This is a genomic window from Roseovarius pacificus (assembly GCF_900142665.1).
In the GTDB taxonomy this organism is placed as follows: domain Bacteria; phylum Pseudomonadota; class Alphaproteobacteria; order Rhodobacterales; family Rhodobacteraceae; genus Roseovarius; species Roseovarius pacificus.
Map to the genome: position 1 here is coordinate 170158 of NZ_FRBR01000001.1, position 227510 is coordinate 397667.

The following is a 227510-nucleotide window of genomic DNA, read 5'->3' on the forward strand; positions in this document are numbered from 1 at the left end:
GAAGAGAGTTTTCCTGATTGTCCCAGACAACGATCTGCAACGTGTCGCCCGTCTGGATCACCGACGAATCGGGCCCCCGGCCATCGCTGAACCAGTGATAATGCCCGGTCCAGCCGGTCACCGGCCATTGGGACAATGCCGGTATGTCATCGCGGGTCACCTCGACCACCTGAAAACTGGGCTCTTCTTCCCTGCTCTCGCTCACGACTTCCGATTGAATGGCCGCTCCGCGAGGCAAACTGCACCCTGCCACGCCCAACGCAACCGTAACACTCAAAACGGCTCGACCGAATAATTGCACATTAACCCCCCAGGTTGAATTGCAGCATGTTCACTAAACCGATTACACGATATTAGACAAACGGAATCTTGTCGCGTTTAGGTTGAGTGAGTCGCTATGTGCAAATCGAAACGCCCCCGTTGTCCGCTTCTGTTGACCGGCGCCTCAGGCCGCCTCGGCCTTCTGTTGCGACAGGTCTGGCAAAGACTCCCCGGCCTGCCGCGCGCGCATTTCGTGTCGCGCAGCGCCTGCGCCGATTCCCAATGGTCTCCGGGGCAGGTGACCGAAACGCTGCCCCGATGCGATACGCTGATCGCCCTCTGGGGTGTCACCGCCGGCCCGCCCGAAGCGCTCGCTCTCAATTCCGCACTCGCGGTCACGGCACATGATCTGGCGAAAGACCTTGGCGCAACGCGGGTGCTGCACCTGTCCTCGGCGGGCGTTTACGGCCCCGGTACTGGCCTGAGCGAAGCGACCGTACCCAATCCGGTCACGGATTACGGGCATGCGAAACTCAGGATGGAAGACCGCATCGCCGCCCTGCCGGCGATTGACGGGATCACGCATTGCTGCCTGCGTCTGGCCAATGTCGTCGGCGCGGACAGCCTTGCACCCGGATTAAACGGGACAGAGCCGATAGAACTGGACAGGTTCCCTGACGGTTATGGCCCGCGGCGCAGCTATATCGCTCCCGGGATGCTGGCGCAGGTCCTGACCGGTCTGGCCGCCCTGCCCCGGCACTCGTTGCCGCATGTCCTGAACGTTGCGGCCCGCGGCCCGGTAAGTATGGCGGACCTGGTTCGTTCTGCGGGACGCAGGATCGTATGGCGACCGGCTCCCGAGCACGCAGTGCAGGCCGTCACCGTCGACATCTCGCAACTGGCCGGTTTGCTGCCCCGTGTCCCTATCGATGCCGATGCGGACAGAATGATCGCCGACTGGCAGATGCTGGAAGGGACGACATCATGACAGCCGGCAAACGCACGACGGATATCGTTCTGGCCCTGTTGCTCGGGTTGATCCTGTTTCCGGTGATCTTGGCCATCGCACTTGTCATTTTGGTTCGCGACGGCAGGCCGGTTCTTTACCTGTCCGAGAGAATGAAAACCCCCTCAGAGCCTTTCACCCTGCTGAAGTTCCGCACGATGACGACAACACGGAACGACAGCGGAGTATGTGGTGGAGACAAGACCACACGCATCACACCAACCGGCCACATCCTGCGCCGCACCCGCCTGGACGAACTGCCTCAGCTCCTCAATATCCTGCGCGGCGATCTCAGCTTTGTCGGTCCCCGTCCCCCGTTGCGCGCGTATGTCGAAAAACACCCCGAGATCTATGCCCGGGTTCTGCGCAGCCGTCCCGGTGTCACGGGGCTGGCGACCTTGCGCTATCACCGTATCGAAGAACGTCTGCTATCCGCTTGTCGCACCGCCGCGGAAACCGATGCGATGTATTCCCGGCGGTGCGTCCCCGCCAAGGCCCGGCTCGACATGATATGGGCAGCGAATCGGACCTTTTGCTTTGACGCCGCGCTGATGATCGAAACTGCCGCCAGAGCCTTTCAAAGTGCAGGCCAGCGATCTGAATCCGATTAGACACAGTGCGAACCGCTGAAAAATCTCACTTCGGTTCGGATATCCAGATTTTCTGGCCATTTTTCGCCACCGGACACCACCTTGGGTTGCACTCCATAGCCGCAAAAACTTATAAGGGAATCATCGTTCACGTTTCCTAAACGTTTCAATGTCGATCCTTTTACGAGTTGGGCCACGTTGTCTTTTTTTCACGGACAAAGATCAGCGCCTCGGGAGAATGAAGAATGCTATACCAGCTTCTGACGCGCCTTGATCGCCCCCGAAAGAACGCCCTCCTGCTTGCACTGGACATCTGCCTTATCGGCGTGGCCTGCCTTCTTGCGATCCTCGTACTGTTCGGCCCCAACGCCCTGGCGCAGCTTGCCGATCCGCTCGTCCTGGTTGAAGCCGGATTCCTCATGGCTGGCGGCGGCATCGCGATTCTTGCCCTTGGCCTGCACCGGATCAAGTTGAACGCCTATCAGATTCAGGGGTTACACGATACCGCACTGGTGGCCGCGCTGTTGGGCGCGTTCGGTATCGTCGCCTCGCTCGTTTTGCGAAACGAACTGCCGCCCCATGTCTTTGCCGTGGCGGCAATGCTGTTCCTTATTCTCAGTGTCGCCAGCCGCCTTCTGTTGCGGCAACTGGTTCTCAAACTCTATCGCGACAATACGCAGCGGCGGCGCATTCTGATCTACGGCGCCGGTCAGACCGGGCAGCAACTGGCCTCCGCACTCACCACCGATGACGCATTGCAGGCCGTCGCCTTCGTCGATGACGACCGCCGCCTGCAAGGGCTCGCCATTGCGGGGCTGCGGGTTTATCCGGCCAACGACGTTCCCGCCCTGGTCGCTCAGCACCGCATCGACAGAATCGTTCTGGCCATGCCAAGCGCCAGCGAAACGATTCAGGTCGATATCCGCCGGCGTCTGGCCGATACCGGGTGCGAGGTGCATATCCTGCCCTCTTTTTGCGATCTGGTGGACAACACGGCGCGACGCCCGCTCGACACCCGCCCGCTGGACCTCGACAATATTCTCGGCCGGGATCGTCTGGAGCAGGAACTGCCCGGCGTCAGCCTCAGTTATCGCGGCGCAAGCATTCTGGTAACGGGTGCAGGTGGCTCCATCGGCTCCGAACTGAGCCGACAGTTGATTTCCTGCACTCCCCGGCGGCTGATTCTGCTCGATCACAACGAACTGGCGCTCTTCGAGATCGACCGTCAGTTACGCGCCTTCGATTCCGATGTCGAAATCGTGACGATCCTCGGCTCCGTCTGTGACGGAGCCCTGATGAAAGAGGTCATGGACAACCATGACATCAACATCGTTCTGCACGCCGCGGCTTACAAACATCTCCCGATGGTCGAGGGAAATGCACTGGCGGGGATGCGCAACAATGTTCTGGGCACCAAAACCGTGGCCGACGCCGCACGCGAAGCAAACGTCGATCGGTTCATTCTGGTCTCCACCGACAAGGCGGTGCGCCCCAAATCCATGATGGGCGCGTCCAAGAGATTGGCCGAGCTTCTGGTGCAGGATCTCGCCACGCGCTCCACGACGACACGGTTTTCGATGGTGCGATTCGGCAATGTCCTGGGGTCCTCCGGCTCGGTCCTGCCGCTGTTCCGGGAACAGATCGCCAATGGCGGCCCGGTCACCCTGACCCATACCGACGTGACGCGCTATTTCATGACCATCCCCGAAGCCGTGCGGCTGGTTCTGCTGGCGGGCTCGTTCACCTATGGTGGCGATGTATTCGTGCTCGATATGGGTAAACCCGTCCTCGTGCGCGACATCGCCCACCGGATGATCGAACAAGCCGGGCTGACCGTGCGCGATGCCCAAAACCCCGATGGCGACATCGAAATCAAGGTCACTGGGCTGCGCCCCGGCGAGAAACTGCACGAAGAATTGTTGATCGGCTCGGACATGCTGACCACCCCGCACCCCAAGATTCTGCGCGCTCAGGAAAGCCACCTGTCGGAACTCGAAATGGCCAAGGCCCTGTCCGATCTGCGCAAGGCGATCGAGACCCGCAATCTCGACCTGCTGAACGATACACTGACGCAGTGGATCGAAACCGCCCCGCAGAAACCCGCCGTCCAGATGGTGGTGGCCGAGTAAACCGCCCCGGCGCTCCTCAGCCGGGATAAAGCGCGCCGAACTTGTCTTCCAAATACGCCATCAAAGGCTCTGCACCCGGCGTTTCACCGCCACAGGCGCGTGCGATCAGCTCTTGCGGCTGATAGAGCCCGCCATGCCTCTGCACAGCCTGATGCAACCATTCTATCGCCGGCGCCGGGTTGCCATTGGCCAGATGCGTCTCCAGATCGGGCACCTCCCGGCGCAGCGCGGCATGCAGACAGCCCGCATAGACATTGCCAAGCGCATAGGTCGGAAAATACCCGAACAGCCCGACCGACCAATGCACATCCTGCAACACCCCGCTGGCCGCACCCTTCACCGGATAGCCGAAATCGGCCTCGAACCGGTCATTCCAGGCCGCCTCCAGATCGGACACCGCCAGATCGCCCGCGATCAGCGCACGCTCCAGATCGAAACGCAGCATGACATGCAGGTTATACTGCACCTCGTCCGCCTCGGTGCGGATATATCCACGGTGCAGCCGGTTTACGGCAGCATAAAACGCCTCGGGCCCATCGACACCGATCTCACCGAAGGCATCGCGCATTCGGCCATAGAGGAACTCGCAAAACGCACGGCTGCGGCCCAACTGGTTTTCATAAATGCGGCTCTGGCTTTCGTGTACGCCCATCGACACGCCTTGCCCCACCGGGGTCAGGTGATAGGCGCTGTCGATCCCTTGCTCGTAACAGGCATGCCCGACCTCGTGGATCGTCGAATAGAGGCAATTGAACGGATCGTCCGGCACGGTCCGGGTGGTGATGCGTACATCGTCGCCCGACCCGGAACTGAACGGATGCACCGCCTTGTCGATCCGCCCGCGCGTCAGGTCGTAGCCGAACCGTTCGGCCAACTCACGCGACAGCGCCATTTGCGCGGCCTCGTCAAACGTACCACTTACCTCTGGCGCATCGGCCCCGTTCAACGCCTGCGCCCGCAGCGCCACCAACCGGGGGCGCATTTCGTCGAATATGGCTTGCAACTGCGCCGCGCTCGCGCCCGGCTCGTAATCGTCCAGCAACGCATCATAAAGGCCTGTGTCGCTGCCCCCGGTCAGCGCGGCGGCCTCTTCACGTTTCAGCGCCACGATTTCGGCCAGCACCGGCGCAAACCCCGCCATGTCGCCCGCTGCCCGCGCTTCGGCCCACACGCCCTGCGCCCGGCTGGTCAGCCGCGCCAGCGCAGCGGCCAGATCGCCGGGCACCTTGATTGCGCGCTCATACTCGCGCCGGATCAGACGAAGCTGCGCCTTGCCCGCCGCATCCGGGGCCTCCGCCCCGGCCAGCCAATCCCCAACACGCGGATCGGTCCGGCGCGCATGGAGTACGGCCTCCATCGCACCCATTTCCTCGGCCCGCTGCGCCGCCGCGCCGCGCGGCATCACCGTTTCCTGGTCCCAGCCAAGACGGCCCGCCACCTGCGCCAGCGCCTGCGTTTCGCGGGCCCAGCCCATCAACTCCTCGTAGGCGCTCATGTCCTACCCCCGCACCGATTGCGCCACCGGGTACAGGCTCAGGAACCGCGCCCGCAGGATCAGCACCCACAGGATCACGGCCAGAACCTGATGCACGATTGCCACCTGCCACGCGGCCACATGCAGAACCGTCGCCACCCCAAGCGCCACCTGCGCACACAGCGCGATGAACGCCGCAGTGAACGCTGCACGCGTCGCCACATGGGCGCTGCGGCGCCCCTTCAGCCATGCCATGATCCCGAAGGCCAACAGCGCATAGCCCACCATGCGGTGAATGAACTGCACCAGACCGGGGTTTTCAAAGAAATTCCGCCAGCCCAGATCGGACATCCAGAAATCCGGCGGCAAGAATCCCCCGGCCATCAGCGGCCAGTCGGTATAGCTGCGCCCGGCGTCGATTCCGGCGACAAGCGCCCCGATCAGGATTTGAAGGAACGCGAAATGCAGCCAGCCCGTGGACAGGCCGAACAACCGCGCCTCCTTGCTGCGCCGGGCCTGCATCAATTCGCGCTCTTCACGGCGCAGCATCATCATGTACCACGCGATAAAGCCCAGGATGACAAAGGCCAGCCCCAGATGCACCGCCAGCCGGTAACTGGCCACGTCCAGCATCTCGCCATCCAGCCCCGAACTGACCATCCACCAGCCGATCGCGCCCTGTGCCCCGCCAAGCACGCCCAGCAACAGCAGACGCCCGGTCCAGCCCGCGGGAATCCGGCGCGCGGCCAGAAACCCGAAAAAGCCCACGGCCCAGACAAGGCCGATCACCCGGCCCAACTGCCGGTGGCCCCATTCCCACCAATAGATCGCCTTGAACTCGGACAGGCTCATGCCTTTGTTCTGCAACTGGTATTCGGGAATCTGGCGGTACTTGTCGAACTCCGATTGCCAGTCGGCAGCGTTCATCGGTGGCAAGGCCCCGCTCAGCGGCTTCCACTCGGTGATCGACAGCCCGCTGTCGGTCAGCCGGGTCAGCCCGCCCACGGCGATCATCACGACCACCAGCGCAAACAGCACCATCAGCCAGATGCGTATCGCACCGCGCGCCCCGCGCCGGCCCGCGTCAATCATCCCGCCCTTGGGGGCCTCGCGCCGGGGTTCGCCCTCGGAGACATCCTCGAAAATGCTGCGCTTGCTGGTCATTCCGCTTCCCTCGCCTGATCGCGCGCACAGTAATGCGCCCCCTGCCCCCCTTCAAGCGCGCTCAGTCGCCGCGCTCCTTCCAGCGGACCATCTGCCGCAGCACACCATGCAGCATCTGCACATCGGCCCGCGTCAGGGCCATGCGGCTCCACATGTTACGCAGGTTGGTGCGCATCCCTTCGGCCTTGTGGTCGGGAAAAAAGAACCCCGCCTGCGTCAGCCGCTCGTCATAATGATCGGCCAGTTTCTCGATCTCGATCTGTTCGGCCCAGTCGGCGCGGGCCATGTCCACGCGCTCATTCACGATATTGCCCTGCGCCCGCCGCCACTCATAGGCGGTCAGCAACACGCATTGCGCAAGGTTCAGGCTGGCGAATTCGGGATTGACCGGCACATTGATGATCGCATTGGCGCGCGCCACGTCGTCGTTTTCAAGCCCGGCGCGTTCCGGCCCGAACAGCACGGCAACCTTCTGGTCCTGCGCGATCCGCTCCGCGGCGATCTGCATCGCGCGTTCGGGGCTGAGAACCGGCTTTGTCAGCCCGCGCGCGCGGGCGGTGGTGGCCATGACATAATGACAATCGGCCACCGCATCGGGCAGCGTTTCGACCATCTGCGCCTCGTCCAGCAAACGCCCCGCCCCGCTGGCCATGGCGACGGCCCTGGGGTTGGGCCAGCCATCGCGCGGCGCCACCAGACGCATCCGGTCCAGCCCGAAATTCCACATTGCACGCGCGGCGGCGCCGATGTTTTCGCCCATCTGTGGGCGAACCAGAACGAAAGCGGGCTGCGGGGTCTCGGTGGGCATGGGCATCCTCGAAGATGAATCTGCCCGCCTCTTAGGCCAGCCATGCGGTGCTGAAAACCCCCGGTCACGGTTTTACTCGGCGGCCGGGCGCGCGGCCTCTTCCGCCTCGATCTCGGCGGCCCGCCGTTCCACCTGTTCGACGATATGGTCGATCATCTCCTCGTTGGTCATCTTGTGGCTGGCCTTGCCCGCCAGATAGACCATGCCGCTGCCCGCACCGCCGCCGGTGAACCCCACATCGGTCATCAGCGCCTCGCCGGGGCCGTTGACCACGCAGCCGATGATGCTCAGGCTCATCGGCGTCTTGATATGTTCCAGCCGCTGCTCCAGCGTTTCGACCGTCCTGATCACGTCGAACCCCTGCCGCGCGCAGGACGGGCAGGAAATGATGTTCACCCCCCGGTGCCGCAGGCCAAGGGATTTGAGGATTTCATACCCCACCTTAACCTCTTCCACCGGATCGGCGCTCAGGCTGACGCGGATCGTATCGCCGATCCCCATCCACAGCAGGTTGCCCAGACCGATGGCCGACTTGATCGTGCCGCTGGTCAGCCCGCCCGCCTCGGTGATCCCCAGATGAATGGGCGCATCGGTCTGTTCGGCCAGCATCTGATAGGCGGCGGTCGCCATGAACACGTCCGACGCCTTGCAACTGATCTTGAACTCGTGAAAATCGTTGTCCTGCAAGACCTTGATATGATCCAGCCCGCTTTCCACCATGGCATCCGGGGTTGGCTCGCCATATTTATCCAGCAAATGCTTTTCCAGACTGCCCGCATTCACCCCGATCCGCATCGAACAGCCATGATCGCGCGCCGCCGAGATCACCTCGCGCACGCGCTCCGGGCTGCCGATATTGCCCGGATTGATCCGCAGGCAGGCGGCGCCGGCTTCGGCGGCCTCGATGCCGCGGCGGTAATGGAAATGGATATCGGCCACGATGGGCACCGGGCTTTCGAGCACGATCTCTTTCAAGGCCCGCGCCGACTCTTCGTCTGGGACCGACACGCGCACGATATCCGCCCCGGCTTCGGCAGCGGCCTGCACCTGTGCGATGGTGCCCGGTATATCCGTTGTCACCGTGTTGGTCATGGTCTGCACGGTGATCGGCGCATCGCCCCCCACCGGCACGTCGCCAACCATGATCTGGCGGCTTTGGCGGCGCTCGATGTTACGCCACGGGCGAATAGGATTCAGCGACATCGCTTACCCCCAGGGGAAAGAATTGATTGGGTCTCGTCTGGCCGAAAGATAAGGCGCATCGCGCCGGGCCGCAATCACCGCGCGCCGGTTATTCCTGCGGCGCGCTGTCGGTGTTGGTCTGCAACTCGGCCACATAGCGCGACAGGTCCTGATCCTGACTGATATCGGCCACCTCGTAGGCCGCGCTCAGAACCGCGGCATCCAGCGCCAGATCGGACGTGACCTTGCCACGCGGTCCCGCCGGGCCGTAATGCGCGCCATTCACGGCGAAATAGATCGCCCCCGATTCACCGACCCGCAATGTCGGGGCCTCTTCCGTGGGCGGCACATCATAGGTGTCGCCGGCATTCATGATGCCCTCGTAAATCACGCTGCCATCGGCAGCGCGCACCCGCACCCAAGCCGGGCGCACGGCCACGACACGCAGCCCCGGCATCGGGGCCTCCACCACCTGCGGGCTGGGAAGGCTCTCGGCCTTGCGGGCCACTTCGAACGTGCTCGAACGGTCCGTGCGCGGCAGGTCGGGGCGTATGGTGCCCACCTCTGCGGGGTCCAGCGTGGAAATCGGCGCATCGCGCGCCACCATCACGGGCACGTCCAGCGCCTCGGGACGATACAGCCGGTCCAGCCGCTCGTCCGCGGGGGCTGTGAAAGTCCCGGCCAGGTCGCGGTTCTGCCCGTCTTCTGCATTCGGCACCGCGCTCTCCAGCGGGTCCAGATCGGCCAGAACATCGGGCGTATTCTCGACCGGGGCGAACTGGACGCGCTGCACCTCGTTCAGCACGCTCCACCCGCCATATCCGATGGCGCCAATCAGCGCGACCAGCACCAGAACAGACCCGATCGCGCCCGGCTCGATGCGTGACAGAAACCCTTCGCTCACCGGGGCGAAGGGCGTGTTCGGCGCGACGATGGGATCGGATTTGCGGGCTGTCGTGCGGCTCTGCCCCGAGGATTGCGGCTTGCGGATCGAGGACGCCTCTGCCGACATGCCATGCGCAATCGAAAATCCGCTTTCCCGGCAAAACGCCTCGAACGCCTTGTCCGGGTCCATGCCGAGATAGCGCGCATAGGAGCGCACGTAACCGGGGATGAAACCGGGCGTGTCGAAAGCACCGGGATCGGAATTCTCGATCGCGGCCACGTAAGAGGCCTTGATCCGCAATTCGCGTTCTACATCCAGAAGGGATTTGCCAAGGGTCGCGCGTTCACCGCGCATAAGATCGCCAAGGCGCAAATCGAAATCGTCAAAGCCCCGCGGCTCTGCCTCGTATTCTTCAGCCTTGCGCGAAAACCTGCGCCCGATCATGCGGCCTGCCCCTCAAACCTGTTCATCAGCTTCCGATTGTCCCGATTCGAAAGCTTACCTTTTGTTTGCGCTACAGTAGCACATGGCAAGGCATTTTACACCTTTTTGGGGTGTCAGGCCGTCAAATCGGCACGATTCAGCGCGCAATGGCTCCAAAGTTCATCCATTGCATGCACCAACGCGTCCATCTCCCTGGGTCCATGCACCGGCGACGGGGTAAAGCGCAGGCGCTCGGTGCCGCGCGGGACGGTCGGATAGTTGATCGGTTGCACATAAATGCCGTGGGCATCCAGCAACATGTCGCTCAACTTCTTGGTGTGAACCGGATTGCCGACGATGACCGGCACGATATGGCTGCCGTGGTCGATCAGCGGCAGGCCCAGCCCTTTCAGGCGGGTCTTGAGGATCTTCGCCTGGGTCTGGTGCTTTTCGCGCAGTTTTTGCCCTTCGGAGGTCTTGAGAAAGGCAACCGATGCCGTGGCCCCTGCCGCCAGCGTCGGCGCCAGCGAGGTCGAAAAGATGAAGCCCGGCGCATAACTCCTTACGGCATCGCACATTTTGGCCGACGCCGCGATATAACCGCCCATCACGCCATAGGCCTTGGCCAATGTGCCGTTGATGATGTCCAGACGGTGCATCAGGCGGTCGCGTTCGCAAATCCCTGCGCCGCGCGCGCCATACATGCCCACCGCATGAACCTCGTCGATATAGGTCAGCGCGCCGAATTCGTCCGCCAGATCGCAGATCGCCTCGATCGGCCCGAAATCGCCATCCATCGAATAAACCGATTCGAACGCGATCAGCTTGGGCGCGTCCGGATCGTCGGCGGCCAGCAATTCGCGCAGATGTTCGACATCGTTGTGACGGAAAATGCGCTTGGCCCCGCCATTGCGGCGCACCCCTTCGATCATCGAGGCGTGGTTCAACTCGTCCGAATAGATGATCAGCCCCGGAAACAGCTTGGGCAATGTGCTCAGCGTGGCGTCGTTGGCGATATAGGCGCTGGTGAACAGCAGCGCGGCTTCCTTGCCATGCAGATCGGCCAGTTCGGCCTCCAGCCGCTTGTGATACACGGTCGTGCCGGAAATGTTGCGCGTCCCGCCCGATCCTGCGCCCGTGGCGTCCAGCGCCTCGTGCATCGCGTCCAGCACGACGGGGTGCTGGCCCATGCCAAGGTAATCGTTGCCGCACCACACGGTGATCGGCCGCTCGCTGCCATCGTCCTTGCGCCATGTGGCGTGGGGAAACTGCCCGTTGCGGCGTTCGATATCAATGAAGGTGCGATAGCGGCCTTCCTCATGCAGACGGTTGATCGCGTCATCCAGCTTTGCAGAGTAATCCACTGGCGTTTCCTCCTTGGTCCGTTCCATCCCCGCTACGGGCGGATGCCGTTTCGCGCACGACATATTCATTAAGTCAGATGCATATAGATCACACATCCTACACGCAACAGGTTACAAATTGACGCCCCCCGTTTCCTTGACTTCGATCAAGGTCGCTGGACAGCCGCGCGTCACCTGTTACCTTCGCGCCGAACATCGCGCAACTCCGAGGAAAGCCCATGTCACTCGACGCCGTTCTGGCCCGTATAGACGACCAACTGCCCGCCGCCACCGACCGCCTGCTGGAATTGCTGCGCATTCCCTCGATCTCGACCGACCCGGCCTATGCCGATCAGTGCTCGGACGCCGCCGACTGGCTGGTGGCCGATCTCAACAGCCTTGGAATCAAGGCCGAAAAGCGGGAAACCCCCGGTCATCCCATGGTCGTGGGCCATGTCGACGGCGACGGCCCGCACCTGCTGTTTTACGGTCACTACGACGTGCAGCCGGTCGATCCGCTGAACCTGTGGGAGAACGATCCGTTCGATCCCAGGGTCGAAGACACGCCCAACGGCCCGGTGATCCGTGGCCGGGGCAGTTCCGACGACAAGGGCCAGCTCATGACCTTCGTCGAGGCCTGCCGCGCCTGGCGCGAAATCAACGGCACCCTGCCCTGCAAGATCACCTTCTTCTTCGAAGGCGAGGAAGAATCGGGGTCGCCCTCGCTGGTCCCCTTCATGCAGCAGAACGCCGACGAGCTGCGCGCCGATATCGCCCTGATCTGCGACACCGGCCTGTTTCAGTCGAAAACCCCCGCCATCGTCACCATGCTGCGCGGTATGGTGACCGAGGAACTGACCATCACCGGCCCCCGCGTCGATCTGCATTCGGGGTTCTTCGGCGGGCTGGCGATGAACCCCATTCGCGCGCTCTCGGGCATACTGGCCGATCTGCACGACGAAACCGGCAAGGTCACGATTCCAGGCTTTTACGACAACATCCCCGACCTGACCGATCAGGTCCGCGACCAATGGGAAGGGCTGGATTTCGACTGGCAGGGCTTCCTCGGCTCGGTTGGGCTCAGCGAACCGGCGGGCGAAAAGGGGCGCATGCCGCTGGAAATGATCTGGTCGCGCCCCACCGCCGAAGTGAACGGCATCTGGGGCGGCTATACCGGCGACGGGTTCAAGACCGTCCTGCCCGCGCAGGCCCATGCCAAGATCAGCTTCCGCCTCGTTCAGGGGCAGGACCCGCTGGCCATCCGCAAGGCCTTCCAGACCTTCGTGCGTGACCGCCTGCCCACCGATTGCACGGTGGAATTCAAGGAATACGGCGCCTCCGCCGCCTCGGTCATGGAAACCGCCGATCCCGCTTTCGAGGCCGCCCGACAGGCGCTCTCGGACGAATGGCCCGACGAGGCCGCCTATGTGGGCTGCGGCGGCTCGATCCCGATTGCCGGGCATTTCCAGTCCATCCTCGGCATGAACGCCATGCTGATCGGCTTCGGCAAGGACGATGACGCGATCCATTCGCCGAATGAAAAATACGATATGGAAAGCTTCCACAAGGGCACCCGAAGCTGGGCGCGCATCCTCGATGCGCTGTGCAAGGGCTGAGGATCGCCCATGACCATCCCCGGCTTCACCGACCAGACCGCCAGGCCCAATGGCGTCAGGATCGCCTACAGCACGGGCGGCGACGGGCCGCCGCTGGTCCTGCTGCACGGGTTTCCCCAAACCCGCGCCATGTGGGCGCAGATCGCCCCCGGACTCGCGGAAACCCATACGGTGATCTGCCCCGATCTGCGCGGCTATGGCGACAGCGGCAAGCCGCGCGACGTGGCCGCCTGCAGCTTTCGCCACATGGCGCAGGATGTTCTGGCGTTGATGCAGCGGCTCGGGCATGACCGCTTTGCCGTGGCCGGGCATGATCGTGGCGGGCGCGTCACGCATCGCCTTGCGCTCGATGCCCCGCAGGCCGTCACACGGCTGGCGGTGATGGACATCGTGCCCACCCACACCCTTCTGGCGCAACTCAGGATCGATGTCGCCCGCGCCTATTACCACTGGTTCTTTCTGGCCCAGCCCGAACCCTTTCCCGAAACCCTGATCGGCCATGACCCGGACGGCTATTTCGAAAGCTGCCTCCTCGGCTGGGGCAAATCGGACCTGTCGCAGTTCGGCCCCGATCAACTCGCCGCCTATCGCACCGCTTGGCGCGATCCCGACACCATCCGCGGCATGTGCAACGATTACCGCGCCGCACTGGATCACGATTTCAAGGACGATGCCGCCGACCTGACACAGCGCATCGCCTGCCCGGCCCTCGTACTCTACGGGGCCGACGGGGCCATGGCGGCCCAATACGATGTCGCCGATACCTGGGCTCCCAAATGCCTCGATATGCAGGCCCTTGCGATACCCGGCGGGCATTTCTTCCCCGATACCGCCCCGCAGGACACCCTGACGGCGCTCAGGGAATTCTTCGCCTGACATGGCGGGCGTGCGACGCGCCCCCCGCCACGGCGCGCCCTACCGCCTGACCGGCGGCCTCACGGCGCTCGCCCTCACCCTGTCGGCCCCGGCCACCGCCGATGACAGCGCGCCCGACTCATGGACCGACCGCAAATGCACCCTTTACCGCCACGCGGTCGAGGATGCGCTCGCCCTGCTCGGGCGCGACGGCATCACCGATGCGTTCATGGACGAAAACGACGCCTTCATCGCCAATGGATGCGTGGCCAGGGGCGGGGTCTGTCCCCGCAGCGAACAGGACATCGCGATGGCGGACCTTCTGACCACCATGACCATGAACGAAGGCATGGCCAGCACCTTCGTGCCCTTCGACTGCCCCGATTAGGAAAACGCTCAGCCTCGCGCCCGGCCGATCTCGCGCCCCAGCTTGGCCAGCGCCAACAGCCACGGGCTGGCATGCAGCACCAGATCGAACCAGTCGATCGCGCGCACCAGATCGCCCGCCGCCAGCATCCTGATCTTTTCCCAGACATGCGGCTCGGGCGTGAACGGCGCCAGCCCCAGCGTGACGCACATCACCAGCACGAGCACCCACGGTAATTTGTCCAGCAAACGGGCCAAAATCTTTGTCCATGACAGGGAAAGGAAAGTGGCGCGGTTGACGGGGCTCGAACCCGCGACCTCCGGCGTGACAGGCCGGCACTCTAACCAACTGAGCTACAACCGCGCTGACGCGACAAGCGATCTTCGGGGCAGCGGTGGCGCGGTTGACGGGGCTCGAACCCGCGACCTCCGGCGTGACAGGCCGGCACTCTAACCAACTGAGCTACAACCGCTCACTGCCCGCCCGATCGCTCGGGCGTGATGCGCTTATTAGGCGCAGCGCGCGGTGCCGTCAAGCGCCCGTTTCGGGAAATTTCACCCCTCGTCCGCCACGTCCGCAAGACACCCCGCTGCAGCGCGCGAGCCCCCGCGCGCCGCATGAGCCACGCACAGCGAAAACAGCTTCGTATCAGCCCCGGATATGAAGGCATTCACGGGGGTCAAGGGGCGTGGAGCTTACGCCCGGTTAAGCAACGTCAGTCGCTCAACCAGCCGTAACTGGCCCTGAAACAAGACCTGTAACTCCTAGCGTCAATGACAGTGAACGCTGCCCGTGGATTTATCCATATGGCAGCACTGTCCCGGCGGAGAACTTTTCCGACAACCGCCACCGTGTTCGACAATCTCTTCAGGCCCCCCGGCCCGATCCGACACATCAAGTGCCGCAAACCCCGTACCGGGAACCATCGTTCCCGCGACAAGCACCGCAATGGAAAGAATGTGTTTCATGTCACCTCCGCTCAACGTCACCGACTCGATTTAAGCACAAGTGCACCAGCACGAGAACCCGTCAAATCGGTTCACCATGCTTCGTTTTCAACAGGTTGGGATGGTGGGTCGTGAGAGGCTCGAACTCCCGACATCTTCGGTGTAAACGAAGCGCTCTACCAACTGAGCTAACGACCCGATGCGCGCCGTTTACCCAAGCTGCGCGTCTTGTGCAAGAGGCTCCGTGCCAACAATTTCACCCATACAGCCGCCGCGTGAACCTGCGCCACATCAAAAGCGGCGTCGCCAGCACGAAGAAAAAGAACACCCCGCCGGAAACCTGCACCCAGACGGGGATTTGCAGCATGGTGTGAATGATCGTGAACAGCCCGAACAGAAACGGCGGGCTGATGAAGGACAGAACCACCGCCAGGTTGAAAATCCATTTCTTGATCCGGAACGCGGCCGTCCGGTTCAGGTGCTGGCGATATTCGTACCAATAGACGTCGCCCTTGGTATCCACGCTGCGCTCCTTGCGCATCAGGAACCGGTCGATTCCCGCGATGGTCAGCGCATCGTCGATCCAGAACAGGAACAGCGTGATCGAGATGATCGTCAGCACACACATCAGCGCGAACACGAAGGCGGCGTTTTCAGCCACTTTCACCGCCACCTCGCCACCGCCCGCAACCACGCTGAAAATCCCGAAAAACGACAGCACCCCGACATTGATCAGGCTCAGCCGGACATATTCGAACTGCTGGCGGCTGCGGCGCGCACGCTCTTCGCGCAGCATCGTCAACTCGTTCAGCATAATGTCTTTTTCGATATCCATCGCCCGCCCCGCTTGCTGCTCGTCCCCCGCCATCATTGCCCCGCGCCCGCCATCCCGCAAGCCCCGGCCCGCAAACCCCGCCACAACGAAAAACGGCGCGCCCGTTTTTCAGGCACGCCGCGCGGAATTCATGGTGGGTGATAAGAGATTCGAACTCCTGACATCTTCGATGTGAACGAAGCGCTCTACCACTGAGCTAATCACCCGTTGGCGCGCTATGTAGCGTCACTCGGCGGCGTCTGCAACACTCTCTTTCGCTTTATCCGCGCCGTGCTCCAGCGCCGGGGAGGCGGATTTGCTCTGACGGATTTTCGCCACGGTGATCCGGGCGTTCGGCGTCTCCTTGGTGCGCTGGTGCTTGAGCTTGCCGAGCGGCTGTAAGTTCAGCTCGCGCCCCTCGGCGATGGCCTCGCCCAGAATGTCGATCATGGCCTCGACCACGGGCTTGGCGAATTTCTTTTTCACGCCCGCGCGGTCGGTCACCATGTCGATCAGTTCCTTCTTCTTCAGCTCGGGCGCCACCGCCGTGACGGTGGTTTCGCTGACCACCCCCGGTTCCGGCGCGGTCTTCGCGGCCGGTTTCGCCGGGGTTTTCGCGGCGGTCTTTCCGCTTGTCGCGGATTTCGCTGCCGTGGATGCCTTGGAACTGGTTTTCGCCTTGCTCGAGGCGCTGCGACGTGTCGTCATGGGACCCTCTCGATCGTAACTGCTCTGTGGCGCTCAGCGTAACCGCAAGCGCGCGCCATGGCCAGCGTCAGTTGACATGGCCTGAGAACCCCTCCTGACATCGGGCCCATTGATACCTGGGGGAAAAATCATGACAAAACCTATTGTGACTCTGATTGCGCTTGCCACCATGACAGGCGCGGCCATGGCTGGCGGGTTGTCCGATCCTGTCGTCGCGCCCGGGATCGTCCCCGGGGCGGCCGTCGACAGTTCGGAGACAGTTCGGAAAAGGCCGGCGGGCTGATCGCCGCGATTGCCGTCCTGCTGATCATCATCGGCACGGGCAGCGGCTGATCCCCGTCCCTCGCTGAAAACGAAAAAGGCCCCGCCGGTGATCCCCGGCAGGGCCTTCAACTCAAGTCCGGGTCGCGGCGTCAGTGCGCCGTGGCTCCCTTGACGCTGTCATCGCCTTTCAGGGCGGCTTCGGCGGCGGCGGCCTCTTCGGCCTCCTCGTCCCACTCCACCGGCTCGGGCGTGCGCACCAGCGCCAGCTTCAGAACGTCGCGGACGTGATCGACGGGGATGATATCCAGCCCCTCTTTCACATTGTCCGGGATCTCGACCAGATCCTTTTCGTTCTCACGCGGGATCAGCACCGTCTTGATGCCGCCCCGCAGGGCCGCCAGCAGTTTCTCCTTCAGGCCCCCGATGGCCAGGGCATTGCCGCGCAGCGTGACCTCGCCGGTCATGGCGATATCCTTGCGCACCGGAATACCCGTCAGAACCGACACGATGGAGGTCACCATCGCAAGGCCCGCGCTCGGCCCGTCCTTGGGCGTGGCGCCCTCGGGAACGTGCACGTGGATGTCCCACTTCTCGAACCGCGGCGGCTTGACGCCGATCTCGGGCGCGATCGAGCGCACATAGGAACTGGCCGCGTCGATCGATTCCTTCATCACGTCACCCAGCTTGCCGGTGGTCTTCATCCGGCCCTTGCCCGGCAGGCGCAGCGCCTCGATGTTCAGCAACTCGCCCCCGACCGACGTATAGGCCAGCCCCGTGACCACGCCGACCTGGTCCTTTTCCTCGGCCAGCCCATAGCGGAACTTCTTGACGCCCAGGTAATCGCCCAGGTTTTCGGACGTGACCGTGATCGCCTTGTCCTCGCCCTTGATGATTCGGGTCACCGCCTTGCGGGCGACCTTGGCGATCTCGCGTTCGAGGTTCCGCACACCGGCTTCGCGGGTGTAATGGCGCACGATATCGGTCAGCGCGTCGTCGGTCAGTTCGAACTCGCCCTTGCGCAGACCGTGGTTCTTGATCTGCTTGGGGATCAGGTGCTGTTTGGCGATCTCGCGCTTTTCGTCCTCGGTGTAGCCCGCCAGCGGAATGATCTCCATCCGGTCCAGAAGCGGCCCCGGCATGTTGTAGGAGTTCGCCGTGGTCAGGAACATCACGTTCGACAGGTCGTATTCCACCTCGAGGTAATGGTCCACGAAGGTGGCGTTCTGTTCGGGGTCCAGCACCTCCAGCATGGCCGACGCCGGATCGCCCCGGAAATCCTGCCCCATCTTGTCGATCTCATCGAGCAGGATCAGCGGGTTGGTCGTCTTGGCCTTTTTCAGCGCCTGGATGATCTTGCCGGGCATCGAGCCGATATAGGTCCGGCGGTGGCCGCGAATCTCGGATTCGTCCCGCACCCCGCCCAGCGAAATGCGGATGAACTCGCGCCCCGTGGCCTTGGCCACGGATTCCCCGAGACTGGTCTTGCCCACGCCCGGCGGGCCGACAAGGCACATGATCGGCCCCTTCAGCTTTTTCGAGCGCTGCTGCACCGCCAGGTATTCCACGATCCGTTCCTTGACCTTTTCGAGGCCATAGTGATCGGTATCCAGAATCTTCTCGGCCCGGCCCAGATCCTTCTTCACGCGGGATTTCACGCCCCACGGGATCGACAGCATCCAGTCCAGATAGTTGCGCACCACCGTGGCCTCGGCGCTCATCGGGCTCATGTTCTTGAGCTTCTTGAGCTCCGCCTCGGCCTTTTCCCGGGCTTCCTTGGACAGCTTGGTATTGCCGATCTTCTCTTCGAGCTCGGCCAGTTCGCCTTCGCCCTCCTCGCCGTCGCCAAGTTCCTTCTGAATGGCCTTCATCTGCTCATTCAGGTAATACTCGCGCTGCGTCTTCTCCATCTGCGACTTGACGCGCGTCTTGATCTTCTTCTCGACCTGCAACACGCTCATCTCGCCCTGCATCAGGCCATAGACCTTCTCCAGCCGCTCGCTGACCGAAAGCGTCTCCAGAAGCTCCTGCTTCTGTTCCACCTCGATGCCCAGATGCCCGGCGACCAGATCGGCCAGCTTGGCCGGCTCCTCGGTTTCGCTCACGGCGGCCAGGGCTTCTTCGGGGATGTTCTTCTTGACCTTGGCATAGCGCTCGAACTCGTCGCTGACGGTGCGCAACAGCGCCTCGATCGTGGCCTGATCGCCCGGCATCTCGCTCAGGTATTCGGCGCGCGCCTCGAAGAAATTGTCGTTGTCCAGATAATCGGTGATCCGCACCCGCGCGACACCCTCGACCAGCACCTTGACGGTGCCATCGGGCAGTTTCAGCAATTGCAGCACATTGGCCAGAACGCCGGTGCCGTAAATGCCGTCGGCGGTCGGGTCGTCGATGCTGGCGTCGATCTGGCTGGACAGCAGAATCTGCTTGTCGTCCTGCATCACCTCTTCCAGCGCGCGAACGGATTTCTCGCGTCCGACGAACAGCGGCACGATCATGTGGGGGAAAACCACGATATCGCGCAGCGGCAGCACCGGATAGGAGGCGTTGAGAGGCTCTTGCATGCTCGTTTCCTTGTTCTGGGCAGATGGTCCGGGCCCCTGTCAAAGGCAGCCGCGCCCATCTCCGCGTTTCCTGAAGGCTAACTTGGGGCGGCCCCCGCCCCGTTTCAACCGATCTGACGCAGAATGCCTTTCCGGCCCCGGCTTCACAAGAGCTGTTTGAGCGGGTCCGCGCGCGCTGCCTGCAACGCTGTGCCGCAAAGTGCCTTTCGGCTGTCTCAACCGTACCCTGCAACCCCGCCCCACGGTCGCTCAGACGCCGTGTAATCCCGCAATGCGGGGCGCTCGAATGCCTGGCGCGGCGCGCCATGCTTGAGATTTTAGCGAAAAAATGCTAAACACTCACGGTTTTAAACAAGAAATTCAGGGGGAAATCATGAAATCAACCATCATCTCATCACTGGTCGCCGTTCTTGCCAGTACATCCTTCGCGGTGTCGGCAACCTACGACCTGTTCTTTTACGAAGGGCCTACTGTCGGAAATACCGCCAGCAACAATTCCCAGAGCGGGCGCAACATAAACGATGTGTCGCTGGCCGGAACTGGCCGCCTCGACATCGCGGACTCGGCGGTGGCGCCGAATGCCAGCATTGCGCTCAACGATTCCACGCGCATCGAACTGTCAATCAGCTACACCGACATTTACGATGAAACGCTGAATTGGACCCTTCCGGGCGATACGCTTTCCACCAATAACGGCAATGACGCCTTCGTTCTCCTGGACCCATCGGGCGCGTTCAAACGCTTCGATCTCGAAGGGACCACCACCGCCGTGCCGGGTATCTCCATTGCAGATGAGGACACACCCGCACCCGCGCCGTTCGGCCCCAACGGGCATCCGGTCGCCTCTTTGCAGGATGGCAACAATTTCAATCTCGGATACGTGACCGAGGCCTTCAGCGCGCCCAACTCGATACGCGACTGGCTGGCCGGCGATTTCATCGATCGCGATACCTGGGAAGCCCTTGGCTCCCAAGGCGACTTCATGGCATTCGCGGGAACGTACCGCTTCGATAACAGTCAACGCGACCGCGTCAGCAGCGGCGTTATCCTTGCCAGCCTGCGGGACGGCGGCACTGATCCCGACCCCGACGACACGCCCAATGTCATCCCGCTTCCGGCAAGCGGGTTTTTCCTGCTTGCCGGGCTTGGCGCCCTGGGGGCGCTCCGTCGGCGCTCCAGCACCTCATGAGGTGCCCTGGCACGCCGTCGTTCTGACCGGGGCGGCCCAGCGGGCGCCTGATACCGGGCGCCCGTCGCATATCAAAGCCGCTCGATATCGCCCTGCTCGCGCCCGGCGTGGAACGCGGCTTCCCAATCCGCGAACCGCCCCGCGGCAATCGCGTCGCGCATCCCCTGCATGATGTCCTGATAATAATGCAGGTTGTGCCATGTCAGCAGCATGGAACTGATGATCTCCTGGCTGCGGAACACATGATGCAGATAGGCGCGTGAATAGTTCCGGCAGGCGGGGCATGTGCACTGATCGTCGATCGGGCGCGGATCGTCCTGATGCCGGGCATTCTTGATGTTCAATTGCCCATGCCGGGTAAACACCTGCCCCGTCCGCCCGCTGCGCGAGGGCAGCACGCAATCCATCATGTCGATGCCCCGCTTCACCGCACCGACGATATCGTCGGGCTTGCCCACCCCCATCAGATAGCGCGGCTTGTCCGGCGGCAGGAATCCCGGCGCATAGTCCAGCACGCCGAACATCGCCTCCTGCCCTTCGCCCACGGCCAGACCGCCCACGGCATAGCCATCGAACCCGATCTCGCACAGTGCCTTCGCAGATTCCTCGCGCAATTCGGGCGTCACGCCCCCCTGCATGATCCCGAACAGCGCATGGCCGGGCCGGTCCCCGAACGCCGCTTTCGAGCGCGCCGCCCACCGCATCGACAACCGCATGCTCTCGGCCACCTGCGCCTCGGTTGCAGGCAGCGCCGGGCATTCGTCGAAACACATCACGATATCGCTGCCTAACAGCCGCTGGATCTCCATCGAGCGTTCCGGCGTCAACTCATGGCGCGACCCGTCGATATGGCTTTTGAAGGTCACCCCCTCTTCGGTCAGCTTGCGCAACCCCGCAAGGCTCATCACCTGAAATCCGCCGGAATCCGTCAGAATGGGCCGCTCCCAGTTCATGAAGCGATGCAACCCGCCCAGCCTGTCGATCCGCTCCGCCGTGGGGCGCAGCATCAGGTGATAGGTATTGCCCAGCAGGATATCGGCCCCCGTCGCGCGCACGCTTTCGGGCAGCATCGCCTTGACCGTCGCCGCCGTGCCCACCGGCATGAAGGCCGGCGTGCGCACCTCGCCGCGCGGCGTTTCGATCACCCCCGTGCGCGCCGCCCGGTCCGTGGCCTGCAATTGAAAGCTGAATTTCACCGCGTCATCCCGCATTTGCCGTCTTTCCGCCCCCCTTATTGTGATTTAACCTCGCTTGAAAACCCCGCGCTTTCATTTCGAGTGAGTTTCACAATGACCGAACAACAAATTCTGGACCTTCTGGGATCGAACCTGATCTGGATTCTCCTGGCAATCCTGATCTTCACCGTGATCTTCAAAGGCATCCAGATCGTCCCGCAATCCGAACAATACGTCGTCGAACGCTTTGGCCGCCTGCGCGCGGTGCTCGGGCCGGGGATCAATTTCATCGTGCCGTTCCTCGATGTCGTGCGCCACAAGGTGTCGATCCTCGAACGCCAGCTTCCCAATGCCAGCCAGGACGCGATCACCCGCGACAACGTGCTGGTCGAGGTCGAAACCTCCGTGTTCTACCGCATCACCCAGCCGGAAAAGACGGTCTATCGCATCCGTGACGCCGATGCCGCCATCGCCACCACCGTCGCCGGGATCGTGCGCGCCGAAATCGGCAAGATGGATCTCGATGACGTGCAGGCCAACCGCTCGGCCCTGATTTCCACCATCAAGGATGCGGTCGAGGATGCCGTCGACAACTGGGGCATCGAAGTCACCCGCGCCGAACTTCTGGACGTCAACCTCGATGAGGCCACCCGCGCCGCCATGCTCCAGCAGCTCAATGCAGAACGCGCCCGCCGCGCCCAGGTGACCGAGGCCGAGGGCAAGAAACGCGCCGTCGAACTCGAAGCCGACGGCGAGCTTTACGCCGCCGAACAAACCGCCAAGGCCCGCCGCATCCAGGCCGAGGCCGAAGCCTACGCCACCGGCGTCGTGGCGCAGGCGATTGCCGATAACGGGCTCGAAGCCGCGCAATACCAGGTCGCACTGAAACAGGTCGAGGCGCTCAACGCCCTCGGCAACAGCGCGTCCTCGCAAACCGTGCTGGTCCCCGCACAGGCGCTCGAAGCCTTCGGCAACGCCTTCAACATGCTGAAAGGCAGATCATGAGCGACCTCTGGAATATCTGGTGGGTCTGGCTGGCCGCCGCTCTGGCGCTGGCCATCCTCGAAACCCTGATCCCCGGCTATGTCTTTCTGGGCATCGCCGTGGGGGCGGCCCTGACGGCGCTGATCGTCGCCCTGCCCCTGTCCATCGGGCCATCCGCCCTGATCGCCATCTTCGCGGTCCTGTCGCTGGCGGCATGGCTGATCCTGCGCCGCGCCTTCCGCGCCCGCAACGATCAGAGCCGCATCATTCACGACGACATCAACCAGTAACCGCAAAACCGCCTGTCGGGCCGCGCCCATGGAATTCCTTGTGCTCGCGCCTGCGACATGCTGTCATCACCCCCAATACTCCGGCCTTGGCCCGCGCCAGGACCGACCCGAACAGACACAACAAGGGACAGATGCATGACCGATACACCCGAAGCCACACAGCAACTGCAATTCGGGTGGGAAGAATGGATTTCATTACCGGATCTCGGGGTGCCCGCCCTGCGCGCCAAGGTCGATACCGGCGCGCGCACCTCGGCGCTGCATGCCTTCGATATCGAAACCTTCGGCCCGGTCGGCAAACCCAAGGTGCGCTTTACCGTCCACCCCATTCCGGGGCGCGACGATCTGGTGATTCCCTGCTCGGCCCCCATCGTCGACCGGCGCGAGGTCACGTCCTCGAACGGCGAAAAGGAACTGCGCTACGTGATCGAAAGCAACCTGTCGGTCAACGGCGACAGCTGGCCCATCGAAATCACGCTGACCAACCGCGCGACCATGCAATCGCGCATGTTGCTGGGGCGCCAGGCGCTCAAGGATCATATCACCATCGTCGCCACCGACCGTTTCATGCAGCCCGAACTCAGCTACGATGTGTATCACACCGCCAAGATGCGCCACGAAGCGCCCAAGCGCGCCCTGCGGATCTGCGTTCTCTCGCGCGAGGATAACTACTCCACCCGCCGCCTTGTCGAAGAAGGCGAAAAGCGCGGTCACTCGGTCGAGGTGATCAACACCACCCGCTGCTACATGGCGATCAACGCCATGGCCCCCGAGGTGCATTACGATGGCAAACGCCTGCCCCGGTTCGACGCCGTGATCCCGCGCATCGGGGCCTCGATCACGCCCTACGGCACCGCCATCATCCGGCAGTTCGAAACCATCGGCACCTATTGCGTGAATCCCTCGGCCGGGATCAGCGCCAGCCGTGACAAGCTCTATGCCCATCAGATCATGGCCCGCGCCAGGATCGGCATGCCAAATACCGCCTTCGCCGCCTCGCCCAAGGATACCGGCAACCTGATCGGCCTCGTGGGCACCGCGCCGCTGATCGTCAAACTGCTGGAATCCACCCAGGGCAAGGGCGTCGTCCTGGCCGAAACCAAAAAGGCCGCCGAATCGGTGATCGACGCCTTCCGCGGTCTCAAGGCCAACTTTCTGGTGCAGGATTTCGTCAAGGAAGCCGCCGGCGAAGACATCCGCTGTCTGGTGATCGGCGGCAAGGTCGTCGCCTCGATGAAGCGCACCGGGGCCGAGGGCGATTTTCGCTCGAACCTGCATCGCGGCGGCTCGGCCAAATCCGTGCGCATCACCAAGGAGGAACGCGACACCGCCCTGCGCGCCGCCAAGGCCTTCAACCTGAACATGGCCGGGGTCGATCTGCTGCGCTCCGAAAACGGCCCCAAGGTGCTCGAGGTCAATTCCTCGCCGGGGTTCGAGGGGATCGAGAATTCGACCGGCAAGAACATCGTCGGGCGGCTTTACGAAAATATCGAATCCCGCGTGCGCCCCGCCCCGGTCCGGCGGCGCAAAACCACGACCCGGAAAAAATCCGACTGACGCTGTCGCACGCGGTTGCGTCCATCATGGACGCCCCCGGCGGGCCGACACGGGATTTTCGTACAAAACCCGCGTACACTTTGTACGTTTTGTACGAAACCCGACCTCTGGACGGCGTGGATCATAAAACCTATATGTTTCGTCAGGAACATCGCAGGACCCAGACATGACTCAAAGCCCAGAACCTCTCGAAGGCGCGCCGCTCATTGCTCCGTCCAGCACGGAGCATCCTCTCTACGAGCAGATCGTCGAGGCCTGCCGCACCGTCTATGACCCTGAAATTCCAGTGAATATTTACGATCTTGGCCTGATCTACACGGTCGAGATCGACGACGAGAACGCCGTGCGCGTCATCATGACCCTCACCGCACCGGGCTGCCCCGTCGCCGGTGAAATGCCCGGCTGGCTGGCCGAGGCCATCGAACCCGTCGCCGGGGTCAAGCAGGTCGATGTCGAACTGGTCTGGGACCCGCCCTGGGGCATGGACATGATGAGCGACGAAGCTCGCCTTGAACTGGGTTTCATGTAATATTTTCAATGGATTGAAAGGGAAATCTCATGTTCGGAATTCCCGGAAAACAGGCCGTCACCATGACGCCCGCCGCCGCCGCGAAAATCGCGAAGCTGATGGAAAAGGACGGCCACCAAGGCCTGCGCATCGGCGTCAAGAAAGGCGGCTGCGCGGGTATGGAATACACCATGGAGTATGTGGCCGAGGTCGATCCACATGATGAAGTGGTCGAACAGGACGGCGCACGGGTGATGATCGCCCCGATGGCGCAGATGTTCCTGTTCGGCACGCAGATCGACTATCAAACCTCCCTGCTTGAATCGGGGTTCGTGTTCAACAATCCCAACGTCACCGAAGCCTGCGGTTGCGGGGAATCGATCAAGTTCGAAGGCATGTAAGATACGTTCGTATCCATCTGCAAATAAACAATAATAAAGGAAATCGGGACGATGGTGCGCAAGCTCGCCGCTGGCAACTGGAAGATGAACGGAACCCGCGCGGCACTGGAGGAGCTACAGGCGTTGGCGCAGGCGCACAGCGACCCGGCCGTCGATATCCTGATCTGTCCTCCGGCGACCTTGCTGATGTCCGCCGCCGAACTGGTTTCGGGCCACCCACTAGATATAGGGGCCCAGGACTGCCACACCGCCCCCTCCGGCGCGCATACCGGCGATATCTCGGCCCCCATGATCGCCGATTGCGGGGCCACCGCCGTGATTGTCGGCCATTCCGAACGGCGCGAAGATCACAATGAATCCAATGACTTGATACGCGCCAAGGCCGAATCCGCCCATGCGGCGGGCCTCACCGCGATCATCTGTATCGGCGAAACCCTGGCACAGCGTGATGCCGGTCAGACCCTCGACGTGATCGCAGACCAGCTCCAGGGTTCCACCCCCGACGGGGCCACCGGGGTCAATACCGTCATCGCTTACGAACCTGTCTGGGCCATCGGCACCGGCAAGGTGCCGAGCCTCGAACAGATCGGCGAAGTGCATGATTTCATACGGGAAAAACTGACCGCGCGCTTTGGCGCGGACAACGTCCGCACCATCCGCCTGCTCTATGGCGGGTCGGTCAAACCCGCCAATGCCGCCGAGATTTTCGCCGTGCCGAACGTGGACGGGGCACTGGTCGGAGGCGCCAGCCTCACGGAAGCCGATTTTTCCCCTATTATCAAATCTCTGGAAGCCACAGTTTAAGCGATCACAGCGGCAGGAAGGTGGTCGATTTGATCTCTTCCATCGACAACAACGCCGTCACGTTATGCACTTTCACCTCGGAAATCAGTGCCTGGTAAAATGTGTCATAAGCCCGCGCATTGGCCACCCGCACCTTGAGGATATAGTCGATATCTCCCGCCAGCCGGTGCGCCTCCTGAACCTCGTCACGATCCAGCAAAGCCTTTAAAAACCTGGCCTGCCATTCGGCATCGTGTTCCGACGTGCGGATCAGGACAAAGAAACAGGCCTCGAATCCAAGCGCCTCGGCATCCAGTAGGAACGTCTGCTGTTTGATGATTCCGGCATCGCGCATTTTGCGAATCCGATTCCAGACAGGGGTCTTGGAACTGCCAACAACCTTGGCAATTTCATCCAGAGACAGGCCACCGTCCTTCTGCAACTGCACAAGAATTTTTCGATCCAGATCGTCAATGCGAACAGCCATTTCGCGTTTTGCCCTTTCGTAGAACACCTCCGGGAAATTGCCAGAAGGTTAGAACATATGTCCTTATTCGCGCCAACATATGGCGCATATGCGGGAATATTTTCTATATTACTTCCAAAGTCAAACAGGTTCCCAAGGCCACCGATGAAACATTTTCCCATCTTCCTGTCCGTCGAGGGCCAGCGCATCGTACTTTCGGGCGGTGGCGAGGCCGCATTGGCAAAACTGCGCCTGCTGCTGAAGACCGAGGCCGATCTGGTCGTCTTCGCCCCTTCCCCCGCCCCCGAGATCGAGACCTGGGCCACCGAGGGCCGCCTGACCCTGCACCGCCGCGCGCTTGCCGTTGGCGACACGCGCAACACCGCCCTGTTCTACGCCGCCGATGAAGACGCCATCGAAGACGCCCGCACCGCATCCATCGCCCATGCCGAGGGTGCATTGGTCAATATCGTGGACAATCTGGAGGACAGCCAGTTCATCACCCCCGCTATCGTCGATCGTGACCCGGTGACCGTCGCCATCGGCACCGAAGGCGCCGCGCCGGTCCTGGCCCGCGCGATCAAGGCCGATCTCGAGGCGAAACTGCCCGCAACCCTTGGTGCATTGGCGCGGATCGGCAAGGCGTTTCGCAAAATGGCCGATATCCTGCCCATGGGCCGTGTCCGCCGCGATTTCTGGGCGGATTATTATTTCAACGAAGGTCCGCGCGCATTGGATCGCGGTGGCGAAGCAGAGGTGAACAAGGCCCTGCAAGCGCTTGTTGAAAAACATGAAAAAGCCGAGCAACTCCCCGGCCATGTGGCCTTCGTCGGGGCGGGACCGGGCGACCCGGAGCTATTGACCCTCAAGGCGCGCAAGGCGCTCGACGCGGCGGATGTGGTGATCCACGACCGGCTGGTCGCGCCGGAAATCCTCGAACTCGCCCGCCGGGAGGCGACGCTGATCGACGCTGGTAAGCAAGGCTTTGGCCCCTCCATGGATCAGGACGAAATCAATCGCCTGATCGTGTCCCATGCCGCCCAAGGCGCGCAGGTGGTGCGCCTCAAGGGGGGTGATCCCACCGTTTTCGGGCGTCTGGACGAAGAGATCGACGCGGTCGAAGCTGCGGATATCGATTGGCATATCGTGCCCGGTATCACCGCGGCATCGGCCAGTGTGGCCGCCATCGGCCAGAGCCTGACACGGCGTGGCCGTAATTCGTCGATCCGGTTCCTGACCGGCCATGACGTGAAGGGATTTGCCGATCACGACTGGCAGGCGCTCGCCCGTCCCGGTGAGGTGGCGGCGATCTATATGGGCAAGAAATCGGCCCGTTTCATTCAGGGACGGCTGATCATGCACGGCGCGGATCGCGCCACGCCGGTAACGGTGATCGAGAACGCCTCCCGCCCCGATCAGCGCACGCTTGCCACCACGCTCGAAAAATTGCCGCTGGATCTGGCCGAGGCCCGGCTCAACGGCCCCGCCCTGACCTTCTATGGCCTTGCGCCGCGCGCGGCGCAAACCGCCCTTTTCCTTCAAGACCAGGAGCTTGCCTGACATGCCCCGAGAGTTCACTCCCAAAGTCGTCACCGCCAACGCCCTGATCGAGGGCGATGTCGTTTACCTGACAAGCGATGACCGCTGGACGCGTCACCTGTCCGAAGCCGAACTGATCACCGACGAGGCTCATGCCCAATTGCGCCTTCTGATGGCCGAGGGTCAGCCCAACGATGTCGTTGGCGTCTATCTGGCCGAGGCCGTCGCAGGCCCGGACGGGCCCGAGCCCACCCATTTCCGCGAGGCATTCCGCCGCAAAGGCCCCTCGAACTATCCCCATGGCAAGCAAGCGGAGTTGACCGATGTATAACTATTCCGAATTCGACGCTGCCTTCGTGGCCGAGCGCAACCGCCAGTTCCGCGCGCAGGTCGAACGCCGGATCAGCGGCGCGCTGACCGAAGATGAATTCAAGCCGCTGCGCCTGATGAACGGGCTCTATCTGCAATTGCACGCCTATATGCTGCGCGTGGCGATCCCCTATGGCACGCTGGACAGCGCCAAGATGCGCCAACTGGCCTATATCGCCGAACGGTGGGACAAGGGCTATGGCCATTTCACCACCCGGCAGAACATCCAGTACAACTGGCCCAAATTGTCGGATGTGCCGGATATGCTGGACGCCCTGGGCGAGGTCGGGATGCATGCCATCCAGACCAGCGGCAACACCATCCGCAATGTCACCGCCGACCATTTCGCCGGGGCCGCCGCGGATGAAATCGCCGATCCCCGACCCGTGGCCGAGCTGATCCGGCAATGGTCCACCGATCACCCGGAATTCCAGTTCCTGCCGCGCAAGTTCAAGATCGCCGTCACCGGCAGCCCCAATGACCGTGCCGTGATCAAAGCACATGACATCGGCTTGCAGATCGTCGAACGCGACGGTCGGCAAGGCTATCGCGTGATCGTGGGCGGCGGTCTGGGCCGCACGCCGATGATCGGCAAGGTGCTGTCCGATTTCGTCAGCCAGAACGATCTGTTGCCCTATCTCGAAGCGGTGGTCAGCGTCTGGAACCAGATCGGGCGGCGCGACAACAAGTACAAGAGCCGCATCAAGATCACCGTGCATGAACACGGTATCGACGACATCCGCGCGCGGGTGGAGGATCGTTTCGCAATTATCCGCCCCACCTTCAGCGGCATCGACCTTGAGTTGTTCCAAGAGATCAAGGCCGCCTTTGCTGCCCCGGCCTTTCGTGAGAGCAGCGTGGCACTCTACGAAACCGCCTATGCCACCGATCCGATCTTCCGCTCGTGGTGCGACACCAACCTGGCCGAACATCGCGCGCCGGGCTATGCCATCGTGCAGATCAGTCTCAAGGCCCATGGCGCGACACCGGGCGACGCCACGGTGGAGCAGATGCGCGTGATGGCCGATCTGGCCGAATTCTATGGTCATGACGAGCTGCGCATCAGTCACGAACAGAACGTGATCCTGCCGCATGTGCACAAATCAGACCTGCCTGCGATCCATGGCATCCTGAAAAAGCATGGGCTGGCCACGGCGAATATCGGACTGATCTCGGATATCATCGCCTGCCCCGGCATGGATTACTGCGCCCTGGCGACCGCCCGCTCGATTCCGATCGCGCAGCAAATTGCCACGCGGTTCGACGAGTTGAAGCTAGAACATGAAATCGGCGATCTGAAGATCAAGATTTCGGGCTGCATCAATGCTTGCGGGCACCATCATGTCGGGCATATCGGCATTCTGGGCCTCGACCGGGCCGGCGTCGAGAACTACCAGATCACGCTTGGCGGCGATCATACGCAGGATGCGGCCCTTGGGCAGCGCACCGGGCCGGGGTTCTCGGCGGATGATATCGTGCCCGCGATCGAGCGGATCGTGGACACCTATCTGGAATACCGCGACAGCGCCGACGAGTCTTTCCTGCAAACCTATCGCCGCGTCGGAATGCCTCCGTTCAAGAGCGCCCTTTATGAAAAGGCCGAGGCCTATGCAGCCCAGTGATCTCGACAATCGTGTCGCGACGCTCAATGACCGCTACCGCCATCATTCGGCGACAGCGGTTCTCGAGCACGCGTTGCACGACCCGGACGCCGGGAAGCTGGCGCTCGTGTCCAGCTTCGGGGCCGAGTCCGTGGTGCTGTTGCACATGGTTTCGGTCGCGCGTCGCGACACACCGGTGATCTTTATCGACACGCAGATGCTGTTTGCCGAAACGCTGGTTTATCAACAGGAACTGGCCGAGCGGCTCGACCTGCGCGACCTGCGCATCATCCGCGCTGCCGACACCGCGCTCCAACGGCAAGACCCCGACGGCACCCTGCACAAAACCGCGCCCGACGCCTGCTGCGCCCTGCGCAAGACCGAGCCCTTGCAGCGCGCCCTTGACGGGTTCGGCGGCTGGATCACCGGGCGCAAGCGGTTTCAGGGCAGCTCACGCTCCACGCTCGAGTTCTTCGAGGCCGAGGACGGCACGGGCCGGATCAAGGTCAACCCGCTGGCGCATTGGGCTCCCGAAGACCTGCGCACCTACATGGAGGAAAACCGCCTGCCCCGTCATCCGCTGGTGGCCAGGGGCTACCCCTCTATCGGCTGCGCCCCCTGCACGACACGTGTGAACGAAGGCGAAGACCCCAGATCGGGCCGCTGGCGCGGCCAGGACAAAACTGAATGCGGCATCCATTTCGTCAACGGAAGGATCGTCCGCCAAGGAGAGAACGCATGAGCATCATAGTGACTGACAAGGGGTTCACCCCCGACGATTGGACCGGCTCCATTTCCGCGCTCGAAGACGCACGGACAGGATATGCCATCGACTTGCCCTCCAGTGCCGACCCGATGGAACTGGCCGGGCGGCTGGCCGATATCCCGATGATCCGGGTGGATTTCCCCAGCTTTGCCGACGGGCGCGGCTTTACCATCGCGCGGCAGTTGCGCCTGATGGGCTACAAGGGACGGCTGCGCGCACGCGGCCATGTGATCGCCGATCAATACGCCATGGCCCGCCGGGCCGGTTTCGACGAGGTCGAAATCGCCGACGATCTGGCCGAACGGCAGCCCGAAGATCAGTGGATGTTCCGGGCCGATTGGGGCGCACATGATTATCAGGCGCGCCTGCGCGGCTAAACCCCCTTCACCTGACCTGAATCAAAGATTACTTAGAGGTGTCGGTTTAACGAAACCGGCAGATGGAGCAATGAACGAGATCAGCACAGTGACCGAAGCAGCAGCCAAGGCCGTCAAGAAACCCGCCCTGCCCGACGCGCAGACCGTGACCGAAGTGACCCATTGGACCGACCGTCTGTTTTCCTTCCGGGTGTCACGGCCCGCCTCGCTGCGGTTCCGCTCGGGGGAATTCGTGATGATCGGGCTGATGCAGACCGATGAAAAGACCGGCAAGGAAAAGCCGCTTCTGCGCGCCTACTCCATCGCCTCGCCCTCCTGGGACGAAGAGTTGGAATTCTACTCGATCAAGGTTCAGGATGGCCCACTGACGAGCCGCTTGCAGCACATCCAGCCCGGCGATGAGATCATCCTGCGGCCCAAGCCCGTGGGCACGCTGGTGCATGACGCCCTGCTGCCGGGCAAACGTATCTGGTTTTTCGCCACCGGCACCGGGTTTGCGCCGTTTGCCTCGCTTCTGCGCGATCCGCAGACCTATGAGGACTATGATGAGGTCATCATCACCCACACCTGCCGCGAGGTGGGCGAGTTGGAATACGGCAAGCAACTGATCGACGGCATCCGCAAGGACGAAATGCTGGAGGAACTGATCGGCGAGGGGTTTCACGAGAAACTGAGATACTACCCGACGACCACCCGCGAAGAGAGCCCAAAGATGGGCCGCATCACCGACCTGATGCGCAAGAGTGAAGTGTTCGAGGATCTGGGCGTCGAGGCGCTCAGGCCCGAAACCGACCGCGCGATGGTCTGTGGGAACCTGGCCTTCAACCTTGAGATCAAGGAGATGCTGGAAGAGTACGGGCTGCGCGAGGGCGCCAATTCGGACCCCAAGGAATACGTGGTCGAAAAGGCGTTTCTGGACTGATCCGCGCTACGCCTTTCCCGCGATACAAAAAACCCGCGCCGGTCTGGCGCGGGTTTCTTTTTTGTAGTCAGACTGATTACCCGATCTTACATGCCAAGCGCTTCGCGAACCTTTGCAAGAGCGGTTTCGAGCAGATCAGGGTTTTGCTGCGCTTGCTCAAGCGATCCTTTCAGCAGGGTTTTCTGCATGTCACCGATCGACGAATTATCGATCGCTTCGGACGCCTTGTCCATGTCGAAGCCCTCGACGGTCAGCCAATCGGCCACACCCCCGGCAGGTGCTTCAACCTCTGCTTCGGTCGCCGCGGCGGCCTCGTCGGTAGCGCTTTCTGCGGCATCGGCGGCGGATTCCGCTGCCTCCGCAGCCTCATCGACCGCGGTATCGGTGGCCTGATCGACGGCCTCAGCGGCGCTGTCGGTGGCCTCGGTCGCGTTTTCAACCGCCGTATCCGCCGCATCGCTGGCGGTGTCTGCTGCACTATCTGCGGCGTCATTTGCCGCATCCGCCGCATCCGAGGCAGCATCTTCGGCGGCGGTTGCCGCGTCGTCAGCGGCTTCGGTGGCGGTATCGACGGCATCGCTGGCGGCGTCCGCAGCGGCATCCGCCGCGTCTCCCGCAGCATCAACTGCTTCTTCCGCGGTGTCCTGCACGGTCGTCGCGGCCTCTTCGGCAGCATCGGTCACGGCTGTGGCCGCGTTGTCGACGGCTTCGCCGGCGGCCTCGGCGGCATCTTCCAGGGCGGTGGGTTCTTCGACCGCGCCGGTCACGTCGTCGGCAACGTCTTGCGGCGATTTCCCGGTGAAGAGCATGTAACCACCCCCCAGAACCACAAGCGCCAGAACGATCCAAAGCAGGTTTCTCATTGTTTTAGTCCCCTCAAAATACTGGTCTTCTGCGCGACCACCTGTCACGCATCTCATTGCTTTCAGATGACTCTGCGAAAGGAAAGCGACAAGGGGGAATGTAACACGATTCGGCTCAGATCAGCCGATTTTGCAGCTTGAAAGCCCGCAATACCGCGGTTAACTTGCGATTTCGAAATATTCCAACAACCGAAGGATCAAAGCCATAGCCCGCAGACCGCATAACGCGCCCCCGACCCGTGATACAGGCCCCCGCGTCAACGACAAAATCCGTGCTCCCGAAATTCGCCTGATCGGCGCCGAAGGGGAAAACGTTGGCGTCGTGACACCAGAGCGTGCGATGGAGATGGCCGAGCAGGCCGGGTTGGATCTGGTTGAAATTTCGCCCAACGCCACCCCGCCGGTCTGCAAGATCATGGACTATGGCAAGTACAAGTACGAACAGCAGAAGCGCGAGGCCGAAGCGCGCAAGAAGCAGAAAACCATCGAGGTGAAGGAGGTCAAGTTCCGGCCCAACACCGACACGCATGACTATGACGTGAAGATGCGTAACGTACTGAAATTTCTTGAAAAAGGCGACAAAGTCAAAGTCACGCTGCGGTTTCGCGGTCGCGAAATGGCGCACCAGGACCTGGGCCGCGACCTGCTGAACCGGGTGGCCGAAGACGTCAAGGACATCGGCAAGGTCGAGAACATGCCGAAGATGGAAGGCCGTCAGATGATCATGGTGATCGGCCCCATCGCGCGCTGAGGTCGGGCCATCCGTTTCGTACAAAACGTACGAAGTGTACGCGGGTTTTGTACGAAATCCGGGGCTTTCACGAAAGAGCGCGTCCATGATGGACACAAACACCCCCTTGCACCCACCGGTGCGAGGGGTTTTTTATCCGCAACGACCTGCCCCCGACCGACTCGGGCGAACAGACCCAGGACAAGGAGAGCGCACAATGTGGGAAGAGCGGTTTGCCACGCCGGACTATGTTTTCGGACGCGCCCCGGCGGTCTTTCTGACCGATCACGTCGATCTGCTGACCCCCGGCGCGACGGCGCTGTCGGTGGCCGATGGCGAGGGGCGCAATTCGGTGTTCATGGCGCGGCGGGGCATGCGGGTCACGGTGCTGGAATACGCCCCCTCGGCGATTGCCAAGGCAAAGGCCCTTGCCGAAGAGAGCGGTGTCGAGGTGACATTCCGGCAAGTGGACGTGCTGGCCCATGACTGGCCCGACACCTACGATCTGGTGGCGGGCATCTTCATCCAGTTCGTCGGTCCGAAGGATCGCGCGGTACTGTTCGACGGCATGAAGCGCAGCGTCGCCCCCGGCGGGCTGATCATGCTGCACGGCTATACCCCGAAGCAGATCGAATTCGGCACCGGCGGGCCGTCCGACCCGGCCAATATGTATACCGAAGAGATCCTGCGCGATGCCTTTGACGGGTGGGACATCCTGGAGTGCCGCGCGTATGAGCGAGAGCTTCGCGAAGGCAAGGGACATGCCGGGCGGTCGGCCCTGATCGACCTGGTTGCGCGCCGCCCCGAGGACGGCTGAGCATCAGGCGGCCGGCATCGGACCGGCCAGATCATAATTGATGCCAAGAATCGAATTCTGCGGCAGTATGGCCTCATGTCACCGTACCCAACAGCGATCTCCGTCAGCATAGTCACCGACGACACCGCGGTGACGCTCGATGGTGTTCTGGATATCCCGCCCGATCCCACGGGGGTGGTGATTTTTGCGCATGGCAGGGGCAGCAACCGCATGAGCCCGCGCAACATCAACGTTGCCCGGCAACTGAACGCGGCGGGCATCGCCACGTTGCTGTTCGATCTGCTGACCGATGCCGAAGCCTCCAGCCCGCACCATGGGCAGGACATCGCGTTGCTGGCCAATCGGGTTCAGCATGCGCTGGACTGGACGGCGATCAACACGCAAACCGCGCCGCTGCCCAAGGGGCTGTTCGGGGCCGGCACCGGGGCCGCCGCCGCGCTGGAAACCGCCGCACGCGGATGGGGGCGGGTCGAGGCCCTGGTCGCCCGTGGCGGGTATCCCGATCTGGCGCAGGCCGCCCTGCCCCGTGTCTCCGCGCCGACCCTTCAGATCGTGGCGGAACTGGACCGGGACATGCTGGACATGGGGCGCATGGCGAAAGCCATGCTTGGCCGGGACAGTGCGCTGCGGGTCGTTCCCGGCGCTTCGGCGCTGTTCGAGGAGCCGGGCGCGCTGGATATGGTCGCGCGGCACAGTGTCGAGTGGTTCACCACCCATCTGCGCGGCACCCGGTGACAGAGGTCAGCGTGCCAGCGGTTCGAGCACCGTAATCCCCACGGCGGCGGCGCGCGCCAGTTCCGGGTCCAGCGACATCGGAATATATTCCCCCCGCCGCCAGAGCTGCGCCATATCGTCGTAATGGCGCGACAGGAAATGCCCCGACTGGCCGGTCGAAACGATGAACACGCTGCTGTCGGGATCGGCGAAGTCGTAAACCCCGCGATACCCCGCACCATGCACGTTCTGGAACGGATCGGGGCCGGTTCCCTTTGTGCGCCCCCGCAACAGCGTGTGATCCCCGCCCGAGGTGGATTGGCGGATATTCACGAAATAGCGCAGCAGGGGCACCTCGCCCAGAACCTGATGATCGTGGGTGGCCTGATGGGCATCGCCCCACCGCAGGCTTTCCAGAGCGGTGCCATAGGTTTCGTTGATCCACACCAGCGCATCGTCCAGCGCCATGCGGGAAATGTCGGTGCAGCTTTCCACGCGGGTGGACTGACGCACATCGCACCATGCCGCAGCCCCGTCGATATCGCGGTAAACCCGTTCGATGAACACCGGGTCGGGGTGGCTGAACTCATGCGCCAGCGGCCCCAGATCGTCGCGCGTCAGGCGGTCTTGCAGGGCGCGCAGCCACGCGGCGTAGATCAGCGGCTCGGGGAGGTGTTCGTTCATCTCGCCGTTCCATTCCGACAGCAGGTCGAGCGCGCGCTGGCGCTGGCGTTCGGGGGTGCCGTCGGGCGCGGCCTCGCCGGTGAACCACAGATCGGCGCCGATCAGCGGCAGGAGCGAGCGCGCGGTGAAGCTGACAGTGTCGAGCTGTGCCTCGATAAAGCTGTCGCGGGTGTGCACCTCGCGGTTCTGCATCAGCTTGCGCCAGCGATAGACGCGCTGCGTATCGCCCCACAGGAAGCTGACATGCAGCGGGAAAGGCCGGTCGACGGTCTTGTTGTTGGTGTTGCCCAGAACCCCGCCCGCGGGCGCGACGAATTCGGGATTGGCGGAATAGGGGCTGATCCCCTGCCAGCGGTTCTGGCGAACCCAGCCGCGCGCGGGCATGCGCCCCTGCGTGTCGTGGCGCGCGTTGCGGCGCGGCATGGCGCCGACGGTTTTCATGGCGATGGTATCCTGATCGACCAGCGTCAGGTTCTGCGAGGGCGCGACGTAAAGGCGGCCCGCATCCAGCGCGGTCTCGACCGTCTTGGCGTGCATTATGCTCATGCCCGCGCTCATCGTGGTGTCGGCATCGCTGAGCGCGGTCCAGGACAGCGCGGCGACATGCCCCGGCGGGGTGATCGTGGCCAGATCGTAATGCGAGCCGGGCAGGATCGGGCCGTTATCGCTCCAGCGCAGGGTCAGGGTGACCGGGTCGGCATCCTTGATGTGGATGATCGAACGCTCGGTGCGGAAGGGTTTGTGCCCCTCGGGGGTGAGGTATTCGGCCGGGTTGTCGGGATTGAGCTTTTCGATGAAAATGTCCTGATCGTCCATGTAGGACGAGGTGATCGCCCAGCCCAGATCGTGGCTGCGCCCGGTCATCACCACCGGCACGCCGGGAATGGTGCCGCCGATCACGCCGCCGCTGTCCAGTTGCAGGCGCGCCAGATACCAGATGGAAGGCGCGGAAAAGCCCAGATGCGGATCGTTGGCCAGCAGCGTCCCCCCCGAGGCCGAGCGCGCGGGCGCGGCGGCCCAGGCATTCGACGCCCCGGCAAAGGCGCGTTTGTGGAACGGCGACAGAGGATCGCGCGGGCGCTCTGGCAGAGAGGCATGGCGCAGCGCGCGCGCACCGGGCATGAGTGCGGCGTAATCGGGCAGCGCGGCGATGCCGCTGCCCGGCGCGAGGGGCATGATATCGGCAAGGCGGGCCTCATCGTCGAGTTCCAGCGAGGCGCGGGCGTAGAGCACCTCGTTCTCCAGATGCGAGGAGAGCTGCACCGCCATAAGCTTGATGATGGCGATGGAATCGGCGGGCTGCCAAGGGGCGACGGGGGCATTGAACAGGAACATCTCGGGGGCGCCGCGCCCGAGCGCCTCCTGATTGATTTCGGCCAGCCGGGCGTTGACCCCGGCGGCATAGGCGGTGAGCGCCTCTTGCGTGGCGGCGTCCTGCGCCGCGACCGAACGGCGGGCCAGATCGTAGAGCGCGAAACGGCGCATGAGCTTGTCGATCTCGATGGTGCGGGCGCCGAACACCTCGGACAGGCGGCCCTGCACCGTGCGGCGCAGCGTCACCATTTGCCACAGGCGATCCTGCGCATGGGCATAGCCGAGCCCGAAGAACGTATCGGCATCGTTGCCGCCGAAGATATGGGGCACGTTGGCATTGTCGCGCACGATTTCCACCGGCGTGCTGGTGCCGGCCACGGTGAGGCGCTTGTCGTAGTCGGGCAAGGAGCGCGATAGCAGGAAATACAGCACAAGCACGGCGATCAGCGCCAGCACGATCGCCCCGCCCGTCAGCCGCAGCAGCCATTTGAAGATCAGCGCCATGCCCCTGCCCCGGTTTTTCCTTGCATCCGCGCATGGGATAGTCAGAAATCCGGGCCGAGACAATGGAAAGGGAGAAGACAATGACGAAACTGGCATTTCTGGGCCTTGGCGTGATGGGGTACCCGATGGCGGGGCACCTTCAGGCGGCGGGCCATGACGTCTGCGTCTACAACCGGACGACGACCAAGGCCGAGGCCTGGGTCAAGGAGCATGGCGGGCGCATGGCCCCCTCCCCGCGCGAGGCCGCCGGGGGCGCGGAGTTCGTGATGGCCTGCGTGGGCAATGACGACGATCTGCGCGGCGTCTGCCTTGGGCCGGACGGTGCCTTCGGCGGGATGAAGGATGGCGCGATATTCGTCGATCACACCACCGTGTCGGCCAAGGTGACCGAGGAACTTTACGCCAAGGCGCAGGAGGCCGGGCTGAATTTTGTCGATGCGCCGATTTCGGGCGGTCAGGCCGGGGCCGAGAACGGCCAGCTTTCGATCATGTGCGGCGGCGATCAGACCGCCTATGACGCCGCCGAGCCGGTGATGAACACCTATGCCAAGCTGTGCCGCCGCATCGGCGACACCGGCGCGGGACAGATGACCAAGATGTGCAACCAGATCGCTATCGCCGGAGTCGTGCAGGGCCTGAGCGAGGCGCTGCATTTCGCCGAAAAGGCCGGTCTGGACGGGCGCGCGGTGGTCGAGGTGATCAGCCAGGGCGCTGCGGGAAGCTGGCAAATGGCGAACCGCTACGAGACCATGCTGGACGACGCGTTCGACCACGGTTTCGCGGTGGACTGGATGCGCAAGGATCTGGGCATCTGCCTGTCCACGGCCAATGAAACCGGGGCGTCCCTGCCGGTCACGGCGCTGGTCGATCAGTTCTATAAGGACGTGCAGTCCATGGGCGGCGGCCGCTGGGACACGTCGAGCCTGTTCAAACGCCTGCGCAAGCTGGCAGGCTGAGTGCATGAGGGGGGCGCGGCCCCCTCGGCCCGCGGGGGTGTTTGCAGGGCGATAACAGCCATATGGTTTTTTCGTCCGGCCCGTGCCGCCGTTCGCTGCGCGGAACGGTCGTGGCTGCTATGGGGGACGGAGTTGCCGTTGACTGAGCCGCGCAACGCCGGGCCGCGGGATGGCGATCAGACGGTCATTCAGTGCAGTTTATGCTGGCCAAATCCGAAAGAGGCCGGAACAGCGCGCGGACCTCACCCAATCGCCAGCCCATACGGGCGGTCTGGCGATGCGCGGCGGCCTGCGGCCGCTGTTTCGCGCGAGTGGGAAGACCTCTGCGGATACAATCCAGACAACAGCCGGACATGGTGCCGGTGGTCGGTATGCGGACTGAGCTGCCGGTCCCTTATTGGGGCCAAATGGCAACTGTCAGCCCAAAGCGGCCTCACATCGCGCGGGTCGCTAGCTGCCAAACTGAGGAGCAAACGACCATTAGTGACAATTCCAATCACGTTTCAAAGTTTGCTGGCTAAATAGGCCAACACTTTAGCCCGATAAAAGACAATCTCAATCTGGGAGGCAATGCGCTCGGCCTCGCCAAATTGCCCAGCCTCGACGCGCGCTACAGCGATGTCGCTCAGTGTAGAATCTCGAAAACTGGCAATCTTGATCTGGGCGGCTATGTGCTCGGCATTCGACCAAAGGCGCCTTCCCTCAACCACGTGTCCAGCCTCGGTTCGCGCCGCGGCGATATAGCTCAACACCAAAGGTTGCAAACCGGCACCCTTGATTTGAGCGGCAACGCGCTCGACCTCGGCAAATTGCCCAGCCTCAGCCCTAGCCGCAGCGATATGTATCAATGCCGTATCTCGGGAGCCGTCCTTCATTTGCGCAGCAACGCGCTCGGCCTCGATAAATTGACCGACCTTAGCCCTCGCCCCTGCGATTTCGCTCAACGCAAAACCTCGAAAACCGGCATCCTTGATTTGAGAAGCAGCGCGCTCAGCCTCTGACCAAAGTTGTTCTCCCTCGACCAAATGCAAAGCCTCGGCGCGTGCAACTGCGATTTCGCTCAACGTCACATCTCGGGACAGGACGTCCTTGATCTGCGCTGCAATGCGCTCGGCCTCTGATAAAAGTCGCTCTGCTTGCGCGAAGTCGCCCACTTTGACCCACGCCACTGCAATATAACTCAACACCGACGCTCGAAATCTGGCATTCTCGATCTGAGCGGCTACACGCTCTGCTTCCAAGCAGCTTTGTCTTGCCTCGGCCAAATGATCCGGCCCGGCCTGCGCCCGCGCGATATCACTTAACGCCCAGGCTCGGAAACCGGCAATGTCAATTTTCGCGGCAGTGTCCTCGGCCTCAGTAAATTGTCCAGTTGCAGCCCGCGCTCTAGTGATTTCACTCAACAAAATAGCCTGAGATCTAGCTTGTTCGATCTGCGCGGCAATGCCTTCAGCCTCGGTAAAAAGGCAATCGCTTGGCGAGTGGCCATAGCAAAGACTGGCAACCCGGCTTGCAGCGGCGGCCAGCGCTCCGTTCTGCAATTGGGCCACAGGATGCGCTTTGAGATCGTTTAGGTTGCTTGCAATCGGATATTTCCGCCAAGCGTGGGAAGCGGCGGTATCTGCCTCTCGCAAGAGTAAATATGCGCGCAATGCAGCCGACCGAGTTGTGGGAGCTATCTGCTCCGCCGCCCCCACAAGATTTGAGACCGACGCGACAATGGCCCTTACTTCAGCGGCTTGTTGGGCAGCTTCGATTTGCCCATGCCCAACGGTTGCTTCTTGCGCTGAGTCGGCAAGAGCAGGTGTGGCCAGAAGGTGAAGTATGATAATCGTGGAAACAAATTTCATGATGAGAGTCACATCTAAATTCGGCACCTGTTTTACCCTAGCTACCATGGGGCCTGCGTATGGTAAACGTCCTCAGAACAGCGACGGCTACCAATCACTTGCCCCCCTGTGCTGCAATCTTTCTGAGGGCTGCTTTCAATAGCTAGCCCGGACTTTGCAAACTCCGCTTACTGCGCTTTGCGGGCGTCGGTGCACACCCGCAGCATCCGACACTCTGGCCTCAATCCGGCCATCCCCTGCAAATCGCGCGAAGGCCCGATACTACGCCTCCTTCGGCAGGGGAAAGACCTGATCGTAGCTCCAGTTGAAGACAAAGGCGTAGACCAGGTAGAACACCGCAAAGGCGATATCCATCAACAACGCCTGCCAGAGCCCCATGCCCAGATACCAGGCGATGAAGGGCAAGGTGACCATCAGGAGGCCGGTCTCGAACAGCACGGCGTGCAGGACGCGCACCGGCAGGGTCTTGTGGACCGTGCCCATCCACCGGATCATCAGCCGGTCGAAGCCCAGATTGTAGATATAGTTCCATAGCGTCGCCAGTGTCGCGGCGGCGATGGCGACGACACCGACATCGTGCAGGTGAACGCCAAAGCCCGTCGCCGCAAGGGGCACGACCAACAGGATGCCGATGATTTCAAAGCTGAGTGCGTGACGGATACGATCGCCGGTGGTGCGCATGGTCTTTCCCCATCTGCTGTCCGGGTCGTCCCGGCAATTGTCCCGGATGGGGGAGGTCGTCCTCGCACGGGTCATATAGGGGGTGGGCGCGGGGCTGTCCAGTGTCGGGTATCGGCCGGACATGGCCGCCCCTTCGCCTGCGGAGCCGGCGTTACCCTGTGGCCGCTTTCATCCGCGCCAGAACGGCCCGTGCCGCGCGCAACCCCGGCGCCTCGCCGCCCCGGCCCAGCCGGTCCATCGTCAGGTCCATCGCGGCAAGTTGCGGGCTGGGGTTGTCCATCACCCCGAGCATGGCCGGGGCGATCAGCTCGGGGCGGCAGGCCTTGCCGATGAATTCGGGGATGACGCGCGTTTCGGAGACGAGATTGACCAGCGTCAGCGTGTCCACCCTGAGCATCCGCGAAATGATGAACCGGCTCAGGGGTTTGAGGTCATAGGCGATGACCATCGGCGTGCGCGCCGCCGCCAGTTCCAGCGAAACCGTGCCCGATGCCGCCAGCGCCCAGTCCGCCGCACCGAAAGCGGCGCGCTTTTCGGCCTTGTAGCTCTCGGCGTCCATCCCCTCCGGGCTGAGGATCAACGGCCTGACCGGCCAGTCGGCCACCATCTCGCGCACCAGCGGGGCGACGGTTTCGGTGGTGGGAAGGACCAGCGACAGGTCCGGTCTTGCGGCCAGAACCCGGCGAACGACATCCGAGAACCGGTCGCCCAGCCATGACACCTCGCCCCGGCGCGAACCGGGCAGCACCATCCAGAGCGGCCCGTCGATCCCGTGCCGGGCCCTGAACCGCTCGATTTCCTCGGGGGTGGCCTGGGGTTCGCTCACCACCGGATGCCCGACGAAATCGCATTCCATCCCCGCCGCTTCCATATAGGGCGGCTCGAACGGCAGGAGCGCCAGGACATGGTCGATCACGCCCGCCATCTTCCGCGCCCGGCCCGCGCGCCACGCCCAGACCGAGGGCGCCACGTAATGCACGGTTCTTACAGCGCTTTTCGCCCTGACGAGCCGTGCCACGCGCAGGCAGAAATCGGGACTGTCGATGGTGATCAGAACATCCGGCTGCGCCGCCAGAACGGCCTCGGCGGTCTGGTGCAGGCGGCGTCTGAGATGCATGTATTTCGGCAGGATTTCGGCCAGCCCCATGACGCTCAACTCGTCCATGGGAAACAGGCTCTGCATCCCTTCGGCCTGCATCAGCGGCCCGCCGACCCCCTGAAATTCCATGTTGTCGAGGGATTTCAGCCCGGCCATCAGCGCCGCGCCCAGCCTGTCGCCCGAGGCCTCCCCGGCGATCAGGAACACTTTCATCACAGCACCCGTGCGGCCAGGAAAAGTCCCTCGTCTTCGACGGCCCGCAGGGTCTTGTCCCGCTCGACGATCATCACGCGGCCCGCCTCGATCACCAGACCGGCCAGACCGGCCCTGGCCACGGCGGCGATGGTCTGCGGCCCGATCACCGGCATGTCGATCCGCAGATCCTGCCCGCGCTTGGCCGCCTTGACATATACGCCCTTGAAATCACGGCGCAATTTTTCGGGGGTCTGCGCCACGAACTGCAACAGGGCATCCGTGCCCTGAACGGTTTCGATCCCCAGACATTGCCCGCCGGCCACGACACATCCCTGCCCCACATCGAGCGGCGAGAGCGCCATCAGGATATCCCAGGCCCGTGACATATCCTGCAAATCCGCCTCGTTCGGTTCGGCCCCGACAGCCAGCCCCTCCTCCGCCGTGAGGCCCGGCACCAGCTCATGCGCGCCCATGACGGCAAAGCCCTGCTCCTCGAAAATCGCGATCACCTGACTGAGCAGCGCATCGTCGCCGCTCTGCATCGCGACCATCAGACGGGGCGCAAGCGACATCATCGTGGGATCGAAGGCCGCGGGGTCGAGCGGCGGGCGCGCCAGCGACCCGGCAAAGACAACACGATCGACGCCCTGATCCTTCAGGTCCGCGAACAGATCGCCCATCTTTTCGAAGCGATGGTCCTGAACGTCGCCCTGCAAATCATTGGGAACGCCCGCAAAGCCGATGCGGATGGCCTCCGGGTGGGCCTTGGCGATGCGCACGGGCAACCCCCCGCTACAGGCCAGGATGGCCAGTTTTCCCGCCATGGCTCAGACCGCCCCCGGTGTCAGGAAGGAGCGGTCGCTCGCGCCTGTCACGAAATCCACGATCTGGCGGACATAGTCGCTTTCGGTTTCCGCACCGAGGCGGCGCGCGCGTTCCTGAAACGCGCCTTCGCCCTGCGCCAGCATCTGAAAGGCCGCGCGCAGCGCGGTGATGTCGGCCCGCGGCACCCCCCGCCGTTTCAGCCCGACAAGGTTCAGCCCGTGCAGTTCACCGCGCGGGGCCTGTACCAGACCGTGGGGAATGACATCGTTGGTCACCATCGTGACCGCGCCGATGATCGCGCCCTGCCCAATCCGCACCCATTGATGCACCCCGGACAGGCCGCCGACGATCACGTCGTCCTCGATCAGGCAATGACCGGCCAGAGCGGCGTTGTTGACGATGATCACACGGTCGCCGACGCGCACGTCATGAGCCACGTGACAGCCCGCCATGAACAGCCCGTCATCGCCCACGCGGGTTTCGCCCCCGCCCCCGGCGGTGCCGGTGTTCATGGTCACATGTTCGCGGATGCGGTTGCGCGCGCCGATCACGAGGCGGGTTTTCTCGCCCTTGAATTTCAGATCCTGCGGCACCTCGCCTATACAGGCGAAGGGAAAGATCACCGTCTCGTCGCCGATCTCGGTGTCGCCCGTGACCACGACATGCGATTTCAGCATCACACCGTCGCCAAGCCGCACTTCGGGGCCGACATGGCAGAACGGGCCGATATGGCAGCCCTGCCCCAGTTGCGCGCCGGGTTCAACGATGGCGCCCGGATGAATGAACGTCTCTGACGACTGCGACATGCGGATTACTCCCTGGGCAGGTCCATCATCGCGGTGAACTCGGCCTCGGCGGCCATTTCACCCTCGACCTCGGCCACACCGGCGAATTTCCAGACCTTGCCGCCGGGCTTGCCCCGCAGCGTTTCCAGTTTCATTTCAAGAACGTCGCCCGGCACCACCATGCGGCGGAATTTGCATTTGTCGATCGACATGAAATAAACCAGCATGTTGCGGTCTTCCATGCCGAGCGCCGAGCCCACCATCACCGCCGCGGTCTGCGCCATCGCCTCGACGATGGTCACGCCCGGCATGATCGGCTTGCCCGGAAAATGGCCCTGGAAATGCGGCTCGTTCATGGTGACATTCTTGATGCCCCGCGCCCGCTGAAAGCCGTCGATATCCACCACCCTGTCCACCAGAAGGAACGGATAGCGATGGGGGATGATCCGCTGGATCAGGTGAATATCCGCGGATTTGAACGGCTCGGTCATGCTGTTGTCCTTCACTGTGCTCGCCTGAGCTTTCCCTAGCAACTCGCCCCCGGATGGGCAAGCGCGGCGCTAATCGCCCGCAGGGGCTTGTTCTGCGGGGGTATCCTGCGCTGGCGGGTCTTCCTCCGGGTCTTCCTCCGGGGCCTGCTCGGGCGTATCCGGCGCTGGCGTGGCGTCCTCCGGCGGCGCGTCGCCGGGCATTGCATCTCCGATCCGCTCGTCGATGCGGGCGATCGCCAGGTCGGTGATATCTATGGCGCCCGCGCGCAGCAGAACATTCCGGCTGTCCATGACCACCGCGGCGCCGGCCTCGCGCATGATCTGGACCAGAACCGGTTCGATCAGGCGCATGAACTGCACCGTCGCCTGGGAACTGTTCCGTTCGAGATCGCGGGCGCGGCGTTCGCTTTCTCTCCGGATGTCCTGGACTTTGGAATCGAAGGTATCGGCCAGCTTGCGAAACTCTTCGGGGCTGGTTTCGGCGCGAAGATCGGTCAGCGCCTTTTCTTCGGCTTCGAGCTGGGCCTCGAGTTCGCGATTGCGGGCGATCAGGGCCTCGCGCTCGGCGTGCAGCGCCGATGTCATCCTGAGACCGAGCTGCGTTTCGGCGAACAAGCGGTCGGGGTCGATCAGCAGAATATCGCTTTCGATCACGCCCATGTCCTGCGCGACGGCGCCGGGCACGGCAGCGCAGAGCAGACTCAGCGCCACCAGCACCCGCCGGACGACCGCAAGACCAAAGCAGGTCATCCCCGACCTCAGAAGTCGGTGCGCACGGTCAGGTCGAAGGACTGGTCGATATCACCCGGCTCTTTCTTGAGTGCCTTGGACCAGTTGAAGCGCAACGGACCGAAAGGCGATTCCCAGAACAACGACAGCCCGACCACATGACGCGGTTTGAAGCTTTTGGATTGCACGGGGAGGATCGCATTGGTGGTGTCGACCCCCCAGATGCCCCCGACATCATAGAACGCGCCGCCCGAGATACCGTATTCGTCCGGCAGACCGAGCGGGAACTCGGCTTCGAACTTGGCCACCGCGTAATAATCGCCCCCCAGATGTTCCAGGCCCTCGACCGGGCCCATGCCGTTGGGCTCGAAGCCGCGCATGACCTGGCTGGCATAACGTTCGACCGCGCGGCTGTTCTGACCGTTGAAGAACTCGAGCGCGCCGCCTTCGACAGTTGCCCGCAAGGTGACCTCTTCGTTAAGGATCATGGTCTGGGCGACGATCCGGGCCGTGGTTTCCAGATATTCGCGATCCCCACCGAGGCCCGAATACCGCTGACCGAAGGACAACAGCACACCCGAATTCGGATCGAGCCCGCTGCGGCGCGTGTCGTAGGTGTAATTATACCCGATCCCGCTGGTCCATTGCTCGCCCATATTCGTTTCGGTCCTCAGGATACCCGAGCGCCCGTAATAGTTGCTGATATCCTGATAGCCCGCCTGATAGTACAGGCTCAGACGGCCATTTTCGCTGATCGGGAAGGTCAGGCTGGGCCGGAAGATACCATCGACCGTATCGAATTCGCTGAAATCGCTGTCCGTTTCGGTCAGGGCAAAATCGAGACCGAATTCGACATCGCGCCCGAGGAAGGCCGGTTCGGCAAAGCTGAGATTGTAGTTCAGGTTGTTTTCCGATGCGGCGATGGCTGCGGAGAGCCTCTGGCCGCGCCCGAGGAAGTTGCGTTCGCTGAACCCGACGGAAACCCCCATGCCCGAGTTGGTCGAATAGCTTGCGCCGAAGGTCAGCGAGCCGGTGGTTTTCTCTTCGACATTGACATCGACCACGACCTGATCGGGGCGCGAGCCCTCGCGTGCGTTCACATCGGTGTCGGAAAAATAGTTCAGCGCCCGGATACGTTCGGCAGCCTCGCGAATCTGGCGCGGATTGAACGGATCGCCTTCGGCCATGTCGAACTGACGGCGAATGACCCTGTCGAGCGTCGTGGTGTTGCCTTCGATGTCGATGCGTTCGACGAAGATGCGCTCGCCCCGCACCAGCGCGAATTCGACATCCAGTGTCAGATCGCGGTCATTGCGGGTGATCCGGGGCTCCACCCGCAGGAAATCCACCCCCTTCTTGATGGCGAGGCGTTCCATGCGGGCGATCGAATCCTCGACCAGGGTGGGCGAATAGGTCTTGCCCTGCCTGATCTTGAGAACGGCGTGATAGTCCTCGGCATCCGCCTCGGGGATTTCGCTGACGGTGGTGATTTCACCGAAATTGAACTGCTGGCCTTCCTGAATGTTGAAGGTCACGAAATAGCCGTCGCGCTCGCGCGCCAGTTCGGCATTGGTGCCGGTCACGCGGAAATCGACATAGCCGCGCGAATTGTAGAAATCGGTCAGCACCTGCCTGTCGAACTGAATGCGGTCTTCGACGAAGGTGTCGCTTTCGACCAGAGCGCGCAACAGGCCGGCCTGTTTGCTCTGGATCACGCGGCGCAGGCGGCGGTCGGAATAGGCGCGGTTTCCGACGAAACCGATGCGCTGAACCTCGATTTTCCGGCCTTCGAAAATCTCGAACACCAGATCGACGCGGTTGTCGCTGCGGCGAATGACCTTGGGGGTCACGCGGGCCGACACGCGCCCGTTCTGCGCATAGGCTTCGGTGATCGTGGCGGCGTCGCGTTCGGCCGTGGTGGGGCTGAACACCTGACGCGACTGGCTTTCGATGAAGCCTGCCAGATCCTCGTTCTTGAGCCTGCGGTTGCCCTCGAAGGCGATGCGGTTGATCGTCGGGAATTCGGTGACCTGAATCACGAGGCGGCTGCCCTGCGGCACGATTTCGACGGTTTCGAACAGGCCGGTGGCCAGAATGCGCTGATAGGCTTCGTTCAGATCCCCCGCCGAAACGGTTTCGCCGCGGGCGATCCCGGCATAGGTCAGGATCGTGCTGGATTCGATACGCTGATTGCCCTCGATCGTGACGGAACTGAACCGGTAATTCTGAGCGTCGGACGGGCCCGGAACGGCGAAGGCCGCAGCCGTCAAAGCTGCGAATCCGATGCTTCGCAGTGCGGGCGCCAAATGCTGTCGCTGTGTCAGGTAGCGGCTGCGCCGGTGCTGCTTATATGCCATGTGTTTCAATCCAGTCCAACATCCCTCTTGTCCGATGTCAGTAGCTGGAATGAGGCATGTTGTCAAAACGCGAAACGCAAGATTTTTGAACTCGGCGCGGCCATGCCACACTGGCCGCCCTCATGCCGGAAACGTTCAGAACGAGCCGAGAAAAGACCCCACGAATCCACCGGCCAGCAGGCCGAGCGCAATGGTTCCGATATACATGATGCGATCCCAGTTGAGATCGAAAAGCAGGCTCATGCCCCGGTATCCGCTGACGATGTGTTGCATCGGTCCTGTCCAATCGCTTCGAGTGAGCGCGACACTGACGATCCAATGTGGCGGCAAGCCGGACCAAAAATTGGCAAAAATGCGGCAGTGCTGCCCCCGGCTTCATCAGGGGCAGAAGATATCGTTGAACAGCGCGAACAGCATCAGCCCCAGAACCAGCGTCAGGCCGATGGCCATCATCAGCCGCAGCGCGGCGTCGCTGGGCGGTTTGCCCGCAACCGCCTCGTAGGCGTAGAAGGCCAGATGCCCGCCATCCAGCACCGGGATGGGAAACAGGTTCAGGAAGCCCACGGCGGCGGACAGGACGGCGATGAACCAGATGAAGCTTTCCGCGCCCTGGCTGGCCATCGCGCCCGAGACCTCGGCGATGCCGATGGGGCCGGACATGTTGCAGCTGCTGATCGCGCCCGTCACCATGTGATAGAGCCCCGAAACCGAGCCCTCGATGATGCGCCAGACCTGTATCGCGCCCCCGGCCAAGGCCTGCACCGGGCCAAGCGCCTCGGTGGCCGGCTCGAACGCCAGACCGCCGGCGATTCCGATGCGCCATGTGGTGTGGAAACCGCCCTCGGCGCGCGGCTCGTCCACCCGCCGGGGGGCGAGCACGAAATCCAGCGTTGCGCCATCGCGCCAGACTTTCAGTTCCAGGGGGCGCCCGTCCGAGGCCTCGACCACTTCCTTGAGCTCGGAAAACGCCGCGATGGGCGTGCCATCGATCGAGGTGATCACATCGCCCGGCTGCATGCTGATGTCATAGGCGGCGGATTGCGGGGCCAGTTGCACCACCAGCGGCGGCATCGGATAGGGCCCCTGCACCTGTATCTGTTGCCCGTCGCGCTCGACCTGATAGGTCAGCACCGGACGAATCGGCAATTCGTCGATCAGGTCGCTGAAGGTCTTGTCCTCGTCCGCACCGGGCACGTCGCGCCCTTCGATCTGCAACAGGCGGTCCCCGGCCTGCAAGGTCAGTTCGTCGCCAGGCAGCGGGCGCAACTCGCCCACGGTCAGCGGATCGGCCACCTTGCCCTGCGTCATCATCACGGCGGCGAAAATCAGGATCGACAGGACGAAATTGAACACCGGCCCCGCCGCAACGGTGGCCGTGCGCGCCCAGAGCGGCGCCCCGTGCATGGTCTGACGGCGAATCTCGGGGGGCATTTCGGCCACGGCCTCGTCGTTCTTGGCGCTGGCGGCGTTGGCGTCGCCCAGAAACTTGACGAATCCGCCAAAGGGCAGCGCAGCGATCTGCCAGCGGGTGCCGTGCCTGTCCATCCGCGACCACAGGACCGGCCCGAATCCGAGCGAGAACACCTCGGCCTTGATCCCCGACCAGCGGCCGACGATGTAATGGCCGTATTCATGTACGGCCACGATCACCGAAAGGGCGACGACAAAGGCGACAATGGTCATGAAGAATCCGCCAAACTGCGGCAGAAGGGCTGCAATATCCACTCGATTATCCTGTTTTCTTGCACTGTTCCTGCACCACGGCGTCAGCGCATCTGCGTGACAGATGGTCAAGCCGTGTCACGCTATCAAGGGTGATCCCGGCGTCAATAAGGCCATTTTCGGCGGAAAGCCGGGCCAGAACCTCTTCGACGACATCGCTCATGTCCAGGAAACCGATACGTCCCGCGATGAAATGATCCAGCGCGCGCTCCTTGGCGGCGTTGAACACTGCGCCGCTCAGGCCGCGCATCTCCATCACCTCGCGCGCCAGCCCGAGCGCCGGGTAGCGCGCCGGATCGGGAGCGCGGAAATTCAGCTGTCCGATGGCCGCCAGATCCAGCGCATCCACCGGCAGCGGGCGGCGTTCGGGCCAGTTCAGCGCATAGCCGATGGCATGGCGCATGTCATGCGGCCCGACATGGGCCAGCAGCGCCCCGTCGCAAAACCCCACCAGCGCATGCACGAGGGATTCGGGATGCACCAGAACCTCGATCTGGGCCGGGTCCAGCCCGAAGAATTCCCGCGCCTCGATGACTTCGAGCGCCTTGTTGAACATCGACGCGCTGTCGATGGTGATCCGCTGGCCCATGTTCCAGTTGGGATGGGTCGAGGCCTGCTCGAGACTGGCCTTCGCCAGCGCATCGAGCGGCCAGTCGCGGAAAGCCCCGCCGCTGGCGGTGATGACAACCCGGCGCACCGCGCCGATGTCTTCGCCGATCAGCGCCTGGAAGATCGCCGAATGCTCGCTGTCCACCGGCAGGATTCGCGCCCCGTGCCGGGCGGCCGTCTCCATGACCAGCGGTCCGGCGGCGACCAGTGTTTCCTTGTTGGCCAGCGCCAGCGTCGCGCCCTGTTCCAGCGCGGCAAGCCCCGGCGGCAAGCCCGCCGCACCGACGATGGCGGACATCACCCAATCCGCCGGGCGTGCCCCCGCCTCGGCCACGGCACCAGCTCCCGCGGCGGCCCTGACGGCGCTGCCGCTCAGCGCGGCGCGCAGATCATCCAGCAGGTCGTCACGCGCGGTGACGGCGATTTCGGCGCCGAACTCCATGGCGTCGCGCGCCAGTTGCGCGATGTTGCGCCCCCCGGTCAGGGCGACCACCTGATAAGCGTCGCGATCCCTGCGGATCAGGTCCAGCGTGTTCTGCCCGATCGACCCCGTCGCGCCCAGAATGGTGATGCGTTTCATGCCAGCCCCGGCAACAGCTTCAGCGCCCAGAGGGCCATGACCACCAGCCCCGCGCCCAGCATGGCGTCGAACCTGTCCAGCACACCGCCATGGCCGGGAATCAGGGCCGAACTGTCCTTGACCCCGACCCGCCGCTTGACCGCGCTTTCGGCGATGTCGCCCATCTGTCCGGCGAATCCCACCAGCACCGAAACCGGCACCAGCAGCCACCCCGCCCCGGTGGGCAGGGCAAAGATCAACCCGATCACCGCCGCGCCGATCCAGCCCGCCGCGGTGCCCGACCATGTTTTCTTGGGGCTGACGCGCGGCCAGAATTTCGGCCCGCCCAACATGCGCCCGGCGAAATACCCGGCCACGTCCGAGACCACAACGACCAGCACCAGCCACAGCACCCAGACCAGCCCGGCATCGCTGCGCAGCACGGCGATCATGTAGCATCCCAGCAGGACCCAAAGCACGCAAACCGCGTAAAGCACCTTGTCGCGTGCCGCCTGCCCTGCCCCGACGAAGGCCACCGCCACCAGCAGCGGCGCCACGATTATGCCCGGCAGGTTCAGCGCCCCGACCAGCGTCGCCGCGCCGAGGATCGGCAGGCTGGCGCGGCCCGGCACCCCGAACATGCCGGTGCATTCCCAGATCATCAGCCCCGCCAGCAGGCACACGGCAATCGTGAAAACCCAGCCCCCGGCCCAAACGGCGGCGGCCCCGGCCACGGCCATCGCCACGCCCGACAGGACGCGCGGCGCCAGATCGTGCCATTGCGCCGGTGCGCTCATCCGTTCACCGCCCCGAAGCGCCGGTCGCGCGCCCCGTAGCCGCGCAGCACATCGGTGAATATCTCGCGGGTAAAATCCGGCCACAGCGTGTCGATGAATTCGTATTCCGAATAGGCCGACTGCCACAGCAGGAAGTTCGATATCCGCGCCTCGCCGCTGGTGCGGATCACCAGATCGGGATCGGGCAAAACGCAGGTGTCCAGGTATTTCGGCAGGGTTTCCTGATCGACCGCAGCCGGGTCCAGCCGCCCGTCGGCCACATCCTGCGCCAGCCGCCTTGTGGCGCGGGCCACCTCGTCGCGCCCGCCGTAATTCAGGGCGATGGTCAGGTTCAGCCCGGTGCAGACGCTGGTCATCTGCTCGGTTTCGTCCATCAGGGCCTGAAGGGACTTGTCCAGCCGCTGGCGGTCGCCGATGAAGCGCACGCGCACGTTTTCCTTTACGAATTCCTGCATTTCCTTGAGGATATAGCGCCGGAACAGCGCCATCAGCCCGGCGACCTCGGTCTGGGTGCGCTTCCAGTTCTCAGTCGAGAAGGCGAAGATCGTCAGGTAATCGACCCCGAGATCGGGGCAGGAGCTGACGATCTCGCGTACCCGCCGCGCCCCGGCATGATGCCCGAACAGGCGGGGACGCCCGCGGGCCTGCGCCCAACGTCCATTACCGTCCATGATGATCGCAACATGGCGCGGACCGCCAGTCAGGGGGGTGTTCCGGGCCATTTGGCGCCTCGCTTGTCTCAGACCTGCATGATCTCGGCCTGCTTGGCCTCCAGTGCCTCGTCGACATGACCGATGAACGTGTTGGTCAGATCCTGCACCTCGGTTTCCCAGAACTTCTGGTCGTCCTCCGACATGCCGTCGGCCTTGGCCTTCTTGATCTGGTCCATCCCGTCGCGGCGCACGTTGCGCACGGCCACGCGGGCGTGTTCGGCATATTGCGCGGCGACCTTGGTCAGTTCCTTGCGCCGTTCCTCGTTCAGTTCGGGGATCGGCAGCATGATGATCGTGCCGTTCAGCTGCGGGTTGATGCCGAGGCCGCTTTCGCGGATCGCCTTTTCCACCTTGCCCACAAGGCCCTTGTCCCAGACATTGATCGTCACCATGCGCGGCTCGGGAACGTTCACGGTGCCGACCTGGTTGACCGGGGTCGGCTGGCCATAGGCATCCACCATGACGGGTTCCAGCATGCTGGCCGAGGCCCGGCCCGTCCGCAGCGAGGAAAACTCGCTGCGCAGCGCGGTCATCGCGCCTTCCATGCGCCGTTGCAGATCGTCGGTATCGAGGATGAATTCATCAGCCATAGTCGTCTTCCTTCTCGCGGGTCTCGCGTGTGTTATGCCTGTTTAGCCTCAGCCATGGACCTTTGTATAGGTGCCCTCTCCGGCCAGGATACCCTTGAACCCGCCCGGTTCGTCCAGACTGAAGACGATGATCGGCAGGTTGTTGTCGCGCGCAAGCGCGATGGCGCTGGCGTCCATCACGTTCAGATGCCGGGCCAGAACCTCGTCATAGGTCACGCTGTCAAAGCGCTTGGCATCGTCGAACTTCATCGGGTCCTTGTCATAGACGCCGTCCACCTTGGTGCCCTTGAAGATCGCTTCGCAGGCCATTTCATTGGCGCGCAGCGTGGCCGCCGTATCGGTGGTGAAATAGGGGTTGCCGGTGCCCGCCGCAAAGATGCAGACGCGCTTTTTCTCGAGGTGGCGCACCGCGCGGCGGCGGATATAGGGCTCGGCGACCTCGTCCATGCGGATGGCGCTGATCACGCGGGTGAACACGCCCAGCTTTTCCAGAGCGCTCTGCATGGCCAGCGCGTTCATCACCGTGGCCAGCATGCCCATGTAGTCGGCGGTCGTCCGCTCCATCCCCTGTGCGCTGCCCGCCAGGCCGCGAAACACGTTGCCGCCGCCGATGACCATGCAGATTTCGACGCCCATGTCGTGAACCGATTTGACCTCGCGCGCGATCCGCTCGACCGTCGGCGGATGCAACCCATAGCCCTGATCCCCCATTAACGCCTCACCCGAAATCTTCAGCATGACGCGATTGAACTTGGTTTTGGGGGAATCCGTGTCGGACATGGGCAAATCCTTGTGAGCCGCTTCGCAATCGCGCGCAAAATGTAGGAAAACCCCGCAAGGTTCAATCTCAGAAACGGTTCGCCGCCGACATTCGTTCCCTCCCCCCTCGCATGCGGGGCGGTTTTCGCCTATCTGACAGGGCGATGCGCACCCTGCCCGACATACCCCCCGACAGGCCCGTCCTGATCGCTGGCCCCACGGCCAGCGGTAAATCCGCCCTTGCGCTGCGCATCGCGGCGCAATCGGGGGGCGTGATCGTCAATGCCGACGCGATTCAGGTGTTCGACAACTGGCGCATCCTGACGGCCCGCCCCTCGCCCGAGGACGAAGCGCAGGCCCCCCATGCGCTGTACGGGCATGTTCCGGGGGATGCCGACTATTCCGTCGGGCACTGGCTGCGCGATGTCGCCCCGCTTTTGCAGGGCGGCGCGCGCCCGATTATCGTCGGCGGCACGGGGCTGTATTTTTCGGCCCTGACCGAAGGGCTGGCCGATATTCCCTCAACCCCCGAAACCGTGCGCGCCGACGCCAACGAGCGCATGGCACAGGAGGGGATCGAGGCGCTTCTGGCGGAGATCGACGCCGCCACCCGCGCCCGGATCGACACGCGAAACCCGATGCGCGTGCAACGCGCGTGGGAGGTGCTGCAAACCACCGGGCGCGGGCTGGCAGACTGGCAGGACGATACGCCGCCGCCGCTGCTGCCCTTGTCGGAGTGCACCGCGCTGATCGTCGGGGCTGACAAGGACTGGCTCAATGCCCGGATCGCCCGCCGGTTCGACCGGATGCTCGATCAGGGCGCGCTGGAGGAAGCGCGCGCCAACCTGCCCGGCTGGACCCCGTCGCTGCTTTCGGCCAAAGCCATCGGAGCGCCGGAACTGATCGCCCACCTGCGCGGAGAGATGACACTCGATCAGGCGCGCGAGGCCGCCACCATCGCGACGCGCCAGTTCGCCAAGCGCCAGCGCACATGGTTTCGCTCGCGCATGCGGACCTGGCAGGCGATCGACGCCGCGATATTGTAGATTTTCCAATCTTTCCCCCTGACTTTCGGGCATTCCTGACGTTACGCTTGTCAAAACAGCGCAATCTCGGGCCATGCCATGCCATCAACCTACCCGCGCCTTTCCACCCTGGCCCAATGGTCGCCTGCCGGGCCGTGGCAGGCCGAGCTTCCCCATAGCTGCCCGCATCACGCGCTGATCTGGATCACGCGCGGTCAGGGGCGTGCGCTGATCGGCGGGGTGCGCCGTGGCGTCGGGGTTCACAACGCGCTGGTCATTCCGGCGGGCACGCTGTTTGCGCTGGATGTGGGGCGGCAGGGGTTTGGTCTGGTTTGCGAGATTCCCCCCGGAGGCGCGGCCCTGATGCCCGACGAGCCGCAACACCTGCGCCTGCGCGACGTGCAGGCCCAGGCGGAACTGACCGCGATCCTCGACGCGATGCAGCGCGAACAGAACACCGCCCGCCCGTTCCTTGACGAGGCGATGACCGCCCATGCCGCGCTTTTGTCGGTCTGGCTGCGGCGCACGATGATCAACCATACCGATGACCGCCCTGCCCGTCCCACGGCGGCGCAGCGTCTGGTCACCGCCTATGCCGCGCTGATCGAACGCGATTACAGGACCGGCAAGCCGATGGCCGACTATGCCCGTGCCCTTGGCGTGACGCCAACCCATCTGACCCGCACCTGCCAAGGCTGCGCCGGGCTCGGCGCCTCGAAACTGCTGACGCAGCGCAGCCTTCACGAGGCCCGCGTCCTGCTGGAAACCGGGGACCAGCCGTTCAAGCAGATCGCAGCCATGCTGGGATTTCGCAGCGCCGCCTATTTTTCCCGCTTCGTGCAGCATCATACCGGGCTGACGCCGACCGCCCTGCGCCGTAAGGCACAGACCCAGCCAGCGGCGGCTCAACCGGGCGTTGCGCCGCGCACGGGCATTGCCCCCGGTCCCTCGCGCCATATGGGTTGATCTTGAAACGGGGCGCATGTGTAATGCGTTGGACGAATGCCCCGTTGACCAACCGAAAGCGCCGCGCATGTCCAGATTTTTTCACCGTTCCAATCGCTTGCACCCTGCGGCCCCCGGCCTTGCGCGCGACCTGACGAGGGGACGGATGGACCGGCGCGAATTCCTGAGCCGCGCGACCTCGCTGGGCCTTACGGCCGCCACCGCCTGCGCCCTGGCCGGCCTGCCCGCACCGGCCCGCACCGATCCGGCGATCAGGCAGGGCGGCACCCTGCGCATCCAGCAGAACGTCAAATCCCTGAAAGACCCCCGCACCTATGACTGGAGCGAAATGGGCAACCTGACCCGCGGCTTTCTGGAATACCTTGTCGAATACAACCGCGACGGCAGTTTTCGCGGCATGCTACTGGAAAGGTGGGAGGTCAACGAGGACGCCACCGCCTATCGCCTGCACCTGCGCGGCGGCGTGACATGGAACAACGGCGATCCCTTCACCGCCCGCGACGTGGCCCGCAACATCGCGCGCTGGTGCGACACCGCCCTGTCCGGCAACTCCATGGCCACCCGTCTCGCCGGGCTGATCGACCGGGACACCGGGCAGGCCCGCGACGGCGCGGTGCAGGTGACGGGCGATCTGACGGTCGACCTGACCCTCGACCGCCCGGATATCGCGCTGATCGCCAACCTTGCCGATTACCCCGCCGCCGTCACCCATCACAGCTATGACGGCGGCGACCCGTTCGCGCATGGCATCGGCACCGGGCCGTTCCGCCCGGTCAGCCTGATCCCCGGCGAGCGCTGCATTCTGGAACGCCACCCCGAGCATGACTGGTGGGGAACCGCCGTCTATGGCGGGCCGTATCTGGACCGGGTGGAATTCATCGACTTCGGCACCGACCCGTCGAACTGGATCGCCGCCGCCCGCGCCGACGAGGTCGATATGCTGTACGAAACCGTCGGCGATTTTCTGGAGGTCATGGACGAAACCGGCTGGACCCGCACCGAAACCGACAGTTCGGCCACGGTGGTGATCCGCACCCATCAGCAGACCGAAACCGAAGAGGGCCGCCGCCCCTATGAAACCGCCGCCGTGCGCCGCGCGCTGGCCTTGGCCGTAGACAACGGAATCTGCCTCGAACTCGGCTATGCCGGGCGCGGTCTGGTCGCGGCCAATCACCATGTCTGCCCGATTCACCCCGCCTATGCCGATATCGGCCCACCGGCCTATGACCCGGCCACCGCCCGCGCCGAGATGATCAAGGCCGGGCTGCACGATTATGAACACGAGCTTGTCACGCTCGACGACGAATGGCAGCGCAACACCGGCGATGCGGTGGCCGTGCAACTGCGCGATGCCGGTATCCCCGTGCGCCGGACCATCCTGCCCGGCACGCTCTTCTGGTCCGACTGGCAGAGCTTTCCCTTTTCCCTGACCCAGTGGAATCACCGCCCGCTGGCGGTACAGGCGCTCAGCCTCGCCTACCGCTCGGACGGGGCATGGAACGAAACCGGCTTTGCCAATCCCCGTTTCGATGAATTGCTCGATCAGGCGATGGCGCTGTCGGATGCCGACACCCGCCGCCCGGTAATGGCGCAGATCGAAACCCTGCTGCGTGACGAAGGGGTCATCATCCAGCCCTACTGGCGCACGCTTTACAATCACCACAACGGAACGCTGGTGAATGCCGGGCGGCACCCGGCAGACGAAATTCATCTCTACAAGATCGGATTCGCGGCCTGATCGCCGCGCCTCGCGCCTCAGCTGCCCCAGATGATCCGCACGTAATTGCGCGTTTCCTTGTAGGGCGGCACGCCGCCGTATTTCTCGACCGCCGCAGGCCCGGCATTATACGCCGCCAGCGCCAGTCGCCACGAGCGGAACGTGCGGTACTGTTCGGCCAGATACCGCGCCCCGCCTTCGAGGTTTTCATAGGGATCGTGCGGATTCACCCGCAGCACCCGCGCCGTGCCCGGCATCAGCTGCGCCAGCCCGATCGCCCCCTTGTGCGAGCGCGCCCCGGCGTTCCAGCCCGATTCCTGCTGCACGAGGCGCAGGAACAAATCCTCAGGCACGCCATGACGGCGTGCGGCATCCTTGGCCATTTGCAGATACTGGCCACGGTATTTACCGTTATAGGACCTGGTCGAGGCCGTGCCCCACTTGGTGGGCGTGCTCACCTTCTGCGGCTGCAACCGGACCGAATTGTTGTATTGCTGCCTGGCGCGGGTATCCAGAACCTTGACCTGCGAACTGAACAGATTGCTGCGGCTCTTGGTGGAGAGAATATCTGCCCTGGCTGTCACCGGCGTCATCAGACCGATCACAGCCACTGCTGTCGCAATAGCCTTCATACCGTCACCTTCCCTCGGACCATCAAATCCGCGCGCAATATACCCAAATCGGACGGGATTTCCAGTTCCAAGACGAGATAAAACGCGCATCTGACGGGAACACTCTGAATTTTCCGTGCATTTTAGGCTTTTCTTCATGTACGTGCGATGGTGTAACCCGGAAAGCAACGAACACCAAGATACCTGCAAGGAGGTCCGCGATGGCCGGTTCAGTCAACAAGGTAATTCTCATCGGCAATCTGGGCCGCGACCCCGAGGTGCGGACATTCCAGAACGGCGGCAAGGTGTGCAACCTGCGCATCGCCACCTCGGAAACATGGAAAGACCGCAACACCGGCGAACGCCGCGAACGCACCGAATGGCACACCGTCGCCATTTTCAACGAAGCGCTCGTGCGTCTGGCCGAACAATACCTGCGCAAGGGCTCCAAGGTTTATATCGAGGGCAAGCTGGAAACCCGCAAATGGCAGGACCAGTCCGGGCAGGATCGCTACTCGACCGAAGTCGTCCTGCGCCCCTATGCCGGTGAAATGACCTTCCTCGACAGCCGCGACGGCGGTGGCGGCGGCGGTGGATACGGCGGCGGCCAGGGTGGCGGCGGCTATGGCGGTGGCGATTATGGCGGCGGGGATTACGGCGGCAGCAGCGGCCCGTCCGGTGGCCCTTCGGGTGGCCCGTCGCGCGACATCGACGACGAAATCCCGTTCTGATCGACTCTCCCCTCTCAGGGATCGGCGGCCACCCCTCGGGTGGCCGTTTTCAGGTCAGAACCAGCCAGTCCAGCAATGTCAGCCCCAATCCCACCGGCGCGGACAATACCACCGCCAGCAGGAAGGCCGCCAGCACCGTGGGCCGCGCCGGGGGCGCATCGACACCCAGAACCGGTTTTTCCTTTGCTCTCATTCTCCCATTAACCCCACATTAGGTTGTCATCCGGTTAATGCGGGCATGGAGATTGCCACCCTGTCCCCGGATGTTCCGGCCCTGGCCGCATGTGCCCTGCAACAGCACCCGCTTTACGGTGCGACGGTGAAGGCACTGGGGGGCACTGCGCGGCGGCTCGCAATGCGCCGGGATGGGGGTGACATCGGACAGGTGCAGATCGTCCGCCGCCGCTTCGGCCCACTCTGCCTCGACTGGCTGCCGCGTGGCCCCGTCTGGCAGGCCGACACCGACACCGCGGCGCGTATCGAGGCGCTGCGCCACCTGCCCGCGTCGCAACCGGGCCGCGCCCTGTGGCTGGCCAGCCCCGACAGCCCGCAAGACGCCGCCCTGTTCCGCCCCTTGGGCTATCGCGCGCTGATGACGCCGCAATACGTGGCCGAACTGGACCTTTTGCCGACGCAATCCGCCCGACTGGCCGCGCAACACGGCAAATGGCGCAACCGCCTGCGCCGCGCGCAGGCCAGCGGCCTGACGGTCCACGCCCGCCCCTTCGATCCGGCCCGCGACGATGACCTGCTCGGGCAGGAGCTCGCGCAACGCCGTACCCGCCGCTATGCCGCCCTGCCCCCGGCCTTTACCCATGCCTGGGCCACAACCGCCCCGCAGGCCACCCGGCTCTACCTTGCACGGAACAAGGGCCAGACCGTGGCCTTCATGCTGACGCTGCTGCACCCGCCCGCCGCCACCTATCACATCGGCTGGAGCGGCGCGCAGGGCCGCGCCCTCTCGGCCCATCACCTGATCCTGTGGCACGCCGCCAGCGATCTGGCCGGGCGCGGCTTTGCCCGGCTGGACCTCGGCCATGTGGACACGCATGGCTCTCCCGGCCTCGCCCGGTTCAAGATCGGCGCAGGCGCGCATATCCGTCCGCTCGGCCCCGCAATGATCCGCCTGCGCCCCTGAAAAACACGCCGCTTTGCCTCTGGTATTTCTTCGCCCCCCGGTATAGGCGGCACGCAGGAAACACGAGGACCCTCCGCATATGGACCTGCGCAACATCGCGATCATCGCTCACGTCGACCACGGCAAGACCACGCTTGTGGACGAGCTTCTCAAGCAATCGGGCGCCTTCCGCGCCAATCAGGCCGTGGATGAGCGCGCCATGGACTCCAACGACCTGGAGCGCGAACGCGGGATCACCATCCTCGCCAAGGCCACCAGCGTCGAATGGAAAGGCACCCGCATCAACATCGTCGACACCCCCGGTCACGCCGATTTCGGCGGCGAGGTCGAGCGCATCCTGTCGATGGTCGATGGCGTGGTTCTGCTGGTCGATGCCGCCGAAGGCCCGATGCCGCAGACCAAATTCGTCACCTCCAAGGCACTGGCGCTGGGCCTGCGCCCGATCGTGGTGCTGAACAAGGTCGACAAACCCGATGCCGAACCCGACCGCGCGCTGGACGAATGTTTCGACCTCTTCGCCAGCCTCGACGCCAATGACGACCAACTCGATTTCCCGCATATGTACGCCTCGGGCCGCTCGGGCTGGGCCGATCACGAGCTGGACGGCCCGCGCAAGGATCTCTCGGCGCTGTTCGACCTGATCGTCAACCACGTCCCCGCCCCGCGTCAGCAGGCCCGGCTCGACGACGATTTCCGCATGCTGGCCACCACGCTCAGCGCCGATCCCTTCGTGGGCCGCATCCTGACGGGCCGCGTCGAAACCGGCCGCCTCAAGGTGGGCCAGACGGTGCAGGCGATCTCGCGCATCGGCCAGAAGATCGAACAGTTCCGCGTCACCAAGATCCGCGCCTTCCGCGGCCTCTCGCAGCAGGACATCGACGAGGCCGAGGCCGGCGATATCGTCAGCCTTGCGGGCATGCAGAAGGCCACCGTGGCCGACACGATCTGCGCGCTGGCGGTCGAAGAGCCGCTCGAAGCGCAACCCATCGACCCGCCGACCATCTCGGTCACCTTCGGCATCAACGACAGCCCGCTGGCGGGGCGCGACGGCAAGAAGGTGCAAAGCCGCGTCATCCGCGACCGCCTGATGAAAGAGGCCGAATCCAACGTCGCCATCCGCATCACCGACACGCCGGGCGGCGAGGCGTTCGAGGTGGCGGGCCGCGGCGAATTGCAGATGGGCGTGCTGATCGAAAACATGCGCCGCGAAGGGTTCGAACTGTCCATTTCCCGCCCCCGCGTGCTGATGCGCGAGGACGAAAACGGCCAGAAACTGGAACCCATCGAAGAGGTCACCATCGACGTCGATGACGACTATTCCGGCGCGGTCATCGAAAAGATCACCGGCGCGCGCAAGGGCGAACTGGTCGAAATGCGCCCCGCCGGGGCGGGCAAGACCCGCATCATCGCGCATGTGCCCTCGCGCGGGCTGATCGGCTATCAGGGCGAATTCCTGACCGACACGCGCGGCACCGGCGTCCTGAACCGCGTCTTTCACGGCTGGGCCCCGCACAAGGGCCCCATTCCGGGCCGCCGCGCGGGTGTCCTGATTTCCATGGAAGACGGTGAATCGGTGGCCTACGCCCTGTGGAACCTCGAAGATCGCGGCCGCATGTTCATCGGCGCGCAGGAAAAGGTCTATCAGGGCATGATCATCGGTGAACACAGCCGTGAAAACGACCTCGAGGTGAACCCGCTCAAGGGCAAGAAACTGACCAACGTGCGCGCCTCGGGCACCGACGAGGCCGTGCGCCTGACCACGCCCATCACCATGTGTCTCGAAGAGGCCATCGCCTATATCGACGACGACGAGCTGGTCGAGGTCACGCCGAACGCCATCCGCCTGCGCAAACGCCACCTCGACCCGCACGAACGCAAACGCGCCGCCAAGGCGGGGTAAGCGCACAAACCAAACCGTCCCACGGGCGCGCGCCTGCCCGTGGGATGGCGCAGCACCGCCGGGGCACCGCGATTTATCGTGCCAAATACATCCGCGTTGAATTAGATGCGCTGTCCGGGCCAAAGCGCCAGCCCGCCGGAACGGGCAGGCGCTCGCCCGGCGCCTTCGGCGTTATTCGGGCGAATGCGGCACCCGACCCGTGCTTTCGGCAGTTTACTCGCTGGTCTCGACGATCAGCAATTCCCGCTCGGACGCGCCGCGCGCATGGCTCAGCGCCTCCTGGTATTCGGGGCTGTGATAGCAGGTTTCGGCGGCCTCGACGCTGGGGAATTTCGCCACCACGTTGCGCGGGCGATCCTTGCCCTCGAGTTGCACGTAACGCCCGCCACGGGCGATGAACGCGCCGCCATGCTTGGCAATCGCGGGTCCGGCCAGCTTGGCGTATTTGCCATAGGCCTCTTCATCGGTGACGCTGACATGGGCAATCCACAAGGCGGGCATGGTCAAACTCCTTCGACGACGACGATATCACGCTGCGAACTGCGCAGGGCGATGGGTAAAATCTCCTGGTATTCCGGCGAATTGTACCAGGCCAGCGCCATGTCCCGGCTCGGGAACTCGATCAGCACGTGGCGCTCCGGCCCCTCGCCTTCGACAAAGGATTGCGCCCCGCCCTTGACCAGAAACCGCCCGCCGGCCTTTTCGGCCAGCGCCACGGTCTGGCTGGCATAGGTCTGGTAATCCTCGGGGTCGGTCACCGTGATCCGCGCGATGAGATAGGCCGCCATACCGGTCTGTCCTTATCCTGCCAGCACGGATTCGGCGGCGGCAATCGCGGCCTCGGCATTGGCGGTATCCTTGCCGCCGCCCTGCGCCATGTCCGGGCGGCCACCGCCGCCCTTGCCGCCCAGTTTGGCCACCGCCGCCCTGACCAGATCGACCGCCGAAACCCGGCCGGTCAGATCCTGCGTGACCCCGGCCGCAACGGCGGCCTTGCCGCCCGTATCCGCAATCAGCAGCACCGCGCCCGAGCCGAGCCGCGCCTTGTGTTCGTCGATCAGCGCGGGCAGGTCCTTGCCCGACACGCCCTGCAACACCTGCGCCATGAACCTGACGCCGGCAATGTCCTTGGCCTGCGGGCCTTCGCCCTGCCCGGCCCCGCCGGCCATGGCCAGTTCGCGGCGCAACTGCGCCACTTCGTTGCTCAGCGCCTTGCGCTCGTCCAGCAGCGCCTTGACCCGGTCGATCAGATCCTCGGGCCGGGTTTTCAACTCACCGGCCAGCGCATCCACCCGTTGCGCCTGCGCGCTCAGGTAATCCATCGCGGCCTGCCCGGTCAGCGCCTCGATCCGGCGCACGCCCGCGCTCGACGCCTGATCGGCGGTCACCACAAAGCTGCCGATATCGCCGGTCTGCTTCACATGGGTGCCGCCGCACAGTTCCAGCGAATAGGTCCGCCCGTCCAGCCCCTTACCCGAGCCGTCCTGCTTGCCCATCGACACGACACGCACCTCGTCGCCGTATTTCTCGCCGAACAGCGCCTGCGCGCCCAGTTCGCGCGCATCGTCGGGCGTCATGATCCGGGTATCGACCGGCTCGTTCTGGCGGATATAGCTGTTCACGTCCTGCTCGACCTGCGCCAGTTCCGCAGCGCTCAGCGCCTTGGCATGGCTGAAATCGAAGCGCAGGCGATCCGGCGCGTTCAGGCTGCCGCGCTGCGCCACGTGATCGCCAAGCGTTTCGCGCAGCGCCTCGTGCAAGAGATGCGTGGCCGAATGGTTGGCCCGAATGGCGCTGCGGCGGGCGTGATCCACCTCAAGCTGCGCAGCATCCCCGCTGACGATCTCGCCCTCGGTCACTTCGGCGAAATGGATGAAGACCCCGGCCACCTTTTTCGTGTCCGACACGCGCGCCGCGCCGGTTTCGGTTTTCAGAAGGCCCGTATCGCCCACCTGACCGCCCGATTCGGCATAAAACGGCGTCTGGTTCAGGACGATCTGCACCTCCTGCCCCTTGGCGGCCTTGTCCACCGCCTTGCCCGATTGCACCAGCGCGGCGATCTGCCCTTCGGCGACTTCGGTATCGTAGCCCAGGAAATCCGTGGTGCCCTTATGCTCGGCAATGTCGAACCAGATCGAGGCATCCGCCGTCTCGCCCGAGCCCGACCACGCCGCACGCGCCTTGGCCTTCTGTTCGGCCATGGCGGCATCGAAGCCCGCCACATCCACGCTGCGCCCCTGTTCACGCAGCGCATCCTGCGTCAGGTCCAGCGGAAATCCGTATGTGTCATACAGTTTGAACGCCGTTTCCCCCGGCAGCGGCGCACCGTCGGGCAGCTTGTCCAGCGCATCGTCCAGCAGGCGCAAACCGCGCTCCAGCGTCTGGCGGAACCGGGTTTCCTCCAGCTTCAGCGTTTCCTCGATCAATGCCTGCGCACGGCCCAGTTCGGGATAGGCCTGCCCCATCTGCGTCACCAGCGCGGGCACCAGCCGGTACATCACCGGATCCTGCGCGCCCAGCAGATGCGCATGGCGCATCGCCCGGCGCATGATCCGGCGCAGCACATAGCCCCGCCCCTCGTTCGAGGGCATCACCCCGTCCGCGATCAGGAACGAGGTCGAGCGCAGGTGATCCGCGATCACCCGGTGATGCACGTTGCCCGGCCCGTCCGGATCGCTGTTGGTCAGATGCGCGCTGGCCTCGATCAGGGCGCGCAGCAGATCGGTGTCGTAATTGTCGTGCTTGCCCTGCAACAGCGCCCCGATCCGCTCCAGCCCCATGCCGGTGTCGATCGACTGCATGTCGAGCGCGCGCATGCTGCCATCCTCGAACCGCTCGTTCTGCATGAAAACGAGGTTCCAGATCTCGATGAACCGGTCGCCATCCTCTTCCGCACTGCCCGGAGGGCCGCCCCAGATCGACGGGCCGTGATCGTAGAAAATCTCGGTGCAGGGGCCGCAGGGGCCGGTCGCGCCCATCGACCAGAAATTGTCGTCGCTGTCGATGCGGATGATCCGGTCATCGCTCAGCCCGGCATATTTCTTCCAGATATCCGCCGCCTCGTCATCGGTGTGAAAGACGGTGACCAGCAGCTTGTCCTTGTTCAGGCCGAAATCCCTGGTCAGCAGATCCCACGCATAGGGAATCGCCTGTTCCTTGAAATAATCGCCAAAGCTGAAATTCCCCAGCATCTCGAAAAACGTGTGGTGGCGCGCGGTATAGCCCACATTGTCCAGGTCGTTGTGCTTGCCGCCCGCGCGCACGCATTTCTGGCTGGTGGTGGCGCGGGTATAGTCGCGATGCTCGACCCCGGTGAACAGGTTCTTGAACTGAACCATCCCCGAATTGGTGAACATCAGCGTCGGGTCGTTGCGCGGCACCAGCGGGCTGCTGTCCACGATCTGGTGGTCGTTCTTGTCGAAGAAATTCAGAAAGGTGGATCGAATGTCGTTCAGCGTGGGCATCTGGGTCTCTTTTCAGGGCGTTGTGGCCTTGTGTTGTGCCGGTTTATCCGCGCCGCCTTCCGGTGTCCACCGCAAGAAAAAACCCGGGCCGTCATAGCCCGGGTTTCCCTGTCCCGTCACAAATCCGCGCGATCACGCTTCGAGGATATCCCCATCCTCTCCGCCCGCGTCCTCGGGCATGTCGAATTCCAGCCCGTGCGCGGCGCGAATCTTGTCCTCGATGTCCAGCGCGATGCGCGGGTTTTCCTTGAGGAAGGTCTTGGCGTTTTCACGCCCCTGCCCGATCCGCTCGTCGCCATAGCTGAACCAGCTGCCGGATTTGTCGACCACACCGGCCTTGACCCCGAGATCCAGCAATTCGCCGGTCTTGGAGATCCCCTCGCCATACATGATGTCGAATTCGACCTGCTTGAAGGGCGGCGCCACCTTGTTCTTCACCACTTTCACGCGGGTCTGGTTGCCGACCACCTCGTCGCGGTCCTTGACCGATCCGATGCGGCGAATGTCCATCCGCACCGAGCTGTAGAACTTCAGCGCATTGCCCCCCGTGGTGGTTTCGGGGCTGCCGAACATCACGCCGATCTTCATGCGGATCTGGTTGATGAAGATCACCGTGCACTTGCTGCGGCTGATCGAGCCGGTCAGCTTGCGCATCGCCTGGCTCATCAAACGGGCCTGCACGCCGACATTGCTGTCGCCCATGTCGCCCTCGAGTTCGGATTTCGGGGTCAGCGCGGCCACCGAATCGACCACGATCATGCTGACCGCCCCCGAGCGCACCAGCGTGTCCACGATCTCCAGCGACTGCTCGCCGGTGTCGGGCTGCGAAATCAGCAACTCGTCCAGATCGACGCCCAGTTTCCGGGCATAGATCGGGTCGAGCGCGTGTTCGGCATCCACAAAGGCGCAGACGCCGCCCTTTTTCTGTTCCTCGGCGACGCAATGCAGGGTCAGCGTCGTCTTGCCCGAGCTTTCGGGGCCATAAATCTCGATGATGCGGCCCTTGGGCAACCCGCCGATCCCGAGCGCGATATCCAGCCCCAGAGAGCCGGTCGAGGTCGCCTCGATATCCTGCACCGGGTTGTCGCCGCCCAGCTTCATGATCGACCCTTTGCCGAACTGCCGTTCGATCTGCGCAAGGGCGCTGTCCAGCGCCTTTTGCTTGTCCGCGTTCTTCTTGCTGTCCATTGTCAAAAGATCTGCCGTTGCCATTGTTCTGGTCCCTTATTTCACACCCGGTTTCGGGCGGCAATCGCTGCGTTCGTTCACCTCTTGTTCTCATCCGTATGAAGACAAAGAGAGAACATTTCAAGAAAATTCTTTCCAACGCCACTTTTGCCCGTATGGATTAACAAGTAGTTTACGCCCACCGGATCACCGGCGGGCAGCAACGCAACGAGGGTTGAAATGTTAGTGTTTTCAAAGGCAAAGCTGGTTTTGCTTTCCGTGCCCAAGACCGGGACCACCGCCTATCAGGCGGCGCTTGCGCCGTATGCCGCGATGGTGATCAGCGATCCGCCCGAACTGAAACACGCGCCGGTGTTCCGCTACAACCGCTTCTTTCGCCCCGCGCTCGAAAAATTCATCGGCACGCCGCTCGATGTGGTGGCCGTCATGCGCGAGCCCGAGGACTGGCTGGGAAGCTGGTTCCGCTATCGCCGCCGCCCCTTCATGAAGGGGCAGCGCAATTCGACCCACGGGATCGGGTTCGACGACTTCGTCGAGGCCTATACGCGGGGCGACAAACCCTCCTTCGCCAATGTCGGATCGCAGGCCAAGTTCCTGGAGCCGCAGAAAAACGGCACCGCCGTCACGCATCTGTTCCGCTACGAGGATCAGGAGGGGCTGCGCGCCTTCCTCCAGGACCGGCTCGGGATCGGGTTCGACACCGCGCAGGAAAACGCCTCGCCCGCCCTGCCGCTGGACCTGTCGGACGCCACGCGCGCCAAACTGCATCGCAAATGCGCCGACGAATTCACCCTGTGGAACGGGATCGGCCCCAACGGCCGCTATCGCCCCCTGCCCGTCGCCTGAGTCCGATCCGTGTGGCGGCGGTCGGTTTCGCCTCCCGGCACTCCGCCGCCCGCAACCGCCCGGCGCTGTGCCGGATAACGGCAGCCCCGCGCAGGCTTACGCCATTTGCCGCTGTACGGTTTCGGTCAGTTCGGTCAGCGAAAAGGGCTTGGGCAGGAACACCGAGTTCGGGATCGCGGTCTGCGTATCCGCAAAGGTTTCCTCGGCATAGCCGGACACGAACACCACATGCACCCCCGGCCGGTCCCGCAACGCCTGTTGCACCCAGCTCGGCCCGTCGATTCCCGGCATGACCACGTCGCTGACAAAGACATCCACCTTCAGGTCCGGATCGTCCAGCAACTCCAGCGCGGCTTCGGCCGAGTCCGCCTCGAGCACGGTAAAGCCGCGCAATTGCAGCGCGCGGCTGGCAAAGGCGCGCACCGGGGCCTCGTCCTCGACCAGCAGAACCACGCCATCGGCCCGGCCCTGGCCGGCATCGCTGGCCTCGGGTTCGGGCGCGGGCTGCTGCGGGATATCGTGCACCGGCAAAAGCAGCTGAAAGGTCGCCCCCTCTCCCGGTGCGCTGTCCACGAAGATGAAGCCGCCGGTCTGCTTGATGATTCCATAGGCCGTAGACAGGCCCAGCCCCGTGCCTTCGCCGGTGCGCTTGGTCGTGTAGAACGGTTCGAATATCTTTTGCAGCTTGTCCGCCGCGATTCCGGTTCCGGCGTCGATCACCTTGACCGACACGTACCGCCCCGGCGCCACCACGGCCCGGTCGCGGCGCAGCGGCGTCTCGAGGGTCAGGTTCTCGGTGACGATGCGGATATCTCCGCCCTCCGGCATGGCGTCGCGGGCATTCACCACAAGGTTCATCAGCACCTGTTCCAGCTGCCGCTTGTCGGCCCGGATGGTGGCCAGCAACGGATCGTGGCTCAGCGTCAGGCTCACCTTTTCGCCCACCAGCCGGTTCAGCAGATGGGTCAGGTCGGCCAGCATGTCGCGCAGATCCATGATCTGCGGGCGCAGCGTCTGCTTGCGCGAATAGGCCAGAAGCTGATTCACCAGCGCGGCGGCGCGGTTGGCGTTCTGGCCGATCTGCATCAGATCGGCATAATCCGGGTCGCCCTGATCGTGGCGCAGCAACAGCAGGTCGCAATGCCCCGAAATCGCGGTCAGCAGATTGTTGAAATCATGCGCCACCCCACCGGCCAGCTGCCCGATGGCCTGCATTTTCTGGCTCTGCACGAATTGCGCCTCCAGCGATTTCAGCTTGGTGGCGTCGCTCAGCACCGCGATCAGAACGGTTTCGCCCTCTTCGATCACACGGTTCAGCGTGACCTGCGCGAACACTTCCTTGTCGTCGCGGCGGATGCGCATGAACTCCGAATGAACGGTTCCGCGCCCGGCCGCGGCATCGTCCAGCCAGTCCGAGATCGACCGCCCCAGCCCTTCCATCAACTCTCCAAGCGCCTTGCCCGCGCAGTTTCCGACCCCAAGCAGGTCGCGCGCCGGAAGGTTCGACATCTGCACCGTTCCATCGCGCCCCAGCTTGAGCAGCGGCACCGGCAGATCGTCGAACAGGGGCCAGCCATCGGCCTGGCATTCCGGCGCGGCCATATCCGGCAGCAGGAACACCTCGCGCCGGCCCGCCATCCCCTCCAGCTCCACGACCAGACAGGCGATCACCCCGTCCCGCGTCAGGATCGGGTTGACCTGCCCCGAGCGCAGCGGCAGGGCCGGGCACAGCCGCTCCAGCGTGCGCACGCGCTCCCCCACAAGCTGGCGCGCGGCGGCATTCATGAACAGCACGGTGTCCTTGCGCCCGACGGTCAGCATCGGCAGCGGCACCGGGTCCGCGCCGGGCGGCGGACGATCGGCGGAGGATTCATAGCGCCACAGGAACGCATCCTCACCCGCGCGGTGCGCCGACAGGCGCATATGTCCGCGCCGGGTCACCAGATCCTCCTGCGCCGCGCCCGCGGCGCTGGCGCGGCTTTGCAGGCGAAACAGGATCGCCCCCGGATTGGCCAGATCGCCCTGCAACGCCCCGGCCAGCGTTTCGGCCTGCATCCCCGGCAGCGTCGCGGAAGCCGCCGGATTGCGATACAAGATCCCGCCATCCGCCCGCGTCACGAAACACGGGATCGTGTCGTGCTCCAGCAGCCGGGCGAACTGCGTCCGGTCGCCCGCCAGGCTCCGCACCTCCGAGCGGTGCAGCAACAGAACCCACAGCGCCGTGGCCAGCAGCGTCCCGGCGACCAGCACCAGGACCGCCTGCATCAGCGGATCGCCCACCATCCAGCCCGCAACGGCAAAGCCGATGGCCGCCAGGGCGATCATCCCCGCGCGCGGACGCAACCCCGCCGCCGCCTGCCGTACCGGCGTCATGGAATGCACCCCGTCCATCACGCAGCCTGCCCCCTTGCTATCGCGTCTCCTGATCCCGTTCTGCATGAAAAGGTTTAAGCAGGACTTAACGACAGCCGGACTCACACGTCAAGATTGCGCGCCGCGCGCTCATTGCCCGAAAACCGAGAGGTAGAACCCGTCGCCGTCCTCGCCCACGGGCCAGCGCCGCCGCAACTGCTCGCTCCAGCCGCCATGCCGCCGCACGAACGCCGCGCTCTGCGCGTCGTTCTCGGCCCGGAACACCGAACAGGTCGCATAGGCCAACTGCCCGCCCGGCGCCACAAGCCCTTGGGCAATATCGAGAATCTCCGCCTGAATGGCGCACAGCTCCGCCAGCCGCGCGGGCGTCAGGCGCCACTTGGCCTCGGGCGCGCGCCGCCATGTGCCGCTGCCCGAACAGGGCGCATCGCACAGCACCAGATCGTAAGGCCCATTTGCCGCCACGTCGGCCCCCGTCAGGCAGGTCACCCCGATCCCGGCTCGCCCGGCGCGCACCGGCAGGTCCGCCATGCGCGCGGCATCGGCATCATGCGCGAACCACTGCGCCTCACAGCGCGCGGCCAGCGCCAGAACCTTGCCGCCGCCCCCGGCGCAATAATCCAGCACCCGCGCGCCGGCCGGAATCTCAAGCGCCTCCATCGCCGCCTGGCTGGAACCGTCCTGCAACTCCACGATCCCGCGCTTATAGGCCTCGCTGCCCGCCACACGGCGCGCGCCCTCGCTCACCCGCACGGCGCTTGACGCAATGGTGGAAGGCGCCGCAATGATCCCGTCTTTCGACACTATATCAATAGCTTGAACGGCACTCTTCATGCGAAGGTTTGCCCGCAACATGACCGGCGCGCGCTCTCGCAACGCCAGCGCCGCCGCCTCGGCCGCGTCACCCAAAGCCTCCTGAAACAGCGGCAACATCCAGTCCGGCAGGTCCAGCCGCTCTCCGTCCTCGCGCGGAGCGGCACCGCCAGCGCGTTCGGCCTCGCTCAGCGGCGCGGGCGCATGGCCCTGCCCGTTGAACACCGCATCGGGATCGCCCCCTTCGGCCCGCAACGCGCCCAGCATCAGCCCCCGGCCCGTTTCCGCGCCGCCCAGACAGGCATAAGACCTCCGGCAGCGCAGCGCCTGAAACACGTGATCGCGCACCGCCGCGCGATCCTTGGACCCGGCAAAGCGCGACCGCCGCGCCCAGCCGGTCAGCGCGCGCTCGGCAGGCGCCCCGGCAAGGATCTCGTCCAGCAACTCGATGGCCGCCTGAACACGGGCGCCGGGCGTCACGATATCACCTCAAGAATGTACCGCAAACTACTGTTATATAACGATTTACCCAATCCTGTAATTCGGGCTTTCGCGGGTGATCTGCACGTCATGCACATGGCTTTCCTTCAGGCCCGCGCCGGTGATCCGCACGAATGTGCAATCGCGGCGCATCTCATCGACCGTCGCGCAGCCGGTATAGCCCATGGCCGCGCGCAACCCGCCGACCAACTGGTGAATCACATGGCCCGCCGCGCCCTTGTAAGGCACCTGCCCCTCGATCCCTTCGGGCACCAGCTTGTCGCTGGCGGCGTCCTTCTGGAAATAGCGGTCGGCACTGCCGCGCGCCATCGCCCCGAGGCTGCCCATGCCGCGATAGGATTTGAAGGACCGGCCCTGATACAGGATCACCTCGCCGGGGCTTTCATCGGTGCCCGCCAGCATCGAGCCGACCATCGCACAGGACGCGCCCGCCGCGATCGCCTTGGCGAAATCGCCCGAGAACTTAATGCCGCCATCGGCGATCACCGGCACATCGCCCGCCGCCGTGGCGCAATCCATGATCGCCGTCAGTTGCGGCACGCCGACACCGGCCACCATCCGCGTGGTGCAAATGCTGCCCGGCCCGATGCCGACCTTGATCGCATCCGCGCCCGCACCGATCAGCGCGCGCGTTGCCTCGGCCGTGGCGACGTTCCCGGCCACGACCTGCACCTCGTTGGACAGCGCCTTGGCCCGTTCCACCGCCTGCGCCACGCCTTCGGAATGGCCATGCGCGGTGTCGATCACCACCATGTCCACCCCCGCATCGACCAGAGCCCGCGTGCGCTCGAACCCCGCATCGCCCACGGTCGAGGCCGCAGCCACCCGCAACCGGCCAAGCGCATCCTTGCAGGCCGTCGGGTTCAGCACCGCCTGTTCGGTATCCTTCAGCGTCAGAAGGCCGGTCAGCTTGCCCTTGCTGTCGGTCACCAGCAGCTTTTCGATCCGCCGCGCCTTCATCAGCGATTTCGCCTCTTCCCGGTCGGCGGGCTCCTGCAGGATCGCCAGATCGTTGCTCGTCATCATCACCCGCACCGGGGTCTTGTCATCCTCGGCAAAGCGCATGTCCCGGTTGGTCACGATCCCCACCACGCGCCCGTTATCGTCCACCACCGGAAACCCGGTGACGCTGTAGCGCTCCTGCAAGGCCTTGGCATCGGCCAGCGTCTGATCGGCGCGCAGGGTGATCGGGTTATAGACGATGCCGGATTCAAACCGTTTCACGCGCCGGATTTCCTGCGCCTGCTGTTCGACGGTCAGGTTGCGATGCACGACACCGATACCGCCGGATTGCGCCATGCAGATCGCCATGTCGCTTTCGGTCACCGTATCCATGGCCGAACTCAGCAGCGGAATATTGAGGTCAATCGACTGCGTTACGCGTGTCCTTGTATCTGCGGTGTTGGGCAGCACACTGGACTTGGCGGGAACAAGCAGAACATCATCGAAGGTCAGCGCCTCACGAATCTCCATCGCGTTTCTCCATGGACAGATCGTTTGGCACGTCCCTATTACACGCATGCGCCCGAATGGAAAGGGGGCGCGAACGATTGCCGCGGTTTTGGGCCAGCGCCCCGCCCGACGGGCATAGGTGTGCCGAACTCCGCCACCCTGCCCGCGCATCCTTGCCATCCGGTTAAGGGCCCGTTCCATGGCGCGGCCTGACCTGCCCGGCCAGGCCTCGGACAGCCGCTTTTGCGTCCATCATGGACACGACTTTCCGCACAGGCCCCGAATTTCGTACAAAACCCGCGTACACTTCGTACGTTTTGTACGAAACGCCTACTCGGAGTCTGCGGTTCGGGAGTTCGGTGACGATTTCGGCTCGGGCACCGGATCGTGCCCGCATTGTCCCCACGGGTTGCACCGCGCGATCCGCTTCGCCGCCAGCCAGCCACCCTTGATCCCGCCATGCTTTTCCAGCGCCTCCAGCGCATACTGGCTGCAAGTCGGATGGTAGCGGCAATGATATCCCACCCAGGGTGACAGGATCAGCCGATAGGCCCGGATCGACCAGGAGAGGATATGCGCGAGCGGTGTCATTTTTCGGTTTCGTGCAAACGGCTTAGGGCGAATCTCAGGTCGTCTTTCAACGCCTCGAAAGGTCGCGAGGCCGTTACCTCGGCGCGTCCGATCAGGACATAATCCCAGCCTTCGCGCCCGACCTCGGGCAGCACCGCACGCGCCGCTTCCCGCAACCGCCGCTTGGCCCGGTTGCGCGCCACGGCATTGCCGACCTTCTTGGAACAGGTGAACCCGACCCGGATCGCCGGGTCCTCATCGCCCCGGTCGAGGGCCTGCACCATCATGGACCTGGTCCCTTGCCGCCGCGCCCGCGCCGCCCGCAGGAAGTCAGACCGCTTGTTAAGTGTCTGAAGACAAACGGAAACCGCCGGGGGCGTTGTCCCCGGCTCATGTGCGGGGGCCTCCGGCGGCATCATGTCCGTTGACCTGAAATCGCGGCTTACGCGCTCAGCGACTTGCGGCCACGCGCCCGACGCGCGTTCAGGATCTTGCGGCCTGCCTTGGTGGCCATACGCGCACGGAACCCGTGGCGGCGCTTGCGAACCAGGTTCGAGGGTTGGTAGGTGCGTTTCATCGCTCCGTCTCCGGTCTTGGCGGGGCGGCACCGCTTTGGAATCGCGGCCAGCCCGATATCTGTTCGAAGCCCGGTCTATAGAGGCCCTGCTCAACCAAGTCAAACCCACTGCACGCCTTTTGCAACAAATTCCGCATCCTGTCAGCGCATCCATGCAACAAAACCCGGAAACCTGTAACTTTCACCCCGATTGCATCACTCGCCATCACCCCCGCGTGAGGCCTCTGGTCAAAGCTCCCTCCGCCCCGCATCTTGGCGGCACCCCGTCCCATGAGACATGATCGTTCGATGAAATATACGCCGCAAACCCACAAGCCCACCTGGTGGCGACACGCACCGCTGGCGATCATCGCCACCGTCGCCTTCATCGGCGCCTTCACCCTGAGCGATTATCTGACCTTTGACACATTACAAGCCAATCGCGAGGCATTGCTGGCCTTTCGCGATGCCAACTATCCTGCCATGGCGGTGATCTTTATCGCCGTCTACGTCGTGATCGTTGCGTTTTCCCTGCCCGGCGCCGCCGTCGCCTCGGTGACCGGCGGTTTCCTGTTCGGCCTCGCCCTTGGCACCACGTTCAACGTGATCGCCGCCTCCATCGGCGCTTGTGCAATCTTTCTGGCGGCGCGATGGGGCCTGGGGCAAGCGCTGTCCACCCGGATCGAGGCCTCGGACGGAACACTGAAGCGGTTGAAAAACGGCCTGCATGACAATGAAATATCTTTTCTTTTCCTGATGCGCCTCGTGCCCGCCGTGCCGTTTTTCGTGGCCAATCTGGTCCCCGCACTGGTCGGCGTCGGATTCGTCAATTTCGCGATGACCACGATCTTGGGGATCATTCCCGGCGCTATCGTGTTTACATGGATCGGCGTCGGCGTCGGCGAAGTTTTCGACCGTGGCGGACGCCCCGACCTGTCACTGCTGTGGGAACCGCAGGTCATCGGCCCCATTCTGGGCCTGTGCGTTCTGGCCGCCCTTCCCATTCTGATCAAGGCCCTGCGCGGCAACAGGGACATCTGACCCATGAACAGGATCAAGACGGATTTGCTGGTGATCGGCGCGGGCTCGGGCGGGCTGTCGGTGGCGGCCGGGGCCGCACAGATGGGGGCCGATGTCACGCTGCTGGAAGGCGGCAAGATGGGCGGCGATTGCCTGAACTACGGCTGCATCCCGTCAAAGGCGCTGATCGCCAGCGGCAAGGCGGCCCATGCCCAGGCCCACGCCAGCCCCTATGGCATCGCGGATGTTGTTCCACAGGTCGACTATGCCGCCGCCAAGGATCATGTGCACGACATCATTTCGCAGATCGAACCGCATGACAGTCAGGCGCGCTTCCAGGGGCTTGGCGTGCGCGTGATCCGCGAATACGGCCGTTTCATTTCACAAACCGAGGTACAGGCGGGCGATCATGTCATCACCGCCCGCCGTATCGTCATCGCCACCGGGTCCTCGCCGCTGGTGCCGCCCATTCCGGGGCTCGACAGCGTTCCACACGAAACCAACGAAACCCTGTTCGACCTGCGCGAGAAACCCGATCACCTGCTGATCGTCGGTGGCGGCCCCATCGGTATGGAAATGGCGCAGGCGCATCGCCGCCTCGGCTGCAAAGTCACCGTCATCGAAGGCGCAAAAGCCCTTGGCAAGGACGACCCGGAAACCGCAGGCGTGGTTCTGGACGCCCTGCGCGGCGAAGGGATCGAGATTGCCGAAGACGCCATGGCCAGTGAAATCCGGGGCACGAAGGGCGCGATCGAGGTCGAGGCCGAGGATGGCCGCCTGTTCAAGGGCAGCCACCTTCTGATCGCCGTGGGGCGCAAACCCAATATCGACCGGCTGAACCTTGACGCCGCCGGAATTGAAACCACCCGCAGCGGGATCGAGGTGGACAATGCCCTGAAATCCACCAATCGCCGGGTGTACGCCATCGGCGACGTGGCCGGGGGGCTGCAATTCACCCATGTGGCGGGATATCACGCGGGGATCGTCATCCGGTCGGCCCTGTTCGGCCTGCCCGCCAAGGCGGGAACGGCGCATATACCCTGGGTCACCTATACCGCCCCCGAACTGGCGCAGATCGGCCTGACCGAGGCGCAGGCGCGCGAGGCGCATGGCGACAGGATAGAGATCGTGCGCTTTCCCTACAGCCAGAACGACCGGGCGACAGCCGAACGCCAGACGACCGGCCTGATCAAGGTCATGATATTGCGCGGGCGACCCGTAGGTGTGTCGATTGCCGGGGCGCAGGCCGGGGAGTTGATCAATCTCTGGGCGCTCGCGATGGCCAACGGATTGAAGATGAAACACGTCGCCAACATGGTCGCGCCCTATCCCACGATGGGAGAATTGAACAAGCGTGTCGCAGGGGCCTATTTCTCGCCCCGGCTGTTTGATAACTCTAAGGTGAAAACAATCGTGGGGCTGGTGCAGCGCTGGCTTCCCTGAACGGGCACAAAACATATGCGGGTGCTGAACTCTCTTTCCGGACGCTTCCTGATCCTGACGGTCGTGTTCGTGATGCTGGCCGAGATCCTTATTTTCGTGCCCTCCATCGCGCGCTTTCGCGAGGATTTCCTGATGTCGCGGCTGGAACGGGCGCAGATTGCCTCACTTGCGCTGTTGGCCAGCGAGGATATCAGCCCCGAGTTGCAGGACGAATTGCTGCATAACGCGGGAGTTTTCAATGTCGTGCTTCGCCGGGACGAGGCACGCCAACTGATCCTGTCCTCCCCGATTCCCGCCCCCATTTCGGCCACCTTCGACATGCGTGACGCCACCCCGTTCGAGCTGATCCGCGATGCGATGGCACGTCTGGCCACACCCGATCCGCAGGTGATCCGTGTCATTGGCGAGCCGGTGCGCATGGCCGGATTGCTGATCGAGGTCACGCTGGATACCGCCGACCTGCGCATGGCCATGATAGATTACGGGTTGCGCATTCTGATTCTGTCGGCGGTGATCTCGGGCATCACGGCGTTGCTTCTGTTCCTTGCGGTCCGCCGCTTTCTCGTCAAACCGATCAAGCGGGTCGTGGGGCATATGCAATCCTACGCCGCCGCCCCCGAGGACGTCCGGCGCGTGATCAAACCCTCTGCCGGCGTCACCGAATTGCGCGAAGCCGAGGAAACCCTGCAACTGATGCAAACCCAGCTCACCAGTGCCCTGAAACAAAAGGACCGGCTGGCGCAACTGGGCGGGGCCGTTGCCAAGGTCAGCCATGATTTGCGCAATATCCTGACCTCGGCGCAACTATTCACCGACCGCATCGAGATGAGCGAGGACCCCGCCGTCAAGCGCATGGCGCCCAAGCTGGTCAACTCCATCACCCGCGCCGTTCACCTGTGCGAGGCGACGCTGGCCTATGGCAAGGCCGAAGAACCGGGCCCGATACTGGCCCGCGTTCAACTGGCCGACGTGGTCAGCGACGTCATCGACAGCGAGCGCCTGTCGGTCGGCGACGGTCAGGTCAGCTTTTCCGAGGACATCCCCGCCTCGCTGACCCTGCGCGCGGATGCCGAACAGCTTTATCGCGTGATCGCCAACCTCGTGCGCAATGCCCGGCAGGCCATCGTGAATTCCGGAAAACCGGGTGAAATCAACATTGCCGCCCGCGATACCGACGACAACTGGATCATCCGCATCACCGACACCGGCCCCGGCCTGCCGGAAAAGGCGCGGCAGCATCTTTTCCAGCCTTTTCAGGGTGGTGCAACCAAGGGCGGAACCGGCCTTGGCCTGACGATCGCGGCGGAACTGGTGCGCGGGCATGGTGGCGAACTTGCGCTGGAACGCAGCGACGAACAGGGCACGGCCTTCGTGATCACCCTGCCCCGCGGCGGTGTTGAAGAAGTTTGAGATTTTTCTCAAACACCCCTTGCATTGCCCGGCGGCAAAGTCTAAATCCCGCCCTCACGGACCGATAGCTCAGCTGGATAGAGTACCTGACTACGAATCAGGGGGTCGGGGGTTCGAATCCTCCTCGGTCCGCCATTTACCTCAGGCAACCTGTTGAAGGTGCAAGGTAAATCCCCCACACACTCATGATAGTTCCGCCGTTTTCAACACGGGGAAATCCGCGTCGAACGGACAGTTATCCTGCCCGCCAGACCACGACCAATCGTGGAACCGGGCGGGTGGTATCATTGGTAAATCCGGCCGCGAACGGCCGGGAACACATAGGCAATATGCTCCCGGCACTCACGTTTGCCGCTCTTGTCAGCGCACCACGAAAACCGAGCAGTTCGAGTGGCGCACCACGCGCGCCGCGTTGGGGCCCAGCAGGTAATCCTTGAAATCGGGCTTGTGTGCACCGATCACGATAAGCGAGGCCTTGTCTGTCCCGGCCACGCGCAGGATCTCGTCATAGGCGTTGCCCGTCGCCACGATGTGGCGCACCGTTTCGTTGGCCTCGGCCCCCAGAACATCGGCCACCAACTCGCGCAACAGGCTCCGGGCCTCTTCCACGGCCTTCTCATGGTGGCCTTTCTCGAAGTAACTACCCACGACGCTCATGCCGTAATCGGGGACCACGGTGATGACATCCAGTTGCGCATCGTCCAACGCGGCCAGACGGGCTGCGGCACGCAGCACATTGTCATCCCGATGCGGGTTGCTGACATCGACAGCACAAAGAACAGGACCGGTCATGCGGGAACTCCTTGCTTGCTCATGCGCGCACGCTGCATCAAGGCCACGAGCCCCAGCAACACCAGCGCCGGAATAAAGATCAATTCTTGCGGCATCTGTTTCGAAGGCGCCTCGACGGAGTCGATCACCACCGGCGTATCGCCGTAGAAATCGAACCCCTGCATCGTGTCCGAGAACGGCGTGCCGAACATCGGTTCCTCCAACAGCACCTTGCCGTCTTCTTCCATCAGGCTCAGCCCGAAACTCTCCAACAACGCCGCGCCGTCACCTTCTTCTGCGACAGTCAGAACAAGCGTGGTATCCTTGGGCTCTCCGGTGATGAAATCGGGGCCCGACACGACCACACGCAAATCCTGCCCGGCACTTGCCGACTCAAGGGCTTGCCCCAGTTGCGCGGGTTCGACCATCTGGAACGGGGGCTGAATGCGGTCCATGAAGAAATCGGGCCGGAACAGCGCAAAGGCGATCAACACAAGCGCCACACTCTCGTAAATCCGGCTCTTCGTCAGGAACCACCCCATCGTCCCGGCGGTGAACACCAGAATCGCTATGGTCGCGACGACAAAGGTTATGATCCCCTGCACCCAGGTCACATCGATCAACAACAGGTTGGTGTTGAAGATGAATACGAACGGCAACGCAATGGTGCGCAGGGAATAGAAAAACGCGGTGAAACCAGTGCGGATCGCATCGCCCCCCGACACGGCGGCGGCAGCAAAACTGGCCAGCCCCACAGGCGGCGTCACATCCGCCATGATGCCGAAATAGAACACGAACAGGTGCACCGCGATCAGCGGCACGATCAGCCCCGATTGCGCGCCCAGTTCCACGACCACGCCCGCCATCAGCGAACTGACCACGATATAGTTGGCCGTGGTCGGCAGGCCCATCCCCAGGATCAGGCTCAGCAGGCCGACCATCACAAGCATCAGGATCAGGTTTCCGCCCGACAGGAACTCGACCAGATTGGCCATCACCTGCCCCACGCCGGTCAGGGTCACAGTGCCCACGATCACACCTGCCGTGGCCGTGGCCAGACCGATACCGATCATGTTGCGCGCGCCCGCGATCAGACCCTGCATCAGATCGACCAGCCCTTCACGGCTCGCATTCCCTGCTGTGCCCTCGCCCCGGAACATGGCCTTGAGCGGGCGCTGCGTCAGCAGGATCACGAACAGCAGCGCCGTCGCCCAGAAGGCCGACAGGCCGGGGGATTTCTGTTCGATCATCAGGAAGTAGACCAACACAATGATCGGCAGCAGGAAATAAAGCCCCGCCTTGTAGATTTCCCCCACCACGGGCAGCCTGACGTCTTCGGCCTCGGGGTCATCGGGCTCAAGATCCGGCACACCGGCGGCCAGCCACAAGAGGATGACATAAGCCAGAACGAGCAGCGCCGACAGGATCGCGCCCGATCCTTCCGGGAACAGCGATACAATCCAGCCCACGGGATACTGGACACCGTAGCACAACAGCGCGAACCCCGCGAAAAAGACGGCCATGCCGACGATGGTGCGCCCGAGGCTGACCACCCGGTCCCCGAGCGTGGGCATGTTGTTTTTCACCGCCTCCAGATGGACGATATAGACCAGCGCGATATAGCTGATCGTCGCGGGCAGGAAGGCGTGGGTGATCACCTCGACATAGGAAATGCCGACATATTCCACCATCAGAAAGGCCGCGGCCCCCATCACGGGCGGCATGATCTGACCGTTGACCGAACTGGCCACTTCGACCGCACCGCCCTTTTCACTGCTAAAGCCTACGCGCTTCATCAGTGGAATGGTGAAGGTGCCGGTCGTCACGACATTGGCGATGGACGAGCCCGAGATGAGACCGGTGGCCGCCGAGCCGACAACGGCGGCCTTGGCCGGACCGCCCCGCAGGTGGCCAAGCGCGCCGAAGGCCATCTTGATGAAATAATTGCCCGCACCCGCCTTGTCCAAAAGCGCGCCGAACAGCACGAAGAGGAATACGAACTTGGTCGACACCCCAAGCGCGATTCCGAACACCCCTTCGGAGGTGATCCACATATGGCTCATCGCCTTTTGCAGGCTGGCGCCCTTCCAGCGGATCACTTCGGGAATCCAGGCGGACGCGCCGAAGAAGACATAGGCCAGGAAAATCGTGGCGATGATCGCCATCGCCGGACCAAGCGCGCGGCGTGCGCCTTCGAACAGGATGATCAGACCGGCCAGCGCGAACCACTTGTCCGTGTGATCGGCCAGACCGCCGTTATCGACAATCTTCTGATAGAAGAAATAGCCATAAAGCGAAATGAAAGTGCCCGCGAGCGCAAGCACCCAGTCGTAAACGGGCACATAGCTGCGCGGGCTGGTCTTGAACATCGGGTAGGCCATGAAGGCCAGGAAAATCGCGAACGCCAGGTGAATCTGGCGCGAATTGTTGATCAGGTCGCCGGGCAGGACGTAGTTCGAGACAGGGGACGCCAACAGCACCTGAAACAGCGACCACACCACAGCCACCACCGCCAGGAACAGTCCAACCGCCCCGACCGGGTTACGCGCGCCCCCATCGGTCGAGGATACGAGTTCCTGCAGTTCGGATTCACTCAGCGGCCCTTTTCCACCTGTAGTATCGGTCATACCGGTCAACTCCCTGTCCCTGACTGCGCTTGGCGCGTCGGTTTGTTCGTTCTCGTTAATTAGGGGCGGGAAAGGGGCCGCCGAGGGCCCCTTTCCGATGGCAAAGCCGGATTATTCGATCCAACCCTGCTCTTGGTAATACTTGGCGGCACCGGCATGCAGCGGGGCCGACAGGCCCGCGGTGGCCATTTCTTCGGGCTCAAGGTTGGCAAAGGCCGGGTGCAGTTTCTTGAAATCCTCGAAGTTCTCGAAGACCGATTTCACGACCGTGTAGACCGCCTCTTCGCTGACGGCATCCGAGGTCACGAAGGTCGCGCCGACACCAAAGGTCTGCGTGTCACCGTCATTGCCGCGATACATACCGCCGGGAATGGTCGCCAGACGATAGTACGAGTTCTCGTCCACAAGGCCCTGCACCGCGTCGCCGCTGACATTCACCAGCACACTGTCACAGGCCGTGGTGGCCTCCTGGATCGAGCCCGACGGGTGGCCCACCGTATAGACCATCGCGTCGATCTGGTTGTCGCACAGGGCCTGGCTCTGCTCGGCGGCCTTCAACTCGGTCGCCAGGGCAAAATCGTCGGTGGTCCAGCCAAGCGCGCCCATCAGCACTTCCATCGTGCCGCGTTGCCCCGAGCCGGGGTTGCCGATATTCACGCGCTTGCCCTTGAGGTCTTCGAAATTGGCCACACCGGCATCGGCGCGCGCCACGACGGTGAAGGGCTCGGGATGAACCGAGAATACCGCGCGCAGGCCTTCGAACGCACCGTCATCCTCGAATTTCGAGGTGCCGTTATAGGCGTGGTACTGCCAGTCCGATTGCGCAACGCCGAATTCCAGTTCGCCCGCGCGAATGGTCTTGATGTTGTAGATCGACCCGCCCGTGGATTCGACCGAGCAGCGAATGCCGTGATCCTTGCGGCCCTTGTTGACCAGACGGCAGATCGCGCCACCCGTGGGATAATACACCCCGGTCACGCCGCCGGTGCCGATGGTGATGAACTCTTCGGCCTGAGCCGCCGGAGCCATCATCGCGGCAAGCGCCGCACCGGCAATTGAGAATTTGAACTTCGAAAACATCATGGTCTCCCTTTGTTTGATGCTTGGTGACGTTTCAGCCGTCCCAGACTTCTCCAAGACGGCGGTTGCTCTCTTCGACCTTCGCGATCCGCTCGCGGGCGGCAGGACCGGCCCGGCTGACCAGCATCCCGATCATGGTTTCCACAAAGGCCAGCGTGGCCACGTAGGACGAATAGAAATGCGGACTGTCCGTCGGCACGACGAATCCCGCAGAGGCGTGGCGCAACGCCGGGCAGGAATGCGTGTCGGTGATCACCATCACGAACGCCCCCTGACGGGCGGCCAGTTCGGCGGCGGCGATCGAACGGGTGGAAAACGGCGGCTTCGTCACGATGATCAATGCATCGCGCTCATCGAGCCCCGTCAGACCGGCCCCGAGCGACGATCCCATGCGGCTCGCCATCGACCAGTTGTTGGTGCAGAAATTCGCCATGTAGGCAAGGTATTCCACCACCCCGGTCGATCCCAGAGCCCCCAGCAACTGCACCTGCCGCGCATCGTGCAGCCTGTCGATACAGTGCTCCAGAAGGTCGCGGTCGATGTCGTGCAACAGGCTGGACAGGTTGGCCTGACAGGCCCCGATATGGGCATCGAAGAATGCGGTTTCACCCGCCGCATGGGCCGTTTGCAATCGCTCCGCCCGGTCCGCAAAACTGTTCACCCGCCGGTCGATCTTGGTGCGCATTTCCTCGCGCAGGTCTTCGAAACTGCTATAACCGACGGCCCTTGCCATACGTGAGAACGTGGCCGGCGCCAGCCCGCTGTCATGGGCCACGGCGCGCAGGGATCGTGTGGCGGTGTCCACGGGATTGCTGGCCACATATTCACCGGCCAGACGCAGCTTTTCGCTGAGGCCGTTGAACCGTTGGGCCAGTCTTTGTTCGAACGACTCCGACAAGCCGTCTTCTCCCCGTTAGGTTATTTTTTAACCCAAATTCGTTTCACCTGTTTCACATATTGTCAATACGCGATTCATCTGTTTCAGTCACGTCAACCCATCCGGAGTCGCGCCATGAGCCACATTTTCCCCCGCCACACCAAAGCCAGCCTGCCCCTCGCCACGCGCGGTGAAGGGCCTTATATTTATGATCAAAGCGGCAAGCAGTACCTTGACGGATCGGGGGGCGCGGCGGTGTCCTGCCTCGGCCATTCCGACCCGGACGTGACCGCCGCGCTCAAGGATCAGGCCGACAGGATCGCCTTCGCCCATACCGGCTTTTTCACCTCCGAGCCCGCCGAACGGCTGGCGGATCGCCTGATCGCCCATGCGCCCGAGGGAATCGACCGGGTTTATCTGGTGTCCGGCGGGTCCGAGGCCGTGGAAGCCGCCTTGAAACTCGCGCGCCAGTATTTCCTCGAAACCGGCCAGCCACAGCGCACCCGCTTCATCGCCCGTCGGCAAAGCTATCACGGCAATACCCTTGGCGCCCTGGCCACCGGCGGCAATGCGTGGCGGCGCGAGCCCTTCGCACCGCTGATGATCAAAACCAGCCATATCTCGCCCTGTTACGAATATCGCGGGCGGCAGGACAGCGAAACGCCCGAGGCCTATGGCCTGCGCGTGGCCGATGAGCTGGAGGCCGAGTTGCAACGGGTCGGCCCCGAGACCGTGATCGCCTTCGTGGCCGAACCGGTGGTCGGCGCCACCGCCGGGGCCGTTCCGGCGGTTCCCGGTTATTTCAAACGCATCCGTGACATCTGCGACCGCCACGGCATCCTGCTGATCCTTGACGAGGTGATGTGCGGCATGGGCCGCACCGGCACGCTGTTCGCCAGCGAACAGGACGACGTGATCCCGGACATTATCACCATCGCCAAGGGCCTCGGCGCGGGGTATCAACCCGTCGGCGCGATGCTGTGCTCGGCTCGCATCTACGACGCGATCCGCGACGGCTCAGGTTTTTTCCAGCACGGGCACACCTATATGGGCCACCCGCTGGCCTGCGCCGCAGCCGATGTGGTGGTCGGCAAGCTGACCGATGGCGGGCTTACCGCACGCTCGGCCCAGATGGGCAAGGTGCTGGAAACCGCATTGAAAGACCGCTTCGGCCAACACCCGCATATCGGCGACATTCGCGGGCGCGGGCTGTTTCGCGGGCTCGAAATCGTGGCCGACCGCACAACCAGGGACCCTTTCGATCCGTCCCGCGCCATCCACAAAGCCCTCAAGGCGGCGGCGTTCGAGGCCGGCCTGATCTGCTACCCGATGGGCGGCACCATCGACGGGCAGCGGGGCGACCACGTTTTGCTGGCCCCGCCCTTCATCATCACCGAGGATCAGATCGGCGAACTGGTGGACAAACTCGATATCGCTTTCGGAAAGGTTTTCGCATGACCGCCCTGCCCCGCGTGATGGTTGCCCCCAACGGCGCGCGCCGCACCAAGGCCGATCACCCGGCCCTGCCCATGACCCTGCCCGAGATCGTCGAAACCGCCCGTGCCTGCCGACAGGCCGGGGCGGACGGGTTGCACCTGCACCTGCGCAATGCCGAGGGGCGGCACATTCTGGACGCGGGCCTCTACCGCGAAGCACTTGCCGAACTGCGCAGCGCCGTCCCCGACATGGCCCTGCAAATCACCACCGAGGCCGTCGGTCTCTATGACGCTGCCCATCAGCGAGAGATCGCCCTGACCTCGAACGCAAGCCTCGTCTCGGCCTCGATCCGCGAAATGACCACCGACACGCCCGATACGACCGCCCGCGCCTTTTTCGAAGACTGCGCCGCGCGCGACATCGCGATCCAGCATATCCTCTACGATCCGCAGGAATTCGACCTTCTGGCGCGCATCCTGCCGCCCGAACTGTTGCAAACGCCCGCCCTGCAACTGATCTTCGTGCTTGGCCGCTACAGCGAAGGGCAACAAAGCGATCCCGCCGACCTGCACCCGTTTCTGTCACAACTTGAAACGCGCGCCCTGTCCCCGGACTGGGCGGTTTGCGCCTTTGGCAGCAGCGAAACCGCCTGTCTGGTCGAGGCGCATGAACATGGCGGCAAACTGCGCGTGGGTTTTGAAAACTCGCTCTGGCATTCCGATGGCAGCCTTGCGCGCGACAATGCCGAGCGGGTGGAACGGGTGCTGGCCGCCTGCGCCTGATACGCCGCCGCATCGCCAGGCCCGAGCGATGCTTTCGCTGGACATCTGAACTGATCGGTTTACCCTGTGCCAAAGCATGGAACAGGCAAAGGGGTCTGGCATGAAACTGACCGTCGATAGCACCCTGCACGATCTCGATATCGAACCGGAAATGCCCCTGCTGTGGGTTCTTCGGGACGAGCTTGGGCTTACCGGTGTGAAATACGGCTGCGGCATCGCGCAATGCGGGGCCTGCACCGTCCAGATCGACGGGGTCGCCGTGCCGTCCTGTCAGACGCTGGCGGGCGATGTCTGGGGGCCGGTCACCACGATCCACGGCCTTGGCACACCTGACGCATTGCATGCGGTACAGGCGGCCTGGATCGACCATCAGGTCGCGCAATGCGGTTATTGCCAATCGGGCCAGATCATGCAGGCTGCCGCGCTGCTGGCGGAAACCCCCGCTCCGACCGAAGAACAGATCGACGATGCGCTCAGCGGCAATCTGTGCCGCTGCGGCACCTATCCACGCATCCGCGCCGCAGTGAAATCCGCCGCCGCCAGATTGCAGGAGGCCCCGGAATGAGCCGCGCCGGAAAGATCGCCCGCCGCACCTTTCTGATCGGGTCGGCAGCCATCGCGGGGGGCGTCGCCTTTGGCGTGGTGATGTATAAACGCCCGCATGAAAACCCCTTGCTGTCCGGTCTGGCCGAGGGCGAGGCGGCGCTCACCCCCTATGTGCGGATCACCCCGCAAGGGATCACCCTGATCACGCCGCGCGCCGATCTGGGCCAGGGAGCCTACAACGTGCAGGCCGTTCTGATCGCCGAGGAACTGGACGTGACGCTGGATCAGGTCGCTGTCGATCCCGGCCCACCAAGCCCGGCCTATTACAACACCGCCCTGTCGCATGACTCGGCGCCCTTTGCATCCACCGATGACAGTTTCATGGCCGAAACCACCCGTGCTGTTCTGGACGCACCGATGAAATTCATGGGCATCCAGATCACCGGCGGCTCGACCACCGTACCGGATGGCTGGGAAAAACTGCGCCACGCCGGGGCCGTGGCACGCGAAACGCTCAAGGCCGCGGCCGCCTCGCAAACCGGCATGAACACCGCAGACCTGCGCACCGAGAACGGGGCCGTGATCCTGCCCGACGGCACCCGCCTGCCCTATACGGATCTCGCCGCCACTGCCGCGCAAATCGCCCCGGTCGAGGATGTCGCCCTGCGCGATCCTGTAGATTGGCGGCTCATCGGCCAGGATATGCAACGGCTCGATATCGTCGCGAAATCCACCGGCACGCAGACCTACGGGATCGACACCCGCCTCGAGGGCATGCTGTACGCCGCCGTGCGCACCAATCCACGCCAGGGCGGCGCGATGCACAGTCATGACGCCGCGCAGGCCGAAACCATGCGCGGCGTGCACAGGATCGTGCCGATCACCGGCGGCGTGGGCGTTCTGGCCGACAACACATGGCGCGCCATGCAGGCCGTGAATGCCATCGGGATCGACTGGGACCCCAACGCCAGCTACCCCGAAAACATGGAGGCCCACTGGCAAGCCCTCTCCGACAGCTTTACCGAGGCCAATCGCGACAGCCGGTTCAGGGACGACGGAGATGTCGACACCGCCCTGCAAGGCGCCGATACCGTGCAGGCCGAATACCGCGCGCCCTATCTGGCCCATGCCCCGCTTGAGCCGGTAAACGCCACCGTTCTGGTCACCGACACCCGTGTCGATGTCTGGACCGGGACGCAAATCCCGCGCTTCGTTCAGCAGAACGTGGCCGATATCACCGGGCACGATACTGACGACGTGCATGTCCATGTGCAGATGATGGGCGGCAGTTTCGGCCATCGGCTGGAGGACACGGTCGTGCGGCAGGCGGCGGAACTGGCCCTGGCGGTCAAGGGCACGCCGGTCAATCTGACCCTCTCGCGCGAAGAGGACATGGCTCATGACTACCCCCGTCAGATCGCCATGGCGCGTGGCCGGGGGGCGGTGGCGAATGGGCAGGTAACGGCCTGCGACCTCGGGATCGCCATGCCATCGGTCATCACCTCGCAGATGGGGCGGCAGGGCCTTCCCATTGCCGGACCCGATTTGCAGATCGTGGCCGGGGCGTGGGATCAGCCCTTTGCCATTCCCGACTACCGCGTCACCGGCTATCGCGCCAAAGGGCTGGCCCCGATCAGTTCCTGGCGGTCTGTCGGCGCGTCCTCGAACGGGTTCTTCCACGACAGTTTCCTTGACGAACTGATCCACGCCGCCGGGGCCGACCCGCTGGAAGAACGCCTGCGCCTGTGCAATCACGCCCCCTCGCGCAAGGTGCTCGAGGCGGTGGGCGACATGTCGAACTGGGACGCACCCCTCCCACAGGGCACGGGCCGGGGCGTGGCCTATTGCCTGTCCTTCGGCACCCCCTGCGCCGAGGTGGTCGAAGTCACCGACACCCCCGGTGGAATCCGCATCGACAAGGTGTTCGTCGCCGCCGAGGTCGGGCGCGTCGTGGACCCTGTGAACTTTGAAAATCAGGTTCAGGGCGGCGTTATCTGGGGGCTGGGCCATGCCATCATGGCCGAGATCACCTATGCCGACGGTCAGGCCGAACAGCAGAACTTCGACAGCTTCCCTTTCATGCGGCTGTACCAGTGCCCCGACATCGCCGTGCGCGGTCTGGAAAACGCCGACACCGTGCACGGCGTGGGCGAACCGCCGGTGCCGCCCGCCGCCCCGGCCCTGGCCAACGCCATCTTTGCCGCCACGGGAAAACGCCTGCGTGAAATGCCTTTCAACAAGTATATGGATTTCATTTGATTCCCACCCTTGCCTCTGAGCGCGCAGAGTGCTTGTTAGAGGCATGCCGCATCTGATCGTCACGCTTGCCCTGCTCGCGCTTTCCTCTCTCGCCGGGGGGCTTGCACTGCTGCTCGGCCTGCCGCTGCCCTTCCTGCTGGGGCCACTTGTCGTCAGCGCTGTGATCGCCACGGTCCTGCCACAACATCTACCGACCGGATACGACTTTCCTGCGTGGTTGAGACTGGCCTTTATTTCGGTCATCGGGCTGATGATCGGCGCTCGGGTCTCGCCCGAGCTGTTGGCCTCCGTACCGCAACTGGCGCTCAGCTTTTCCGCCATGGTCCTGTTCGTCCCCGTGGCGCATGCCTTCAACTACACCATCTTCCGCCGCATCGGCGGCTATGATCCTGCGACGGCCTTTTATTCCGCGACGCCGGGCGGGCTGTTCGAATCTCTGGCCATGGGCGAAGAGGCCGGCGCAGATCTGGCGCGGCTGACGCTGCAACAGTTCATGCGCGTCATCCTGGTCGTGACGATCCTGCCAATAGGCTTGTCACTGTGGCTGGGCCAGCCGGTGGGCAGTGCCAGCGGTATGTCTCTCGCTCATGATGGCGTCCCGTGGTCGGCCCTTCCGGTAATCGTGCTGGCCGGAATGGCCGGATATGCGGCCGGGCGCTGGTTACGCCTGCCTGCCGGGCAATTGACCGGACCGATGGCAGTGGCCGCGCTTCTGTCGGTCAGCGGGGCCTATCACCTCGACATTCCCCAATGGCTGGTCAATGTCGCCCAGATCGTTGTCGGCACCGCGCTCGGAATGCGCTTCACCGGCCTGTCTCGCCACCTGGTTCTGCGCGGGATGGGCCTGTCGTTTCTGTCGGTCGGCGGCATGCTGATCCTTGCCGCCTTCTTTGCCGAAGCGTTGTATCTGCTCATGGATGAACCCTTCGACGTCATGCTGATCAGCTTTGCCCCCGGCGGCGTGACCGAAATGGCGCTGGTCGCCCTGTCGTTGCAGGCCAATCCGGCGCTGGTCACGCTGCATCATATCTGGCGCATCCTGATTACCGTCCTCAGCCTGAGCCTGTCCTCCCGCTTGCTGCGCCGCTACCTTTGACACAAGGCCTGCCCTGCGTTATCTGAACACACGTTCATTTAACGGATCGGAGACCCGCCATGCGCATGACAGACACCGCCGCGATCATCACCGGAGGCGCCTCGGGACTGGGCGAGGCCACGGCCCGCCATTTCCGCAATCAGGGCGCACAGGTCACGATCCTCGACCGCGACAGCACCCGTGGCGAAACCGTTGCCCGCGACATCGGCGCAACCTTCGTGGAAACCGACGTCACCGACGAGGCATCGGTCCAGCACGCCATCGCCACGGCGAAATCCCATATGGGCAAGATCACCGCCGCCGTGAACTGCGCCGGAATCGTCGTCGGGGAGAAAACCCTTGGCAAAAACGGCCCGCACGATCTGGCCGCCTTCCGACGCACCATCGACATCAACCTGATCGGCAGCTTCAACGTGGCCCGTCTGGCCGCTGCCGAGATTGCACAGAACGCCCCCGGCCCCAACGGCGAGCGCGGCGTGATCGTGAACACCTCGTCGGTCGCGGCCTTCGACGGGCAGAAAGGGCAAACCGCCTATGCCGCCTCAAAGGGGGGGATCGTCGGCCTGTCCCTGCCGATGGCGCGGGATCTGTCGCGCGAGGGTATCCGCGTCATGGCCATCGCGCCGGGCATCTTCATGACCCCGATGATGCAAAGCCTGCCGCAAGAGGTGCAGGATCAGCTGGCTCAGGATGTCACCTTTCCCAAGCGCCTCGGCGATCCGGCGGAATACGCCGCACTGGCGCGCTTCATTGTCGAATGCGATTACCTGAATGGCGAGGTGATCCGCCTGGACGGTGCCCTGCGCATGCAGTGAGACAGCTCAGCCCAAGACCGGAAACAGCGCCTCGCGCACATAGGTTTCGGGCTTCAGCGCGACATCATACAGGCGCAGCCCCGAATCTGTGCACAGCCGGATCAGGTCGCGCCTTCGGTTTCGATTTTCAGATCATGCCCGCAATGCTTGCAATAGATCGCGTCCTGATCGTGTTTGATCAATCCGCATTCGGGGCACTTGTGCTTGACCTTGGCAGGTGAAAAAATCGCCCGCACCAGTTGCAGGAACAAGCCCACGCCCACCACCATGATTCCCACCGACAGCAATCGGCCCAACGGCGTCGTCATCGTGATGTCGCCAAACCCCGTGGTCGTCAGCGTTGCAACGGTAAAATACAGCGCGTCGATATAGTTGGTCAGCCCCGGCTCCTGCCCGCCGCGCAGCACGTCAACCAATGCCGTCATGGCAAAAATGAAGACGAGCAGATTGACCGCCGCAAGGATGGCATCCTCATGCCGGCGAAAGAACAGCGCATCGCGCCGCAGGTCGCGCATCAGATGATAGGAATGAATCAGCCGCAGCGACCGCAAGACCCTGAGCACCGCCAACCCCTGCCCGATAAACGGCGCCGCCAGCAGCGATGCGAGGACCACGATATCCACCCACACATAGACCCGGCGCATCAGCCACTTGCGGTTGGAGGCGATCCAGAAACGCAAGACCAGATCCAGCAGGATCAGGAACGCGATCAGGGCATCCATGATCATGATCGCCGGCGTCAGCTTCATCGTGGCCGTCGCCAGGAAAAAGACGATGGTAAGCGCATCGAAGATCAGCAGCCCATAACGAAATCGCGTCGCCCGTTTGCTGCGCCCTTCGTAGAGCAACCTGATCCTGTCTTTCAGCCGTCTGTCTTCAGCCATGTCCGCACCGATGGTTTACCGACACGATACCGACGTCGCACCGACATGCAAATTCAGCCATCGGTCTCGGCCTTTTCCGCCAGCATCAGCCATTCGTCTTCGGCCTGCTGCAAGGCCGCCTGACGGGTGCTCAGCGCCTCGCTCGCCTTTCGAAACTTGACCGGCTCGCGGGTGAACAAGTCCGGATCGGCCATCAGCTCTTCGAGCTTGGAAATCTCCGCTTCCAGCTTCCCGATTTCCTCCGGCAGGGCCTCCAACCGGTGTTTTTCGGTAAAGGACAAGCCGGGCCTGACAGGCTTGCGCGGCTTTGCATCGGCCTCTTTAGCATCTGATTTAACTTGTTTTTTTCCGGGTCCGGGCAACGACGCCCGCTCGGGGACATCCCCGCGCTGCGCCCGATAATCGCTCCAGCCCCCGGCATAGACAGTCGCCCGCCCGTCGCCTTCCATCGCGATCGTCGTGGTCGCCACTCGATCCAGGAAATCGCGGTCGTGACTGACCAGCAGAACCGTACCGTCAAAATCGTCCAGCAACTCCTGCAACAGGTCCAGTGTCTCGATATCCAGATCGTTGGTCGGTTCGTCCAGCACCAGCAGATTGCTTTCCCGCGCCATCAGCTTGGCCAGCAGCAACCGTGCTTTTTCCCCGCCTGACAAGGACTTGACGGGCGCTCTGGCCTGCCGCTCATCAAACAGGAAATCCTTGAGATATCCCACCACATGACGTGGCTGTCCACGCACCATGACCTGATCCGCCTGCCCCGAAACGCGCATATCCTTATCCCCGGTCAGGCTGTCCCACAGGGTCATTTCCGGGTCCAGTTTCGCACGGGACTGATCGAACACCGCCGGAATCAGATTGGTCCCGTGCTGGACAGTTCCCTGATCCGGTTCCACCTCTTTCATCAGAAGTTTCAGAAGCGTCGTCTTGCCGACACCGTTGGGGCCGACAAAGGCCACCCGTTCACCGCGCTGAATGCGAATCGAAAAATCGCGCAGGATGAGATTATCGCCGTAAGCCTTTGAAATTCCTTTGGCCTCGATCACCTTCTTACCCGATTTCGGCCCGGCGTCCAACGCCATCGCCGCCGTCCCCTGACGCCGGATCTGGGCCGCGCGTTCGGCACGCATATCCTGCAGGGCACGCACCCGGCCCTGATTGCGCTTGCGGCGCGCGCTGATCCCTTCGACGGCCCACCGGGCCTCGGCCTTGATCTTGCGGTTCAGCTTGTGGCGGGCCTGGTCTTCTTCGTCCCAAACCTTGTCACGCCACGCCTCGAAATCGCCAAAACCCTTCTCCTGTCGGCGCACAATTCCCCTGTCTATCCAGAGGGTTGCACGTGTAAGTTCACGCAGGAACGCGCGGTCATGACTGATCAGGACAAACCCCGCACGGGTCTGTTTCAGCTCCGCTTCCAGCCACGCGATAGCCTCGATATCCAGATGGTTCGTCGGTTCGTCCAGCAACATCAGATCGGGTGCTTCGGCCATCAGCTTGGCCAGTGCCGCACGGCGCCGCTCGCCCCCCGAGGCCGTCGCGACCGGCATCGCCGGATCGAACTTCAACCCCTCGGCGGCCATCTCGACCCGGTACATCTCGCCCGGCTCAAGGGCACTGGAGGCAAATTCCCCGAGCGTGGAAAACCCTGACATATCAGGATGTTGCTCCATGTATCCCACGCTGGTTCCGGGCGGGATGACCCGATCGCCGCTATCGGCCTCGACCAGCCCGGCCATGACCTTCATCAAGGTCGATTTGCCCGACCCGTTGCGCCCGACAAGCGCCACCCGGTCCCCCGGCTGAACCACCAGAGAAACCTTGTCGAAGATCGGATCGCCGCCGAAGGTCAGCGAAATATCGGAGAGTTGCAAAAGCGGAATACGTGCCATGACAGCGGGCTATCCCGCGTCCCGGCAGGCGTCAAGCGGCCTGAAACGCGGCACCGGTAAAACGTCGGTATCGTGTCGGTATTTCGTCGGTGCGCCAGCCTATTGCGCAACGGCGCGCAACAGGCGCTTTCGCGCCGGGGGAATGGCGGCGATTTCCAGCCCCGTGAACACATGCAGCGTGTTCAACTGCCGGTCGACCACCGCATGATCGCTGACCCACCCGCCCATCAACAGATAGGTGCGCAGCAGCGGCGGCATCCCCAGCATCGCCCGTCTGGCATCCGGCGAGCGCAGCCGCAACCGTTGGGCAAAACGAAAGACCGAAGGCGCCTTAACCCGCGGCAACCAGCGACGCGGCGCGATGTGGCGCTCGGCCAGCATGGCGAAGGCGTCCAGATAGCGCTCGGCATCGGTCCCTTTGAAGGACGAACAGCCAAACAGCATCTCGACCCCGTTTTCATCCACGTAGCGCGTCATGGCCCCCCAGGCCACGCGGATCACATCCGGGTCATGCAGGTCGGGGTGGATGCAAAACCGCCCCATTTCCACCATCGGCCCCTCGAACGCCCTGAGCGCCGAAAGCTCGTAAAACTGCGCCGAATAGCTGCGCCCGATATCGGCTCCGCCGCTCAGCGGCAGAAGGCGGAAACAGCACACAAGGCGTTCGCCCGCGACCTCTTCCACCAGAACATGCGTGCAGATGTCGTCGAAACCGTCCCGATCCAGGATGCTGTCGTCATGTCCGGCCCCGTCCAGAAACGCCAGCGCCCGAAGACGCTGCGCCGCGATCACATCCTTGCCGTCTTGCGCGATGCGCGCCCGATAGCGCCCCTTGCACAATGCCGCCATGTCATCCACCTCAGTCGACCGTTCGAAAACGGTAAGCGTGGGCACAATGGCACGCAAGATATGACAAAGGCTTGACGCGGATCAGTTGAACATCTGCGATGGATCGATATTGCCGATATTACTGAGAATCTGACGAAGGAAGCCATTATCGATGACCGACGAGTCGGTCACACGGCGCGACAACGGCACGATATGCCCGTCCTCGAGACCGAATCGTTCGATATTGGCGATGGTGTCGTCTTCGGCGAAACTGATGGCCAGCACCTGCCGTTCGACGACCTCGGGGCGGTACATGCCGAATTCGCGAACGCGGCTGCGCACATAGTAGTAATCGCCCTGATCCAGCATTCCGGCCGTAGAAGGCGCCCCGATCATATCGTCAACCGTGGCACGGGTATCCACGCCGACAACCAGTTGCTGAAGGTCTTCCTCAAGAGGCACGTAGCCATGATTCCTGTAGGTGGCGGAACAGGCAGTGAGGGCGATCAGGCCAAGCACGACCATGGCGCCGCGCGTCCGCTTTATGATACCAAACATGTCCACCCTCTTGATATTGGCCCGATATGCCTTTTATCCCGCTTACAACAAGGTGGGGCACAGGTTCAAGAAAGGAAGACAGCGCTTTGACCCAGGACAGCACTTCGGCCAGGACGGTCTACCGCATCGCAGAGCTGTCCGCGGGGCGGCCGGTTCGCTTTGCCCTGCGTCCCGGCAAACCCGAGATGGAACGCATCGCGGAACAGCTGGGCCTTTCGGGGCTGCGCAAGGTTTCGTTCACCGGCACACTGGCCTCCCAGGGCAAACACGACTGGCGGCTCGATGCCACGCTCGGCGCGACGGTGATCCAACCCTGTGTCGTCTCGCTGGAGCCGGTCACCACGCGCCTGGATACGCCGGTGGAACGCGTGTTCGTCGCCGATATGCCCGGCACGCCGGACGGCGAGGAAATCGAAATGCCCGAAGACGACTCGGCAGAACCGCTCCCCGAGGCCATTGACCTGACCGCCGTGATGATCGAAGCGCTGACACTGGCCCTCCCCGACTATCCCCGCCGCGACGAGGCCGCTCTGGAACGAACCGAGTTTACCCCGCCCGGAGCCGACCCGATCCGCGAGGAAGAGACCAAACCCTTTGCCGCCCTCGCGTCGCTCCGGGACAAATTGGACGGCAAGGGCTGAGTTGCGAAAAAACCGCTTGCCCTGACCCGAATTCGCTGTATTTTCGCGCTCTCACCGGAATTTGGGGTTGAACCGGCGGCTCTGTACGGATTAAGAGCCGCGGACACTCGTGAAACCGGGCCGCATGGCCCACAGGAAATTGAGGTTGCGACATGGCTGTCCAACAGAACAAAGTCTCGAAATCGCGCCGCAACAACCGCCGCGCCCATGACGCGCTGGTTGCGGCCAACCCGAATGAATGCCCCAACTGTGGCGAACTGAAGCGTCCGCATCATGTTTGCTCGGCCTGCGGTCATTACGCCGACCGCGAAGTCGTCGCCATGGTTGACGAAGTCGATCTGGATGAAGACGCGGCCTGAATATCTGAAGGGCGGGCGTCCGCATGACCGCAGGAATGGAAAATTCTAACGCGGGTGCCGGACGCACCATCATTTCTATAGACGCCATGGGTGGCGACAAGGGGCCGGCAACTGTTGTTGCCGGCATCGCGCATTCGGCCAGGAAGAATCCGGATATCGCCTTCATCCTGCACGGCCCCCGTGAAACGCTGGAACCATTGGTTGCCAAGCGCAGGCACCTGGCCGGACGCTGTGAAATCCGGCATGCGACCGATATCGTCAAGATGGAGGACAAGCCCAGCCATGTCCTGCGCAACGGGCGCGAGACCTCGATGTGGTCGGCGCTGGAATCGGTGCGCAACGGCGAGGCGACGGTTTGCGTGTCCTGCGGCAATACCGGGGCGCTGATGCTGTTGTCGGTGGTGCGGCTGCGCAAGCTGACAGGCATCTATCGCCCCGCCATCGCCGTGCTTTGGCCGTCGAACAACCCGCAGAGATTCAACATCATGCTGGATGGCGGCGGCGATATTCGCGCCGACGCCAAGGATCTGATGCAATACGCCCTGATGGGCACGTCCTATGCGCGCAACGGTTTCGGGCTGTCGCGCCCGCGTGTCGGGCTGCTGAACGTCGGCACCGAAGAGCACAAGGGACGCGCCGAACTGAAAGAAGCCCATGATCTGATCGCCGCCAACGCGGCGCATTCGGATTTCGAATTCGTCGGCTTCGTCGAGGGGCGCGACCTGCCCGGCACCGTCTGCGACGTGATCGTGACCGACGGGTTCACCGGCAACGTGGCGCTGAAGACGGGCGAAGGGATCGCCGGGCTGATCTCGGAATTGCTGCGCGAGGCGTTCCGCTACTCCCCCCTGTCGCGGCTGGCGTCGGTTCTGGCTTACACATCGCTCCGGCGGCTGCAAAAACGAATCGACCCGCGCCGCGCCAACGGCGGCGTTTTCCTCGGGCTGAACGGTACGGTCGTCAAATCGCACGGGGCAGCGGACTCCACCGGTGTTTCCGCCGCCGTGAAACTGGCCTTCGAACTGGCACAATCGGGCTTTACCCAAAAGCTGGCCGCGCGGGTTGCATCCGCCACGATGCTTGACCAAGATGGCGCAACTGACAACTCAGACAATGGTGACACTGCATGACTCTGCGCGCCGTCGTGGAAGGGGTTGGGCATTACCTGCCTGACCGGATCGTTCCGAATTCGGAATTCGAGAAAAGCCTCGATACTTCGGACGAATGGATTCGCACGCGCTCGGGGATCGAGCGGCGGCATTTCGCGGCTGAGGATCAGACGACGTCCGATCTGGCCGTGCGCGCCGCGCGCGCGGCGCTGGAAAACGCGGGGCTGAGCGTCGAGGATATCGACGGGATCATCGTGGCCACCTCGACACCCGATCTGACTTTTCCCTCGGTCGCCACCATGGTGCAACGCGATCTGGGCATGACACGTGGGTTCGGCTTTGACGTGCAGGCGGTCTGTGCCGGGTTCGTCTATGCACTGACCAACGCCCATGCGCTGATCGTGGCCGGTCAGGCCAGGCGCCTTCTGGTCATCGGCGCGGAAACCTTCAGCCGGATCATGGACTGGACCGACCGGTCGACCTGCGTTCTGTTCGGCGACGGCGCAGGCGCCTTGATTCTCGGCGCGCAGGAAGGAAACGGAAGCACCGAAGATCGTGGCGTGCTGTCGGCCGACCTGAACTCGGACGGGCGCTATCGCGAGATGCTCTATGTCGATGGCGGGGTCTCCTCGACCGGGACGGCGGGCAAGCTGCGCATGCAGGGCAATCCCCTATTCCGCCAGGCTGTCGAAAAACTGACCTCCACCGCCGATGCGGCTTTGGACAAGATCGGCCTGCAAGGCAGCGATGTCGACTGGATCGTGCCGCATCAGGCCAATATCCGCATCATTCAGGGCACCGCCAGGAAAATGGGCCTGTCGATGGACAAGGTCATCGTCACCGTGCAGGACCACGGCAACACCTCTGCCGCGTCGATTCCGCTCGCCCTGTCGGTCGGTGTCGAACAGGGCCGCATCCGGCAAGGCGACCTCGTCCTGTCCGAGGCCATTGGCGGCGGGCTGGCCTGGGGGGCGGTCGTCCTGCGCTGGTAGGTCCGTTTTTCGCTTAAAGAGATACCGCCAAGTCGTTGACATTGACTCGGAAAATCCTTCCGCCCTAAAGTCTGCCAAGCAAAGAGGGAAAGAAATGACCGAGAAAACAATCACCAGAATGGATCTGAGCGAAGCGGTCTTTCGCGAGGTCGGCCTGTCGCGCAACGATTCCGCACAGCTTGTCGAAAGTGTCCTGGCACATATGTCCGATGCTCTTGTGAGCGGCGAGCAGGTAAAGATTTCGTCGTTCGGCACCTTCTCGGTCCGCGAGAAATCGGCCCGCGTGGGCCGCAATCCCAAAACCGGCGAAGAGGTTCCGATCAATCCGCGCCGTGTTTTGACATTTCGTCCCTCGCATCTGATGAAGGATCGGGTTGCGGTCGGCAATAAACGCTAGGATATCCGTCGATCATGGGCAAATCCGCCGACGCCTTCCGGACAATCAGCGAGGTGGCCGACTGGCTTGAAACCCCGGCCCATGTATTGAGATTCTGGGAAAGCAAGTTCAGTCAGGTCAAACCGGTCAAGCGCGCGGGTGGCAGGCGGTATTACCGCCCTGCCGACATGCTCCTTCTCGGTGGAATCAAGAAACTGCTGCATGACGACGGCATGACGATCAAGGGCGTGCAAAAGCTGCTGCGCGAACAAGGCGTCAAACACGTGGCACAGCTGTCTCCGCCGCTGGACGATCTGGACGGAGATGCGGGAATCACCGTTGACGCTCAGGAAACCTCCCGACCCGAAGGGGCCACCGTGCTGGATTTCTCCCGTGGCACCACCCCGGACACGAAAACGAAATCCACCGCAAAGGATGCCGGACAGGGTAAACTCGATTTGGAGGACATCACCCCGTCCGAAACTGAACAGCCCCCGAAAGACGCGGATGCAGCAAGCGTCAGCGATGAGTCCGATGCGCCGACGACACCGCCGGTGCAAGAGACCCCCGCCCCCCCTCCCGAAGCGCCGCCACTTCCCGAAAGCGTCGAGGCCAGCACGGACGAAACGGACCCCGACATTTCGCATGCCGCGCCTGCTCAGCCCGACGACGGTACGGGGTTCGACCACAGCCCAGATGAGCCCCCCGAAACGGCTGCCCCGCTGACAGAAGACAACTCCGAAGCCACCGCGACCGAGATCACCGAGGCCGAACAGGAACCGGCCGCGGAAAGCCCTCCCGCCCCTGCCCCGGACAATATCGACCTGCCCGACGATCCGTCCGATACGATTGCAGCCGAGTTCGGTGTATTGGCCCGTTTGAGCCGCCTTTCCTCGGTCCCCGACAGCAAAACGTCAAAACGGATCGCCGCGCTGGCCGAACGCCTGCACGCAGTGATCCACCCGGACAGGTAATTGCACGAATTCCGACACGAAAAATCGGATTTCCCTCTTGTTCCCCCTGCCAAAACCGGTATGTAACGGCCACATGTCGGGCTATAGCGCAGTCTGGTAGCGCGTCCGTCTGGGGGACGGGAGGTCGCAGGTTCGAATCCTGCTAGCCCGACCATGAAACCGCCCCCATCACCGGCACCCGACGCGGGGTATGTCCCGGCAACGGGTATGCCCGGAGGAAACGGGGGATGACATGACCGGTGTTCTTGCCAGCCAGCAGATTTCGGCCCTGATCGCCGACGGGCGCATTTCGGCGCAGCCCGCCATCATTCCCGAACAGATCCAGCCCGCCAGCCTCGACCTGAGATTGGGCAAGGTGGCCTACCGTGTGCGCGCCTCGTTCCTGTCGGGGCACGGCCGCAGCGTCGCCGACCGTCTGGCCGAACTGGAAATGCACCGGATCAACCTCAGCCAGGGCGCGGTTCTGGAAAAGGGCTGTGTCTATGTCGTGCCCCTGATGGAACATCTCGACCTTCCGGCGGGGTTGCAGGCGGTCGCCAATGCCAAATCCTCGACCGGGCGGCTCGATCTTCTGACCCGGATGATCACCGATGGCGGAACCGAGTTCGACCGCGTTCCACAGGGCTATTCCGGCCCGCTTTACGCCGAAATCTGTCCGCGCTCCTTCTCGGTCCTGGTTCGTCCCGGCATGCGGCTGAATCAGATTCGCTTTCGCGAAGGTCAGGCGATTCTCGACGATGCGGCCCTGCGCGCGCTCAACGCCGAAACGCCGCTTGTCGACGGCGAGGCGGTGATCAGCGACGGGCTGGGCTTTTCCGTGGATTTGAAGCCCGCCAGCGGAACCCTCGTCGGGTATCGCGCCAAACCGCATACAGGGGTGATCGACCTCGACAATATCGGCGGCTACGACCCGGCGGAATATTGGGAAGAGGTCCATTCCGATTCCGGGCGCATCATCCTCGACCCCGGCGCGTTCTACATCCTCGTCAGCCGCGAGGCGGTGCATATCCCCCCTGCCTATGCCGCCGAAATGGCGCCGTATCTGGCCATGGTCGGGGAATTCCGGGTGCATTACGCAGGCTTCTTCGACCCCGGTTTCGGCCATGACGCCGCCGGCGGTGCCGGGTCGCGCGGCGTGCTGGAAGTGCGCTGTCATGAGGCCCCGTTCGTTCTGGAACACGGGCAGGTCGTGGGGCGGCTGGTTTACGAGAAGATGGATCAGGTGCCGCAGCACCTCTATGGGGCGGACCTGAAATCGAACTATCAGGGACAAGGCCTGAAGCTCAGCAAGCATTTCCGCACCGTCTGAGTGCCCCGCGCTCAGAACTTTCCGAAACGGCGCGTGATGCGCATCGCCTGCCGGGCCCGTTGCTGGGTTTTCTTGCTGTCGGGGCCCTGAGCCCGCGTCTGTTCGGGCGTATCCGTCTCACCGCGCGCCTTGCGTTTGCTGACCGCGTTGATCCCGGCATTCACACCGCCGTTCATCAGCCGCCGGACGACGATCCGAACGAACATATTGACAAGCTGATTGACGTTCATGACGCCCTCCTGATCTGCCTATGAACATCACATAACATCAAACAATGCAAATTTCAGGGCATCCGGCCGGTTTTTGCGGGATTATTCTTCGAACATCTCGCTTTGATCGGTGTCCTCGCCCTCTTCGCCCTCCTCCGGCGATTGCGGCATGGCCCCCGGCGGCGGGCGGCTTTCCAGCAGGCCAGCGGATCGCAACTCTTTCAGCCCCGGCAGGTCGCGTGCCGATTCCAGCCCGAAATGATCCAGAAACGTCTGCGTGACCACGAAAGTCACCGGGCGGCCCGGCGTCATCTTGCGCCGCCCAAAACGGACCCACTCCATTTCCAGCAACTGATCGACCGTTCCCCGGCTCACCGAAACCCCGCGAATTTCCTCGATCTCGGCACGGGTGACCGGCTGGTGATAGGCGATGATCGCCAGGGTCTCGATTGCCGCGCGGCTGAGTTTGCGGGTTTCCACGGTTTCCTTCTGCATCAGGAACCCGAGGTCCGACGCCGTGCGCAGCGCCCAGGCATCTCCCACCTTGACCACATGCACCCCGCGCCCGTCATAGCGTTTGCGCAGATGCGCCAACGCCTCGGCGGCATCGCAGCCATGCGGCATCCGCGCCTCCATCTCCCTGACGGTGATCGGTTCGGCACTGGCAAACAGCATCGCCTCGCACATGCGTTCCTGCTCGGCAATGGGGGGCGCATCGAACAGGCTTTCTTCTTTGTTTTCAGTCTCGTCTGACATGCTCTTAATCCTTGCGCCGCAATTGGATCGGCGCGAATGTGTCCTCCTGTCGGATCTCCGCCTTGCCTTCCTTGACCAGTTCCAGAGAGGCGGCAAAGGTCGATGCCGTGGCCGAGCGGATGCGCGCGGGGTCCGAGGTAAAGCCCTCGGGAAGATAGGTTGAAATATCCGTCCAGGTCGCCGCAAACCCGATCAGGGGTCGCATGCGCTCCAACGCCTGCTCCAGCGTGAACACCGCGTCGCGGTCCATCACATAGGGGCGGAACTCGTCCTTGGTGCGAATGCGCGCATAGCCCTGCATCAGGTCCAGCAGGCTGGCCGTATAGGTCACGCGCTTGACGCGCATCACGTCTTCGGGGATGCCGCGGGCAAAGAAATCGCGCCCCAACTGATCGCGCGCCATCAGCCGGGCCGCCTGTTCGCGCATGGCTTGCAGGCGCTCCAGCTGAAACGCCAGATGCGCGGCCAGTTCCTCGCCCGATGGGCCCTCTTCTGTCGGGTCGGGGGGCAACAACAAGCGGGATTTCAGGAAGGCCAGCCAGGCGGCCATGACAAGGTAATCGGCGGCCAGTTCGATCCGCAACTGCTTGGCCTTCTCCACGAAGGCCAGGTATTGATGCGCCAGTTGCAGAACCGAGATCTTGCGCAAATCGACCTTCTGCGTGCGACTGAGCGTCAGCAGAAGGTCCAGAGGCCCCTCGAACCCGTCGACATCGACAATCAGCGCCTCCGCCGCCATGCGGTCGGCGACGCTGGTCACGCTTGCCTGATTGTCGTCGAATTCGTCGTCAGCCATCACCGCGCCCGTTTAGCAACGCGTCAAGCTTTGCTTCAAGGGCGGGAATGTCAACCTCATCGGGTGTTTTCCGGGCGGCAAGCGCCCTTTCCGCGCGCGCCTGCCCCGCCTCCGACAGCTGGCCGGACGCCTCGGCGACCGCACAACGCTCGTCAAGCGAGGCATTGCACAGCAACACCACGTCACAACCCGCCTCCAGCGATCCGCGCGCAATATCCGGCAGCGAGCCGTTCAGCGCCTTCATCGAGATATCGTCGGTCATGATCAGCCCGTCAAACCCGATTTCCTCGCGGATCAGCCCCATCATCACCGGCGACAAGGTTGCAGGCCGCGCGTCGAGCGCGGAATAGACCAGATGCGCCGTCATCCCCATCGGCAGGTCGTTCAGCGCATGGAACGGCGCAAAGTCGATGCTGCTCAACTCGGCATGCGGCGCATCGACCACCGGCAGATCGAGGTGACTGTCCACCACCGCCCGGCCATGTCCGGGGATATGCTTGAGCACCGGCAACACCCCGCCATCCAGCAGCCCGTCAGCCACCGCGCGGCCCATGCGCGCCACCGTGCCCGCATCGAAGCCATAACAGCGATTCTTGAGAAAATCATGGGTCTGCGGCCCCGCCACATCGACCAGCGGCGCACAATTGCTGTCGATCCCCAGATCGTGCAGTTCAGCCGCGATCAGGCGATACCGCACATACATCGCCTCGGCGGCGTTTTGGCCCGCCTCGGCCACATGTTCCAGCGGCGGCAGCCATTCGCGCCATTGCGGCGCGCGCAGGCGCTGCACGCGCCCGCCTTCCTGATCAATGGTGATCGGCGCATCGCGGCCCACGGCATCGCGCAGGTCTGCGCACAGGGCGCGCACCTGATCCGGTGTGTCGATATTACGCGCGAACAGGATAAAGCCGAAAGGATTGGCGCGCGCGAACAACTGCTTTTCGTCCGGCGTCAGCCGCAGCCCTTCCGCATCGAGGATGCAGGCCCCGAACGGCGCACTCACCGTGTGACCACCGGAATGCAATCGGTGTTCTCGGCAACAAGTGCCGAACAGAACCGCCGCGCATCGCTGAGGTCGGAAAAGCCCATGGCGCGCAACCGGTAGAAGGTCCGCCCGCCGCTTTGCGCCTTTTGCACGACGCGATCCTTGTCCGCCAGGTATTCCGAGAACCTGCCGTTGAGGCGCTCCCATTCCTTTTGCGCGATCTCTGCGGATTCGAACGCCCCAAGCTGCGCCATGCGCGTGCCCGCGGGAATGGACTCCGGATCGACATTGCGCTGCGTCTCGGGCTCGGCCACCGCCGCCACCTGCTCGACCTTCGCCAGCGACGCCGGGCGCACCTGCGGGCGCAACGACCGGCCAAGCCCCCCGCTCACCGTTGCAGGTTGCGATTCCTCCGCTTCGGGTTCGGCGTCTGGCGCGGTCGCCGCAACATCGTCATTGTCGTCTTCAAACGTCGGAGACCCCGTCGCCAGTTGCGTGGCCAGGGCTTCGGCAGCCGCCAGTTGAACCGACTCGGGATCGGTAAGCGGCGGCTCCTCGGCCTCGGCGGCAGGGCTGATCTCGGCCTCTTCGGTGGCGGCCCGCGCCATCTGATCGGAGGGCTGATCTTCCAGCGTCAGGTCCAGCGGCCTGGGCGCCAGGATCAGCCGGTCGGCGGGTTTGGCCGCGGTTCCCTCGGCGGCCACCTTGTTCACGGCCAGGCCCTGATTGAGCGCCTGCCGCCCGCCGGGATTTTCCGGCTGAACGCGCATCGGCCCTTCCGCCGCCCGGACCACCGGAACGCCGCTGACATCGCGCACCATGATCTTGTAGCCCCAGACCCCCACACCGGCGATCAGCGCCAGCGATACAGCCGCACCCGCCAGATTGGTGAATTTCCTTACGGTATTACCCTGCTCTGCCGCAGCCATATGCTGCATGCCCTGCATGTCTGCCATGTCTCGCCTCGTTTTACCGCCAGCGATACTTGGCCGCCGGGGGTCATTTTGACTTGCCTGATCCCCGGCGCATTTGCGCGGCTGTCACCGCATCTCTTCGGCCGGAGTTACCCCAAGAATACCAAGACCTGCGGAAATAACAACGGTTACGGCCCGCGCGAGCGCGATTTTGGCCTGGCTTGTGGCCGGATCGCCCTCCTGCAGGAAGCGCAGCGAGGGGTCGTCATTGCCCCGGTTCCACAGCGCATGCAGCTCGGACGCCAGATCATAAAGGTAGAACGCCACGCGATGCGGCTCGTTCGTGCGGCCCGCGATCTCGACCATGCGCGGCCATTCCGCCAGCTTCTTGGCGACGGCGGTTTCGGCCTCATGCGTCAGGATCGACAGATCGGCCCCGGCCAGCGTCGCGTCCTCCACCTCGATCCCCGCCTCGCGCGCCTTGCGCAGCACCGAGTTCACGCGCGCATTGGCATATTGCACATAGAAAACCGGGTTGTCCTTGGATTGCTCCAGCACCTTGTCGAAATCGAAATCCAGCGGCGCGTCGTTCTTGCGCGTCAGCATGACAAAGCGCGTCACGTCCGGGCCCACCTGATCGACCACATCGCGCAGGGTCACGAATGTCCCGGCCCGCTTGGACATCTTGAAGGGCTCGCCGTTCTTGAACAGCTTCACAAGCTGGGTCAGCTTGATGTCCAGCGGCACCCGCCCGTCGGTCAGGGCCGACACGGCGGCCTTCATCCGTTTGACATAGCCGCCATGATCGGCGCCGAACACGTCGATCAGCATGTCGAACCCGCGTTCCACCTTGTCATAGTGATAGGCGATGTCGGGCGCGAAATAGGTCCAGCTTCCGTCGGATTTCTTGACCGGACGATCCACATCGTCGCCATGCTCGGTTGAGCGGAACAGCGTCTGCTCGCGCGGCTCCCAATCCTCGGGCGTCTTGCCCTTGGGCGGCTCGAGCACGCCCTCATAGATCAGCCCCTTGTCTTCGAGCGCCTTCAGCGCCTCTTCGATGCGGCCCGTGCCATAGAGCGACTTTTCCGAAAAGAACACGTCCATCTCGACGCCAAGCGCCTTCAGGTCGGCACGGATCAGGTCCATCATGGCCTCGGTGGCAAAGGTGCGTATCTCGGCCAGCCAGACGGCCTCGGGCTGATCGACATAGGCATCGCCCACCTGCGCCTTGAGCGCCTCGCCGACGGCGATCAGGTAATCGCCGGGATAGGTTCCGTCCTCGAACGCCACCGCCTGCCCGTGCGCTTCGAGGTAGCGCAGGTAGACCGAGCGCGCCAGCACATCCACCTGCGCGCCGCCATCGTTGATATAATATTCGCGCGTCACATCGTAGCCCACGAAATCCAGCAGGCTGGCCAAGGCATCGCCGAACACCGCGCCCCGCGTATGGCCCACATGCAGCGGCCCCGTGGGGTTGGCGCTGACATATTCCACGTTCACGCGCTTGCCTGCGCCCATATCCGAGCGCCCGAAATCATCTCCGCGTTCCAGCGCGGCGCGCAGGACATCCTGCCAGACGCCGGGCGCCAGCCGCAGGTTCAAAAACCCCGGACCAGCGACCTCGGCCGTTTCTATCCGCTCGCTCCCCAACAGGCGCGCGGCCAGGTCCACGGCGATATCGCGCGGCTTCTGACCGGCGGGCTTGGCCAGCACCATCGCGGCATTCGTCGCCATGTCGCCATGCGCCGGGTCGCGCGGCGGCTCTACGGTGACATTCGAAAGATCAAGCCCCGCAGGCAGCTTGCCCTCGTCCTGAAGCACGGCCAGTTCGTCCAGAACCAACGCGTGAATTTCGGTGAACAGATTCATCGGATCATCCCTTGTTCGTTGGTCGTGGGTTTATCACTGCAATTGCGCGCGTCAATCGCAAGGCAGCAGCACGGGCCATACCGCCGCGCCAATCGTCGGGGCGTGCGGGGCGCAAAGCCACAGGACCGTCCGCGCAAGCTCTGCCAGACCTTGCACGGATTTCAACCCCCCGGCATTGGAAATGCGCAGGGCATGAACCGGAATTCCCCCGCCAGCACCCCGCAGGTCGTGCTCCAGTGCAGCGGGCAATTCCTGCATTGCCCTGTCATAGGCCCTGTGTTCCGCCAACGCCTCCTGCGACGGCGCCGCAAAGACACTCACCACGCGCGGGCTCCGCGCCGCCGCCAGCCCTTGCGCGAAGGCACGGCAAAGCGCGGGGATCGCCGCGATGACCGCACCGGGCCGCTCGGGCGCCGCGAGCGCCTGCAAAAGCACGAGAACATCCAGCGGCTCGTTCCCCCACCCTGCCCCGAAGGCCTGGCACGGGCGCGGGCGCAACAGATCCATCACCAGATGATCGACCCGCTCGGGGTTAGCTGTCGCAGCCTCGCGCAGCGCCTGTTCATTGCGACCGCTCAGAACAACCCGCGCGCCCGCCGCCGCAAATGCGGCGCAGATTTCGGACCCTGCCGGGCAGTCGGCCCCGGCGATCAGTACGGTTTTCCCCATGAAGTCCAGATTTTGCACGCCTATACTCGCCCATGCGGCATTCGGGATGACAAGCGCCCCACCAAGAGCAGCGCATCACGCTCAGCCTGCCTTTTCCTCGTTTTCACCCTCGGCCCCCTCCTTCACCGCCTCGGTCTTCGGCGCCAGTGAAAGCAGGGTCGTTCCCTTGGTCTTGCGCGGCTCGCCCTCGTCGGGAATAAGCCGCAATTCGCCCCCCTCGTCATGTTCGGCAAGGGCCACGGCCTCGGGATTGCGGCTGCGCCAATCCTCGAAGGTGAACTCTTCGGTCAGGTTCGTCGCGCGCACCTTCCAGCCGGCGCTCATCTTCGAGGCCAGTTCGAGATAGGTCAGCCCGCCCGCAATCGCCCGTCCGCCAAGGGTGCTTGGCAAGGCATGCCGGCGGCTCTCCTGTTTGGCGCGCCGCAACTGAAAGACATTGTCGCGCCCGAATTCCGGCGCAAGGTCCGTCGCGACGAGGGTATTGTAGGCATCGTTGTCACTGACCGCCATGATCCGGCCATAGCTCATGATTTCAACGCCATGCTCCGCGGCCTCCGACAGGATATCCCCGAAAAACACCGGCAAGCCCGCCTCGCGGGCACTGCGCAACCGGGCGCGGTTCGCATCGGCGATCAGCACCGGCACCTCACGCTTTTGCAGCGCCTCGGCAAAGGCAGCGGCAAAACGCGACCCGCCCACGATGATCACACCGGGATTGCCCTTGCCCGCCAGCCCCAACGCCGCCGCCAGCGGGCGCAGTGAAAACCCGTGCAGGACAACCGTCGCCGCCACCAGCGCAAAGGCCAGCGGCCCCAGCAGGGCCGCATCCTCGACGCCCGACGCCACCAGACGCTCGGCAAACAGCCCCGCGACCGCCACCAGAACCACACCGCGCGGGCCCGTCAGCCCGACCAGCAGCCGCTCCCTGAACGGCAGCCGCGTGCCCGCCAGCGACAACAGGACAGTCAGCGGGCGGACGACGAAGATCACGCTCAGAATGAAAATCAGCGCGCGCCAGTCCAACATCGCCAGCCGGTCAAAATCCATGTTGGCGGCCAGCAGGATGAACACCCCCGAGACCAGCAGGATCGTGGCATGTTCCTTGAAACGGCGCATCTCGGTATAGCTGGGCAGGTCGGCATTGGCGATCCAGATGCCCATCACCGTCACCGCCAGCAGCCCGCTTTCGTGCAACACCGAATCCGACAGGGCGAACACCATCAGCAACGTGGCGAACAGCACCGGAACCTTCATGTATTCCGGCACCCAGGCCCGGCGGAAGGCCTCCGCCACGATCCAGCCCGCGGCAATCCCCATGACCGCCGCCACGACGATCCCGCGCGCCATGTCCCAGATCGCGGTGCCCATGGTTTCCGACGTATTGAGAACCAGCACCACCTCGAAGGCCAGAACCGCCGCCAGAGCGCCGATCGGGTCGTTGACGATCGCCTCCCACTGCAACAATTGCGCGGGCCTGCGATTGAGCCGCGCCTGCCGCAACAGCGGCGCGATCACCGTCGGGCCGGTCACGATCATGATACCGCCAAACACCGCCGACGAGGCCCAGCTGAGCCCCGCCACATAGTGCAGCGCCAGGGCCGAGAACAGCCACCCGAGCGGCGCGCCCGGAAAAATCAGCCGCCGAACCCCTTCGGCAGCGCCGCGCAGGCTGTGCACGTTCAGGGTCAGACCGCCCTCGAACAGGATGATCGCCACCGCGATGGCGATCATCGGCCCCATCAGCGGGCCGATATCACGGGCCGGATCGAACACGCCCAGAACCGGCCCGATCAGCAAGCCCGCCACCAGCATCAGGACGATGGCCGGCATCCGCAACCGCCACGCGGCCCATTGCGCGCCGACGCCAAGCACCCCGACCAGCGCAAAACTCATCACCGGGGCCAATGCCCCGTCCGCCGCCGCTTCCATCGCCATTCCTCAAGCGCCTCCCCATGCACCGGACCCGCCCGCGCCCCCCAAAAGGCGCGCGTGCTGCTGCAATGCGAAACGGTCGGTCATACCGGCAATGTAATCGCTCACCAGACGGGCCAGCGTCGTTTCGTCCCGCGCCGCCTCGACATCCTGCCGCCAACGGTCGGGCAAAAGCTCCGGCTTCGCAAGGTAAAACGGGAATAGGTCCTCGACGACATGCGTCACCTGCGCGCGCATTTCCATGACCGACGGCGCGCGATACATCCGCGAGAACAGGAACTCGCGGATTTCGCGCAGCGCCTGCCACATCCCGATTGAAAACCGGATCACCGGACGCCCCAGATGGCGCACCTCTGCGGCGCTTTGCGGCGCAGCCTGTTGCAGGATCGCACGCGAGGTTTCGATCACATCCGCCACCATCACCCCGAACACGCGCCGCAACGCCTCGTGCCTGCGCCGGTACGGATCGAGACCGGGATAGGCCGCGTCCACCTCGTCGTAACACGGCCCAACGATGGGCAACCGGCGAATGTCGTCTTCGCTGAACAGCCCCGCGCGCAGCCCGTCATGCAGGTCGTGATTGTTGTAGGCCACATCGTCGGACAGCGCGGCAACCTGCGCCTCGGCGCTCGCGTGGGTGTGAAGCTCCAGATCGTGGCGCGCATTGTAATCGGCCAGCGCATAGGGCAGATCGCCCGTGACCGGGCCGTTATGCTTGGCGATCCCTTCCAGCGTGTCCCATGTCAGGTTCAGCCCGTCGAATTCCGCGTAATGGCGCTCCAGCGCGGTGACGATCCGCACCGCCTGCGCATTGTGATCGAACCCGCCATAGGGCTGCATCAGCGCATTCAGCGCATCCTCGCCCGTATGCCCGAAGGGCGTGTGCCCCAGATCGTGCGCCAGCGCCACCGCCTCAGTCAGTTCCTGATTGAGCCCAAGCGCCCCGGCGATGGTGCGCGCCACCTGCGCCACCTCGATGGAATGGGTCAGCCGCGTGCGAAAATAATCGCCCTCGTGCTCGACGAACACCTGCGTCTTGTGCTTGAGGCGGCGAAAGGCGCTGGAATGAATGATGCGGTCGCGATCCCGTTGATAACAGGAACGAAACGCGCTTTCCTCCTCGGCCACCAGACGCCCCTGGGTCTGCGCCGGAGTCGAGGCATAGAGAACATGCATGTCGGCTATCCTTGTCGCCCGTTTTCCTGCTCCATATATTGGAAAGCACGGAACAACGAAACCATCAGGAGCCCCCGTATGCAACTGCCCCCGAAAGTCACCGAGCGCGCCTTTGCCCGGCTGGCCGAAATCGGCGCCGGAACCGAAGGTCAGGCATTGCGCATCGCCGTCGAAGGCGGGGGCTGTTCCGGGTTCCAGTACGATATCCGCCTCGACACCCCCGCCGAGGACGATCTGGTGCTCGAAGGTCAGGGCGAAAAGGTCGTGGTCGACAGCGTCTCGCTGCCGTTTCTGTCCGGCGCCACCATCGACTTTACCGAAGAACTGATCGGCGCGCGGTTCACGATCGACAATCCCAACGCCAGCAGTTCCTGTGGCTGCGGCACGTCATTCTCCATGTAATCAATACGTTATATGATGAAGTTTGCGTAACGCATCAACACCGAAACCGCGCCTTTCTCAGCCTCACCCTTGTCTTGCCACCGCTCCTGCGCGATAGAGGGCCAGGGATATCGGAAAGGCGCGACACATGAAGATTGCCAGCTTCAACATCAACGGAATCAAGGCGCGCGTTCAGGCCCTGCCGGATTGGCTGGACGAGGCGCAGCCGGATGTCGTCGTCTTGCAGGAAATCAAATCCATCGACGAAAATTTTCCGCGCGAGCTGTTCGAGGACAAGGGATATACCGTCGAAACCCACGGCCAGAAAAGTTTCAACGGCGTGGCGATCCTGTCGAAACTGCCGCTCGAGGATATCAGCCGCGGCCTGCCCGGCGATGACGAGGATGAACAGGCCCGCTGGATCGAGGCCACGGTGATCGGCGACAAGACGGCCGTGCGGGTCTGCGGGCTCTACCTGCCCAACGGGAACCCCGCGCCGGGGCCGAAATACGATTACAAACTGGCATGGATGGAGCGGCTCAAGGCCCGCGCCGCCGATCTGCTGAAATCGGAAGAACCCGCATTGATGGCCGGGGATTACAACATCATCCCGCAGGACGAGGATGCAAAACGCCCCGAAGCCTGGACCAAAGACGCGCTGGCCCTGCCCGAAAGCCGCGCCGCATTTCGCCGGATCGTCAATCTGGGCTTTACCGATGCCTTCCGCGCCCGCCATCACGGGCCGGGGCATTACACGTTCTGGGATTATCAGGCCGGGGCATGGAACCGCGATGACGGCATCCGCATCGACCATTTCCTGCTGACGCCACAGGCGGCGGACCTTCTGACCGATTGCCAGATCGACAAGGCCGTGCGCGGGCGTGAAAAGCCCTCGGACCATGTGCCGATCTGGATTACGCTGGACGCCTGAGCGCCGCCTTGGTCACATCGTAGCCATAGATCCAGTCGAACTGCCGCATCAGCCGCCCCGGCGCCACAGCCCCGCCCACGCGCAGGGCCGTATGCGCGGCCCATCTGAGCGGCGAAAACGACAGGTGATATTTCCACGCATTGCCATTGGCCGTCTCGACCACCCTGCAAACCCGCTCGCGGCGGCACTCCTGATAGGCAACCAGACGATCCTCAAGCGCCCCTGCCCCGTCCAGACACTCGGCCAGCACCCAGGAATCCTCCAGCGCCATGCAGGCCCCTTGCGCCATGAACGGCAAGGTCGGATGCGCCGCATCGCCGACAAGCGCCACCCCGCCCGCATGCCACCGCGCCGCCACCGGATGACGGAACAGCCCCCACAGATTGACCGTTTCAACCCGTGAAAGCATGGCCTGCACCTCCGGTCCGAAATCGGAAAATGCGGCCTGCAAGGCGATGGGATCGTCCTCCTGGCTCCAGCTTTCCTCGCTCCATGCCGCGCGTTCCTGAACCGCGACGAGGTTCAACATGCGGCCCTGCCGCAACGGGTAGCTCACCAGATGCCGGTGCGGCCCCATGTGCACGCAGGCCTCCGCCGGGGCATTGCCAGTGTTGGGCACCACGGCCCGCCAGGCCACCTGCCCGGTGAAAAACGGAGCGACGCGCCCGTTCAGGGCTTGCCGCGCCACGGAATGCAGCCCATCGGCCCCGATCACCAGATCCGCGCTCAGTATCGCGCCATTGGCCAGCCCCACGCGCGGCCTGCCCCCGTCCGCGCCGGGCTCAATAGACCTGATTTTTTGCAACAGGCGCAGCTTGGCCCCGGCCTGCCGCGCGCCCTGTGCCAGAATGTCGATCAAATCCGCGCGGTGAACGAAAAAGTAATCGTCATTTTCCAGCCGTCCCAAATCCAGCGACAGAACACGCGCCCCGCGATAGTCCCGCAGGTTGACGCCCCGCGCCCGGACCGACAGATCGCGTAGCGCCTGCCCAAGACCAAGCGCATTCAGAACGGCAAAACCGTTCGGACTGACCTGCAAACCGGCCCCGACCTCGGCAATTTCCGGGGCCTGCTCCAACACGGTGACATCCGCACCGCGCAGGGCCAGCGCACGCGCCGTGGCCAACCCTCCGATACCGCCGCCGATGACCAGCGTTTTCAATCCATCGAGACTCATGTGACCCTATTGAAACGAAAAACGCCGGAGCGAAAGCCCCGGCGTCGATGAAATTTCATGAAGATCATGCTCAATCGTCGCGATGGACTTTCTCGCGACGCTCATGACGCTCCTGGGCTTCCAGCGTCATGGTCGCAATCGGGCGCGCATCCAGACGTTTCAGGCTGATCTGCTCACCCGTGACTTCGCAATACCCGTACTCGCCCTCTTCGATGCGGCGCAGGGCGGAATCGATCTTGGCAACCAGTTTGCGCTGACGGTCTCTCGTGCGCAGTTCGATGGCGCGGTCGGTTTCCTCGCTGGCGCGATCGGCGACATCGGGAATTGCCCGTGTCCCGTCCTGCAGGCCCTCGATCGTGTCGCGCGTGCCTTCCAGAAGTTCGTTTTTCCAGTTGACCAGCTTGCGCCGGAAATACTCCAACTGGCGTTCATTCATAAACGGTTCGTCTTCGGCCGGTTGGTAATCGTTGGGCAGAAAGACTTCGGCTTTCATCGTTTTCCCCTCATCAAGGCCAACGTCCGACATTCGTCGTCTCCTAAGATCGTGGCGCTTCCTCGGGCTGCAATTACACCCGGCGAAAGGGAATGTCACTAGTCAATCACGCTGCATTGATGTGTTTTGCCGATCAGCCTACTGTGCACCGCGACGCTGCCTGTAAAAGCTGCAAAAAGGACTGAAAAAGATATGAAATTCGAGGGAACCGACTCTTACGTCGCAACGGACGACCTGACTGTGGCGGTCAACGCGGCCGTCATGCTGGAACGCCCGCTGCTGGTCAAGGGCGAACCGGGAACCGGCAAGACGGAACTGGCCCGGCAGGTGGCGCAGGCGCTTGGCCTCAAGATGATCGAGTGGAACATCAAGTCCACCACGAAGGCCCAGCAGGGGCTTTATGAATACGACGCGGTCTCGCGCCTGCGCGACAGCCAGCTGGGCGACGAACGCGTGCATGACGTGCGCAACTACATCCGCAAGGGCAAGCTCTGGCAGGCCTTCGAGGCCGGTGAAAAGGTCGTCCTGCTGATCGACGAGATCGACAAGGCCGATATCGAATTTCCCAACGACCTGCTACAGGAACTCGACCGGATGGAGTTCTTCGTCTACGAAACCGGCGAAACCGTGCGCGCCCGACATCGCCCCATCGTGATCATCACCTCGAACAACGAAAAGGAACTGCCCGACGCCTTCCTGCGGCGCTGTTTCTTCCACTACATCCGCTTTCCCGATCAGGACACCATGAAGCGGATCGTCGAGGTCCACCACCCCGGCATCAAGGAACAGCTGCTGACCACCGCGCTGACGCAGTTCTACGAGATCCGCGACCAGTCGGGGCTCAGGAAAAAACCCTCCACTTCCGAGGTTCTGGACTGGCTCAAACTGCTTCTGGCCGAAGACCTGACGGCGGAGGACCTCAGGCGGGATGGCGCCGATGCACTGCCCAGATTGCACGGCGCGCTTTTGAAAAACGAACAGGACGTGCATCTTTTCGAGCGTCTCGCCTTCATGGCGCGGCGATCCCGCTGAAACGATTTGGGCGATCCTGTGACATCGACTTCGAAACACGGCTTTGCGCGGACCTCTCCGGAGGGGCGCGCAAAGAGTCATAGTTTCGCCCCGAATGATCCTTATCGGCGACAGGATGGACGCGCAGTGTTCATATCGTCCTGCAAAGGCATCGGGCAGATCGTCGGGCGGCTGTGCTTCACGGCACCGTCGCAGATGCATATCCGCCAGTGCAGGTCAGGCTTTCGGGGGTCACTCAGCCCCGGCCGCATCACTGGGAACACTGGCTTCGGGGGGCACATGCGCCGCGTCATTCTACCTTTCTGCCTCATGCTCGGCGCGTGCGCGCCCGGCCCGTCCGTCGATATGCCCTCGCGCGCGGCCACCCATGAAATTTCGACCATGCCGGCGATCAAGTCGTTTTCGTCGCCGCGCCCGGTTCCCCCGATGCGCTCCAACCGCGATATTCAGAGGGACTTTCTCGAACTGTCCTTCCAGTTGGAATCGGGGCGGACCCTCAAGTATTTTTCCCGTTTCGAAGAACCGATCAGCATCGCCGTCACCGGCACCCCGCCGCCGACGCTGATTCCCGATCTGAACAGGCTCGTCCACCGGCTGCGCACCGAGGCCGGTATCGACGTTGCCCGTGTCCGGAACGGCAACGCCAATATCACGATCGAGGCCGTGCCGCGCTCGGAAATCCGGCGCAACCTGCCCAAGGCGGCGTGCTTTGTCGTTCCCAATATCTCGCGCCTGTCGCAGTACCGCACGGCCCGGCACAGCCGCGCCACCAACTGGAGCCTGCTGACCACCCGCAAGAAACTGGCGATCTTCCTGCCCAACGACTCGTCCCCGCAAGAGGTGCGCGATTGCCTGCACGAAGAGCTGGCCCAGGCCCTCGGCCCGCTCAACGATCTTTATCGCCTGCCCGATTCAGTGTTCAACGACGACAACGTTCACACGGTCCTGACCGGGTTCGACATGCTGATCCTGCGGGCCTATTACGCGCCGGAATTGCGCTCTGGCATGACCCGCGCGCAGGTGGCCGCACGGCTGCCCGCGATCCTGAGCCGGCTCAACCCCGCCGGGGACCGTCGCGCATCTCAGCATGCCTCATCCACCCCCCGCGAATGGATCGACGCCATCCAGACCGCCCTGGGTCCGGGCGCGCGCCCCGCGCAACGTCGCGACGCAGCGCTGAGCGCGGTGCGTATCGCCGAGGCCGTGGGCTGGCGCGATCATCGGCGGGCCTTCAGCCATTTCGCACTTGGGCGTCTGGCACAGGCCACGGACCCCGATTTCGCTCAGGATCAGTTCGTCATTGCCGATCAGTTCTACAGCCGGACACCGGGCAGCGAACTGCACCGCGCCTATACCGGCGCGCAACTTGCGGCCTACGCCATCAGCCAGGGGCGCGGCGCGGATGCGCTGTTGCTGCTCAATCCCCATCTTGCCACGGCGGAACGCTATGAAAACGCCGCATTGCTTTCAACCCTGATGATGCTGCGCGCCGAGGCGCTGGATCTGAACGGGCGCACCTCCGAAGCCAACGCCGTGCGTCTGGACAGTCTGGGCTGGGCACGCTACGGGTTCGGAGAGGATTGGGCCGTGCGCGCCAGGCTGCGCGAGATTTCAGCGCTCAACCCGCTAAAGGGACCGAACGGGTAAACAACGCAAATGATCGTCATCATCGGGGCCATTCTGGGCGCAGTCATCGGCGGCGTGATCGCCAAACGCCGCAAGGGGCGCTTGGCCGATATTCTGCAATACGCCTTTGTCTACGCACTGATCTTCACGTTGATCGGCCTGTTCGCCACCCTGATCATTCACCGCGCCTCCGTCTGAGGGGGCGCGCATGTTCCTGCCCTTCTTCGAAAACCTGCGCACCGCCGGCGTTCCGGTCTCCCTGCGTGAATACCTGACCTTTCTCGAAGCGATGCGCGCCAATCTGGTGACCTACGACATCGAAGGCTTCTACTATCTGGCGCGCGCGGCGATGGTGAAGGACGAGCGCATGATCGACCGCTTCGACCGCGCCTTCGCCGCCAGTTTCGACGGGCTGGAAGATATTTCGGCCGAGGACGTGCTGAACGCCGTCGACCTGCCCGCCGAGTGGCTTGAGAAACTGGCCGAAAAGCACCTGAGCGAGGAAGAGAAAGCCGAGATCGAAGCGCTCGGCGGATTCGACAAGCTCATGGAAACCCTCAGGGAACGGCTGCGCGAACAGCAGGGCCGCCATCAGGGGGGCAACAAGTGGATCGGCACCGCCGGCACCTCGCCCTTCGGGGCTTATGGCTACAATCCCGAAGGCGTGCGCATCGGACAGGACAAGTCGCGCCACCGCCGTGCGGTCAAGGTCTGGGACAAGCGCGAGTTCCGCAATCTCGACGACAGTGTCGAACTGGGCACCCGTAACATCAAGGTCGCCCTGAAACGCCTGCGCCAATGGGCCCGCGACGGGGCGCATGACGAGCTGGACCTCGACGGGACGATCCGCGCCACCGCCGAACACGGCTATCTCGATGTGCAAACCCGCCCCGAGCGGCGCAATGCGGTGAAGGTGCTGTTGTTTCTGGATGTGGGTGGTTCAATGGACCCTCATATCAAGGTGGTCGAAGAATTGTTCAGTGCGGCGCGTGCCGAATTCAAACACCTTGAATATTACTATTTCCATAACTGCCTGTACGAAGGTGTCTGGCGCGACAACCGCCGCCGCTACGATCAGCAAACCCCCACCTGGGATGTCCTGCATACCTACGGGTCGGATTACAAATGCATCTTCGTCGGCGACGCCAGCATGTCACCCTATGAAATCGCCTATCCCGGCGGGGCCAACGAGCACTGGAATCCCGAGGCCGGGCAGGTCTGGCTGCAACGCGCCCGCGAACAATGGCCCTCGCATCTCTGGATCAATCCCGTCCCCGAGCAATACTGGGGCTATACCCATTCCATCAACATGATCTCCGAGATTTTCGAAAACCGCATGGTCCCGATGACCCTCGAAGGTCTGGATCGCGGGATGCGCGAGTTGATCCGCTAGTCCCGACCAGATCGCAAGACACGCCGGGCCGCAAGACACATCGGACAGAGGCCCTCTCCGGGATCAGTCGGGGCCGGTTCGAAGATCGCGAGGAACGGCATTCCCGACCGCCCCGGCATCGCCGAAATCATCGGCATATGCGCCCATGATGGACACATATTTCCAAACCACCCCCGAATTTCGTACAAAACCCGCGTACACTTCGTACGTTTCGTACAAAACCCGTCCGGGGGCCTGCCCCCAAAATCAAGGCCGCCCCGAAAGGCGGCCCCGACAACACGATCCCGGTTTCCTCACTGCCCGACCATAGAGGGCACGACGGTCACGATGGCCGGGAACAGCCACAGGATCGCCAGCCCCACCACCTGAATCAGCACGAACGGCGCCACACCCCTGTAAATATGGCTGGTCGTCACCTCTTTGGGCGCAACCCCGCGCAGATAGAACAACGCAAATCCGAACGGCGGCGTCAGGAAACTGGTCTGAAGATTCACGGCAATCATGATCGTCACCCATTTCGGATCGAACGTGCCGCCATAGATGACCGGCCCGACAATCGGAATGACGATGTAGATGATCTCCAGAAAATCCAGAACAAACCCCAAAATGAACAGCACCAGCATCACGATCAGGAACACGGTGTATTCATTGTCGAAACTCTTCAGGAATTGCTGGATATAGTGTTCCCCTCCAAAGGAAATCACCACCAGGTTCAAGAGCTGCGATCCGATCAGGATCGTGAACACCATCGAGGTCACCTTGGCCGTTTCGCGAACCACCGGCGTCAGTATCCCTCCCGAAAACAGCACCCAGCAGGAATACAGCAACCCGAACGCCGCATAGAGATACGCGGCATACGCGCCGATGAAGGCCAGCCAGCTTTCAAACGGCACATCTCGCTGATTGATGCGCAGATCGAAATTGATCCCCAGCAAAATCGCCACAACGATCGCGAAGGTTGACCAGATGATCACCATACCCGAGCGATCCAGATCTCTCAGGCGCCGATAGGCGGCCAGCATGATCGCGCCTCCTGCCCCAAGTGCGGCAGCCGGAGTCGGATTGGTGATTCCGCCCAGGATTGACCCCAGAACGGCAACGATCAGCACCAGCGGAGGAAAGACCACGCGGATCAGTTCGTTCTGCGCCAACCGGCCAACCGCATGGGAACACCCGTAAAGGGCCATACCCAGCGGGATCGCCAGAATGACCAGCGACAGCCCGGAACTGGTGGATGGCGCGATCAGCAGGATATCCGCCAACAGCCCCAGCACGATCCCCAGAGCCCCGATCAGCAGCGGCACCGGCGTGGCCGAGGGCCGAACCCCGCGCGCGACAGCCAGAACCAGAGCCAAGAGCAGGAAGATCGTCGCAACGCCCGTCCCGATGGGCGCGGCATTTGCTTCTTTTTCGGCGATCAGTTCGGCGATTTCTTCGGGAGACAAGCGATGGCTTTCCTCCAGCCCGCCGGACTCGTCGATCACCTGTTGCTGGGCCACAGCGGCATCCCAGGCCTCTTGCCCATGCAACTCGATCATCGACGCCTTGCACTGCTCACTGACATTGGTACGCAGTTCAGCGGCTTCGCCACGGTCGGTATAGCTGTCGACCTGAAGGCTTTGCGATCCGATGATGTGCACCTGGCTCAACAGCATCATGCCCGCGATAAGGGCGACCGGAACACCGAGATACCAGGTAAAGGCCTCTCCCCGCGTGATCGCTTCTCCGCCAGACCCTCCCAGTTCCACGGCAGGCGCCCTCTTGGGATTGAACAGCGCATAGCTGAAGGCATAAAGCGCATAGAGCAAAGCCAACAGGATACCGGGCAACAAGGCCGCCTGAAACAACGTGCCCACCGACACCACCGCCGGTTCACCTAGATAAGTCAACGCGTCCGAACACCCGGCTTCCTGCGCTCGGGTTTCCTGCGCAGCGGAATAAAGATCGCCCGCCAGCGTTCCCAACAGAACGATCACGATGGACGGCGGAATGATCTGCCCCAACGTCCCGCTCGCCGCGATCACGCCCGTGGCGATCTCGGGACTGTAGTTGTTGCGTAGCATGGTCGGCAGGCTGAGCAGACCCATGGTAACCACCGTGGCCCCGACGATCCCGGTCGAGGCCGCCAGAAAGGCTCCGACAACCACCACCGACACGGCCAGACCGCCTGGCAGCGGGCCAAAGACCCGCGCCATGGTGGTCAGCAGGTCATTGGCGATTTTCGACCGCTCCAGCGTGATCCCCATCAGCACGAACATCAGCACCGCCAGCAGAGTCTCGATAGACTGCCCCGCCAGCACGCGTTCGTTGATACGATTCACAATGAAACTGACATTGCGATCCAATGCCGTTTCCCAACCCAGCGGGAAAACGGATTGCCCGATCCTTGGCAGATCGGGATAACGGAAAACGGATATCATTTCAGGCCGCACGCCCGAACCGACAAGCGTGTTATAGGCCTCGCTGGAGGTGTCGATAGCCTGGTGGATCAACAATCCCGCGCTATCGAGTGCCGCAATGATCCCGAAAGAGATCACCCCCGCGCCGCCGATTGCAAACGCCACCGGAAAGCCCGACAGAATGCCCCCGAAAAGGCACAGAAAGACGATGATCAGGCCGATTTCAACGCCATCAAGTCCGAATAGCATGTGTCCCTGCCCCCTTAATGTGTGCCTTCATAGGCTTCTTCACCTTCGCCAAGGCTATCCTTGTCGAGGTATTTGTTTTCACTGTCTTCGCCTTCGCACCATTCCAGATAGGATCTGTAGAAAAACGCGACCGAATGCAGAAAGATCATCGCGGCGAAGGCCACAAGCAGAATTTTGAACAGGAAATACCCGTTGAACCCGTTCGGCGAAAACCCGATGGTTTCGACATTCCATCGCAGCGCTCTGGATTTCGCCAGCAACCGGTCAAGAGTGTCGCTGGCTGACGGTTTCGGGACAATCAGGTGGCGCCACATGAAGAACCAGCCATACATCCAGATCAGGATCGCCATCGGCATCATGAACAGAAGCGACCCGACCATATCGATGATTTTCTTGGTGCGGAACCGGACTGTCGCATAGATCAGGTCCACACGGACATGCCCGCCTTGCACGAAGGTGTAGGTGGCACACAGGGCGACCACCATCGCATTGTAGAGTTTCAGTTCTTCAGCCCACCAACTGATATCCATCTCAATCGGGATGCCCAGACCGATCACGATATCCGGTCGGGCAAAGATGCGCTGAATGAAAACGATGATGATCTGCTGGATCACCATCAACAGCCCGGCCCATGCGAAGAAGCGTCCAACCATATTGGCAAATCCTTCAAGGATGCGCACGCATCCCCACATGAAACCATGCCTCCAGAGTCCGACCCCCGTAACCACGAGGAAAGCGGTGAAAACGATGAAGAAGAATTCAACCGATCCGCCATAATACACAAAGCGCATGATCGCTTCTTTGTCGGACCAATCGAGCCATTGGTGAGGATGACTCAGAGCGTAGCCCAGGTTGTAAAAGGCGTATCCGATATTGCTGAACATCCAGACGATCATTTCAACCACGGCACCGACTGCTCCGGTCGAAGCTGTTTCATCCATGAGGTGAATCCTTGGCTGCTTGATAGAGGAATGCTTCAGGCATGGCGCTTATTGCCTCCTGAAAGTCCCCGTGCCCCGGTTGTGGAAACGGGGCACGGGATATGACGACGGCTCTGACTTACAGACCCATCACACGGTTACGCTGTGCAGAAAACGCACCTTCCGAGCGGCTGCCCCAGGTCGCAGAACTGTTCAGCGATGCCATGTAACTGTCATAGCAGGACTTGTAGAGATCGTCGCCCAGGGACTCTTCGACGACTTCCTTGGCCGCCGCACCGAAGGCATCCCAGATTGCATCGGAGAAACTCATCAGCTTGACACCGCTCGACTGCAAACGCTGCAACGCGGCCGAGTTGTTCGCCATGAACAGCGACATGGTCCACAGGTTCGATGCCCGTGCCGCATTTGCAACGATGCTTTGCTGGGAAGGCGTCAGGCTTTCATAAACATCGAGGTTCATGTTCAGGTTGAGGTTCGGACCCGGCTCATGGAAACCGGCGGTGTAGTAGAACTTGGTGATTTCCTGGAAACCGGCCTTTTCATCGGCCCACGGTCCGATCCATTCCGTACCGTCGATCGCACCCGACGCAAGCGCCTGATACACTTCCGCACCGGGAAGGTTCTGAACCGACGCGCCCAGCTTGCCGAGCACCTGCCCCCCTTGCCCCGGCATCCGGAACCGCAGGCCCTGGAAATCTTCGACGCCGTTCATTTCCTTGGCGAACCAGCCACCCGATTGCGGCCCGGTGTTGCCAACGGGGAAACTTTTGATGCCAAAGATCGAATACACTTCGTCTGCCAGGTCGCGGCCACCGTCATGATAGAACCAGTTGTTGAATTCCTGGAACGTCATGCCGAACGGCACCTGGCTGAAGAACGACAGCGCGGGGTGCTGACTGAGGAAGTAGTAATCGACACCATGGTACAAATCGGCCTGACCGGCCGTCACCGCATCGAACACCTCGAATGCACCGACCAGTTCGCCCGCTGCCTTCAGATCGACCGTCAACGCACCATCGGTCATTTCGGTAATGGCGTCAGCAGCGTATTGCGCGCTGTCATGCACACCTGCCAGACCACGCCCCCATGTGGTTACCATGGTCAGTGTGCGTTTTCCTTGGGCATAAGCAGGCGCCGCAAGTGTTGCCGCGGCTGCGGCAGTGCCCCCGAGTGCGGAATTTTTCAGAAATGAGCGACGATCCATAGAGTTGTTCCTCCCAGAATGATTAAAGTGCGCCCTCTCCTCAAGGATTGCGCGCACGGACCGATACAAGTGGAGTCACGATATCGTGACAAGGCAAGCGTGAAAATACCTATAACTGCTTAGATGCGCGACGATTGTTCTCAAAACGAGCCATCACCCTGTATAGCTTGCCATGACAGACAGGAATCTCTGGGATTCGGTCTTGATTCGCCGTAATTCATGTCCATGAGGTTTCCGGGCAACCTAATTCGACCGAACTACGGACAGAAACTGTTCCTCACCGCCACCCTGCCCCTTATCCTGGCAGCGGTGGTCATTTCGATTCTGGTCACGCTGCAATCAACGCAGTTGGCCGAACGTGAAATCCAGCAACTCGAACAACAACTGATCGCGGCCAAGCGCGCCGAGCTGAAGAATTATCTGTCCATTGCCCGCAATGCCGTGATCAACATCTACGGTCGCGCCGGACCCGATGATGCCAATGCGAAACTGGCCGTCACACAAACCCTGTCGGCAATGCTGTATGGGCAGGATGGTTATTTCTTCGTGTATGACTATGACGGGAACAACCTTGTCAGCCCGCGCGAAACCGATCTGATCGGGACCAATTGGTCGGGCATAACGGACCCCAATGGAATCCCCGTCACTGATGAATTGATCCGCCTGGCCCGGTCAGGTGGCGGCTATCACAGCTATGACTGGCGCAAACCCTCGACCGGGCAGATGGCGCGCATGATCACATACGTGATCGGGTTCCAGGATTGGCAATGGGCTGTCGGCACCGGTATTTTTGTCGATGACGTCCTGGCCGCCGTGACCGCATCGCGCGAACAGGTCGAAGCACGCGTGCAGCGCACGTTCTTTTATATCGGTGGCATAACACTGGCCGCGCTTCTGCTTGTGTTTACCATTGGCCTGTTCATCAACATCCGTGAACGCCGTCTGGCCGACGCCAAGCTCAAGAAGTTGACTCAACGCGTGTTCGACGCACAGGAAGAAGAACGCAGCCGCGTCGCGCGCGAACTGCATGATGGAATCAGCCAGATCCTTGTCGGTGTCCGGTATGCTCTGGACATCGCCAGACGCCGGTTGACCAATGGCGACGCGCGAGGCACCGAGAATCTGGACAAGGGCCTCGAACACCTGTCCGGGGCGATTCAGGAGGTTCGCCGCATCAGCCGAGACCTGAGGCCCGGCGCATTGGACGACCTGGGGCTCGGTCCCGCGCTCAAGGCGCTGGCCGAGGATTTCGCACAACGCACCGGCATGACGACCGAGATCACCACGGCCGTCTTCCGCAACCGGCTGGACGATGACGCAAAGATCGCCCTCTATCGCGTCGCACAAGAGGCATTGACCAATGTCGAACGCCACTCGGGCGCAACGCATGTTTCCATTGATATCCGCGGGCACAGCAACGGGGCGACCATGCGAATATCGGACAATGGACATGGCATCGAACGGATGCACCAACCGGCGACGCCGACCGCTGGGCTGGGTCTGCGCAACATGCAGGAACGGGTTGAACAACTCGACGGCACTCTGCGCATCGTATCCTCCAACTCGGGCACCATGATCGAAGCCACCGTTCCCCTGATACACCTCCTGCCACCGCAAGACCGTTCCGACACAGACACCAGGGCCTCCGCATGACATCCTCTCCGACCCGTATCGTAATCGTAGATGACCACCCGATGGTGGCTGAAGGGATTCAGTCCATCCTGGAAAGCTATGACGATATCGAAGTTCTGGCGACACTGTCCAACGGGCAGGAAATCATTGACTGCGTCGAGGCGCTGAACCCCGATGTGATCCTGTTGGATCTCAACATGCCGGGCATCGGCGGGCTGTCGACCACCGAGATCATCCTGGAAAACCGCCCGGAAACGCGCATCCTGATCCTGTCGATGCATGACAGCCCGGAATATATCTTCTCGGCCCTCAATCACGGCGCGGTCGGCTATGTTCTGAAGGATGTTCCAACCGACGAAATCAAACGCGCCATCGACGCCATCATGGCCGGTCAGCGATATCTTTGCACCGGCGCGCAAGGGTCTCTGAAACCTTATGACCGGTCCGAACGCGAACAACTGACGAACCGCGAGCAGACAATCCTTTTGCAAATCGCGCAGGGCAAGTCGAACAAGGAGGTCGCGCAGACACTGGATATCTCGGTGCGCACGGTGGAAACGCACCGCAAGAACATCAAACGCAAGCTGGGGATCAGTTCGACTGCGGGATTGACGCGTTATGCAATGGAGCACGGGGTATTGCAGGGCGGCACCGCGCATCGGCTGTAGATGAAAACCCGTCGCATTTCGCACGAAGACACGATTGCGCAACAAATGCAAAGAAATCACCCCACCTTGCGACATTTATGCCGGAAAATGCGGTTGACGCCCCTCGCCGCTCCTCATAATGTCGCGCGCACGCACTTTAGGAGTCCCCAGGATGGGTATGATCATCGTACTGGTAGGAAAATGGCGCATGGGCCGGTAACGGACACCATAACGGTACCCCATGCGCCCCCGCCCGAACGGGGGCTTTTTTGTGCAAACAACAATGACGTCATGAACGGAGCAAAGCGATGACACGTCAGATGACCGGAGCGAGAATGGTGGTTCAGGCCCTCAAGGATCAGGGTGTGGACGTCGTATTCGGATACCCCGGCGGCGCCGTTCTACCGATTTATGACGAGATTTTTCAGCAAAACGACATTCGTCACATCCTTGTCCGCCATGAACAGGGTGCCGTGCATGCCGCGGAAGGGTACGCACGGTCCACCGGCAAACCCGGCGTGGCGCTGGTAACGTCGGGACCGGGCGCGACGAATGCGGTGACCGGCCTGACCGATGCGCTGATGGATTCGATCCCGATCGTCGTGCTGTCGGGTCAGGTTCCCACCTTCATGATCGGCAACGATGCCTTTCAGGAGGCCGACACCGTGGGCATCACCCGCCCCTGCACCAAGCATAACTGGCTGGTCAGCGACACCAAGACCCTCTCGGGCACGATCCATCAGGCATTTCATGTCGCGACCTCGGGCCGTCCCGGCCCGGTTCTGGTCGATCTGCCCAAGGACGTGCAGTTCGCGAGTGCCGAGTATACCTCGCCCCAGAAGGCCAAGACCGATCATTATCAACCCCAGGTCAAGGGCGACATGGAGGAGATCACCGAACTGGTCGAAGCCCTTGAAAAGGCCGAACGCCCGATTTTCTATACCGGCGGTGGCGTGATCAACTCGGGCCCTGCGGCCAGTCAGCTTTTGCGTGAACTGGTCGAGGCCAGCGGCGTCCCCATCACCTCGACCCTGATGGGGCTTGGCGCCTATCCGGCCAATGGCGAGCATTGGCTGGGGATGTTGGGAATGCACGGCCTCTACGAGGCCAACATGGCCATGCACGGCTGTGACCTGATGATCAATGTCGGGGCCCGCTTCGATGACCGGATCACGGGCCGGGTCGATGCCTTCAGCCCGCATTCGAAAAAGGCCCATATCGACATCGACCCCAGTTCGATCAACAAGGTCATCAAGACCGACATCCCGATCATCGGCGATATCGCCCATGTTCTGGAAGACGTATTGAAGGTCTGGAAGTCGCGCGGTCGCAAGATAAACCGTGAAGCGATACAGAAATGGTGGGCGCAAATCGAGGAATGGCGCAAGGTCGATTGCCTGGCCTTCACCCAAAGCGGCAAGTCGATCAAACCGCAATACGCGCTGCAACGCCTTGAGGCCCTGACCAAGGACCATGATCGCTACGTCTGTACCGAAGTCGGGCAACATCAGATGTGGGCAGCGCAATACCTTGGCTTCAACGATCCCAACCGCTGGATGACCTCCGGGGGGTTGGGCACGATGGGCTATGGATTCCCGGCTTCCATCGGCGTGCAAATGGCGCATCCTGACTCTCTGGTGATCAACGTCGCGGGCGAGGCGAGTTGGCTGATGAACATGCAGGAAATGGGCACTGCGGTGCAATTCCGCCTGCCGGTCAAGCAGTTCATCCTGAACAACGAACGGCTCGGCATGGTACGCCAGTGGCAGGAACTTTTGCACGGTGAGCGCTATTCGCATTCTTGGTCCGAGGCCCTGCCCGATTTCGTGAAACTGGCCGAGGCGTTCGGCGCCAAAGGCATCAAGTGCGACAACCCCGATGACCTGGACGATGCGATCATGGAAATGATCAATCATGACGGGCCGGTGATCTTTGACTGCCTTGTCGAAAAGCACGAAAACTGCTTCCCGATGATCCCTTCGGGCGAGCCGCACAACAAGATGCTGCTTGGCGAGGCCTCAACCAAGGACGCCATCGGCTCAAAGGGCGCGGTTCTGGTATAACAACGATGTCCTGTCCCACCTCCCGCAATCGCCGGAGGTGGGAAAATCCGCCAAACCGGATGACAAAAGAAAGTTCAACCAATGTCTGCACTGAAAATCAAAAAAGGCTCGTCCAAGCATTCGGCCTATAACCTGCGTCCCAATTTCTCGGACGTCAGCGAAACCCACACCTTGGCCGTGATCGTCGACAACGAACCGGGTGTTCTGGCCCGCGTGATCGGCCTGTTCTCGGGGCGGGGTTACAACATCGACAGCCTGACCGTGGCCGAGGTCGATCATACCGGCCATACCAGCCGCATCACCATTGTCACCACCGGCACGCCGCAGGTCATCGAACAGATCAAGGCGCAGCTAGGCCGTATCGTGCCCGTTCACGACGTGCACGACCTGACGGTCGAAGGCCACGCCGTCGAGCGCGAACTGGCGCTGCTGAAAGTCGAAGGAGAAGGTGACAAGCGGGTCGAGGCGCTGCGGCTTGCAGATATCTTCCGCGCCAATGCCGTCGACAGTACACTCAACAGCTTTGTTTTCGAAATCACCGGCACGCCGGACAAGATCGACGCCTTTGCCAATCTGATGCGTCCCCTAGGTCTGGTCGAGATCGCCCGCACCGGGGTTGCCGCCCTGTCGCGCGGTATCTGACGCCCGCCATAACCGGTCACGCGCCGCCCTGGGGATACTCGGGTCGTGATTTGTCGGTTCTAAGACATGGTTTTCTGTTTTGGGTCGAAAGATCAGGGGAACAGGAACGGATCAGCCTCTACGGAGAAGCGGCGGCCCTGTCCAACGGTCCGGATGCAATGTACTTTTACCTGACGCATGCCTATATCTTCGCGCTTGAGGCCGGGAAGCCCGAGGCACGAGGGCTGCATGCCCGTCTCAAGACTGAAGGCCACGAAGCCTGAATATCGCCGATATCCGGTCCAAAGGACCCCGCCCCGGCAAGGGCCTTTTTCATGTGCGTGGCCTTATCCTGAGCCAGATACCGTCCCGCCCCCGCACCGTCAGATGCGCGACCGGCATGGCCGGACGGTCGGCTACGGTCTCGAACCGATACGCCCGCACCAGCAGCGCAAGCAGCAATGGCCCTTCGATCATGGCGAACCCCGCGCCCGGACAAACCCGTTGCCCTGCTGAAAACGGCATATAGGCGCAACGAAGCCCCTCGCGCCCGTTCTCGGTCTGGAACCGCTCGGGATCGAAGGCATCGGGATTATCCCACAATCTTTCGTGGCGTTGTTGATGCCAGGGGCTCAGCACGATCTGCGCGCCTTTGGGAACGTCGCGATCACGGAACCGTTCCGGGCAGATAGCCTCGCGCACCATCATCGGCACAGGCGGGTAAAGCCGCAAGGTTTCACGAAATACATCCCGCGTCAGCCTGAGCTTGCCGATATCGGAAAATTCCGGTGCGCCGTCCGACATGACCTGCCGGGCTTCCCCGGCCACCCTCTCCTGCCAGTCGGGATAAAGCGCCAACAGATAAAGCGCCCACGCCAAAGCCGAGGCACTGGTTTCGTGCCCCGCCAGGAAAAAGATCGCCACCTGATCGACCATCTCTTGGGTATCGAATGTCTGGCCGGTCCGCGGATCGGCTGTCGTCATGATCTTGGTGGCCAGGTCGTCCGGTGCCGTGCCGTCCTTGATCCGCGCCATTCGTTCGGCGGTAAGGCGGGTGATCAACGCGCGAATATCCGCTGCGGTTTGTCTGGCCCGACGCTTGTGAAACCGGGGAAACCAATTGGGCAAAGGCAGAAATGCCCCCAGATTCAACACCGGCTGCGCGCGTTGATGTTCGCGGAACTTGTCGAAAACCTGCGCGGCCACCTCATGTTCGATAGGGATCGAAAACAAGGTGCGAAAGATCACGTCCGCCGCTGCATGGCTGGCCTGCGCCTCGATCTCCTGCGGCGTTCCATCGGCAGTGCTTGCCAATCGCGCCACTGCCGCCTGTCCGGCCTCCAGCATCGCGGGAAACACATCGCGCAGCCGCCCTCCTTCAAAAGCCGGATCAATGATCCGGCGTTGTCGTTTCCACGTTTCTCCGTTGGTCACGAATACCGAATTTCCCAACAGCGGCGCCAACCCTTCGCGTATCCGGTCGGACTTCGGGAAATCGTCAGGCCGCTCCTTCAGCACCAGATCGACAAGGTCGGGTTGATTGCACAGGTACGATCTGAAAAACGGGGTCCGAAACTCAGCCATCCATGCGCGATACAGATGCGCCGGTTGTGCCGACAGGATATCCTGGCGAAACAGCCGCATATAGCGCCAGAGCGATACGCGCCCGGATCGTGCAGGAGGTTTGGGCGGCAGCATCACGCGGCAACATCCGTATACTTCGACACGGCCATATCTATCCGGCTGGGTGACGGCGCGCGCCCTTCGTATCGCTGACCAAGGGTTTTCGGCCCGGCGGTGATCAGGAAATAATCATAATCTCCGGGCCTGTCGAACGCACAGAGATACTGAAAATGCAGCCGGAAGAAACGCCAGCGCAGCGCGCGCCAACGCTCGGGGCTGAGCGTTTGGGTGAAGGCCGCAGACACCACCAGCGGCCAGCGTTTTCCATCCGGCGCGACGCCGCTGACCGACACCGGATCGCACAGCGCAAAGGCGCAGCCATCGCCCGGAGCGGTCACGTCGATCCAGCTCAGTTCGTCCCGTGTGCTGAGAAATCTCAGATCGCCCCGCAGGCGATATGCCTTTGGCAAAAAGGACACCATCGGCACGACCTGCCCCAGGGACAGAAAGGACAGGACCGGCCCGTTTGCAGGTACGCGGCCCTGTCGAATGAGATCCGACAGGATCGACACCGCCAGATGGGCTCCCGAGGAATGACCGACCACCAGAACCTCATCGACATCATCGCGCAGCGCCGCGGCGATCTCGTCGGTAAATTCCGCAATCCGCGCCTCCAATTCGGGCGGGTTTGCCCCCTTGTAGCGCGCCGAATAGGCATAGTCATGCATCAGGTAATAGGCGAACAGTTTGTTGTCCCTGGACTTGAACCAGGTCAAAAGCGCCCACGCGGTGCCAAACAGGCTACCCCAGTAAAGCACCCCTTCGACCATCAGGCGCGCAGCAAGAGCCGTGCCTTCCTGTCCCAATGGAAGATATCGCGCACTCCACGTCAACGCGGTGCCAACCCCATGGCCAAGCAACAGCGCAACGAGCAACTGGATCAGCAGCATCCCAACCGGATAGAGCGCCGCAATCACCGGCCCCTTGCGCAACCGCATCAGGCGGAGCAGCGCACCCGAAGCGATATAGGCCCAGGCCGTGCGTACCAGTTGTGCGTAGGTCGAAGCGATCCCCCGATCCATGCTGTTACGCACGATGTCGGACCAGACCAGAACCTCGAAATCCGTCTGGATCGTCCCGCGGTCAATCGCAGCATCGACATGCCATCCATAGCGGCCCTGCCCCTCTGCCGCCTTGGCAGACAAAGCCAGCTCATAGCCCGATATAGCCGCCTGCGCCGCACCCTCCTTGCGATAGAGTTCGCGATAGCGACGCGGGTGAATGGGATCATAGCCGGGAATATAGAAAACGCGCCTGCGCTGAACGGGTTTCACGACGCTGCTGCTCATACCTTACCTCTTGCCAGCCCACATTAGCGCGGCAGTTTGGCGAGAGTAAGACTTATCCAAGCAAAGCCAGCGACGGGAACGTTTCAAGCAGCCAGAATGAAAAGGCGGAAAAACCGCCGGTCAGCATCAGCAAACCGATTGTCCACAAAAGAAGCCCCATGATCCGCTCGATCCGCTCCATGTGGCGTTTCATCCAGTTCATCAGCCCCCCCAACCGGGGCAGGAAGGCCGCCACCAGCAGAAACGGTACCCCGAGCCCAAGCGCATAAACCGCCAACAGAACCGTCCCTCGCGCCACGTTCGCCTCGGATGCGGCCAATGACAGGATCGCCCCCAGTTGCGGCCCGATGCACGGGGTCCAGCCAAAGGCAAATGCCAGCCCAAGCACATAGGCCCCAAAGGACGAGCCCCCCCTGTCGCCCATATCCATGCGCGCTTCGCGATCCAGAAAGCCGATCCTGTAAACGCCCACGAAATGTGCCCCAAACACCATGACCACGACCCCGGCAATGGTGTTGAACCAATCCTGATATTGCAGGAAAAGCGATCCGATGGCCGATGCGGTGAAGCCAAGGAACAGGAACACGGTGCTGAGCCCCAGGACGAAGAACACCGCCGGCATGAAGGCCCGCGCCCGTCCCTGGGCCTTGTCGGTCAGATCGCTCAGCGCCACGCCGCTGATATACGCCAGATAGGGCGGCACGATAGGCAGAACACAGGGGCTGAGAAAGGAAATCACCCCGGCAAACAGGGCGACGGCCATGGCGGGGAAAAGCCCCGCGTCGATGATCTCGATTCCGAACATGCCGATCACATAGTCAATTCACGGGGCAAGGTCACGCACTGGACGGTCACAACCTTGTGGACAGGCTGTAACAAGGCGACTATGTCGCAGCCATGGACATTGCCGACCGCATAGATGCAACCGGGCTGCTGTGCCCCCTGCCCGTTCTGAAGCTGCGCAAGCGCCTCAATGCACTTGCCGCGGGCCAGTATATCGAGATGCGCGCAGATGACCCTGCCGCCGTGGTGGACGTGCCCCATTTCTGCAACGAATCCGGTCATGAACTGATTTCGATTACCGAGACTGACGGCGCGCAGGTTTACCTGCTGCGCAAAACCGCGCGGAACTGAAGCACAATGCAAAATGCCGCGCCTTCAAGTGGCGCGGCATTTTCCTTTTCAAGTCTCTCAAACCGGGTCAGCGACCGATAGACCACCATCCCCGGCGTTTGGGTTTGGCCTCTGCCGATTCTTCCGACGCACGATCAGGTTCGGCCACGACAGGCTCGGGCTCGGGTTGCGACACCTCGGTCACAGCCTCTTCTGCCTTGGGAGCTTCGCTTTGGGTCGTAGCGGCTTCGGCGGCTTCCACTTTCTTGACCGGACTCTTGCGTCGCGTGGTTTTCCGCGCCGGTTTGACCTCTTCCGTGGCAATAGCCGGGTTTTCAGGTTCCGACACCGACTCGACCACGCTCTCCGGCTCAGCTACGGTTTCGGCCTTTTTACGTGGTTTCCGGGTCCGCGTAGGTTTGGGTTTTTCCTTGGCCTCTGCGTCGACTTTGGCAGGAGTTTCCTCTTCCACCGTCTCCGCCTTCGCTTCACCCGCCGGCTTGCGCGGCTTGCGGGTCCGTTTGGGCTTTGGCTTTTCTTCAGGGGCGGCTTCGGTCACATCATTAGCATTGGCGCCTTCGTCAGACATATCCGGCGCTTCCCCGGCATTGACCTCGTCGTCCGTATCGTTGCCCTCTTCGGCATCATTGTCCTGAACAGACTGATCGTCGCCCCCGTTCCCCTTCGATTTCGAACGACGACGGCGACGGCGACGGCGTTTCTTGGGCTTGCCGTCGCCATTCTCGGCTTCGGCATTGCCGTCGTCCAACGTGTCATCCTGATCTTCGGCCGCCTCGTCTTCGATGGCATCCATCAGAGAGCTGTCGACCGAGACCACAGGCGCTGCCACTTCGGGCACATTGCGGGTTGCGGTCTTGAATTTTTCAAGTGCGAAATCCGGGCTGATCAGCATCGGATCGCCTTCAATCCGCACCGACAACCCATAGCGCGCCTCGATCTGCGCGACATGCTCGCGTTTCTGGTTCATCAGGAAGTTGGCGATGCCCACCGGACATTTCACCAGCACTTCGCGCGACCGGCGGCGCACGCCCTCTTCCTCGATCTGGCGCAGGATCGACAGCGCCAGATTATCGTCCGAACGGATCAATCCCGTCCCGTGGCACGCCGGACAGGGCTGCGTCGTCGCCTCGATCATGCCGGGGCGCAATCGTTGACGGCTCATTTCCAACAGGCCAAAACCGGAAATGCGGCCCACCTGAATGCGCGCGCGGTCGGATTTCAGCTTGTCCTTCAGTTTCTTTTCGACGGCATTGTTGTTCTTGCGCTCGTCCATGTCGATGAAATCGATCACGATCAGACCGGCCAGATCGCGCAGGCGCAACTGGCGGGCCACCTCTTCGGCGGCTTCCAGATTGGTCTTGAGTGCCGTTTCCTCGATCGAGCCTTCCTTGGTGGCCCGCCCCGAGTTCACGTCGATCGCGACAAGCGCCTCAGTGACACCGATCACGATATATCCCCCCGATTTCAGCTGAACCGTCGGGTTGAACATCGAACTCAGATAGCTTTCGACCTGATAACGCGCGAAAAGCGGCATCGCGTCGGCGTAGTGCTTCACGTTCTTGGCGTGGGACGGCATGATCATTTTCATGAAGTCCTTGGCGATACGGTAGCCCCGCTCGCCCTCGACCAGGACTTCGTCGATCTCGCGGTTATACAAATCGCGGATCGAGCGTTTGACCAGGTCGCCCTCTTCATAGATCTTCGCCGGTGCGATGGATTTCAGCGTCAGTTCCCTGATCTGTTCCCACAGCCGTTGCAAGTATTCGTAATCGCGCTTGATCTCGGATTTGGTACGCTTGGCACCTGCGGTTCGTACGATCAGCCCTGCACCCTGCGGCACGTCGATTTCGGCTGCGATCTGCTTGAGCTTCTTGCGGTCGGCGGCGTTGGTGATCTTGCGTGAAATGCCGCCGCCACGCGCAGTATTCGGCATCAACACGCAATACCGCCCGGCCAGCGAAAGATAGGTGGTCAGGGCCGCGCCCTTGTTGCCGCGTTCTTCCTTGACGACCTGCACCAGAAGGATCTGGCGCACCTTGATGACTTCCTGAATTTTATATTTGCGCGGTCGCGGTTTGCGCACCGGGCGGATATCTTCGCTGTCATCCTCATCAGCCACGGATTCGATAGAGGTATCCTTGTCCGCGGCGTCGGAGCGCTTGTCGCTCTCGTCGTCGTTATCGTCAGCATCCTGATCGTCGGCGCTGTGGCCGGCTACCGCATCCGCATCGTCGGCTTGCTCAGCCGTTTCCGTTGCTTCCTCTCCCTCATGGCCAGAGGCGGTTTCCTGAGCGACCTCTGACGTTTCAATACCGTCGTCCCCTTCGGCAACATCATCGACGGGCTCTTCCACCGGCGTTTCTGCAACGGTATCGACCGGAGATGTCCCCTCGGGCACATCGTCGTCGAGATCGATCATCTCCATTCCGGACACCTGATCGGCACCGGTCTCACCATCGTCGGTTACAATGGCGTCCCTGTCCTCGACCTTGGCGGCGCGGGAACGCGACCGGCTGCGGCGCTTGGGCTTTTCCTCGTCTTCGTCGCGGGCACGCATCGCCTCTGCATAGGCGCGTTCTTCTTCCAGCAGCTTTTCACGGTCAGCAACCGGGATTTGATAGTAATCGGGATGAATTTCCGAGAACGCCAGAAATCCGTGGCGATTTCCGCCATAATCGACGAACGCTGCCTGAAGTGACGGTTCGACCCGTGTTACTTTTGCGAGATAGATATTACCGGCGAGTTGCCGTTTGTTTTCGGACTCAAAGTCAAATTCCTCAACCTTGTTTCCGTCAACCACCACGACGCGGGTTTCTTCCGCGTGGGTGGCATCGATAAGCATTTTCTTAGCCATGTGATCCGTTTGCTCCGCGACAGAGCACCTCGCCCCGGTGGGGCGGCTGTCTGTGGCGGGTGTGTATTAATGGCGATGGCGCAGACACTCTCAGGGGCGCCAGTCAGGCGGCCCCCGGTTTGATATGTGTATTCAGCGCCTTGCATCGCGGTTCTTGGTCTCCGGCCCGGCAAAGGGGCCAACTCAGAGCCTGCTTTTCCGGGTGTACCGGCGCAGGCATGTATGCGGCCCGGCAAAGCGGGGCCAGATCGGTCTGTTCGGGGCGGCGGATGCATTCCTGTACCGTACACGCCCGAAACAGCGAAACTTTTCGAAGCACTCCGCAAATCAATTCGCGGGTGTCCACCTTCCTTGATAGAGGGTTTTGCCCCCAAGTGACAATGCCAAATCGTCCTCAAGCGGATCGCCAAGGCACGGATTATGCGGACAAGTGGCTGAAACATCTGAAAAAACATCCCAAAGAGGGGCTGCCGTTTCGCCATTCAGCCCAGATAATCCGAACGTTGCAAACCGTACTTGGCCATTTTCTCGTTGAGTGTACGGCGCGGCAAACACAACTCTTCCATCACCGAGGCAATCGAGCCCTTGTGACGTCGCATGGTGTTGTCGATCAGCATTCTTTCGAACGCCTCGACATATTCCTTGAGAGGCTTGCCTTCGGTCGTCATCACCGGCTGCATTTCCTGGTGGTCCGACATCAAAAGCGACGCGATTGTTCCGCTGCCACGCCGTGACTGCAGTACCGCGCGCTCCGCGACGTTGAACAACTGCCGCACGTTTCCTGGCCACGGGGCCTGCAACAACTGCGCAGCTTCCTGCGCGGTCACCTGAGGAGCATCACAGCCATAGTCGTCGGCAAACTGTTCGGCGAAACGGGTAAAGAGCGTCAGAATGTCCTCGCCCCGCTGGCGGAGCGGCGGCACGGTAATGCGCAGGCTGGCCAGACGGTAAAACAAATCCGAGCGCAGCGCGTCTTCGCAGGTCCGGTTCTGCTCCTGCATGTTGGAAATCGCCACGATCCGGGTTTCAGGAGGCGTCCCTTCGTCATTGATGAATGTCAGGAGGCGCGACTGCACCGCCTCGGACAGGGATTCGACGTCCTCCAGCACCAATGTGCCGCCGCGCGCCTCTTCCACCGCGGGCAATTGACTGTCCTCGGGCTGCATCGGGCCGAACAGGCGCTTGATCAGCGCATCCTCTTCGAACGCCGCGCAGGACAACAGCACGAATTTCTTGCCGGCGCGCGATCCCACGGCATGCAGCGCATGCGCCACCAAGGTCTTGCCGGTCCCGGTCTCGCCCTCGATCAGAACATGCCCGTCGGCCTGCCCGAGGTCCAGGATATCTTCCTTCAAACGCTCCATGACCGGGCTGGCGCCGATCAGTTTCTTCATCAACTGACCGCCATCCGAGAGTTCCCGGCGCAGCGCACGACTGTCCAGCGTCATGCGCCGCGCATTGGTGGCTTTCTTGGCCAGTTCGGTCATGCGATCAGGGTTGAACGGCTTTTCCAGGAAATCATAAGCCCCCATGCGCATCGCCTCGACCGCCATGGGCACATCGCCATGACCGGTGATCATGATCACCGGCAGGCTGGAATCGGTTCCCATCAGTTTTTTCAGGAACTGCATCCCGTCCATGCCCGGCATCTTGATGTCGGTCACAACGATCCCCGGATAATCCGGCCCCAGAACCTTCAGCGCCTCTTCGGCGCTTGGAAAGGCTTCGGTGTCATAGCCCGAGAGGGCCAGCCACTGGCTGATCGACTGACGCATGTCTTTTTCGTCATCGACTATCGCGATTTTCATTGCGCTCGGCATATCAGATCACTCCGCTGCACGGGTTTCTTCTGTCAAAATAGGAAGCTGTACTTCAAATACAGCCCCCCCGCCCGACGCATTGCGTGCCGTCAGGCGTCCTCCAAGGTCGTTCACGATCCCGGATGAAATGGCAAGCCCCAGACCGACACCATCGCCTGGCTGCTTGGTGGTGTAGAAGGGCTCGAACAGATTGTCGAAATTGTCGATACCATGCCCGTTGTCGCGCACCGTCAGAACGGCGGTTTCGCCTGCGGCCAGAAGGATATCGATTGTTGGCTCGTCCACGCCCTCGGTTGCATCCATGGCATTGCGCAGGAGGTTGATCATCACCTGTTCGACCCGCACCCGATCCCCCATCACCTGCACGGGCTCCTTGGGCAGCGTGCGGGTGATGTTGACGTGGCGCTGACGCAGCTGCGGCTCCATCATAGCCAGCGCCGAGGACAGTGCATCGCCAAGATTTACAGGTTCAAACGTATCCCCGCTTTGCCGCGCATAGGATTTGAGCTGCTTGGTGATCGCCCCCATCCTTTCCAGCAAGTCGTCGATGCGCTGGAACGACGACAGGGCCTCGTCGGGGCGGTTGCGATTGAGCAGCAATCGCGCCCCGGCGAGATAGGTTTTCATCGCCGCCAGAGGCTGGTTCAGCTCGTGACTGACGGCTGCCGACATCTCGCCCAACGCCGCCAGTTTCGAACTCTGCGCAAGCGTCTGTTCGGCAACGGCAAGGTTCTCCTGCACCCGCTCACGTTCGGCGATTTCCCGCTGTAGCCTCGCATTCAATGCGCGAAGCTCTGCCGATTCCCGCTGAAACAGCGCCATGCGCAATGCCGTTTTGCGATTCAGTATCCAGAAGGCGAGCGCCAGAAGAATCGCAAACCCCATGATCTCGAGCGCGAGGAACCCGTTCACTTTCTCGCGAACGCTGGCATAGGTCGTGAAACTGGCGATGCGCCAGCCACGAAAGGCGACGCGTCCTTCGACCCGCATCACCGCCTCACCCCTCAAATAAGCGTCGGCGGGCAGTGCCGTCCAATCGGCCGTGGCCTGAATTGCACGCTCAATCGCGCTGTCCACCGGTTCGCGCTGAAGCGCCTCGGCTTCGCTCAAACCGCGCCACCGCGGTTCGGTCGCAAGAATGATCTCACCCTCGCTGTTGGTCACCAGAACAGCATCGGAAATCCCTGCCCAGGCCCGTTCGTATTTCCCCAGATCCACCTCGACCATGATCACACCGACCACCTGGTTCTGGCTATCCACACGTCTGGAATAGAAAAAGCGGTATCGCCCGGTTTCGTCCCTCAAAACCTTGAAAATCGTGTCCTTTGAGCGCAAAGCGTCCACATAGTAAGGGGCTTGCCGGTGCGATTGCCCCAGTGAATTCCGATCTGTAGACGCCACCGTGCGGCCATCCCGATCCAGAAGCGTCAGCGAGGCGGCGTCGATCTCATCGACAAAGGAAATCAGGCGCTGCGTGGACTGCGTATAATCCCCGGTATTCAATGCCGAAATCAGCGCCGGGTCCCGCGCCAGAAGCTGCGGAACGATGGCGTTCTGGCGCAGTTCGCTCAGCAGGTTGCCGCCATACAGCACAAGGCGCAACTCGGCCCGGTTGCGGGTGGTTTCCGTAAAACGGTCGGTCAGCAGCCGGTTGGTGACGAACACCACGGCAATCGCAACCACGACAAGGAAGGCAAACGCCAGCCGTGCGCGCCAACTGGTGGTGCGGGTACGTGTCACTTTCGGCGGCCTCTGCGCATTGAGCATTCTGCCAATTTACGCCGCCACGCCCTGCGGCTCAAGCGATCACGCGTTGGCCAGCTGATCGACGAGACTGTCGAACATCGGCGCGCCATCCGACCCGCCATGCAGCGTTTCGGCCATCCGCTCGGGGTGGGGCATCATGCCGAGCACTCGGCGATTGCCAGACAAAATCCCAGCGATATCGTCCACCGATCCATTGGGATTGTCGACATAGGTAAAGGCCACACGCGCATCGCCATGCAGACGCTTCAGCGTCTCGGCATCCGCAAAGTAGTTGCCATCGTGATGCGCGATCGGAACCGTGATGCTCTGCCCCGCATCGTACCCTGCGGTAAAGGGACTGTCCGCCGTTTCGACGCGCAGTTCGATCGGCTTGCAGATGTATTTCAGGTTGGCGTTGCGCAACAGGACACCGGGTAACAGCCCGGTTTCCGTCAGAATCTGGAACCCGTTGCAGACACCCAGAACATAGCCGCCTTTTTCGGCATGCCCCACCACCGACCGGCAAATCGGCGAATTGGCCGCAATGGCCCCGCAGCGCAGGTAGTCCCCAAAGGAAAACCCGCCCGGCACGCCGACGATATCGACACCTTCGGGCAACGCGGTATCCTTGTGCCAGACCATCGATACCCTGGCCCCAGCCCTTTCGAACGCGACGGCAAGGTCGCGGTCGCAATTCGATCCCGGAAAGACGATGACCGCCGCATGCATCAGGCAATCTCCACGCTGTAGCTTTCGATCACGGTGTTCGCCAGCAGCTTTTCACACATCTCGGTCACGTTGGCGCGCGCCTTATCGGCATCGGTTTCGGCCAAATCCAGTTCGATCACCTTGCCTTGCCGGACGCCTTCGACCCCGTCGAATCCAAGCGATCCGAGCGCGTGGCGAACGGCCTCGCCCTGCGGGTCCAGAACGCCGTTTTTTAGCATGACGTGAACGCGTGCCTTCATGAGTCGTTTTCCTGTCTTCCTGCGCGGCACAACTCGCCGCCTTGAATGATGTCAGCGATCAGTTGATCAGCGTGGGCCGTGTCATCGGCGTGGCCCCCTTGGGCATGACGCCCAGCCGGTTGGCCACTTCGGTATAGGCATCGGTCAGGCTGCCCAGATCACGGCGGAACACATCCTTGTCCAGTTTCTGGCCGGTCTCGATATCCCACAGGCGGCAACTGTCCGGGCTGATTTCATCGGCCACGATCAGGCGTTGATAGTCACCGTCGTAAATCCGGCCGATTTCTATCTTGAAATCGATCAGACGGATGCCGACGCCATACATCACACCGGACAGGAAATCGTTCACCCGCAATGCAAGGCTCAGGATATCGTCCATGTCCTGCTGGCTGGCCCAGCCAAAGGCGGCGATATGTTCCTCGGTGACCAGCGGATCGCCCAGCTTGTCGTCCTTCAGGCAATATTCGACCACCGGGCGCGGCAGTTGCGTGCCCTCGTCAATGCCCAACCGCTTGGCCATGCTGCCCGCGGCATAGTTGCGCACGATCACCTCAAGCGGCACGATTTCACAGGCGCGCACCAGTTGCTCGCGCATGTTCAGCCGTTTCATGAAGTGGTTCGGAATGCCGATATTGGTCAGTCCGGTCATGAAATATTCCGACAGAAGGTTGTTAAGAACGCCCTTGCCCTCGATCACATCCTTCTTTTCGGCATTGAAAGCCGTGGCATCATCCTTGAAATACTGCACGATGGTGCCCGGTTCAGGGCCTTCGTACAGGGTTTTCGCCTTGCCTTCGTAAATCTTTTTGCGCCGCGCCATGCAGCCTCCGTCGCTCGACCGGGGCCAAATCCCCTTTTGTCGTGCTGTCCTCATAGATCATGCCCCCGATTGTCGCAAGATGGCGTTGAGGCCTTGCTCTTGGCGGCACAGAGTTGCATATCAGGGTCAAACGCAACGTATTCTGAGGGGACAGGCCCGATGACCACCTTCGACGATCGCGAAAACGCTTTCGAAAACAAGTTCGCCCATGACGAGGAAATGAAATTCCGCGCTCAGGCGCGCTGCAACAAATTGCTCGGCCTGTGGGCCGCCGAATTGCTTGGCAAAACCGGCGAGGATGCCCAGACCTACGCGAAGGAAGTCGTGATCGCCGATTTCGAAGAGGCCGGTCACGAGGACGTGGTGCGCAAGGTCGCGAACGATCTGGGCGATCTGGCCGATGCCGACACGATCCGCGGCAAGATGGCCGAACTGCTGCGCGTCGCCAAGGAACAACTCGTCAAAGAAGCCTGAGCTTCGGCTTGACCACCCGTTTCATCGCAGGCGCGTCCGCTCAGGGCGCGCCTTTTTCTCGTGCGATTTCGCCGATCGGCCCGTGAATGCGAATGAATTTCACGAAACGGTTGAGCAATATGAATTTGCGCCCATCTGCTATACATGCCACATCGGCCCGTGACTGACCAAGGAGTTCCCATGACCAACGCCCTGTCCAAACTGCTGCAAACCCGCGACTGGCTTCTGGCCGATGGCGCGACGGGCACCAACCTGTTCAACATGGGCTTGGAATCGGGCGATGCGCCCGAACTCTGGAACGACATGCACCCGGAACGGATCACGAAACTCTATTCGATGGCCGTGGATGCCGGCAGCGACATTTTTCTGACCAATTCGTTCGGCGGCAATGCCGCACGCCTGAAACTGCACGGCGCCGAAAAGCGCGCCCGCGAGTTGTCACGCATCTCGGCCGAAATCGGTCGTGACGTGGCGGACAGCCGAGACCGCCCAATCGTCGTGGCCGGGTCCGTCGGCCCGACGGGCGAGATCATGGCCCCGATGGGGGCGCTGACCCATGAACTGGCCGTGGAAATCTTTCACGAGCAGGCCGACGGGCTGAAAGAAGGCGGTGCAGACGTGCTGTGGCTTGAAACCATTTCCGCCCCCGAAGAATACAAAGCCGCCGCCGAGGCGTTCGAACTGGCAGGCATGCCGTGGTGCGGCACGATGAGTTTCGACACCGCCGGGCGCACCATGATGGGCATGACCTCAGCCGATATGGTGAACATGGTCGATGGTCTGGCCAACCCGCCGCTGGCCTTCGGTGCGAATTGCGGCGTCGGAGCCTCCGATCTGCTGCGCACCGTTCTCGGGTTTGCCGCTCAGGGGGCGGAACGTCCGATCATCGCCAAGGGCAATGCCGGTATTCCCAAATACGTCGATGGGCATATCCATTACGACGGCACCCCCGACCTGATGGCGGATTACGCCGTTCTGGCCCGCGATTGTGGTGCCACGATCATCGGCGGCTGCTGTGGAACCACGCCCGAACACCTCGAGAAAATGCACGCGGCATTGACGACCCGCCCGCGCGGCGAACGCCCGACGCTGGAACAGATTGCCGAGGCGCTTGGCCCGTTCTCGTCCGCAGCAGACGGCACCGGCGACGAGGATGACGCCCCCAAACGCCGCACACGCCGCCGCCGCGGCTAACAAGACATCCGGCACCCTTCAGAACAGCGACAACTGATCCCCCGGTCGCGCCGGGGGATCGAACAGATCGCAACGCAGCGCAGGCTGCCTCGCATCCAGCCCTAACCGGCGCGCAGCCAGGGCAAAGCGATGCGCGATCATCTGGGCATAAGGCCCCTGCCCCCGCATCCTGCGCCCCCATTGCGGATCGTAATCACGCCCGCCCTGCATCTGTCGCACGAGGCCCATCACCCGCGCGGCACGATCCGGATAATGCGCCTGTAACCATTCCCGAAACAGCGGCGCAACCTCGAGCGGCAGTCGCAACATGATCCAGCTTGCGGCCTGCGCACCGGCCTCCCGTCCGGCTGTCAGTATTTTTTCGATCTCATGATCGGTCAGCCCCGGAACGACCGGAGAGCTCATCACCCGTACCGGCACCCCCGCCGCCGAGACACGCCGGATCGTCTCAAGCCGCCGGCGCGGCGCGGGCGCGCGCGGCTCCATGCTCCGCGAGACCCCGGCATCCAGTGTCGTCACCGAAATACCGACCCGCACCAGGCCATGGACCGCCATATCCGACAGGATATCCAGATCCCTCTCGATCAGGGTGCCTTTGGTGACGACGGCGACGGGGTGACGAAACGCGCGCAACACCTGTAAACAGCCGCGCATGATTTCATGCCCCTGTTCGATCGGCTGATACGGGTCGGTGTTGGTTCCGATCGCGATCGGGGCGACACGATAGCCGGGCTTTCGCAGTTCCCGCTCGAGTATCGCAGGCGCATCCGGGCGTGCAATCAGCCGGGTCTCGAAATCCAGCCCCGCCGACAATCCCAGCCAGGCATGGCTGGGCCGCGCAAAACAATAAATGCAACCGTGTTCACATCCCCGGTACGGGTTGATCGACCTGTCAAAAGGAAGATCGGGTGAGCGATTATAGGTGATCATCCGGCGCGGGCGCTCCTCGCTCACCACCGTCGCCGCCATGCGCTCCTCCGGCATCTCATCGTCCCAGCCATCGGAGTCATACATGCGCCGATGACGTTCGTACCTTCCCGCCGCGTTGCTGCGCGCGCCCCGCGCACGAAGTTTCACGCCTTTGTCGATTGTCTGATCCGAGGACATGGCTCAAAATTGGAACAAATAGGGAACATTTGCAAGGCCCCATATCGTTCATGCAATGTTTTCAGCATCAACCGACCGAAATCGTTGCTATAAGTCGGTACAAGATCGGTCAGTGTCGTAATTCGCAAAGTGGCGATGCGACAAATTGACGAAAGCTGAATGAAAGAAATCGCGCACATGCGCCCTTGCTCGGGAACCTCTGCAATGTCCGACGAAGAAGACATCATCCTGTCCGACCTCAGCGACGAAGAACTCGTCGAACAAATGTGGGACGATCTTTACGACGGCCTGAAGGAAGAGATCGAAGAAGGCGTCAACATCCTGCTGGAACGCGGATGGGCCCCCTACAAGATCCTCACCGAAGCCCTTGTCGGCGGCATGACCATCGTGGGCAAGGATTTCCGCGACGGCATCCTGTTCGTCCCCGAGGTGCTTCTGGCGGCCAACGCCATGAAGGGCGGCATGGCCATCCTCAAGCCGCTGCTGGCCGAAACCGGCGCACCGCGCATGGGCTCCATGGTGATCGGCACGGTCAAGGGCGACATCCATGACATCGGCAAGAACCTCGTGTCGATGATGATGGAAGGGGCCGGTTTCGAAGTCGTCGATATCGGCATCAACAACCCGGTCGAAAATTACCTCGAAGCCCTGGAAGAGCATAAGCCAGACATCCTCGGCATGTCCGCCCTGCTGACCACGACCATGCCCTACATGAAAGTCGTGATCGACACGATGGTGGAACAAGGCCTGCGCGACGATTATATCGTGTTCGTCGGCGGCGCCCCCCTCAACGAGGAATTCGGCAAAGCCATCGGCGCCGACGCCTATTGCCGCGATGCGGCCGTTGCGGTGGAAATGGCCAAGGACTACGTCCAGCGCAAACACAATCAGGGCGTTGCAACCTGATCCGTTTCGCCAGAGGCAGATTTGCAGCGGCCCGCATCGCGGGCCGTTTGCCGTTCAAGGGACCAGCTCGGGAAGAAAACGATGACCACCCTGCCCAGTGACACCACGCTCACCGAATCCGGTCTCGATCTGCGCAGCAGGCAGAAACGCGTTCTCCTGATTGCCTGCGGGGCGCTCGCGCGGGAAATCCTCGCCTTGATCAAGGCCAATGGCTGGGATCACATGGACCTGCAATGCCTGCCCGCCAATCTGCACCTCTACCCCGACCGGATCGTCACTGCGGTCGAGCAGGCAGTGGAACGCAACCGAGATCGGTATGACCGGATATTCGTGGTCTATGCCGATTGCGGAACCGGCGGGCAACTTCAGGCCAAATGCGCCGATCTGGGCGTCGAAATGGTCGAAGGCCCGCATTGCTACTCCTTTTTCGAAGGCAACGCGGCCTTTGCTGCCCATGGCGACGACGAAACGACGGCGTTTTACCTCACCGACTTTCTGGTCAAACAATTCGATGCTTTCGTCTGGAAACCCATGGGGCTGGATCGCCACCCCGAATTGCGGGATATGCTGTTCGGCAATTACACCAAGCTGGTCTACCAGGCGCAGGTCGAAGACCCGGCCCTGAAAGCCAAGGCTCGGGACTGCGCCGACCGTCTGGGCCTTGCGTTCGAATACCGTTTCACTGGCTATGGCGATCTGGAACACGCGTTGAAAGCCCAGTCAGACACCGCCTGATCCCCTTCTTCTTGCCGAAAACATCCCGGGGAGTTTGAGGGGCAGCGCCCCTCATTCGACCATACTGCGCGGCAACGCCGCACACTTCAGGAACCGCGCGTTCAGGCCGCTTCGGAGGCGACCAGGCGAATCCGTTCGATCATCGCCCGTACACCGTTCGAACGCTGCGCCGAAAGGTGATCGTTCAGACCCAGCCGGGCCAGTTCCGCCTGTGCATCGACCTGCCCCACCTGTGCCACCGGCAGATCGTTATACAGCGCGCGCAGCACCGCGATCAGGCCGCGCACGATCATGGCATCGCTGTCGCCGTCGAAACCGAACCGTCCGTCTTCGATCCGCGGATGCAGCCACACCTGACTGGCGCAACCATCCACCTTGGTCGCAGGCACCTTCAGGGCATCGTCCAGAGGCTCCATCGCGCGCCCTTTGTCGATGACATAGCGATAGCGGTCTTCCCACTCGTCCAGAAACTCGAAATCCGCGACGATATCCTCGAAGGCTTCGGTTGCCATGATCTGCTCCTGCTGCTGTGCCCATGACCTAGGCGGGCGCATCCCGAAGGTCCAGCCCCAGCTTGCACCTTTTCAACACGGTTCGGATAAGGTAACCGGGGAGAAAGGAAAAGGGGCGGTCCAAATGCGGAAATCAGTTGCGGTTCTTGTGATCCTTTCAATGACTCTTGCGGGATGCGGCGGCTGGCGCGACTCGCGAATGAATCCGGGGAACTGGTTCGGCAAAAGCCGCGCCGAGGCCCGCACGCAAACGCAAACACCGGCCCAGACCAATCCGCTGATCCCCGAAGAGACCAGCATCTTTCGCCGCAGCCGGAAGGAAGAGGTCTATCTCGGCACGCCCGTCGATCAGATCGTCGCCATGAACGTCGAACGCACCTCGGCCGGCGCGATCATCAAGGCCACAGGGCAGACCGTGCGGCAGGGTGCATTCGACGTGCGCCTCGTGTCCGAAACAGACGGCGAGCCGGTGGATGGCGTTCTGACCCTTGAAATGAAGGCGGTCCAGCCCGTGAACATGCCACAGGGCCCTGAACGGGTGCGCCGCGCGACAGCCGGGTATTTCGTGAGCAATCAGGATCTGGCCGGCATCCAAACCATCCGCGTTCTGGCGGCGCGCAACGCGCATTCGACACGCCGCTGATCGCATGCACGCCCACTATGGTGGGCGTGCCGGTTACAGGTCGATGGTCCGAATGTCGTTGCCCTTTGCCGTCAGGGCGATCTTTCCATCGCACAGGCGCAGGGCATCGCCACCGAAAACATCGCGCCGCCATCCTGCCAGTGCAGGCAAATCCCGCTCGCCGGAAGCGATCGAATCCAGATCGGCGGCCGAGGCGATCAGTTTGGGGGCCACACCGAAAGATTCGCTCTTGGCTTTCAGAAGCACACGCAACAGATCGGCCAACGCGGGATTCACCTGCGTCTTCGACTGGGATTTATCGACCTTCGGCATGTCCTCGGTCGGGCAGTTCAGACCGTCCTGAACGGCCTTGAGGATACCTTCGGCGATATCGCCCTTGCGCGCCTCGCGCAGCAAAAGCCTCGACCGTCCGAGATCGTTGTGCGTGGCCGGTTTGGTCGAGGCCAGTTCGACCAGCGCATCGTCCTTGAACACCCTGTTGCGCGGGATATCGCGCCCCTGCGCATAGCTTTCACGAAACTTCGCCAGCTCCCGCACAACCGCAAGAAACCGCCCCGACGCGTTGCGTGTCTTGACCCGTTTCCATGCCTCTTCGGGTTTAACGATATAGGTTTCCGGCGCGGTCAGTGTCCTGACTTCCTCGGCCACCCACTGCTCGCGGCCCGTTTCCTTCAGTTTCGCCGACAGGAACTCATAGATATCCCGCAGATGCGTCACATCGGCCAGCGCATAGGTTTTCTGCGCCTCGGTCAGCGGGCGGCGGGACCAGTCGGTAAACCGCGAGGTCTTGTCCAGAGGCTGCCGGGCGATCTTGCGCACCAGCGTTTCGTAACCCACCTGCTCGCCGAAGCCGCAGACCATCGCCGCCACCTGCGTGTCGAACATCGGATCGGGAATGACCCCGGCATCGACAAAGAAAATCTCCAGATCCTGACGCGCCGCATGCAGCACCTTGACCACAGAGGTATCCCGGAAAAGATCGTATAGCGGATCAAGCTCCAGACCGTTTTCCAGCGGATCGACAAGAACCGCATCCTCGGGCCCGTCGCCCGGTATGGCCAACTGGATCAGGCAAAGCTTGGAAAAATAGGTGCGCTCACGCAGAAATTCAGTGTCCACAGTGACATAATCGAAATTGCGGGCGCGGGAGCAAAAGGCGTCAAGGTCTTGGGTGGTCGTGATGGTTTTCATGAAAGATGTTCTTCAGTCTGGTTCCGGCGATCCATTCCCTATGGGGGAAATAAGCCATTGATGCAAACAGCTTGCCCATTCAGGGCAGCATGACAGGCCGCCGGTCACCCTCGGCATAGCGCCGCAGGACTGCGGGATAAAGCCGATGCTCCTGCACCAGAACGCGCTTGGCCAGAAGGTCGGGCGTGTCATCCGGTAACACCGGGACCCGCGCCTGCCCGAGGATCGGGCCGTCATCCAGTTCCGCCGTCACTTCATGGACGGTGCATCCGGCCTCGGCATCGCCCGCCTCGATGGCGCGGGCATGGGTGTTCAGCCCCTTGTATTTCGGCAAAAGCGACGGGTGGATGTTCAGCATGCGGCCCTGCCAGTGCTGCACGAAACCCGCCGTCAGAACCCGCATGAACCCTGCCAGGCAAATGATATCGGGCGCGTGGCGTTCCAGTTCGGCCTGCAACGCGGCCTCGAACGCGGGGCGGTCGCCCTTGAACGGACGGTGATCGACCACCGCCGTGGCAACATCGCGCGCGCGCGCCTTTTCAAGCCCGCCCGCCTGCGGATTATTCGACAGCACCAGAACCGGCCGTGCCGGGTGATCGCCCGTCATGCTGTCCAGCAGCGAAACCATGTTGGACCCGCTGCCGGAAATCAGGATGGCAACGCGTTTGCTCACGCAAGCGACCCCGTATAGCTGACCCCCTGCCCGGCCACCACATGGCCAAGGCGGCTGACGGTCTCGCCCTCCGCCTCAAGCAAGGCTTGCAGGTCGTCGGCGCGCTCCGCAGCGACCGACAGGATCATGCCGATTCCGCAGTTGAACGTCTTGAGCAGCTCACCCTCGGCCATACCGCCTTGCTCGCGCAACCACTTGAAAACAGGTGGCAATTCCCAGGCACCCAGGTCGACCTCGGCCCCCAGCCCCTCGGGCAGGACGCGCGGCAGGTTTTCGGTCAGCCCGCCGCCGGTGATATGGGCCAGCGCATGAACGCCCCCGGCGCGAACCGCCGCCAGCGACTGGCGTACATAAAGCCGCGTGGGCGTCAGAAGGGCGGCGCCAAGCGTGCCTTCGGCCCAGGGGCAATCGGCCTGCCAGTCAAGGCCCGACATCTCGACCAGCTTGCGCACAAGGCTGTATCCGTTGGAATGCACCCCGTTACTGGCCAGCCCCAGCAGAACGTCGCCCTCGGCCACATCTGCGGGCAGGTCCGTGCCGCGCTCCATCGCGCCCACGGCAAAGCCCGCCAGATCGAAATCGCCCTCGGGATACATGCCCGGCATTTCGGCGGTTTCACCGCCGATCAGGGCGCAGCCAGCCCGAACACACCCCTCGGCGATCCCTTCGACGATACGCGCGGCGGTGTCCGTCTCCAGCTTGCCGGTTGCGAAATAGTCAAGGAAAAACAATGGCTCAGCGCCCTGACACACCAGATCGTTGACGCACATCGCCACAAGGTCGATGCCCACGCCGTCGACGTTTCCGGTGTCGATCGCGATGCGCAGCTTGGTGCCGACGCCATCGGTTGCGCCCACGAGGATCGGATCGCTGTAACCGGCGGCCTTGAGATCGAACAAGGCCCCGAACCCGCCAAGCCCCGACATCACCCCCGAACGCGTCGTCCGTTTGGCCGCTGGCTTGATCCGCTCGACCAGAGCGTTGCCCGCGTCGATATCCACCCCCGCATCCGAGTAGGTGATCCCGTTCTTGCCGCTGTTCATGCCATCGCCCTTTCCCGCGCCGTGCTGGCGCGGAGTTACCCCAACCGGAGACCGAAGAAAAGCGCCTAGCGCCGCCGACTCCCCCGAATCATGCTTAAAATCCTGATCCGGCGGGAAAACCGGGCTTCGGCAGCACGTCGGTATCGCGTCGGTATTGCATCGGTGCGCCGGTCGGTCGGAACCGCGGTTAACAAAGCGCACGGAGTTGACCCGCTTGACCGCCCCCAATCATCTGCTAGAGACAGTCTCAGGTCGGGCCTGTAGCTCAATTGGTTAGAGCAGAGCGCTCATAACGCTTTGGTTGGGGGTTCGAGTCCCTCCGGGCCTACCAATTCAATTTTTTGGCGTTATTTTTAAAAACTTTTTCTGAATAAGTGCCCCGCGCAGATTACGTTGCTGTACACCCTGAGCAGTAGAACTTTCTTAAAGACTTGTTTCAAACTCTTTGCTTATGGCTCTCGCAATATCTATCCATCCTTGTCGCCTTTCGGGCGACAGGGATCTAAATACTTTCAAAATAATCAGTTCTTCACTTTCATCTGGTGCATCGAAATCAACCAGATCAGCAGGTTTTACACCTAATGCCTTGGCTATTTTGATCTGCGTTTCAGTAGAAAGACGGCGTTCCCCACGCTCGATCTGAGCATAGTATGGCTGAGACAGGCCGATTTTTTTGGCAACATCTCTCTGGACCAAGCCTTTGGCGTCACGCGCTTCCCTTATTCTAAGTCTCATTGAATACAACTCCGTATAGTTTGAGGCCGCAATTTCACATACGATTCATCCACTGTATGCAATTTGGATTTAGGTCAAACTACAAGACTGGCTATCCGCAGGGCGCCCTGTCGTTAACCCATTGATACTTATAGAATGCAGTTTCATCACCACGAGGCACCTAAACTTAATTATTTCAATAGGCTATCCAAAATTAGCGCAGCTCTTTGAGCCTAACAGATTTCTGAAAATCACGTTATGCCGTTTCAGCGTCCCAGCTTACCGCGCAATCACGATATCGGCGCGCAGGCCGCCCAGACGGGTGCTTTCCCCAAGGCGCAGCGTCCCGCCATGCGCCCGCGCGATATCGAGGGCAATCGACAGGCCCAGCCCCACGCCGGTCCCCTTGTTCTGGTTGCGGGCGGGTTCGAGCCGGGCAAAGGGCTTGGTCGCCTCCTCACGGCGTTCGGGAGGAATGCCGGGGCCATCATCCTCGACCCGGATGCGCAGGGTCTTGTTCGTCAGCAACACCGATACCTCGGCCCGGCTGCCATAGCGCACGGCATTGTTGATCAGGTTCTCCACCGCGCGCCGTATGGCCCCCTCGCGCAACATCACCGTCCCCTCGCCCTTCACCTCGCGCAGTTCCGCAGCAATATTGGCGCGCTGGCAATCCTCGACGATCCGGCGTACCAGATCCGCCGGGTCCACAGGCTCGGCCTGCCCCTCCTGCGCGCCGCGCGCAAAGGCCAGAAATTCGTCCAGCAGGCGCTCCATATCGGCCACGTCCTGCTCCATCGGGCCGCGATCCTCGTCCTCCAGCATCGACAGGCTCAGTTTCAGCCGCGTCAGCGGGGTGCGCATGTCATGGCTGACTCCCGAGAGCATCAATGTGCGCTGCTCGATCTGGCGCTCGATCCGGGCGCGCATATCCAGAAACGCATGCCCCGCCGCCCGAACCTCAACCGCTCCGGCAGGCCGGTAGGGTACGTGCCGTCCCCGGCCAAAGGCCTCGGCGGCGCGCGCCAACCGCGTGATCGGACGCAACTGATTGCGCAGATAAAGAAAAGCGATCACCGTCATCAACGCGCCGAAGAACACCATATTGACGAACATCTGATGTGCGTTCGGGGCCGACACCCGTTTGCGGTCGAACGTCAGCCGCCAGAGCCCGTCGGGCTGGCGCATGTAAAGATGCACGAAATGATCGTTCGGCAGTTCCATGACCTCCAGTTCCGGCAACAAGCCACTCAACTCCCGGATCACGATAATCCCCGTGAAATCGTACCATCTGCGCAGATTTTCCCTGGGCTCCGCCGCCTGCGGAACCGGCATCACCCCGATCTGCAGGATTCTCGCCATCGGGCTGCGCGCCACCTCCTCGGCGGAGAGGCCGCTGTCGAGAATCAGATTGACCTCACGGCTGACCGCGTGGGTCATCTGCCTGGTCACGCCCTCGAAATGGCGTTGGGTAAAGACCACCGCCACCACCAGAAACAGGCTGACCACCGGCAAAAGCAGGATCAGGATGGCCCGCCCATACAGGCTGCGCGGCGTATATGATTTGAGCCACCGGAACGACATGCGCTAAACCTAGCCTCACGTCACGACGGAAGGAAGGCCCATGACATCCGAATCCCAATTCGATCCGCTCCCCGGACAGCCCGAAGACATGGGGCGCGGCATCCGCCGCATTCTGGCGCCCAACCCCTCACCCATGACCTTTCGGGGCACCAATACCTACCTGCTGGGCGAAACCGGGCTGGCCGTAATCGACCCCGGCCCCGACGATGGTGCCCATCTCCGGGCGATTCTCGATGCGGTCCGCCCCGGCCAGCGCATTACGCATATCTTCGTAACCCATGCGCATCTGGATCACTCGCCGCTGGCCGCACGGCTTTCCGCCGCCACAGGCGCCCCCGTGCTGGCCTTTGGCACCGCCACCACCGGGCGCAGCACAGCGATGGAACAGCTGGTGGCCTCGGGGCTCAGCGATGGCGGCGAAGGCATCGACCACGCTTTTGCCCCCGATCGGGTATTGGCCGATGCGCAGATCGTCGAGGGCGAAGGATGGCAGATCACCGCCCACTGGACACCCGGACATCTGGGCAATCACATGTGTTTCGCCGCCCGCGACGTGGTCTTTACCGGCGATCTGGTCATGGGCTGGGCCAGTTCGCTGGTCTCGCCCCCCGATGGCGACCTGACCGATTTCATGGAATCCTGCGTGCGCCTGCGCGAGTTGCCTGCGGACCTGTTCCATTCGGGGCACGGCGCCCCGATCGAAGACCCCCATGCGCGCCTGGACTGGCTGATCTCTCATCGCCGTGCGCGCGAGTCGGCCATTCTCGAACAGTTGCGGAACGGCCCCGCCAACGCCCACAACCTGGCCCGTGCCATCTATACCGACACGCCCGCCGCGCTGCTCCCTGCCGCAACGCGCAACGTGCTGGCGCACCTTATTGACCTGCAAGGAAAAAACATGGCCACCGCACTCGACCCGCTGTCCGCCGAGGCCCGTTTCACCACCCGCGCGGACGGCCCGGAAGCCTCGTGAAAATTTTGTCACAATACCACTGGACGCGACAGAATCCTGTTGCTATATCGCCCCCGTGTTCCGGCGTAGCTCAGCGGTAGAGCAGTTGACTGTTAATCAATTGGTCGTAGGTTCGATCCCTACCGCCGGAGCCAAAAATACCAGCTACATCAAGCACTTGAGCGGCCTCTTTATGGGGCTGTTTTGCTCTTCCGGGATCGGTCGGGCGCCGCACCGCACGAGTCAGCATTCAACAAAAGCAGTTCCAATCCCATATCCCTCGGGCCGCTTACCGTTGCGAGCGACAGGGAAACGTCGCTGACGGCTGGTTCGGGTTGATTTGCCTCCGATACCTGCCTGCGAGAGCATTGCGCATCTGACAAAGCCGCTCACGGGGGTCGCCAACGCGTCCGGATCGGAGCGGCAGGCGTTAAACCAGGTCGGCCATCGCCACCAGGTGGTTGTCCCAGGCACGGGGCAGAGATGCGAGCGCGTGCAACGATTTGTCGGCGCCGAATACCCCGCCCAGACCGTCCGTGACGAGGAAGCCTTCGTCAGCCGGTGCTATTCCGCAGACATCCGGGCGGCGAAGGGACTGCAGGAACTGCCCGCTGGTATCAAATATCTGAAACAATCCGCCGCGCGGCGATGTTATCGCAACGCGCGCCCCCGCCCCGTCAAAGGCGACCGAGCCCGCATACCCTTGCATCGCAAGGCTCTCAACAAGCGGAGGCTCGCATAACACCGGGTCTTCCCCCCGGCGATGCAGCCCCAGAAGAGGCACGGGCTCGGCAGTATCGCCCTGCCATTGCATCGCAAAGGCGACCGTGCCGTTCGCGGCGGCCAGATGGCGGATCGAACAATGCCGCAAGTCCTCGGGCAGCATGACTTGCTCAAGCAACCGGCCATCCGCCCCGAGATAGACAAGACTGGGGCACATGGTGTCGAGGTTCAGCTTTTCACGCCCGTGATCGGGATGGGTCCGTATCCCGCCATTGGCGACAGCCAGAATATCGCCGGGAAGGCGCACGACCTCGTGCGGGCCTATACCATGGGTTGGCATTTCACCGATCCTGCGCCACCCGTCACCACGCGCCCAAAGGCCGATCCGCCCTTCGCCGCTGTCGATGGCGTTCTCGGTGGTGCACAGGATATCACCGCCCTCGATGAACGCGCCATGCCCGTAGAAATGCCGCCCCCTTGGGGCTTCGAGCCGGGCGGCCACATCGCCGCTGGCGCAATCTATGACCAGTGCAAAAGTACCGGGCCTGCGGGCAAAAGCCACCGCCTCGGGTGCGGTCGGGTGCACCGCCGCCGCATGCCCGCGCGTCGGCAACGCGATCCTGAAAACATCCTGCCCCCTGGCGGACAGACCATAAAGCGCGAAATCGCCATTGCGATCACGCGCCGCCGCAAGGAGGGCGGGATTGCCCGCATCGGCCCAGGTGGCCTGAGGCAGCGCCGTGCCCGCGGCAAGCATGGTCAGAAAGGTTCTGCGATGCATGGTTCAGTCTCCATCCATTGAATTGAAACCCGCCGACAGGCCAAGCGCCGCACCGATTTCCGCCGCGACGGTCTCGCGGATATCGCCGATGCGCTGTTGCAGCGCCTCGACCCGGATGCGCGTGGACGGATCGGCCACAGAGGCCAGATCCGGCGTTTCGATCCGTCTGGCGGTTTCCAGTGCCTCGTCAAAGGCGGCCTCGCTGCGCGGGATCGGCGTGGCGGACAGGGTGCGCGCAAGGTCGCGCAGCGCTTCGAGCGACAGAACGACATTGCGCAGGCTGCGCCCCGAGCGCCGGGCCTCGGCCCGATTGGGGCGCGGACGCTCGAACGTGCCAAGCGGCCTGCCCAGCCTTTGGTCCTCGGTGAATTCCAGCCCGGTCATCAACGCGGTATAGAGCGCAAGGCGCGGCTCGCGCTCGGTCAGAAACCGGGTGTTGCCGCCCTGCCCCGCGGTCAGCATCGTTTTGGCGAAATCGTCCCAGTCTCGATTCACGGCAGCCGCCATGCGGGCGAGATCGCGCGCAATCGCCCGCACAAGCGTGCACTCGTACTCCTGTGCGCCATAGCCCGAGAAATCGTCGTCATAAAGAAGCCGCTCCAGCGCAAAGAGCCCCCGCGCCGCGACCGAAACCTCGGCAAAGCCCTCGGGAGTCCGCACAATCTGGTCCTGATCCGCCACCAGCGAGGACAGGGCACGCGCCACCATCCCCCGGCTGTCCGGCCAGAAGGCGATGGCCAGCATGCGCCCCTCGTCTTCCAGCGGGCCGAAGCTGAGATGCGATACCCCCATCCACGCATCGAACGCGTCCTGATACGCCGGGCGCAGCCCCGTCGCGGTGCAATCCGCGCTCGCCGCTTCGGCCAGTTCGTCCGTTTCCTGGGCAAACCTGTCGATACGGGGCTGAACATGGTCCTGCAAAACGGCCTGCACATCCGCCACAGCCGGCAGTGCAAGACAGGACAAAACCGCGACAAGGAAAAAACGCATCACAAGCTCTCCAGATATCGGATCAGGGCGGCCCGGTCCTCGGGCGGCATCCCGACCACGCTATCACGCGCCGCCTGCGCCTCGCCACCATGCCAGAGGATCGCCTCGAGCCGGGATCGCGCGCGCCCGTCATGCAGGAAATAACTGTGGCCATTGACCTGTTCGGTCAACCCCGTTCCCCACAGCGGCGCGGTGCGCCATTCATGACCGCTGGCGCGCCCCTCGGGGCGGTTGTCGGCCAGACCGGGACCCATATCGTGCAACAGCAGATCGGTATAAGGCCAGATCAGCTGAAAACTCTGCTCGGGCTGATTGTCGAGCCTGTGCGTGACGAATTTCGGCGTATGGCACGCAACGCAGCCCGTGTCGTAAAACACCTGCTTGCCGCGCAGCACCTGCGGATCGTCCACATCCCGACGGGCGGGAACGGCAAGGTTCCGGCTGTAAAATGAGACCAGGTCCAGCCCCTCGGCATCGATTTCCCACCTGCGCGCATCGCCATCACCATGCGGCCCCGCGATGCAGGCCTCCTGCGCTTCCGTGCAATCCCCTGAAGGGGCCTGAAAAAGCGGATTGGAAATGCCGATATCGCCCGCAAAGGCGCTGGCGGATTGCTCCTTGACCGTCGCCATGCCCGCCTTCCAGCCGAAACGGCCCAGCATCGGCACCTCGTGTTCGACCGACCACACGATCTGCGCCCTGCCCGATATGCCATCGCCATCGGCATCGTCCGGGTCCGCATGACTCAGGATGTCTTCAACCGGGATCGCCTCGAGCAGGCCAAGGCCGATCATCTGGGGCGCCACGCGCGGCGACAGCATCGCCTCGGGATGCGGCGCCCCATAGGCGGGATCGGCCAGACTGTAATTGGGCTTGCGCAGCATCGCGTTTTCGCCCCCCGACAGCGCTACCTCGATTTCCTCATAGTCGATCTGCATGCGGCCCTCGGCGGTATGACCGGCGGTCGCGAAATCCTGAATCTGGCCCCCATAGACCGGATCGGGCCGGGTGCGCGGCGTCGTGTCGCCAATCGAGTCGAGGAACGCTTCGATCTCCTCCATGGCACTGTCCGACGCCGCCGGAACCGAGATACGCAGAAACATCGACACGGGACTGTCTTCCGGGCCATCGGGCGGATGCCCGCGCCCGTCCTTGAGATGACAACGCTGGCAGGACCGCGCATTGTAAAGCGGCCCCAGACCGTCCGATGCCATGGTCGAGGACGGCGACGACACCCAGAGCTTTCTGAACAGCCCGTTGCCGACTTTGAAATTCAGCTCGCCCTCGAAGCTCATGTTGCCCGAGGCCTGTGAAAATGCATCGGCATCGCTGCGGGCACGAACCGTCGCCGCGCCGCCCGGATTGGTTTCGAACGTCTCCGCCACCGTAAAATCGGGCGTCGGCGCCGTTACCCTGGCAATGCGGGCGGTTTCGTCCGCCGTGCGGGGGATGACGTCGAGGTGCAGATCGCGCAATTCGGACAGGTCTGCGGACGCGGTGCTTGCCACAACGCACAGCGCAATGGCGAAATATCGTCGGGTCATGGGCTGGTATCCCAATACATGTTTCGGGTTTTCATTCAGCCGCCGCGCGTCAAACAGCCAGTCGGAACCATACGGCCTGCGGGGCGGAACCTGTGACCGGACCGCCCCGGAGGGTGTTATCGGGTTACTGGAACACCGCGTCAGGATTGTCGAGGCTGTCCGACCCTTCAAAGCCGATCTGATCGAGACCGAGCGCTGAAACCGCCCGTTCGATCGACCGGGTCTGTGTGACCAGAGCGTTGACCGCCGACATGATCAGGTCTTCGCCCGCCGCGTTGCCGCGCGCCAGCATCTGATCATAGGAAAATCCGGCTTCGGCAGCGGCCTTGATCTGCCCCAGTTCGATCATGGTCTGATTGAGATCGGCGCGCAGGGCGCTGTCCACATCGGCATCGGCTTCGGCCACCAGTTCGGACAGGCTCGGGCCCGACACGACCGATCCGTCGATCCGCACGTATTCCCCCATATACACGTTGCGAATGCCAAGACCGTCATAGTAGTGGCTGTTATGCGTGTTGTCCGAGAAGCAATCATGCTCTTCCTCGGGATCGTTGAGCATAACACCCAGCTTCATACGCTCGCCCGCCTGCTCGCCATAAGACAGGCTGCCCATCCCGGTCAGCATCGCCACGATACCGGCATCCTCGTTCGACATCAGGGTGGTGCGCGCTTCGCCATCGTCGGTCCACTGCGCGGCCATCCATTCCAGATCGGAAATCAGAAGATCGGTCGCGGCCTGAAGATATTCGCCCCGCCGGTCACAATTGCCATTGGTGCATGCATCGTCCAGGGCGTAATCCGTCCACACACGGCTTCCGGCCCCCGGCTCGGTGCCGTTCAGATCCTGCCCCCAGAGAAGAAATTCGATGGCGTGATACCCGGTGGCGACATTCGCCTCGACAGCGTCGGCCTCGTGAAGCTGGTCTTCCAGAAGCGCGGGCGTAATCTCGGACGCATCGATCTCGACACCCGACAACGTGAATGCCGGATTGGCCACGACATTCAGGGCCGCATACAGGTTTTCGTCCGTCGCCCCGCCATAGGTCGCATCGACATAATCGATCAGCCCCTCGTCAAGCGGCCAGGCGTTCACCTTGCCCTCCCAATCGTCAACGATGGCATTGCCGAAACGATAGGCCTCGGTCTGCTGGTAAGGCACCCGCGATTCCAGCCAGGCCGTGCGCGCCGCAGCAAGCGTATCGGGCGACGGATCGGCCAGCAACGCCTCCACTGCCGCCTTCAACTCCTGCGCCTTGATCAGGCTGTCCTCGTATCCCGCCTGTGCAATATCCGCATAGGTATCGAGCACCGCGGCCTTGTCCGCGAGTGCCGGGCTCGCAGCCATGCCAAGCGCGATTGCGGTCATCGTTCGTTTCATTGGATTTGGTCCTGTTGTTTGCGTGACGGACGATGAAGCTGGTCGTCCCGACGCCAGCGCTCATCGACTCGCGCACAATCCTGATTAAATAAATCAGAAATGTAAATGGCGAGTTTTTTTATCGGAATTAAAGCGACTTCCAGAAAGCCCCGCTCATGATGCATTTACCTCAATCGCACCCACTTAATGGATACTTCGCAACTATTTGAAATACATTCATCTTTCACAATTTTGGTGCAAAAACGGTGATCCGTTGACTTTTCGCACGAAATAACTCAGGAATATACTTACAGCCAACTGTCGCGACAGGCTCACGCCCTGCCGCAACGGCCAGCCCCACGAAAACTCAAGTCGCAATCGCTGCAGACGCCCCTTGTCAGTGCCGCCCGGAATGCCCCGATGCCGACACAGGCCCGGCCCCCGGTGCAGCACTCATCCGGCTTTCAGATATAAAAGAGGACAGACATGAAACGATTGGTTCCGGCATCCGTGGCGCTGCTTTCCGCCGCATCCACGGCCGCCATGGCACAGGAAGGCGGCAGCAGCCGCTTTTCGGCGGAATTCGCGATAGAAATCGCGAACGACTACACATTCGATTCCGATGATCCGGCGGCTGAGTTGAGCGATACCTATGTCACGATCGGCGCAGGCCTGTCCTTTGCCCTGGCCGAAAGCACATCGATCAATGCCGGCCTTGTCTTCGAACCCGTTCTCGACCCCGCCGACGACCGGTTTTTCGAGGATCACGGGCTTTATGTCGAGGAACTGTTCCTGTCGCACGATTTTGGCGGGGCCGAGGTGGTTCTCGGTAAGTTCAACCCGGCCTTCGGCGCAGCCTGGGATCTGGCGCCGGGCATCTATGGCGCGGATTTCGCCGAAGACTACGAGATCACGGAAAAGATCGGCGTCGGCATCAACATCCCGATCACGGCCCATGGCGGCGAACACACCCTGTCCTTCGCCATGTTCAACGCCGACCGGTCGCTGCTTTCCAACTCTCTGGGCCGCGAACGCGGGCAGACCAACCTTGCCGCCGGGGGTGTATCGAACACCAGCTCCCCCGAGTCCTACAGCGTCACCCTGTCAGGCAACTTCGGTGCCACGGGGTACAATTTCGGCGTCCAGCATCAGGAAGGCGGACAGGGCGATGTCGCGGATCAGACGGGCGTGGTGCTCGGCCTGACCCACAGTTTCGATACCGGATCGGTCCCGTGGGAAGTGCTGGCAGAGATCGCGTGGTTCGACAAATTCGACGGGACCAGAAATTCGGCAAGGTACTATACGCTCGGCGCAGCCGTTCCGGTTGGACGGATCACCCTGTCGGGCACCTATTCGGTGCGCGACATCGACACCGCCCCCACCGACCGCCTGGCCACGGTCACTGCCGAAATGGACCTGGCCGACGGCTTGAGCGGCGCCCTCGCCTATCGCTGGGGTCGCGAAGACGGCGTCGACAGCAACACCATCGGCACGCTGCTGGTCTACGAATTCTGAAACCGAGCAGCCAACCGATCCGGCCCGGAGCCTTCGCCGGGCCGGACAAATCACACGAATCCACACTCTGACCTGCCCCCTTTGGGTCCCTCGTTCATAACGAGAGTCTGCGGGTTTGAGATTGGTAGTGTGAGCGGTCGTTCTGGGCAAGCGCGCCGGGCGCGGAGCCCTCAAATTGCGCAAGCGTCCGGCGCGCTTCGAGCGGCGTCTTGTTTTCCAAGGATGAGTGCGGTCTGACGGCGTTGTAATCATAGCGCCAGAGCGCCAGCTTCCGGCGGGCGTCGTCCAGGGTATCGAAGATTTCCTCGTTCAAGAGCTCGTCGCGCAGGCTGCCATTGAAGCTTTCGATGAAGGCGTTCTGCTGCGGTTTGCCCGGATCGATGTAATGCCAGGGCACCTCGTTCTTGTCGGCCCACTTCAGGATGGCGCGGCTGGTGAACTCCGTGCCGTTGTCGCTGACGATGCAGCCGGGCTTTCCGTAGATCCGCACCAGCGCATCCAGCTCGCGGGCGACACGGGCGTCCGAGATGCTGGTGTCGGCAGTCAGGCACAGGTTCTCCCGGCAGCAATCGTCGATCACCGCCAGAATGCGGAACTTGCGCGAGGCACCGACGCTGTCCGCCAAGAAGTCGAGCGACCAACGGGCATTGGGATGTGCCGCCCCCGGCATCGGCGTGCGTGACCCACGGGCCCGCTTGCGCCCGCGCCGTCGCTTCACCGACAGCCCTTCCTCCCGGTAGAGCCGATAGAGCTTCTTGTGGTTCATGAGCATGCCCTTGCGCTCGAGCAGGATACCGATCCGGCGATAACCGAACCGGCGCCGCTTCCCGGCGATCTCCTTCATTTCCTCGCGGATCTTGGGGCAGTCCGGCGGGCGTGTGCGCCGGACCGTTTTGGGATCGACACCGACAAGCTGGCAGGCCCGGCGTTGCGAGATATCATGATCCCGCATGGCCCTGAGCGCTGCCTCTCGCCGCCTGGTCAATGTCGTCAGTTCTTTCCCAGAAGATCCTTCAGGACGACATTGTCGAGCATCGTGTCGGCCAGCAGGCGCTTGAGCTTGGCGTTCTCATCTTCCAACGCCTTCAGCCTGGCGGCCTCGGAAACCTCCATGCCGCCATACTTGGCTTTCAGCTTGTAGAACGTCGCTGGGCTGAGGCCATGCCTGCGGCACACCTCAGCTGTTGGCAGGCCCGCCTCCTGCTCCTTGATCATCCCGATTATCTGCGCCTCGGTGAAATGGCTCTTCCTCATTCGTCTGCTCCTTCGCGGTTGAGCAGACTCTACATCAGACTGAGGGATCTCGCGGGGGGCAGGTCAACTCCGATCGCCTTTCGCGTCGGGCTGCTTCCAGCATACTTCACGCAGGAAACGGCATGACGGGAAGAGACGCCGGAGCGTCGTTTAACGATCTGATATTACTGGAAGTTTTTGGTTGCGGGAGCAGGATTTGAACCTGCGACCTTCAGGTTATGAGCCTGAGTGGTTATGCGAGACAATTCCGACATTTCGGATCGCGACGTTTGAACCTGATCGAGGCCGCCCGCCGAAGGCGCGCAGCCACTCATCACGGCCTTACCTCCCACCAATCCGGCCATGCCACCTTATACGGTGTACGGGTGGCCTTCACCACGGTCTCCTGCTCGGCGCGTGTGAGACGCCTGTCGCCAAACCGCTCAAGGGCAGCCTCTACGATCCAAGGCTCGAGCATCATCCGCGCCGTTGGGCGATAAGGATCAAGCTTCTTGGCCATCCGGAGTGGCACCAACGCTTCGTTCACGCTACCAGGTGCGACGGACACAAGGACGATCGTCTTGGGTCTCATCATATCATCCGTCTTCGTGCGCGTGGTCTTCTCGATGGCGTTCATGGTGTCACGTGCTGCCGGTCCATTGCCTTCGAGGCCCCGCTTCGCCAGGCGCAGAAGAAAGGCTTCCGCCGCGGTGATGCGCCGTTCCTCGCCATCTTCTCGGATGGTCACCATCTGCCCAAGAACGGACTCGTAAGGCGCTTCCCTAAACCGGTTTTTGGGCCGGCCCTTCGGATTGCCGCTTTGGCCTTTCGTGAAGCGCGTAGACGTCGGTGGACGACCGTATCCAATGCCCTCTTCATCGGAGTTTCCGGACATCAAGACCGCTCCTTTGGCCAACGCAAGGTATCCGGATTGCGCGTGCAGCGCCGGATGGAAGCAATCTCGGTGTCCGTCAACGGAGCGACACCTCTCCGCCGATCAAAAGCGGCCTGCACCGCCCACGGCTCCAGAAGTTGTCGCGGAGCATACGTATCCGTTTCGTCGAAACGTTCGTCGCGGCTCACGATTCCAAGGACCTCCAAAGCCTCCTTCGCATTGTCCGGACTCGGCGACATCTTAAATTCCACTTTATCGCGTGAGGTATCTGGCGCATGACGCCGGTACCAGTCCTCCCGCTTCTCGATCCACTTCAACACCTCCCGTTCCGCCATCCGTTTGCCAGCCAGCGCGTCCTGGTAAGTGCGATGCTGCAGCGCCTCTTCCATCGTGATCGTGCGCGGTTGGCCGTTGCGGGTGATCGTCAACTCTCGATCGACCACTACGTCGAACGGCGAACTGCGTAGGGTCACAGGCTTTTTCGGGCGCCCCTTTGGGTTGCCACTTGTTCCTTTCCGGAACTGACCCCGTGTATCCCGTGTGCCCGACCCGCTCACGGGGCCGTCTCCAGTTCCGGCTCCCGCCCGGTCAGTGCCGACCACCGTTCGATGGCCACATCGACGTAGGCCGGATCGATATCGATACCGCGGAAGCGGCGCCCGATGCGTTCCGCCGCGATCAGCGTCGTGCCCGAGCCGAGGAACGTGTCGAGCACAAGATCGCCATGGCGCGTCACGTCCCGCAACGCATCAGCCACAAGCCCCGTCGGCTTCACCGTCGGGTGCAGCACCAGGTCCTCTCGCCGGCTTCCCTTCATCGAGTTGACCGAGGCGTAATCCCAGACATTGGTCCGATTGCGGCCATGCTTTCCGAGTTCCACCATGTTGAGATGCGATGCGTCACCGACACGATAAACGAACACCAGTTCGTGCTTCGAGCGGTAGAGTGAACCCATACCCGCATTTGACTTGTTCCAGACGCACAGGTTCAGCCGCGCACCATAGACCTTCCTGCCGACTGCGGCAACGTCATCCATGTGCCGCCAATCCATGCAGACAAAGTGCACGGCACCCTCGCGCGAGACTTGCGCGGCGGCGCCGAGCGTCGCCTCAAGGAACGCACGGAACTCGTCGTCGTCCATTTCTCCGGACGCCATCGCAAACTCGCGATGCCGCCCTTTCGCGTTCGCGTGACCGCTGATGCGTACGTTGTAGGGCGGATCCAGAAACGCCGCGTCAATCTGCGCACCTTTACCGACCACCCGCTCGAGGAATGCCGTATCACGGCTGTCACCACAGCCGATCCGGTGCTCGCCCAGCACCCAGATGTCACCGGGCCGCGCGCGGGGCGTGACGGGCACGGCCGGGACCACCTCGTCCTCCGGGTCATCGGGACCGTCGACGATCACGTCGATCTCCCCGGTGCTGAAGCCGGTAAGTGTCGGATCGATGTCGACATCGATCGCGGACAGCTCGGCCAGCTCCAGCTGCAGGATCTCGAGATCCCAGCCCGCATTGAGCGCGATCTTGTTGTCCGCCAGCCGCAGCGCCCGCTTTTGCGCATCCGTCAGGCCCGACAGTTCGATCACCGGGACCTCCGTCATCCCCAAGGCGCGGGCAGCGATCAGTCTTCCGTGTCCGGCGATGATGCCCCCTTCGGGATCGGCGAGGATGGGATTGGTGAAGCCAAACTCTCTCATCGAAGCCTGTAACTGGTCGATCTGGCGCTTCGGATGCGTGCGCGCGTTGCGCGGATCCGGCTTCAGGTCCGTCAGCGGTCGGTAGCATACCGCCAGGTCGCGTTGATCTTCAATTCCCTCTGCCAAACTCGATCCTCCGCCATCCCATCACGTGTTTCGAGGGTAGGCATCCCACAGTACGCGGGCAAGCCATTTCGACGCTGGACTTCCGACGCGAACGGAGCGTTTCTGGGGCCACGCCCGGACCCTCCGGGCTCGGGCCGGTACCGGCGGATTTTCCCGCCGCATAGACCGGAGATCACATCATGACCCACAAAACCACCCGCAAGACCGACCCCGACGCCTTCAAATCCTCGCGGCCGAATGCGCCACAATCACCCCAGGGTCCGCGCAAGGGCGCCACCAAACTGACACTGGTCACCGACCTGCTTACCCGCCCGGAAGGCGCCTCGATCGAGGAGCTCTGCGCCGTCACTGGCTGGCAGGCACATTCGGTGCGCGGCGCGATGGCCGGCGCCCTCAAGCGCAAGGGCCTCGTTGTCATATCTGAGAAGTACGAAGGCATTCGTCGCTATCGCACAGGGCCCGTGTCCTGATGCGGGCGGCTGAGATCGAAACGCAGGTCGAGGCTCTGACAAGCCTTGACCTCGAGGCCCTTCGCGCCATCTGGCGCTCCCATTTTGGGGAGCCCCCCAAACTCAGATCACCTGACTTGCTGCGCTTGTTGCTGGCGTGGCGGCTGCAGGCACAGCATCTTGGCGGACTCGACCACGACACCCGCCGCAAGCTGCGGGGTCGGAGGCCGACGGTGCCCGAGGGGCAGCAGCTTGGCACGGGCGCAATCCTGCGCAGGGACTGGCAGGGAAAGCGTATCGAGGTGGTGGTCCAGTCCGACGGCTTTCACTGGAACGGTCAGCTCTGGCCCAGCCTTTCGGCTGTCGCACGTGCCGCAACCGGAACTCGCTGGAATGGTCCCCGCTTCTTTGGCCTACGGGAGTCTTCTGTATGACCCCCGTTTCCCGTCCCCCGCGCCGCCGCTGCGCGCTTTACACCCGCAAGAGCTCCGAGGACGGTCTCGATCAGGAATTTAACTCGCTCGATGCACAGCGCGAAGCCTGTGCCGCCTATGTGAAGAGCCAGTCAAGCGAAGGTTGGAAGGCATTGTCCAGCCTCTATGATGATGGCGGTCATTCCGGTGGCACGATGGAGCGCCCTGCCCTGCAGCGCTTGATCGGCGATATCCGCGCTGGTCGCGTCGATATCGTCGTGGTCTACAAGATCGACCGTCTCACTCGCTCGTTGGCCGACTTTGCCCGCATGGTCGAGATATTTGAGCGACACGAGGTCAGCTTTGTCTCCGTAACCCAATCTTTCAACACCACCTCCAGCATGGGCCGTCTCACGCTCAACATGCTTCTGTCCTTCGCCCAGTTCGAGCGCGAGATCACCGGGGAACGTATCCGCGACAAGATCGAGGCATCAAAGAAGAAGGGCCTGTGGATGGGAGGCAACCTCCCGCTCGGCTACGACCTGCCAGTCGAAGGCAGCCGCGTGCTCGTGGTCAACTCCGGCGAGGCGGATCTCGTCCGGCAGATATTCACCGCCTATCTCGAACTCGGGTCCGTCCATGCCCTGCAGCAGCGCCTGCGGCAAGCCGGCATCGTCTCGAAGACCCGGACCACCGCTGCCGGACGAAGAGTGGGCGGGCACCCCTTCAGCCGCGGCGCCCTCTTCCATCTCCTACGCAACCGGCTCTACCTCGGCGAGATTCCGCATCGAGACACCACATACCCTGGCCAGCATGCCGCCATCGTCGACCCGGACTTGTTCCGGGCCGTACAAACCGGCCTCGATGCAAATGTCCGCCGCCGCAGGCGGAGCCGTGATCGAACCGCGGCATCCCCCCTCACGGGGCGCATCTTCGACATCGACGGGCAACCGATGTCGCCCACCTTTTCCTATGGCCGCAACCGCAGGCTCTATCGCTACTATGTCTCGGCTAACATGCAGCAAGGCGGACCGCGCGAGGCACGTGACGGACGTGAGCCAGCGCCGCGACGGGTTTCTGCGGACGTACTCGAAGCTCTGCTGGACCAAACGCTGAAGCGCCTGCTGCCAGACGCACTCGATGCCTCCCTTTACCTCGTCACCCGCGTCGAAGTGCATCGGGAACATCTCGACCTCACCCTGCCTCTGCGCCTGCTCCGCACAATCCGTCCGAACTTGATTGAGGACGAGATCGCAGAGCCCGATCCCACCGATCACACCTGCCTGCGCCTCACGCTGCCCGCGCGCCTGCGCACGCGCTCCGGAAAAAGCGAGATTCTCGCCGGAGCGCCCGATGCGCCAAAGCCCGATCCGGTCCTGATCCGCGCGCTTCGCAACGCGCATCAGATGCTCGACACCGCCGCCGATGGATCACAGACCATCAATGCAGCCCCCACCGCACCCTATCGACGTCGCCTCATACGGCTCGCATTCCTGGCGCCCGATCTCCAGCGCGCCATCCTCCAGGGGCGTCAGCCGCGACACATGACCCTCGCCGCCCTGATGGATTCGGAATTGCCCCTGTCCTGGTCCGAGCAGAAGCGAATCTTCGGATCGCCTCGCGCGTCCTGAAACGCATCGCGATCATTCTCCGGGCGCCTGTTATGGCCTCCGATCAGCCCTGATATCGCGTACAAAACGGCCTGATACCGCGCTCAAAGCACCTGTTATCAACCGGAACAGGAAAGTGGGTTTCCGGGATAATAAGGCACTGGAATTACGCTCTTTTTATCAGACACGCGTCGGCGCTCCGCTCTCACGCACCTGTTTTTGGAACGAATTTCGGAAAAATTCCCTGTTAATCGCAAACTCACCCTGCCTCAACGCGAGCAGAGACCGCGCCGACGAATAGCCGCGAAACGCCGCGAAACGCCGCTTTGTAAAGGGCGGTAGATAGCGATAGGCTCGGAAAAAGTTCCCTGTTACGGGCGCTTGCAAGACCGTTACAAAGCCGGAGACTTATTGCGGGGGTGCGTGGCGGAGAGACAGGGATTCGAACCCTGGAGACGGTTTCCCGCCTACACACTTTCCAGGCGTGCGCCTTCGACCACTCGGCCACCTCTCCGTGGCGCCCTCTTTAACGCTGGCCTTACCGGCAGTTCAAGAGCTTTCTGCGCCCCGCGCTCAATCGTCCAGATGAAGATAGACGCGGCGGTTCCGGCGGCCCTTTTTCTCGATCTTTCCAAGGCGCAGGCGGCCGATCTCGCCGGTGCGCGCCACATGGGTGCCGCCGCAGGGTTGCAGATCGACCTGCTCCGCCCCCTGCCCGATCCGCACCAGCCGCACCTTGCCCGTCCCGCGTGGCGGCGCGACCGACATGGTCCTGATCAGGCCCGGATTGGCGGCCAGTTCCGCATCGCTGATCCAGTCCTCACGCACCGGCAGGTCGCGATCCACCAGATCGTTGAGCGCCGCGTCCAGCATATCCTTGTTTTCGGGCGCATCGGGCATGTCGAAATCCAGCCGCCCCTTGCGCGCCGTGATCGCCCCGCCCGTGACCGGCAGGGGGATCACCACCGACAGCAGATGCAGCGCCGTATGGACCCGCATATGCCCGTGCCGCCGCGCCCAGTCCAGCCGCTGCGTCACCCTCTGGCCGACCGGGGGCAGGCCCTGCGGCCCGGCGGGGACAAGCGCGATCCCGCCCTCTTCGGTCTTCACCGCCGTCGCCACCTCCATCGCGCCGCCCGGCCAGTCCAGCCGCCCGCTGTCGCCCGGCTGCCCGCCACCCGCGGGATAAAACACCGTCCGGTCCAGAACGACGCCGCCCTCGGGCGTGTGCGCCACGACCTGCGCTTCACCGTCGCGCAGATACGGATCGTCACGAAACAGGGCCTGCGTCATTACCGCCCGTCCCCGCCGTCCGGCTCGCCGCCATCCTCCGCGTCGGGGATGTCATCGCGCGTCATATGCGCCGCGGCGGGTGTCTCGTCATCGGGCGGGCGGACGCCCTGCTCGGCCGTATCGTCCATATCCTTCGCCGCGGCGGCCCCGGTCAGAACCTCGGGATTGCGCAGCCAGATATCCTGTTGCGTGAATGGAATCTCGATCCCTTCCTCGGCAAAGCGGCGGGCGATCTCGTGGTTCATGTCCGATTTGACGTTCAGCACGAAATTCACGTCGCGCAGAATGGCCCGGATTTCGAAATCCAGCGAGCTGGCCCCGAATTTCTGGAACACCACGTAAGGCGCGGGGTTCATCAGAACCAGCGGATGCGCCTTGGCGATGTCCAGCAGGATCTCCTCGACCCGGCGGGTATCGGTGCCATAGGCCACGCCCACCGAAACGATCACCCGGCCCACCGTGTTGCCACGGGTATAGTTCGTCACCGTCCCGCTGACGAAATCCGCATTGGGCACGATCACGTCGGTGCGGTCGAACGTCTCGATCCGGGTCGAGCGCACCGAGATATCGCGCACCGTCCCGTGCTGACCGCCCACCTCGATCCAGTCGCCCTCGGAGATCGGGCGCTCGATCAGCAGGATGATGCCCGACACGAAGTTCGACACGATGTTCTGAAGGCCGAAACCAATCCCGACCGACAGCGCACCGGCGACGATGGCAAGGCTGCTCAGGTCGATGCCCGCGCTGGTGATGGCGATCAGCGCCGCCAGGAAGATGCCGATATAACCCACCCCCGACACGATGGCATTGCGCCCGCCGGGATCAATTTTGGTTTTCGGCAGAACGCTGTTCTTCAGCGCTCCCTGCAACAGCCGCGTCGCCACGAGCCCGATCACGAACACGATGGCCAGCGTCAGGAAGATCGTGGGCGAAATGCGCGTGTTGCCGATGGTGATGCCTTCCACGAACTGCGTCCACAGCTCGGTCAGGTCCGTCACCCGCGCGCCCCAGATCAGCGCGAAGACCGGCACCGACAACAGCACCAGAACAAAGCCCACCAGCACCGGAATCAGCGAATCCGCCGCGCCCTCGCGATTGCCGCTCAGCAGGGCATAAAGCTCGACCACCACGCGTTGCAGCACCACCAGCGCCGCCAGCACCATCAGCGACAGCACCGACGGGAACAACAGGAACGTCGACAGGCCGACATAGCCGACAGCGGCCAGAACCGGCGCCGCCACGGCCAGCGCGACAAGGGTGCGCGCCAGCAGCCGGGTCATGCGCGCGCGATAGGTTTCCTCGCCGGTATCCTCGGCGGATTCGGCGGTGTGCAACAGCAACAACCGCCCAAGCCGCCACAACAACAGCGCGGCCACCACCACCAGCGGGAACAGGATCACATTGCCTGCCGCCTCGGACCAGCCGAACGTTTCGCCCATCGAATCCAGGAAATGATGCAGCCCCATGGCCAGGCCCAGCAACGCCCCGTACCACCGCCCGGCCCGGCGGGCGTCGCCCTCCAGGCTCAAAGGCGGGGCGCGCATGTCGTCGGTCGGGAAAATCTGCGTCGCCAGCCACCGCGCCACGAGAAAGACCAGCGCCGCCTCGAGCGCGGTTTCGAACACCCGGTCCATCCGCGTGCCCACAAGGCCGGTCATATACACCGCCCCGGCCAGGAACATCAGCCCGACGAACGGCAGAACGAAACTGCCGAGCGACACCATGAAACCGGCGATCCAGCGCCCGGCGCTTTCGCGATCCCTCAGAATGCGCCGCGTCAGGCGGCGGCTCCACTTGCGCCCCCGCGCCACCAGAATCGCCCCGACCACCACCAGAATGGCCGAGACCGGCAGGGCCGCCAGCGCCTCTTCACGCTGTGTCGGGCTGCTCCAGATCGCCAGCGTTTCCGAATGCACCCCGTCCGCGGCCTCGATCAGCGCCGAAACCCCCGCCCGCCAATGCACCGGGTTGGCCGGGGACGGCCCGAGATCCAGCAGCTTTTCGGTCTGCCGGTCCCGCATGATCTGGTCGATCCCCTTGACCAGCCCGTCGGCCCGGCTATGCGCCAGTTCCGCGCGTTTCGCCGGCGCCTGAAGATTGGCCAGCCGCGCGTTCAACTCGTCGCGCTGCGCGGCGATCTCGGCGGATTCCTGGCCGCCCTCGGGGGCGGGGCCAAGCGCATCGAGCTGCCTCTGAACGGTGGCGATGGTGCTGGCATTGACGTTCTGCGCGACCTGAAACCGTTCGCGCCACCGCGTCAGTTCCTCGCGCAAATCCTCCAGCGCCGGGATCGAGGCCTGCGCCTCTTCGATCACCTCCTCGGCCCGTGCCGCCGTTCTTTCCCAGGCGTCGTAATCCGGGGCGGAGTTTTCGGATTGGCCCGAAATCTCCGCCTGCTCCTGCGCAAAGGCGCCCTGCGTCCCTGCGCCGCCGAACAGCGCAGCCAGCGCAACGATGGCAAATGCAGCCAGACTCCGGCGCAACGGGCCTGTCATTCAGCGAACACTCCGGGAATGCTGCGCGGGGCCTGATCCAGCCAGCCGGGGGTCGGCAGGCCCTTTTCGCGCAGGAAATCGGGATTGAACAGTTTCGACTGATAGCGCGTGCCGTAATCGCACAGCACGGTCACGATGGTATGGCCCGGCCCCATTTCCCTGGCCATGCGGATCGCCCCGGCCACGTTCACCCCGGTCGAGGCCCCCATGCAAAGCCCTTCGTTTTCCAGCATGTCGAACACGATGGGCAGCGCCTCTTCGTCGGGCACCTGGCAGGCGAAATCGGGGGTGAACCCTTCGAGGTTGCGGGTGATGCGGACCTGTCCGATCCCCTCGGCGATGGAGGTGCCCTCGGCCTCCAATTCGCCGGTGGTGTAGTAGGAATAGAGCTTTGCCCCCATCGGATCGGCCAGCCCGATCTTCACGCCCTTGGGCTGCAAGGCCATGGCAACCCCTGCCAGAGTTCCGCCCGAACCACAGGCGCAAATGAATCCGTCCACCTTGCCGCCGGTCTGTTCCCAGATTTCCGGGCCGGTGGTTTCGATATGCGCCTGACGGTTGGCGACATTGTCGAACTGATTGGCCCAGATCGCCCCGTTTGGTTCGGTTTTGGCAAGCTCTTCGGCCAGACGTTCAGAATAACGAACAAAATTGTTGGGATTTGAATAAGGTGCGGCAGGCACCTGAACCAGGTCTGCCCCCGCGAGGCGCAGCATGTCCTTCTTTTCCTGACTCTGGGTTTCGGGAATCACGATCACCGTCTTGAAGCCCAGAGACGCCCCGACCAGCGCCAGACCGATCCCGGTATTGCCCGCCGTGCCCTCCACGATGGTGCCGCCCGGCTTCAGTTCCCCGCGCGCCACCGCGTCACGGATGATATAAAGCGCGGCACGGTCCTTGACCGACTGGCCGGGATTCATGAACTCGGCCTTGCCCAGAATTTCGCACCCGGTTTCCTCGCTGGCCCGGTGCAGCCGGATCAGGGGGGTATGTCCTACGGCCTCGGCCAGATCCTTCGCGATGCGCATTGCCCGTGCTCCTTGTCAAATCATCCCCACAGATTTAGCCCCCGCGACAGGGGAACTCAAGCAATCCCCCGCAACCGATCACGTTCCATTGAAAGCCACATCAGGCACATGATCAGCGGGCCGTTATCGGCCTCGCCACTGCGCAACAGGTCCATGGCGCGCGCATAGGGGATGACATGCGTGCGGATATCTTCCGCTTCGCTGTCCAGCCCGCCCATGCCGCGTTTTTCCTCAGGCAGATCGCACAGCCCCAAAAACAAATGGAAATATTCCGTCGAACACCCCGGCGAGCAATAATGGCTGGAAATCCTTTCCAGCCGATGCAGATCGAGCCCGGCCTCCTCAGCGCATTCGCGACGGGCCGTGTCCTCCGGGGTTTCCCCGGCATCCACCCGCCCCGCCACCGGCTCCAGCGCCCAGGGCCGCGGATCGCCGCGCCCGAACGGCCCCATGCGGAACTGTTCCACCAACAGCACCCGGTCGGTGCGCGGATCGTAGGGCAGCACGATCGCCGCATCGCTGACCACGAAAACCTCGCGCCGCAGCAGAGCACTCTGCCCGCCACCGAATTGCGGATGACGCAGCGCATAATCCCGCGTCAGGAAAAACCCTTCATGCGGGGTCTCGACATGATCGACCTCGACCCTGTCCGCCCCGGTCGCGCTGCGCAGATCGGCGGGCACCCCCGTGGCCGCAGCCACCCGCGCCCCGGCACGGGACAGGATCATCGGCATCCGCCACGCCAGTTCCTCTGGGGTCTTGCGCCCGAAATACCCCATCGCCTCGGCACAGGCCGCTTGCGCGATCCCGCCCCAGCGGGGCTGCCAGTCTCCGAATGTCCAGTCCCGCGCCGCCTCGGGCGCGTGCGGTGTCACGAAACAGATGGCCCCGGCCCCCTCCGCCGTTTCGGCCCCCACCTCTTCGGCGCCCAGCCCCCCGGCCAGAAACCGCAGCCGCGTCAGAACCTCCGGCGGGACATCCCGCACCAGCAGCCCCGCCGCCGAATGCCCCTCCCGCGCCACCAGCGCGGGGAAACACGTCCTGTCATCGGTTTTCAGCGCATATCCGGGCAGTTCGGCCGCCTGCGCGCCAAGCGCACCGGCCTGCCCCGCAACGATGTCCAGCACCGGGGCCCACGCCAGGGGTCCGCACAGGAACAGCGCGCCCGTCACGTCATGACCAACGCCGCGCAACCCACTCACCGATCAGCCCGGTCACCAGACCGGCGATCACAAGCGCTCCGATCACCTGCGCATCGACCAGAACCAGCGCGTATTCCGTCATGATCTTGAACATGGCGTTGATCGCCTGCATCAACCCGGTAAAGCGCCGGTCCAGCGCCATGGCCAGCATCTCGTTCAGGCTCTGGACGAACAGCCCCCAGAACACCAGCGCCACCGCGCCGGTCAGCCCCGCGCTCAGCGCGTTGGGATAGCCCCGGCCCAGCCGTTTGCCGACCACGCGCCAGCCCACCAGTATTCCCAGCCCGGCATTGACGAAATTGAACATCCCGAAATCCGTGCCCTCGGGCATCAGCGGGCGGATCAGGTCCGAAACCAGCCACCCGGCCGCCCCCAGCAGGATCGCCGCCACAAGGCGGCCCATCGTCGGCATGTTGTCTGTCAGCGGCATCAGGACGGCCTTGCAATCGTGATCTGTGTCACGTCGCAATTACCCCCTTGGAACGCTCCCGCACAAGAGGTCAGATAGAAATTCCACATCCGGCGGAACCGCTCGTCAAAGCCAAGGCGCGCCACATCGTCCCATTTCGCGTTGAATGTCTCGTGCCAGCGGCGCAGGGTCTGGCTGTAGCTCTGCCCGAACTCGACCGAGCGCCGCACCTGCAACCCGGCCTTTTCCACCTCGGCGCGCAACACCGCCGGGCTGGGCAGCATCCCGCCCGGAAAAATGTACTTCTGGATGAAGTCCACCCCCTTGCGATAGGCGTCCCAGCGGTGATCGGCCACGGTGATAATCTGCAAGGTGGCCTGCGCGCCGGGGCGCAGACGCTCGCGCACCGTCGTGAAATAGGCCGGCCAGTATTGCTGACCGACCGCCTCGAACATCTCGATACTGGCGATCCCGTCATAAAGGCCCGTCTCGTCGCGGTAATCCTGCAAGCGGAACTCCACCCGGTCCGACAGCCCGGCCTTCGCGATGCGCGCCTGCGCGTAATCGAACTGCTCCTGGCTGATGGTCAGCCCCGTCACCTTCAGCCCCCGCTCGGCGGCGGCATATTCGGCGAACCCGCCCCAGCCGCAGCCGATCTCAAGCACATGATCGCCCGGTTGCGCCCCCATCTGATCGACCATGCTGGCGTATTTCGCGATCTGCGCCTTTTCCAGGCTCTCCTGCCCGCTTTCGAAAAGCGCGCTGGAATAGGTCATCGTATCGTCCAGCCACAGGCTGTAGAACTCATTTCCCAGATCGTAATGATAGCTGATGTTCCTGCGCGCCTGCGCCTTGGTGTTGCGCTGCAACCAGAACCGGATTTTCTCGTAGAACTGCGCGATCACCTGACCGGGATAGCTGTTATACATCTCGTCGTTATCCGCGTTCACCAGATCCATGAAGGATTGCAGGTCGGGCGTGCTCCACCAGCCCTCCAGATAGGCGTCGCAAAATCCCAGATACCCCTCGCGCACCATCCGGGCAAAGACATCGCCCTGATGCACCGCGATGTCCGCCACCGGGCCGGGGGCCGTGCCCCCCGCCCTGAAAACGCGCCCATCGGGCAGGCGGATGTCCAGACGCCCCTGTTTCAGGTTTTTCGCCGCCGCGAAACATTGCTCGAAATAGCGCGGCAGGCCCTCCTGTCCGCCGGTCTCCGTCAGGATCATGGTTCCGGTCCGTCCCTGTTGCATTGCAACAAGGCTAGGTCGCGAAACCCCCGTCACGCAAGGATTTTCGCGCCCGCATCAAAAGCCCCGGCGCTCATAGGCGTCCAGCGCACGGGCGCGCCCCTCCGTCACACCGACCACCGGATCGGGATAGTCATCCCTCGCACTCAGCCCCCAACTGCGCGGGATCGCCTCGAAATAGGACAGCGCGGTTTCGCTCGGCTGACGATACGCTTCGGCGATCCAGCGCCGCCGATATGTGCCCTCGGGGTCGAACTTTGCGGCCTGCGTTTCGGGGTTGAACACCCGGAAATAGGGCGTTGCGTCCGGCCCCGACCCGGCACACCACTGCCAGCCCATCGCGTTGCTGGCCGGGTCCCAGTCGGTCAGGCAGTCCTCGAACCATGCCTGCCCGATCCGCCAGTGGCACAGCAAATGTTTGGTCAGGTAGCTGGCCACGATCATCCGCGCCCGGTTATGCATCCGCCCGGTGACATACATCTCGCGCATCGCCGCATCGACAAAGGGAATGCCGGTGCGCCCCTGTTTCCACGCGATCACATGCGGATGGTCCTTATCCTCGTTCCACGGAAACGCCGCCCATTCCTGGCGCCAGTTGTCGCTGACAATACGCGGCGTGTGCCATGCCAGATGATAGGCGAACTCGCGCCAGACCAGCTCTTTCAGCCATGTCTCGGCCCCCGCCTTGCCCTCGTCCATCGCGCGCTGGCCCGCATGCCAGCACCGCCGGACCGAGATTTCCCCAAGCGCAAGGTTCTCCGACAGCCCCGAGGTGCCCTCGACCCCCGGCATATCGCGCTGCTCCCCGTACCCGGCAATCGCCGCGCCCATGAACGCACCCAGACGCCCCTGCGCCGCCTCTTCCCCGACGCGCTGCCAGGGCAGGCACACATTGGCCCCCCGGTTCATGGCGCGGCCCAACTGCCAGTCGTCCAGCGCATCGCTCACAGGCCACGCCTCCGGCGCCGGGATGCGCGCGGGGGCAGATTCGGGCGCAGGAACGCCGCGCTCGCGCACCGCCGTCCAGAACGGCGTATAGACCTTGTAAAACCCGCCGGTCTTTGTCTCGACGCTCCACGGCTCGAACAGCAGATGCCCGACATGGCTCTCCGCCTCCAGCCCATCGGCTTTCAGCCCCGCCTTCACCCTGGTATCGCGCGCGACGCTGTCGGGATCGTAGGCGCGCGACCAGTACACCGCCCCTGCCCCGGTCTCGGCCACCAGATCGCGCAGCACCTGCAACGGATCGCCCCGGCGCAGGATCAGGCGGCTGCCCGCCGCCTCCAGCCGCTTGCCCAGATCGGCCAGCGACAGCCCCAGACGCCATTTCGGCGCGGCGCCCAGCCCTTCGCTCAGCGGATCGAGGATGAAGACCGGCACCACCGGCCCGCCGCGCGCAATCGCCGCCACCAGCGCGGGATGATCGCTCAGCCGCAGATCGCGCCGCAGCCACAGGATCGTCGCCTTACCGTCCCTCATATCCGCCCCTTCGGTCATTCAGGCATGTTACGGCCTGTCATCGGGACCGGATCAAAGAATGTCGTCCAGCGCATTCAGAAGCTTGTCGATCTCCTCCCGTCGGGTGTAATGCACGAAACTCAGCCGCAGCACGCCCTTGTTCCGGTCGATCCCCAGGGCCTTGAGCGGGCGCACCGCATAAAAATCGCCGCCCCCCGCCATGATCCCCCAGTCCGCCAGGTCCGCCGCCGCTTCGATTGCCGGGCGGTTCAGCGCCACGGCCACCGTCGGCGCGCGTTGCGCCGCCACGTCCGGCCCCAGCAGGCGCACGGCATTGCGCCCTTTCAGATGATCCAGAAGCGGCTGCAACAGCTCCTCCTCATGGGCGCGCATCAGATCGTGCACCCCCTGCCCGCGCTCGGATGCGTCGCCGCCGATCCCGTGACGGTCGGCCAGCGCATCGACATAATCGGCCATCCCCGCACAGGCCGCCACCTGCGCATGATCCGGCCCCGCCGGGGTGAACCGCTTGTAAAGCACGTCGCCATTGAAGAAATGCGCCTGATTGGGCAACAGGCTGCCCAGCTCGCGCCGGATCACCATGATCCCCTGATGCGGTCCATAAGTCTTGTAGGCGGAAAACAGGTAGATATCCGGCCCCATGCCGCCCACGTCCGGCACCCCGTGCGGCGCATAGCTCACGCCATCGACGCAGACGAACGCGCCCGCCGCGTGGGCGGCGGCGGTGATCTCGACCACCGGATTGATCGCGCCGATCACGTTGGAACAATGCGGGAAACACACCAGCCGCACCTGTTCGTCCAGCAGCGACTCGAGGTCTTCCAGCCGCAACAGACCGGTTTCCGGGTCGATCCGCCACTCGCGAATCTCGATGCCCTCGTCGGCCAGCCGCCGCCACGGGCCGGAATTGGCCTCGTGATCCTGATCGGTGACGATGATCGCCTCGCCGGGGCTCATCCACTGGCGAAAGGCCTGCGCCAGAACATAGGTGTTCTGTGTGGTCGAGGGGCCGAAACTCAGCTCATCGGTCGCCACGCCCATCAGCGCCGCCAGCCGGGTGCGCGCCTCGTCCATCTCCTCGCCCGCCAGGCGGCTGGCCTCGTAGGGGCCATAGGGCTGCACCTTGCGCTGGCGGTAATAGCGCTCCAGCCGCGCGATCACCGGCGCACAGGTATAGGACCCGCCCGCATTCTCGAAAAACGCCTGATCCTGCAATGTCGGCTCGTCGAAGGCGGGAAACTGCGCCCGCACGAAATCAATATCGAGTGTCATGGTCCCTCCTGCCGGTCCGGGCCCACTGAAATGCAAAAGGCTCCGGGGAACAAGCCCCGGAGCCCTTTCAATCGTCCGTGGCGGCGTTTACCGCTTTTCCGAGGCCAGCCCGCGCCAGATGGCATAGCACATGACCAGCAGAACCAGCGTGAACGGCAGCCCGGTTGAGATCACCGCCGACTGGAGCGACGCCAGCCCGCCCCCGATCAGCAGCACGATCGCCACCGCGCCCTCAAAGATGCACCAGAACACGCGCTGCGCCACCGGGGCATCCACCTTGCCGCCCGCGGTGATCGTGTCGATCACCAGCGACCCGGAGTCCGACGAGGTGACAAAGAACACCACCACCAGAATGATCCCGATGACCGAGGTGATGGTCGCCAGCGGCAGTTGCGACAGCATGTAGAACAGCTTGAGTTCCAGCGCCGCGTTCTTCGCCCCTTCATAGCCGTCCGCCACCACCTGGTTCAGCGCGGTGCCGCCAAAGACGGTCATCCACAGAACGCAGACCAGCGTCGGGATCAGCAGCACGCAGATGATGAACTCGCGCACGGTGCGGCCACGGCTGACGCGGGCGATGAACATGCCCACGAAGGGCGACCAGCTGATCCACCACGCCCAGTAGAACGCCGTCCAGCCCTGGCTGAAGTTCACGTCTTCGCGCCCGAACGGATTGGACAGCGCGAAAAGGTTCTGGAAATAGGCCCAGAGACTGTCGAAGAACAGCGTGATCAGAAAGATCGGCCCGCCGACAAGGAACACGAACACCAGCAGCAGCGCCGCCAGCCCCATGTTGATCTCCGACAGCACCTTCACACCGCCATCGAGGCCGCGCACCACCGAGACCAGCGCCACCGCGGTGATGCCCGAAATCAGGATGACCAGCAGCAGCGGATTGTTCGCAACGCCGCTTTCCTCGCTGTTGCCATAGGTGATGCCCATGAAGGCGCGCGTGCCCTCGGCGGCATCGCCGCTGCCGAACAGGTAGGTCAGCCCCGAGGCCGTCTGCTCCGCGCCGAAGCCCAGCGAGGTCGCCAGACCGAACAGCGTGGCGAACACCGCCAGCGTGTCGATGATATGGCCGGTCCAGCCCCAGACGCGCTCGCCGAAAATCGGATAGAACGCCGAACGCAGCGTCAGCGGCAGGCCCTTGTTGAAGGAAAACAGCGCCAGCGCCAGCGCCACGACCGCATAGATCGCCCAGGGGTGCAGCCCCCAGTGAAAGATCGTGGCCGCCATGCCAAGGCGTTGCGCCGCGGCTTCATCGCCGCCCGCGGCCCCCAGCGGGGCCCAGTCCGTGCGCAGACCGTCCTCCATGGCGGTGCCGCCCAGCGAGCTCGAGAAATGGCTCATCGGTTCCGAAACCCCGAAGAACAGCAGCCCGATGCCCATGCCGGCGGCGAACAGCATCGCGAACCAGCCGGTATAGCTGTAATCGGGGGTCGCATCGGCCCCGCCCAGGCGCACGCTGCCATAAGGCGTGACGATCAGCAGAAGGCAGAAAATCACAAAGATGTTCGCCGCGCCGAGGAAGAACCAGTCGAACCCCTTGGTCACCGCCGAGAACATCCAGCTGAAGGCGTTGCTGGCCTGATCCGGCAAGGCCAGCGCGTAGAACACGAAGGCGACGATGGACAGCCCCGAGATCAGAAAAACGGGATTGTGAATATCCAGCCCGAAAGGCCCGATTTTCGCTTCGATATTGTCCTGACCGATCTCGTAATCGGTGTCGATCAGGTCCGAATGCCCTTCCGGAGCAGGGATTCCCTGATTCGTTGTATCATCTGACATGTATGTCCCCTCTATACTGCAACTCAGGCTGAGAATTCCGGCGCGTTTCTGTCGGGGAAGCCCCGCTTTTGCACGCGCTCCGGGCGATGCCCGTTGCTCCCTGGTGTTACCGGATCGCCGCAAACAAGCGTCCGGACTCCCTTATTTTATGACGAGAAGGCGTACCGCCCTGTTCGCTCTCATTGCCCGAGCGTAACAAGCGGCCTTCCGAAAAAGCAACCAATTGCGGCTTCTTTTTGTGTGAATCCGACCTGCGTGACAATTTGCGGCCTTCAACCGAACCGCGAATCATCCGCGCGGGCTCGTCCCCGGTTGACGGATTCGCGCCGGCGGGCCCGCCCTAGCCGTACCGCCCGCCGCGCTGCAAGACCTCGATCTGATAGCCGTCGGGATCGGCGACGAAAAAGAAAGTCGCGATCACCGCGCCGCCCGGTGCGAACTCGACAATCTGGCGCGGGGCCAGCCCCTCGGCCTCGAACCGCGCGTGTTCGGCGGCCAGATCGTCCACCGAAAACGCCAGATGCCCGTATCCGTCGCCCAGATCATAGGGCTCATCGCGCCCCTTGTTCACCGTCAGTTCCAGCTCGAACCCGGTTTCGCCGTTGCTGAGGTAAACCAGCGTGAAATCGTCGAAATCCAGCCGGTCCGCCACCTCCAGCCCAAAGGCCCTGCGGTAGAACGCGACCGAACGCGCCTCGTCCAGAACCCGGATCATGCTGTGAATCGCCTTGGCCATGCGATGCCTCCTTGCCTGTGCACGGTTTCCGCGCCGCAGATCGAAACACCCCGGCGCCCACCCTCGCGGCATACGCCCTTTGGCTCCGGGTGCAAACAGGTCGCAGGGCGATCATGCAACACCTGAGCGCCCCACCACACCGGCCCCATGCCCGGCCCGGACTACAAGGCCGGGCCGCCATGTTGCGCCCGGAAAGGACCTCCACAGGCCCAATCCGAACCACGACCTCATCCGATGTCGATGGCCGCTGAGCGGGATGACACATCATCCATGCAAGCCGCGCATCGCCAGACCGCGGGATGGCGATCAAACGGTCCTTCAGCACAGTTTATGCCCGCCAAATCCGAAAGAGATCAAAGCGGCGCACCTACGTCACCAAATCGCCAGCCCATACGGGCGGTCTGGCGATGCGCGGCGGCCTGCGGCCGCTGCCTCGCGCGAGTGGAAAGACCTCTGCGGATACGATCCGGATAGCAGCCGGACATGGTGCCGATGGCCGGTATGCGGACAAAGCCGACCTCTGGTTTTTATTTGAGGATGTCTGCTTTTCAAACGGCTACCGCCTACAGACTTTAGCTAGTATCAGAAGTTAATAGGTGTTTATGACAAGCTCCTTCACCACACGACCTCTCAAATGGATCTTTTTCGAGGCCGCATTTCGCGCCCAGTCGGGTCTGTGCCCAAAACTGATTCATGCAGGCCGCCGATAATCTCTCGCGTCGGTTCAAGATTTTCATCCGTTGCGACAAGACACCAACCGGTGTCTCGGACACGTTCATCTTCTTCGTCATAAAGCGAAGGATCATCCAACAAGTAGCACAATCCCGAGATCATTTCCGCTTGCGAACAACGCACCAAATCGACGATGTCTGAACGATCGACACCAAGTGACAGCATACGTTCTAAAGCGTGACCTTGGCCGGAAAACGGCCCTTCTGGATTGCGACGCGCGGATTCGATTATTCTCTCAATCCAGCTATCATCTGTTTCATCTACAACCTGCGCCCAAGCTTGTTTAAGGAAAAGGTATCTATGAAGTTGCGGTATCTTCTCTTGAATTTGCGAACTGGCCCATTGTTCTGGTCGTTGCGCTCCTAATGCTCGAAAAAGTTCGGTGAGCTGGTGGTCTTGATCAGCCATATTAAAGTTCTCCAGCAGAGGTCAAAATCTGGTATCACGCTGTCATTGAAAGACATTCTTCACAACACCAAAGGAGCCTTTCGTTCGAGCCGCAGCATTGGTTGTTTTTTGGGCTCTATCCAGTCATTCGCTGCAAGCGGTGCCGATGGCCGGTATGCGGGACGGAGTGGACATTGCCTTGCCCGGACTCAAGGCGCGCCTTGCGCGCCGCCGGGCATCGCCCGACCGCCCCCCGGGCGGGCGATCCTGCATCGGCAGCCCACCGAATTACCGTTGGATGCGACTTCACCATAAATCACCATCGAAAGACCGGCGCTCGCCCACCCGCGGTCGGGCAATGCCCGGTGCACAAAGTCGTCGTCGGACTCAATCCAGACATCTGCCCCATCGCCCGGCCTCACCCCGTACGTCCATCCAACTCACCTCGCTCGTTCACGGCCTTCACACGTCGCGCCGACATCCCGGTTATGACATAAACTGATTAACCGGGCGTTACCCCGATGCCCGCCGGTCTCCGCAATCGTCCTCACCCGCCCGGTTTGCGCCCCTGATGGACACAAATATCCGAACACCCCCCGATTTTCGTACGAAACCCGCGTACACATCGTACAAAACGTACGAAACTCTCCCCTTTGCAAATCGCGCGCGGCTCCCTATATTCATCCTGTCCCCTCGGGGACTATGGACATAAACGCGCTCGTAATAAGCGGATCGGACCCGGGGGCGGTACCCGGCGGCTCCACCAAAAAACCTTTCGTTGGAGGGGGTTAGGGGGCCGAAACAGGATCGACGAACGTCTAAAGGGGTTAGCTTTGTCCCGGTGAGATACCACCGTTATCGGTTCGCTAAAGCATAATTGCCAACGACAATCGTGCTCCGGTCGCCGTTGCTGCGTAAGCAGTAACAAGACCGAAATCTTAAGCCCAGCCCTCTAGCAAGGTCTGGCGGGGTTCGCAGGCACCTGGCAACAGAAGCCTGCACTTCACCTTAAAAACATCCCTCAACCAATTGAATTTATGATATTTTCATGACACGCGCCATGTGTGGTGAAAGCGCTTGAAATACGTGGCGCGCACTGTATCACCGCTATATGCGCCCCGATCTTGTTAACCTTTTCCGCGTTTTCGCCCGCATCGGCCTGCTGTCCTTCGGCGGCCCCGCCGCGCAGATCGCCCTGATGCATACGGAACTGGTAGAACGCCACAAGTGGCTGGAAGAAAAGCATTTTCTGGGCGCGCTGTCGTTCTGCATGCTGCTTCCCGGTCCCGAGGCCATGCAACTCGCCACCTATTCCGGCTGGCGTCTTCGTGGCGTTCCCGGCGGCCTGATCGCGGGCCTGCTGTTCGTTCTGCCCGGCGCAGTGGTGATCCTCGGGCTGGCATTGGGCTATGCGCATTACGGGCAAGTTCCTGTTATTCAATCGCTTTTTACGGGCATCAAGGCGGCGGTGATCGTCATCGTCCTGCAGGCATTGCTGTCCCTGGCCCGCCGCGCCCTGACCCGCCGCACCGATTGGGCGCTGGCCATCCTGGCCTTTGCGGCCATGTTCTTCCTGTCGCTCCCCTTCCCCCTGATCATCGCCGCCGCCGCCCTCACCGGCCTGCTGCTGGCACCCCCTGCAGGCGCGCCTTCGGCCCCTCTCCCCACCCATCGGACCCCGCCCCGAACCCTGCGCACCATCGCCATCTGGTCCACTCTCTGGGCTGCTCCGGTCCTGATCGCGTGGATCATGAATGCAAGCTTTCTCACTGATATTGCACTGTTTTTCTCGAAGCTCGCCATCGTGACCTTCGGCGGGGCCTATGCCGTCCTGGCCTATATGACGCAGGCCGTGGTCGAGACCCACGGCTGGCTCAGCACCGCACAGATGATCGACGCACTGGGCCTCGCCGAAACCACGCCCGGCCCCCTGATCCTCGTGACCGAGTTCGTCGGTCTGCTCGCCGGGTTCCAACAGGGCGGCACCGCTCTCGCCCTTATGGCGGGCGCCATGACCCTCTGGGTCACCTTTACACCTTGTTTTCTATGGATTTTCACCGGCGCCCCCTATGTCGACGCCTTGCTGGCCCGCCCCCGTCTCAAAGGCGCGCTGTCCGGGATTTCGGCAGCGGTCACCGGCGTCATCCTGAACCTGTCGATCTGGTTCGCGCTCCATGTTCTGTTCGGCACCGTCACACGCGGGGAGTTCGGGCCGACACCGCAACTCGACAGCTTCCAGCCCCTCAGCGCCGCATTGACCGTGCTGGCCGGTGTTTTGCTGCTATGGTTGCGTCTGCCAATGACCGTTGGCCTCGCCCTGATGGCCGTCACCGCCGGAGTCGTGCATCTTGTCACTTGACGCCTCTTTCGTTTTGGATTGAATCCCCTATGCTGCGGCTCAGGAGGACAGCACAACCCATGTCTGCTTCGATTGATTACGGAAAACTGATGCACCACGCCATGCGCGGTCTGATCCGTCAGGTTCTGTGCGATGTTCGCGATCACGGCCTGCCCGGCGTGCATCATTTCTTCATCACTTTCGATACCACCCATCCGGACGCGCAACTGGCCGATTGGCTGCGCGAACGCTACCCCTCCGAGATGACGGTTGTGATGCAGCACTGGTTCGACAATCTGGAGGTCACCGACGAAGGGTTTTCGGTCACGCTGAATTTCGGAGACGCGCCCGAGCCGCTTTATATTCCCTATGACGCGATCCAGACCTTTGTCGATCCGTCCGTGGAATTCGGCCTGCGCTTCGAATCTCCCGACGAAGATGCGCCGCACGATCCCGACCCCGATCACGAGCCCTCCACCGATGGCCCGGACAACACCGGCTCGGACGGTGAGGAGCATCACGATGCCGAGGTCGTCAGCCTCGACAGTTTCCGCAAATAGCGCATCCATCTGCGTGAAGTTTTCTTGAAGATTTCTGCGTACCGCTTGTCCGTCGCGCGGCAACGGCTATGCCTTTCCCGACACGACAGCCAGCGCGGAGAGAGAACATGGCAAGCGGTTTCGGATTGTTTCTGGGCGAGGTCCTGCGCCACCCCACCGAGGTCGTCGCGATAGCGCCTTCCTCCGCCGCCGTTGCCCGCCGCATGACGGACGGCCTTGACGGCATCACCGGCCCGGTGGTCGAAATCGGCCCCGGAACCGGCAGTTTTACCCGTGCGATCCTTGCCCGCGGCATCGCCCCCGAGCAACTGACCCTGATGGAAACCAACACCCGGTTCTGCGACAGCCTCCAACGACAATTTCCGGGCGTGCGGGTTCTCAACCGTCCCGCGCAAGAGATCGACCAGATCGGACTTGAAGGGATTTCCGCGGTGATTTCCGGTGTTCCCGTACTGGCCCGCCCCACCATTCAGCGCGAGGTGGTCGGGCGCGCATTTAACGTCATGGCCCCTGAGGGGTTCTTCAGCCAGATCACCTACAGTCCCAATGCGCCGATTGCCCCGCCAATGCAGCGCGAACTGGGCCTGCGCGCCGAAAAACGCGCCACGGTCTGGGTCAATCTGCCACCCGCCCGCGTATTTGTGTTCCATCGTATACATCATTGATCTTTCCGCTCTATCCGATAAGAGAAAACAACCTTTCGCGATGGAGTACAGATCATGACCGCCACCCGCACAGAGACCGACAGTTTCGGCCCCCTCGAGGTTCCCGCCGATAAATACTGGGGCGCACAGACGCAGCGCTCGTTGATGAACTTTCCCATCGGCTGGGAAAAGCAGCCCGTCGCCATCGTGCGTGCCCTTGGCGTCATCAAGAAGGCCTGCGCACAGGCCAACAAGGCCAATGGAGACCTCGACCCGAAACTGGCCGACGCCATCGTTCAGGCTGCGGGCGAGGTGATCGAAGGCAAGTTCGACGACAACTTTCCGCTGGTCGTCTGGCAGACCGGCTCGGGCACGCAGTCGAACATGAACTCGAACGAGGTGATCGCCAACCGCGCCATTGAAATCCTCGGCGGTCAGATCGGCAGCAAGGAACCGGTTCACCCCAACGATCACTGCAACATGGGTCAATCCTCGAACGATACCTTCCCGACCGCCATGCATATCGCTACCGCGATGAGCGTGCGTGACGTTCTGCTGCCCGGCCTTGAAAAGTTGCTCAAGGGGCTCGAAGCCAAGGCCGAGGAATTCAAGGACATCATCAAGATCGGGCGCACCCACACGCAGGATGCCACGCCGCTGACACTGGGACAGGAATTTTCCGGCTATGCGCAGCAGGTCCGTCAGGGGATCGAGCGCATCAAGGCCGCCCTGCCCGGCATCTACGAACTGGCGCAGGGTGGTACCGCCGTGGGCACCGGGCTGAACACCAAAAAGGGATGGGGCGAACAGGTGGCCGCCAACATGGCAGAGATCACCGGCCTGCCCTTCGTGACCGCGCCCAACAAGTTCGAATCGCTCGCGGCCCATGACGCCATGGTGTTCATGTCCGGCGCAATCGCGACGGTGGCCGGGTCCTGCTACAAGATCGCCAATGACATCCGTTTCCTGGGCTCCGGCCCCCGTTCGGGCCTGGGCGAGTTGATCCTGCCGGAAAACGAACCGGGATCGTCCATCATGCCGGGCAAGGTCAACCCGACACAGGCCGAGGCGCTGACACAGGTCGCCGCCCACGTCATGGGCAATGACGCCGCGATCAAGTTCGCCGGCAGCCAGGGCCATTTCGAGTTGAACGTCTACAACCCGATGATGTCCTACAACCTGCTGCAATCCATCCAGCTTCTGGGCGATGCCGCCGACAGCTTTACCGAGCGTATGCTGAACGGCATTCAGGCCAATGAGGACCGGATCGAGAAACTGATGCGCGAATCCCTGATGCTGGTCACGGCACTGGCACCTGAAATCGGCTATGACAATGCCACCAAGGTCGCCAAGACCGCGCACAAGAACGGCACCACGCTCAAGGAAGAGGCGATCGCGCTCGGGTTCGTGGACGAGGACACCTTTGATCGCGTTGTGCGCCCCGAACAGATGATCGGCCCCAAGGGCTGAGGGCGCGGATTTGAACGGCACTCGTCAGGGCGGTCCAATGGGCCGCCCTTTTTCATCTGCTGGACGAATGCAGAAACCGGTATATGGTTAACCCCATGAACAATGTCATCAACCTGAACCAGTTCCGCAAACAAAAGGCGCGGGCCGAAAAACGCGCAAAGGCCGATGAAAACGCCGTGCAGCATGGGCGCAGTAAGGCCGACAAGGCGCTCGACACTGCGCGCGCCGAAAAATCCCGGCAAGACCACGAGGCGCATAAGCGCGACGACGAATGAAACACCCAGTGCCTTTTCCTGTTCCAAAATACCTTGCGGGAGTCGTCGCGCACAGCGACAGGAGCCGCGCCCCCGCCACGTCATGACAGGACGGCCCGTCAAACACTCGCTCACCCTGCGTGGGCACCGCACCAGCGTATCGCTCGAAGACGAGTTCTGGCAGGCCTTCCGCGACATTGCACACCAGCGCGGCCAGCCGCTCAATGCCCTGGCCGCCGAGATCGACGCCGAGCGTGGCGTGGATATCGGCCTCGCCTCGGCGATCCGGCTGTTCGTGCTGCGCCACTATCGCGATCGGGTGCGTTGAAGCCCTCAGACCTTGCGCGCCACGATGAACCGGCTGGGCGGTTTGGCCGGATAGTTCCCCGTTTCCAGTATCTCGAACCCTTGCGCACGGATCGCCTTTTCCAGATCCGCGATGTCGAGAAATTTCACCGGGGGCGCCTTGCCTATCATTTGCAGCCCCGCGATCAACGCCCGGAAATGCCAGGCATTGCGCCCAAGACAAACCGTTTTCGAAATGAACACCCCTCCGGGCCGCAACAGCGCGCGCACCCGCTTGATCGTGGCCTCCATATCGTCCAGCAGGTGCAACAGGTTAAACGCCAGAACCGCATCGAATGTCCCCGGCGCGAATGCATCGCAAAACGCATCGGCTTGCCGGAATTCGACATTCGCACCGGGATGATCGGCCAGCTTTTCACGTGCGATGGCCACCATCTCGGATGAAATATCGGCGGCGGTCAGATGCGCAACCGCCGGCGCGAGCTTGAGCGCCGTGGTGCCGGTTCCGCAGCCCAGTTCCAGTACCTTGTCGTCCTCGCCCAGATAGCTGCGCGTCAGGGCCAGTGTCGTTTCATAGGCGGTTTCATCCCGCACAGGGCGCGCGGCGTAGCGACGTGCGACACCGTCCCAGAAGGTCCTGCCTGTCATGGCAACGTCTCCTTGTCTCGGGATGTCAAGGCCATCACCGTGCCGGATCAGGCTGGTTTACGATCCGCCGGAGCCTGCTCCATCAACGCATCCTCCTGACCGGCCTCACAGATAAGCCGATACAAATGCCACGTCGCATGGCCCAACAACGGCAAGACTATAAACAGTCCCAGAAACCCCGGTATCAGCGCAACAAAAGTCACCACGGCAATGAACACGCCCCAGACGAGCATCGGAACCGGATTGGCCAGAACCGTCTGAAAACTGGTGATCATCGCGGTCACGAAATCCACCTCGCGATCCAGAAGCAGCGGCAAGGCCACCACCGTGATCATATAAAGCAACAGCGCAAACCCCGCCCCCACTATCGTGCCGACGGCGAGCATCGTCAGCCCCTCCTGTGTCAGGTAGACATCGAACGAGCTTGAAATATTGGTCATTGTCGAAAAGCCGAGGAACAATGCGAAAATCATGTGCGCCAGAAAGAACCAGAACAGGAACATGATGATGATCACCGCGCTGATCGACGGCAGTTGCCGCCGCCGCTGATGTGCAATGACGCCGAAGACCGCGCCGGGTTCCAGCGGCAGCCCTTGTTCCAGCCGGTGACTGACCTCGTACAAACCCACAGCCGCAAAAGGCCCGAATAGCGGAAATCCGACCGCAGCGAAGATCAGCCAGTAACTTTGCCCGGTGACCCATGTGATCCAGACCATGATCCAGCCGATCACCACATAGACCCCGCCGAAGATCAGGGCATATCCGGGAGCGCGCTTCATGTCGGTCCCCCCCCGGCGCAGTGCCTCTTTCAGCATATCGAACGTCACCATGCCCAATTCGGGCACGCCAAGCGGCTTGCTCTCCTCCATCATCATTGCGCGGTTTCCTCCCTGTTGAGGGAAGACTAGCCAAGCAACGGCAATGCGCAAAGACAGAATTCCGCTTCCGATCCGGCAAGGCAGGCGCGAAAGGCCGGGGCTCAGTCCTCGCCCTGTGCCTCGGCACGGGATTTGCCGCTGACATTCATCGCCAGCGTGGCCGCCATGAACTGATCCAGATCGCCGTCCAGTACGCCCTTGGTGTCGCTGGTTTCGACGCCGGTGCGCAAATCCTTGACCATCTGATAGGGCTGCAACACGTAGGACCGGATCTGATTGCCCCATCCCGCATCGCCCTTGGCCTCGTGCGCTTCGTTGATGGCCTCGTTGCGCTTGTCCAGTTCCAGTTGGTAAAGCCGCGATTTCAACGCCTTCATGGCGATATCGCGGTTCTGGTGCTGGGATTTTTCGGAACTGGTCACAACGATCCCCGTGGGATGGTGGGTGATCCGCACCGCCGAATCCGTCTTGTTGACGTGCTGCCCACCCGCGCCGGAACTGCGGTAGGTGTCGATACGAATATCGCTCGGGTTCACCTCGATTTCGATATTGTCGTCGACCACGGGATAAACCCAGACCGAACAGAATGACGTGTGCCGCTTGGCCGCCGAATCAAAGGGCGAAATACGCACCAGGCGATGCACGCCGCTTTCGGATTTCAACCAGCCATAGGCGTTGTGCCCGCTGATCTTGTAGGCGGCGGATTTGATTCCGGCCTCGTCCCCCGAGGTTTCAGACTGCAACTCGACCGTATAGCCATGCTGCTCGGCCCACCGCACATACATCCGCGCCAGCATCGACGCCCAGTCACAGCTTTCGGTGCCACCCGCCCCGGCGTTGATTTCAAGGAAGGTATCGTTGGCATCCGCTTCGCCGTTCAGCAGCGCCTCCAGTTCCTTGGCAGCGGCTTTCTTGGCCAGTGCCCTAAGCGTTTCCTCGGCGTCGGTGACGATATCCTGATCGTCTTCCATCTCGCCCAGTTCGATCAACTCGACATTGTCGTTCATGTCCTGCTGAATCGAATCGTGGGTTTCAATGGCGTCGACAAGGCTCTGCCGGTCTCGCATGAGTTTCTGCGCCTTGGCCGGATCGTCCCACAGGTTGGGATCCTCGACCCGCGCATTGAACTCCTCAAGCCGATGCCTGGCGGTTTCCCAGCCCATCCGCTGGCGCAACAGCTCCAGCGAATTTTCGATTTCGGAAACAATGGTCTGGATTTCGGCGCGCATCTGCATGTCCTTGGTCTGCTCAGATGCGGGTGATACCGCAGCGCGCGATGCCGGGCAAGATGCCGTGCACCGGGCGCGAAACGGTATCCGGGTCATCCCTTGTTTGAGGGCAGCGCCTAGTACAAACCGCCCGAACTCATGCTGCCAAAGCTGGCCTTGCCCCCGACCGTGGCCTTGCGTCCGGTCGAGGTGGTCACCTCTCTGACCTGTTCGGTTTCGCCGCGCTTGAACAACTCCAGATCGGTGCCCATCGCGAAACCACCCGTCACGTTAAAGCCAAAGACCGGCTCTTCCCCGTCGCGGAAATACTCGGCCACCACGAAATCGCCCTGTGCATCGTCAGCCAGACGCGCGCCTGTGAAGCGATCGATCTTGAGGAAATGGCCGCCGGGCGGCACCTCGAACGGCCCGCCACCGTATTTCTTGATCGCCTCCGACATGAACTCCTGAAACACCGGACCACACATCGACGATCCATAGGCGCGCCCCCCCAGGCTGCGCGGCTGGTCATAGCCGATATAACACCCGGCAACGATATTGCTGGTGAATCCCACGAACCACACGTCCCGCGCGTCGTTGGTGGTGCCGGTCTTGCCTGCCACGGGCACCGGCAGATTGATCACGCCGCTGGCCGTGCCGCGATCCACCACGCCTTTCATCATCGACGTCAACTGATAGGCGGTGATCGCATCCATGACCCGTTCGCGGTCCGAGACGATGCGCGGCGCACGCGTACGCGGAATGCCGGGATCGTCGCAATCGACGCAATTGCGCGGATCGTGCGAATAGACGGTCTTGCCGTAGCGGTCCTGCACCCGGTCCACAAGCGTGGGTTCGACCCGTTCACCGCCATTGGCAAACATCGCATAGGCCGCCACCATGTTATAGAGCGTGGTTTCCTCGGACCCCAGGGAATTGGCCAGAAACTGTCTCATGTCCTCATAGACACCGAACCGCTCTGCATAATGGGCGACCACATCCATCCCGACCTCCTGAGCCAGACGAATGGTCATCAGGTTCCGCGATTGTTCGATCCCCGTGCGCAACGGCGTGGGACCATAAAACTTGTTGGACGAATTGCGCGGCCGCCAGATACCCTGCGGCGTGTCGATTTCGATCGGGGCATCGACCACGATTGTCGCGGGGCTGTATCCGCTGTCCAGCGCGGCGGCATAAACGAAGGGTTTGAAGCTCGACCCCGGCTGGCGTTTTGCCTGGGTGGCGCGGTTGAACACCGAATGCTGATAGGAAAACCCGCCCTGCATCGCCAGAACGCGGCCCGTATTCACGTCCATCGCGACGAAACCGCCCTGCACCTCGGGTACCTGCCGTAGCGTCCAGCGAATGAACTCCCCGCTATCCTCTTCAATCATCTTGCGCACAAGCACGACCTCGCCGCGCTTGAAGGTTTCCTGAAAATTGCCCGGAAGCCACGCAATATCGTTGCGCGGCACCACATGCGGCGCGTTTTCGTCCGCCGCGACGCCTTCGATGCCAAGACGCATCTGCTGATCCTCGATCTCGAGGATCACCGCCGGATGCCATCTTCCATCCAGTTCGATGTCTCGCGGCACCGCAGCTTCGGACAGGGCCTTGCGCCATGCCTCTTCGCTCTCCAGCGCCTCTGCGGGAAGCACCACGCCCGTTCCCCGCCAGCGGCCCCGGCCACGGTCATAAATCTCCAATTGCCGGCGCAATTCCTGCGCCGCCTCGACCTGCATTTCGGGATCGATCGTGGCGCGTACACTCAGACCGCCACTAAAGAATTCACCCTCCCCGAAATCCTGGCTCAGCTGGCGGCGGATTTCATCGGTGAAATAATCGCGCGGGGGCAATCCGGCGCTGAACGGCTCGAAATCGCCGTTCTGAACCGAACGCAGCGGCTGCGCCACCTCGGTTTCATAGGTCGCCTGATCGATATACCCGTTTTCATACATTTCTTTCAGCACGAAATCACGCCGTTTCAACAACCGCTCGCGATTGCGCACCGGATGGAAATCCGACGGCGCCTTGGGCATCGAAGCCAGCATCGCCGCCTCATGCGGGGCAAGTTCACGCAACGGCTTGTTGAAATAGGTCTGGGCGGCGGCGGTGACGCCATAGGAATTCTGCCCGAGGAAAATCTCGTTCAGGTAGAGTTCGAGGATCTTGTCCTTGCTCAGCGTTTCCTCGATCCGGGTGGCAAGGATGATTTCCTTGATTTTGCGCTCGATCCGCCGATCCCCCGACAGCAGGAAATTCTTCATCACCTGCTGGGTGATCGTGGACGCCCCGCGCACATTCTTTCCGCGCGAACGAACCGCCTCGACAATCGCCGCGGCGATACCGCGCGCATCGTACCCGCCATGGGTATAGAAATTCTTGTCCTCCGCGCTGATGAAGGCCTGTTTCACCAGATCGGGAATGTCTTCGGCAGGTGTGAACAACCGGCGCTCACGCGAGAATTCGTCGATGATCCGCCCTTCGCCGGAATAGATCCGGCTGATCGTCGGCGGCGTGTAATTGGCCAGCGATTCGTGACTCGGCAAATCCTGACCATAGATATGGAAAACCGCCGCGATACTCAGCGCGATCAGCATCAGCCCCAGCGTCAGCAGGCTGAAGATCGTTCCGAAAAATGTTCCAAATGCCCTGAGCACATCAGCCCCCGCTCGGTTTCACCGCTTCATATAGGCATCCCCGGCAGGCCCGTCAAAACACATCTTGGCCCGCCACGCACCACCAGCATCTCACTGCCGCACAAGATCGGCCGTCGCCGCATCCGCAATCTGCCAGGCGGCCAACGCATCGCGCAACGCCGCGGCCATTTTCGCGCGCCATGCCGGGTCGGACAGATTCTTCAGATCCCGGGGACTGGACAGAAAGCCAAGTTCCAGCAGCACAGAAGGGATGTCCGAAGATTTCAGCACCGAAAATCCCGCATGCCGCAACGGGCGCGAATGCAGCGGCAGGCCGTAATCCTTCAAGCCAAGACGGATCGCCCCGGCCAGCCGCTCGGCCCTCGGCTGCGTTTCCAGGCGCGCCAGATCCATCAGCACGTCCGCCACCACGTCGTCCTTGCCGCTCAGGTCCACCCCGGCCAGCATATCGGCCCGGTTATGCCGCTCGGCCAGCGCGGCACTGGCCTTGTCGCTGGCGCTGTCCGACAGGGTGTAAACCGTCGCGCCATGCGCCCGGCCCTCGCTCAGTGCATCTGCGTGCAGCGAAATGAATACATCCGCCCGCATCCGATGGGCGAGCGCCACCCGCCGCTCCAGCGAAACAAAGCTGTCATCCTCGCGCGTCAGCGCCACCTCGAACCCATCGGCGCGCAGCAAAACCTCTTTCAACTCGCGTGCGAAGGTCAGCATCATGTCTTTCTCGGCAATACCCGCCACCTCGGCACCGGGGTCGATCCCTCCGTGGCCGGGGTCCAACACGACAACCAGCGGAGCCTCGCCCCTCTGACGGGGGCGCCTCTCTGCCTTCAGTCCCTGGCCCGGGGCCTCCCATCCCGGCAGGGCCGGTGCCCCGGCGGCGGCCGCGAAATCCTCCTCCGACACTGGCAGCAGGTCCATATCCAGTTGCGCGCGCCCCGTTTCGGCATCGACCGCCAATCCCACACCAACAGGCGACAAGGGCTCGGACAGGTCCAGTACCATTCGCGACCAGCCGGGGCGAAACCCGCCGACGCGCACCGCCGACACCTTGCCGCTGCGATCCAGCGCCGCGGCCTCCACGCCCTGCCAGTCCACCTCGCGGAAATCCAGCACCAGTCGCGCCGGATCGGCCAGCGTGAACACCCGGTAAGGAACACCCTGGCTCAGGCTCAGCGCGATCCGCACACCATTGCCGCTGTCCTCGATCGCACTTGCCCCCGGGTCCAACCGCGCCAGGCCGCTGAAATCACGCTCCTGCGCCCCCGCAATCCCGGACCACATCGCCAGCATCACGGCCAAAATCATCCTGATCATACTGCTCATCCGCCGTTCATCCGGTCTGTTGCTTGACAGGGTACACCACCGGCGCCGCACTTGCACAGCCCTGCCCTTCTCCTGCCCGAAAATATCCTGAGGGTGAGGCCAAAGGCCGAGGGGGGCAAAGCCCCGTTGCCCCGTCAGACAACGCCGCGCGCCTTCATGAAACGCACCAACCGGTCCAACCCCTCTTTGATATCTGCCGTCGCGCGAGCATAGGAAAACCGGATCGTCCCGCCGCCGCGCACCGGATCGAAATCCAGCCCCGGCGTCACCGCCACCCCTGCCTGATCCAGAATTTCGGCAGCAAAGGCGCGGCTGTCATCGGTGATATGGCTGACATCGGCGTAAACATAAAACGCGCCGTCCGGCGGCGCGATCCGGTCGAACCCGGCCTTGGGCAATCCCTCCAGCATCAGCGCACGATTGGCGCGGTAGACCTCCATGTTGGCCAGCAACTCGTCATGGCAGTCCATCGCGGCCAGAGCCGCCACCTGGCTCGCGTGTGGCGGGCAGATGAACAGGTTTTGCGCCAGCCGCTCGACCACGCGCACATGATCTTCGGGGACCACCATCCAGCCCACACGCCAGCCGGTCATGCTGAAATATTTGGAAAACGAGTTGATCACATAGGCCTCGTCGCTGATCTCCAGCGCGCTCACCGCCTTGGCCTCGTATTCGATGCCGTGGTAAATCTCGTCGCTGATGAAGCTGGCCCCCTGCGCTGCCGTAGCCTCCATCAGCGCCGCCAGATCGTCACGGCCCAGCATGGTGCCCGACGGATTTGCAGGGCTTGCCACCAGAAGCCCCTGCAAATCGCGCCCGTCCAGATCGGCAGAGACCGGTTGCAGGCGGTTTTCCGCCGCCGTTTCGATGTCGACCGGCACAAGGTCCAGCGCCCGCAGGATCTGGCGGTAACTGGGATAGCCCGGAGCGCCGATGCCAACCCGGTCCCCGGCATCGAACAGTGCCGTAAACGCAAGGATGAACCCGCCCGAACTGCCCGGCGTGATCACCACGCGCTCGGGGTTCAGGTCGAGATCGTACCATTCTCCATACAATTTCGCGATCCGCGCCCGCAGCGCCGGCAGGCCAAGCGCCACCGTATAGCCCATCGGCTGATCGTCCATCGCCTGCGCCAAAGCCGCGCGTGCGCCCTGTGGTGCCGGAGTGCCCGGCTGGCCAACCTCCATGTGGATGATACGGCGCCCGGCCTCCTCGGCGCGGCGTGCGGCCTCCATCACATCCATCACAATAAAGGGATCGACCCCGGATCGGGTTGAGTTCCGCATCGCTTTCTTCCTAGACTGCCCGTAATATGCCCCGTTTCGCCCGGAAAAAGGCCTGCCGTCAATGCAAGTTCTTCGCCTTCTCGTGATCAGTGCGCTGATTGGGCTGACCCTGTCCACCCCGGCACGCGCGCTGTCACTGCTGCGCGATCCCGATATCGAATACGCGCTGAAACAACTGGCCGCGCCTCTTCTCAAGGCGGCGGGCCTCAGCCCGACACGTGTTGATATCCTCGTGATCGACGACCGCAGCCTGAACGCTTTCGTGGTGGATCGCGAACATATCTTCATCCATTCCGGCCTGTTGTTGAAAATGAAAACAGCACCGATGCTGCAGGCAGTGATCGCGCATGAGGCAGCCCATATCGCCAACGGCCACCTGATGCGCCGCACGGTCAACCTGCGCACCGCGCGCACTGCCGCCGGGCTGGGGGCCGCACTGGCCGCGGCTGCGGCCGTTGCCGCGGGCGCGGGCGAAGCCGCCGGCGCTGCCGCCATCGGGGCCAGCAACTCGGCAATGCGCATGTTCATGTCCCATACCCGCGCCGAAGAAAACGCCGCCGACCAGTCCGGCCTGCGCTTCATGGCCCAATCCGGGGTCGATCCGCAGGGCGCAGTCGAAGTCATGGATATCTTTCGTGGGCAAGAGGCGCTCAGCCGCTACCGCCAGGACCCTTACGCGCGCACGCACCCGCTGTCCGCCGACCGCTTCCGCGTGGTGCGCCGGCTGGCCGCAGGGTACGCCGACAAGACCCGCGACAACCCGGAAGCGAATTACTGGTTCGCCCGCGCCAAGGGCAAACTTTCAGCCTTTCAGCGCGCCCCCAAATGGACGCTCAACCGCGCTGGCGAATTCGGCTATGCCGACGTCAAGCTGATGCGGCAGGCGGTCGCCTATCACCGCCTCTCGCAAACCTCCAAGGCGGTCCGAACCATCGACCAGGCTATCGCGCACCGTCCGAACGATCCGTTCCTGCTGGAACTCAAAGGCCAGATTCTGATGGAATCGCGCAATTTCGGGGCCGCCGCCGCCGCCTATGGCCATGCGGTCAACATGGCACCGGACAACGCTCTGATCCTCGGTTCCTATGGCCGCGCGCTCATGGCGCAGGGACAAACCGGCAAGGCTCAGACATATCTCGAAAAAGCCCGCTCGCTGGATGGCCGTGACGCCCGCGTGATGCGCGATCTGGCCGCCGCCTATGCCCAGCAGGGCAACAAGGGCATGGCCTCGCTGGTCACCGCAGAACGCTACGCCATGACCGGACGGCTGGAAGATGCCGGTCTGCATGCGCAACGCGCCTCTGATCTGTTGCCGCGCGGCTCCACCGGCTGGCGCCGCGCACAGGATGTGTTATCTGCGGCCAAAGCCGCTGAAAAGAAACGGAGATGACTGAATGAAATTCGCCCCCCTTGCCGCGCTGGCCCTTGGCGCCACCCTGGCCATGCCCGCACAGGCGCTGGACCTGACCTCGATGACCGACGCCGAGCGCGAGGCCTTCCATGCGGAAATCCGCAATTACCTGATGGAAAACCCGCAGGTCATCATGGAAGCGGTCGCCGTGCTGGAGCAACGCCAGCAGGAACAACAGGCGCAAGACGACATCGCCCTGGTAAAAGACAATTCCGAGGCGCTGTTCAACGATGATTCCTCGTGGGTCGGCGGCAACCCCGAGGGTGACATCACCCTCGTCGAGTTCCTAGATTACCGCTGCGGCTATTGCAAACGCGCCTTCCCCGAAGTCGAAAGCCTTGTGGAAACCGATGGCAACATCCGCGTGGTCGTCAAGGAATTCCCGATACTCGGCGAACAATCCCTGCTGGCCGCGCAATTCGCCATTGCCACGCTGCAAACGGCAGGGGATGAGGCCTACAAGCAGGTGCACGATGCGCTGATGACCTTCAACGGCGACATCTCCGAACCCGCGCTGCGCCGCCTGGCCGAAGGTTTCGGCATCGACGCAGATGCGATCATGGCCCATATGGGCAGCGACGAGGTTGCCGAAGTCATCGCCGCCAACCACGCGCTTGGCCAGCGCATGAACATCACCGGCACCCCCACCTTCGTCATGGATGAACAGATGTTGCGCGGCTACGTTCCGCTGGACGTGATGCAACAAATCGCCGCCGAGGTCCGCAAGGACAGCTGATGCACCCGCCAAATCACATCACATGGGGCCTGCCGATTGCGGCGGGCCTCATTGCGCTGATGGTCGCCCCAGCCGGGGCTGAGACCGATTTCACCAACCTCACCCCGACGGAACGCGCCATTCTGCACAACGAGCTGCGCGAGGTCCTGCTCAGCGTTCCCCAACTGCTGCCCGACGCGCCCGCACCGCAAATCGACCCTTACAAGGATGCCGTCGCCGATGACCTGACCCGGTTATCCGAGCGCGAAGAGGCGCTTTACGGCGCACATTTGCCCGGCTTTGGCCCGCCCGATGCAGCGCTGACCATCGCACTGTTCACGGCCCCCGACTGCCCGGAATGTGATCGGGCGCAGGCCGATCTGCGGACCTTGGCCGAAACCCACGACTTGCGCGTCACGCTGATCGACATCACCGAGCAGGCCGATCTGGCCCGCGCGCTGGAGCTGGACGTGGCCCCGTCCTATGTGCTGCCCGACATGATGTTGCGCGGGCATATCCCGCCCATCGTTCTGGAACGTTATCTCAGCCGGTAAAAGCTGTTCAGCCGCCCATTGGGGCCATCAGTTCCACCTCTTCACCATCGCGCAGGGCGGTATAAAAACAACTGCGCCGGTTCGTGTGGCAGGCCGGGCCGGTCTGGTTGACCTGCAACAACAGACAATCTCGGTCGCAATCCACCCGGAAATCCACCAGGTCCTGCACGTGTCCCGAAGTCTCACCCTTGATCCAAAAGGCCTGCCGCGACCGGCTCCAATAGGTCACGCGCCCGGTCTCCAGCGTGCGCGTCACGGCCTCGGCATTCATCCACGCCATCATCAGAACCTCCCCCGACTGCGCATCCTGCGCGATTGCCGGAATCAGGCCGCGTTCATCGAATTTCAGCGTGGCGGGATCGAAAGACATGCTTGAAAACCTTTTGCATCTGGTGTCAGGGCCTCTATCTATTGGGTCAGAAACGAAAGGGAAAGTCATGAGCGGCGAAACCGACCTGATCAAGCTCTACTCGGCGCGTATTCTCGAACTGGCCGCCGATATCCCGCATCACGGGCGACTGGATGCGCCCGATGCATCGGTCAAACGCCGCGCGCCGCTTTGCGGCTCGACCGTCACCGTGGATATCCGTACCGACGGAGAGACGATCACCGACTACGCCGCCGAGGTAAAGGCGTGCGCCCTCGGGCAGGCCGCCGCCAGCATCGTGGGCAGGCATATCATCGGCTGCACCTACGATCAGGTGGTCGCGGCGCGCGACGCGCTGAAAGAGATGCTCAAGCATGACGGCCCCACCCCGCCCACACCGTTCGACGGGCTCGAAGTGCTGCGCCCCGCACAGGATTACAAGAATCGCCACGCCTCGATCATGCTGACGCTGGAAGCGACGGTCGAGGCAATGGAACAGGCCAGGGCAGCCCATTCCTGCGCCTGACGGCGTCAATCAATCCCGCGAACCAGAATCGCAATCACTGGCCGAACATCTTTATCCGTCGCCTATACGGCAACGTTTGATGCCCCCTTTGGTCGTGCAGGCCGCAATCCCCGATCCACCGGCCTTGAAGCGTGTCGGCGCAGCTTTGCTTTGGGCTGGCGTGGTGCCCTGATTGGCGCGTTTATCGGGACTGGTATTGTTGCGGGTGTCTTTCATCGGTGCAGGTGCGGCTTGATCGTCCTGCGGCACGTCTGCGGCATGCGCCCCGATGCGCCCCTTGATTGTCTCGACATACCCGGCGAAGCCGAGTTCGACCATGCGGGTTCCGGATTTTTGCGCCTGCTGATGGTAATCAATCCCCAGCATAACCAACGCGATGACGACGACCAGAACCAGATTGTGCCACCTGAACATTTCAAATGCCCCATACCGCATAACATATGTGGCGGTAAAACCATTCGACTAAGACTTCAAAATGGCAGGGCCGCGGCGATTTCGGGCCTCAATGCCTACGGCACCAAACAAAAAAACCGCCGCTCACCCGGCTGGGCGGCGGCGGAAGGAAAAGCGGGTTCCGTGGGTCGTCCATCACTTTCCGGGGCAGAAGAGGCAGATCGCCCCCGGACGGGACTTGGGACAGTCAGTCAGACACATCGGCACGCTTGGGGACAGGCGATGTATCGGGCATGACAGACGCGGAACGTCGCAGGCAGAAACTCAGACAAGCCCGGGCAGGTACAGCCCCGCCACCAGCGTGACCATCAGCGCGGCAGCCCCGATGAAATCCCCCAACAGGGTCTCCGACGAGCGTTCAGCGGTGGTTTTGATCTGGCGAAGCATGGGCGGCTCCTTTCCGTTTGGCTTTGTTGCCTCTTTGTTCTCATCTTCTTAGCGTCTTGTAAAGAACTTTATGAGAACATTCGCGAACTTTAGCGGAATATAATCACTAAGCCGCTGAATTTACGGCAAAGTTTTTGGAACGCCCCTACCCGACGGAAATCAGCCTGATCGCCTGATCCTGCTCCATCAGCCACAGCAGCACCCGTGCCGCCCGGCCGCGTTCGCCCTCCAGCGCCGGATCGTCGGTCAGCAGCTTGCGCGCATCCGTCTGCGCCACTGCCATCAGCGCCGATTGCGCCTCCATATCCGCCACACGGAATTTCGGCAGGCCCGATTGCGCCGTCCCGATCAGATCGCCCGCCCCCCGCATTTCCAGATCGACCTCGGCGATGCGGAACCCGTCTTCGGTGTCGCGCATCGTGGTCAGCCGCCGTTCGCCACCCTCGCTCAGCGGGGCCTGATACATCAGCAGACAGGTCGAGGCCGCCTCGCCCCGCCCGACACGCCCCCGGAGCTGATGCAACTGCGCCAGCCCGAAATGCTCGGCCCGTTCGATCACCATGATCGAGGCATTGGGCACATCCACCCCCACCTCGATCACCGTGGTCGATACCAGAACCGATGTATCGCCACGCTGAAACGCCGCCATCGCCGCGTCTTTTTCCTCGGGCGGCATCTGGCCGTGCACCAGCCCCACCACCCCCTCACCAAGCGCCGCGCGCAGACGCGTGAACCGATCCACCGCACTGCTGAGGTCCACCGCCTCGCTTTCCTCGACCAGCGGACACACCCAATAGGCCTGCCGCCCCTCGGCAATCGCGCCGCGCAGGTGATCCACCACCTCGTCAATGCGGCCCATATTGACCAGCGCCGTCTTGATCGGCTTGCGCCCCGGCGGTTTTTCATCCAGCACGCTCACATCCATGTCGCCATATTGCGCCAGGGACAGCGAGCGCGGGATCGGCGTGGCCGTCATCACCAGAACATCGGCCTGCGCCCCTTTCCTGCCCAGTTCCAGCCGCTGGCGCACACCGAAACGGTGCTGCTCGTCTACGATGGCCAGCCGCAGATCGGCGAATTCCACGTCCTTCTGAAACACCGCATGGGTGCCCACCAGAATCTGTATATCCCCGCGTTTCAACGCCTCCAGCTTGACGCGGCGCTCGGCCCCCTTGTCGCGCCCGGTCAGGATTTCGATGACCACGCCCGCCGCCTCGGCCAAGGGGCGCAACCCCTGCAAATGCTGCCGCGCCAGAATTTCCGTGGGGGCCATCATCACCCCCTGCCCGCCGGCCTCGACCGCGATCAGCAGCGCCTTGAGCGCGACCAGAGTCTTGCCCGCCCCCACATCGCCCTGCAAAAGGCGATTCATGCGGGTCTCTTGCGCCATGTCCCCCGCGATCTCGGCAATGGCGCGTTTCTGCGCCCCGGTCAATTCGTAAGGCAGCGCCTCCAACACCTGTGCCTGCAACGCGCCCGTACCCACCGTCGCGCGCCCCTTTGCGCGCCGCAGTCGCGAGCGGGCCAGCGCCAGCGTCAACTGATGCGCCATGAATTCATCATAAGCCAACCGCTCGCGCGCCGGATCGGCAGCCGCCAGATCGCCCATATCCTGCGGGTTATGCGCGCGTCTCACCGCCTCGGCCCAATCGGGCCAGCCGGTTTGCGCCTTTTGCGCGGGGTCTATCCACTCGGCCAGATCGGGGGCGCACGTCACCGCCGATTGCGCCGTCTTGCGCATCACCTTTTGGGTGACCCCGGCAGTCAACGGATAAACCGGCTCGAAATCAGGAATTTCCCCGGCCTCCTGCGGCTCAAGGATATGATCGGGATGCACCATCTGCGCCATCCCGTCGAACAGTTCCACCTTGCCCGACACCACACGCCGCGCGCCCGTGGGCAATATTCGCCGCAGGTATTCGTCACGGGCATGGAAAAACACCAGTTGAAACGCCGTCGCCGCATCCTCGACCGTCACGCGATAGGCCCCGCCGCGCCGCGAGGGTGCGCGATGCTGGCCCACCGTCACCTCGACCGTGACAACACCGGGCAATTCGGCCCCCTGCACCGTGTCGCGCTTGCGCCGGTCGATCCCGGAATACGGCAGGGTAAACAGCATATCGCGCGGCTTTTTGATATCCAGAGCGGCCAGGTTCTGCACCGTTTTGGGGCCCACACCCTCCAGCGTGTCGAGCGCCGCGAACAGCGGAAACAGGGGTTCGGGCCGCCCGCTCATGCGTCCCCGATGAGGCGCAGCCAATCATCCTCGTCGATTGTTTCGACGCCCAGATCGGCAGCCTTTTTCGCCTTGCTGCCCGCGCCGGGCCCGGCGACGAGCAGATCGGTCTTGGCGCTCACACTCCCCGAGACCTTGGCGCCCAGGGATTCCGCCCGCGCCTTGGCCTCGGCACGGGTCATCTTTTCCAGCGTTCCGGTAAACACCACCGTCTTGCCCGCCACCGGGCTTTCCGACGCCGGTGCATCGGGCGGCACGATCGTCAAATGGGCGCGCAACGCGTCAAATGCCGCGCGTTCCTCGGCATTGGCGAAGGCATCGCTCAACGACAAGCCCAGGATCGCGCCGACCCCGTCGATCCCGATCAGGTCCTCCCAGGCGGCGCTCGCCTGCTGCGGCACCTCGCATCGTGCGACAGCGGCGGCGCGGGTGTCCTTGATCCGTGCGCGACGGCCCTCTTCGGCGGCGGCGATCCTCTCGGCCTCTTCTGCCTCGTCCGCGGCGCGATGGGCCAACGCGGCGGGGCGCGCCTCGTCCAGGGCGCGCGCCATGGCGTCCCAGTCCCGGTAATGCAGCGCCAGGTCGCGCGCGGCCACCTCGCCCACATGGCGGATGCCAAGGCCAAAAATCAGCCGCGCCAACGGGATGGTGCGTTTCTCGTCAATGGCTGCGAACAGATTGCGCGCCGAGGTTTCGCCCCAGCCATCGCGGTTCTTCAATTTGGCAAGGTTCTGCGCATCGCGCTTTTCGAGCGTGAAGATATCGGCAGGCGTGCGGATCGGCAGGGTCTCGTCATGATAGAACATTTCAACCTGTTTCGCGCCCAGACCCTCGATATCAAAGGCCGCGCGGCTGACGAAATGCTTCAATTTCTCCACCGCCTGCGCCGGGCAGATCAGCCCCCCGGTACAGCGGCGCACCGCATCGCCCTCTTCGCGAATGGCCTCGCTGCCGCATTCGGGACAGGTGTGGGGGAACACATAAGGCATCGCCTCCTCGGGGCGCCTGGACAGGTCCACATCGGCCACCTTGGGAATGACATCGCCTGCGCGGTAAATCTGCACCCAGTCACCCACGCGAATATCCTTGCCGCCCCTTATCTCGTTTCCCCTGGCATCACGCCCGTCAATATAATCCTCGTTATGCAGGGTCGCGTTGCTGACCACGACGCCGCCGACTGTGACAGGATGCAACCGCGCCACCGGGCTCAGCGCGCCGGTGCGGCCCACCTGAATGTCGATCCCCTCCAGGTGGGTCCAGGCCAGTTCGGCGGGGAATTTGTGCGCAATCGCCCATCGCGGCGTGGTGCTGCGATAGCCCAGCCGGTGTTGCAGCCCCAGATCGTTGACCTTGTAAACCACCCCGTCGATGTCATAGCCCAGTTCGGCGCGCTGCTGCTCGATCCGGCGATACTGTGCCAGCATCTCGTCCGGACCATCGCACAGCGCAGTCAGCGGGTTGGTCTGAAACCCAAACCTGGCCAGCCGCTTGATCGCCTGCATCTGGGTTTCCGCCAGCGGTTCCGAATGCTGCCCCCAGGCATAGGCGAAAAACTTCAGCGGGCGGCGGGCGGTGATTTTCGGGTCCAGCTGCCGCAGGCTGCCTGCGGCGGCATTGCGCGGGTTGGCGAATGTCTTGTCGGATTTTTCCGCTTGCCGCGCATTCAGCGCCTCGAAGTCCGCATGCGCCATGTAAACCTCGCCGCGCACTTCCAGCACTTCGGGCGCATCCGTCAGCGTCAGCGGAATATCGTCGATGGTGCGCGCGTTGGCCGTCACGTTTTCGCCCACGGCGCCATCGCCGCGCGTCGCGGCCTGTACCAGCTTGCCGCCCTCGTATCGCAGCGACAGGCTCAGCCCGTCGATCTTGGGCTCGCTGGTATAATTGAGCGGCGCATCGCGCTCCATCCCCAGATAACGCCGAATGCGGGCATCGAACTCGGTAATCTCGTCCTCTTCGAACGCATTGCCAAGGCTCAGCATACGCACGGCATGAGTGACTTTCCCAAAGGTTTCGGCAGGGCCGAATCCCACCCGGTCGCTGGGGCTGTCGGCACGTTTCAAGTCGGGGAAACGGGCTTCGATGGCGCTGTTGCGGCGCACCAGCGCATCATACTCGGCATCCGCCATGATCGGCGCGTCGTCGGCGTGATAGGCCCGGTCGGCCCGCGCCAGAACATCGGCCAGCCGCGCCAGTTCGGCTTTGGCCTGCGCCTCGCTCAATTGCTCAACAGCCACCTGCGCCATGTCCGCATCTGCCGCTGCTTCGCCCTTGCGCTCTGCCGTCATCGCAGCTCTCCGCCCTTGTCCCCGGTGCCGGTCCGGCCCCGTTCCATCGGGTCAAAGTGATAGGGCGCGCAACGCCCGAGGTCCAGACCGTGAGTGGTGGCAAGTTGCCTGAACCTTGTCGGTCGGTGGGCTCAGGCGCCGATGGCCAGCCGTTCGTCGCCCATCTGTTCGGGTTCCGGATCACGCAGCACATAACCCCGGCCCCAGACGGTTTCGATATGGTTGTGGCCGCCGGTCGCCTCACTCAGCTTCTTGCGCAGCTTGCAGATGAACACGTCGATGATCTTGAGTTCCGGTTCGTCCATGCCGCCATAGAGGTGATTGAGGAACATTTCCTTGGTCAGGGTCGTGCCCTTGCGCAGGCTCAGCAATTCCAGCATCTGGTATTCCTTGCCGGTCAGATGCACCGGCTGGCCATCGACATCAACGGTCTTGGCGTCGAGGTTCACATTGATCCTGCCCGTCCGGATCACCGATTGCGAATGTCCTTTCGAACGGCGGATGATCGCATGGATACGCGCCACCAGTTCTTCGCGATGGAAGGGCTTGGTCAGGTAATCGTCGGCCCCGAAGCCGAACCCCTTGATCTTGCTCTCGGTATCGTCCGCGCCGGACAGGATCAGGATCGGTGTTTCGATCCGCGCCAGACGCAACTGGCGCAGCACCTCATGCCCGTTCATGTCCGGCAACCCCAAATCCAGCAGGATCAGATCGTAATCGTAAAGTTTGGCCAGATCGATCCCTTCCTCGCCCAGGTCGGTCGTGTAGACGTTCAGGTTTGCATGGGTCAGCATCATCTCGATACTTTTCGAGGTCGTAGGATCGTCTTCCACCAGAAGCACACGCATAAAAAATCACTCCGCTAGGTATTCACAAGTGTCCGAGCGACCTTGGCCGAAATTGGTTAACCACAAGTTACCCGAACAGAACAAATAGAGACTTCTCCTTACGGTTGTCCAGCGCCTCTGTGCCGCACCGTGGCTTTCAGGCCCTTCGCACCATGCAGGCTCAGCGCCTCGATCCACTCATGAAACTCCTCTTCGCTCAGCCCGTAACGCTTTTGCGCCTCGACCTGCGATATCAGCCCGTGCAGCACCCCGCGCACCACTGCACGCTTGCGCGCCACCGTCCAGCGCCGGGTATCGCCGGGCGGTAGATCGGCCCGGCTCATGACGCTGCCATCGGGCAATGTCACCGCCCGCAGTCCCTTGACCCGTTTCAAGAACATCACACTCACCCTTTTGTCGTTCACCGCACAAATCCTGCGCGCACACGCTTAACGAGCGGTGAAACCCGCTCTTGAGAGTGTTTAGGATTTTCCTATATTCCGCACGATCAAGGAGACCCGCACATGCCCCTCGACACGACCCTCAATTCCCTTGGCTTCGCCAAGCCCCCCGCCGAGACTCGCGTCGTCGTCGCCATGTCCGGTGGCGTGGACAGTTCGGTCGTGGCCGCGCAACTGGCCGAGGAAGGCTATGACGTGGTCGGCGTGACGCTCCAGCTTTACGATCACGGCGCGGCGCTGGCCAAGAAAGGCGCCTGCTGCGCTGGCATCGACATCCACGACGCCCGCCGCGTGGCCGAGGACATGGGCTTTCCCCATTACGTGCTGGATTACGAGAACATCTTCCGCGACGCAGTGATCGACGAATTCGCCGACAGTTACCTTGGCGGGGCCACCCCCGTACCCTGCATCCGCTGCAACGAGCGCGTGAAGTTCAAGGATCTGCTGGAAACCGCGAAAGACCTCGACGCCGATTGCATGGCCACCGGCCACTACATTCAGCGCAAGATGGGCGCGCATGGCCCCGAACTGCACAGCGCGGCAGATGCCAACCGCGACCAAAGCTATTTCCTGTTCTCGACTACACCGGAACAGCTCGATTACCTGCGCTTCCCGCTTGGCCATCTGCCCTCCAAGGACGCCACCCGCGAACTGGCCGCCCGTTACGGCCTGCAAGTGGCCGACAAGCCCGACAGCCAAGACATCTGCTTTGTCCCCGATGGCAATTATGCCAGCGTGATCGAAAAGCTGCGCCCCGGCGCGGCGGAACCGGGTGAGATCGTCCATGCCGACGGGCGCGTTCTGGGCACGCATGAAGGCGTGATCCACTATACCATCGGCCAGCGCCGCGGCCTTGGCATCGGCGGGCTGAGCGAGCCGCTTTATGTGGTCAGGCTGGATGTGGACAACAAGCGCGTCGTCGTCGGCCCCAAGGACATGCTTTCAACCCGGATCGTGCCGGTGCGCGAGATCAACTGGCTGGGCGACACGCCCTTTACCGACCGACCCGAATGGCACGTGTCGGTCAAGGTCCGCTCCACTCGCCCCCCGCGCGAGGCGATCATCCGCCCCCTGTCGGACACCGAGGCCGAGGTCGAACTGCTGACTCCCGAAGAAGGCGTCAGCCCCGGTCAGGCCTGCGTGTTCTACGAGACCGGCGGCAGCCGCATCCTCGGCGGCGGCTGGATCTGGCGCGGCTATTGAAACGCCGCGCCACACCGTAGGGTGCGCATTCATGCGCACCGCCCCAGTCGCACCGGTGTAACAACATGAACGTCAGCACAGGTTCACGTCAGTAAGCCTCAGTCGTCCTTGGGCAGACGACGTTCCATACGTTGCGCCAGTGCATCTTGATCCGATGCCCGCAATCCCGCGATTGCGCCACGATAGTCACGCTCCTCACGGTTCTGGCTCAGCTTCGATTTTGCGATCATCCGGGTGACCTCGATACGAAACGCAACGATTCCGCCCAGCATTTGCTGCATGTACTCGCCCGGAGCGTCGGCCATGCGCCAGGCATTCCTGCCGTTCACCCTGCGCTCGTGAGTGCGCGTCAACAGCCCCACAGCCGCACGCTTGGCATGCTCGTCGTGCTGAAACGTGATACCGCCATATGCGTGAACCACCTGATAATTCCATGTCGGAACATGCCGATGGTGGTCCTGTTTCGTCGGGTAATAATTCGGCGAGACATAACCATCCTCGCCGCGAAAGATCACCAGAACCTCCTGCCCGTCGGCAAGTACCCGATGCATCTCGTTGGCCAGAGCGACATGACCGATCAAATTCGAATCCGGCCCGGACAGCAGAGGGATGTGATTGGCGATCATGCCCTGTTCCGTTTGCGCCACGATGCAGGCAAGAGGCGCAGCCTCCATGATTGTCTTGATCTCCTCCGGAGCGATCTCCTGAAAATGCGGCGGAATATACATGCCTGGGGCCCTTCTGAATGGCATTCGCCAGCACAGCTCTGTAGAGGACTGGACAGTCCTTCGCAAACCTGTGCCTGCGACGCATAAACAAAAGAAAACCCCGCCCTTCATCACAGGCGGGGCTTTCGGTCTGTCAGGCGCGGCGCGTCAGCCTGCGGCGGCCACGGCGCGTTTGGTCATGACGCCCACCAGATGCGCCCGGTACTCGCCCGAGCCATGCAGATCCGAGATCATGCCATCGCCCGAGAGGCTGAGCCTTTCGATGGCATCGGGCGAGAAGTTCGAGCCAAGCGCCGCCTCGGCCTCGGACCAGCGGAACACGCCCTCTTCCGACGCGCCGGTGACGGCCACGCGCACCCCATCGGCGTATTTCGCCACGAAGGCGCCCACCAGCGCAAAGCGCGATGCGGGTTGTTCGAACTTCATATAGGCGGCCTTCTCGGGCACCGGGAATTTGACCTCGGTGATGATCTCGCCCTCGTCCAGCACGGTGGCGAACATCCCCTCGAAGTAGTCGTCAGCGGCGATTTCGCGCGTGTTGGTCACGATGATCGCCCCCGAGCCGAGCGCCGCCGCCGGATAGCATGCCGACGGGTCGTTATTGGCAAGGCTGCCGCCGATGGTGCCCCGGTTGCGCACCGCCGGGTCGCCGATGTTCCCGGCCAGTGCGGCAAGGGCCGGATATTTTCCCGCACCCGCCGCCACCTCGGCGTGGGTGGTGGCCGCGCCGATGCACAGCCGCCCCTCGTCGTCCTCGCTGATGCCCTTGATCTCGTCGATGGCGGTCAGGCTGACCAGCACCTCGGGCATGGCCAGGCGCTGTTTCAGCGTCGGGATCAGCGTTTGCCCTCCGCCAAGCGCCTGGTTTTCATCGGACGCGGCCAGCAGTTTCACCGCATCGGCCAACGTGGTCGGGCGTTCGATATCGAATGCATACATTGTCGGTTTCTCCTTACTTGGCCGATTGAATGGCTTGCCAGACACGGCCCGGCGTCACCGGCATGTCCACATGATCCAGCTTGATACCGCCCGATTGCAGCGCGTCGACCACGGCATTGACCACCGTGGGGCTGGAGCCGATGGCACCTGCCTCCCCGCAGCCTTTGACGCCAAGCGGGTTGTGGGTGCAGGCCGTGCCGTTGGAATGATCCACCGAGAAGAACGGCACATCATCGGCGCGCGGCATGGCGTAATCCATATAGCTGGCCGACAAAAGCTGCCCATCCGCATCATAGGAACAATTTTCAAGCAACGCCTGCCCGATCCCCTGAACCAGGCCGCCATGCACCTGCCCGTCCACGATCATCGGATTGATCACATTGCCGAAGTCGTCGGCGGTGGTGAACCGTTCGATCGTGACCTTGCCGGTGTCGGGATCGACCTCGACCTCGCAGGCATAGGCCCCTGCCGGGTAGGTAAAGTTGTTGGGATCGTAGAACGCCGTTTCTTCCAGCCCCGGCTCGATCTCCTCGAGCGGATAGTTATGCGGCACATATGCGGCAAGGGTCACATCGCCCCAGGCCACCGACTTGTCGGTGCCCGCAACGCTGAACTGGCCGTCCTTCAACTCGATATCGGCCTCCGAGGCCTCCATCAGATGCGCGGCGATCTTCCTGGCCTTGTTGATGATCTTCTCGGTGGCGCGCACCATGGCCGAACCGCCCACAGCAATCGAGCGCGACCCATAAGTGCCCATGCCCATCGGTGTGTTGGCGGTGTCGCCATGTTCGATTTCGATCATGCTCTCGTCGATCCCGATCATGTCGGCCACCACCTGCGGGAACACGGTTTCGTGCCCCTGCCCATGACTGTGAGAGCCGGTCATCACGGTGATGCCGCCGGTGGCATTGACCCGCACGGTTGCGGATTCGTATAGGCCCGCACGCGCGCCCAGCTGTCCCACCAGATGCGACGGCGCGATGCCGCAGGCCTCGATAAAGCAGTTGATGCCAAGACCGCGCAGCTTGCCGTTCTTCTCGCTTGCCGCACGGCGCGCGGCGAAACCGTTGAAATCGGCCCGCGACTCGAGCTTGTCCATCAGCCGGTGGAAATCCCCCGAGTCGTATTCGACCGCCACCGGGGTGGCATAGGGGAACTCAGTCACGAAATTCTGCCGGCGCAGCGCAATGGGATCGAGCCCCAACTCGCGCGCCGCCTTGTCGATGACGCGCTCAAGCTGATAGGTCGCCTCGGGGCGGCCCGCGCCGCGATAGGCATCGACCGGCACCGTGTTGGTAAACACCGCCTTGACGTTCACATAGATCAGCGGAGTCTTGTAATTGCCCGCCATCAGCGTGCCATGCAGCCATGTCGGAATGGACGGCGCAAAGGTGGACAGATACGCGCCCATGTTCGCGTAGGTTTCGGTACGCACGGCGGTGAAATTGTTGTCCGCATCCAGCGCCAGTTCGATCTTGGTCACATGGTCGCGCGCCTGCGCATCGCTCAGGAACGCTTCCGAGCGGCTACAGGTCCATTTCACCGGACGGTTCAGTTCGCGCGCGGCATAGGTACAGAAGGCCTCTTCGGCATAGTGGTAGATTTTCGACCCGAAACCACCGCCCACATCCGGCGCCACGACGCGCAGCTTGTGTTCGGGAATGTTCAGCACGAAAGCCCCCATCAGAAGGCGGATCACATGCGGGTTCTGAGATGTGGTGTAAAGCGTGTGTTCGCCGGTGCCGCGATTGAAATCGCCCACGGCCACACGCGGCTCCATCGCGTTGGGCACAAGCCGGTTGTTGATCAGTTCCAGCGTGGTGACATGCGCAGCCGACTTGATGGCGTCATCGACGGCCTGCTTGTTTTCCTCGACAAAACCCCAGTCGAAACACAGGTTGTCGGAAAGATCGTCATGCACTTTCGTGCTTCCGTCCTCAAGCGCGGCCTTCATGTCGATCACGGCGGGCAGGTCTTCGATGTCGAGCTCGATCGCCTCGGCGGCGTCCCGCGCCTGCTCGCGCGTCTCGGCCACGATGGCGGCAATGGGATCGCCCACATGGCGCACCTTGCCCTCGGCCAGGATTGGATGGCGCGGCTCTTTCATCGGCTCGCCAAACCGGTCGGTGACCTGCCAGCCGCAGGGAATGCTGCCCGCGCTTTCGAAATCCTTGCCGGTGAAGATACGGATCACGCCCGGCATGGCTTCGGCGCCGCTGGTGTCGATGCCGTTGATCTTTCCGTGGGCCACGTCCGAGCGCAGGAAATGCACATAGGCCTGACCATGCAGGTTGATATCGTCGGTGTAATTTCCGGTTCCGGTCAGGAACCGGGCGTCTTCGCGCCGCTTGCTGCTGGCGCCGATGCCTCCATCCTTTGGCATTGCAATTCTCCTCCCGTTGGGTGACGCGCAGGATCACGCGCCCTGTGCCGTGATCGGCTTATTCCGCAGCGATCTTGCTCACGTCCTGGCCGGATGCGGCCATGATCGCCTTGACGATATTGTGATAGCCGGTGCAGCGGCAAATATTGCCTTCGAGGTAATCGCGCACCTCGGCCTCGGTCGGTGTCGGGTTTTCGGCCAGCAACGCCTTGGCCGACATCACCATGCCGGGCGTGCAGAAACCGCATTGCAGGCCGTGATGCTGGTGAAACGCCTCCTGTACCGGATCGAGCGTACCATCGGGCGCGGCCACGCCTTCGATGGTCAGCACCTCGGCACCGTCGGCCTCGGCGGCGAACATGGTGCAGGCCTTGACCGCCTTGCCATCCACATGCACCACGCAGGCACCGCACTGGCTGGTATCGCAGCCCACATGCGTGCCGGTCAGATCAAGCGTTTCTCGCAGGAATTCGACAAGCAGCGTGCGGCCTTCGACATCGCCGGACGCGGGCTTGCCATTCACGGTCATGTTGACCTGTGGCATTGAGAGTCCTCCCATTTGGCTTTTCATTGTGGCTGATTGAGAGTTAAGCACGGGTCCGGTCAGTTGAGAACCCGGTTTTTTCATTTTGCCGGGCGAGGATGACGCGGCTGCGGTCGCGTGGGAATTTCCTTGAGCAACCCGCCCACACCCATCGCCGCCATCGCCGCGCTGCCTACCGGAATGCCGCAGGCCACGCGCGAGAGCACCCAGTCGGCCCCGTGCAACACCGGTGACCGCGCGCTGCCCGGCAGGCCGATCACGGACCTGTCTCCGATCTGCCCCAGAAACAGCAGGTTTCCCGGATCGACGGGCAGACCAAAACGTTCCACGCGCCCGCCCGCAAGGCGCAACGCCTGCGGTGCCGTGTCATGCACATCCGACGTGGCCGACGCGGTGAGGATCAGCACGATATCGCCGCGCGCCTGCCTGATCGCATTGGCCAGCGCCGTCTCGTCATGCGGACAGCGCAGGGTTTCCAGCAGCGTCATATCCAGGCCGGTGATGCGGTTTTCCACCGCCTCGAGCCCCTTGTCGCCCGGCCCGCCGGGAATTTCGGTCAGGATCAGGCTGGCCGTCTCGTGAACCGGCACCGCCAGCCGGACCGCACCGAAAGCATGTTGCGCGGCACGGTGCACGGCCTCGGAAGGCACGCCGTAGGAAATGATTTTGACCGTCGCCACCATGCCGCCCGCGTGCAACTGACGATAAGGCGCGACGGTAGCCACCGTGATCATCGGATCGACGGCATTCGCCGCATTGATCCGCCCGGCATGCAGAACCACCACCCCGGCCCGGTCTGCGATCAGGTTGACCCGCCCCGTGAAGGGCTGCGTCAGGTGGATATCCCCCGCCCCGTCCAGCATGGCGCTGGCCAACGTCTGCGCGGCGGCATCTTCGTGCATATCGTCCGGATCAAGCCGTGCAACCGTCACCTCGGCAATCCCGGCAGCCTGCAACTGCGCCAGATGCCCGGCCGTCAATATCACCCCCTTGCGCAACCGCCCGGCAGGCAGTTTCAGGGAATGCGCCAGAATCGCGCCCGCCGCCTGTTGCACCGGAACCGGGCCGAATTTCATACGCCCTGCCTCAGAACCCGTGTCATTTCCGCCAGAATGCTGACGGCGATCTCCGCCGAGCCAGCCGCCCCGATATCCAGCCCGATGGGCCCGTGGATCAGGGCGATCCGATCATCGCCATAGCCCTTGTCGCGCAAGCGTTCGACACGTTTGGCATGGGTGCGGGTAGACCCGAGCGCGCCGATATAGAACACATCGCTGGCCAAAGCCTGTTCCAGCGCCGGATCGTCCAGTTTCGGATCGTGCGTCAGCAGCACCAGCGCGGTTCGGCTGTCCAACCCGAAGGCCTGCACCCCCTCGTCGGGCCAGTCGTGCAGGATGGTTTCGCCGGGAAACCGTTCGGCACTGCCGAAACTTTCGCGCGGATCGATCAACAGCGGATCATAACCCGCGATTCGCGCCATCGGCACCAGCGCCTGCGCGATATGCACCGCGCCGACGATGATCAGGCGCAACGGCGGGTTGTGAATGTTGACGAAGGTTTCGCCATCCTCCTCGAACCCCGAGCGATCCATGCGAAAGCGCTCGCTATGGCCGGTGCAGTCCAGCCGCCGCGCGACCTCGAGGCCGGTCACATAGGCGACGGGCTCCCGCGCGGCGCGCGCTGCAACCAGCTCTTCCAGCAGATCGACAGGCATCACCGGGCCGATAGGTTCGACCAGAACGCGGATCGTGCCGCCACAGGCCAGCCCCACGGCAAAGGCATCGCCATCGCTGACCCCGTATTCCAGCATCACCGGCTTGCTGTCTTCTATGGCGTCCAGCGCCTCGGCCACTACGGCCCCCTCGACGCACCCGCCCGAAACCGAGCCCGCGATTTCGCCCTCTCCGGAAATCGCCAGTTGACTGCCCACGCGCCGGGGCGCGCTGCCCCATGTCTGCACCACCGTGGCCAGCGCCGCGCCCTTGCCCGCGCGGTGCCAGTTCAGCGCGATCTCGGGAATGTCGTCAAATCGGTCCATTCGCATTCTCCCTCACGGGGGCAATATGGGACCCGTGAGGGCGCGCGACAAACAAAAAAGACCGCCCCCGCGATGCGGGAACGGCCCAGTGGTCGGAATGATTTATCCGTGCTTATTCGGCTGGGGCCACGGCCTCGCCACCGCCACGCAGGCGTTCGGGCAGTGCAATGGCGACGGCAACGAAGGCCAGCCCCATGACGATCCCCAGAATGTCGCCCGACACCGGCAGGATGCCGTCATAGCCCGAACCCGGCACGGTGCCGAGGGTCAGCTTTTCACCCTCCAGCAAACCAGCCGATTTCCACGCCGGATAGGTGACCATATAGGCCGCCGCCCCCAGCAAGCCGCCTGCAATGTAGAACAAGGCATCTTTGCGCCCGGTGGCGGCAGCACACACGCCGGTGCCAGGGCAATAGCCCGCAGCGGCCCAGCCCCCGCCCAGAAGAAGCCCGCCGATGAACACGCCGGCATAGGCGGTTTTCACGCTCATGTGCCCGACATCGACAAGGCCCAGCATCTGCCCCCCGAACATCAGAACCGAGGCGGTGCCGATGGCCAGCAGGATGGTTTTCATCAGGTGCAGGTTGGTGAGGTTCAGCATTTTGCCGATCCAGTTGGGGTTGGTGGCCCCGATCCGGTCCAGTACGGCGCCGAATGCGGCACCGATCACGACTGCGAGTATGATGGATGACATGGCTCAGCCCTCCCGCTTGTACATCATGATGGCGACAGGCACGGCGGCGGCAAACGCCCCTGCGGCGAAGATATAGCCCGACACGGCGGTCTGCATCATGCCCGACATCATGTGCCCCGAGGTGCACCCCCCTGCCAGACGCGCGCCGTAAAGCACGATGAACCCGCCAAGGAAGGCGACGGTATACCGCTTCAAGGGCGTGTCGCCGTAATTCGCGTACCAGATCGCGGGCAGTTTGCGTTCCTCCGCAGGCACGCCACCGCGCGCCATCGCCGACAGGAACGCACCAAGCGCCATGGCCAGCACGAAAACGAAACTGTAGTTCAGCGGATTGGCCGCGTTTCCGGCGTATTTGCCGTCCGATTTGGCCATATAGGCGTTCGTCGAGGTATAGCCGTCATCGGTCTGAGTGATAAAATCGGGCGAAACGGCATCAGCAACGATTGCATCCAGAATGACGAACTGCGTGGAGACGCCGATCGGCTTCACCAACAGAACCGCCAGAAAGAACACGAGCCCCAGAACCACCCCACCGGTTTTCCAGTTGAGGACCATTGGTTTTCCTTCCAGAAATTACATTCTGATAATTGAATATAATAAATATCGAATATGTGCAACGATTCCTCTGCGATGTAACGGCCAGGGGCGAACTGCGCCGCGCTCAGCCGTCCAGCATCGCCATCAGCCGGGCCTTGTCTCCCATGTCGTCCGGGCGGGAAATCGCCTCGGCCAGCTCTTCCAGCGTGGCGATGGAATGGCCCGCGCGGAAGGCATCGACATGGGGCAGCATGGCGCGAATGCCGGTGGCGCGCGGCGCGAACCCTTCCCACCGCAGCAACGGGTTGAGCCAGATCAGCCGCCGCGCACTCAGATGCAAACGCTCCATTTCCTTGTCCAGCGCCTGTGCATCGCCCCGGTCCAGCCCGTCGGTGATCAGCAGCACCACCGCCCCCTGCCCCATCACCCGGCGCGACCAGTCGCGATTGAAGGCATGCAGGCACTCACCGATGCGTGTTCCCCCCTCCCAGTCCTGCGCCTCCTGCCCGGCGGCGGCCAGGGCGGCATCCACGTCGCGGGTGGCAAGATGCCGGGTGATGTTGGTCAGGCGCGTCCCGAAGGTAAAGGCGTGCACCCTGGCCCACCCGGCCCCCTTTTCATTGGCCACCGCATGCAGGAAATGCAGCACCATGCGGCTGTACTGGCTCATCGAACCGGAAATGTCGCACAACACCACCAGATTGGGCCAGCGCGGGCGCGGCTTTTGCAGATGCACGCGGCGCAGCTCACCGCCCCGCCGCATGGCCGCGCGCAAGGTGCGCCGCGCATCCAGACGATGCCCCTGAGGGCTGGCCATGCCGCGCCGGGATTTGAGCGGCTTCACCGGCAATTGCAGCCGCGCCAGCATCCGTTTGGCCTGCGCGATCTCGGCGGTGGACATCTGTTCGAAATCCAGCGTGCGCAGGCGTTCTTCGGCCGACATGGTGGCCGAGGCGTCGATCTCGATCAGCGTTTCCTCGGTGTCCCCGTCGCCTTCTGACGCGGGCATTTCGGGTTCGATCCCGTCCAGCAACGCCTCGGCGGCGCGTTTTTCCGCCGATTGGGCGGCCCGCTCCTCCTGCACGCCACGAATGGCGGGCAGCATCATCGACATCATGTGTTCCATGTAACGCGGATCGCGCCAGTACAGGCGGAAGATCTGGCCGAATACCACGCGATGTTCGGGGCGGTTCACGAAACAGGCGCGCAGCGTGTAATAGAAATCGTCTCTCGAGGTGAACCCGGCCGCCTGCACCGCACGGATCGCGTCGATCACCCGGCCCGGCCCGATAGGCAGCCCCGCCTTGCGCAGGGCGCGCGCGAAATGGGTGATGTTATGGGTCAGCCGGGGATTGTCCGGCAAGTCGAGCGCGGGATATTCAGGCATGCGATTGCAGAGGATCTGGACCGGAAAGAAGGCTCATGCCCGTTCCAGTCCCGCCCGCGCCTCATCCAGTATCCGTTTGGCCTCGGAGCCCTGCAATTTCTGGATGTCGTCCTGGTATTTCAGGATCGCGCCAAGGGTGTCGGAAATCACCTCGGGGCTGAGAGACACCACATCGAGCGCCAGCAGGCATTTGGCCCAGTCGATGGTTTCCGCCACACCCGGTTTCTTGAACAGGTCCTCGGTGCGCAGGCGCTGAACAAAGGCCACCACCTCGCGGCTGAGCGCCTCGGCGGCCTCGGGGGCGCGGGCGTGCAGGATTTCGATTTCCCGGTCGAAACCGGGATAATCCACCCAGTGATACAGACAGCGCCGCTTGAGCGCGTCATGCACCTCGCGGGTACGGTTCGAGGTCACGATCACGATGGGCGGCTCGGGCGCGCGGATGGTGCCCAGTTCGGGGATGGTCACCTGAAAATCGCTCAGCGCCTCCAACAGGAAGGCCTCGAACGGCTCGTCGGTGCGGTCCAGCTCGTCGATCAGCAGCACCGGCGCGCCGCCCGGCTGCGGACGCATGGCCTGCAACAGCGGGCGTTCGATCAGGTATTGTTCGGTGAACAGCTCGTCCTTGAGCGCATCGCGGTCCGCACCCGCCCCCTCGAATCCCATCGCCTCGGCGGTGCGGATGGCGATCATCTGTTCGGCGAAGTTCCATTCGTAAACGGCGCTGGCGGCATCCAGCCCCTCATAGCATTGCAGCCGGATCAGGCGGCGGCCCAGCATGGCGGCCAAAGCCTTGGCGATTTCGGTCTTGCCGACCCCCGCCTCGCCCTCCAGAAACAAGGGACGCCCCAACGTCAGCGACAGGAACACCACCGTCCCGAGCGCACGGTCGCAGACATATCCCTGATCGCCCAGCATCGCCTGCACATCGTCGATCGAGCCCGGTATCCGTGTCATTCCCGCCTCCCTCATGATTGCCCATGACAAGTGCACGGCAAGCCACGACCCGTCAAGCACCGCGCCGGTTGCAACCGCTCGACAAATCGGCCGGGAAGGCCGAAAAGACCCTTGGATTCTTCAAAGTTCTGCCCAGATTCGTTTCTATCCACCGGGCCAGCCGCCAGACCCACAGGCTGTTGGAAAAATGGGCGGACATTTGGTACGAGGACCGAGCAGTATGCAGGACAGCCCGCGAAGCTTTGACATATCCCTGGCCGGTCTGGGCTGGGCGGACTGGCTGCGCGCCGCCGACGAGATCGTCGAGGCCGACGGCCATGTCGAAACCCTGGGGCCCGATCATGCCGCCGTCTTCTACGAAGACAAGCCCATCCTGCTCGTCACGTTCGAAACGCACAACGGGCTCGCCAGCCTGTCGCAGGCCGCACATCCCATCGGCTGGACCTTGGTCAAGGCGCTTGGCTGGTCGCACCTGTCCGTGATCGCCCGCGAAGACAGCTGGTTTCGCGATCGCCACATCTACGGCTATTTCGACCGGCTGGCCGATGACGGTTTCTTCGACGAGTTCGACCAGGTGATTTTCTATGGCGCCGGGGCCTGTGGCTATGCGGCGGCGGCGTTTTCGGTGGCCGCGCCGGGGGCCAGGGTGCTGGCGCTGCACCCGCAGGCCACGCTCGACCCACGCGTGACCGAATGGGATGACCGCTTCACGCACATGCGGCGCACCGCCTTCGACGACCGTTACGGTTACGCCCCCGACATGCTGGATGCGGCCGAACGTGCGGTTGTGATCTACGATCCCGAAGTCCGGCTCGACGCCATGCACGCCGCATTGTTCACCCGGCCCAACGTGATGAAATTCCGCATGCGGTTTCTGGGCGAACAGCTCGAGCGCGACCTGATGGGCATGGGCGTGTTGCTGCGCATACTGGCGCAGTTCAGCGCCGACCGGCTGGACCGGCGGGCCCTGGCACGGCTTTACCGCGCGCGCCACACCCATGTGCCTTATCTCAAGCAGGTTCTGGCGCGGCTCGAACAGGACGAACGGCTTTACCTGACGGCCCTCTGGTCGCAATGCATCCTGCGCCGCACACCCGGCCCCCGCTTCCGGCGAGCCTCGCGCGCGGCCTATGCCGTGGCCGAAGAGCAAGGCCTGGCGATGCCACCCCGCGCCGTGGAGTGATCCCGCCCCAGGTGGGACCTGCGTTTTTGCGCCTGTTCCATCTGGCACCGTGCCGCACGATTGTGTAAAGCGCAGGGCATGAGCCAAAGCCTGACCCTCCGCCGCCCCGACGACTGGCACCTGCATCTGCGCGACGGCGCGATGCTGCGCGCCGTCCTGCCCGAAAGCGCGCGCCACTTCGCCCGCGCGATCATCATGCCAAACCTCGTGCCGCCCGTCGTCACGTCGGATGATGCCCGCGCCTATCGCGACCGCATCATCGCCGCCCTGCCCGAGGGCGCGGCGTTCACGCCGCTGATGACGCTCTACCTCACCGAAGAGACAGCCCCCGCCGACGTGGCCCGCGCCCATGCCGAGGGGCTGATCACCGCGGTCAAGCTCTACCCGGCGGGCGCCACCACCAACTCGGCCAGCGGCGTGCGCGATTTCGACAAGGTCCGCCCGGTGCTCGAAGCCATGGCCGAGGCGGGCTGCCCGCTCTGCGTGCATGGCGAAGTCACCGACCCCGAGATCGACATCTTCGACCGCGAGGCCGTGTTCATCGACCGCGTTCTCGATCCGGTCCGCCGCGCCACTCCGGGGCTGAAAGTGGTGATGGAACATGTCACCACGCGCGACGGGGTGGAGTACATCAAATCCGCCGACAGCGGCCTTGGCGGCACCATCACCACCCATCACCTGATCATCAACCGCAACCATATCCTGGTGGGCGGGATCAAGCCGCATTACTATTGCCTGCCCGTCGCCAAGCGCGAGGAGCACCGCCTTGCCCTGCGCGCCGCGGCCACCGGCGGCGATGCACGCTTCTTCCTTGGGACCGACAGCGCGCCGCATACCGATGCCAACAAGCAAAGCGCCTGCGGCTGCGCAGGCTGTTTCACCGCCACCAACACCATGTCGATCCTCGCCCATGTGTTCGAAGAGGAAAACGCGCTGGACCGGCTGGAAGGCTTCGCCGCACTCAACGGACCGGTGTTTTACGGCCTCCCCGCCAACGAGGACACGATCAGCCTGACCAAAACCGACCAACCGGTGGCCTATCCCGAACAGATCGTCACCGGCGATGGCCCCGTCACCGTGTTCGATCCCGGCTTCCCCCTGTACTGGCAGGTCGGCTGACCGCTTTCTTCTTGCCCGAAATATCCCCGCCGGAGGCATGAAATCTCTGGTGCCCGCCCCGCAAAGGACAAAAACGATGATCCCCACCTCCTACCCGTCCGCCGAGGAAATCGCCCGCCTGACCGCGCGCATGCTGCTGGAAATCGGTGCGGTGCATTTCAACGCGGACGAGCCCTTCACGCTGGCCAGCGGCCTGCCCTCGCCCACCTATATCGACTGCCGCAAGCTGATCTCCTATCCGCGCATCCGCGCGACGCTGATGGATTTCCTGACCGTCACCGTGATGCGCAACGCCGGGTTCGAGGCCTTCGACAACGTCGCTGGCGGCGAAACGGCGGGCATCCCCTTTGCCGCGCTGGTGGCCGAACGCATGGCCCTGCCGATGACCTATGTGCGCAAAAAGCCCAAGGGCTATGGCCGCAACGCCCGGATCGAGGGCGACATGAGCGAAGGCCAGCGCGTGCTGCTGGTCGAGGACCTGACCACCGATGGCGGCTCCAAGCTGAGCTTCGTCGACGCGATCCGCGACACCGGGGCCACCTGCGGGCATACGGCGGTGATCTTCTACTACGGCATCTTCCCCGAAACCGAGAAGACACTGGGCGATCATGGCGTGGCGCTGCACCACCTGTGCACATGGTGGGATGTGCTGGCCGAGGCCCGCGCGCAGGGCGCATTCGACGACGCCACGCTGAACGGCGTCGAATCGTTCCTCAACGATCCTCGCGCCTGGCAGGCTGCACGCAGTTAGGCCGCGCCGGAACGAATCGCTCATTCCTTGTGCAGGCGCGGGCCGGTCGGCTGCTCAAAAAAGCGGGGCTGCGTCCTATTGGCAACGCCCTGCCGGAGGCCCGCGAGCCCAAACACAAGATATTGACGCACCCACCCGCAAAAGGGCAATATGAGCCACTGAAACTTATCCACAGGCCGTCCACAGCTTTGTTCCACATTGCCCGCCCGCACCGGGCGGCGCTATGACCGGACCTCAGCAGGATCGGGGGAGAGCATGAACGAGGTCACCAGCTTCAACGCCACAGGCACCGAAGTCGAGAATACGGAGACCATGCCGCACTCGATCGAGGCCGAGCAACAGCTCCTCGGCGCGCTGCTGACCAATAACGACGTGTACGATCGCGTCGCCTCGATCATCCAGCCGCACCATTTCTACGACCCCGTTCACCAGCGCATCTATGAAACCGCCGTGGCGCGGATCGCCAAGGGCAACCTTGCCTCGCCGGTGACGCTCAAGGCGTTTCTCGAAGACGATGAGGGCCTCAGGGAACTGGGCGGCCCGGCCTATCTGGCGAAACTCGCGGGCGCGGCGATCAGCGCCTTCGCGGTGCGCGATTACGCCCAGATGATCCACGACACGGCGATCCGGCGCGAACTGATCGGGCTCGGCCATGACATCGTCGGCAAGGCCACCCGCGCCGAAGTGGAAAGCGAGCCGCGCGACCAGATCATCGAGGCCGAGCAGAAGCTCTACAAGCTCAGCGAACAGGGCCAGTCCGAAAGCGGCTTCCAGTCCTTCCTCAAGGCGGTGACCGACGCGGTGAACGTGGCCAATGCCGCCTATCAGCGCGAAGGCGGGCTGGCGGGCGTGTCCACCGGGCTGATCGACATGGACAAGAAACTGGGCGGCTTGCACAAATCCGACCTTCTGATCCTGGCCGGTCGCCCGTCGATGGGCAAAACCTCGCTGGCGACCAACATCGCCTATAACGTGGCCAAGGCCTATCGCAAGGGCACCCTGCCCGATGGCACCGAAGGCACCGTCGATGGCGGGGTCGTGGGGTTCTACAGCCTTGAAATGAGCGCCGAGCAGCTTGCGGGCCGGATTCTCGCCGAGGCCTCGGAGATCTCGTCGCACAAGATTCGTCAGGGCGACATGGAAGAAAGCGAATTCCGCCGCTTCGTCGATGCCGCCAAGGAGCTGGAATCCTGCCCGCTCTTCATCGACGACACCCCCGCCCTGCCGATTGCACAGCTTGCCGCACGGGCGCGGCGGCTGAAACGCACCCACGGGCTGGACCTGCTGATCGTGGACTATCTGCAACTGGTGCGCGGCACCTCGGACAACCGGGTGCAGGAGATCGCGGAAATCTCGATGGGTCTCAAGGCCATCGCCAAAGAGCTGAACATCCCCGTCATGGCCCTGTCGCAGCTGTCCCGCCAGGTCGAAAGCCGCGACGACAAGCGCCCGCAACTCTCGGACCTGCGCGAATCCGGGTCGATCGAACAGGATGCCGATGTGGTGATGTTCGTGTTCCGCGAAGAATATTACGTGGAACGCGAAAAACCCTCGGACGAGAAACTCGATGAAATGGCCGCATGGCAGGATCGCATGTCGCGCCTGCACGGCAAGGCCGAGGTGATCATCGGCAAGCAGCGGCACGGCCCCATCGGCACGGTCGAACTGTCCTTCGAGTCGCAGTTCACCCGGTTCGGCAACCTCGTCAAACCCTGGCAGCAAGGTGGCGAACAGGAATTCTGAGCGCGCTCGTCGCCGTTCCCGAGACGATCTGACAGGCATAACGGTGCGACCAACGCGCCGCTTGGCCCCGTCTTGGCGCGGGTCGGGCGTGTTTCCACTTGACCCCTGCCCGCATCCTGTCAAAACCCCTGTCCATGAGTACCGCGACCCTGACGATTGATCTCGATGCCATCTGCGCCAACTGGCGCGCATTGGATGGCCAAAGCACCGGCGAAACCGCCGCTGTGGTCAAGGCCGACGCCTATGGGCTGGGGGCCGACCGTGCGGCGCGCGCATTGGCCAGGGCCGGCGCGCGCACGTTTTTCGTGGCCGTGGCCGAAGAAGGCGCCGCGCTGCGCGAGGCGCTCGGGCCGGGCCCGGTGATCAATGTCTTTTCCGGGCATATGCCGGGCGATGCCGACATGATCGGCGACATGGACCTCGTGCCGATGCTCAACTCGCTCGACCAGATGATCCGCCATGTCGAGGCGCTGCCGGGCCGCCCCTTCGGCGTGCAGCTGGATTCGGGCATGAACCGCCTGGGAATGGAACCCGCCGAATGGGCCGCCACCCGCGAGGTGGCACTCGGCCAGTCCCCGACCCTGCTGATGAGCCATCTGGCCTGCGCCGACGAGCCCGACCACCCGATGAACCGTCAGCAACTCGACTGTTTCCGCGACATGACCGCCGATACCGGCGTGCCGCTGTGTTTCGCCAATACCGGCGGCGTGTTGCTGGGGCCGGACTATCATTTCGACATGACCCGCCCCGGCATCGGCCTCTATGGCGGCCGCCCGTTCGAGGAGGCGCGCCCGGTGGTCACGCTGGACCTGCCGGTGATCCAGTGCCGCGATCTGGAGCCGGGCGAAACCGTGGGCTACGCCAACAGCTTCACCGCCCAAAGGCCCACCCGCATCGCCACCGTGGCGGCGGGCTATGCCGACGGCATCCATCGCGCCATGGCCGCCACCACCCATATGCTGGCCGAGGGCACGCCCTGCCCGCTGGCGGGGCGCATCTCGATGGACCTGATCAGCGTGGATGTCACCGATCTGGGCTACGATCCCAAATCGCTGCAACTTCTGGGGCCGGAACAGGGCGTCGATGTGCTGGCCGACAACGCGGGCACCATCGGCTATGAAATTCTGACCGCGCTCGGGCCGCGCTATGCCCGCCGGTATCTGGGCGGATGAGCGCGATCACCCGCCCCCTCGGCCGCCTCGGGCGGCAGGTTCTGGCCGCGCTGGCGATGGTCGGGCGCGTGGCGATCTTCGCCGCCAACACCGTCACCCACCTGGCCCGTCCGCCGTTTTACGGGCGGGAATTCCTTCAGGCGCTGATGCAGATCGGCTGGCTGTCGCTGCCCGTGGTGGGCATGACCGCGCTGTTCACCGGCGGCGCGCTGGCGCTACAGATCTATGCGGGCGGCGCACGGTTCAACGCCGAAACGGTGGTGCCCTCCATCGTCGCCATCGGCCTCACGCGCGAACTCGGGCCGGTTCTGGGCGGGTTGATGGTGGCCGCGCGGGTGGCCTCCAGCATCGCCGCCGAGATCGGCACCATGAAAGTGACCGAACAGATCGACGCGTTGGTGACCCTGTCCACCAACCCGATGAAATACCTCACCCTGCCCCGCGTTCTGGCCGCCACGCTGGCGGTGCCGGTGCTGGTCGGCGTCGGCGACGTGATCGGCATCATGGGCGGGTTTCTCGTGGGGGTCGGGCGGCTCGATTTCGGCGCGGGCACCTACCTGCACAACACCATCGACTTTCTCGAAACATGGGATGTGGTCTCGGGGCTGATCAAGGGGGCCGTGTTCGGCTTCATCGTGGCGCTGATGGGCTGCTATTACGGCATGCAGTCGGGCCGCGGCGCACAGGGCGTGGGCCGCGCCACCAAGGCCGCCGTGGTCGCCGCCAGCGTTCTGATCCTCGCCTCGAACTACATCCTGACAGAACTGTTCTTTTCCGCATGATCGAACTCAAAGACGTTCATAAGGCATTCGGCACCAACAAGGTGCTCCAGGGGGTCGACCTGACCATCCCGACCGGCACGTCGATGGTGATCATCGGCGGCTCGGGCACCGGGAAATCCGTGGCGCTGAAATGTATTCTGGGGCTGATCCGGCACGACGCGGGCGAGATCCTGCTCGATGGCAAGGACGTCACCAAAGGCGACCGCGACGCGTTTCTGGCGCGTTTCGGCATGCTGTTTCAGGGCGGCGCGCTGTTCGATTCCCTGCCGGTGTGGCAGAACGTGGCCTTCCGCCTGCTGCGCGGCTCGCTCAAGCGGCCAAAGGACGAGGCGCGCGAGATCGCCATCGAAAAACTGCGCCGCGTCGGGCTCAAGCCCGAGCAGGCCGATAAATTCCCCGCCGAACTGTCCGGCGGCATGCAAAAACGCGTCGGCCTCGCCCGCGCCATCGCCGCCGAGCCGGAAATCATCTTTTTCGACGAGCCCACCACGGGGCTCGATCCGATCATGTCGGGCGTGATCAACGACCTGATCCGCGAAATCGTGGTGGAAATGGGCGCCACCGCCATGACCATCACCCACGACATGACATCGGTGCGCGCGATTGCCGACAACGTGGCGATGCTGCATGACGGGGTGATCAAATGGACCGGCCCGGTGGCCGAGATGGACGCCTCGGGCGATCCTTACCTCGATCAGTTCATCCACGGCCGCGCCGAAGGCCCGATCGAGGCGGTGCGCTAGGAAAATCCGGGGCCCACACGCCCAAGAGCAACGGCAGGTTCGCCTTGGGGCTCGCGCGCGAACCGGATTGCAGACGATCCGGGGATGGATCTGACGAGTGTTGCCTGGATCGGCTTCGGGCGATCTGACATGCCGCGGTGGCATAAATCCGGTTCCGGCTTGGCGGAATACTCCAGACACGGATCAGGGGCTTTGCCCCCGGCGCATAACCGGGTAATCCGGTCCCATGCTCAAATACGCCAACCTCGCCCTGCTTGTCCTCTTTCCCATCGCGTGGTTCGCGCCGCTGATCCGGGCGGGGCTGAACCTGCCGCTGTTCGGCCTCAGCGAGATCAGCGTCGTCTCGGGGCTGCAAAGCCTCTGGAAAAGCGACGTGGTGCTGGCGCTGATCGTCACCGTCTTCGCCCTCTTCGCGCCCTATCTGAAAACCATCGGCCTTGCGCTGATCCATTTCGGCCTGCTGCGCCGCAAGGTGCTCCCGGCGCTGCAAATCCTCGGCAAGCTGGCAATGGCCGACATCTTCCTGATCGCGCTCTATATCACGATCTCCAAGGGCATCGGGCTGGGCCGGATCGAGGTGGCCTGGGGCCTTTACCTGTTCACCGGCTGCATCCTGGCCTCCATCGCCATCGGCCAGTTGACCGGACGGCGACGCGCAGGGTAAGCGCCGCCACCGTTCAGTTGCGGTCGCGCTGCACCCATTTCCAACCGGTCAGCATCGGGCGCACCAGATCTTCGCGCTTCCAGACGCGGTAGAGGGCGATCGCCGCCAGGTGCAGTCCGACAAGAATCAGGATCAGCGTGGCTCCGGTATGGTGCCAGCCGACGGCCGCCTTGCGCGTCGACGCATCGACGTAGGAGGCCAGCGGCCCCACGTTGATGTAATCGTCCGGATCGGCCACCAGGCCGCTGCCCACCTGCCAGACCAGCACCGCCAGCATGGCGATGACCGACCAGCCCCCCAGAGGATTGTGCCCCGGCCAATAGCTGGGCCTGCGCAGGTGCAGGCGGGCGGCATAATCCGCGAACCGGCGCGGACCGGCAACGAAATGCGAAAACCGCGCGGGCTCCGGCCCGACAATGCCCCAGACCAGCCGAAAGGCCAGAAGGCCGATCACCACATAGCCCGACCAGAAGTGCAGCCACATGTTGGCGGGGCCGAACTCTCCGGTGATCCACGAAACCACGACGCAGAAGGCCAAAAGCCAGTGGAACCCGCGCAACAGCGGATCCCACAGCTTGACCCGTTCCACCCCGTCACGATCGGGCGAGGACGCGGGTATCATTTCTTGCGGTAATTGTCGTGGCAGGCCTTGCAGGTGCCGCCCAGTGCCTGGACGACCGGGCCGACATTGTCCTGCCCGCCGCGCACCGCATCGCCCGCGCCCGCAGCCGCCTCGGCGAGGTCGGCGTGCTTGGCCACCACGCCGTCCAGCTCGCTCCATATCTTCGGCAGCGCCTCGCTCTCTTCCAGGTCGTCCGAGGACGTGCCTTGCGGGAAATGGAAACCGAGGTTGTAGCGCGACAGCGTCTCGATGTTCGACGCGTGCATCGCGGCACGATCCTCGTCATAGGGGATATCGCCTTTGGCCATGCCGGCAAGCACCCCCATGTTGGCGCCGAGCATCTTGAAATAGCCCTGACGGGCCTCCATCGCGGATACTTCGGGGCTGTCGTCCTGGGCCATAGCGGGAAGGGAAAACGCCGCAGCAACGGCGGAGAACATGAGAAAACGCATGGTAAACCTCATCAATCACGAAAACGTACGCAACGCTTGCACATCCGCCGAACATATGCAAATCGGACAATTTGTCCCGGGTCCGGCCCCTTACCGCGCAGCGGGTTGCGTTTAGCCTTTGACGCCCCCCCGAGGCTGGGGCATCAAGGCGGCATGGCGAAACTCAATACCTTCACCTGCTCGGCCTGCGGAGCCTCGTTCTCGAAATGGTCGGGGCGTTGCGACGCCTGTGGCGAGTGGAACACCATCATCGAAGAAGCGCCGCTGTCCGCCGGTCCCGCCTCGAAATCGCTGGGCGCCAAGCGCGGCACGCCGATCACCCTGACCGATCTCTCGGCCAGCGAAACCCCGCCACCGCGCACCGCCTCGGGGATGGACGAACTCGACAGGGTGCTGGGCGGCGGGCTGGTTCCGGCCAGCGCGATCCTCGTGGGCGGCGATCCGGGCATCGGCAAATCCACCCTTCTGCTGCAAGCCGCCGCGCGTTTCGCACAGGCGGGGCTGAAAACCTTCTACGTGTCCGGCGAGGAAGCCAGCGCACAGGTGCGGATGCGCGCGCAGCGTCTCGGGCTGGCCGATGCGCCGGTGAAACTGGCCACCGCCACCAGCCTGCGCGACATCCTGACCACGCTGGAAAGCGAAGCCCCCGATCTGGTGATCATCGATTCGATTCAGACGGTCTGGGCCGATAACGTCGACAGCGTGCCGGGCAGCGTCAGCCAGGTGCGCGCCGCCGCGCACGAGTTGACCACCTTCGCCAAGCGCAAGGGTGCCTCCGTCGTCATGGTCGGCCATGTCACCAAGGAGGGGCAGATCGCCGGGCCACGCGTGGTGGAACACATGGTCGATACCGTTCTCTATTTCGAGGGCGAGCGCGGCCACCAGTTTCGCATCCTGCGCAGCGTCAAGAACCGCTTCGGCCCCGCCGACGAAATCGGCGTGTTCGAAATGACGGGCGGCGGTCTGGCCGAGGTCGCCAACCCGTCCGAGTTGTTCCTGTCGGGGCGCGGCACCCCCGCCCCCGGATCGGTCGTTTTCGCAGGCATCGAAGGCACGCGCCCGGTGCTGGTGGAAATGCAGGCGCTGGTCGCCCCCACACCACACAGCCAGCCGCGCCGCGCCGTGGTGGGCTGGGACGGCGCGCGCCTGGCGATGATCCTCGCCGTGCTCGAGGCGCGCTGCGGCATCCCCTTTGCCGGGCTCGACGTGTATCTCAACGTCGCGGGCGGCATCAAGATTTCCGAACCGGCCGCCGATCTGGCCGTCGCCGCCGCGCTGCTGAGCGCGCGCGAGGATACCAGCCTGCCGACGGAAACCGTGGTTTTCGGCGAAATAAGCCTGTCCGGCGCCCTGCGTCCGGTCGGCCAGACCGAAAACAGGTTGAAAGAAGCGCGAAAACTTGGTTTCACATCAGCAATTGTGCCATCGGGCGGCAAACCCGGCGGCGACGGTGGGCTGGCACTCACCCGCATGGGCGATCTGACCGCCTTTGTCGGGGACGTGTTCGGCGCAGGATAAAAGCCGCAAGGGACAGGACATATGGAAGGTTTCACCATCATCGACGGCGTCGTGGCGCTGGTAATCGTCTTGTCGGCGCTGCTGGCCTATTCGCGGGGTCTCGTGCGCGAGGCGCTGGCCATCGCGGGCTGGATCGTGGCCGGTATCCTGGCCTTCATCTTCGCCCCGCAGGCCGAACCGCTGATCAAGGAAGTGCCCGTCGTCGGGGATTTCATCGCCGACAGTTGCGAATTGTCGATGATCGGGGCCTTTGCGGCCGTGTTCGCCGTGGCGCTGATCGCCGCCTCGCTGATCACGCCGCTGTTTTCCTCGCTGGTGCAACGCTCGGCGCTCGGCGGGCTGGATCAGGGGCTCGGCTTCCTGTTCGGCGTGGCGCGCGGCGTGCTGCTGGTGGCCATCGCCTATTTCGTCTATGAAACCGTCGTGACCAGCCAGAGCATCGCCGCCATCGACGACAGCCGCTCGGCTCGCGTGTTCAGCCGCATGACCGAAAAGGTGCAGGACGGCAACCCGCAACAGGCGCTCGGCTGGATCACCCTGCAATACGAAGAACTGGTCAGCGCCTGCGACGCCCCCGCCGATGCCGCCGATCCCGCTGCAACACCCGAAACGACCACGACCGACGGCAACTGACCGGCCCGCCCCCGGCCCGCGATGAAGGACGCGCCATGATCAACACGCCCTTTCCGGCCTTCTTCCTCATCATCGTCGCCGGGGCGGCCATCGCCCTGCAATCGCCCCTCAACGCCGCGCTCGGCCGCCATATCGGCAGCAGCCTCGGCGCGGCCACGATCTCGTTCGGGGTGGGCTTTGCCCTGCTTCTGGCGATCACGCTGGCCTCTGGCGACGGCGGGCGGCTGCTCGACGCGGCCCATGCCCCGCGCCTTCTTCTGACCGGCGGTCTTCTGGGCGCGTTCCTCGTCTGGGCCACGCTGGCCAGCGTGTCGGTCCTTGGCGTGCTGACCATGAGTTCGGTGCTGATCCTCGGGCAGATCGTCGCGGCGCTCGCCATCGACCATATGGGCCTCTTCGGACTGGTCGCGCGCGAGGTCTCCCTGACCCGGCTCATGGCCGCCGGTCTGGTCGCGGCGGGCGTGGTCCTGTCGCGCTACTAGGATCGCCCGGAAAACATGCGCCGTCAGCCCCGTGTCTGGCCGTGACTGACATTCGTGTGATAGTTTCGTGACATACCCGCCCTCAGCCACTAAGTAGGGCACGAAAGAGACAGACCGGGATTCGGAGACGCCCCTTGTCCAAACACATGCCCCCTGCCCATCCGTTCGACGACGACAAGTTGAAAGAAGAATGCGGCATCTTCGGCGTGATCGGCCTGACCGACGCGGCGAATTTCGTGGCCCTCGGGCTGCACGCCCTGCAACATCGCGGACAAGAGGCGGGCGGCATCGTCTGCCACGATCCCGAGCAGGGCTTCAACAGCGCCCGCCGCTTCGGCTATGTGCGCGACAACTTCACCAAGCAATCGCTGATGGAAACCCTGCCCGGCCCACTGGCCATCGGGCATGTGCGCTATTCCACCGCCGGCTCCAAGGGGCCGACGCAAATCCGCGACGTGCAGCCGTTCTTCGGCGAATTCGCCATGGGCGGCGCGGCGATCGCCCATAACGGCAACATCACCAATGCCGACGCCCTGCGCCGCGAACTGATCGAGCGCGGCTCGATCTTCCAGTCCAGTTCGGACAGCGAATGCATCATCCACCTGATGGCCCGCTCGCTGCAACGCAATATCCCCGAACGGATGGAAGACGCGCTGCGCCGGGTCGAAGGCGCGTTTTCCGTCGTCGCCATGACCCGCACCAAGCTGATCGGCGTGCGCGATCCGCTCGGCGTGCGGCCCCTGGTTCTGGGGCAGGTCGGCGACGGCTGGGTGCTCAGCTCGGAAACCTGCGCGCTCGACATCATCGGCGCCAAGTTCGTGCGCGAGGTGGAGCCCGGCGAAATGGTCGTGATCTCGGACAACGGCGTCGAAAGCCACTTCCCCTTCCGCCCGCAATCGCCGCGCTTCTGCATCTTCGAACACGTCTATTTCTCGCGCCCCGATTCGATCATCGGCGGCCGCTCGGTCTATGAAACCCGCCGCCAGATCGGCGTGGAACTGGCGCGCGAAGCCCCGGTCGATGCCGATCTCGTCTGCCCCGTTCCCGACAGCGGCACGCCCGCGGCCATCGGCTTCAGCCAGGAATCGGGCATTCCCTACGCCATGGGGATCATCCGCAACCAGTACATGGGCCGCACCTTCATCGAACCCACCGAGCAGATCCGCAACATGGGCGTGCGCCTCAAGCTGAACGTCAACCGCGCCCTGATCCAGGGCAAGCGCGTGATCCTCGTTGATGACAGCGTGGTGCGCGGCACCACCAGCCGCAAGATCAAGGAAATGATCCTCGATGCCGGCGCGAAAGAGGTGCATTTCCGCATCGCCAGCCCGCCCACCGCGTGGCCCTGCTTCTATGGCGTGGACACGCCGCAGCGGGAAAAACTGCTCGCCGCCACCATGAGCGAAGAGGAAATGCGCGACCATCTGGCCGTCGACAGCCTCAAGTTCATCTCGCTCGACGGGCTTTACCGCGCCGTGGGCGAATCATCCGGGCGCAACGCCAAATGCCCGCAATATTGCGATGCGTGTTTCTCGGGCGAATACCCGGTGGCCCCCTCGGACATGATCGAAAAGGGCTTCGAGGTGAAGGCGGCGGAATAACACCGCCTCACCTGCCCCGCTCCCTCTCTCCACCAGACCGGATAAGCGGTTTGCCGCCCCGTGCCGCATGGCGGTGCAGCGGCTTGCCGCCGACGCCCTGTTCCCCCTGTTTTACCTGCCCGCCACAGGGTCTATAGGCCTTACTCCGATAGTCACCATGCGATACAGGCAGTACCGACACATGGCACAAACCACCGCCAGCACCCCCAGGATTCAATCCGCCGCCACGCAGGAAAACGTCCTGCCCCGCCGACAGGTCGCGCTTCTGGGAACCTTCATGAAACCGAACGGCGCCGAGGCGCTGATTCTCGACAGCCGTGGGCGTCTGCACACCGTCACGCCCGGCGACAGGATCGGGCGCGCCACCATCATCGCCATCGAAACCGGCGCGCTGCACCTGGCCGAAGGCGGGCGCGCCCGTGTCCTGCACATGCCCGGCGAGGGCTAAGGCGTCATCCCGACGGGTATCCCCGGCTCTGGCCCGGACGGCAAGGCCGGGCCGCGCCCGTCCCCTGCACATGAAAACGCCGCCCCGCACGGGACGGCGCATTGCCTCACCGACCGACAGGCTCAGCCCTTCGCGCGATATGCCTCGACAGCCTTCCAGCCGCCCCGGACAACCATCGCGGCAATGGCCGACTTGACCACCATCCCCAGGAGGAACGGCAGCATGCCCGCCTGAACGGCCGTCTCGAACCCGATAAAGGTGCTCAGCCACGCAACACCCGGCACGAACACCAGAAGCGTCACGACCGCCCCAACCACCGTGGTGCCGACCAGACCGCGCGCAAGCCCTTTCTCGGCGGCCAGCCCGGCCAGATACGCCATCGGCACGAACCCGAACAGGAACCCCGCCGTCGGCCCCACCAGCGATGCGCCATTGCCGCCACCGGCAAACACCGGCAGCCCCATCGCGCCCTCGGCCAGATAGGCCAGCAACGTCAACGCCCCCAACCGCGCGCCATAGGTCAGCCCGACAATCAGGATCGCCAGCGTTTGCAAGGTCATCGGCACCGGGTACATCGGCACGCTGACCTGCGCGGCCAGCGCCACGAAAAGCGACCCGCCGAGAATCAGACCGACGGTATTGAGCAGGGTTTGCCGGCCGAGCACGGCCTTGCTGAGAACTCTGTCCTGCGACATGGAATTGTGTCTCCCCGTGTTTATGTCATAGATGGGCGCGACATTTTGGATCGCGGCGGCGGTTGTCAATCAAAGGCACTTGCCATCGCGGCAATCAGGTGAGATTTCCCGAACATGACCGAAACACCGGAACAAAAGATTGCCCTCGTCACCGGCGCCTCGCGCGGCCTGGGTTTCGCGCTCGCCGTGGAACTGGCGAAAACCCACCATGTCGTCGCCGTCGCCCGCACCACCGGCGCGCTCGAGGAACTGGATGACCGCATTCAGGCGGCGGGCGGTCAGGCCACGCTCGCGCCGATGGACATCGCCAATGTCGATGCCATGCGCCAGCTTTGCCGCTCGATCCACGATCGCTGGGGCGCGGTGGCCACATGGGCGCACACCGCCGTGCACGCCGCGCCGCTCGCGCCGGCCGGGCATATGGACGAAAAGGCATGGGAAAAATCGGTCGAGGTGAACGTCACCGCCACGGGCCGCCTGATTCCCTTTGTCACGCCGCTTCTGGGCGATACGGGCCGCGCCCTGTTTTTCGAGGACGACCG

General features: G+C 63.0%; 218 protein-coding genes, 9 tRNA genes, 1 other RNA gene and 1 pseudogene (2 of these 229 only partly in view). 98 read left to right on the forward strand and 131 right to left on the reverse strand.

The genetic code is table 11. The features are described from left to right. Positions 1–205, reverse strand: the beginning of a protein-coding gene (locus BUB53_RS00815; RefSeq protein ID WP_229709464.1) for a polysaccharide biosynthesis/export family protein. 812 nt of this gene lie to the left of the window's left edge; 205 of the gene's 1017 nt are visible here — the first part of the coding sequence; the start codon lies at positions 203–205; its stop codon lies off the left edge, out of view. 192 nt (positions 206–397) lie between these two features. Between BUB53_RS00815 and BUB53_RS00820 the strand changes: the two genes are divergently transcribed. The 3 genes from BUB53_RS00820 (at position 398) to BUB53_RS00830 (ending at position 3986) form a co-directional block, all read left to right on the forward strand. Continuing rightward, entirely contained in the window at positions 398–1249 is an 852-nt protein-coding gene (locus BUB53_RS00820; protein ID WP_073031640.1) for an NAD-dependent epimerase/dehydratase family protein, read from the forward strand. Continuing rightward, a complete protein-coding gene (locus tag BUB53_RS00825; protein WP_073031642.1) occupies positions 1246–1878 on the forward strand; it encodes a sugar transferase in 633 nt (210 codons plus the stop codon). The genes BUB53_RS00820 and BUB53_RS00825 overlap by 4 nt, the downstream gene beginning before the upstream one ends. A 224-nt stretch (positions 1879–2102) precedes the next feature. Continuing rightward, positions 2103–3986: a polysaccharide biosynthesis protein gene (locus tag BUB53_RS00830; protein ID WP_073031644.1), complete on the forward strand. Its 1884-nt coding sequence runs from the start codon at positions 2103–2105 to the stop codon at positions 3984–3986. 16 nt (positions 3987–4002) lie between these two features. Here BUB53_RS00830 and BUB53_RS00835 read toward each other — a convergent pair whose 3' ends face one another. From BUB53_RS00835 to hemA, 6 genes are all read right to left on the reverse strand, one after another. Continuing rightward, positions 4003–5481 (reverse strand): carboxypeptidase M32, encoded by a 1479-nt coding sequence (locus tag BUB53_RS00835; RefSeq protein ID WP_073031646.1) that lies wholly within the window; start codon positions 5479–5481, stop codon positions 4003–4005. Positions 5482–5484: 3 nt separating this feature from the next. Then, on the reverse strand, positions 5485–6624 hold the full coding sequence (ctaA, locus tag BUB53_RS00840; protein ID WP_073031648.1) for a heme A synthase: 1140 nt from the start codon (positions 6622–6624) through the stop codon (positions 5485–5487). A gap of 61 nt (positions 6625–6685) precedes the next feature. After that, positions 6686–7432: an RNA methyltransferase gene (locus BUB53_RS00845; protein ID WP_073033648.1), complete on the reverse strand. Its 747-nt coding sequence runs from the start codon at positions 7430–7432 to the stop codon at positions 6686–6688. A gap of 72 nt (positions 7433–7504) precedes the next feature. Beyond that, on the reverse strand, positions 7505–8635 hold the full coding sequence (ispG, locus tag BUB53_RS00850; protein WP_073031649.1) for a flavodoxin-dependent (E)-4-hydroxy-3-methylbut-2-enyl-diphosphate synthase: 1131 nt from the start codon (positions 8633–8635) through the stop codon (positions 7505–7507). Positions 8636–8723: 88 nt separating this feature from the next. Then, positions 8724–9944 (reverse strand): helix-turn-helix domain-containing protein, encoded by a 1221-nt coding sequence (locus BUB53_RS00855; protein WP_073031658.1) that lies wholly within the window; start codon positions 9942–9944, stop codon positions 8724–8726. Positions 9945–10057: 113 nt separating this feature from the next. After that, positions 10058–11287 carry a 5-aminolevulinate synthase gene (hemA, locus tag BUB53_RS00860; RefSeq protein ID WP_073033649.1) on the reverse strand — a complete coding sequence of 410 codons (1230 nt, stop codon included), beginning with the start codon at positions 11285–11287 and terminating at the stop codon, positions 10058–10060. A 218-nt stretch (positions 11288–11505) separates the two neighbouring features. On the opposite strand from hemA, the gene BUB53_RS00865 reads away from it, so the two are divergent. Genes BUB53_RS00865 through BUB53_RS00875 form a run of 3 tightly spaced genes read left to right on the forward strand, consistent with a single transcriptional unit; the run spans position 11506 to position 14125 of the window. Next, positions 11506–12882, forward strand: a complete 1377-nt coding sequence (locus BUB53_RS00865) for a M20/M25/M40 family metallo-hydrolase (protein ID WP_073031660.1) — start codon at positions 11506–11508, stop codon at positions 12880–12882. A gap of 9 nt (positions 12883–12891) precedes the next feature. Continuing rightward, entirely contained in the window at positions 12892–13758 is an 867-nt protein-coding gene (locus BUB53_RS00870) for an alpha/beta fold hydrolase (RefSeq protein ID WP_073031662.1), read from the forward strand. Positions 13759–13768: 10 nt separating this feature from the next. Then, complete coding sequence (locus BUB53_RS00875; RefSeq protein WP_143163101.1) at positions 13769–14125, forward strand: hypothetical protein; 357 nt, start codon at positions 13769–13771, stop codon at positions 14123–14125. An 8-nt stretch (positions 14126–14133) separates the two neighbouring features. Here the strand turns inward: BUB53_RS00875 and BUB53_RS00880 are convergent, their stop codons facing one another. The 8 genes from BUB53_RS00880 to lon form a co-directional block, all read right to left on the reverse strand. After that, positions 14134–14361 (reverse strand): RND transporter, encoded by a 228-nt coding sequence (locus BUB53_RS00880; RefSeq protein ID WP_073031666.1) that lies wholly within the window; start codon positions 14359–14361, stop codon positions 14134–14136. A 29-nt stretch (positions 14362–14390) separates the two neighbouring features. After that, positions 14391–14467 (reverse strand) — tRNA-Asp (locus BUB53_RS00885). Between the two features lie 32 nt (positions 14468–14499). Further along, a tRNA-Asp gene (locus BUB53_RS00890) sits at positions 14500–14576 on the reverse strand. A 597-nt stretch (positions 14577–15173) separates the two neighbouring features. Then, a tRNA-Val gene (locus BUB53_RS00900) sits at positions 15174–15249 on the reverse strand. Between the two features lie 58 nt (positions 15250–15307). Next, positions 15308–15886 carry a hypothetical protein gene (locus BUB53_RS00905; protein WP_143163103.1) on the reverse strand — a complete coding sequence of 193 codons (579 nt, stop codon included), beginning with the start codon at positions 15884–15886 and terminating at the stop codon, positions 15308–15310. A 131-nt stretch (positions 15887–16017) separates the two neighbouring features. Then, positions 16018–16092, reverse strand: a tRNA-Val gene (locus BUB53_RS00910). A 19-nt stretch (positions 16093–16111) separates the two neighbouring features. Beyond that, a complete protein-coding gene (locus BUB53_RS22900; protein WP_084728767.1) occupies positions 16112–16573 on the reverse strand; it encodes an HU family DNA-binding protein in 462 nt (153 codons plus the stop codon). Between the two features lie 413 nt (positions 16574–16986). After that, positions 16987–19398 (reverse strand): endopeptidase La, encoded by a 2412-nt coding sequence (gene lon, locus BUB53_RS00920; RefSeq protein WP_073031671.1) that lies wholly within the window; start codon positions 19396–19398, stop codon positions 16987–16989. A gap of 373 nt (positions 19399–19771) precedes the next feature. Here lon and BUB53_RS00925 point away from each other — a divergent pair, with 373 nt between their 5' ends. Then, entirely contained in the window at positions 19772–20587 is an 816-nt protein-coding gene (locus tag BUB53_RS00925; RefSeq protein WP_073031673.1) for a VPLPA-CTERM sorting domain-containing protein, read from the forward strand. Between the two features lie 71 nt (positions 20588–20658). Here BUB53_RS00925 and tgt read toward each other — a convergent pair whose 3' ends face one another. Continuing rightward, positions 20659–21798, reverse strand: a complete 1140-nt coding sequence (tgt, locus tag BUB53_RS00930) for a tRNA guanosine(34) transglycosylase Tgt (protein WP_073031675.1) — start codon at positions 21796–21798, stop codon at positions 20659–20661. 78 nt (positions 21799–21876) lie between these two features. On the opposite strand from tgt, the gene BUB53_RS00935 reads away from it, so the two are divergent. From BUB53_RS00935 to tpiA, 6 genes are all read left to right on the forward strand, one after another. Further along, positions 21877–22767, forward strand: coding sequence for an SPFH domain-containing protein (locus tag BUB53_RS00935; RefSeq protein WP_073031677.1), 891 nt, complete (start codon positions 21877–21879; stop codon positions 22765–22767). Continuing rightward, positions 22764–23036 carry an NfeD family protein gene (locus BUB53_RS00940; RefSeq protein ID WP_073031679.1) on the forward strand — a complete coding sequence of 91 codons (273 nt, stop codon included), beginning with the start codon at positions 22764–22766 and terminating at the stop codon, positions 23034–23036. Before BUB53_RS00935 ends, BUB53_RS00940 begins: the two co-directional genes overlap by 4 nt. A 135-nt stretch (positions 23037–23171) precedes the next feature. Beyond that, positions 23172–24593: a 30S ribosomal protein S6--L-glutamate ligase gene (rimK, locus tag BUB53_RS00945; protein ID WP_073031681.1), complete on the forward strand. Its 1422-nt coding sequence runs from the start codon at positions 23172–23174 to the stop codon at positions 24591–24593. A gap of 166 nt (positions 24594–24759) precedes the next feature. Then, entirely contained in the window at positions 24760–25122 is a 363-nt protein-coding gene (locus BUB53_RS00950) for an SUF system Fe-S cluster assembly protein (protein ID WP_073031683.1), read from the forward strand. A gap of 29 nt (positions 25123–25151) precedes the next feature. Continuing rightward, on the forward strand, positions 25152–25502 hold the full coding sequence (locus tag BUB53_RS00955) for a HesB/IscA family protein (RefSeq protein WP_073031685.1): 351 nt from the start codon (positions 25152–25154) through the stop codon (positions 25500–25502). A gap of 51 nt (positions 25503–25553) precedes the next feature. Continuing rightward, positions 25554–26306, forward strand: a complete 753-nt coding sequence (gene tpiA, locus BUB53_RS00960) for a triose-phosphate isomerase (RefSeq protein ID WP_073031687.1) — start codon at positions 25554–25556, stop codon at positions 26304–26306. 4 nt (positions 26307–26310) lie between these two features. On the opposite strand, the gene BUB53_RS00965 is transcribed toward tpiA, so the two are convergent. Next, positions 26311–26772, reverse strand: a complete 462-nt coding sequence (locus BUB53_RS00965) for an Lrp/AsnC family transcriptional regulator (RefSeq protein ID WP_073031689.1) — start codon at positions 26770–26772, stop codon at positions 26311–26313. A 144-nt stretch (positions 26773–26916) separates the two neighbouring features. Here BUB53_RS00965 and cysG point away from each other — a divergent pair, with 144 nt between their 5' ends. From cysG to BUB53_RS00995, 6 genes are all read left to right on the forward strand, one after another. Beyond that, positions 26917–28311, forward strand: coding sequence for a siroheme synthase CysG (gene cysG / locus BUB53_RS00970; protein WP_073031692.1), 1395 nt, complete (start codon positions 26917–26919; stop codon positions 28309–28311). Position 28312: 1 nt separating this feature from the next. Beyond that, a complete protein-coding gene (locus tag BUB53_RS00975; RefSeq protein ID WP_073031694.1) occupies positions 28313–28621 on the forward strand; it encodes a DUF2849 domain-containing protein in 309 nt (102 codons plus the stop codon). After that, the gene (locus BUB53_RS00980; RefSeq protein WP_073031696.1) at positions 28614–30281 is read left to right on the forward strand and encodes a nitrite/sulfite reductase; all 1668 of its coding nucleotides are present in this window, start codon (positions 28614–28616) and stop codon (positions 30279–30281) included. Before BUB53_RS00975 ends, BUB53_RS00980 begins: the two co-directional genes overlap by 8 nt. Then, the gene (locus tag BUB53_RS00985; RefSeq protein ID WP_073031698.1) at positions 30268–31002 is read left to right on the forward strand and encodes a phosphoadenylyl-sulfate reductase; all 735 of its coding nucleotides are present in this window, start codon (positions 30268–30270) and stop codon (positions 31000–31002) included. The genes BUB53_RS00980 and BUB53_RS00985 overlap by 14 nt, the downstream gene beginning before the upstream one ends. Next, a complete protein-coding gene (locus tag BUB53_RS00990; RefSeq protein WP_073031700.1) occupies positions 30999–31403 on the forward strand; it encodes a DUF934 domain-containing protein in 405 nt (134 codons plus the stop codon). Before BUB53_RS00985 ends, BUB53_RS00990 begins: the two co-directional genes overlap by 4 nt. A 70-nt stretch (positions 31404–31473) precedes the next feature. Then, complete coding sequence (locus BUB53_RS00995) at positions 31474–32325, forward strand: ferredoxin--NADP reductase (RefSeq protein WP_073031710.1); 852 nt, start codon at positions 31474–31476, stop codon at positions 32323–32325. An 86-nt stretch (positions 32326–32411) separates the two neighbouring features. Here BUB53_RS00995 and BUB53_RS01000 read toward each other — a convergent pair whose 3' ends face one another. Next, positions 32412–33188 (reverse strand): hypothetical protein, encoded by a 777-nt coding sequence (locus BUB53_RS01000; protein WP_073031722.1) that lies wholly within the window; start codon positions 33186–33188, stop codon positions 32412–32414. A 292-nt stretch (positions 33189–33480) separates the two neighbouring features. Here BUB53_RS01000 and infC point away from each other — a divergent pair, with 292 nt between their 5' ends. The 3 genes from infC (at position 33481) to BUB53_RS01015 (ending at position 35470) form a co-directional block, all read left to right on the forward strand. Further along, positions 33481–33939: a translation initiation factor IF-3 gene (gene infC, locus BUB53_RS01005; protein ID WP_327213535.1), complete on the forward strand. Its 459-nt coding sequence runs from the start codon at positions 33481–33483 to the stop codon at positions 33937–33939. A gap of 196 nt (positions 33940–34135) precedes the next feature. Then, complete coding sequence (locus BUB53_RS01010) at positions 34136–34735, forward strand: SAM-dependent methyltransferase (RefSeq protein ID WP_073031726.1); 600 nt, start codon at positions 34136–34138, stop codon at positions 34733–34735. 75 nt (positions 34736–34810) lie between these two features. Next, positions 34811–35470: a dienelactone hydrolase family protein gene (locus BUB53_RS01015; RefSeq protein WP_200797765.1), complete on the forward strand. Its 660-nt coding sequence runs from the start codon at positions 34811–34813 to the stop codon at positions 35468–35470. 6 nt (positions 35471–35476) lie between these two features. Here BUB53_RS01015 and BUB53_RS01020 read toward each other — a convergent pair whose 3' ends face one another. Further along, positions 35477–37951, reverse strand: coding sequence for a penicillin acylase family protein (locus BUB53_RS01020; RefSeq protein ID WP_073031728.1), 2475 nt, complete (start codon positions 37949–37951; stop codon positions 35477–35479). 62 nt (positions 37952–38013) lie between these two features. Between BUB53_RS01020 and BUB53_RS01025 the strand changes: the two genes are divergently transcribed. Further along, positions 38014–38907, forward strand: a complete 894-nt coding sequence (locus BUB53_RS01025; RefSeq protein WP_373285758.1) for an NAD(P)-dependent oxidoreductase — start codon at positions 38014–38016, stop codon at positions 38905–38907. A gap of 503 nt (positions 38908–39410) precedes the next feature. Here BUB53_RS01025 and BUB53_RS01030 read toward each other — a convergent pair. The 15 genes from BUB53_RS01030 to pyrH all read right to left on the reverse strand — a co-directional run bounded on the left by BUB53_RS01030 (position 39411) and on the right by pyrH (position 53689). After that, positions 39411–40757 (reverse strand): hypothetical protein, encoded by a 1347-nt coding sequence (locus BUB53_RS01030; protein ID WP_143163104.1) that lies wholly within the window; start codon positions 40755–40757, stop codon positions 39411–39413. A gap of 261 nt (positions 40758–41018) precedes the next feature. Continuing rightward, positions 41019–41561, reverse strand: coding sequence for a PACE efflux transporter (locus BUB53_RS01035; protein WP_308424291.1), 543 nt, complete (start codon positions 41559–41561; stop codon positions 41019–41021). 28 nt (positions 41562–41589) lie between these two features. Further along, positions 41590–42750, reverse strand: coding sequence for a lipid-A-disaccharide synthase (lpxB, locus tag BUB53_RS01040; protein WP_073031738.1), 1161 nt, complete (start codon positions 42748–42750; stop codon positions 41590–41592). After that, the gene (locus BUB53_RS01045; protein WP_073031740.1) at positions 42750–43556 is read right to left on the reverse strand and encodes an LpxI family protein; all 807 of its coding nucleotides are present in this window, start codon (positions 43554–43556) and stop codon (positions 42750–42752) included. Before BUB53_RS01045 ends, lpxB begins: the two co-directional genes overlap by 1 nt. Before the next feature lie 3 nt (positions 43557–43559). Then, entirely contained in the window at positions 43560–44363 is an 804-nt protein-coding gene (lpxA, locus tag BUB53_RS01050; RefSeq protein WP_073031742.1) for an acyl-ACP--UDP-N-acetylglucosamine O-acyltransferase, read from the reverse strand. 5 nt (positions 44364–44368) lie between these two features. Further along, positions 44369–44833, reverse strand: a complete 465-nt coding sequence (fabZ, locus tag BUB53_RS01055) for a 3-hydroxyacyl-ACP dehydratase FabZ (RefSeq protein ID WP_073033652.1) — start codon at positions 44831–44833, stop codon at positions 44369–44371. Between the two features lie 69 nt (positions 44834–44902). After that, on the reverse strand, positions 44903–45583 hold the full coding sequence (locus tag BUB53_RS01060; RefSeq protein ID WP_073031744.1) for an OmpH/Skp family outer membrane protein: 681 nt from the start codon (positions 45581–45583) through the stop codon (positions 44903–44905). A gap of 8 nt (positions 45584–45591) precedes the next feature. Beyond that, positions 45592–47919 carry an outer membrane protein assembly factor BamA gene (gene bamA / locus BUB53_RS01065; protein WP_084728773.1) on the reverse strand — a complete coding sequence of 776 codons (2328 nt, stop codon included), beginning with the start codon at positions 47917–47919 and terminating at the stop codon, positions 45592–45594. Between the two features lie 135 nt (positions 47920–48054). Next, entirely contained in the window at positions 48055–48192 is a 138-nt protein-coding gene (locus BUB53_RS22905; RefSeq protein WP_188744971.1) for a hypothetical protein, read from the reverse strand. 105 nt (positions 48193–48297) lie between these two features. Then, the gene (gene rseP, locus BUB53_RS01070; RefSeq protein WP_073031746.1) at positions 48298–49644 is read right to left on the reverse strand and encodes an RIP metalloprotease RseP; all 1347 of its coding nucleotides are present in this window, start codon (positions 49642–49644) and stop codon (positions 48298–48300) included. Between the two features lie 4 nt (positions 49645–49648). Beyond that, positions 49649–50830 (reverse strand): 1-deoxy-D-xylulose-5-phosphate reductoisomerase, encoded by a 1182-nt coding sequence (gene dxr, locus BUB53_RS01075; RefSeq protein ID WP_073031748.1) that lies wholly within the window; start codon positions 50828–50830, stop codon positions 49649–49651. Next, on the reverse strand, positions 50827–51606 hold the full coding sequence (locus BUB53_RS01080) for a phosphatidate cytidylyltransferase (RefSeq protein WP_073031759.1): 780 nt from the start codon (positions 51604–51606) through the stop codon (positions 50827–50829). The genes dxr and BUB53_RS01080 overlap by 4 nt, the downstream gene beginning before the upstream one ends. Then, positions 51603–52328: an isoprenyl transferase gene (locus BUB53_RS01085; RefSeq protein WP_073031761.1), complete on the reverse strand. Its 726-nt coding sequence runs from the start codon at positions 52326–52328 to the stop codon at positions 51603–51605. Before BUB53_RS01085 ends, BUB53_RS01080 begins: the two co-directional genes overlap by 4 nt. 17 nt (positions 52329–52345) lie before the next feature. Then, entirely contained in the window at positions 52346–52909 is a 564-nt protein-coding gene (gene frr / locus BUB53_RS01090; protein ID WP_073031763.1) for a ribosome recycling factor, read from the reverse strand. A 48-nt stretch (positions 52910–52957) separates the two neighbouring features. Then, positions 52958–53689 carry a UMP kinase gene (pyrH, locus tag BUB53_RS01095; protein WP_073031765.1) on the reverse strand — a complete coding sequence of 244 codons (732 nt, stop codon included), beginning with the start codon at positions 53687–53689 and terminating at the stop codon, positions 52958–52960. A gap of 110 nt (positions 53690–53799) precedes the next feature. On the opposite strand from pyrH, the gene miaA reads away from it, so the two are divergent. From miaA to BUB53_RS01110, 3 genes are all read left to right on the forward strand, one after another. Beyond that, positions 53800–54714: a tRNA (adenosine(37)-N6)-dimethylallyltransferase MiaA gene (miaA, locus tag BUB53_RS01100; RefSeq protein ID WP_229709463.1), complete on the forward strand. Its 915-nt coding sequence runs from the start codon at positions 53800–53802 to the stop codon at positions 54712–54714. Between the two features lie 78 nt (positions 54715–54792). Further along, the gene (locus tag BUB53_RS01105; protein ID WP_073031769.1) at positions 54793–55659 is read left to right on the forward strand and encodes a helix-turn-helix domain-containing protein; all 867 of its coding nucleotides are present in this window, start codon (positions 54793–54795) and stop codon (positions 55657–55659) included. A 67-nt stretch (positions 55660–55726) separates the two neighbouring features. Next, positions 55727–57397 (forward strand): ABC transporter substrate-binding protein, encoded by a 1671-nt coding sequence (locus BUB53_RS01110; protein ID WP_073031771.1) that lies wholly within the window; start codon positions 55727–55729, stop codon positions 57395–57397. A 17-nt stretch (positions 57398–57414) separates the two neighbouring features. On the opposite strand, the gene BUB53_RS01115 is transcribed toward BUB53_RS01110, so the two are convergent. Further along, positions 57415–58008, reverse strand: coding sequence for a lytic transglycosylase domain-containing protein (locus BUB53_RS01115; RefSeq protein WP_073031773.1), 594 nt, complete (start codon positions 58006–58008; stop codon positions 57415–57417). A 200-nt stretch (positions 58009–58208) separates the two neighbouring features. Here BUB53_RS01115 and ssb point away from each other — a divergent pair, with 200 nt between their 5' ends. Beyond that, the gene (gene ssb, locus BUB53_RS01120) at positions 58209–58718 is read left to right on the forward strand and encodes a single-stranded DNA-binding protein (RefSeq protein ID WP_073031774.1); all 510 of its coding nucleotides are present in this window, start codon (positions 58209–58211) and stop codon (positions 58716–58718) included. Between the two features lie 49 nt (positions 58719–58767). Here the strand turns inward: ssb and BUB53_RS22910 are convergent, their stop codons facing one another. After that, complete coding sequence (locus BUB53_RS22910) at positions 58768–58911, reverse strand: hypothetical protein (RefSeq protein ID WP_188744970.1); 144 nt, start codon at positions 58909–58911, stop codon at positions 58768–58770. A 45-nt stretch (positions 58912–58956) separates the two neighbouring features. Between BUB53_RS22910 and BUB53_RS01125 the strand changes: the two genes are divergently transcribed. Together BUB53_RS01125 and typA are read left to right on the forward strand one after the other, a co-directional pair. Further along, a complete protein-coding gene (locus tag BUB53_RS01125; RefSeq protein WP_073031776.1) occupies positions 58957–59856 on the forward strand; it encodes a GNAT family N-acetyltransferase in 900 nt (299 codons plus the stop codon). 79 nt (positions 59857–59935) lie between these two features. Further along, the gene (gene typA / locus BUB53_RS01130; protein ID WP_073031779.1) at positions 59936–61756 is read left to right on the forward strand and encodes a translational GTPase TypA; all 1821 of its coding nucleotides are present in this window, start codon (positions 59936–59938) and stop codon (positions 61754–61756) included. A 213-nt stretch (positions 61757–61969) separates the two neighbouring features. Here typA and BUB53_RS01135 read toward each other — a convergent pair whose 3' ends face one another. The 4 genes from BUB53_RS01135 to recA form a co-directional block, all read right to left on the reverse strand. Further along, complete coding sequence (locus tag BUB53_RS01135; RefSeq protein WP_073031781.1) at positions 61970–62257, reverse strand: DUF1330 domain-containing protein; 288 nt, start codon at positions 62255–62257, stop codon at positions 61970–61972. Between the two features lie 2 nt (positions 62258–62259). Beyond that, positions 62260–62544: a DUF1330 domain-containing protein gene (locus BUB53_RS01140; protein ID WP_073031783.1), complete on the reverse strand. Its 285-nt coding sequence runs from the start codon at positions 62542–62544 to the stop codon at positions 62260–62262. A 12-nt stretch (positions 62545–62556) separates the two neighbouring features. Next, positions 62557–65220: an alanine--tRNA ligase gene (gene alaS, locus BUB53_RS01145; protein WP_073031785.1), complete on the reverse strand. Its 2664-nt coding sequence runs from the start codon at positions 65218–65220 to the stop codon at positions 62557–62559. A 132-nt stretch (positions 65221–65352) separates the two neighbouring features. Then, positions 65353–66432, reverse strand: a complete 1080-nt coding sequence (gene recA, locus BUB53_RS01150; protein WP_073031788.1) for a recombinase RecA — start codon at positions 66430–66432, stop codon at positions 65353–65355. Positions 66433–66627: 195 nt separating this feature from the next. Here recA and BUB53_RS01155 point away from each other — a divergent pair, with 195 nt between their 5' ends. Then, positions 66628–67254, forward strand: a complete 627-nt coding sequence (locus BUB53_RS01155) for a gamma-glutamyl kinase (RefSeq protein WP_073031790.1) — start codon at positions 66628–66630, stop codon at positions 67252–67254. Positions 67255–67350: 96 nt separating this feature from the next. Here BUB53_RS01155 and BUB53_RS01160 read toward each other — a convergent pair whose 3' ends face one another. From BUB53_RS01160 to rpmH, 6 genes are all read right to left on the reverse strand, one after another. Then, complete coding sequence (locus BUB53_RS01160) at positions 67351–69627, reverse strand: ATP-binding protein (protein WP_229709462.1); 2277 nt, start codon at positions 69625–69627, stop codon at positions 67351–67353. A gap of 129 nt (positions 69628–69756) precedes the next feature. Continuing rightward, a complete protein-coding gene (locus BUB53_RS01165; RefSeq protein ID WP_073031794.1) occupies positions 69757–70920 on the reverse strand; it encodes an RsmB/NOP family class I SAM-dependent RNA methyltransferase in 1164 nt (387 codons plus the stop codon). A gap of 45 nt (positions 70921–70965) precedes the next feature. Then, positions 70966–72414, reverse strand: a complete 1449-nt coding sequence (guaB, locus tag BUB53_RS01170) for an IMP dehydrogenase (protein WP_073031796.1) — start codon at positions 72412–72414, stop codon at positions 70966–70968. A 309-nt stretch (positions 72415–72723) separates the two neighbouring features. Next, positions 72724–72984 (reverse strand): membrane protein insertion efficiency factor YidD, encoded by a 261-nt coding sequence (yidD, locus tag BUB53_RS01175; protein WP_073031797.1) that lies wholly within the window; start codon positions 72982–72984, stop codon positions 72724–72726. Continuing rightward, positions 72981–73382: a ribonuclease P protein component gene (gene rnpA, locus BUB53_RS01180; protein ID WP_073031799.1), complete on the reverse strand. Its 402-nt coding sequence runs from the start codon at positions 73380–73382 to the stop codon at positions 72981–72983. The genes yidD and rnpA overlap by 4 nt, the downstream gene beginning before the upstream one ends. Before the next feature lie 23 nt (positions 73383–73405). Continuing rightward, positions 73406–73540: a 50S ribosomal protein L34 gene (gene rpmH, locus BUB53_RS01185; protein WP_005980833.1), complete on the reverse strand. Its 135-nt coding sequence runs from the start codon at positions 73538–73540 to the stop codon at positions 73406–73408. Positions 73541–73810: 270 nt separating this feature from the next. Between rpmH and BUB53_RS01190 the strand changes: the two genes are divergently transcribed. The 4 genes from BUB53_RS01190 to BUB53_RS01205 all read left to right on the forward strand — a co-directional run bounded on the left by BUB53_RS01190 (position 73811) and on the right by BUB53_RS01205 (position 77527). Then, on the forward strand, positions 73811–74560 hold the full coding sequence (locus BUB53_RS01190) for a TVP38/TMEM64 family protein (RefSeq protein ID WP_234983206.1): 750 nt from the start codon (positions 73811–73813) through the stop codon (positions 74558–74560). Between the two features lie 3 nt (positions 74561–74563). Then, the gene (locus BUB53_RS01195; RefSeq protein WP_073031803.1) at positions 74564–75982 is read left to right on the forward strand and encodes a dihydrolipoyl dehydrogenase family protein; all 1419 of its coding nucleotides are present in this window, start codon (positions 74564–74566) and stop codon (positions 75980–75982) included. Positions 75983–76003: 21 nt separating this feature from the next. Continuing rightward, positions 76004–77392: a sensor histidine kinase gene (locus BUB53_RS01200; RefSeq protein WP_073033654.1), complete on the forward strand. Its 1389-nt coding sequence runs from the start codon at positions 76004–76006 to the stop codon at positions 77390–77392. Between the two features lie 58 nt (positions 77393–77450). Then, positions 77451–77527, forward strand: a tRNA-Arg gene (locus BUB53_RS01205). A gap of 225 nt (positions 77528–77752) precedes the next feature. On the opposite strand, the gene BUB53_RS01210 is transcribed toward BUB53_RS01205, so the two are convergent. The 4 genes from BUB53_RS01210 to BUB53_RS01225 all read right to left on the reverse strand — a co-directional run bounded on the left by BUB53_RS01210 (position 77753) and on the right by BUB53_RS01225 (position 82768). Then, entirely contained in the window at positions 77753–78184 is a 432-nt protein-coding gene (locus BUB53_RS01210) for a universal stress protein (protein WP_073031805.1), read from the reverse strand. Then, positions 78181–80790 (reverse strand): TRAP transporter permease, encoded by a 2610-nt coding sequence (locus tag BUB53_RS01215; protein ID WP_073031808.1) that lies wholly within the window; start codon positions 80788–80790, stop codon positions 78181–78183. Before BUB53_RS01215 ends, BUB53_RS01210 begins: the two co-directional genes overlap by 4 nt. A gap of 111 nt (positions 80791–80901) precedes the next feature. Continuing rightward, positions 80902–81870: a TAXI family TRAP transporter solute-binding subunit gene (locus BUB53_RS01220; RefSeq protein WP_073033655.1), complete on the reverse strand. Its 969-nt coding sequence runs from the start codon at positions 81868–81870 to the stop codon at positions 80902–80904. A gap of 34 nt (positions 81871–81904) precedes the next feature. After that, complete coding sequence (locus tag BUB53_RS01225; protein ID WP_229709461.1) at positions 81905–82768, reverse strand: MurR/RpiR family transcriptional regulator; 864 nt, start codon at positions 82766–82768, stop codon at positions 81905–81907. 114 nt (positions 82769–82882) lie between these two features. Here BUB53_RS01225 and BUB53_RS01230 point away from each other — a divergent pair, with 114 nt between their 5' ends. The 6 genes from BUB53_RS01230 to BUB53_RS01255 all read left to right on the forward strand — a co-directional run bounded on the left by BUB53_RS01230 (position 82883) and on the right by BUB53_RS01255 (position 89682). After that, the gene (locus tag BUB53_RS01230; protein WP_073031810.1) at positions 82883–84205 is read left to right on the forward strand and encodes an aspartate aminotransferase family protein; all 1323 of its coding nucleotides are present in this window, start codon (positions 82883–82885) and stop codon (positions 84203–84205) included. Beyond that, complete coding sequence (locus BUB53_RS01235) at positions 84202–84966, forward strand: beta-keto acid cleavage family enzyme (protein ID WP_073031813.1); 765 nt, start codon at positions 84202–84204, stop codon at positions 84964–84966. The genes BUB53_RS01230 and BUB53_RS01235 overlap by 4 nt, the downstream gene beginning before the upstream one ends. A 100-nt stretch (positions 84967–85066) precedes the next feature. Then, positions 85067–85531 carry a (2Fe-2S)-binding protein gene (locus BUB53_RS01240; protein ID WP_073031815.1) on the forward strand — a complete coding sequence of 155 codons (465 nt, stop codon included), beginning with the start codon at positions 85067–85069 and terminating at the stop codon, positions 85529–85531. After that, on the forward strand, positions 85528–87771 hold the full coding sequence (locus BUB53_RS01245; RefSeq protein WP_073031816.1) for a xanthine dehydrogenase family protein molybdopterin-binding subunit: 2244 nt from the start codon (positions 85528–85530) through the stop codon (positions 87769–87771). The genes BUB53_RS01240 and BUB53_RS01245 overlap by 4 nt, the downstream gene beginning before the upstream one ends. Before the next feature lie 43 nt (positions 87772–87814). Next, on the forward strand, positions 87815–88867 hold the full coding sequence (locus tag BUB53_RS01250; protein ID WP_073031818.1) for an AbrB family transcriptional regulator: 1053 nt from the start codon (positions 87815–87817) through the stop codon (positions 88865–88867). A gap of 59 nt (positions 88868–88926) precedes the next feature. Beyond that, a complete protein-coding gene (locus BUB53_RS01255; protein ID WP_073031820.1) occupies positions 88927–89682 on the forward strand; it encodes a 3-hydroxyacyl-CoA dehydrogenase in 756 nt (251 codons plus the stop codon). 101 nt (positions 89683–89783) lie between these two features. Here BUB53_RS01255 and BUB53_RS01260 read toward each other — a convergent pair whose 3' ends face one another. The 4 genes from BUB53_RS01260 to BUB53_RS01275 form a co-directional block, all read right to left on the reverse strand. Further along, on the reverse strand, positions 89784–90566 hold the full coding sequence (locus tag BUB53_RS01260; protein WP_073031821.1) for an ion channel: 783 nt from the start codon (positions 90564–90566) through the stop codon (positions 89784–89786). 53 nt (positions 90567–90619) lie between these two features. Beyond that, positions 90620–92455, reverse strand: coding sequence for an ABC-F family ATP-binding cassette domain-containing protein (locus tag BUB53_RS01265; RefSeq protein WP_073031823.1), 1836 nt, complete (start codon positions 92453–92455; stop codon positions 90620–90622). Positions 92456–92554: 99 nt separating this feature from the next. Further along, on the reverse strand, positions 92555–93304 hold the full coding sequence (locus BUB53_RS01270) for a GNAT family N-acetyltransferase (protein ID WP_073031825.1): 750 nt from the start codon (positions 93302–93304) through the stop codon (positions 92555–92557). An 81-nt stretch (positions 93305–93385) separates the two neighbouring features. After that, positions 93386–93841 carry an outer membrane protein assembly factor BamE gene (locus tag BUB53_RS01275; protein WP_073031827.1) on the reverse strand — a complete coding sequence of 152 codons (456 nt, stop codon included), beginning with the start codon at positions 93839–93841 and terminating at the stop codon, positions 93386–93388. Between the two features lie 86 nt (positions 93842–93927). On the opposite strand from BUB53_RS01275, the gene BUB53_RS01280 reads away from it, so the two are divergent. The 8 genes from BUB53_RS01280 to BUB53_RS01315 all read left to right on the forward strand — a co-directional run bounded on the left by BUB53_RS01280 (position 93928) and on the right by BUB53_RS01315 (position 99601). Further along, on the forward strand, positions 93928–94482 hold the full coding sequence (locus tag BUB53_RS01280; protein ID WP_073031829.1) for a YceD family protein: 555 nt from the start codon (positions 93928–93930) through the stop codon (positions 94480–94482). 152 nt (positions 94483–94634) lie between these two features. After that, on the forward strand, positions 94635–94841 hold the full coding sequence (rpmF, locus tag BUB53_RS01285) for a 50S ribosomal protein L32 (protein WP_073031830.1): 207 nt from the start codon (positions 94635–94637) through the stop codon (positions 94839–94841). Between the two features lie 35 nt (positions 94842–94876). Further along, positions 94877–95971 carry a phosphate acyltransferase PlsX gene (gene plsX, locus BUB53_RS01290; RefSeq protein ID WP_373285757.1) on the forward strand — a complete coding sequence of 365 codons (1095 nt, stop codon included), beginning with the start codon at positions 94877–94879 and terminating at the stop codon, positions 95969–95971. Beyond that, a complete protein-coding gene (locus tag BUB53_RS01295; RefSeq protein WP_073031834.1) occupies positions 95968–96942 on the forward strand; it encodes a beta-ketoacyl-ACP synthase III in 975 nt (324 codons plus the stop codon). The genes plsX and BUB53_RS01295 overlap by 4 nt, the downstream gene beginning before the upstream one ends. Before the next feature lie 94 nt (positions 96943–97036). Beyond that, positions 97037–97339, forward strand: a complete 303-nt coding sequence (ihfA, locus tag BUB53_RS01300; protein ID WP_073031836.1) for an integration host factor subunit alpha — start codon at positions 97037–97039, stop codon at positions 97337–97339. A gap of 14 nt (positions 97340–97353) precedes the next feature. After that, on the forward strand, positions 97354–98292 hold the full coding sequence (locus BUB53_RS01305; protein ID WP_073031844.1) for a MerR family transcriptional regulator: 939 nt from the start codon (positions 97354–97356) through the stop codon (positions 98290–98292). A gap of 77 nt (positions 98293–98369) precedes the next feature. After that, positions 98370–98446: transfer RNA gene (locus tag BUB53_RS01310), tRNA-Pro, on the forward strand. A 78-nt stretch (positions 98447–98524) separates the two neighbouring features. After that, on the forward strand, positions 98525–99601 hold the full coding sequence (locus BUB53_RS01315) for a 2'-deoxycytidine 5'-triphosphate deaminase (protein ID WP_073031846.1): 1077 nt from the start codon (positions 98525–98527) through the stop codon (positions 99599–99601). An 11-nt stretch (positions 99602–99612) separates the two neighbouring features. On the opposite strand, the gene BUB53_RS01320 is transcribed toward BUB53_RS01315, so the two are convergent. From BUB53_RS01320 to BUB53_RS01360, 9 genes are all read right to left on the reverse strand, one after another. Further along, positions 99613–99831 carry a hypothetical protein gene (locus tag BUB53_RS01320; protein WP_073031849.1) on the reverse strand — a complete coding sequence of 73 codons (219 nt, stop codon included), beginning with the start codon at positions 99829–99831 and terminating at the stop codon, positions 99613–99615. 81 nt (positions 99832–99912) lie between these two features. Continuing rightward, positions 99913–100566, reverse strand: a complete 654-nt coding sequence (scpB, locus tag BUB53_RS01325) for an SMC-Scp complex subunit ScpB (RefSeq protein WP_073031851.1) — start codon at positions 100564–100566, stop codon at positions 99913–99915. Positions 100567–100570: 4 nt separating this feature from the next. Further along, positions 100571–101362 (reverse strand): segregation and condensation protein A, encoded by a 792-nt coding sequence (locus tag BUB53_RS01330; RefSeq protein WP_073031853.1) that lies wholly within the window; start codon positions 101360–101362, stop codon positions 100571–100573. Further along, positions 101355–102365: a beta-N-acetylhexosaminidase gene (gene nagZ / locus BUB53_RS01335; RefSeq protein WP_229709460.1), complete on the reverse strand. Its 1011-nt coding sequence runs from the start codon at positions 102363–102365 to the stop codon at positions 101355–101357. The genes BUB53_RS01330 and nagZ overlap by 8 nt, the downstream gene beginning before the upstream one ends. Then, positions 102362–103303 carry an SPOR domain-containing protein gene (locus BUB53_RS01340; protein WP_073031857.1) on the reverse strand — a complete coding sequence of 314 codons (942 nt, stop codon included), beginning with the start codon at positions 103301–103303 and terminating at the stop codon, positions 102362–102364. Before BUB53_RS01340 ends, nagZ begins: the two co-directional genes overlap by 4 nt. A gap of 84 nt (positions 103304–103387) precedes the next feature. Further along, a complete protein-coding gene (gene argS / locus BUB53_RS01345; RefSeq protein ID WP_073031859.1) occupies positions 103388–105133 on the reverse strand; it encodes an arginine--tRNA ligase in 1746 nt (581 codons plus the stop codon). Between the two features lie 51 nt (positions 105134–105184). Continuing rightward, on the reverse strand, positions 105185–105820 hold the full coding sequence (locus tag BUB53_RS01350) for a Rossmann-fold NAD(P)-binding domain-containing protein (protein WP_159437751.1): 636 nt from the start codon (positions 105818–105820) through the stop codon (positions 105185–105187). Between the two features lie 63 nt (positions 105821–105883). Continuing rightward, positions 105884–107737, reverse strand: a complete 1854-nt coding sequence (locus BUB53_RS01355; protein WP_084728779.1) for a cation:proton antiporter — start codon at positions 107735–107737, stop codon at positions 105884–105886. A 3-nt stretch (positions 107738–107740) separates the two neighbouring features. Then, positions 107741–108910, reverse strand: coding sequence for a deoxyguanosinetriphosphate triphosphohydrolase (locus BUB53_RS01360; protein WP_073031866.1), 1170 nt, complete (start codon positions 108908–108910; stop codon positions 107741–107743). 78 nt (positions 108911–108988) lie between these two features. Between BUB53_RS01360 and BUB53_RS01365 the strand changes: the two genes are divergently transcribed. Beyond that, positions 108989–109312, forward strand: a complete 324-nt coding sequence (locus BUB53_RS01365) for a HesB/IscA family protein (protein ID WP_073031868.1) — start codon at positions 108989–108991, stop codon at positions 109310–109312. A 127-nt stretch (positions 109313–109439) separates the two neighbouring features. After that, entirely contained in the window at positions 109440–110222 is a 783-nt protein-coding gene (gene xth / locus BUB53_RS01370; RefSeq protein WP_073031870.1) for an exodeoxyribonuclease III, read from the forward strand. Here xth and BUB53_RS01375 read toward each other — a convergent pair. Together BUB53_RS01375 and dksA are read right to left on the reverse strand one after the other, a co-directional pair. Further along, positions 110206–111399 carry an FAD-dependent oxidoreductase gene (locus BUB53_RS01375; protein WP_073031872.1) on the reverse strand — a complete coding sequence of 398 codons (1194 nt, stop codon included), beginning with the start codon at positions 111397–111399 and terminating at the stop codon, positions 110206–110208. The genes xth and BUB53_RS01375 overlap by 17 nt on opposite strands. A 70-nt stretch (positions 111400–111469) precedes the next feature. Beyond that, on the reverse strand, positions 111470–111925 hold the full coding sequence (gene dksA / locus BUB53_RS01380) for an RNA polymerase-binding protein DksA (RefSeq protein ID WP_073031874.1): 456 nt from the start codon (positions 111923–111925) through the stop codon (positions 111470–111472). 159 nt (positions 111926–112084) lie between these two features. Between dksA and BUB53_RS01385 the strand changes: the two genes are divergently transcribed. From BUB53_RS01385 to BUB53_RS01395, 4 genes are all read left to right on the forward strand, one after another. Then, positions 112085–112924 carry an AAA family ATPase gene (locus BUB53_RS01385; protein ID WP_073031876.1) on the forward strand — a complete coding sequence of 280 codons (840 nt, stop codon included), beginning with the start codon at positions 112085–112087 and terminating at the stop codon, positions 112922–112924. Between the two features lie 279 nt (positions 112925–113203). Beyond that, positions 113204–114571: a DUF2927 domain-containing protein gene (locus BUB53_RS01390; protein ID WP_073031878.1), complete on the forward strand. Its 1368-nt coding sequence runs from the start codon at positions 113204–113206 to the stop codon at positions 114569–114571. 9 nt (positions 114572–114580) lie between these two features. Continuing rightward, positions 114581–114748 (forward strand): solute carrier organic anion transporter, encoded by a 168-nt coding sequence (locus BUB53_RS22915; RefSeq protein ID WP_143163106.1) that lies wholly within the window; start codon positions 114581–114583, stop codon positions 114746–114748. A 10-nt stretch (positions 114749–114758) separates the two neighbouring features. Then, positions 114759–115943, forward strand: coding sequence for a vWA domain-containing protein (locus tag BUB53_RS01395; RefSeq protein ID WP_073031880.1), 1185 nt, complete (start codon positions 114759–114761; stop codon positions 115941–115943). Positions 115944–116236: 293 nt separating this feature from the next. Here the strand turns inward: BUB53_RS01395 and BUB53_RS01400 are convergent, their stop codons facing one another. The 3 genes from BUB53_RS01400 to BUB53_RS01410 form a co-directional block, all read right to left on the reverse strand. Continuing rightward, positions 116237–118591 (reverse strand): TRAP transporter large permease subunit, encoded by a 2355-nt coding sequence (locus BUB53_RS01400; RefSeq protein ID WP_073031882.1) that lies wholly within the window; start codon positions 118589–118591, stop codon positions 116237–116239. 14 nt (positions 118592–118605) lie between these two features. Next, positions 118606–119487 (reverse strand): TRAP transporter small permease subunit, encoded by an 882-nt coding sequence (locus BUB53_RS01405; protein ID WP_373285765.1) that lies wholly within the window; start codon positions 119485–119487, stop codon positions 118606–118608. 163 nt (positions 119488–119650) lie between these two features. After that, positions 119651–120736, reverse strand: a complete 1086-nt coding sequence (locus BUB53_RS01410; protein WP_073031894.1) for a TRAP transporter substrate-binding protein — start codon at positions 120734–120736, stop codon at positions 119651–119653. Between the two features lie 225 nt (positions 120737–120961). On the opposite strand from BUB53_RS01410, the gene BUB53_RS01415 reads away from it, so the two are divergent. The 5 genes from BUB53_RS01415 (at position 120962) to BUB53_RS01435 (ending at position 125983) form a co-directional block, all read left to right on the forward strand. Continuing rightward, positions 120962–122389, forward strand: a complete 1428-nt coding sequence (locus tag BUB53_RS01415) for a cache domain-containing protein (protein ID WP_073033657.1) — start codon at positions 120962–120964, stop codon at positions 122387–122389. After that, on the forward strand, positions 122386–123036 hold the full coding sequence (locus BUB53_RS01420) for a response regulator (protein ID WP_073031896.1): 651 nt from the start codon (positions 122386–122388) through the stop codon (positions 123034–123036). Before BUB53_RS01415 ends, BUB53_RS01420 begins: the two co-directional genes overlap by 4 nt. 287 nt (positions 123037–123323) lie before the next feature. Next, on the forward strand, positions 123324–125078 hold the full coding sequence (locus BUB53_RS01425; RefSeq protein ID WP_073031898.1) for an acetolactate synthase 3 large subunit: 1755 nt from the start codon (positions 123324–123326) through the stop codon (positions 125076–125078). Positions 125079–125159: 81 nt separating this feature from the next. Beyond that, positions 125160–125720, forward strand: a complete 561-nt coding sequence (gene ilvN / locus BUB53_RS01430; RefSeq protein WP_073031900.1) for an acetolactate synthase small subunit — start codon at positions 125160–125162, stop codon at positions 125718–125720. Between the two features lie 50 nt (positions 125721–125770). Beyond that, positions 125771–125983 carry a hypothetical protein gene (locus BUB53_RS01435; RefSeq protein WP_234983207.1) on the forward strand — a complete coding sequence of 71 codons (213 nt, stop codon included), beginning with the start codon at positions 125771–125773 and terminating at the stop codon, positions 125981–125983. A gap of 49 nt (positions 125984–126032) precedes the next feature. Here BUB53_RS01435 and BUB53_RS01440 read toward each other — a convergent pair whose 3' ends face one another. From BUB53_RS01440 to BUB53_RS01450, 3 genes are read right to left on the reverse strand one after another with little or no spacing between them, the layout of a single operon-like run. Then, positions 126033–127397: a cytochrome P450 gene (locus BUB53_RS01440; RefSeq protein ID WP_073031902.1), complete on the reverse strand. Its 1365-nt coding sequence runs from the start codon at positions 127395–127397 to the stop codon at positions 126033–126035. Continuing rightward, positions 127397–128671, reverse strand: coding sequence for a hypothetical protein (locus BUB53_RS01445; protein WP_073031904.1), 1275 nt, complete (start codon positions 128669–128671; stop codon positions 127397–127399). Before BUB53_RS01445 ends, BUB53_RS01440 begins: the two co-directional genes overlap by 1 nt. 52 nt (positions 128672–128723) lie before the next feature. Beyond that, complete coding sequence (locus BUB53_RS01450) at positions 128724–129476, reverse strand: cytochrome c biogenesis CcdA family protein (protein WP_073033659.1); 753 nt, start codon at positions 129474–129476, stop codon at positions 128724–128726. A gap of 92 nt (positions 129477–129568) precedes the next feature. Between BUB53_RS01450 and BUB53_RS01455 the strand changes: the two genes are divergently transcribed. Continuing rightward, a complete protein-coding gene (locus BUB53_RS01455) occupies positions 129569–129805 on the forward strand; it encodes a sulfurtransferase TusA family protein (RefSeq protein WP_073031906.1) in 237 nt (78 codons plus the stop codon). Between the two features lie 67 nt (positions 129806–129872). On the opposite strand, the gene BUB53_RS01460 is transcribed toward BUB53_RS01455, so the two are convergent. From BUB53_RS01460 to purC, 6 genes are all read right to left on the reverse strand, one after another. After that, positions 129873–132659, reverse strand: a complete 2787-nt coding sequence (locus tag BUB53_RS01460) for an Rne/Rng family ribonuclease (protein ID WP_073031908.1) — start codon at positions 132657–132659, stop codon at positions 129873–129875. 482 nt (positions 132660–133141) lie between these two features. After that, positions 133142–134479, reverse strand: a complete 1338-nt coding sequence (locus tag BUB53_RS01465) for a sigma-54-dependent transcriptional regulator (RefSeq protein ID WP_073031910.1) — start codon at positions 134477–134479, stop codon at positions 133142–133144. A gap of 6 nt (positions 134480–134485) precedes the next feature. Then, positions 134486–136246: a sensor histidine kinase gene (locus BUB53_RS01470; RefSeq protein WP_073031912.1), complete on the reverse strand. Its 1761-nt coding sequence runs from the start codon at positions 136244–136246 to the stop codon at positions 134486–134488. Positions 136247–136285: 39 nt separating this feature from the next. Then, positions 136286–136954 carry a phosphoribosylformylglycinamidine synthase subunit PurQ gene (gene purQ, locus BUB53_RS01475; RefSeq protein ID WP_073031914.1) on the reverse strand — a complete coding sequence of 223 codons (669 nt, stop codon included), beginning with the start codon at positions 136952–136954 and terminating at the stop codon, positions 136286–136288. Next, positions 136954–137193, reverse strand: a complete 240-nt coding sequence (gene purS / locus BUB53_RS01480) for a phosphoribosylformylglycinamidine synthase subunit PurS (RefSeq protein WP_073031916.1) — start codon at positions 137191–137193, stop codon at positions 136954–136956. The genes purQ and purS overlap by 1 nt, the downstream gene beginning before the upstream one ends. Positions 137194–137251: 58 nt before the next feature. Beyond that, complete coding sequence (gene purC, locus BUB53_RS01485) at positions 137252–138013, reverse strand: phosphoribosylaminoimidazolesuccinocarboxamide synthase (RefSeq protein ID WP_073031918.1); 762 nt, start codon at positions 138011–138013, stop codon at positions 137252–137254. A 159-nt stretch (positions 138014–138172) separates the two neighbouring features. Here purC and BUB53_RS01490 point away from each other — a divergent pair, with 159 nt between their 5' ends. After that, positions 138173–138487 carry a DUF1476 domain-containing protein gene (locus BUB53_RS01490; protein WP_073031920.1) on the forward strand — a complete coding sequence of 105 codons (315 nt, stop codon included), beginning with the start codon at positions 138173–138175 and terminating at the stop codon, positions 138485–138487. Positions 138488–138667: 180 nt separating this feature from the next. Further along, positions 138668–139681 (forward strand): betaine--homocysteine S-methyltransferase, encoded by a 1014-nt coding sequence (gene bmt / locus BUB53_RS01495; RefSeq protein WP_073031922.1) that lies wholly within the window; start codon positions 138668–138670, stop codon positions 139679–139681. Positions 139682–139699: 18 nt separating this feature from the next. Here bmt and BUB53_RS01500 read toward each other — a convergent pair whose 3' ends face one another. After that, a complete protein-coding gene (locus BUB53_RS01500) occupies positions 139700–140788 on the reverse strand; it encodes a PA0069 family radical SAM protein (protein ID WP_073031924.1) in 1089 nt (362 codons plus the stop codon). 204 nt (positions 140789–140992) lie between these two features. Between BUB53_RS01500 and BUB53_RS01505 the strand changes: the two genes are divergently transcribed. Next, entirely contained in the window at positions 140993–141694 is a 702-nt protein-coding gene (locus BUB53_RS01505; RefSeq protein WP_073033660.1) for a corrinoid protein, read from the forward strand. A gap of 81 nt (positions 141695–141775) precedes the next feature. Next, positions 141776–142429, forward strand: coding sequence for a DUF1638 domain-containing protein (locus tag BUB53_RS01510; protein ID WP_073031926.1), 654 nt, complete (start codon positions 141776–141778; stop codon positions 142427–142429). A 101-nt stretch (positions 142430–142530) separates the two neighbouring features. Here BUB53_RS01510 and BUB53_RS01515 read toward each other — a convergent pair whose 3' ends face one another. Further along, entirely contained in the window at positions 142531–142941 is a 411-nt protein-coding gene (locus tag BUB53_RS01515) for a SufE family protein (protein WP_073031928.1), read from the reverse strand. Between the two features lie 124 nt (positions 142942–143065). On the opposite strand from BUB53_RS01515, the gene BUB53_RS01520 reads away from it, so the two are divergent. After that, on the forward strand, positions 143066–143584 hold the full coding sequence (locus BUB53_RS01520) for a hypothetical protein (RefSeq protein ID WP_073031930.1): 519 nt from the start codon (positions 143066–143068) through the stop codon (positions 143582–143584). Positions 143585–143617: 33 nt separating this feature from the next. Here the strand turns inward: BUB53_RS01520 and rnd are convergent, their stop codons facing one another. From rnd to purM, 3 genes are all read right to left on the reverse strand, one after another. Next, on the reverse strand, positions 143618–144775 hold the full coding sequence (gene rnd, locus BUB53_RS01525) for a ribonuclease D (RefSeq protein WP_073031932.1): 1158 nt from the start codon (positions 144773–144775) through the stop codon (positions 143618–143620). 79 nt (positions 144776–144854) lie between these two features. Further along, positions 144855–145448: a phosphoribosylglycinamide formyltransferase gene (purN, locus tag BUB53_RS01530; protein WP_073031934.1), complete on the reverse strand. Its 594-nt coding sequence runs from the start codon at positions 145446–145448 to the stop codon at positions 144855–144857. Continuing rightward, positions 145445–146491, reverse strand: coding sequence for a phosphoribosylformylglycinamidine cyclo-ligase (gene purM / locus BUB53_RS01535; RefSeq protein WP_073031936.1), 1047 nt, complete (start codon positions 146489–146491; stop codon positions 145445–145447). Before purM ends, purN begins: the two co-directional genes overlap by 4 nt. Positions 146492–146745: 254 nt before the next feature. Here purM and BUB53_RS01540 point away from each other — a divergent pair. Then, positions 146746–146822, forward strand: a tRNA-Ile gene (locus BUB53_RS01540). Between the two features lie 92 nt (positions 146823–146914). On the opposite strand, the gene BUB53_RS01545 is transcribed toward BUB53_RS01540, so the two are convergent. Together BUB53_RS01545 and BUB53_RS01550 are read right to left on the reverse strand one after the other, a co-directional pair. Then, complete coding sequence (locus BUB53_RS01545; RefSeq protein WP_073031947.1) at positions 146915–147226, reverse strand: helix-turn-helix domain-containing protein; 312 nt, start codon at positions 147224–147226, stop codon at positions 146915–146917. A gap of 258 nt (positions 147227–147484) precedes the next feature. After that, positions 147485–148789: an ATP-binding protein gene (locus BUB53_RS01550; RefSeq protein WP_073031950.1), complete on the reverse strand. Its 1305-nt coding sequence runs from the start codon at positions 148787–148789 to the stop codon at positions 147485–147487. A gap of 40 nt (positions 148790–148829) precedes the next feature. Here BUB53_RS01550 and BUB53_RS01555 point away from each other — a divergent pair, with 40 nt between their 5' ends. Further along, positions 148830–149762 (forward strand): MBL fold metallo-hydrolase, encoded by a 933-nt coding sequence (locus tag BUB53_RS01555; RefSeq protein WP_073031952.1) that lies wholly within the window; start codon positions 148830–148832, stop codon positions 149760–149762. Between the two features lie 59 nt (positions 149763–149821). Further along, positions 149822–149896, forward strand: a tRNA-Asn gene (locus tag BUB53_RS01560). A gap of 275 nt (positions 149897–150171) precedes the next feature. Here the strand turns inward: BUB53_RS01560 and BUB53_RS01565 are convergent. From BUB53_RS01565 to BUB53_RS01580, 4 genes are all read right to left on the reverse strand, one after another. After that, positions 150172–151245, reverse strand: coding sequence for a DUF1513 domain-containing protein (locus tag BUB53_RS01565; protein WP_073031954.1), 1074 nt, complete (start codon positions 151243–151245; stop codon positions 150172–150174). Between the two features lie 3 nt (positions 151246–151248). Then, positions 151249–152235 (reverse strand): imelysin family protein, encoded by a 987-nt coding sequence (locus tag BUB53_RS01570; protein ID WP_073031957.1) that lies wholly within the window; start codon positions 152233–152235, stop codon positions 151249–151251. Then, entirely contained in the window at positions 152235–153779 is a 1545-nt protein-coding gene (locus tag BUB53_RS01575) for a di-heme oxidoreductase family protein (protein WP_084728781.1), read from the reverse strand. Before BUB53_RS01575 ends, BUB53_RS01570 begins: the two co-directional genes overlap by 1 nt. 124 nt (positions 153780–153903) lie before the next feature. Further along, on the reverse strand, positions 153904–155157 hold the full coding sequence (locus tag BUB53_RS01580) for an imelysin family protein (protein ID WP_073031959.1): 1254 nt from the start codon (positions 155155–155157) through the stop codon (positions 153904–153906). Between the two features lie 465 nt (positions 155158–155622). On the opposite strand from BUB53_RS01580, the gene BUB53_RS01585 reads away from it, so the two are divergent. Beyond that, entirely contained in the window at positions 155623–156651 is a 1029-nt protein-coding gene (locus BUB53_RS01585; RefSeq protein WP_073031961.1) for a hypothetical protein, read from the forward strand. Between the two features lie 94 nt (positions 156652–156745). Here the strand turns inward: BUB53_RS01585 and BUB53_RS01590 are convergent. The 4 genes from BUB53_RS01590 to BUB53_RS01615 all read right to left on the reverse strand — a co-directional run bounded on the left by BUB53_RS01590 (position 156746) and on the right by BUB53_RS01615 (position 160604). Beyond that, positions 156746–157905 (reverse strand): IS3 family transposase gene (locus tag BUB53_RS01590; RefSeq protein ID WP_143163107.1). Its coding sequence is split into 2 segments (ribosomal slippage): positions 156746–157656 and positions 157656–157905, totalling 1161 coding nucleotides; the frame shifts between segments, so codons are not numbered across the junction. 313 nt (positions 157906–158218) lie between these two features. Next, the gene (locus BUB53_RS01605; RefSeq protein WP_073031969.1) at positions 158219–158779 is read right to left on the reverse strand and encodes a DUF5681 domain-containing protein; all 561 of its coding nucleotides are present in this window, start codon (positions 158777–158779) and stop codon (positions 158219–158221) included. Beyond that, the gene (locus BUB53_RS01610) at positions 158779–159381 is read right to left on the reverse strand and encodes a DUF5681 domain-containing protein (protein WP_327213526.1); all 603 of its coding nucleotides are present in this window, start codon (positions 159379–159381) and stop codon (positions 158779–158781) included. Before BUB53_RS01610 ends, BUB53_RS01605 begins: the two co-directional genes overlap by 1 nt. Beyond that, positions 159333–160604, reverse strand: coding sequence for a site-specific DNA-methyltransferase (locus tag BUB53_RS01615; RefSeq protein WP_073031973.1), 1272 nt, complete (start codon positions 160602–160604; stop codon positions 159333–159335). The genes BUB53_RS01610 and BUB53_RS01615 overlap by 49 nt, the downstream gene beginning before the upstream one ends. A 179-nt stretch (positions 160605–160783) precedes the next feature. Here BUB53_RS01615 and BUB53_RS01620 point away from each other — a divergent pair, with 179 nt between their 5' ends. The 3 genes from BUB53_RS01620 to BUB53_RS01630 are packed head-to-tail and all read left to right on the forward strand — an operon-like array spanning position 160784 to position 163097. Beyond that, positions 160784–161074 (forward strand): DUF3489 domain-containing protein, encoded by a 291-nt coding sequence (locus BUB53_RS01620; RefSeq protein WP_084728783.1) that lies wholly within the window; start codon positions 160784–160786, stop codon positions 161072–161074. Next, positions 161074–161487: a DUF2924 domain-containing protein gene (locus tag BUB53_RS23465; protein WP_073031975.1), complete on the forward strand. Its 414-nt coding sequence runs from the start codon at positions 161074–161076 to the stop codon at positions 161485–161487. Before BUB53_RS01620 ends, BUB53_RS23465 begins: the two co-directional genes overlap by 1 nt. After that, complete coding sequence (locus BUB53_RS01630) at positions 161484–163097, forward strand: recombinase family protein (protein WP_073031978.1); 1614 nt, start codon at positions 161484–161486, stop codon at positions 163095–163097. The genes BUB53_RS23465 and BUB53_RS01630 overlap by 4 nt, the downstream gene beginning before the upstream one ends. Before the next feature lie 403 nt (positions 163098–163500). Here BUB53_RS01630 and BUB53_RS01635 read toward each other — a convergent pair. The 12 genes from BUB53_RS01635 to BUB53_RS22370 all read right to left on the reverse strand — a co-directional run bounded on the left by BUB53_RS01635 (position 163501) and on the right by BUB53_RS22370 (position 177171). Then, a tRNA-Ser gene (locus BUB53_RS01635) sits at positions 163501–163590 on the reverse strand. A gap of 59 nt (positions 163591–163649) precedes the next feature. Next, positions 163650–164369: an alanyl-tRNA editing protein gene (locus BUB53_RS01640; protein WP_073031980.1), complete on the reverse strand. Its 720-nt coding sequence runs from the start codon at positions 164367–164369 to the stop codon at positions 163650–163652. Next, the gene (locus tag BUB53_RS01645; protein ID WP_084728785.1) at positions 164369–166864 is read right to left on the reverse strand and encodes a DUF3772 domain-containing protein; all 2496 of its coding nucleotides are present in this window, start codon (positions 166862–166864) and stop codon (positions 164369–164371) included. The genes BUB53_RS01640 and BUB53_RS01645 overlap by 1 nt, the downstream gene beginning before the upstream one ends. Next, complete coding sequence (locus tag BUB53_RS01650) at positions 166861–167892, reverse strand: cysteine synthase A (RefSeq protein WP_073031984.1); 1032 nt, start codon at positions 167890–167892, stop codon at positions 166861–166863. The genes BUB53_RS01645 and BUB53_RS01650 overlap by 4 nt, the downstream gene beginning before the upstream one ends. 56 nt (positions 167893–167948) lie before the next feature. Beyond that, complete coding sequence (locus tag BUB53_RS01655; RefSeq protein WP_084728787.1) at positions 167949–169085, reverse strand: NUDIX domain-containing protein; 1137 nt, start codon at positions 169083–169085, stop codon at positions 167949–167951. After that, positions 169066–169524 carry a TrgA family protein gene (locus BUB53_RS01660; protein WP_084728789.1) on the reverse strand — a complete coding sequence of 153 codons (459 nt, stop codon included), beginning with the start codon at positions 169522–169524 and terminating at the stop codon, positions 169066–169068. Before BUB53_RS01660 ends, BUB53_RS01655 begins: the two co-directional genes overlap by 20 nt. Beyond that, positions 169524–170732, reverse strand: coding sequence for an SAM-dependent methyltransferase (locus BUB53_RS01665; RefSeq protein WP_073031986.1), 1209 nt, complete (start codon positions 170730–170732; stop codon positions 169524–169526). The genes BUB53_RS01660 and BUB53_RS01665 overlap by 1 nt, the downstream gene beginning before the upstream one ends. Before the next feature lie 78 nt (positions 170733–170810). Further along, positions 170811–172232, reverse strand: coding sequence for a cryptochrome/photolyase family protein (locus BUB53_RS01670; RefSeq protein WP_073033664.1), 1422 nt, complete (start codon positions 172230–172232; stop codon positions 170811–170813). A gap of 51 nt (positions 172233–172283) precedes the next feature. Next, positions 172284–173504 (reverse strand): aminotransferase class V-fold PLP-dependent enzyme, encoded by a 1221-nt coding sequence (locus BUB53_RS01675; RefSeq protein WP_073031988.1) that lies wholly within the window; start codon positions 173502–173504, stop codon positions 172284–172286. An 87-nt stretch (positions 173505–173591) separates the two neighbouring features. After that, complete coding sequence (locus BUB53_RS01680) at positions 173592–175295, reverse strand: BCCT family transporter (protein WP_073031990.1); 1704 nt, start codon at positions 175293–175295, stop codon at positions 173592–173594. Between the two features lie 340 nt (positions 175296–175635). Next, the gene (locus BUB53_RS01685) at positions 175636–176031 is read right to left on the reverse strand and encodes a VOC family protein (protein WP_073031993.1); all 396 of its coding nucleotides are present in this window, start codon (positions 176029–176031) and stop codon (positions 175636–175638) included. A gap of 630 nt (positions 176032–176661) precedes the next feature. Then, complete coding sequence (locus tag BUB53_RS22370) at positions 176662–177171, reverse strand: hypothetical protein (protein ID WP_073031995.1); 510 nt, start codon at positions 177169–177171, stop codon at positions 176662–176664. Between the two features lie 627 nt (positions 177172–177798). On the opposite strand from BUB53_RS22370, the gene ssrA reads away from it, so the two are divergent. From ssrA to BUB53_RS01725, 7 genes are all read left to right on the forward strand, one after another. Then, positions 177799–178153: a transfer-messenger RNA gene (gene ssrA / locus BUB53_RS01695) on the forward strand. Between the two features lie 108 nt (positions 178154–178261). Beyond that, complete coding sequence (gene chrA / locus BUB53_RS01700; protein ID WP_073031997.1) at positions 178262–179509, forward strand: chromate efflux transporter; 1248 nt, start codon at positions 178262–178264, stop codon at positions 179507–179509. 59 nt (positions 179510–179568) lie between these two features. Continuing rightward, the gene (locus tag BUB53_RS01705) at positions 179569–180048 is read left to right on the forward strand and encodes an SspB family protein (protein WP_073031999.1); all 480 of its coding nucleotides are present in this window, start codon (positions 179569–179571) and stop codon (positions 180046–180048) included. A 107-nt stretch (positions 180049–180155) separates the two neighbouring features. After that, entirely contained in the window at positions 180156–180713 is a 558-nt protein-coding gene (locus tag BUB53_RS01710) for a class I SAM-dependent methyltransferase (protein WP_073032001.1), read from the forward strand. Positions 180714–180767: 54 nt separating this feature from the next. Then, a complete protein-coding gene (gene fumC, locus BUB53_RS01715) occupies positions 180768–182162 on the forward strand; it encodes a class II fumarate hydratase (RefSeq protein WP_073032003.1) in 1395 nt (464 codons plus the stop codon). Between the two features lie 95 nt (positions 182163–182257). Then, positions 182258–182437 (forward strand): DUF4169 family protein, encoded by a 180-nt coding sequence (locus BUB53_RS01720; protein WP_073032005.1) that lies wholly within the window; start codon positions 182258–182260, stop codon positions 182435–182437. Between the two features lie 82 nt (positions 182438–182519). Next, positions 182520–182744 (forward strand): ribbon-helix-helix domain-containing protein, encoded by a 225-nt coding sequence (locus tag BUB53_RS01725; protein WP_073032007.1) that lies wholly within the window; start codon positions 182520–182522, stop codon positions 182742–182744. 5 nt (positions 182745–182749) lie between these two features. On the opposite strand, the gene BUB53_RS01730 is transcribed toward BUB53_RS01725, so the two are convergent. From BUB53_RS01730 to BUB53_RS01755, 6 genes are all read right to left on the reverse strand, one after another. Continuing rightward, the gene (locus tag BUB53_RS01730) at positions 182750–183370 is read right to left on the reverse strand and encodes a class I SAM-dependent methyltransferase (protein WP_073032009.1); all 621 of its coding nucleotides are present in this window, start codon (positions 183368–183370) and stop codon (positions 182750–182752) included. A gap of 47 nt (positions 183371–183417) precedes the next feature. Beyond that, entirely contained in the window at positions 183418–184245 is an 828-nt protein-coding gene (locus BUB53_RS01735) for a DUF2189 domain-containing protein (protein ID WP_073032011.1), read from the reverse strand. A gap of 104 nt (positions 184246–184349) precedes the next feature. Beyond that, entirely contained in the window at positions 184350–185477 is a 1128-nt protein-coding gene (prfB, locus tag BUB53_RS01740; protein WP_073033665.1) for a peptide chain release factor 2, read from the reverse strand. 116 nt (positions 185478–185593) lie between these two features. Then, positions 185594–188056, reverse strand: a complete 2463-nt coding sequence (locus BUB53_RS01745; RefSeq protein WP_373285764.1) for a penicillin-binding protein 1A — start codon at positions 188054–188056, stop codon at positions 185594–185596. 150 nt (positions 188057–188206) lie between these two features. Continuing rightward, positions 188207–189430, reverse strand: a complete 1224-nt coding sequence (locus BUB53_RS01750; RefSeq protein ID WP_073033666.1) for an N-acetylmuramoyl-L-alanine amidase — start codon at positions 189428–189430, stop codon at positions 188207–188209. A gap of 143 nt (positions 189431–189573) precedes the next feature. Further along, a complete protein-coding gene (locus BUB53_RS01755; RefSeq protein WP_073032016.1) occupies positions 189574–190725 on the reverse strand; it encodes a pyridoxal phosphate-dependent aminotransferase in 1152 nt (383 codons plus the stop codon). A 61-nt stretch (positions 190726–190786) separates the two neighbouring features. Between BUB53_RS01755 and BUB53_RS01760 the strand changes: the two genes are divergently transcribed. The 3 genes from BUB53_RS01760 to BUB53_RS01770 are packed head-to-tail and all read left to right on the forward strand — an operon-like array spanning position 190787 to position 193405. Beyond that, positions 190787–192115 (forward strand): M48 family metalloprotease, encoded by a 1329-nt coding sequence (locus BUB53_RS01760; RefSeq protein WP_073032018.1) that lies wholly within the window; start codon positions 190787–190789, stop codon positions 192113–192115. A gap of 4 nt (positions 192116–192119) precedes the next feature. After that, a complete protein-coding gene (locus BUB53_RS01765; protein ID WP_073032020.1) occupies positions 192120–192872 on the forward strand; it encodes a DsbA family protein in 753 nt (250 codons plus the stop codon). Beyond that, entirely contained in the window at positions 192872–193405 is a 534-nt protein-coding gene (locus BUB53_RS01770; RefSeq protein ID WP_084728793.1) for a glutaredoxin family protein, read from the forward strand. The genes BUB53_RS01765 and BUB53_RS01770 overlap by 1 nt, the downstream gene beginning before the upstream one ends. Before the next feature lie 7 nt (positions 193406–193412). Here BUB53_RS01770 and hisI read toward each other — a convergent pair whose 3' ends face one another. Next, positions 193413–193775 (reverse strand): phosphoribosyl-AMP cyclohydrolase, encoded by a 363-nt coding sequence (gene hisI, locus BUB53_RS01775; RefSeq protein ID WP_073032022.1) that lies wholly within the window; start codon positions 193773–193775, stop codon positions 193413–193415. Between the two features lie 67 nt (positions 193776–193842). Here hisI and BUB53_RS23470 point away from each other — a divergent pair. After that, positions 193843–194136 (forward strand): annotated as a pseudogene (locus BUB53_RS23470) (iron-sulfur cluster assembly scaffold protein); the annotation flags it as partial. A 71-nt stretch (positions 194137–194207) separates the two neighbouring features. Here BUB53_RS23470 and BUB53_RS23475 read toward each other — a convergent pair. From BUB53_RS23475 to BUB53_RS01805, 7 genes are all read right to left on the reverse strand, one after another. Beyond that, complete coding sequence (locus BUB53_RS23475) at positions 194208–194276, reverse strand: hypothetical protein (protein ID WP_367397331.1); 69 nt, start codon at positions 194274–194276, stop codon at positions 194208–194210. A 73-nt stretch (positions 194277–194349) separates the two neighbouring features. Continuing rightward, positions 194350–194712, reverse strand: a complete 363-nt coding sequence (locus BUB53_RS01785) for a hypothetical protein (RefSeq protein ID WP_143163109.1) — start codon at positions 194710–194712, stop codon at positions 194350–194352. A 303-nt stretch (positions 194713–195015) separates the two neighbouring features. Beyond that, positions 195016–195138, reverse strand: a complete 123-nt coding sequence (locus tag BUB53_RS23350; RefSeq protein WP_268238414.1) for a hypothetical protein — start codon at positions 195136–195138, stop codon at positions 195016–195018. Between the two features lie 145 nt (positions 195139–195283). Beyond that, positions 195284–197374, reverse strand: a complete 2091-nt coding sequence (gene recG, locus BUB53_RS01790; protein WP_073032029.1) for an ATP-dependent DNA helicase RecG — start codon at positions 197372–197374, stop codon at positions 195284–195286. Then, positions 197371–199620: an NAD-dependent DNA ligase LigA gene (gene ligA, locus BUB53_RS01795; protein WP_073033668.1), complete on the reverse strand. Its 2250-nt coding sequence runs from the start codon at positions 199618–199620 to the stop codon at positions 197371–197373. Before ligA ends, recG begins: the two co-directional genes overlap by 4 nt. A gap of 173 nt (positions 199621–199793) precedes the next feature. Next, a complete protein-coding gene (ctrA, locus tag BUB53_RS01800) occupies positions 199794–200510 on the reverse strand; it encodes a response regulator transcription factor CtrA (protein ID WP_073032032.1) in 717 nt (238 codons plus the stop codon). A gap of 98 nt (positions 200511–200608) precedes the next feature. Next, complete coding sequence (locus BUB53_RS01805; protein WP_073032033.1) at positions 200609–200890, reverse strand: DUF1153 domain-containing protein; 282 nt, start codon at positions 200888–200890, stop codon at positions 200609–200611. Positions 200891–201013: 123 nt separating this feature from the next. Between BUB53_RS01805 and mnmA the strand changes: the two genes are divergently transcribed. Continuing rightward, positions 201014–202153, forward strand: a complete 1140-nt coding sequence (mnmA, locus tag BUB53_RS01810; protein ID WP_073032035.1) for a tRNA 2-thiouridine(34) synthase MnmA — start codon at positions 201014–201016, stop codon at positions 202151–202153. Positions 202154–202251: 98 nt separating this feature from the next. Here the strand turns inward: mnmA and BUB53_RS01815 are convergent, their stop codons facing one another. The 10 genes from BUB53_RS01815 to BUB53_RS01860 form a co-directional block, all read right to left on the reverse strand. Further along, positions 202252–202881 carry an FMN-binding negative transcriptional regulator gene (locus tag BUB53_RS01815; RefSeq protein WP_073032037.1) on the reverse strand — a complete coding sequence of 210 codons (630 nt, stop codon included), beginning with the start codon at positions 202879–202881 and terminating at the stop codon, positions 202252–202254. 147 nt (positions 202882–203028) lie between these two features. Further along, positions 203029–203820 carry an FAD binding domain-containing protein gene (locus BUB53_RS01820; RefSeq protein WP_073032039.1) on the reverse strand — a complete coding sequence of 264 codons (792 nt, stop codon included), beginning with the start codon at positions 203818–203820 and terminating at the stop codon, positions 203029–203031. 13 nt (positions 203821–203833) lie between these two features. Further along, positions 203834–206203, reverse strand: coding sequence for a xanthine dehydrogenase family protein molybdopterin-binding subunit (locus BUB53_RS01825; protein ID WP_073032041.1), 2370 nt, complete (start codon positions 206201–206203; stop codon positions 203834–203836). Between the two features lie 58 nt (positions 206204–206261). Then, on the reverse strand, positions 206262–206747 hold the full coding sequence (locus BUB53_RS01830) for a (2Fe-2S)-binding protein (RefSeq protein WP_073032043.1): 486 nt from the start codon (positions 206745–206747) through the stop codon (positions 206262–206264). A gap of 80 nt (positions 206748–206827) precedes the next feature. After that, positions 206828–207823: a molybdopterin-binding protein gene (locus tag BUB53_RS01835; protein ID WP_073032045.1), complete on the reverse strand. Its 996-nt coding sequence runs from the start codon at positions 207821–207823 to the stop codon at positions 206828–206830. Continuing rightward, a complete protein-coding gene (locus BUB53_RS01840; protein WP_073032047.1) occupies positions 207820–208785 on the reverse strand; it encodes an XdhC family protein in 966 nt (321 codons plus the stop codon). The genes BUB53_RS01835 and BUB53_RS01840 overlap by 4 nt, the downstream gene beginning before the upstream one ends. Positions 208786–208897: 112 nt before the next feature. Continuing rightward, positions 208898–209479 carry a YeeE/YedE thiosulfate transporter family protein gene (locus BUB53_RS01845; RefSeq protein ID WP_073032049.1) on the reverse strand — a complete coding sequence of 194 codons (582 nt, stop codon included), beginning with the start codon at positions 209477–209479 and terminating at the stop codon, positions 208898–208900. 3 nt (positions 209480–209482) lie between these two features. Further along, complete coding sequence (locus tag BUB53_RS01850; RefSeq protein WP_073032051.1) at positions 209483–210034, reverse strand: YeeE/YedE thiosulfate transporter family protein; 552 nt, start codon at positions 210032–210034, stop codon at positions 209483–209485. Between the two features lie 106 nt (positions 210035–210140). Beyond that, positions 210141–211403: a vWA domain-containing protein gene (locus BUB53_RS01855; RefSeq protein WP_073032053.1), complete on the reverse strand. Its 1263-nt coding sequence runs from the start codon at positions 211401–211403 to the stop codon at positions 210141–210143. 33 nt (positions 211404–211436) lie between these two features. After that, complete coding sequence (locus BUB53_RS01860) at positions 211437–212360, reverse strand: AAA family ATPase (protein ID WP_073032056.1); 924 nt, start codon at positions 212358–212360, stop codon at positions 211437–211439. A 220-nt stretch (positions 212361–212580) separates the two neighbouring features. Between BUB53_RS01860 and BUB53_RS01865 the strand changes: the two genes are divergently transcribed. The 8 genes from BUB53_RS01865 to BUB53_RS01900 all read left to right on the forward strand — a co-directional run bounded on the left by BUB53_RS01865 (position 212581) and on the right by BUB53_RS01900 (position 220517). Beyond that, entirely contained in the window at positions 212581–213543 is a 963-nt protein-coding gene (locus BUB53_RS01865; RefSeq protein WP_073032058.1) for a phosphoadenosine phosphosulfate reductase, read from the forward strand. A 78-nt stretch (positions 213544–213621) separates the two neighbouring features. After that, positions 213622–214662, forward strand: a complete 1041-nt coding sequence (pyrC, locus tag BUB53_RS01870; RefSeq protein ID WP_073032061.1) for a dihydroorotase — start codon at positions 213622–213624, stop codon at positions 214660–214662. Between the two features lie 76 nt (positions 214663–214738). Next, complete coding sequence (locus tag BUB53_RS01875) at positions 214739–215413, forward strand: orotate phosphoribosyltransferase (protein ID WP_073032063.1); 675 nt, start codon at positions 214739–214741, stop codon at positions 215411–215413. Between the two features lie 255 nt (positions 215414–215668). Next, on the forward strand, positions 215669–217156 hold the full coding sequence (locus BUB53_RS01880) for a replicative DNA helicase (protein WP_073032066.1): 1488 nt from the start codon (positions 215669–215671) through the stop codon (positions 217154–217156). 134 nt (positions 217157–217290) lie between these two features. Further along, positions 217291–218328 (forward strand): alanine racemase, encoded by a 1038-nt coding sequence (alr, locus tag BUB53_RS01885; protein WP_073032067.1) that lies wholly within the window; start codon positions 217291–217293, stop codon positions 218326–218328. Further along, positions 218325–219110: an MlaE family ABC transporter permease gene (locus BUB53_RS01890; RefSeq protein ID WP_073032069.1), complete on the forward strand. Its 786-nt coding sequence runs from the start codon at positions 218325–218327 to the stop codon at positions 219108–219110. Before alr ends, BUB53_RS01890 begins: the two co-directional genes overlap by 4 nt. After that, positions 219107–219853, forward strand: a complete 747-nt coding sequence (locus BUB53_RS01895) for an ABC transporter ATP-binding protein (protein ID WP_073032071.1) — start codon at positions 219107–219109, stop codon at positions 219851–219853. Before BUB53_RS01890 ends, BUB53_RS01895 begins: the two co-directional genes overlap by 4 nt. Before the next feature lie 226 nt (positions 219854–220079). Further along, a complete protein-coding gene (locus BUB53_RS01900; RefSeq protein ID WP_073032074.1) occupies positions 220080–220517 on the forward strand; it encodes a paraquat-inducible protein A in 438 nt (145 codons plus the stop codon). Positions 220518–220530: 13 nt separating this feature from the next. On the opposite strand, the gene BUB53_RS01905 is transcribed toward BUB53_RS01900, so the two are convergent. Further along, positions 220531–221139 carry a cytochrome b/b6 domain-containing protein gene (locus BUB53_RS01905; RefSeq protein WP_073032085.1) on the reverse strand — a complete coding sequence of 203 codons (609 nt, stop codon included), beginning with the start codon at positions 221137–221139 and terminating at the stop codon, positions 220531–220533. Beyond that, positions 221136–221591, reverse strand: a complete 456-nt coding sequence (locus tag BUB53_RS01910) for a c-type cytochrome (protein ID WP_084728795.1) — start codon at positions 221589–221591, stop codon at positions 221136–221138. The genes BUB53_RS01905 and BUB53_RS01910 overlap by 4 nt, the downstream gene beginning before the upstream one ends. Before the next feature lie 153 nt (positions 221592–221744). Between BUB53_RS01910 and radA the strand changes: the two genes are divergently transcribed. From radA to BUB53_RS01935, 5 genes are all read left to right on the forward strand, one after another. Then, the gene (gene radA / locus BUB53_RS01915) at positions 221745–223109 is read left to right on the forward strand and encodes a DNA repair protein RadA (RefSeq protein WP_073032087.1); all 1365 of its coding nucleotides are present in this window, start codon (positions 221745–221747) and stop codon (positions 223107–223109) included. Between the two features lie 21 nt (positions 223110–223130). Next, on the forward strand, positions 223131–223742 hold the full coding sequence (locus tag BUB53_RS01920) for a CvpA family protein (protein WP_073032089.1): 612 nt from the start codon (positions 223131–223133) through the stop codon (positions 223740–223742). A 35-nt stretch (positions 223743–223777) separates the two neighbouring features. Continuing rightward, positions 223778–224224: a DMT family transporter gene (locus BUB53_RS01925; RefSeq protein ID WP_073032091.1), complete on the forward strand. Its 447-nt coding sequence runs from the start codon at positions 223778–223780 to the stop codon at positions 224222–224224. 146 nt (positions 224225–224370) lie between these two features. Then, positions 224371–225825, forward strand: a complete 1455-nt coding sequence (purF, locus tag BUB53_RS01930; protein WP_073032093.1) for an amidophosphoribosyltransferase — start codon at positions 224371–224373, stop codon at positions 225823–225825. 181 nt (positions 225826–226006) lie between these two features. Beyond that, positions 226007–226273, forward strand: coding sequence for a hypothetical protein (locus BUB53_RS01935; protein ID WP_073032095.1), 267 nt, complete (start codon positions 226007–226009; stop codon positions 226271–226273). Positions 226274–226395: 122 nt separating this feature from the next. Here BUB53_RS01935 and BUB53_RS01940 read toward each other — a convergent pair whose 3' ends face one another. Beyond that, positions 226396–226968 (reverse strand): biotin transporter BioY, encoded by a 573-nt coding sequence (locus BUB53_RS01940; RefSeq protein WP_073032097.1) that lies wholly within the window; start codon positions 226966–226968, stop codon positions 226396–226398. A 114-nt stretch (positions 226969–227082) separates the two neighbouring features. On the opposite strand from BUB53_RS01940, the gene BUB53_RS01945 reads away from it, so the two are divergent. Continuing rightward, positions 227083–227510, forward strand: partial view of an SDR family NAD(P)-dependent oxidoreductase gene (locus BUB53_RS01945; protein WP_073032099.1) — the 5' portion only. The gene runs 226 nt beyond the window's last position; 428 of the gene's 654 nt are visible here — the first part of the coding sequence; it begins with the start codon at positions 227083–227085; the stop codon falls past the right edge of the window.

Coding starts and splice junctions, on each gene's coding strand:
- BUB53_RS00820 (WP_073031640.1), top strand. CDS start 398: ATGTGCAAATCGAAACGCCCCCGTTGTCCGCTTCTGTTGACCGGCGCC.
- BUB53_RS00825 (WP_073031642.1), top strand. CDS start 1,246: ATGACAGCCGGCAAACGCACGACGGATATCGTTCTGGCCCTGTTGCTC.
- BUB53_RS00830 (WP_073031644.1), top strand. CDS start 2,103: ATGCTATACCAGCTTCTGACGCGCCTTGATCGCCCCCGAAAGAACGCC.
- BUB53_RS00835 (WP_073031646.1), bottom strand. CDS start 5,481: ATGAGCGCCTACGAGGAGTTGATGGGCTGGGCCCGCGAAACGCAGGCG.
- ctaA (WP_073031648.1), bottom strand. CDS start 6,624: ATGACCAGCAAGCGCAGCATTTTCGAGGATGTCTCCGAGGGCGAACCC.
- BUB53_RS00845 (WP_073033648.1), bottom strand. CDS start 7,432: ATGCCCACCGAGACCCCGCAGCCCGCTTTCGTTCTGGTTCGCCCACAG.
- ispG (WP_073031649.1), bottom strand. CDS start 8,635: ATGTCGCTGAATCCTATTCGCCCGTGGCGTAACATCGAGCGCCGCCAA.
- BUB53_RS00855 (WP_073031658.1), bottom strand. CDS start 9,944: ATGATCGGGCGCAGGTTTTCGCGCAAGGCTGAAGAATACGAGGCAGAG.
- BUB53_RS00865 (WP_073031660.1), top strand. CDS start 11,506: ATGTCACTCGACGCCGTTCTGGCCCGTATAGACGACCAACTGCCCGCC.
- BUB53_RS00870 (WP_073031662.1), top strand. CDS start 12,892: ATGACCATCCCCGGCTTCACCGACCAGACCGCCAGGCCCAATGGCGTC.
- BUB53_RS00905 (WP_143163103.1), bottom strand. CDS start 15,886: ATGGATATCGAAAAAGACATTATGCTGAACGAGTTGACGATGCTGCGC.
- BUB53_RS22900 (WP_084728767.1), bottom strand. CDS start 16,573: ATGACGACACGTCGCAGCGCCTCGAGCAAGGCGAAAACCAGTTCCAAG.
- lon (WP_073031671.1), bottom strand. CDS start 19,398: ATGCAAGAGCCTCTCAACGCCTCCTATCCGGTGCTGCCGCTGCGCGAT.
- BUB53_RS00925 (WP_073031673.1), top strand. CDS start 19,772: ATGAAATCAACCATCATCTCATCACTGGTCGCCGTTCTTGCCAGTACA.
- tgt (WP_073031675.1), bottom strand. CDS start 21,798: ATGCGGGATGACGCGGTGAAATTCAGCTTTCAATTGCAGGCCACGGAC.
- BUB53_RS00935 (WP_073031677.1), top strand. CDS start 21,877: ATGACCGAACAACAAATTCTGGACCTTCTGGGATCGAACCTGATCTGG.
- BUB53_RS00940 (WP_073031679.1), top strand. CDS start 22,764: ATGAGCGACCTCTGGAATATCTGGTGGGTCTGGCTGGCCGCCGCTCTG.
- rimK (WP_073031681.1), top strand. CDS start 23,172: ATGACCGATACACCCGAAGCCACACAGCAACTGCAATTCGGGTGGGAA.
- BUB53_RS00950 (WP_073031683.1), top strand. CDS start 24,760: ATGACTCAAAGCCCAGAACCTCTCGAAGGCGCGCCGCTCATTGCTCCG.
- BUB53_RS00955 (WP_073031685.1), top strand. CDS start 25,152: ATGTTCGGAATTCCCGGAAAACAGGCCGTCACCATGACGCCCGCCGCC.
- tpiA (WP_073031687.1), top strand. CDS start 25,554: ATGGTGCGCAAGCTCGCCGCTGGCAACTGGAAGATGAACGGAACCCGC.
- BUB53_RS00965 (WP_073031689.1), bottom strand. CDS start 26,772: ATGGCTGTTCGCATTGACGATCTGGATCGAAAAATTCTTGTGCAGTTG.
- cysG (WP_073031692.1), top strand. CDS start 26,917: ATGAAACATTTTCCCATCTTCCTGTCCGTCGAGGGCCAGCGCATCGTA.
- BUB53_RS00975 (WP_073031694.1), top strand. CDS start 28,313: ATGCCCCGAGAGTTCACTCCCAAAGTCGTCACCGCCAACGCCCTGATC.
- BUB53_RS00980 (WP_073031696.1), top strand. CDS start 28,614: ATGTATAACTATTCCGAATTCGACGCTGCCTTCGTGGCCGAGCGCAAC.
- BUB53_RS00985 (WP_073031698.1), top strand. CDS start 30,268: ATGCAGCCCAGTGATCTCGACAATCGTGTCGCGACGCTCAATGACCGC.
- BUB53_RS00990 (WP_073031700.1), top strand. CDS start 30,999: ATGAGCATCATAGTGACTGACAAGGGGTTCACCCCCGACGATTGGACC.
- BUB53_RS00995 (WP_073031710.1), top strand. CDS start 31,474: ATGAACGAGATCAGCACAGTGACCGAAGCAGCAGCCAAGGCCGTCAAG.
- BUB53_RS01000 (WP_073031722.1), bottom strand. CDS start 33,188: ATGAGAAACCTGCTTTGGATCGTTCTGGCGCTTGTGGTTCTGGGGGGT.
- BUB53_RS01010 (WP_073031726.1), top strand. CDS start 34,136: ATGTGGGAAGAGCGGTTTGCCACGCCGGACTATGTTTTCGGACGCGCC.
- BUB53_RS01015 (WP_200797765.1), top strand. CDS start 34,811: ATGTCACCGTACCCAACAGCGATCTCCGTCAGCATAGTCACCGACGAC.
- BUB53_RS01020 (WP_073031728.1), bottom strand. CDS start 37,951: ATGGCGCTGATCTTCAAATGGCTGCTGCGGCTGACGGGCGGGGCGATC.
- BUB53_RS01025 (WP_373285758.1), top strand. CDS start 38,014: ATGGAAAGGGAGAAGACAATGACGAAACTGGCATTTCTGGGCCTTGGC.
- BUB53_RS01030 (WP_143163104.1), bottom strand. CDS start 40,757: ATGAAATTTGTTTCCACGATTATCATACTTCACCTTCTGGCCACACCT.
- BUB53_RS01035 (WP_308424291.1), bottom strand. CDS start 41,561: ATGTCCGGCCGATACCCGACACTGGACAGCCCCGCGCCCACCCCCTAT.
- lpxB (WP_073031738.1), bottom strand. CDS start 42,750: ATGAAAGTGTTCCTGATCGCCGGGGAGGCCTCGGGCGACAGGCTGGGC.
- BUB53_RS01045 (WP_073031740.1), bottom strand. CDS start 43,556: ATGGCGGGAAAACTGGCCATCCTGGCCTGTAGCGGGGGGTTGCCCGTG.
- lpxA (WP_073031742.1), bottom strand. CDS start 44,363: ATGTCGCAGTCGTCAGAGACGTTCATTCATCCGGGCGCCATCGTTGAA.
- fabZ (WP_073033652.1), bottom strand. CDS start 44,833: ATGACCGAGCCGTTCAAATCCGCGGATATTCACCTGATCCAGCGGATC.
- BUB53_RS01060 (WP_073031744.1), bottom strand. CDS start 45,583: ATGACCTGCTTTGGTCTTGCGGTCGTCCGGCGGGTGCTGGTGGCGCTG.
- bamA (WP_084728773.1), bottom strand. CDS start 47,919: ATGGCATATAAGCAGCACCGGCGCAGCCGCTACCTGACACAGCGACAG.
- BUB53_RS22905 (WP_188744971.1), bottom strand. CDS start 48,192: ATGCAACACATCGTCAGCGGATACCGGGGCATGAGCCTGCTTTTCGAT.
- dxr (WP_073031748.1), bottom strand. CDS start 50,830: ATGAAACGCATCACCATTCTGGGCGCGACGGGGTCGATCGGGCAGAAC.
- BUB53_RS01080 (WP_073031759.1), bottom strand. CDS start 51,606: ATGAGCGCACCGGCGCAATGGCACGATCTGGCGCCGCGCGTCCTGTCG.
- BUB53_RS01085 (WP_073031761.1), bottom strand. CDS start 52,328: ATGGCCCGGAACACCCCCCTGACTGGCGGTCCGCGCCATGTTGCGATC.
- frr (WP_073031763.1), bottom strand. CDS start 52,909: ATGGCTGATGAATTCATCCTCGATACCGACGATCTGCAACGGCGCATG.
- pyrH (WP_073031765.1), bottom strand. CDS start 53,689: ATGTCCGACACGGATTCCCCCAAAACCAAGTTCAATCGCGTCATGCTG.
- miaA (WP_229709463.1), top strand. CDS start 53,800: ATGCGGGGCGGTTTTCGCCTATCTGACAGGGCGATGCGCACCCTGCCC.
- BUB53_RS01105 (WP_073031769.1), top strand. CDS start 54,793: ATGCCATCAACCTACCCGCGCCTTTCCACCCTGGCCCAATGGTCGCCT.
- BUB53_RS01110 (WP_073031771.1), top strand. CDS start 55,727: ATGTCCAGATTTTTTCACCGTTCCAATCGCTTGCACCCTGCGGCCCCC.
- BUB53_RS01115 (WP_073031773.1), bottom strand. CDS start 58,008: ATGAAGGCTATTGCGACAGCAGTGGCTGTGATCGGTCTGATGACGCCG.
- ssb (WP_073031774.1), top strand. CDS start 58,209: ATGGCCGGTTCAGTCAACAAGGTAATTCTCATCGGCAATCTGGGCCGC.
- BUB53_RS22910 (WP_188744970.1), bottom strand. CDS start 58,911: ATGAGAGCAAAGGAAAAACCGGTTCTGGGTGTCGATGCGCCCCCGGCG.
- BUB53_RS01125 (WP_073031776.1), top strand. CDS start 58,957: ATGGAGATTGCCACCCTGTCCCCGGATGTTCCGGCCCTGGCCGCATGT.
- typA (WP_073031779.1), top strand. CDS start 59,936: ATGGACCTGCGCAACATCGCGATCATCGCTCACGTCGACCACGGCAAG.
- BUB53_RS01135 (WP_073031781.1), bottom strand. CDS start 62,257: ATGCCCGCCTTGTGGATTGCCCATGTCAGCGTCACCGATGAAGAGGCC.
- BUB53_RS01140 (WP_073031783.1), bottom strand. CDS start 62,544: ATGGCGGCCTATCTCATCGCGCGGATCACGGTGACCGACCCCGAGGAT.
- alaS (WP_073031785.1), bottom strand. CDS start 65,220: ATGCCCACGCTGAACGACATTCGATCCACCTTTCTGAATTTCTTCGAC.
- recA (WP_073031788.1), bottom strand. CDS start 66,432: ATGGCAACGGCAGATCTTTTGACAATGGACAGCAAGAAGAACGCGGAC.
- BUB53_RS01155 (WP_073031790.1), top strand. CDS start 66,628: ATGTTAGTGTTTTCAAAGGCAAAGCTGGTTTTGCTTTCCGTGCCCAAG.
- BUB53_RS01160 (WP_229709462.1), bottom strand. CDS start 69,627: ATGACGCCGGTACGGCAGGCGGCGGCGGGGTTGCGTCCGCGCGCGGGG.
- guaB (WP_073031796.1), bottom strand. CDS start 72,414: ATGGAGATTCGTGAGGCGCTGACCTTCGATGATGTTCTGCTTGTTCCC.
- yidD (WP_073031797.1), bottom strand. CDS start 72,984: ATGACACCGCTCGCGCATATCCTCTCCTGGTCGATCCGGGCCTATCGG.
- rnpA (WP_073031799.1), bottom strand. CDS start 73,382: ATGATGCCGCCGGAGGCCCCCGCACATGAGCCGGGGACAACGCCCCCG.
- rpmH (WP_005980833.1), bottom strand. CDS start 73,540: ATGAAACGCACCTACCAACCCTCGAACCTGGTTCGCAAGCGCCGCCAC.
- BUB53_RS01190 (WP_234983206.1), top strand. CDS start 73,811: ATGAGACATGATCGTTCGATGAAATATACGCCGCAAACCCACAAGCCC.
- BUB53_RS01195 (WP_073031803.1), top strand. CDS start 74,564: ATGAACAGGATCAAGACGGATTTGCTGGTGATCGGCGCGGGCTCGGGC.
- BUB53_RS01210 (WP_073031805.1), bottom strand. CDS start 78,184: ATGACCGGTCCTGTTCTTTGTGCTGTCGATGTCAGCAACCCGCATCGG.
- BUB53_RS01215 (WP_073031808.1), bottom strand. CDS start 80,790: ATGACCGATACTACAGGTGGAAAAGGGCCGCTGAGTGAATCCGAACTG.
- BUB53_RS01220 (WP_073033655.1), bottom strand. CDS start 81,870: ATGTTTTCGAAGTTCAAATTCTCAATTGCCGGTGCGGCGCTTGCCGCG.
- BUB53_RS01230 (WP_073031810.1), top strand. CDS start 82,883: ATGAGCCACATTTTCCCCCGCCACACCAAAGCCAGCCTGCCCCTCGCC.
- BUB53_RS01235 (WP_073031813.1), top strand. CDS start 84,202: ATGACCGCCCTGCCCCGCGTGATGGTTGCCCCCAACGGCGCGCGCCGC.
- BUB53_RS01240 (WP_073031815.1), top strand. CDS start 85,067: ATGAAACTGACCGTCGATAGCACCCTGCACGATCTCGATATCGAACCG.
- BUB53_RS01245 (WP_073031816.1), top strand. CDS start 85,528: ATGAGCCGCGCCGGAAAGATCGCCCGCCGCACCTTTCTGATCGGGTCG.
- BUB53_RS01250 (WP_073031818.1), top strand. CDS start 87,815: ATGCCGCATCTGATCGTCACGCTTGCCCTGCTCGCGCTTTCCTCTCTC.
- BUB53_RS01255 (WP_073031820.1), top strand. CDS start 88,927: ATGCGCATGACAGACACCGCCGCGATCATCACCGGAGGCGCCTCGGGA.
- BUB53_RS01260 (WP_073031821.1), bottom strand. CDS start 90,566: ATGGCTGAAGACAGACGGCTGAAAGACAGGATCAGGTTGCTCTACGAA.
- BUB53_RS01265 (WP_073031823.1), bottom strand. CDS start 92,455: ATGGCACGTATTCCGCTTTTGCAACTCTCCGATATTTCGCTGACCTTC.
- BUB53_RS01270 (WP_073031825.1), bottom strand. CDS start 93,304: ATGGCGGCATTGTGCAAGGGGCGCTATCGGGCGCGCATCGCGCAAGAC.
- BUB53_RS01275 (WP_073031827.1), bottom strand. CDS start 93,841: ATGTTTGGTATCATAAAGCGGACGCGCGGCGCCATGGTCGTGCTTGGC.
- rpmF (WP_073031830.1), top strand. CDS start 94,635: ATGGCTGTCCAACAGAACAAAGTCTCGAAATCGCGCCGCAACAACCGC.
- plsX (WP_373285757.1), top strand. CDS start 94,877: ATGGAAAATTCTAACGCGGGTGCCGGACGCACCATCATTTCTATAGAC.
- BUB53_RS01295 (WP_073031834.1), top strand. CDS start 95,968: ATGACTCTGCGCGCCGTCGTGGAAGGGGTTGGGCATTACCTGCCTGAC.
- ihfA (WP_073031836.1), top strand. CDS start 97,037: ATGACCGAGAAAACAATCACCAGAATGGATCTGAGCGAAGCGGTCTTT.
- BUB53_RS01305 (WP_073031844.1), top strand. CDS start 97,354: ATGGGCAAATCCGCCGACGCCTTCCGGACAATCAGCGAGGTGGCCGAC.
- BUB53_RS01315 (WP_073031846.1), top strand. CDS start 98,525: ATGACCGGTGTTCTTGCCAGCCAGCAGATTTCGGCCCTGATCGCCGAC.
- BUB53_RS01320 (WP_073031849.1), bottom strand. CDS start 99,831: ATGAACGTCAATCAGCTTGTCAATATGTTCGTTCGGATCGTCGTCCGG.
- scpB (WP_073031851.1), bottom strand. CDS start 100,566: ATGTCAGACGAGACTGAAAACAAAGAAGAAAGCCTGTTCGATGCGCCC.
- BUB53_RS01330 (WP_073031853.1), bottom strand. CDS start 101,362: ATGGCTGACGACGAATTCGACGACAATCAGGCAAGCGTGACCAGCGTC.
- BUB53_RS01340 (WP_073031857.1), bottom strand. CDS start 103,303: ATGGCAGACATGCAGGGCATGCAGCATATGGCTGCGGCAGAGCAGGGT.
- argS (WP_073031859.1), bottom strand. CDS start 105,133: ATGAATCTGTTCACCGAAATTCACGCGTTGGTTCTGGACGAACTGGCC.
- BUB53_RS01355 (WP_084728779.1), bottom strand. CDS start 107,737: ATGGCGATGGAAGCGGCGGCGGACGGGGCATTGGCCCCGGTGATGAGT.
- BUB53_RS01360 (WP_073031866.1), bottom strand. CDS start 108,910: ATGCATGTTCTCTATGCCTCGACTCCGGCGCAGACCCAGGGGCGTCTG.
- BUB53_RS01365 (WP_073031868.1), top strand. CDS start 108,989: ATGCAACTGCCCCCGAAAGTCACCGAGCGCGCCTTTGCCCGGCTGGCC.
- xth (WP_073031870.1), top strand. CDS start 109,440: ATGAAGATTGCCAGCTTCAACATCAACGGAATCAAGGCGCGCGTTCAG.
- BUB53_RS01375 (WP_073031872.1), bottom strand. CDS start 111,399: ATGAGTCTCGATGGATTGAAAACGCTGGTCATCGGCGGCGGTATCGGA.
- dksA (WP_073031874.1), bottom strand. CDS start 111,925: ATGTCGGACGTTGGCCTTGATGAGGGGAAAACGATGAAAGCCGAAGTC.
- BUB53_RS01385 (WP_073031876.1), top strand. CDS start 112,085: ATGAAATTCGAGGGAACCGACTCTTACGTCGCAACGGACGACCTGACT.
- BUB53_RS01390 (WP_073031878.1), top strand. CDS start 113,204: ATGCGCCGCGTCATTCTACCTTTCTGCCTCATGCTCGGCGCGTGCGCG.
- BUB53_RS22915 (WP_143163106.1), top strand. CDS start 114,581: ATGATCGTCATCATCGGGGCCATTCTGGGCGCAGTCATCGGCGGCGTG.
- BUB53_RS01395 (WP_073031880.1), top strand. CDS start 114,759: ATGTTCCTGCCCTTCTTCGAAAACCTGCGCACCGCCGGCGTTCCGGTC.
- BUB53_RS01400 (WP_073031882.1), bottom strand. CDS start 118,591: ATGCTATTCGGACTTGATGGCGTTGAAATCGGCCTGATCATCGTCTTT.
- BUB53_RS01405 (WP_373285765.1), bottom strand. CDS start 119,487: ATGATCGTCTGGATGTTCAGCAATATCGGATACGCCTTTTACAACCTG.
- BUB53_RS01410 (WP_073031894.1), bottom strand. CDS start 120,736: ATGGATCGTCGCTCATTTCTGAAAAATTCCGCACTCGGGGGCACTGCC.
- BUB53_RS01415 (WP_073033657.1), top strand. CDS start 120,962: ATGAGGTTTCCGGGCAACCTAATTCGACCGAACTACGGACAGAAACTG.
- BUB53_RS01420 (WP_073031896.1), top strand. CDS start 122,386: ATGACATCCTCTCCGACCCGTATCGTAATCGTAGATGACCACCCGATG.
- BUB53_RS01425 (WP_073031898.1), top strand. CDS start 123,324: ATGACACGTCAGATGACCGGAGCGAGAATGGTGGTTCAGGCCCTCAAG.
- ilvN (WP_073031900.1), top strand. CDS start 125,160: ATGTCTGCACTGAAAATCAAAAAAGGCTCGTCCAAGCATTCGGCCTAT.
- BUB53_RS01440 (WP_073031902.1), bottom strand. CDS start 127,397: ATGCTGCCGCCCAAACCTCCTGCACGATCCGGGCGCGTATCGCTCTGG.
- BUB53_RS01445 (WP_073031904.1), bottom strand. CDS start 128,671: ATGAGCAGCAGCGTCGTGAAACCCGTTCAGCGCAGGCGCGTTTTCTAT.
- BUB53_RS01450 (WP_073033659.1), bottom strand. CDS start 129,476: ATGTTCGGAATCGAGATCATCGACGCGGGGCTTTTCCCCGCCATGGCC.
- BUB53_RS01455 (WP_073031906.1), top strand. CDS start 129,569: ATGGACATTGCCGACCGCATAGATGCAACCGGGCTGCTGTGCCCCCTG.
- BUB53_RS01460 (WP_073031908.1), bottom strand. CDS start 132,659: ATGGCTAAGAAAATGCTTATCGATGCCACCCACGCGGAAGAAACCCGC.
- BUB53_RS01465 (WP_073031910.1), bottom strand. CDS start 134,479: ATGCCGAGCGCAATGAAAATCGCGATAGTCGATGACGAAAAAGACATG.
- BUB53_RS01470 (WP_073031912.1), bottom strand. CDS start 136,246: ATGCTCAATGCGCAGAGGCCGCCGAAAGTGACACGTACCCGCACCACC.
- purQ (WP_073031914.1), bottom strand. CDS start 136,954: ATGCATGCGGCGGTCATCGTCTTTCCGGGATCGAATTGCGACCGCGAC.
- purS (WP_073031916.1), bottom strand. CDS start 137,193: ATGAAGGCACGCGTTCACGTCATGCTAAAAAACGGCGTTCTGGACCCG.
- purC (WP_073031918.1), bottom strand. CDS start 138,013: ATGGCGCGGCGCAAAAAGATTTACGAAGGCAAGGCGAAAACCCTGTAC.
- BUB53_RS01490 (WP_073031920.1), top strand. CDS start 138,173: ATGACCACCTTCGACGATCGCGAAAACGCTTTCGAAAACAAGTTCGCC.
- bmt (WP_073031922.1), top strand. CDS start 138,668: ATGACCAACGCCCTGTCCAAACTGCTGCAAACCCGCGACTGGCTTCTG.
- BUB53_RS01500 (WP_073031924.1), bottom strand. CDS start 140,788: ATGTCCTCGGATCAGACAATCGACAAAGGCGTGAAACTTCGTGCGCGG.
- BUB53_RS01505 (WP_073033660.1), top strand. CDS start 140,993: ATGTCCGACGAAGAAGACATCATCCTGTCCGACCTCAGCGACGAAGAA.
- BUB53_RS01510 (WP_073031926.1), top strand. CDS start 141,776: ATGACCACCCTGCCCAGTGACACCACGCTCACCGAATCCGGTCTCGAT.
- BUB53_RS01515 (WP_073031928.1), bottom strand. CDS start 142,941: ATGGCAACCGAAGCCTTCGAGGATATCGTCGCGGATTTCGAGTTTCTG.
- BUB53_RS01520 (WP_073031930.1), top strand. CDS start 143,066: ATGCGGAAATCAGTTGCGGTTCTTGTGATCCTTTCAATGACTCTTGCG.
- rnd (WP_073031932.1), bottom strand. CDS start 144,775: ATGAAAACCATCACGACCACCCAAGACCTTGACGCCTTTTGCTCCCGC.
- purM (WP_073031936.1), bottom strand. CDS start 146,491: ATGAACAGCGGCAAGAACGGGATCACCTACTCGGATGCGGGGGTGGAT.
- BUB53_RS01545 (WP_073031947.1), bottom strand. CDS start 147,226: ATGAGACTTAGAATAAGGGAAGCGCGTGACGCCAAAGGCTTGGTCCAG.
- BUB53_RS01550 (WP_073031950.1), bottom strand. CDS start 148,789: ATGTCGTTCCGGTGGCTCAAATCATATACGCCGCGCAGCCTGTATGGG.
- BUB53_RS01555 (WP_073031952.1), top strand. CDS start 148,830: ATGACATCCGAATCCCAATTCGATCCGCTCCCCGGACAGCCCGAAGAC.
- BUB53_RS01565 (WP_073031954.1), bottom strand. CDS start 151,245: ATGCATCGCAGAACCTTTCTGACCATGCTTGCCGCGGGCACGGCGCTG.
- BUB53_RS01570 (WP_073031957.1), bottom strand. CDS start 152,235: ATGCGTTTTTTCCTTGTCGCGGTTTTGTCCTGTCTTGCACTGCCGGCT.
- BUB53_RS01575 (WP_084728781.1), bottom strand. CDS start 153,779: ATGACCCGACGATATTTCGCCATTGCGCTGTGCGTTGTGGCAAGCACC.
- BUB53_RS01580 (WP_073031959.1), bottom strand. CDS start 155,157: ATGAAACGAACGATGACCGCAATCGCGCTTGGCATGGCTGCGAGCCCG.
- BUB53_RS01585 (WP_073031961.1), top strand. CDS start 155,623: ATGAAACGATTGGTTCCGGCATCCGTGGCGCTGCTTTCCGCCGCATCC.
- BUB53_RS01605 (WP_073031969.1), bottom strand. CDS start 158,779: ATGTCCGGAAACTCCGATGAAGAGGGCATTGGATACGGTCGTCCACCG.
- BUB53_RS01620 (WP_084728783.1), top strand. CDS start 160,784: ATGACCCACAAAACCACCCGCAAGACCGACCCCGACGCCTTCAAATCC.
- BUB53_RS23465 (WP_073031975.1), top strand. CDS start 161,074: ATGCGGGCGGCTGAGATCGAAACGCAGGTCGAGGCTCTGACAAGCCTT.
- BUB53_RS01630 (WP_073031978.1), top strand. CDS start 161,484: ATGACCCCCGTTTCCCGTCCCCCGCGCCGCCGCTGCGCGCTTTACACC.
- BUB53_RS01640 (WP_073031980.1), bottom strand. CDS start 164,369: ATGACGCAGGCCCTGTTTCGTGACGATCCGTATCTGCGCGACGGTGAA.
- BUB53_RS01645 (WP_084728785.1), bottom strand. CDS start 166,864: ATGACAGGCCCGTTGCGCCGGAGTCTGGCTGCATTTGCCATCGTTGCG.
- BUB53_RS01650 (WP_073031984.1), bottom strand. CDS start 167,892: ATGCGCATCGCGAAGGATCTGGCCGAGGCCGTAGGACATACCCCCCTG.
- BUB53_RS01660 (WP_084728789.1), bottom strand. CDS start 169,524: ATGCCGCTGACAGACAACATGCCGACGATGGGCCGCCTTGTGGCGGCG.
- BUB53_RS01665 (WP_073031986.1), bottom strand. CDS start 170,732: ATGATCCTGACGGAGACCGGCGGACAGGAGGGCCTGCCGCGCTATTTC.
- BUB53_RS01670 (WP_073033664.1), bottom strand. CDS start 172,232: ATGAGGGACGGTAAGGCGACGATCCTGTGGCTGCGGCGCGATCTGCGG.
- BUB53_RS01675 (WP_073031988.1), bottom strand. CDS start 173,504: ATGACACTCGATATTGATTTCGTGCGGGCGCAGTTTCCCGCCTTCGAC.
- BUB53_RS01680 (WP_073031990.1), bottom strand. CDS start 175,295: ATGTCAGATGATACAACGAATCAGGGAATCCCTGCTCCGGAAGGGCAT.
- BUB53_RS01685 (WP_073031993.1), bottom strand. CDS start 176,031: ATGGCCAAGGCGATTCACAGCATGATCCGGGTTCTGGACGAGGCGCGT.
- BUB53_RS22370 (WP_073031995.1), bottom strand. CDS start 177,171: ATGGCTGATCAAGACCACCAGCTCACCGAACTTTTTCGAGCATTAGGA.
- chrA (WP_073031997.1), top strand. CDS start 178,262: ATGCGCCCCGATCTTGTTAACCTTTTCCGCGTTTTCGCCCGCATCGGC.
- BUB53_RS01705 (WP_073031999.1), top strand. CDS start 179,569: ATGTCTGCTTCGATTGATTACGGAAAACTGATGCACCACGCCATGCGC.
- BUB53_RS01710 (WP_073032001.1), top strand. CDS start 180,156: ATGGCAAGCGGTTTCGGATTGTTTCTGGGCGAGGTCCTGCGCCACCCC.
- fumC (WP_073032003.1), top strand. CDS start 180,768: ATGACCGCCACCCGCACAGAGACCGACAGTTTCGGCCCCCTCGAGGTT.
- BUB53_RS01720 (WP_073032005.1), top strand. CDS start 182,258: ATGAACAATGTCATCAACCTGAACCAGTTCCGCAAACAAAAGGCGCGG.
- BUB53_RS01725 (WP_073032007.1), top strand. CDS start 182,520: ATGACAGGACGGCCCGTCAAACACTCGCTCACCCTGCGTGGGCACCGC.
- BUB53_RS01730 (WP_073032009.1), bottom strand. CDS start 183,370: ATGACAGGCAGGACCTTCTGGGACGGTGTCGCACGTCGCTACGCCGCG.
- BUB53_RS01735 (WP_073032011.1), bottom strand. CDS start 184,245: ATGATGATGGAGGAGAGCAAGCCGCTTGGCGTGCCCGAATTGGGCATG.
- prfB (WP_073033665.1), bottom strand. CDS start 185,477: ATGCGCGCCGAAATCCAGACCATTGTTTCCGAAATCGAAAATTCGCTG.
- BUB53_RS01745 (WP_373285764.1), bottom strand. CDS start 188,056: ATGCTGATCGCGCTGAGTATCGCGGCGGTTTTCCATATCTATGGTCAG.
- BUB53_RS01750 (WP_073033666.1), bottom strand. CDS start 189,430: ATGATCAGGATGATTTTGGCCGTGATGCTGGCGATGTGGTCCGGGATT.
- BUB53_RS01755 (WP_073032016.1), bottom strand. CDS start 190,725: ATGCGGAACTCAACCCGATCCGGGGTCGATCCCTTTATTGTGATGGAT.
- BUB53_RS01760 (WP_073032018.1), top strand. CDS start 190,787: ATGCAAGTTCTTCGCCTTCTCGTGATCAGTGCGCTGATTGGGCTGACC.
- BUB53_RS01765 (WP_073032020.1), top strand. CDS start 192,120: ATGAAATTCGCCCCCCTTGCCGCGCTGGCCCTTGGCGCCACCCTGGCC.
- BUB53_RS01770 (WP_084728793.1), top strand. CDS start 192,872: ATGCACCCGCCAAATCACATCACATGGGGCCTGCCGATTGCGGCGGGC.
- hisI (WP_073032022.1), bottom strand. CDS start 193,775: ATGTCTTTCGATCCCGCCACGCTGAAATTCGATGAACGCGGCCTGATT.
- BUB53_RS01785 (WP_143163109.1), bottom strand. CDS start 194,712: ATGTTCAGGTGGCACAATCTGGTTCTGGTCGTCGTCATCGCGTTGGTT.
- BUB53_RS23350 (WP_268238414.1), bottom strand. CDS start 195,138: ATGCTTCGCCAGATCAAAACCACCGCTGAACGCTCGTCGGAGACCCTG.
- recG (WP_073032029.1), bottom strand. CDS start 197,374: ATGAGCGGGCGGCCCGAACCCCTGTTTCCGCTGTTCGCGGCGCTCGAC.
- ligA (WP_073033668.1), bottom strand. CDS start 199,620: ATGGCGCAGGTGGCTGTTGAGCAATTGAGCGAGGCGCAGGCCAAAGCC.
- ctrA (WP_073032032.1), bottom strand. CDS start 200,510: ATGCGTGTGCTTCTGGTGGAAGACGATCCTACGACCTCGAAAAGTATC.
- BUB53_RS01805 (WP_073032033.1), bottom strand. CDS start 200,890: ATGTTCTTGAAACGGGTCAAGGGACTGCGGGCGGTGACATTGCCCGAT.
- mnmA (WP_073032035.1), top strand. CDS start 201,014: ATGCCCCTCGACACGACCCTCAATTCCCTTGGCTTCGCCAAGCCCCCC.
- BUB53_RS01815 (WP_073032037.1), bottom strand. CDS start 202,881: ATGTATATTCCGCCGCATTTTCAGGAGATCGCTCCGGAGGAGATCAAG.
- BUB53_RS01820 (WP_073032039.1), bottom strand. CDS start 203,820: ATGTATGCATTCGATATCGAACGCCCGACCACGTTGGCCGATGCGGTG.
- BUB53_RS01825 (WP_073032041.1), bottom strand. CDS start 206,203: ATGCCAAAGGATGGAGGCATCGGCGCCAGCAGCAAGCGGCGCGAAGAC.
- BUB53_RS01830 (WP_073032043.1), bottom strand. CDS start 206,747: ATGCCACAGGTCAACATGACCGTGAATGGCAAGCCCGCGTCCGGCGAT.
- BUB53_RS01835 (WP_073032045.1), bottom strand. CDS start 207,823: ATGAAATTCGGCCCGGTTCCGGTGCAACAGGCGGCGGGCGCGATTCTG.
- BUB53_RS01840 (WP_073032047.1), bottom strand. CDS start 208,785: ATGGACCGATTTGACGACATTCCCGAGATCGCGCTGAACTGGCACCGC.
- BUB53_RS01845 (WP_073032049.1), bottom strand. CDS start 209,479: ATGTCATCCATCATACTCGCAGTCGTGATCGGTGCCGCATTCGGCGCC.
- BUB53_RS01850 (WP_073032051.1), bottom strand. CDS start 210,034: ATGGTCCTCAACTGGAAAACCGGTGGGGTGGTTCTGGGGCTCGTGTTC.
- BUB53_RS01855 (WP_073032053.1), bottom strand. CDS start 211,403: ATGCCTGAATATCCCGCGCTCGACTTGCCGGACAATCCCCGGCTGACC.
- BUB53_RS01860 (WP_073032056.1), bottom strand. CDS start 212,360: ATGACACGGATACCGGGCTCGATCGACGATGTGCAGGCGATGCTGGGC.
- BUB53_RS01865 (WP_073032058.1), top strand. CDS start 212,581: ATGCAGGACAGCCCGCGAAGCTTTGACATATCCCTGGCCGGTCTGGGC.
- pyrC (WP_073032061.1), top strand. CDS start 213,622: ATGAGCCAAAGCCTGACCCTCCGCCGCCCCGACGACTGGCACCTGCAT.
- BUB53_RS01875 (WP_073032063.1), top strand. CDS start 214,739: ATGATCCCCACCTCCTACCCGTCCGCCGAGGAAATCGCCCGCCTGACC.
- BUB53_RS01880 (WP_073032066.1), top strand. CDS start 215,669: ATGAACGAGGTCACCAGCTTCAACGCCACAGGCACCGAAGTCGAGAAT.
- alr (WP_073032067.1), top strand. CDS start 217,291: ATGAGTACCGCGACCCTGACGATTGATCTCGATGCCATCTGCGCCAAC.
- BUB53_RS01890 (WP_073032069.1), top strand. CDS start 218,325: ATGAGCGCGATCACCCGCCCCCTCGGCCGCCTCGGGCGGCAGGTTCTG.
- BUB53_RS01895 (WP_073032071.1), top strand. CDS start 219,107: ATGATCGAACTCAAAGACGTTCATAAGGCATTCGGCACCAACAAGGTG.
- BUB53_RS01900 (WP_073032074.1), top strand. CDS start 220,080: ATGCTCAAATACGCCAACCTCGCCCTGCTTGTCCTCTTTCCCATCGCG.
- BUB53_RS01905 (WP_073032085.1), bottom strand. CDS start 221,139: ATGATACCCGCGTCCTCGCCCGATCGTGACGGGGTGGAACGGGTCAAG.
- BUB53_RS01910 (WP_084728795.1), bottom strand. CDS start 221,591: ATGCGTTTTCTCATGTTCTCCGCCGTTGCTGCGGCGTTTTCCCTTCCC.
- radA (WP_073032087.1), top strand. CDS start 221,745: ATGGCGAAACTCAATACCTTCACCTGCTCGGCCTGCGGAGCCTCGTTC.
- BUB53_RS01920 (WP_073032089.1), top strand. CDS start 223,131: ATGGAAGGTTTCACCATCATCGACGGCGTCGTGGCGCTGGTAATCGTC.
- BUB53_RS01925 (WP_073032091.1), top strand. CDS start 223,778: ATGATCAACACGCCCTTTCCGGCCTTCTTCCTCATCATCGTCGCCGGG.
- purF (WP_073032093.1), top strand. CDS start 224,371: ATGCCCCCTGCCCATCCGTTCGACGACGACAAGTTGAAAGAAGAATGC.
- BUB53_RS01935 (WP_073032095.1), top strand. CDS start 226,007: ATGGCACAAACCACCGCCAGCACCCCCAGGATTCAATCCGCCGCCACG.
- BUB53_RS01940 (WP_073032097.1), bottom strand. CDS start 226,968: ATGTCGCAGGACAGAGTTCTCAGCAAGGCCGTGCTCGGCCGGCAAACC.